General features: G+C 72.2%; 204 protein-coding genes and 5 pseudogenes (1 of these 209 cut by a window edge). 105 read left to right on the top strand and 104 right to left on the bottom strand.

All coding sequences use genetic code 11. The features are described 5' to 3' along the window. From QWU11_RS06070 to paaZ, 7 genes are all read left to right on the top strand, one after another. Nucleotides 1-1,471: the 3' portion of an MFS transporter gene (locus QWU11_RS06070; protein WP_290104030.1), read on the top strand. The gene continues 881 nt to the left of window position 1, outside the view; only the last 1,471 of its 2,352 coding nucleotides appear in the window; its start codon lies off the left edge, out of view; the stop codon is at nt 1,469-1,471. Next, on the top strand, nt 1,468-1,902 hold the full coding sequence (locus QWU11_RS06065; RefSeq protein ID WP_290104029.1) for a MarR family transcriptional regulator: 435 nt from the start codon (nt 1,468-1,470) through the stop codon (nt 1,900-1,902). The genes QWU11_RS06070 and QWU11_RS06065 overlap by 4 nt, the downstream gene beginning before the upstream one ends. A gap of 23 nt (nt 1,903-1,925) precedes the next feature. Further along, entirely contained in the window at nt 1,926-2,702 is a 777-nt protein-coding gene (locus tag QWU11_RS06060; RefSeq protein WP_290104028.1) for a carboxypeptidase-like regulatory domain-containing protein, read from the top strand. A 14-nt stretch (nt 2,703-2,716) separates the two neighbouring features. Beyond that, on the top strand, nt 2,717-3,517 hold the full coding sequence (locus QWU11_RS06055; protein ID WP_290104027.1) for a YceI family protein: 801 nt from the start codon (nt 2,717-2,719) through the stop codon (nt 3,515-3,517). 67 nt (nt 3,518-3,584) lie between these two features. After that, the gene (locus tag QWU11_RS06050) at nt 3,585-3,944 is read left to right on the top strand and encodes a hypothetical protein (protein ID WP_290104026.1); all 360 of its coding nucleotides are present in this window, start codon (nt 3,585-3,587) and stop codon (nt 3,942-3,944) included. Then, a complete protein-coding gene (locus tag QWU11_RS06045; RefSeq protein WP_290104025.1) occupies nt 3,937-4,383 on the top strand; it encodes a hypothetical protein in 447 nt (148 codons plus the stop codon). Before QWU11_RS06050 ends, QWU11_RS06045 begins: the two co-directional genes overlap by 8 nt. 41 nt (nt 4,384-4,424) lie before the next feature. Then, nucleotides 4,425-6,452: a phenylacetic acid degradation bifunctional protein PaaZ gene (paaZ, locus tag QWU11_RS06040; RefSeq protein WP_290104024.1), complete on the top strand. Its 2,028-nt coding sequence runs from the start codon at nt 4,425-4,427 to the stop codon at nt 6,450-6,452. Here paaZ and QWU11_RS06035 read toward each other — a convergent pair. From QWU11_RS06035 to QWU11_RS06025, 3 genes are all read right to left on the bottom strand, one after another. Continuing rightward, a complete protein-coding gene (locus QWU11_RS06035) occupies nt 6,449-6,748 on the bottom strand; it encodes a YciI family protein (protein WP_290104023.1) in 300 nt (99 codons plus the stop codon). The two genes, paaZ and QWU11_RS06035, sit on opposite strands and share 4 nt — an antisense overlap. After that, complete coding sequence (locus QWU11_RS06030; protein ID WP_290104022.1) at nt 6,745-7,860, bottom strand: lysylphosphatidylglycerol synthase transmembrane domain-containing protein; 1,116 nt, start codon at nt 7,858-7,860, stop codon at nt 6,745-6,747. Before QWU11_RS06030 ends, QWU11_RS06035 begins: the two co-directional genes overlap by 4 nt. A gap of 437 nt (nt 7,861-8,297) precedes the next feature. After that, a complete protein-coding gene (locus QWU11_RS06025) occupies nt 8,298-8,675 on the bottom strand; it encodes a BlaI/MecI/CopY family transcriptional regulator (protein ID WP_290104020.1) in 378 nt (125 codons plus the stop codon). Nucleotides 8,676-8,814: 139 nt separating this feature from the next. Here QWU11_RS06025 and QWU11_RS06020 point away from each other — a divergent pair, with 139 nt between their 5' ends. Next, entirely contained in the window at nt 8,815-9,171 is a 357-nt protein-coding gene (locus QWU11_RS06020; RefSeq protein ID WP_290104019.1) for a BlaI/MecI/CopY family transcriptional regulator, read from the top strand. 7 nt (nt 9,172-9,178) lie between these two features. Here the strand turns inward: QWU11_RS06020 and QWU11_RS06015 are convergent, their stop codons facing one another. After that, nucleotides 9,179-10,651 carry a hypothetical protein gene (locus tag QWU11_RS06015; RefSeq protein ID WP_290104018.1) on the bottom strand — a complete coding sequence of 491 codons (1,473 nt, stop codon included), beginning with the start codon at nt 10,649-10,651 and terminating at the stop codon, nt 9,179-9,181. A 175-nt stretch (nt 10,652-10,826) separates the two neighbouring features. Here QWU11_RS06015 and QWU11_RS06010 point away from each other — a divergent pair, with 175 nt between their 5' ends. Beyond that, nucleotides 10,827-11,369, top strand: a complete 543-nt coding sequence (locus QWU11_RS06010) for a hypothetical protein (RefSeq protein ID WP_290104017.1) — start codon at nt 10,827-10,829, stop codon at nt 11,367-11,369. Between the two features lie 4 nt (nt 11,370-11,373). Here QWU11_RS06010 and QWU11_RS06005 read toward each other — a convergent pair whose 3' ends face one another. Further along, on the bottom strand, nt 11,374-12,894 hold the full coding sequence (locus QWU11_RS06005; protein ID WP_290104016.1) for an MFS transporter: 1,521 nt from the start codon (nt 12,892-12,894) through the stop codon (nt 11,374-11,376). 513 nt (nt 12,895-13,407) lie between these two features. On the opposite strand from QWU11_RS06005, the gene QWU11_RS06000 reads away from it, so the two are divergent. Further along, a complete protein-coding gene (locus tag QWU11_RS06000) occupies nt 13,408-16,080 on the top strand; it encodes an FHA domain-containing protein (protein ID WP_290104015.1) in 2,673 nt (890 codons plus the stop codon). A 40-nt stretch (nt 16,081-16,120) separates the two neighbouring features. On the opposite strand, the pseudogene QWU11_RS05995 reads toward QWU11_RS06000, so the two are convergent. Continuing rightward, nucleotides 16,121-16,638, bottom strand: a pseudogene (locus QWU11_RS05995) (aminotransferase class III-fold pyridoxal phosphate-dependent enzyme). 121 nt (nt 16,639-16,759) lie between these two features. Here QWU11_RS05995 and QWU11_RS05990 point away from each other — a divergent pair. Beyond that, a pseudogene (locus QWU11_RS05990) lies at nt 16,760-18,189 on the top strand (NAD-dependent succinate-semialdehyde dehydrogenase). Here the strand turns inward: QWU11_RS05990 and QWU11_RS05985 are convergent. Next, a complete protein-coding gene (locus tag QWU11_RS05985; protein ID WP_290104014.1) occupies nt 18,186-18,755 on the bottom strand; it encodes an XRE family transcriptional regulator in 570 nt (189 codons plus the stop codon). The pseudogene QWU11_RS05990 and the gene QWU11_RS05985 sit on opposite strands and share 4 nt — an antisense overlap. 47 nt (nt 18,756-18,802) lie before the next feature. On the opposite strand from QWU11_RS05985, the gene QWU11_RS05980 reads away from it, so the two are divergent. Beyond that, nucleotides 18,803-19,621, top strand: a complete 819-nt coding sequence (locus QWU11_RS05980) for a class I SAM-dependent methyltransferase (RefSeq protein WP_290104013.1) — start codon at nt 18,803-18,805, stop codon at nt 19,619-19,621. 10 nt (nt 19,622-19,631) lie between these two features. Here the strand turns inward: QWU11_RS05980 and QWU11_RS05975 are convergent, their stop codons facing one another. Beyond that, nucleotides 19,632-21,056, bottom strand: coding sequence for an amidase (locus tag QWU11_RS05975; RefSeq protein ID WP_290104272.1), 1,425 nt, complete (start codon nt 21,054-21,056; stop codon nt 19,632-19,634). Further along, the gene (locus QWU11_RS05970; protein WP_290104012.1) at nt 21,056-21,973 is read right to left on the bottom strand and encodes a D-2-hydroxyacid dehydrogenase; all 918 of its coding nucleotides are present in this window, start codon (nt 21,971-21,973) and stop codon (nt 21,056-21,058) included. Before QWU11_RS05970 ends, QWU11_RS05975 begins: the two co-directional genes overlap by 1 nt. A 271-nt stretch (nt 21,974-22,244) precedes the next feature. Between QWU11_RS05970 and QWU11_RS05965 the strand changes: the two are divergent. The 6 genes and pseudogenes from QWU11_RS05965 (at nt 22,245) to QWU11_RS05940 (ending at nt 28,588) form a co-directional block, all read left to right on the top strand. Continuing rightward, nucleotides 22,245-22,740: pseudogene (locus QWU11_RS05965) on the top strand (DUF3830 family protein). Then, complete coding sequence (locus tag QWU11_RS05960) at nt 22,737-23,510, top strand: Asp/Glu racemase (protein ID WP_290104011.1); 774 nt, start codon at nt 22,737-22,739, stop codon at nt 23,508-23,510. The pseudogene QWU11_RS05965 and the gene QWU11_RS05960 overlap by 4 nt, the downstream one beginning before the upstream one ends. Before the next feature lie 40 nt (nt 23,511-23,550). Beyond that, nucleotides 23,551-24,273, top strand: coding sequence for a maleate cis-trans isomerase (locus tag QWU11_RS05955; RefSeq protein ID WP_290104010.1), 723 nt, complete (start codon nt 23,551-23,553; stop codon nt 24,271-24,273). A 2-nt stretch (nt 24,274-24,275) separates the two neighbouring features. Beyond that, a complete protein-coding gene (locus QWU11_RS05950; protein WP_290104009.1) occupies nt 24,276-24,941 on the top strand; it encodes a GntR family transcriptional regulator in 666 nt (221 codons plus the stop codon). Nucleotides 24,942-25,592: 651 nt separating this feature from the next. Further along, nucleotides 25,593-26,609: an ROK family protein gene (locus QWU11_RS05945; protein WP_290104008.1), complete on the top strand. Its 1,017-nt coding sequence runs from the start codon at nt 25,593-25,595 to the stop codon at nt 26,607-26,609. Nucleotides 26,610-27,586: 977 nt separating this feature from the next. Further along, nucleotides 27,587-28,588: an agmatinase family protein gene (locus QWU11_RS05940; RefSeq protein ID WP_290104007.1), complete on the top strand. Its 1,002-nt coding sequence runs from the start codon at nt 27,587-27,589 to the stop codon at nt 28,586-28,588. Nucleotides 28,589-28,609: 21 nt separating this feature from the next. On the opposite strand, the gene QWU11_RS05935 is transcribed toward QWU11_RS05940, so the two are convergent. Further along, complete coding sequence (locus QWU11_RS05935) at nt 28,610-29,101, bottom strand: helix-turn-helix domain-containing protein (protein ID WP_290104005.1); 492 nt, start codon at nt 29,099-29,101, stop codon at nt 28,610-28,612. 99 nt (nt 29,102-29,200) lie between these two features. Here QWU11_RS05935 and QWU11_RS05930 point away from each other — a divergent pair, with 99 nt between their 5' ends. Next, entirely contained in the window at nt 29,201-30,820 is a 1,620-nt protein-coding gene (locus tag QWU11_RS05930; protein WP_290104004.1) for an MFS transporter, read from the top strand. Between the two features lie 496 nt (nt 30,821-31,316). Here QWU11_RS05930 and QWU11_RS05925 read toward each other — a convergent pair whose 3' ends face one another. Further along, complete coding sequence (locus QWU11_RS05925) at nt 31,317-32,558, bottom strand: glycosyltransferase family 2 protein (RefSeq protein WP_290104003.1); 1,242 nt, start codon at nt 32,556-32,558, stop codon at nt 31,317-31,319. A gap of 376 nt (nt 32,559-32,934) precedes the next feature. Between QWU11_RS05925 and QWU11_RS05920 the strand changes: the two genes are divergently transcribed. Further along, nucleotides 32,935-33,390, top strand: a complete 456-nt coding sequence (locus QWU11_RS05920; protein ID WP_290104002.1) for a MarR family transcriptional regulator — start codon at nt 32,935-32,937, stop codon at nt 33,388-33,390. Between the two features lie 218 nt (nt 33,391-33,608). Here the strand turns inward: QWU11_RS05920 and QWU11_RS05915 are convergent, their stop codons facing one another. The 4 genes from QWU11_RS05915 to QWU11_RS05900 form a co-directional block, all read right to left on the bottom strand. After that, complete coding sequence (locus QWU11_RS05915; protein ID WP_290104001.1) at nt 33,609-35,120, bottom strand: NADH-quinone oxidoreductase subunit NuoF family protein; 1,512 nt, start codon at nt 35,118-35,120, stop codon at nt 33,609-33,611. Further along, nucleotides 35,117-35,866, bottom strand: a complete 750-nt coding sequence (locus QWU11_RS05910; RefSeq protein WP_290104000.1) for a hypothetical protein — start codon at nt 35,864-35,866, stop codon at nt 35,117-35,119. Before QWU11_RS05910 ends, QWU11_RS05915 begins: the two co-directional genes overlap by 4 nt. Continuing rightward, the gene (locus QWU11_RS05905) at nt 35,863-36,987 is read right to left on the bottom strand and encodes a M23 family metallopeptidase (protein ID WP_290103999.1); all 1,125 of its coding nucleotides are present in this window, start codon (nt 36,985-36,987) and stop codon (nt 35,863-35,865) included. Before QWU11_RS05905 ends, QWU11_RS05910 begins: the two co-directional genes overlap by 4 nt. Before the next feature lie 174 nt (nt 36,988-37,161). Beyond that, a complete protein-coding gene (locus QWU11_RS05900; RefSeq protein WP_290103998.1) occupies nt 37,162-39,951 on the bottom strand; it encodes a sugar-binding domain-containing protein in 2,790 nt (929 codons plus the stop codon). 231 nt (nt 39,952-40,182) lie between these two features. Between QWU11_RS05900 and QWU11_RS05895 the strand changes: the two genes are divergently transcribed. From QWU11_RS05895 to QWU11_RS05885, 3 genes are all read left to right on the top strand, one after another. After that, complete coding sequence (locus QWU11_RS05895; RefSeq protein WP_290103997.1) at nt 40,183-41,610, top strand: cellulose binding domain-containing protein; 1,428 nt, start codon at nt 40,183-40,185, stop codon at nt 41,608-41,610. 71 nt (nt 41,611-41,681) lie between these two features. Beyond that, nucleotides 41,682-42,641, top strand: a complete 960-nt coding sequence (locus tag QWU11_RS05890; RefSeq protein ID WP_290104271.1) for an MBL fold metallo-hydrolase — start codon at nt 41,682-41,684, stop codon at nt 42,639-42,641. Nucleotides 42,642-42,644: 3 nt separating this feature from the next. Further along, complete coding sequence (locus QWU11_RS05885) at nt 42,645-44,216, top strand: FAD-dependent monooxygenase (protein WP_290103996.1); 1,572 nt, start codon at nt 42,645-42,647, stop codon at nt 44,214-44,216. A gap of 34 nt (nt 44,217-44,250) precedes the next feature. On the opposite strand, the gene QWU11_RS05880 is transcribed toward QWU11_RS05885, so the two are convergent. The 4 genes from QWU11_RS05880 to QWU11_RS05865 form a co-directional block, all read right to left on the bottom strand. Further along, nucleotides 44,251-47,289 (bottom strand): BTAD domain-containing putative transcriptional regulator, encoded by a 3,039-nt coding sequence (locus QWU11_RS05880; RefSeq protein WP_290103995.1) that lies wholly within the window; start codon nt 47,287-47,289, stop codon nt 44,251-44,253. Between the two features lie 223 nt (nt 47,290-47,512). After that, complete coding sequence (locus tag QWU11_RS05875; protein WP_290103994.1) at nt 47,513-47,986, bottom strand: MarR family transcriptional regulator; 474 nt, start codon at nt 47,984-47,986, stop codon at nt 47,513-47,515. Between the two features lie 73 nt (nt 47,987-48,059). Beyond that, nucleotides 48,060-49,214 carry a permease gene (locus QWU11_RS05870; RefSeq protein WP_290103993.1) on the bottom strand — a complete coding sequence of 385 codons (1,155 nt, stop codon included), beginning with the start codon at nt 49,212-49,214 and terminating at the stop codon, nt 48,060-48,062. 456 nt (nt 49,215-49,670) lie between these two features. After that, nucleotides 49,671-50,465 carry a maleylpyruvate isomerase family mycothiol-dependent enzyme gene (locus QWU11_RS05865; RefSeq protein ID WP_290103992.1) on the bottom strand — a complete coding sequence of 265 codons (795 nt, stop codon included), beginning with the start codon at nt 50,463-50,465 and terminating at the stop codon, nt 49,671-49,673. 346 nt (nt 50,466-50,811) lie between these two features. On the opposite strand from QWU11_RS05865, the gene QWU11_RS05860 reads away from it, so the two are divergent. After that, a complete protein-coding gene (locus QWU11_RS05860; protein WP_290103991.1) occupies nt 50,812-52,203 on the top strand; it encodes a gluconate:H+ symporter in 1,392 nt (463 codons plus the stop codon). Here the strand turns inward: QWU11_RS05860 and QWU11_RS05855 are convergent. From QWU11_RS05855 to QWU11_RS05830, 6 genes are all read right to left on the bottom strand, one after another. After that, nucleotides 52,198-53,001: an SAM-dependent methyltransferase gene (locus QWU11_RS05855; protein WP_290103990.1), complete on the bottom strand. Its 804-nt coding sequence runs from the start codon at nt 52,999-53,001 to the stop codon at nt 52,198-52,200. The two genes, QWU11_RS05860 and QWU11_RS05855, sit on opposite strands and share 6 nt — an antisense overlap. A gap of 142 nt (nt 53,002-53,143) precedes the next feature. After that, complete coding sequence (locus QWU11_RS05850; RefSeq protein ID WP_290103989.1) at nt 53,144-53,515, bottom strand: hypothetical protein; 372 nt, start codon at nt 53,513-53,515, stop codon at nt 53,144-53,146. After that, nucleotides 53,499-53,867, bottom strand: a complete 369-nt coding sequence (locus tag QWU11_RS05845; RefSeq protein ID WP_290103988.1) for a hydrogenase maturation nickel metallochaperone HypA — start codon at nt 53,865-53,867, stop codon at nt 53,499-53,501. The genes QWU11_RS05850 and QWU11_RS05845 overlap by 17 nt, the downstream gene beginning before the upstream one ends. A 164-nt stretch (nt 53,868-54,031) precedes the next feature. Then, the gene (locus QWU11_RS05840; RefSeq protein WP_290103987.1) at nt 54,032-54,517 is read right to left on the bottom strand and encodes a hypothetical protein; all 486 of its coding nucleotides are present in this window, start codon (nt 54,515-54,517) and stop codon (nt 54,032-54,034) included. A gap of 10 nt (nt 54,518-54,527) precedes the next feature. Beyond that, nucleotides 54,528-56,312, bottom strand: coding sequence for a nickel-dependent hydrogenase large subunit (locus QWU11_RS05835; RefSeq protein ID WP_290103986.1), 1,785 nt, complete (start codon nt 56,310-56,312; stop codon nt 54,528-54,530). 3 nt (nt 56,313-56,315) lie between these two features. Continuing rightward, complete coding sequence (locus tag QWU11_RS05830) at nt 56,316-57,383, bottom strand: hydrogenase expression protein HypE (RefSeq protein WP_290103985.1); 1,068 nt, start codon at nt 57,381-57,383, stop codon at nt 56,316-56,318. A 274-nt stretch (nt 57,384-57,657) separates the two neighbouring features. Between QWU11_RS05830 and QWU11_RS05825 the strand changes: the two genes are divergently transcribed. The 3 genes from QWU11_RS05825 to QWU11_RS05815 all read left to right on the top strand — a co-directional run bounded on the left by QWU11_RS05825 (nt 57,658) and on the right by QWU11_RS05815 (nt 60,453). After that, nucleotides 57,658-58,458 (top strand): SAM-dependent methyltransferase, encoded by an 801-nt coding sequence (locus QWU11_RS05825; RefSeq protein ID WP_290103984.1) that lies wholly within the window; start codon nt 57,658-57,660, stop codon nt 58,456-58,458. 157 nt (nt 58,459-58,615) lie between these two features. Continuing rightward, nucleotides 58,616-59,278, top strand: coding sequence for a hypothetical protein (locus tag QWU11_RS05820; RefSeq protein ID WP_290103983.1), 663 nt, complete (start codon nt 58,616-58,618; stop codon nt 59,276-59,278). Further along, a complete protein-coding gene (locus QWU11_RS05815; protein ID WP_290103982.1) occupies nt 59,275-60,453 on the top strand; it encodes a zinc-dependent alcohol dehydrogenase in 1,179 nt (392 codons plus the stop codon). The genes QWU11_RS05820 and QWU11_RS05815 overlap by 4 nt, the downstream gene beginning before the upstream one ends. A 14-nt stretch (nt 60,454-60,467) precedes the next feature. Here the strand turns inward: QWU11_RS05815 and QWU11_RS05810 are convergent, their stop codons facing one another. Further along, on the bottom strand, nt 60,468-62,066 hold the full coding sequence (locus tag QWU11_RS05810) for a serine/threonine-protein kinase (RefSeq protein WP_290103981.1): 1,599 nt from the start codon (nt 62,064-62,066) through the stop codon (nt 60,468-60,470). 122 nt (nt 62,067-62,188) lie between these two features. On the opposite strand from QWU11_RS05810, the gene alaS reads away from it, so the two are divergent. Together alaS and QWU11_RS05800 are read left to right on the top strand one after the other, a co-directional pair. Beyond that, nucleotides 62,189-64,753 (top strand): alanine--tRNA ligase, encoded by a 2,565-nt coding sequence (gene alaS / locus QWU11_RS05805; RefSeq protein ID WP_290103980.1) that lies wholly within the window; start codon nt 62,189-62,191, stop codon nt 64,751-64,753. Nucleotides 64,754-64,778: 25 nt separating this feature from the next. Continuing rightward, nucleotides 64,779-65,069, top strand: a complete 291-nt coding sequence (locus tag QWU11_RS05800) for a TetR family transcriptional regulator (RefSeq protein ID WP_290103979.1) — start codon at nt 64,779-64,781, stop codon at nt 65,067-65,069. Between the two features lie 71 nt (nt 65,070-65,140). Here the strand turns inward: QWU11_RS05800 and QWU11_RS05795 are convergent, their stop codons facing one another. From QWU11_RS05795 to QWU11_RS05780, 4 genes are all read right to left on the bottom strand, one after another. Next, complete coding sequence (locus QWU11_RS05795; RefSeq protein WP_290103978.1) at nt 65,141-65,503, bottom strand: hypothetical protein; 363 nt, start codon at nt 65,501-65,503, stop codon at nt 65,141-65,143. Nucleotides 65,504-65,570: 67 nt separating this feature from the next. Continuing rightward, complete coding sequence (locus tag QWU11_RS05790; RefSeq protein WP_290103977.1) at nt 65,571-66,338, bottom strand: M15 family metallopeptidase; 768 nt, start codon at nt 66,336-66,338, stop codon at nt 65,571-65,573. A 67-nt stretch (nt 66,339-66,405) separates the two neighbouring features. Further along, nucleotides 66,406-67,410 carry a PHB depolymerase family esterase gene (locus QWU11_RS05785; RefSeq protein ID WP_290103976.1) on the bottom strand — a complete coding sequence of 335 codons (1,005 nt, stop codon included), beginning with the start codon at nt 67,408-67,410 and terminating at the stop codon, nt 66,406-66,408. Further along, entirely contained in the window at nt 67,407-68,783 is a 1,377-nt protein-coding gene (locus QWU11_RS05780; protein WP_290103975.1) for a tannase/feruloyl esterase family alpha/beta hydrolase, read from the bottom strand. The genes QWU11_RS05785 and QWU11_RS05780 overlap by 4 nt, the downstream gene beginning before the upstream one ends. A gap of 288 nt (nt 68,784-69,071) precedes the next feature. Here QWU11_RS05780 and QWU11_RS05775 point away from each other — a divergent pair, with 288 nt between their 5' ends. Genes QWU11_RS05775 through QWU11_RS05755 form a run of 5 tightly spaced genes read left to right on the top strand, consistent with a single transcriptional unit; the run spans nt 69,072 to nt 73,605 of the window. Then, complete coding sequence (locus tag QWU11_RS05775) at nt 69,072-69,827, top strand: ABC transporter ATP-binding protein (RefSeq protein WP_290103974.1); 756 nt, start codon at nt 69,072-69,074, stop codon at nt 69,825-69,827. Then, nucleotides 69,814-70,506: an ABC transporter ATP-binding protein gene (locus QWU11_RS05770; RefSeq protein ID WP_290103973.1), complete on the top strand. Its 693-nt coding sequence runs from the start codon at nt 69,814-69,816 to the stop codon at nt 70,504-70,506. Before QWU11_RS05775 ends, QWU11_RS05770 begins: the two co-directional genes overlap by 14 nt. Before the next feature lie 12 nt (nt 70,507-70,518). Then, nucleotides 70,519-71,760 carry an ABC transporter substrate-binding protein gene (locus QWU11_RS05765; protein ID WP_290103972.1) on the top strand — a complete coding sequence of 414 codons (1,242 nt, stop codon included), beginning with the start codon at nt 70,519-70,521 and terminating at the stop codon, nt 71,758-71,760. Between the two features lies 1 nt (nt 71,761). After that, nucleotides 71,762-72,625: a branched-chain amino acid ABC transporter permease gene (locus QWU11_RS05760; RefSeq protein WP_290103971.1), complete on the top strand. Its 864-nt coding sequence runs from the start codon at nt 71,762-71,764 to the stop codon at nt 72,623-72,625. Next, on the top strand, nt 72,622-73,605 hold the full coding sequence (locus QWU11_RS05755; protein WP_290103970.1) for a branched-chain amino acid ABC transporter permease: 984 nt from the start codon (nt 72,622-72,624) through the stop codon (nt 73,603-73,605). Before QWU11_RS05760 ends, QWU11_RS05755 begins: the two co-directional genes overlap by 4 nt. Here QWU11_RS05755 and QWU11_RS05750 read toward each other — a convergent pair. From QWU11_RS05750 to QWU11_RS05740, 3 genes are all read right to left on the bottom strand, one after another. Continuing rightward, nucleotides 73,595-75,469, bottom strand: a complete 1,875-nt coding sequence (locus QWU11_RS05750) for a GAF domain-containing protein (RefSeq protein ID WP_290103969.1) — start codon at nt 75,467-75,469, stop codon at nt 73,595-73,597. The two genes, QWU11_RS05755 and QWU11_RS05750, sit on opposite strands and share 11 nt — an antisense overlap. A 17-nt stretch (nt 75,470-75,486) precedes the next feature. Further along, a complete protein-coding gene (locus QWU11_RS05745; RefSeq protein ID WP_290103968.1) occupies nt 75,487-76,248 on the bottom strand; it encodes a 3-hydroxybutyrate dehydrogenase in 762 nt (253 codons plus the stop codon). An 88-nt stretch (nt 76,249-76,336) separates the two neighbouring features. Beyond that, complete coding sequence (locus QWU11_RS05740) at nt 76,337-76,927, bottom strand: hypothetical protein (RefSeq protein WP_290103967.1); 591 nt, start codon at nt 76,925-76,927, stop codon at nt 76,337-76,339. A gap of 294 nt (nt 76,928-77,221) precedes the next feature. Here QWU11_RS05740 and QWU11_RS05735 point away from each other — a divergent pair, with 294 nt between their 5' ends. The 5 genes from QWU11_RS05735 to QWU11_RS05715 all read left to right on the top strand — a co-directional run bounded on the left by QWU11_RS05735 (nt 77,222) and on the right by QWU11_RS05715 (nt 81,318). Next, a complete protein-coding gene (locus tag QWU11_RS05735) occupies nt 77,222-77,674 on the top strand; it encodes a hypothetical protein (RefSeq protein WP_290103966.1) in 453 nt (150 codons plus the stop codon). Between the two features lie 137 nt (nt 77,675-77,811). Further along, entirely contained in the window at nt 77,812-78,081 is a 270-nt protein-coding gene (locus tag QWU11_RS05730; RefSeq protein WP_290103965.1) for a hypothetical protein, read from the top strand. A gap of 155 nt (nt 78,082-78,236) precedes the next feature. Beyond that, complete coding sequence (locus QWU11_RS05725) at nt 78,237-79,766, top strand: MDR family MFS transporter (RefSeq protein ID WP_290103964.1); 1,530 nt, start codon at nt 78,237-78,239, stop codon at nt 79,764-79,766. 348 nt (nt 79,767-80,114) lie between these two features. Next, on the top strand, nt 80,115-80,711 hold the full coding sequence (locus QWU11_RS05720; RefSeq protein WP_290103963.1) for a sigma-70 family RNA polymerase sigma factor: 597 nt from the start codon (nt 80,115-80,117) through the stop codon (nt 80,709-80,711). Then, nucleotides 80,698-81,318, top strand: a complete 621-nt coding sequence (locus QWU11_RS05715) for a hypothetical protein (protein ID WP_290103962.1) — start codon at nt 80,698-80,700, stop codon at nt 81,316-81,318. Before QWU11_RS05720 ends, QWU11_RS05715 begins: the two co-directional genes overlap by 14 nt. A gap of 78 nt (nt 81,319-81,396) precedes the next feature. On the opposite strand, the gene QWU11_RS05710 is transcribed toward QWU11_RS05715, so the two are convergent. The 7 genes from QWU11_RS05710 to QWU11_RS05680 all read right to left on the bottom strand — a co-directional run bounded on the left by QWU11_RS05710 (nt 81,397) and on the right by QWU11_RS05680 (nt 91,581). Then, the gene (locus QWU11_RS05710; protein WP_290103961.1) at nt 81,397-82,269 is read right to left on the bottom strand and encodes a hypothetical protein; all 873 of its coding nucleotides are present in this window, start codon (nt 82,267-82,269) and stop codon (nt 81,397-81,399) included. Nucleotides 82,270-82,517: 248 nt separating this feature from the next. After that, nucleotides 82,518-83,195 (bottom strand): ABC transporter ATP-binding protein, encoded by a 678-nt coding sequence (locus QWU11_RS05705; RefSeq protein WP_290103960.1) that lies wholly within the window; start codon nt 83,193-83,195, stop codon nt 82,518-82,520. Then, complete coding sequence (locus QWU11_RS05700) at nt 83,182-84,129, bottom strand: ABC transporter ATP-binding protein (protein ID WP_290103959.1); 948 nt, start codon at nt 84,127-84,129, stop codon at nt 83,182-83,184. Before QWU11_RS05700 ends, QWU11_RS05705 begins: the two co-directional genes overlap by 14 nt. A gap of 12 nt (nt 84,130-84,141) precedes the next feature. Then, on the bottom strand, nt 84,142-86,781 hold the full coding sequence (locus QWU11_RS05695) for an FtsX-like permease family protein (RefSeq protein WP_290103958.1): 2,640 nt from the start codon (nt 86,779-86,781) through the stop codon (nt 84,142-84,144). Beyond that, nucleotides 86,778-90,059, bottom strand: coding sequence for an FtsX-like permease family protein (locus tag QWU11_RS05690; RefSeq protein WP_290103957.1), 3,282 nt, complete (start codon nt 90,057-90,059; stop codon nt 86,778-86,780). Before QWU11_RS05690 ends, QWU11_RS05695 begins: the two co-directional genes overlap by 4 nt. A 111-nt stretch (nt 90,060-90,170) precedes the next feature. Further along, nucleotides 90,171-91,262, bottom strand: a complete 1,092-nt coding sequence (locus tag QWU11_RS05685) for an RNA polymerase subunit sigma-70 (protein ID WP_290103956.1) — start codon at nt 91,260-91,262, stop codon at nt 90,171-90,173. Nucleotides 91,263-91,365: 103 nt separating this feature from the next. Continuing rightward, nucleotides 91,366-91,581: a three-helix bundle dimerization domain-containing protein gene (locus QWU11_RS05680; protein WP_290103955.1), complete on the bottom strand. Its 216-nt coding sequence runs from the start codon at nt 91,579-91,581 to the stop codon at nt 91,366-91,368. 124 nt (nt 91,582-91,705) lie between these two features. Here QWU11_RS05680 and QWU11_RS05675 point away from each other — a divergent pair, with 124 nt between their 5' ends. Continuing rightward, entirely contained in the window at nt 91,706-92,152 is a 447-nt protein-coding gene (locus QWU11_RS05675) for a type II toxin-antitoxin system PemK/MazF family toxin (protein ID WP_290103954.1), read from the top strand. A 22-nt stretch (nt 92,153-92,174) separates the two neighbouring features. Here the strand turns inward: QWU11_RS05675 and QWU11_RS05670 are convergent, their stop codons facing one another. Together QWU11_RS05670 and QWU11_RS05665 are read right to left on the bottom strand one after the other, a co-directional pair. Then, on the bottom strand, nt 92,175-92,774 hold the full coding sequence (locus tag QWU11_RS05670) for a hypothetical protein (RefSeq protein WP_290103953.1): 600 nt from the start codon (nt 92,772-92,774) through the stop codon (nt 92,175-92,177). 77 nt (nt 92,775-92,851) lie between these two features. After that, a complete protein-coding gene (locus QWU11_RS05665; protein ID WP_290103952.1) occupies nt 92,852-94,474 on the bottom strand; it encodes a protein kinase in 1,623 nt (540 codons plus the stop codon). A 254-nt stretch (nt 94,475-94,728) separates the two neighbouring features. Between QWU11_RS05665 and QWU11_RS05660 the strand changes: the two genes are divergently transcribed. The 14 genes from QWU11_RS05660 to QWU11_RS05595 all read left to right on the top strand — a co-directional run bounded on the left by QWU11_RS05660 (nt 94,729) and on the right by QWU11_RS05595 (nt 115,262). After that, complete coding sequence (locus QWU11_RS05660) at nt 94,729-97,857, top strand: amidohydrolase family protein (RefSeq protein WP_290103951.1); 3,129 nt, start codon at nt 94,729-94,731, stop codon at nt 97,855-97,857. A gap of 36 nt (nt 97,858-97,893) precedes the next feature. Beyond that, nucleotides 97,894-99,705, top strand: coding sequence for an MBL fold metallo-hydrolase (locus QWU11_RS05655; RefSeq protein ID WP_290103950.1), 1,812 nt, complete (start codon nt 97,894-97,896; stop codon nt 99,703-99,705). After that, nucleotides 99,702-101,480 (top strand): hypothetical protein, encoded by a 1,779-nt coding sequence (locus tag QWU11_RS05650; RefSeq protein WP_290103949.1) that lies wholly within the window; start codon nt 99,702-99,704, stop codon nt 101,478-101,480. The genes QWU11_RS05655 and QWU11_RS05650 overlap by 4 nt, the downstream gene beginning before the upstream one ends. Continuing rightward, nucleotides 101,470-102,579: a LacI family DNA-binding transcriptional regulator gene (locus tag QWU11_RS05645; protein WP_290103948.1), complete on the top strand. Its 1,110-nt coding sequence runs from the start codon at nt 101,470-101,472 to the stop codon at nt 102,577-102,579. Before QWU11_RS05650 ends, QWU11_RS05645 begins: the two co-directional genes overlap by 11 nt. A gap of 207 nt (nt 102,580-102,786) precedes the next feature. Then, nucleotides 102,787-104,142, top strand: coding sequence for an extracellular solute-binding protein (locus tag QWU11_RS05640; RefSeq protein ID WP_290103947.1), 1,356 nt, complete (start codon nt 102,787-102,789; stop codon nt 104,140-104,142). Beyond that, the gene (locus tag QWU11_RS05635; RefSeq protein ID WP_290103946.1) at nt 104,142-105,083 is read left to right on the top strand and encodes a sugar ABC transporter permease; all 942 of its coding nucleotides are present in this window, start codon (nt 104,142-104,144) and stop codon (nt 105,081-105,083) included. The genes QWU11_RS05640 and QWU11_RS05635 overlap by 1 nt, the downstream gene beginning before the upstream one ends. Nucleotide 105,084: 1 nt before the next feature. Next, nucleotides 105,085-106,014 carry a carbohydrate ABC transporter permease gene (locus QWU11_RS05630; RefSeq protein WP_290103945.1) on the top strand — a complete coding sequence of 310 codons (930 nt, stop codon included), beginning with the start codon at nt 105,085-105,087 and terminating at the stop codon, nt 106,012-106,014. 2 nt (nt 106,015-106,016) lie between these two features. After that, complete coding sequence (locus QWU11_RS05625) at nt 106,017-106,982, top strand: ROK family protein (RefSeq protein WP_290103944.1); 966 nt, start codon at nt 106,017-106,019, stop codon at nt 106,980-106,982. After that, nucleotides 106,979-107,560 (top strand): SIS domain-containing protein, encoded by a 582-nt coding sequence (locus tag QWU11_RS05620; protein WP_290103943.1) that lies wholly within the window; start codon nt 106,979-106,981, stop codon nt 107,558-107,560. The genes QWU11_RS05625 and QWU11_RS05620 overlap by 4 nt, the downstream gene beginning before the upstream one ends. A 128-nt stretch (nt 107,561-107,688) precedes the next feature. Next, nucleotides 107,689-110,091 (top strand): alpha-mannosidase, encoded by a 2,403-nt coding sequence (locus QWU11_RS05615; protein ID WP_290103942.1) that lies wholly within the window; start codon nt 107,689-107,691, stop codon nt 110,089-110,091. Further along, nucleotides 110,088-111,944 (top strand): hypothetical protein, encoded by a 1,857-nt coding sequence (locus tag QWU11_RS05610; RefSeq protein ID WP_290103941.1) that lies wholly within the window; start codon nt 110,088-110,090, stop codon nt 111,942-111,944. The genes QWU11_RS05615 and QWU11_RS05610 overlap by 4 nt, the downstream gene beginning before the upstream one ends. After that, entirely contained in the window at nt 111,941-113,266 is a 1,326-nt protein-coding gene (locus tag QWU11_RS05605; protein ID WP_290103940.1) for a GH1 family beta-glucosidase, read from the top strand. The genes QWU11_RS05610 and QWU11_RS05605 overlap by 4 nt, the downstream gene beginning before the upstream one ends. Beyond that, a complete protein-coding gene (locus tag QWU11_RS05600) occupies nt 113,263-114,225 on the top strand; it encodes a BadF/BadG/BcrA/BcrD ATPase family protein (RefSeq protein ID WP_290103939.1) in 963 nt (320 codons plus the stop codon). The genes QWU11_RS05605 and QWU11_RS05600 overlap by 4 nt, the downstream gene beginning before the upstream one ends. Before the next feature lie 485 nt (nt 114,226-114,710). Next, nucleotides 114,711-115,262 carry a hypothetical protein gene (locus QWU11_RS05595; RefSeq protein ID WP_290103938.1) on the top strand — a complete coding sequence of 184 codons (552 nt, stop codon included), beginning with the start codon at nt 114,711-114,713 and terminating at the stop codon, nt 115,260-115,262. A 69-nt stretch (nt 115,263-115,331) separates the two neighbouring features. Here the strand turns inward: QWU11_RS05595 and QWU11_RS05590 are convergent, their stop codons facing one another. The 3 genes from QWU11_RS05590 to QWU11_RS05580 form a co-directional block, all read right to left on the bottom strand. Then, a complete protein-coding gene (locus QWU11_RS05590) occupies nt 115,332-116,180 on the bottom strand; it encodes a DUF6745 domain-containing protein (RefSeq protein ID WP_290103937.1) in 849 nt (282 codons plus the stop codon). A 79-nt stretch (nt 116,181-116,259) separates the two neighbouring features. Continuing rightward, the gene (locus QWU11_RS05585) at nt 116,260-117,111 is read right to left on the bottom strand and encodes an NAD(P)-dependent oxidoreductase (RefSeq protein ID WP_290103936.1); all 852 of its coding nucleotides are present in this window, start codon (nt 117,109-117,111) and stop codon (nt 116,260-116,262) included. Continuing rightward, the gene (locus tag QWU11_RS05580; protein WP_290103935.1) at nt 117,111-117,500 is read right to left on the bottom strand and encodes a cupin domain-containing protein; all 390 of its coding nucleotides are present in this window, start codon (nt 117,498-117,500) and stop codon (nt 117,111-117,113) included. Before QWU11_RS05580 ends, QWU11_RS05585 begins: the two co-directional genes overlap by 1 nt. A 135-nt stretch (nt 117,501-117,635) precedes the next feature. On the opposite strand from QWU11_RS05580, the gene QWU11_RS05575 reads away from it, so the two are divergent. Next, on the top strand, nt 117,636-118,406 hold the full coding sequence (locus QWU11_RS05575) for an NYN domain-containing protein (RefSeq protein ID WP_290103934.1): 771 nt from the start codon (nt 117,636-117,638) through the stop codon (nt 118,404-118,406). Nucleotides 118,407-118,409: 3 nt separating this feature from the next. On the opposite strand, the gene QWU11_RS05570 is transcribed toward QWU11_RS05575, so the two are convergent. After that, entirely contained in the window at nt 118,410-118,814 is a 405-nt protein-coding gene (locus QWU11_RS05570; protein ID WP_290103933.1) for an SgcJ/EcaC family oxidoreductase, read from the bottom strand. 205 nt (nt 118,815-119,019) lie between these two features. Continuing rightward, nucleotides 119,020-120,438 (bottom strand): PLP-dependent aminotransferase family protein, encoded by a 1,419-nt coding sequence (locus QWU11_RS05565; RefSeq protein ID WP_290103932.1) that lies wholly within the window; start codon nt 120,436-120,438, stop codon nt 119,020-119,022. Between the two features lie 222 nt (nt 120,439-120,660). Here QWU11_RS05565 and QWU11_RS05560 point away from each other — a divergent pair, with 222 nt between their 5' ends. Further along, a complete protein-coding gene (locus tag QWU11_RS05560; RefSeq protein ID WP_290103931.1) occupies nt 120,661-121,776 on the top strand; it encodes a sialidase family protein in 1,116 nt (371 codons plus the stop codon). 8 nt (nt 121,777-121,784) lie between these two features. Beyond that, nucleotides 121,785-122,069 (top strand): MoaD/ThiS family protein, encoded by a 285-nt coding sequence (locus QWU11_RS05555; RefSeq protein ID WP_290103930.1) that lies wholly within the window; start codon nt 121,785-121,787, stop codon nt 122,067-122,069. Between the two features lie 9 nt (nt 122,070-122,078). On the opposite strand, the gene QWU11_RS05550 is transcribed toward QWU11_RS05555, so the two are convergent. The 4 genes from QWU11_RS05550 to QWU11_RS05535 all read right to left on the bottom strand — a co-directional run bounded on the left by QWU11_RS05550 (nt 122,079) and on the right by QWU11_RS05535 (nt 124,081). After that, nucleotides 122,079-122,681, bottom strand: a complete 603-nt coding sequence (locus QWU11_RS05550) for a TetR/AcrR family transcriptional regulator C-terminal domain-containing protein (protein WP_290103929.1) — start codon at nt 122,679-122,681, stop codon at nt 122,079-122,081. 195 nt (nt 122,682-122,876) lie between these two features. Further along, on the bottom strand, nt 122,877-123,206 hold the full coding sequence (locus tag QWU11_RS05545) for a YdeI/OmpD-associated family protein (protein WP_290103928.1): 330 nt from the start codon (nt 123,204-123,206) through the stop codon (nt 122,877-122,879). A gap of 106 nt (nt 123,207-123,312) precedes the next feature. Further along, entirely contained in the window at nt 123,313-123,468 is a 156-nt protein-coding gene (locus QWU11_RS05540; protein ID WP_290103927.1) for a hypothetical protein, read from the bottom strand. Between the two features lie 247 nt (nt 123,469-123,715). Further along, nucleotides 123,716-124,081 (bottom strand): metalloregulator ArsR/SmtB family transcription factor, encoded by a 366-nt coding sequence (locus QWU11_RS05535; protein ID WP_290103926.1) that lies wholly within the window; start codon nt 124,079-124,081, stop codon nt 123,716-123,718. A 66-nt stretch (nt 124,082-124,147) separates the two neighbouring features. Between QWU11_RS05535 and QWU11_RS05530 the strand changes: the two genes are divergently transcribed. The 8 genes from QWU11_RS05530 (at nt 124,148) to QWU11_RS05495 (ending at nt 132,409) form a co-directional block, all read left to right on the top strand. Next, nucleotides 124,148-124,726, top strand: a complete 579-nt coding sequence (locus QWU11_RS05530) for a helix-turn-helix domain-containing protein (protein WP_290103925.1) — start codon at nt 124,148-124,150, stop codon at nt 124,724-124,726. Beyond that, a complete protein-coding gene (locus QWU11_RS05525) occupies nt 124,723-125,454 on the top strand; it encodes an SRPBCC domain-containing protein (RefSeq protein ID WP_290103924.1) in 732 nt (243 codons plus the stop codon). Before QWU11_RS05530 ends, QWU11_RS05525 begins: the two co-directional genes overlap by 4 nt. A 19-nt stretch (nt 125,455-125,473) precedes the next feature. Beyond that, complete coding sequence (locus QWU11_RS05520; RefSeq protein ID WP_290103923.1) at nt 125,474-126,067, top strand: dihydrofolate reductase family protein; 594 nt, start codon at nt 125,474-125,476, stop codon at nt 126,065-126,067. 93 nt (nt 126,068-126,160) lie between these two features. Then, a complete protein-coding gene (locus QWU11_RS05515) occupies nt 126,161-127,516 on the top strand; it encodes a 6-phospho-beta-glucosidase (protein WP_290103922.1) in 1,356 nt (451 codons plus the stop codon). After that, nucleotides 127,516-130,629: a glycoside hydrolase family 38 C-terminal domain-containing protein gene (locus QWU11_RS05510; protein ID WP_290103921.1), complete on the top strand. Its 3,114-nt coding sequence runs from the start codon at nt 127,516-127,518 to the stop codon at nt 130,627-130,629. Before QWU11_RS05515 ends, QWU11_RS05510 begins: the two co-directional genes overlap by 1 nt. Beyond that, entirely contained in the window at nt 130,626-131,402 is a 777-nt protein-coding gene (locus QWU11_RS05505; protein ID WP_290103920.1) for an endonuclease/exonuclease/phosphatase family protein, read from the top strand. Before QWU11_RS05510 ends, QWU11_RS05505 begins: the two co-directional genes overlap by 4 nt. Nucleotides 131,403-131,435: 33 nt before the next feature. Beyond that, nucleotides 131,436-131,759 (top strand): metalloregulator ArsR/SmtB family transcription factor, encoded by a 324-nt coding sequence (locus tag QWU11_RS05500; protein WP_290103919.1) that lies wholly within the window; start codon nt 131,436-131,438, stop codon nt 131,757-131,759. An 11-nt stretch (nt 131,760-131,770) separates the two neighbouring features. Beyond that, entirely contained in the window at nt 131,771-132,409 is a 639-nt protein-coding gene (locus QWU11_RS05495; protein WP_290103918.1) for an SRPBCC family protein, read from the top strand. On the opposite strand, the gene QWU11_RS05490 is transcribed toward QWU11_RS05495, so the two are convergent. The 3 genes and pseudogenes from QWU11_RS05490 to QWU11_RS05480 all read right to left on the bottom strand — a co-directional run. Continuing rightward, nucleotides 132,379-135,132 carry an NACHT domain-containing protein gene (locus QWU11_RS05490; RefSeq protein WP_290103917.1) on the bottom strand — a complete coding sequence of 918 codons (2,754 nt, stop codon included), beginning with the start codon at nt 135,130-135,132 and terminating at the stop codon, nt 132,379-132,381. The two genes, QWU11_RS05495 and QWU11_RS05490, sit on opposite strands and share 31 nt — an antisense overlap. Before the next feature lie 218 nt (nt 135,133-135,350). Then, complete coding sequence (locus tag QWU11_RS05485) at nt 135,351-136,085, bottom strand: hypothetical protein (RefSeq protein WP_290103916.1); 735 nt, start codon at nt 136,083-136,085, stop codon at nt 135,351-135,353. Nucleotides 136,086-136,165: 80 nt separating this feature from the next. After that, nucleotides 136,166-136,804: pseudogene (locus tag QWU11_RS05480) on the bottom strand (ATP-binding cassette domain-containing protein); the annotation flags it as partial. A 270-nt stretch (nt 136,805-137,074) separates the two neighbouring features. Between QWU11_RS05480 and QWU11_RS05475 the strand changes: the two are divergent. Together QWU11_RS05475 and QWU11_RS05470 are read left to right on the top strand one after the other, a co-directional pair. Next, a complete protein-coding gene (locus tag QWU11_RS05475; protein WP_290103915.1) occupies nt 137,075-137,914 on the top strand; it encodes a S1 family peptidase in 840 nt (279 codons plus the stop codon). 81 nt (nt 137,915-137,995) lie between these two features. Continuing rightward, entirely contained in the window at nt 137,996-138,976 is a 981-nt protein-coding gene (locus QWU11_RS05470) for a DUF5954 family protein (protein ID WP_290103914.1), read from the top strand. Nucleotides 138,977-138,979: 3 nt separating this feature from the next. Here QWU11_RS05470 and QWU11_RS05465 read toward each other — a convergent pair whose 3' ends face one another. After that, complete coding sequence (locus QWU11_RS05465) at nt 138,980-139,879, bottom strand: acyltransferase domain-containing protein (protein ID WP_290103913.1); 900 nt, start codon at nt 139,877-139,879, stop codon at nt 138,980-138,982. 78 nt (nt 139,880-139,957) lie between these two features. Here QWU11_RS05465 and QWU11_RS05460 point away from each other — a divergent pair, with 78 nt between their 5' ends. Continuing rightward, the gene (locus QWU11_RS05460) at nt 139,958-140,920 is read left to right on the top strand and encodes a DMT family transporter (RefSeq protein WP_290103912.1); all 963 of its coding nucleotides are present in this window, start codon (nt 139,958-139,960) and stop codon (nt 140,918-140,920) included. Here QWU11_RS05460 and QWU11_RS05455 read toward each other — a convergent pair. The 4 genes from QWU11_RS05455 to QWU11_RS05440 form a co-directional block, all read right to left on the bottom strand. Continuing rightward, complete coding sequence (locus QWU11_RS05455) at nt 140,895-141,965, bottom strand: phosphotransferase (RefSeq protein ID WP_290103911.1); 1,071 nt, start codon at nt 141,963-141,965, stop codon at nt 140,895-140,897. The genes QWU11_RS05460 and QWU11_RS05455 overlap by 26 nt on opposite strands. Nucleotides 141,966-141,967: 2 nt before the next feature. Next, nucleotides 141,968-143,557: a glycosyltransferase gene (locus QWU11_RS05450; RefSeq protein ID WP_290103910.1), complete on the bottom strand. Its 1,590-nt coding sequence runs from the start codon at nt 143,555-143,557 to the stop codon at nt 141,968-141,970. Between the two features lie 93 nt (nt 143,558-143,650). Continuing rightward, complete coding sequence (locus QWU11_RS05445) at nt 143,651-144,610, bottom strand: 2-oxoglutarate and iron-dependent oxygenase domain-containing protein (protein WP_290103909.1); 960 nt, start codon at nt 144,608-144,610, stop codon at nt 143,651-143,653. After that, nucleotides 144,607-145,077: a nucleoside deaminase gene (locus QWU11_RS05440; RefSeq protein ID WP_290103908.1), complete on the bottom strand. Its 471-nt coding sequence runs from the start codon at nt 145,075-145,077 to the stop codon at nt 144,607-144,609. Before QWU11_RS05440 ends, QWU11_RS05445 begins: the two co-directional genes overlap by 4 nt. A 515-nt stretch (nt 145,078-145,592) precedes the next feature. Between QWU11_RS05440 and QWU11_RS05435 the strand changes: the two genes are divergently transcribed. From QWU11_RS05435 to QWU11_RS05395, 9 genes are all read left to right on the top strand, one after another. Beyond that, nucleotides 145,593-147,755 carry a TOMM precursor leader peptide-binding protein gene (locus QWU11_RS05435; RefSeq protein ID WP_290103907.1) on the top strand — a complete coding sequence of 721 codons (2,163 nt, stop codon included), beginning with the start codon at nt 145,593-145,595 and terminating at the stop codon, nt 147,753-147,755. Between the two features lie 70 nt (nt 147,756-147,825). Continuing rightward, nucleotides 147,826-147,996 (top strand): hypothetical protein, encoded by a 171-nt coding sequence (locus QWU11_RS05430; RefSeq protein ID WP_290103906.1) that lies wholly within the window; start codon nt 147,826-147,828, stop codon nt 147,994-147,996. A 138-nt stretch (nt 147,997-148,134) separates the two neighbouring features. Then, nucleotides 148,135-150,078, top strand: coding sequence for a TOMM precursor leader peptide-binding protein (locus QWU11_RS05425; protein ID WP_290103905.1), 1,944 nt, complete (start codon nt 148,135-148,137; stop codon nt 150,076-150,078). Continuing rightward, a complete protein-coding gene (locus tag QWU11_RS05420; protein ID WP_290103904.1) occupies nt 150,075-151,685 on the top strand; it encodes a SagB family peptide dehydrogenase in 1,611 nt (536 codons plus the stop codon). The genes QWU11_RS05425 and QWU11_RS05420 overlap by 4 nt, the downstream gene beginning before the upstream one ends. Before the next feature lie 26 nt (nt 151,686-151,711). Continuing rightward, nucleotides 151,712-154,414: a lantibiotic dehydratase gene (locus QWU11_RS05415; RefSeq protein WP_290103903.1), complete on the top strand. Its 2,703-nt coding sequence runs from the start codon at nt 151,712-151,714 to the stop codon at nt 154,412-154,414. After that, nucleotides 154,411-155,418 carry a thiopeptide-type bacteriocin biosynthesis protein gene (locus QWU11_RS05410; RefSeq protein WP_290103902.1) on the top strand — a complete coding sequence of 336 codons (1,008 nt, stop codon included), beginning with the start codon at nt 154,411-154,413 and terminating at the stop codon, nt 155,416-155,418. The genes QWU11_RS05415 and QWU11_RS05410 overlap by 4 nt, the downstream gene beginning before the upstream one ends. Further along, the gene (locus QWU11_RS05405; RefSeq protein ID WP_290103901.1) at nt 155,415-156,650 is read left to right on the top strand and encodes a hypothetical protein; all 1,236 of its coding nucleotides are present in this window, start codon (nt 155,415-155,417) and stop codon (nt 156,648-156,650) included. The genes QWU11_RS05410 and QWU11_RS05405 overlap by 4 nt, the downstream gene beginning before the upstream one ends. A gap of 76 nt (nt 156,651-156,726) precedes the next feature. Next, entirely contained in the window at nt 156,727-157,131 is a 405-nt protein-coding gene (locus QWU11_RS05400) for a nitroreductase family deazaflavin-dependent oxidoreductase (RefSeq protein WP_290103900.1), read from the top strand. Then, nucleotides 157,128-157,934 carry a dienelactone hydrolase family protein gene (locus QWU11_RS05395; RefSeq protein ID WP_290103899.1) on the top strand — a complete coding sequence of 269 codons (807 nt, stop codon included), beginning with the start codon at nt 157,128-157,130 and terminating at the stop codon, nt 157,932-157,934. The genes QWU11_RS05400 and QWU11_RS05395 overlap by 4 nt, the downstream gene beginning before the upstream one ends. 31 nt (nt 157,935-157,965) lie before the next feature. Here the strand turns inward: QWU11_RS05395 and QWU11_RS05390 are convergent, their stop codons facing one another. After that, nucleotides 157,966-158,430, bottom strand: coding sequence for a hypothetical protein (locus QWU11_RS05390; RefSeq protein ID WP_290103898.1), 465 nt, complete (start codon nt 158,428-158,430; stop codon nt 157,966-157,968). 158 nt (nt 158,431-158,588) lie between these two features. On the opposite strand from QWU11_RS05390, the gene QWU11_RS05385 reads away from it, so the two are divergent. Then, a complete protein-coding gene (locus tag QWU11_RS05385) occupies nt 158,589-159,791 on the top strand; it encodes a zinc-binding dehydrogenase (RefSeq protein WP_290103897.1) in 1,203 nt (400 codons plus the stop codon). A 21-nt stretch (nt 159,792-159,812) separates the two neighbouring features. Here QWU11_RS05385 and QWU11_RS05380 read toward each other — a convergent pair whose 3' ends face one another. The 3 genes from QWU11_RS05380 to QWU11_RS05370 form a co-directional block, all read right to left on the bottom strand. Then, nucleotides 159,813-160,577, bottom strand: a complete 765-nt coding sequence (locus tag QWU11_RS05380; protein WP_290103896.1) for a hypothetical protein — start codon at nt 160,575-160,577, stop codon at nt 159,813-159,815. A gap of 261 nt (nt 160,578-160,838) precedes the next feature. Further along, nucleotides 160,839-161,306: a hypothetical protein gene (locus QWU11_RS05375; protein WP_290103895.1), complete on the bottom strand. Its 468-nt coding sequence runs from the start codon at nt 161,304-161,306 to the stop codon at nt 160,839-160,841. Beyond that, nucleotides 161,303-161,674, bottom strand: a complete 372-nt coding sequence (locus QWU11_RS05370) for a nuclear transport factor 2 family protein (RefSeq protein ID WP_290103894.1) — start codon at nt 161,672-161,674, stop codon at nt 161,303-161,305. The genes QWU11_RS05375 and QWU11_RS05370 overlap by 4 nt, the downstream gene beginning before the upstream one ends. Before the next feature lie 74 nt (nt 161,675-161,748). Between QWU11_RS05370 and QWU11_RS05365 the strand changes: the two genes are divergently transcribed. After that, nucleotides 161,749-162,312, top strand: coding sequence for a PadR family transcriptional regulator (locus QWU11_RS05365; protein WP_290103893.1), 564 nt, complete (start codon nt 161,749-161,751; stop codon nt 162,310-162,312). A gap of 46 nt (nt 162,313-162,358) precedes the next feature. Here QWU11_RS05365 and QWU11_RS05360 read toward each other — a convergent pair whose 3' ends face one another. Together QWU11_RS05360 and QWU11_RS05355 are read right to left on the bottom strand one after the other, a co-directional pair. Continuing rightward, a complete protein-coding gene (locus tag QWU11_RS05360; protein WP_290103892.1) occupies nt 162,359-162,937 on the bottom strand; it encodes a hypothetical protein in 579 nt (192 codons plus the stop codon). Nucleotides 162,938-162,975: 38 nt separating this feature from the next. Beyond that, entirely contained in the window at nt 162,976-163,824 is an 849-nt protein-coding gene (locus QWU11_RS05355) for a hypothetical protein (protein WP_290103891.1), read from the bottom strand. Nucleotides 163,825-163,959: 135 nt separating this feature from the next. Here QWU11_RS05355 and QWU11_RS05350 point away from each other — a divergent pair, with 135 nt between their 5' ends. Next, nucleotides 163,960-164,889, top strand: a complete 930-nt coding sequence (locus QWU11_RS05350; RefSeq protein ID WP_290103890.1) for an alpha/beta hydrolase — start codon at nt 163,960-163,962, stop codon at nt 164,887-164,889. Here the strand turns inward: QWU11_RS05350 and QWU11_RS05345 are convergent. Continuing rightward, nucleotides 164,865-165,449, bottom strand: a complete 585-nt coding sequence (locus tag QWU11_RS05345; protein WP_290103889.1) for a hypothetical protein — start codon at nt 165,447-165,449, stop codon at nt 164,865-164,867. The two genes, QWU11_RS05350 and QWU11_RS05345, sit on opposite strands and share 25 nt — an antisense overlap. Further along, entirely contained in the window at nt 165,427-166,377 is a 951-nt protein-coding gene (locus QWU11_RS05340) for an alpha/beta hydrolase (protein ID WP_290103888.1), read from the bottom strand. Before QWU11_RS05340 ends, QWU11_RS05345 begins: the two co-directional genes overlap by 23 nt. Nucleotides 166,378-166,503: 126 nt before the next feature. Here QWU11_RS05340 and ligD (QWU11_RS05335) point away from each other — a divergent pair, with 126 nt between their 5' ends. After that, on the top strand, nt 166,504-167,703 hold the full coding sequence (ligD, locus tag QWU11_RS05335) for a non-homologous end-joining DNA ligase (protein WP_290103887.1): 1,200 nt from the start codon (nt 166,504-166,506) through the stop codon (nt 167,701-167,703). A gap of 1 nt (nt 167,704) precedes the next feature. On the opposite strand, the gene QWU11_RS05330 is transcribed toward ligD (QWU11_RS05335), so the two are convergent. Both QWU11_RS05330 and QWU11_RS05325 read right to left on the bottom strand, forming a co-directional pair. Beyond that, nucleotides 167,705-167,866, bottom strand: coding sequence for an RGCVC family protein (locus QWU11_RS05330; RefSeq protein ID WP_290103886.1), 162 nt, complete (start codon nt 167,864-167,866; stop codon nt 167,705-167,707). Between the two features lie 55 nt (nt 167,867-167,921). Continuing rightward, nucleotides 167,922-168,470 carry a DUF5994 family protein gene (locus QWU11_RS05325; RefSeq protein WP_290103885.1) on the bottom strand — a complete coding sequence of 183 codons (549 nt, stop codon included), beginning with the start codon at nt 168,468-168,470 and terminating at the stop codon, nt 167,922-167,924. Between the two features lie 475 nt (nt 168,471-168,945). Between QWU11_RS05325 and QWU11_RS47220 the strand changes: the two genes are divergently transcribed. Further along, nucleotides 168,946-169,086: a Scr1 family TA system antitoxin-like transcriptional regulator gene (locus QWU11_RS47220; RefSeq protein WP_354670813.1), complete on the top strand. Its 141-nt coding sequence runs from the start codon at nt 168,946-168,948 to the stop codon at nt 169,084-169,086. A 217-nt stretch (nt 169,087-169,303) separates the two neighbouring features. Next, nucleotides 169,304-169,390, top strand: a pseudogene (locus QWU11_RS47215) (hypothetical protein); the annotation flags it as partial. 53 nt (nt 169,391-169,443) lie between these two features. On the opposite strand, the gene ftsH reads toward QWU11_RS47215, so the two are convergent. Both ftsH and QWU11_RS47210 read right to left on the bottom strand, forming a co-directional pair. Next, nucleotides 169,444-171,387 carry an ATP-dependent zinc metalloprotease FtsH gene (gene ftsH / locus QWU11_RS05320; protein ID WP_290103884.1) on the bottom strand — a complete coding sequence of 648 codons (1,944 nt, stop codon included), beginning with the start codon at nt 171,385-171,387 and terminating at the stop codon, nt 169,444-169,446. Nucleotides 171,388-171,391: 4 nt separating this feature from the next. Continuing rightward, on the bottom strand, nt 171,392-171,568 hold the full coding sequence (locus QWU11_RS47210; RefSeq protein WP_354670808.1) for an RGCVC family protein: 177 nt from the start codon (nt 171,566-171,568) through the stop codon (nt 171,392-171,394). Between the two features lie 204 nt (nt 171,569-171,772). On the opposite strand from QWU11_RS47210, the gene QWU11_RS05315 reads away from it, so the two are divergent. Then, complete coding sequence (locus QWU11_RS05315) at nt 171,773-172,591, top strand: slipin family protein (RefSeq protein ID WP_290103883.1); 819 nt, start codon at nt 171,773-171,775, stop codon at nt 172,589-172,591. On the opposite strand, the gene QWU11_RS05310 is transcribed toward QWU11_RS05315, so the two are convergent. Together QWU11_RS05310 and QWU11_RS05305 are read right to left on the bottom strand one after the other, a co-directional pair. Continuing rightward, the gene (locus QWU11_RS05310; protein WP_290103882.1) at nt 172,547-173,272 is read right to left on the bottom strand and encodes a DUF5994 family protein; all 726 of its coding nucleotides are present in this window, start codon (nt 173,270-173,272) and stop codon (nt 172,547-172,549) included. The genes QWU11_RS05315 and QWU11_RS05310 overlap by 45 nt on opposite strands. A gap of 258 nt (nt 173,273-173,530) precedes the next feature. Beyond that, complete coding sequence (locus tag QWU11_RS05305; RefSeq protein ID WP_290103881.1) at nt 173,531-173,890, bottom strand: lipopolysaccharide assembly protein LapA domain-containing protein; 360 nt, start codon at nt 173,888-173,890, stop codon at nt 173,531-173,533. A gap of 271 nt (nt 173,891-174,161) precedes the next feature. On the opposite strand from QWU11_RS05305, the gene QWU11_RS05300 reads away from it, so the two are divergent. After that, complete coding sequence (locus QWU11_RS05300; protein ID WP_290103880.1) at nt 174,162-175,358, top strand: AI-2E family transporter; 1,197 nt, start codon at nt 174,162-174,164, stop codon at nt 175,356-175,358. Between the two features lie 4 nt (nt 175,359-175,362). On the opposite strand, the gene QWU11_RS05295 is transcribed toward QWU11_RS05300, so the two are convergent. The 7 genes from QWU11_RS05295 to QWU11_RS05265 all read right to left on the bottom strand — a co-directional run bounded on the left by QWU11_RS05295 (nt 175,363) and on the right by QWU11_RS05265 (nt 183,632). After that, entirely contained in the window at nt 175,363-177,165 is a 1,803-nt protein-coding gene (locus QWU11_RS05295) for an FAD/NAD(P)-binding protein (RefSeq protein ID WP_290103878.1), read from the bottom strand. A gap of 396 nt (nt 177,166-177,561) precedes the next feature. Then, nucleotides 177,562-177,948 (bottom strand): ferredoxin family protein, encoded by a 387-nt coding sequence (locus tag QWU11_RS05290; RefSeq protein WP_290103877.1) that lies wholly within the window; start codon nt 177,946-177,948, stop codon nt 177,562-177,564. Continuing rightward, entirely contained in the window at nt 177,945-179,588 is a 1,644-nt protein-coding gene (locus QWU11_RS05285; RefSeq protein WP_290103876.1) for an FAD-binding protein, read from the bottom strand. Before QWU11_RS05285 ends, QWU11_RS05290 begins: the two co-directional genes overlap by 4 nt. 64 nt (nt 179,589-179,652) lie before the next feature. Beyond that, nucleotides 179,653-180,129 (bottom strand): GNAT family N-acetyltransferase, encoded by a 477-nt coding sequence (locus QWU11_RS05280; RefSeq protein ID WP_290103875.1) that lies wholly within the window; start codon nt 180,127-180,129, stop codon nt 179,653-179,655. Beyond that, complete coding sequence (locus QWU11_RS05275) at nt 180,126-181,322, bottom strand: LLM class flavin-dependent oxidoreductase (RefSeq protein ID WP_290103874.1); 1,197 nt, start codon at nt 181,320-181,322, stop codon at nt 180,126-180,128. The genes QWU11_RS05280 and QWU11_RS05275 overlap by 4 nt, the downstream gene beginning before the upstream one ends. Beyond that, the gene (locus tag QWU11_RS05270; protein ID WP_290103873.1) at nt 181,319-182,668 is read right to left on the bottom strand and encodes an NtaA/DmoA family FMN-dependent monooxygenase; all 1,350 of its coding nucleotides are present in this window, start codon (nt 182,666-182,668) and stop codon (nt 181,319-181,321) included. The genes QWU11_RS05275 and QWU11_RS05270 overlap by 4 nt, the downstream gene beginning before the upstream one ends. Nucleotides 182,669-182,759: 91 nt before the next feature. Further along, complete coding sequence (locus tag QWU11_RS05265; RefSeq protein ID WP_290103872.1) at nt 182,760-183,632, bottom strand: SDR family NAD(P)-dependent oxidoreductase; 873 nt, start codon at nt 183,630-183,632, stop codon at nt 182,760-182,762. Nucleotides 183,633-183,704: 72 nt separating this feature from the next. On the opposite strand from QWU11_RS05265, the gene QWU11_RS05260 reads away from it, so the two are divergent. Beyond that, entirely contained in the window at nt 183,705-184,619 is a 915-nt protein-coding gene (locus QWU11_RS05260; RefSeq protein WP_290103871.1) for a LysR family transcriptional regulator, read from the top strand. Between the two features lie 252 nt (nt 184,620-184,871). On the opposite strand, the gene clpB is transcribed toward QWU11_RS05260, so the two are convergent. Genes clpB through dnaK form a run of 5 tightly spaced genes read right to left on the bottom strand, consistent with a single transcriptional unit; the run spans nt 184,872 to nt 191,201 of the window. After that, nucleotides 184,872-187,469, bottom strand: a complete 2,598-nt coding sequence (gene clpB / locus QWU11_RS05255; protein WP_290103870.1) for an ATP-dependent chaperone ClpB — start codon at nt 187,467-187,469, stop codon at nt 184,872-184,874. Then, nucleotides 187,460-187,768: a chaperone modulator CbpM gene (locus QWU11_RS05250; protein WP_290103869.1), complete on the bottom strand. Its 309-nt coding sequence runs from the start codon at nt 187,766-187,768 to the stop codon at nt 187,460-187,462. The genes clpB and QWU11_RS05250 overlap by 10 nt, the downstream gene beginning before the upstream one ends. Next, nucleotides 187,765-188,682, bottom strand: coding sequence for a DnaJ C-terminal domain-containing protein (locus tag QWU11_RS05245; RefSeq protein WP_290103868.1), 918 nt, complete (start codon nt 188,680-188,682; stop codon nt 187,765-187,767). The genes QWU11_RS05250 and QWU11_RS05245 overlap by 4 nt, the downstream gene beginning before the upstream one ends. Further along, nucleotides 188,666-189,268: a nucleotide exchange factor GrpE gene (locus tag QWU11_RS05240; RefSeq protein ID WP_290103867.1), complete on the bottom strand. Its 603-nt coding sequence runs from the start codon at nt 189,266-189,268 to the stop codon at nt 188,666-188,668. The genes QWU11_RS05245 and QWU11_RS05240 overlap by 17 nt, the downstream gene beginning before the upstream one ends. Continuing rightward, complete coding sequence (gene dnaK, locus QWU11_RS05235) at nt 189,261-191,201, bottom strand: molecular chaperone DnaK (protein WP_290103866.1); 1,941 nt, start codon at nt 191,199-191,201, stop codon at nt 189,261-189,263. Before dnaK ends, QWU11_RS05240 begins: the two co-directional genes overlap by 8 nt. Nucleotides 191,202-191,513: 312 nt before the next feature. Between dnaK and QWU11_RS05230 the strand changes: the two genes are divergently transcribed. Further along, entirely contained in the window at nt 191,514-193,490 is a 1,977-nt protein-coding gene (locus QWU11_RS05230; protein ID WP_290103865.1) for a glycosyl hydrolase family 28-related protein, read from the top strand. Between the two features lie 206 nt (nt 193,491-193,696). Next, on the top strand, nt 193,697-194,515 hold the full coding sequence (locus QWU11_RS05225) for a maleylpyruvate isomerase family mycothiol-dependent enzyme (RefSeq protein ID WP_290103864.1): 819 nt from the start codon (nt 193,697-193,699) through the stop codon (nt 194,513-194,515). 45 nt (nt 194,516-194,560) lie between these two features. Here QWU11_RS05225 and QWU11_RS05220 read toward each other — a convergent pair whose 3' ends face one another. Next, nucleotides 194,561-194,899, bottom strand: a complete 339-nt coding sequence (locus QWU11_RS05220; protein ID WP_290103863.1) for a hypothetical protein — start codon at nt 194,897-194,899, stop codon at nt 194,561-194,563. A gap of 68 nt (nt 194,900-194,967) precedes the next feature. After that, entirely contained in the window at nt 194,968-197,106 is a 2,139-nt protein-coding gene (locus QWU11_RS05215) for a molybdopterin-dependent oxidoreductase (RefSeq protein WP_290103862.1), read from the bottom strand. 117 nt (nt 197,107-197,223) lie between these two features. On the opposite strand from QWU11_RS05215, the gene QWU11_RS05210 reads away from it, so the two are divergent. After that, a complete protein-coding gene (locus QWU11_RS05210; protein ID WP_290103861.1) occupies nt 197,224-198,468 on the top strand; it encodes a serine hydrolase domain-containing protein in 1,245 nt (414 codons plus the stop codon). A 17-nt stretch (nt 198,469-198,485) separates the two neighbouring features. Then, nucleotides 198,486-199,043 (top strand): hypothetical protein, encoded by a 558-nt coding sequence (locus tag QWU11_RS05205; RefSeq protein ID WP_290103859.1) that lies wholly within the window; start codon nt 198,486-198,488, stop codon nt 199,041-199,043. Nucleotides 199,044-199,265: 222 nt separating this feature from the next. On the opposite strand, the gene QWU11_RS05200 is transcribed toward QWU11_RS05205, so the two are convergent. Then, nucleotides 199,266-200,384: a serine hydrolase domain-containing protein gene (locus QWU11_RS05200; protein WP_290103858.1), complete on the bottom strand. Its 1,119-nt coding sequence runs from the start codon at nt 200,382-200,384 to the stop codon at nt 199,266-199,268. Between the two features lie 137 nt (nt 200,385-200,521). Between QWU11_RS05200 and QWU11_RS05195 the strand changes: the two genes are divergently transcribed. Further along, nucleotides 200,522-201,664 carry a sensor histidine kinase gene (locus QWU11_RS05195; protein WP_290103857.1) on the top strand — a complete coding sequence of 381 codons (1,143 nt, stop codon included), beginning with the start codon at nt 200,522-200,524 and terminating at the stop codon, nt 201,662-201,664. Next, the gene (locus QWU11_RS05190) at nt 201,652-202,299 is read left to right on the top strand and encodes a response regulator transcription factor (protein ID WP_290103856.1); all 648 of its coding nucleotides are present in this window, start codon (nt 201,652-201,654) and stop codon (nt 202,297-202,299) included. The genes QWU11_RS05195 and QWU11_RS05190 overlap by 13 nt, the downstream gene beginning before the upstream one ends. A gap of 125 nt (nt 202,300-202,424) precedes the next feature. Here the strand turns inward: QWU11_RS05190 and QWU11_RS05185 are convergent, their stop codons facing one another. Then, complete coding sequence (locus tag QWU11_RS05185; protein WP_290103855.1) at nt 202,425-203,003, bottom strand: GNAT family protein; 579 nt, start codon at nt 203,001-203,003, stop codon at nt 202,425-202,427. Nucleotides 203,004-203,100: 97 nt separating this feature from the next. Then, nucleotides 203,101-203,859, bottom strand: coding sequence for an alpha/beta fold hydrolase (locus tag QWU11_RS05180; protein WP_290103854.1), 759 nt, complete (start codon nt 203,857-203,859; stop codon nt 203,101-203,103). A gap of 159 nt (nt 203,860-204,018) precedes the next feature. Here QWU11_RS05180 and dinB point away from each other — a divergent pair, with 159 nt between their 5' ends. The 4 genes from dinB to QWU11_RS05160 all read left to right on the top strand — a co-directional run bounded on the left by dinB (nt 204,019) and on the right by QWU11_RS05160 (nt 208,044). After that, nucleotides 204,019-205,206 carry a DNA polymerase IV gene (dinB, locus tag QWU11_RS05175; protein ID WP_290103853.1) on the top strand — a complete coding sequence of 396 codons (1,188 nt, stop codon included), beginning with the start codon at nt 204,019-204,021 and terminating at the stop codon, nt 205,204-205,206. A gap of 237 nt (nt 205,207-205,443) precedes the next feature. Further along, complete coding sequence (locus tag QWU11_RS05170) at nt 205,444-206,217, top strand: hypothetical protein (RefSeq protein ID WP_290103852.1); 774 nt, start codon at nt 205,444-205,446, stop codon at nt 206,215-206,217. Between the two features lie 14 nt (nt 206,218-206,231). Continuing rightward, entirely contained in the window at nt 206,232-206,966 is a 735-nt protein-coding gene (locus QWU11_RS05165) for a hypothetical protein (RefSeq protein WP_290103851.1), read from the top strand. Nucleotides 206,967-207,042: 76 nt separating this feature from the next. Next, on the top strand, nt 207,043-208,044 hold the full coding sequence (locus QWU11_RS05160) for a hypothetical protein (protein ID WP_290103850.1): 1,002 nt from the start codon (nt 207,043-207,045) through the stop codon (nt 208,042-208,044). Between the two features lie 83 nt (nt 208,045-208,127). Here QWU11_RS05160 and QWU11_RS05155 read toward each other — a convergent pair whose 3' ends face one another. Together QWU11_RS05155 and ligD (QWU11_RS05150) are read right to left on the bottom strand one after the other, a co-directional pair. Further along, nucleotides 208,128-208,859: a maleylpyruvate isomerase family mycothiol-dependent enzyme gene (locus tag QWU11_RS05155; RefSeq protein ID WP_290103849.1), complete on the bottom strand. Its 732-nt coding sequence runs from the start codon at nt 208,857-208,859 to the stop codon at nt 208,128-208,130. Between the two features lie 50 nt (nt 208,860-208,909). Further along, entirely contained in the window at nt 208,910-209,884 is a 975-nt protein-coding gene (gene ligD / locus QWU11_RS05150) for a non-homologous end-joining DNA ligase (RefSeq protein WP_290103848.1), read from the bottom strand. Nucleotides 209,885-209,959: 75 nt separating this feature from the next. Here ligD (QWU11_RS05150) and QWU11_RS05145 point away from each other — a divergent pair, with 75 nt between their 5' ends. Beyond that, nucleotides 209,960-210,415, top strand: a complete 456-nt coding sequence (locus QWU11_RS05145; RefSeq protein ID WP_290103847.1) for an SRPBCC family protein — start codon at nt 209,960-209,962, stop codon at nt 210,413-210,415. 39 nt (nt 210,416-210,454) lie between these two features. Here QWU11_RS05145 and QWU11_RS05140 read toward each other — a convergent pair whose 3' ends face one another. The 4 genes from QWU11_RS05140 to wecB all read right to left on the bottom strand — a co-directional run bounded on the left by QWU11_RS05140 (nt 210,455) and on the right by wecB (nt 215,572). Beyond that, complete coding sequence (locus QWU11_RS05140) at nt 210,455-211,306, bottom strand: SPFH domain-containing protein (protein ID WP_290103846.1); 852 nt, start codon at nt 211,304-211,306, stop codon at nt 210,455-210,457. Nucleotides 211,307-211,495: 189 nt separating this feature from the next. Next, a complete protein-coding gene (locus QWU11_RS05135) occupies nt 211,496-212,725 on the bottom strand; it encodes an acyltransferase (RefSeq protein ID WP_290103845.1) in 1,230 nt (409 codons plus the stop codon). Nucleotides 212,726-212,863: 138 nt separating this feature from the next. After that, the gene (locus tag QWU11_RS05130; protein WP_290103844.1) at nt 212,864-214,063 is read right to left on the bottom strand and encodes an acyltransferase family protein; all 1,200 of its coding nucleotides are present in this window, start codon (nt 214,061-214,063) and stop codon (nt 212,864-212,866) included. Between the two features lie 402 nt (nt 214,064-214,465). Further along, nucleotides 214,466-215,572: a UDP-N-acetylglucosamine 2-epimerase (non-hydrolyzing) gene (wecB, locus tag QWU11_RS05125; protein ID WP_290103843.1), complete on the bottom strand. Its 1,107-nt coding sequence runs from the start codon at nt 215,570-215,572 to the stop codon at nt 214,466-214,468. Nucleotides 215,573-215,845: 273 nt separating this feature from the next. Here wecB and QWU11_RS05120 point away from each other — a divergent pair, with 273 nt between their 5' ends. The 5 genes from QWU11_RS05120 (at nt 215,846) to QWU11_RS05100 (ending at nt 218,989) form a co-directional block, all read left to right on the top strand. After that, the gene (locus QWU11_RS05120) at nt 215,846-216,142 is read left to right on the top strand and encodes a hypothetical protein (protein ID WP_290103842.1); all 297 of its coding nucleotides are present in this window, start codon (nt 215,846-215,848) and stop codon (nt 216,140-216,142) included. Nucleotides 216,143-216,313: 171 nt separating this feature from the next. After that, nucleotides 216,314-217,633: a hypothetical protein gene (locus QWU11_RS05115; RefSeq protein ID WP_290103841.1), complete on the top strand. Its 1,320-nt coding sequence runs from the start codon at nt 216,314-216,316 to the stop codon at nt 217,631-217,633. Next, on the top strand, nt 217,630-218,430 hold the full coding sequence (locus QWU11_RS05110; RefSeq protein ID WP_290103840.1) for a hypothetical protein: 801 nt from the start codon (nt 217,630-217,632) through the stop codon (nt 218,428-218,430). Before QWU11_RS05115 ends, QWU11_RS05110 begins: the two co-directional genes overlap by 4 nt. 100 nt (nt 218,431-218,530) lie before the next feature. After that, nucleotides 218,531-218,686, top strand: a complete 156-nt coding sequence (locus tag QWU11_RS05105; RefSeq protein ID WP_290103839.1) for a hypothetical protein — start codon at nt 218,531-218,533, stop codon at nt 218,684-218,686. A 141-nt stretch (nt 218,687-218,827) separates the two neighbouring features. Next, nucleotides 218,828-218,989 (top strand): hypothetical protein, encoded by a 162-nt coding sequence (locus QWU11_RS05100; protein ID WP_290103838.1) that lies wholly within the window; start codon nt 218,828-218,830, stop codon nt 218,987-218,989. Nucleotide 218,990: 1 nt separating this feature from the next. On the opposite strand, the gene QWU11_RS05095 is transcribed toward QWU11_RS05100, so the two are convergent. Together QWU11_RS05095 and QWU11_RS05090 are read right to left on the bottom strand one after the other, a co-directional pair. Then, nucleotides 218,991-219,989 carry an aldehyde reductase gene (locus QWU11_RS05095; RefSeq protein WP_290103837.1) on the bottom strand — a complete coding sequence of 333 codons (999 nt, stop codon included), beginning with the start codon at nt 219,987-219,989 and terminating at the stop codon, nt 218,991-218,993. 13 nt (nt 219,990-220,002) lie between these two features. Further along, nucleotides 220,003-220,443 carry a MerR family transcriptional regulator gene (locus tag QWU11_RS05090; RefSeq protein ID WP_290103836.1) on the bottom strand — a complete coding sequence of 147 codons (441 nt, stop codon included), beginning with the start codon at nt 220,441-220,443 and terminating at the stop codon, nt 220,003-220,005. Between the two features lie 73 nt (nt 220,444-220,516). On the opposite strand from QWU11_RS05090, the gene QWU11_RS05085 reads away from it, so the two are divergent. After that, nucleotides 220,517-220,930, top strand: coding sequence for a hypothetical protein (locus QWU11_RS05085; protein WP_290103835.1), 414 nt, complete (start codon nt 220,517-220,519; stop codon nt 220,928-220,930). Nucleotides 220,931-220,975: 45 nt separating this feature from the next. Then, nucleotides 220,976-221,944 carry a phosphotransferase gene (locus QWU11_RS05080; RefSeq protein ID WP_290103834.1) on the top strand — a complete coding sequence of 323 codons (969 nt, stop codon included), beginning with the start codon at nt 220,976-220,978 and terminating at the stop codon, nt 221,942-221,944. Here the strand turns inward: QWU11_RS05080 and lanKC are convergent. The 4 genes from lanKC to QWU11_RS05060 all read right to left on the bottom strand — a co-directional run bounded on the left by lanKC (nt 221,922) and on the right by QWU11_RS05060 (nt 225,958). Beyond that, a complete protein-coding gene (gene lanKC / locus QWU11_RS05075) occupies nt 221,922-224,624 on the bottom strand; it encodes a class III lanthionine synthetase LanKC (RefSeq protein ID WP_290103833.1) in 2,703 nt (900 codons plus the stop codon). The two genes, QWU11_RS05080 and lanKC, sit on opposite strands and share 23 nt — an antisense overlap. Before the next feature lie 38 nt (nt 224,625-224,662). Next, nucleotides 224,663-224,803 (bottom strand): hypothetical protein, encoded by a 141-nt coding sequence (locus QWU11_RS05070; protein WP_290103832.1) that lies wholly within the window; start codon nt 224,801-224,803, stop codon nt 224,663-224,665. A gap of 131 nt (nt 224,804-224,934) precedes the next feature. Further along, complete coding sequence (locus QWU11_RS05065; protein ID WP_290103831.1) at nt 224,935-225,177, bottom strand: hypothetical protein; 243 nt, start codon at nt 225,175-225,177, stop codon at nt 224,935-224,937. A gap of 181 nt (nt 225,178-225,358) precedes the next feature. After that, entirely contained in the window at nt 225,359-225,958 is a 600-nt protein-coding gene (locus tag QWU11_RS05060; RefSeq protein ID WP_290103830.1) for a sigma-70 family RNA polymerase sigma factor, read from the bottom strand. Between the two features lie 297 nt (nt 225,959-226,255). Between QWU11_RS05060 and QWU11_RS05055 the strand changes: the two genes are divergently transcribed. Further along, complete coding sequence (locus tag QWU11_RS05055; RefSeq protein WP_290103829.1) at nt 226,256-226,693, top strand: hypothetical protein; 438 nt, start codon at nt 226,256-226,258, stop codon at nt 226,691-226,693. Between the two features lie 66 nt (nt 226,694-226,759). Here QWU11_RS05055 and QWU11_RS05050 read toward each other — a convergent pair whose 3' ends face one another. Both QWU11_RS05050 and QWU11_RS05045 read right to left on the bottom strand, forming a co-directional pair. Then, entirely contained in the window at nt 226,760-227,488 is a 729-nt protein-coding gene (locus tag QWU11_RS05050; RefSeq protein ID WP_290103828.1) for a hypothetical protein, read from the bottom strand. An 85-nt stretch (nt 227,489-227,573) separates the two neighbouring features. After that, the coding region (locus QWU11_RS05045; protein ID WP_290103827.1) for a helix-turn-helix transcriptional regulator at nt 227,574-228,208 on the bottom strand (635 nt) is incomplete at its 5' end.

Genomic DNA, 228,208 nt, shown 5'->3' with positions numbered 1-228,208 from the left:
CGCCGCCGGCAACCTCGCCAGCCTGCTGACCGCGCTCGGCCGCGGCGGCCTGCAGTTCATGCTGATCATCTGGCTGCAGGGCATCTGGCTGCCGCAGCACGGCTACAGCTTCGAGGACACCCCGCTGTGGGCGGGCATCTACATGATCCCGCTGACCGTCGGTTTCCTGTTCTCGGCGCCGCTGTCCGGGATGCTGTCGGACAAGCTCGGCCACCGCTACTTCACCGTCGGCGGCACGCTCATCACCGCGCTGAGCTTCGCGCTGATGCTCGCGATCCCGGTCAACTTCTCCTACCCGGTGTTCGCCCTCCTGCTGATCATCAACGGCATCGGCTCCGGCATGTTCGCCTCGCCGAACCGTGCGGAGATCATGAACGCCGTCCCCGCCGACCAGCGCGGCGTGGGCGCGGGCATGAACGCGACCTTCATGAACTCCTCGATGGTGCTGTCCATCGGCATCTTCTTCAGCCTGATGGTGGTCGGCCTGTCGCACAGCCTGCCGGGCACGATGCACGACGGCCTCGTCGCCCAGGGCGTGCCGGAGCAGGCGGCCCAGACGGTGTCGCACCTGCCGCCGATCGCGGTGCTGTTCGCCGCGTTCCTCGGCTACAACCCGATGCAGCAGCTCCTCGGGCCGCAGCTGTCCAAGCTCCCGGCCGACCACGCCTCCTACCTCACCGGCCGCAGCTACTTCCCGCACCTGATCACCCAGCCGTTCCACCAGGGCCTGGTGATCGCGTTCCTGTTCGCCATCGTGGCCTGCGTGATCGCGGCGGGCGCGTCGATGCTGACCAAGCGGCGCAAGTCGCCCGAGCACGAGTCCGTGGGCTCAGAGCTGGCGGGCGTCGCGGGCGAGGCCGGCGGCGGGATGAGCGAGCTCAACGACCCGCAGATGTCGCCGAACGGGCACGGGCCCACGCCCGCCGCCTCGTTCGTGCACGAGGGCACCGGGAGCCCGGGCGCGCACGGCGTACAGGGGTTCGTCCACAACGGCTCCGGCCGGCCGGTCCCGTACGCGGCGATCACCATCGCCGGTCCGGACGGGCGCCAGCTCGGGCGGACCAACACCGGGCCCGACGGCCGCTACGCGTTCCAGGCGCCGCCCGGTGACTACCTCGTGATCACGACCGCCCCGGGCTGGTCGCCGCAGGCGGCCACGGTCCTGGTCGGCTCCGTGGGCGCGGTGCAGGACTTCGCGCTGGCGCCCGACGAGACCGGCCCGGTCGGTGAGATGCGCGGCATCGTGCGCTCGCCGGAGGGCGTCCCCCTCGGAGGCATCACGGCCACGGTCACCGACGAGACCGGTGAGGTCGTCGCGACGACGACGACCGGCCCCGACGGGAGCTACCACATCACCGGCCTCCCGGACGGTCACTACACGGTGGTCGCCGCCGGGCACCGGCCGGCCACGATCGCGGTCCGCATCGAGTCCGGCGACCCCGCGACCATACGAGTGGCGCTGGGCGAGTGAACACCGGTCCGGAGCCGGCGGCGACGGCAGGGCGGCTCAGGCTCGCCATGGCCGGTCTCAGCCGTCGGCTCCGGAAGGAATGGCCGGACGACCTGACGCCGAGCCGCCTGAGCGCGCTCGCCACCATCGCGGCCGGCGAGCCGCTCGCCGTCGGGGAGCTGGCCAAGCGGATGGCGGTCAGCACGCCGACCGTGTCCCACATCGTCGACGCGCTCGACAAGCTGGGCCTCATCGCCCGGCAGCCCGACCCGCACGACCGGCGCATCTGCCGGCTCACCACGAGCCCGGCCGGGGACGAGCTGCTGGATGACCTGAGCAGGCACACGACCGGCCTGCTCGCGGACCGCATCCACCGGCTGCCGCAGGCTCAGCAGATCGCGCTGGATGCCGCCCTGCCCGCCCTCGAGGCCCTCGCCGCGGCCCCGGAATAGCCACGAATCGGAGGACAATTTCCATGGTTGAGAACACGGCGCTCCGGGAGACGCTCACCGTCTTCGGCACCGTCCGGCGCACCGAGGGCCCGCCGGTCTCGGGCGCGGTGGTCACCCTGGCCGACATGGCGGGGCGCAAGATCGGATCCGCCTACACCGGACGGGACGGCGAATACCGCCTCGACGTCAGCTACGGCGGCACGTACCTCATCATCGCCTCGGCGCACGGCCACGAGCCGATCGCCTCACTCGTCGCGGTCGGCGACGAGACGGTCCGCCACGACATGACCGTCGCGGGCGTCGGCGGGCTGTTCGGGACCGTGCGCATCGCCGGTACGCGCCGGCCGGTCGCCGACGCCACGATCACCGTCACCGACGTCCAGGGCGAGGTCGTCGGGACCGCGCGCACCGGCGTCGAGGGCGGCTTCTCCTTCATCAGCCTGCCCGAGGGCATGTACACCCTTGTGGTCTCCGCCCCGGCGCACCAGCCGGCCGCCGCCGCGGTGACCATCCGCCAGGGCGCCGAGGCACGCCAGGACCTGGAGCTCGCGGCACGCGGTTCGCTGCACGGAGAGGTCTGGACGCACGACCGCCCGTACGCCGGCGCACGCGTCACGCTCATGAACCAGGCCGGGAAGATCGTCGCGACGACGATGAGCGACTCCAGCGGTTCGTTCTCCTTCGGAGACCTGGCTCTCGGTACCTATACGCTCGTCGCGGCCGGCCATGGACCGGCGGCCGTTCCCGTCCAGGTCAAGGACGGCCGGGCCGTCGACGCCGACGTCACCCTGACCGCCTGAAAGGGGCCCCTTTCTTGAATCCCACAGTCACGGTCCGGGTGGTCGCGCCCGGCGGCTGGCCGGTCGAACACGCGGTCCTCACCCTCACCGACGGGGCGGGCCACCAGGTCGGCCGTACGACGGTGGACTCGGCCGGCCGGGCCGCGATCCCGCAGATCCCTCCGGGCATCTACACCCTGATCGTCGCCGCGCCCGGGCACCAGCCGGTCGCGCGCAGCGCCGTCGTCGGCGCCGGAGGGCTCGACCTGGGCGAGGTCGAGCTCACCGCGACGGGGGAGCGGCAGCTTCCCGACCCCGGTGTCTGGGACATCGACCCGGTGCACTCCGCGGTGCGCATCCGGGCGCGTCACATCGGGCTGGCGAGCGTGCACGGCCGGATCGCCGAGTTCAGCGGCTCGGTCGTGGTCACCGACCCGGTGGAGAACTCCGTCGTCGAGGTCACGATGCAGGCCGGCAGCGTCGACACCGGCAACAACGACCGCGACACGCACCTGCGCAGCAAGGACTTCCTCCACGCCGAGGCGTTCCCCGAGATCATCTTCCGGAGCAAGGGCCTGCGGCCGCTGTCGGACGACCGCTGGTCCATGGGCGGTGAGATCACCATCCGCGGCGTCACCCGGCAGATCGCGCTCGACACCACCTACCTCGGCGTCGGGCCGGACCCCTGGGGCGGCGTGCGCGCGGCGTTCCACGCGGTGACCGAGCTGAAGCGCGAGGACTTCGCCATCGACTGGAACCAGGCGGTGCGGGTCGGCATCGGCGTTGTCGGCGGCATCCTCCAGGTCGAGCTGGACATCGAGATCGTACGCCGCTGACGCCGTGTACTACCGGGCGTAGTACTCTCTCGTCCGTCACTGATCGGGTCGAGGGGGAGGCTGAGGCGTGGTCGATGCGCTGGCGACGGCGCTCATCGTGGGCGTGCTGGTGCTCGCCGGACTGAGCCTTGTGCTGACCGCACTGAACCGCCGGGTCGGCAGGACGCTGCTGGCCGCGGCGGCCGTGGGCGAGGCGGGCCTGCTCGTACAGGTGGTGTGGGCGATCGTACGGCTCGCCGGCGGCGCACGCCCGGCCGGCGGCATGGTGATCTTCATCGGCTACCTCGCCGGGTCGCTGCTCATCCTGCCGGTCGCCGCCGCGTGGGGCCTGGCGGAGCGCACTCGGTGGGGACCTGCGGTGGTCGCCGCCGGGTTCCTGGTGACGGCGGTCCTCATCGTCCGGATGCAGCAGGTGTGGAATGGCTGAGCGGGAGACCACGGCCGAGCCCGGCCGTACGGCCCGGCGCAGCGGCCCCGGCCGCGTGCTGATCGCGGTGTACGGCGTCTTCGCGCTAGCCGCGAGCGCGCGGGCCGGCGTCCAGATCGCCACCAAGTTCCACGACGCCCCGGTCGCGTACCTCCTGTCGGCGTTCGCGGCGGTGGTCTACATCGTGGCCACGGTGACGCTGGCCCGCTCCGGGCGCACCTCCTACCGCGTCGCGGTCACCTCCTGCACGATCGAGCTCGTCGGGGTGATCGCGGTCGGCACCTACAGCCTCATCGACTCCGCCGCCTTCCCCGACGCCACCGTGTGGTCCTCCTACGGCAGCGGGTACGGCTGCGTGCCGCTCGTCCTGCCCGTCCTCGGCCTGCTGTGGCTGCGCCGGGTCGGGGCGCGCGGGGACGGCACCGGCGAGCCGGGTTAGGATTCGGGCCGAACGGTCCACCGACGAGGAGGTCGGGTCCGATGGCTCCGCTGTCCAGTTACGTTTCCGGCGCGTGGCACGTCCCGCCCGACGAGGGCGCCCCGCTGCACGACGCGGTGACCGGCGCGGAGATCGCCAGGATCTCCTCCGCGGGCATCGACCTGCGCGCCGCCCTCGAGCACGGCAGGCGCGTCGGAGGGCCCGTCCTGCGGGAGATGACCTTCCACCGGCGCGCCGCGCTCCTGAAGGCTCTGGCGTCCACCCTGCGCGAGCACCGCGACGAGCTGTACGACCTGTCGCTTTGCAGCGGCGCCACGCTGAACGACGCGAGGTTCGACGTCGACGGCGGCATCGGCGTGCTGTTCTCCTACTCCAGCAAGGGCCGCCGTGAGCTGCCCCCCGACACCGTCTACGTCGAGGGCGGCCTGGAGCCGCTGAGCAAGAGCGGCGGCTTCGTCGGCCAGCACGTCTTCACGCCGCTGCGGGGCGTCGCGGTGCAGATCAACGCCTTCAATTTTCCGGTCTGGGGGCCGCTGGAGAAGTTCGCCCCCGCCTTCCTCGCCGGCGTGCCGAGCCTGGTCAAGCCGGCCCCCCAGACCGCGTACCTCACCGCGCGGCTCGTCGAGCTGATCATCGAGTCCGGGCTGCTGCCGGAGGGCTCACTGCAACTCGTCTGCGGCGAGCCCCGCGACCTGCTCGACCACCTGACCGAACAGGACCTCCTGGCGTTCACCGGGTCCGCCTCGACCGCCGCACTGCTGCGGGCGCACCCCGTCGTGGTCGAGCGCTCGGTCCGCTTCAACGCCGAGGCCGACTCGCTCAACTGCTCCGTCCTCGGCCCGGACGTACGCCCCGGCGACGCGGAGTTCGACCTGTTCGTCGGCCAGCTCGTCACCGAGATGACGGTCAAGGCCGGCCAGAAGTGCACCGCGATCCGCCGCGCGCTCGCACCGGCCGGGATCATCGACGACGTCGAGCAGGCCGTCGCGGCGCGGCTGGCGGAGGTCACCGTCGGCAACCCGGCCGACCCGGGCGTACGCATGGGCGCGCTGGCCGGCCTCGGGCAGCGCGAGGAGGTACGCCGCGCGCTCAAGGCCCTGTCGGCGGGCACGCGTACGGTCTTCGGCGACCCCGAGCGGGTCGACCTCGTGGACGCCGACGCCGAGCGGGGCGCGTTCGTGTCGCCGATCCTGCTGCGCGCCGACGACGCGGGCCGCGACGAGCCCCACGAGATCGAGGCGTTCGGCCCGGTCAGCACGCTGCTCCCGTACACCTCGCCGGACGAGGCCATCACGCTCGCGGCGCGCGGCCGGGGCAGCCTGGCCGGCTCGGTCGTCACCGGCGACCCGGACTTCGCCCGCGCGATGGTGCTGGGCGTCGCGCCGTGGCACGGCCGGCTGCTCGTCGTGGACGGCGCGACCGGCCGGGAGTCCACCGGGCACGGCTCGCCCCTGCCGGCCCTCGTGCACGGCGGGCCGGGCCGCGCGGGCGGCGGCGAGGAGATGGGCGGCATCCGCGGCGTCCTGCACCACATGCAGCGCACCGCCGTGCAGACGAGCCCGGCGATGCTCACCGCCATCACCGGCCGCTGGACGCCCGGCACCGAGCGCCGCGACGACGGCGTCCACCCGTTCCGCAAGAACCTCGCCGAGCTGCGGGTGGGCGACTCGGTCGTGGCCGGCCCCCGTACGGTGACGCTGGCCGACATCGACCACTTCGCCGAGTTCACCGGTGACACGTTCTACGCGCACACCGACGAGGAGGCCGCGCGGGCCAACCCGTTCTTCGACGGGCGGGTGGCCCACGGCTACCTCGTCCTGTCGCTGGCGGCCGGCCTGTTCGTCGACCCGGACCCCGGCCCGGTGCTGGCCAACTACGGGCTGGAGAACCTCCGCTTCATCACGCCCGTCTACCCCGGCGACGAGATCACGGTGACGCTCACCGCCAAGCAGATCGAGCCGCGGGAGGGCGCCGACCACGGTGAGGTCCGCTGGGACGCCGACGTGACGAAACAGGACGGTTCGTCCGTGGCCAAGTACGACCTGCTGACCCTCGTCGCGAAGGGCTAACGGAGGAGGTCTCCCAGGGCGGGGTGGACGCGTCCGGGGTCGATCGTCGTGATCGTGTACGCGGCGACGCCGGCGACCACGAACGGGTCCTCGGCCACGACGCGTTCGGCGGCGGCGCGGTCGATGCCGGCGGCCACGATCGCACCGCCCTGGTCGGCGGGCACGGTCTGGCCGGACACCAAGAAGGTGCCGTCCCGGTGGTGGCGCTCCAGGAACTCCACGTGCGCGGCGACGAAGGGCATGGCCGCCCGCTCTCCCGCGGTGTAGCGCAGGGACAGCAGGTGGAGCGTGCTCACAGGCCGCCGCGCCGGCGGAGCCAGCGGGTGCTCAGCACGCCCGCCGGGACCGGGGCCCAGAAGGTCATGATGCGGAAGAGGAAGACGCCCGTCGCGGCCTGGGCGGCGGGGACGTGCACCGTCGCCAGCGCGGCGATGAGCGCCGCCTCCGTCGAGCCCACGCCGGCCGGCATCGGCACGGCGGCGCCGGCCGTGGCGCCCAGGAGGTAGAGGGCGACCAGCGAGCCGACCGAACCCGTCGGGACGCCGGGGACCGCCATCATGCTCACCGCGAAGGCCAGGGCCAGCGCCAGGTCGGCCACCGTCGCGGCGGCGATCAGCGCGAGCAGGCAGCGCGGGCGCCGCAGCAGGTGGCGCAGCGAGCGGGCGACCCCGGCGAGCGCGGCCTTGATCCGCAGGTGCGCCTGACGGCGCCGCCAGTAGAGCCCCGCGACGACGAGTGCCGCCACCGCGAGGACGGCGAGGATCACGGCGGGCCACAGCATCGCGGAGTGGCGCGCGGCGAGCCGGCCGACGTCGGTCGCGGGCCGCAGGGCCTGGCCCAGGCCGCTCCACAGGGTGATGGCGAGCGCGACGAGCGCCAGTTTGGTCAGGCCGCGTACGAGGCCGACGACGGCGACGGTCGTGGTCGCGGCGCAGGCGGGCAGGCCGCGCCGGGTGAGGTAACGGCAGGTGACGGCGGCGGTGCCGAGCCCGGCGGGGGCCAGGCGGTTCGCCGCGGCACCCGCGAACTGCGCCGTCGTGATCTCCCAGACGCCGAAGTGGCCGGGCTTTCCGTCACGGGTGCGCTCGTCGCCCGCCGCGCCGCACGCGGTCGCCCGTACGCCGAGCGCCGAGGTCAGGTAGTGCATCGCGGTGAGGGCGGCGATGACCGGGACGAGGCCCCAGCGGATGCGCGCGGCCCCCTCGGAGACCCAGCCGGCCCCGTCCCACAGACCGGCGGCGACGTCGACGTTGGCCAGTCCCGCGCCGGTGATCCCGGCGGCCAGGCAGGTCAGCAGAAGCGCCGCGGCGATCCAGGTGCGGGCCGGAGTGCGCGCCGCGACGGACCCGCCGGCCTGAACCGTCACCAGGTCGGGCGGCGGCTGCCGGACGAGGGCGCTTCGATTCATGGACTCAATGTCCCCTTAGCGGATCGACACCGATGAAACACGAGATGAAGAACGTGGCTCCTAGACCGGTCGGTATCCGGGCGAGAAGGCGTCAGTGCCTGCCGATGTTTCGCAGACCGGTGATCACGTTACGGTCAACGGTGGTGCCGGGACTGCGGAAGGCGGCGGGCGCCGACGACGGTTTTCGTGACGCTGTGGTGTTCGACGGCCTTCCGGGCGGTGCCGGTCGTCGGATGCGGGTGGCCGGTATCGGCCGTACGAGCTTTGCGGGCTCCAACGCGGGTCGATGGCCGTCCTGTCGTGGCCGCCGGCCCGCACCGCAGTATTCGCACGTGTCAGTCCACCGCTCCCGTGTCTCGCGACTGAGCTACTACCCAAATAGTACAGGTGCGCAGATGGCGGCGTCCCCTAAAGGGCGGTGCCGCTTATGTGGCGGTTTATGGCGTGTCGTCGTCGCGGAGGAGACGCAGGAGCAGGCGCTCGTCCTCGGGGGGAAGGTCAGAGACGAAGCGCGCGAGCACGGCCGCGTGGTCGTGGCGGCGGCGCAGCAGGGCGTTCATTGCGGCGGCGGTGTGGCTCGCCTCGTCGATGCTCGGGAAGTAGACGTAGCCGCGCCCCTCGCGGGTGCGCGTGGCCATGCCCTTGCGGTGCAGACGGGCCAGCGTCGTCATCACGGTCGTGTAGGCCAGGACCCCGCCGAGCGAGGCCTGGACCTCCGCCGGGCTCATCGGCCGGCCGCCCCTCCAGAGCGCGGCCAGCACCTCGTCCTCGAGCATGCCGGCAGGCCGTCGCTGCTGGTCAGGCGTGTCGGGCACGGCACATGCTCCGGGGAGGGAAGAGGGAGGTTACTACTTAGATAGTAGTGATATGTCCGCGTCGTCGCTGGTAGGTGGGCAACTCCCGCCTACGGAACAGGTCCGGCAGATCCGGATCTATCACCTGTAAAGTGACGGCATGGCCGGAGTACGGCGGGGTGCGGGGCAGCTCGAGGCGGAGGTCCTCGGCGCGCTGTGGTCCACCGACCGGCCGCTGACACCGTCGGAGGTCCAGGCCCGGATCGGCGGGGAACTGGCCTACAACACGGTGCACACGATCTTGAAGCGCCTGTGGGACAAGGGCCTGGTCATCCGCGACGCCGACGGCAGACGCGGCGCCTATCGCCCCGCCCGTGACGCCACCGAACAGGCCGCCCAGACCATGCACGAGGTACTGAGGCGAGAACCGGACCGCGCGGCCGTGCTGGAGCGCTTCGTCACGGCCCTGGCCCCGGACGACGAACAGATGCTCCGCAAACTCCTCGACGCAAGCTGAGCCGAGGTCAGCTGCGGGGGGCGGCGGGTGGGTGCGGGGGTAGGAACACGTGCCAGTGGTGGCCGTTCGGGGTGGTGAACGTGTAGTGCAGCCAGTCCTGCGTGTAGTGCGGGCGGTGGCCGTCGCGTTCGATGACCGCCAGCCGGGTCAGGCTCGTCTCGCCCAGCAGCCGGGCCACGTCGACCGACGCGTCGTTTCCCGCGATCTGCAGCGACCGGCAGCCCGCGTAGAACGCCAGTGGTGGGGCCTGTTGCCCGGACAGCGTGCACGGCGCGCGGACGCCGAGGCCGTGGAGTTCGTCGGTGATGGCCACGAAGTCCAGGCGGGCGCTCTGCTGGCTCCGCACCATGCGGGCGAGCACCATCTGCTGCCCGGCCACCTGGACCGCCAGCGCCGCCGCCACGACGCCCGCCGTCGCGATTCGCCAGCGGCCCTGGCCGAGCGTCGCCGCCGCGCGTACGAGCTCGGCGATCGGGATGGCCAGCAGCGCGTACGCGGGGATGAGGAAGCGCGGCGCGGCGTACCCGACGAACAGGAGGTACGAGGCGCCGAGCATCACGCCGCACGCGGCCGGCAGTGCCACCAGCCGCAGGCGGCCGCCGCGCGCCGCGAGCACCAGCCCGCCCGCCGCCAGCGCGGGGACGAGCGGCCACCAGACCGACAGCGGGGGCACGTGCCAGGTCGCGCCGCCGCACGGCCGGCAGAGCAACCGGTCGTTGAGCGCGTGCAGCTCCATCCGCAGGCCCTCGGGATGCCAGCCGAGACCGCCCTCGCTCCGGCTCGACACCCGGAGCCGGTTCAGCGGGCCGCCGAACCGCGCGTACGCCTCCACGACCCATTCGGCCGCGCCCGCCGCCGGTCCGGCCACGACGGCCGAAAGCGCGATCCGCCGGCGCCGCCGGGCGAACGCCACCGCGCCGAGCAGCGGGAGCACGAGCCACAGCGCGTCACCCGGGCGCATGAGCGCCACGAACGCCAGGCTCAGGGCGAGCCACAGCGGCGCTGACCGGCCCTGCCCGCGAACGGTGCGCGCGAACCAGCCGACCGCCGCGACCGCGCCGTACGCGACGTAGATGTTGGGCATGACCGCGTTGCCGTAGAACTGCACCATCCACAGCGCCGCCAGCAGCAGCGCGGCGAGCGCAGCGGTGGCGGGGCGCAGGAGGCGCGCCCACGGCCAGTACGCGATCACGAGGCCCGCCGAGGAGAGCACGGTCATGTAGAGCCGCAGGGACGCCAGCGAGGCCGTCATCGCCAGGACCGGCGCCGGCAGCAGCGTGATGCCGCGGGCGCGCGGCGCGCTGAAGAACGCCGTCGGCGCGTGCGGGCTGACCTGGCTGACGTAGACCGTCTCGTCCCAGCCGAGCCGCAACCGCGTCGTGACCGCGATGACCTGGGCGGCCGCGTACACGAACGCCACCGCGAACAGGGGCAGGCAGGGGTGGCCGAGACGTCCGCTTGACCGTCTGCTGAGGTTCACCCTACAGATTGTAGGGTCAGTTCCCGGAAACGTAAGGCAAGGGTCAAACGGTCGGCGGGTCCAGGGAAACAGGTCCTAACCCTGCGTTGACCGAATGATCTCTACAGTGTCCACGGACGGCGGTTGGCCAAGAGGCGGCCTGTTCCGGCACTGCGACCCATCGAGGCGGACCCCCATGCTCACCGATCACCTGGCCGACGCGTACCGGTTCCACACCGCGGCGGTGGCCTGCGCGCGGGTGGAGCCGCTGCTGCTCGTCGCGCTGCTCGGCTGGACCTGGTGGGCGGCACGTCGGGAGCGTCCCGCCGTGATGGCCGCCGCGCTCTGGGCGCCGGTCGGCGCCATCGCCTCGGTGGCGGCGAACGAGCCCATCGAGCGGCTGCCCACGATGCACTGGACGGCGTTCCACGGCCTGGTCGTGCACAGCTCGGACCTGCCCGCGCCGAGCGATCACGCGGCGATGGCCGCGGCGACGGCGGCCGGGCTATTCCTGGCCGGCCGCAGGTTCGGGTTCGCGGCGTGCGGCGCGTGGCTGCTGATGGTCCTCTCGCTCGCGCTCGCCGGGGCCGAGCCCGACGAGATCGCCGGCGGCTCGGTCGTCGGCGTCACGGTGACGCTCATCGGCTTCGTCCTGTTCGAGGGCCCACTGCGGCGCGCCGTCGCCCGTACGCGCCGTACCCGCCTGCGCTCGTTCACCGGCGGGGGCGAGACCTCCTGACGTCTCAGCAGGGTGTGCCGCGGGGCAGCTGGTAGCTGCCGCCGAGGCGGTACCGGCCCGGTGTCGGGGCGTACAGGCGGGTCCAGTCGCCGGCCTCCGTGACGCAGCCCGCCGCGCCGCCGCGGACGCCGAGCCACGGCGACCACGGCACGCGTACGAGCACCCAGCCCGCCGACGGGACGTTGATGTCGAGCTCGCCGTCGTCGGCGCGGGCGACGGTGGCGGGCGGGTCGGCGAGCGGCTCGGGGTCGGTGAGCTCGTACAGGTGCCAGTGCTGGTCGCGCCAGACCTGCTTCAGCCACGGCTGCCCGGTCGAGACGATGCGCGCCTCTTCCATGCCCTGCCAGTCGGGCGTGGAGTCCGACAGCACGACGTAGCGGACCGCCCAGCGCTTGAGCCAGGCGTGGTAGGTGTCCGCGGTGAGGCTGCCGTCGTAGAAGAGCGGGTTGCGGTCGACGTCGGCCTGGCGGTTCCAGCCGCGCGCGAGGTTGACCACCGGCGCGAACTCCGATGACTCCAGGTGGGTGCGCTCCGGCACCACCTCGACGCGCCCGCGGTCGGCGCCGACGTTGCGCAGCTCCGACAGCACGCCGGTCGTGTGGCCGTCGGGGGAGCCGGTGTTGACGACGTCGAAGACCGGCCGGATCACCTGGGAGACGACGGTGGCCGCGAACGCGACGTACAGGATGGTGGTCCTGCGCTCCATCGCCGCCGCCAGCATGACCGCGCCGCCGAACAGCAGCGCGAGCCGGTCGACGTTGCTGCCCACCTGGGAGGGGATGAGCCAGGTGAGCACGGTGCCGAGGGCGTACACGACGGCGCCCACGCGGACGTTCCGCCACGACTTCGGGGCGTAGAGCGCGAGGGCGACCGAGCTGGCGACGGGGGCCGCCACCAGGAACCACGGGAACGGCTGCACGCCCTTGAAGGGGAACAACAGCGCGGACAGCGCCACCACGAACGGCGGACCGGCCGCCAGGGCGTACGCCGGACGTCGCCGCCGGGTGAGGAAGAGCGCGGCGGCGGCGACCTCGAGGAAGAGCCCGGCGACCGGGCTCGCCAGCGTGGCCAGCACGCCGAGGACGACGACCGCGGCGGCGCGCGGGGCGCGGGGGCCGCGCGCGGCGAACACCACGGCGACGGCCGCGAGGCCGAAGAACACGCCGAGGGCGAACGTCACGCGGCCGGACACCGCGTTGCAGGAGAACGCGAAGGCGCCCCAGAGCGCCGGCGCGAGTGGACGGCGGATTCCCGAACGCATCAGGAGCAGCGCGAACAGGCCGGCCGACAGCGTGCCCGCGAGCACCCCGGTGGTCCGTACGCCGAGCAGCGCCATCAGGTAGGGGGAGATCACGCTGTATGAGGCGGGATGCATCCCGCCGTACCAGGCGAAGTCATAGGCCGAGCCGGGATGCCGCATGGCGAACTCCGCCCACGCGCTCTGCGCGGCGAGGTCGCCGCCACCGCCGGCGAGGAACACCGCCCACAGCACATGGAGGATCCCGGCAATGGCCGTAGCGGCCACGACGGGATGCAGGAGCCACCGTCGGTGGCGCACCGGTCGTGCCCGTATCGCGTCAGCCGGTCGCGGCGCCTCCAGGGTGGCGGTCACGATCCGACCGCGCTCTCCGCATGCCCGTCATGTGACGGCTGGGGAGCGGGGGACATTCGGCCAATGATCAACGATCGCGGCCCGTAGGGCAAATCAAGCGAGTTGTGAAATCGGCTACATCACGCTTACCGCGGAATGAAGCATTCCGTTCTGTGTCCGGAGCGGTGCCCGCGACCTGGCGAAGCCGGGTAAGGCGGTGGCCAAGTGAACACCAAGGCGGCGTCAAGCCGCACTCCGGCCCACGACGGCCCGGAAATCGGGATTCGCCCACGAGAGGGCCGGGATAACCGTCACTTACATACTTTTCGAAGCATTGCCGCGTTTACGCGCGAGGCCCTACGCTTTACCGGCGGTCCAAGGTTGATGTGCTCCCCGATGAGCGGCTCCCTTGGGCCTCGCGGGGCAGGCGACGGGAAAGGCGATTTTGTGACTCAGCTTGTCGTGGAGAGCAACGGTGTTTCGGTCGCTCTTGATCCACGACGTTCCTACCGCGTGGGCCGGGACCCGGGGGCGGACATCGTCATCGCCGTCGACGGCGTCTCACGCTCTCACGCCGTGCTGCGCTTCGAAGACGGCCAGTGGATCCTTGAGGACTCCGGCAGCGCGAACGGCACGTACGACGGCGGCCGGCGCGTCCAGCGGGCCGTCGTCGCTCCGGGCAGCCAGGTGCGGCTCGGCCACCCGGAAGAGGGGGTTCCGGTCGTCTTCCGCGCCGGCGCGACGCCGGCGACGCGCGAACAGCCCGGAGCCGAGCCCCCGGTCCCGCCGACGCGGCGGCAGGCCGCGCCCGGAGGGTTCCAGCAACCGGCGTACCCGCCGCAGCAGGGCATGCCCGGCCAGGTCCACCCGCCGGTCCCCGGCCAGGCGGCGGCGTCGGCCCCGCCGATGGGCGGCCGGCCCGCGGGCCCGCCCCCGTACCAGCAGCAGCCTTTCCAAGGCGACGGCACGGGCACCATGCCGCCCTACCAGCCGCCGCCCACGCAGTTCCCCGGACCGGGCGACGGCACCGGCGCGATGCCGCCGTACCAGCCGTCCCCGTCCCCGGACCCGATCGGCTACCAGCCGACGCGGGGCACGATGCCGCGCTCGGGTGCCGCCCGCGGGCCCATGAGGACGACGGCCGGCAACCTCCGCGAGCCCGCCAAGGTGCGCAACCTCGGGGGCGCCCAGGTCCTGCGCATCGGCCGGGCGCCCGAGAACGACATGGTCATCACCGACCTGCGCGTCTCGCGGCAGCACGCCGAGCTGCGTTCGTCCAGCGGGACGTACGAGATCGTCGACGTCGGCAGCCGCAGTGGCACCTACGTCAACGGCCAGCGGGTCGAACGCTCGCCGATCGGCCCCGACGACATCATCGGCATCGGTCCCTCGACGTTCCAGCTCGTCGGCGACGTCCTGACGGAGTACCAGGACACGGGCGCCGTCAGCCTCAGCGCGCACGACCTGACCGTCACGGTCGACAAGGGCAAGGTGCTGCTGGACCACGTGTCGTTCCCGCTCGGCGAGAAGTGCCTCGTCGCGGTGATCGGCCCCAGCGGCTCGGGCAAGTCGACCCTCCTGCGCGCGCTCACCGGCCTGCGCCCCGCGGACCAGGGCACGGTCTCCTACGACGGCCGCGACCTCTACCGCGACTACTCCGAGCTGCGCTCGCGCATCGGCCTGGTGCCGCAGGACGACATCCTGCACACCCAGCTCACCGTACGCCGCGCGCTCATCTACGCGGCCGAGCTGCGCTTCCCCGACGACACCCGCCAGCACGAGCGCAAGGCGCGCGTCGACGAGGTCCTGCAGGAGCTCGGCCTGGACCACCGCCGCGACAACCGGATCTCGGCCCTGTCCGGCGGACAGCGCAAGCGCGTCAGCGTGGCGCTGGAACTGCTCACCAAGCCGTCGCTGCTCTTCCTCGACGAGCCGACCTCCGGCCTGGACCCGGGCTTGGACAAGTCGGTCATGCAGATGCTGCGCGGCCTGGCCGACGACGGCCGTACGGTAGCGGTGGTCACGCACAGCGTCGCGAACCTCGACATCTGCGACCGGCTCCTCGTGATGGCGCCGGGCGGGAAGATCGCCTACTTCGGACCGCCGAGGGAGGCGCTGCCGTTCCTCGGCTTCACCGACTGGGCCGATGTCTTCCAGGCGTTCGACGACCCGTCCATCGACTGGGGCGGCCGGTTCCTCCAGTCGCCGGCCCACCAGAAGTACGTCCAGGCCGACCTGGTGCAGCCGGTCGCCCAGAGCGGGCCGATGCAGTTCCAGCCGCCGCCCAAGCCGCAGAGCTGGCCCGAGCAGCTGAGCACGCTGATCCGGCGCTACGTCCGCAGCATCGTGGCGGACCCGTTGTTCCTCGGCATCACGGTGGCGCTGCCGATCATCATGGGCGCGGTGGCGCGCGTCATCCCGGCCGGGGACCTCACCTCCAACATCCGCGGCTCGCAGGGCGGTGCCGCGAACCTCCTGATGATCTTGTGTATCGGCGGCTGCCTCACCGGCGCCGCCAACGCGGTCCGTGAACTCGTCAAGGAAAGACCGATCTACCAGCGAGAACGCGCGGTCGGGCTGTCCAGATCGGCGTATCTGACCTCGAAGCTGCTCGTCCTCGGCGTGATCACGATCGGGCAGGGCATCGCGCTCACCCTGGTCGCCATGGCCGGGGTCAGCATGCGGGACAAGGGCGTGATCACCACGCCCCTGCCCGAGCTCATCGTCGCCGTCGCGGTGCTGTCCTTCTGCGCGATGACGATGGGCCTGCTCATCTCCGCGGTCGTCAAGACCAGCGAGATGACGATGCCGCTCCTGGTGCTCACGACGCTGATCCAGATCGTGTTCTGCGGGGCCCTCGTGCATCTCGACGGCAAGGCCGTCCTGGACCAGATCTCCTGGCTCGTGCCGGCCCGGTGGGCGTTCGCCGCGATGGCGGGGACGCTCAACGTCAGCTTCCTGCTCCCGCACAAACGCGGCGAGTCGGTGGACCCGCTGTGGAAACAGCAGTTCGGCACCTGGCTCCTGGACGTCGGCATGATGGTGGTCCTCACCGTCGTCCTGGTCTTCCTGGTGGAGCGCATGCTGCGCCGCCAGGAGCCGGAGGTCATGCGCAAGTAGCGACGGCCCGGCGTCCGGCGGGAGGCCTCCCGCCGGACGCTCACCCGTTCGCCGCGGCGACCGCCTCGGACCAGATCTGCACGGCCTCGTCGGTCTGCGCGGCGTCGACCACCAGCGGTGGGATCATCCGTACGACGTTGCCGTGCGCGCCGCAGGTCAGCAGCAGCAGGCCGCGTTCGCCCGCCGCCCGCTGAGCCCGTAGCGCGGCCTCGGCGTCGGGCGCGTCGCCGTCGCCGAACTCACTGCCCACCATGAGCCCCAGGCCCCGTACGTCGCCGATGACCGGGTGGGCCGAGGCGACCTTGCGCAGTCCCTCCCGCAGGCGCAGGCCCATCTCCGCCGCGTTGGCGACGAGCCCCTCGTCCTGCGTGTACTGGCCGTGGATGAGCGTGGCGCGGCCTTGACGACGCGTGGATGGCAGTGCCCGGTGCTGGTCACGCCGATCCCGGCGGTGAAGTCGAGGTGGCGGCGGCCCTCCTCGTCGTACAGGTGGACGCCCTCGCCGCGCGCGGCGAGTACGGGAGTGGCCTGCTTGAGGATCGGTGACAGCTGCGCCATGGCGAGCTCCTGAATATTGTCAACAATCTAATCGTATGCAAACATCTCTTCGGGGTCGTTGTCCAGAGGTCGAGGAGGCGGCGTGAACGAGTTCGACGCGGCGCGGGCGGCGGTGGAGGCCGTGCCGAAACGGCTGTTCGTCGGCGGCGAGTGGCGGGACGCGCGCTCGGGCCGCACCTTCGAGGTGGAGGACCCGGCCACCGGAAAGACCCTGTGCTCGGTCGCCGACGCCACCCCGCGGACGGCGTGGCGGCGATGGAGGCGGCCGTCGCGGCACAGCCGTCCTGGGCCCGTACGGTGCCGCGCGAGCGCGGTGAGATCCTGCGGCGCGCCCACGACCTGCTGATGGCGCGGCGCCCGGAGCCGGCGGCGCTCATGACCTCCGAGATGGGCAAGCCGATCGCCGAGTCGCTGGGCGAGGTCGCGTACGCCGCGGAGTTCTTCCGCCGGTTCGCCGAGGAGGCGGTCCGGATCGGCGGCGACTACGCCGTCGTGCCGGACGGCGGGAGCCGGTTCCTCGTGCTGCGGCAGCCGGTCGGCCCGTGCCTGCTCGTGACGCCGTGGAACTTCCCGATGGCGATGGGCACCCGCAAGATCGGCCCGGCCGTCGCGGCCGGCTGCACGATGGTGCTCAAGCCGGCCGAGCAGACGCCGCTGTCCGCGCTGGCCCCTGCCGGGATGTTGCGCGAGGCGGGCCTGCCGGACGGTGTCCTGAACGTCGTCTCGACCACCTCGCCCGGCGAGCTCGTCGGGCCCCTGCTGCGCGACGGCCGGCTCCGCAAGCTGTCGTTCACCGGCTCGACCGAGGCCGGGCGGCTACTGCTCGGCCAGAGCGCGGACCGGGTGCTGCGCGTGTCGCTGGAGCTCGGCGGCAACGCCCCGTTCATCGTCTTCGCCGATGCCGACCTGGACGCGGCGGTCGAGGGCGCGATGCTGGCGAAGATGCGCACCATCGGCGAGGCCTGCACCGCGGCGAACCGCTTCTCCGTGCAGGCCCCGGTCGCCGGGGAGTTCGTCCGGCGCCTCACCGGGCGCATGGCGAGCCTGTCCGTCGGCCCCGGCCTGGACCCCGGCGCGCAGGTCGGCCCGCTGACCGACGAGGCCGCCCGGCAGAAGGTCGCCTCACTGGTCTCGGACGCCGTCGGCCGCGGCGCGGTGGTGCGTACGGGTGGCGGCGCGGTGGAGGGGCCGGGCTACTTCTACCCGCCGACCGTGCTGTCCGGGGTGACCGCCGACGCCCGGATGCGCCACGAGGAGATCTTCGGCCCGGTCGCGCCGGTGACGACGTTCGACACCGAGGAGCAGGTGCTCGGGTGGGCCAACGACACCGAGCACGGCCTGGTCGCGTACGTCCACACGACCGGCCTGGACCGGGGCCTGCGGGTCAGTGAGGCCCTGGAGACGGGCATGGTCGGCCTCAACCGCGGCGTGGTGTCCAACCCGGCGGCCCCGTTCGGCGGCGTGAAACAGTCCGGCCTGGGCCGCGAGGGCGGCAGGGCCGGCATCGAGGAGTTCCTGGAGACCAAGTACGTCGCCCTGGGCACGCCTTAGCTCTCGTGCGAGTGGAGGTGGGTGCGCTGGCCGTCGTGGTCGAGGATGCACAGCATCTCCGCCGGGCCGTCGTGGGCGCCGAACGCGTGCGGGATCATCGTGGAGAACTCCGCCGCCTGGCCGGTCTCGACCAGGATCCTCCGCTCGCCCAGCAGCAACTCGATCGTGCCCGACAGGACGGTGAACCAGTCCCTCCCGGGGTGGACCTTCGGCTCAGGGGGCTTCGGCCGGGTTACGCGGACCTTCGCCACGGTCACGCCCTGGGGGCCCGGCTCGCGGCTCAGCAGCCACGTCGTCTGGCCGCGCGCCTCGTCGCGGTGGGGCCGGATCACCACGTCGTCGTCATCGGCGGACTCCACGAGCTGGTCCAGGGTGGTGCCGAGGGCGCGCGCGATAGGGGCGAGCTGGTCCAGGGCGATCCGCCGGTGTCCCGTCTCGATCCGGCTCAGCGTCGAGGGGCTGAGGTAGCAGCGGGCGGCCAGCTCATCGAGTGACCAGCCACGGGCCTCACGGAGTCCCCTGATCCGCTTGCGGACGAGGCCGTCGAGCTCACCGTCTTGCGTCATACGCAAGATGCTATGCCATAGCAGCAAGGCGGACATAGGGTTCGGGCATGGCACACCATCACCCACCGGCCGACTTCGCGGCCATGGCCGAGGTCCTCGACCTCGACGCCGAGGTATTCCACTCCTTCCTGACCGATGTGATCACCTGGGCGGGCGAGCGGGCCTCCGCTCCGCCTCGCCGCATCCTCGACCTGGGCAGCGGCACCGGGGCCGGCGCTCTCGCCCTGGCCCGGCGATTCCCGGAGGCCCGCGTGACCGCGCTGGACGTGTCCGGACCGCTGCTGGAGCGGCTCCGCGGCAAGGCCCGCGACCTCGGCGTGGCCGACCGGGTCTCCCTCGTCGAGGCGGACGTGGACACGGCGTGGCCCGCCCTCGACCCCGTCGACCTGGTCTGGGCGTCCGCCTCGCTCCACCACCTGGCGGACCCCGACCGTGTCCTCGCCGACGTCCTCGCGACGCTCCGCCCCGGCGGGCTCCTGGTCGCGGCCGAGATCGACTCCTTCCCGCGCTTCCTGCCCGAGGGCTTCGGAGACGGCCTGGAGGAGCGCTGCCAGGCCCTCCTCGACGAACGGCGGGCCGCGGAACTGCCGCACATCGGCTCGGACTGGGGCACACGCCTGACCAGGGCCGGGTACGCGAACGTGGTCGAGCGGATCTTCGCGGTCGAGCTGACGGCACCGCTGCCCGCCTCGGCCGGCCGCTACGCCCAAGCGTCACTGCGCCGCATGCGGTCCGGAGTGGAGGGCCGGCTGAGCGCCGATGACCTGGCCCTCCTCGACTCCCTCATCGACGGGCCGCAGGGCGTCCTGCACCGCGACGACCTCGCCCTCCGTACGACGAGACCCGTCTGGCTGGCCGGCGCCTGAGCGCGGCGGGCTACGTACGCCGCGCCGCGCCGGCCTCGGGGCGGACCGCGCCCCACGGGCGGGCGTTCTCGAAGGCACGGCAGGCCGCGAGCACGCGGGCGTCCGCGTGGCGGGGGCCGACGACCTGGAGGCCGACCGGCAGGCCGGCCGAGGTGAAGCCGCACGGCACGCTCGCCGCCGGTTGCTGGGTCATGTTGAAGGGGTAGGTGAACGGCGTCCAGCTCGTCCAGCGCGGCTCCGGCCACCCCGCCGGGACCTCGCGCCCCGCCTCGAACGCCGGGATGGGCAGCGACGGCGTCAGCAGCAGGTCGTGGTCCTCGTGGAAGCGGCCCATGAGCCGGCCCAGCTCCATCCGGCACGCCGTCGCGGTCAGGTAGTCGAGGGCCGAGAGGCGTTCGCCCTGATCGCAGATCTCCCGCAGGCCAGGGTCCAGCCCGGCCCGGCGTGCGGGCGTCAGCGACTCGACGGACTTGGCCGCGCCCGCGAACCACAGCACGTGGAAGGCCTCCACCGGGTCGGCGAACCCCGGGTCGACCGTCTCCACGCGCGCGCCGAGGCCGGCGAAGACCGCGACGGCCTTCTCGACCACCGCGGCGACCTCGGGGTCGACCGAGGCGTATCCGAGCGTGGGGCTGAAGGCGACGCGCAGGCCCCGTACGTCGGGCTCGGGCTCCGGTGACGGCGGCGGCGACGCCGACCAGTCGCGGCTGTCCGGGCCGGAGACGACCTCCAGGAGCAGCGAGGCGTCCTCGACGCTCCAGGTGATCGGCCCGACGTGCGCGAGGGTGCCGAACGGGCTCGCGGGGAAGTGCGGCACCCGCCCGTACGTCGGCTTGTGCGCGAAGACGCCGGTGAACGCGGCCGGGATGCGCACCGAGCCGCCGCCGTCCGTGCCGAGGGCGAGCGGCGCCATGCCCAGCGCGACCGCCGCCATGCCCAGCGCGACCGCCGCCGCGGCCCCGCCGCTGGACCCGCCCGGCGTACGCGAGGTGTCCCACGGATTGCGGGTGACGCCGGTGAGCGGGCCGTCCGTCACGCCCTTCCAGCCCAGCTCGGGAGAGGTGGTCTTGCCGACGATCACCCCGCCGTGCTCGCGTACGCGCGCGACGGCGGGGGAGTCGTCGGGCCACGGTCCGGCCGGGTCGATGGTGCGGGAGCCGCGCAGGGTCGGGTGCCCGCGGGTGAGCAGGACGTCCTTGACCGACACCGGGACGCCGTCGAGCCGCCCGAGGGGCTCGCCGCGCCGCCGGCGCTTCTCCGAGGCGCGCGCCGCCGCGAGGGCCTCGTCGGGCGTGCGCAGGCAGAAGGCGTTGACCGCCGGGTCGGCCTCCTCGATGCGGGCCAGCACGGCCTCGGTGGCCTCGACCGGAGACAGGCTCCCGGTACGGAACGCCGCCAGCATCTCGCTCGCGGTCAGATGCGCGATCTCGGCCATCATGTCCCTCCCGCTACGTATCCCAGTTGCTTGTCGACCACGTTGCGCAGCGCGCGCCCGTCGCGGTAGCGGGCGAGGTTGTCGGCGAACAGTTCGACCAGCCGATCGTGCCACCCGGCGGCGTCGCCGGACATGTGCGGGGAGACGATCACGTTCGGCATCTCCCACAGGGGCGAGGACTCCGTCAGCGGCTCGGTCGCGAACACGTCCAGCGCCGCGCCGGCGATGCGGCCACCGGCCAGCGCGCGAACCAGGTCCTTCTCGACCACGAGCTGCCCGCGCCCGACGTTGATGAGCCGCGCGGTCGTCCGCATCCGCGCCAGCGCGGCGGAGTCGATCATGTCGCGGGTCAGGTCGGTGAGCGGGGCGGCGAGCACGACGTGGTCGGCCTCGGCGAGCGCCTCGTGCAGCTCTTCGAACGGCCGCACGTGGCCGAGGTCCGGGTCGCCCGTACGTCCCGTACGGCCGATCCCGCTCACCGCCATGCCGACGGCGGCCAGGCGGCGGCCGATGGCCCGCCCGATCGGGCCGGTGCCGACGACGAGGGCGCGCGCGCCGGCGACGCGCTCGGTCTCGCGGTGCCGCCAGCGGTGCTCGGCCTGCAGGCGCAGCGTGGTGTGCAGGTCCTTGGCGAAGCAGAGGACCAGGCCGAGGACGTACTCGGCGATCGGCTCGTCGAAGACGCCGCGCGAGTTGGTGACGAGGACGTCGCTCGCGACCAGCTCCGGGAAGAGCAACCGGTCGACGCCGGCGCTGGCGATGTGCACCCACCGCAGCGAGTCGGCGTGCGGCCAGGCGGAGGGGACGGCGTCGGACCAGAAGTCCCACAGGAAGAGGACCTCGGCGCCGGGCAGCGACGCGGCGAGGTCCGCCTCGCGGGTGTGCCGTACGTCGGCCAGCCGTTCGACGGAGGCCATCTGAGGAGGGGGAACCTCCCCTTCCAGCACCAGAACGGCCGGATTAGGGCTGATCACAGACGACGCTCCCGCGAATATCACGAGGTCACCAGGGGCATTGACACGCTAGGCAGACTTCGTATGATTGTCAACAATCAGCGTGGTCCGCCGTGCTGAGCGTGCCACAAGACCGTCGCAACCCGGACACGAGGCCAGGACGGACTCCAAGGGCGCCCGAAGGAAGTCCACAGGGTGAGCGGATCATCCGCCTACGTGCAGTGGGAGGTCTGGCATGCCGAGACAGATCAAGATCACGCTGGAACGCCGCGGTGTGTCATGCGTGGCGGAACTGCTGGAGAAGGACGCCCCCCGTACGTGCGAGGCGGTGTGGCAGGCGCTCCCGCAGGGCGGCGACATCTAACCACGCCAAGTACGCCCGCAACGAGGTCTACACGATGGTCGAGCGGTTCGCCGCCGAGGAGCCCGGGCTGGAGAACCCCACGGTCACGCCGATCCCCGGCGACGTCGTGTACTTCTCCTTCAACGGCGGCATGCTCGACCGGCGCTTCAAGGAGGAGAAGGGGATCGAGGCCCTCCCCGGCGTGATCGACCTCGCGATCTTCTACGGCCGGAACAACCTGCTGCTCAACGGAGACGTCGGCTGGGTGCCGGGCAACGTCTACGGGACCATCGTCGACGGGCTGGACCGCATGGCCGAGGCGTGCAACGACGTGTGGCGGTCCGGCAGCGTGGGCGAGCGCCTGGTGTACCAGCGGTTCGAGCAGTGAGCGCCGGTCGCCCGGCGGACGTGGTCGTCGGCCTGGAACTGCCGGCCCAGCACGGCGTCGGCGTCGTGGCCCCGTTCGACTTCGACTTCGCCCTCGACCGCGAGCTGTGGAGATGGGCGCCGGACGACGTGTCGCTGCACCTGACCCGGCTGCCGTTCGTCCCGGTCCCGGTCACGATCGAGATGGCCTCCGCGCTGTCCGACGGCGACACCGTCCGCCGGGCGACGCGTGACGTGCTGTCCCCCGAGCCCTTCGTCGTGGCGTTCGCGTGCGCGTCGGGCAACTTCGTGCACGGCGCGGCGGGGGAGCGGCTGCTGAGCCAGAGCATCCTCGATGCCGGCGCGCCGCTGGCCACGACGACCTCGGGCGCCCTCATCGAGTCGCTCGCGCTGCTGGAGGCCCGGCGCATCGCGGTGGTCACCCCGTACATCGACAGCGTCACGGACCGGCTGCTCGGCTTCCTCGGCGAGCACGGGATCGAGGTCGTCTCCAGCGTCGGGCTCGGCCTGCTCAACCACATCTGGAAGGTGGCCTACTCCGAGGTGGTCGCCGCGGTGAGCGCCGTGGACCACCCCGACGCCGAGGCGGTCTACATCAGCTGCACCAACGTGCCGACGTACGACATCATCGCCCCGCTGGAGGAGATGCTCGGCAAGCCGGTGCTCACCGCCAACCAGGTGACGATGTGCTTGGCGCTGCGCTCCATGGGCTCCCGGCCGGTCGGCACGGGCCAGCTGCTGGTGGAGATGGCGCGGCCGACCGCGGCGTGATCAGGTAAAATTGTAAACAATCTGCCGATTCTGGAGTGCGATGGGTCACACGGTCGGAATCCTCTATCCGGGCCGCAGCGCCGAGGCCGATTACCCGGCGATGGAGCGCCTGCTGGGCGACGTCGGCCTGCCTGTCGTGCACACGCTGATGCGGGAGGACGCGCACCGGGTCGACGCGCTGCTCGACGTGGGCGGCGCGGACGTCCTCGCCTCGGGCGCGCGGGAGCTGCGGGCGCTGGGCGTGCAGACGGCCATGTGGGCGTGCACCAGCGGAAGCTTCGTGTTCGGCTGGGACGGCGCGGCCGCGCAGGTGGCCGGGGTCTCCTCGGCCGCGGGCGTTCCGGCGTCCAGCACCTCGTTCGCCTTCGTCAACCCGGTCCGCCACCTCGGCCTGCGCCGGGTGGCGATCGCGGCGACCTATCCCGAGGACGTCGCCTCGCGGTTCGCCGCGTTCCTGCGATGCGCCGGGATCGAGGTCGCCGCCCTGTCCTGCCGGGGCATCGTGACGGCCGCCGAGGTCGGCACCCTCGGCCGCGACGACGTGCTCGGCTTCGCCGCGGCCAACGACCATCCCGACGCCGAGGCCGTACTGGTGCCGGACACCGCGCTGCACACCGTGGCCTGGCTGGACGACCTGGAGGAGCGGCTGGGCAAGCCCGTGCTCACCGCGAACCAGGTGAGCGTCTGGGAGGGCCTGCGCATCGCCGGAGACACCACCCCGCGCGCCGGCCTGGGCACACTCTTCCGTACGGAGGCGGCCTGACCATGGGACGGCTGGGCGAGCTCGAGCCCGTACCCCGAAGATCCACCGTAGAGATCATCTCTGACGAGCTGCGGACGGCGATCATGTACGGCTCGCTGGCGCCGGGCTCGCAGCTGGGCGAGGCGGACCTCGCCGCACGCCTGGGCGTCAGCCGCGGCCCCCTCCGCGAGGCCATGCAACGCCTCGTCCAGGAGGGCCTGGTCCGCAGCGAACCCCACCGCGGCCTGTTCGTGATCATCCTGACCGAGGAGGACATGGAGGACGTCTACCTGTCCCGCCTGGCCGTCGAGCGCGCCGCATGCCAGATGATCATGGCCCGCAACCGAGGCGAGGCCCTCGTACGGCTGACCGAGGCCCTCAAGGCGTTGGTCGGCGCGGCCTCACAACGCGACCGCATCGCGATGAGCGACGCCGACCAGGCGTTCCACCAGGTCCTGGTGTCGGCGTCGGGCAGCCCCCGCCTCGAGCGGATGGCCCAGACGCTCCTGGTCGAGGCCCGGATGTGCCTGAGCGCGCTCCAGGAGAAGTACCCCGAGCCGGAGGACCTGGTCGAGGAGCACCGCAAGCTGGTCGAAGCGATCAACGACGGCGACGAGGAACGGCTGCTGCGCCTCATCGAGGAGCACATGACCGACTCCATCGACCGTCTCCGTGCCTCCGCCGACTGACCGCTCGCCGGGCGACCTCTAATATTGGGGCGCAACGGTCATTCGGCGAGTCTGGAGGGGGCGGGCGTGGCGGCATCTGCGGACTCATCCGGCTCCCAGGCCGACGGCCCTTCCCACGCGTCTTCCACGGCCTGTGCGGGGCCGCGGACCCGGGCCGAAGGTTTCCCCCGCACGTCTTCTACGGCCTGTGCCGGGCCGCGCGCCCGGGCCGAGGGTTTCCCCCGCACGTCTTTCACGGCCTGTGCGGGGCCGCGGACCCGGGCCGAGGGTTTCCCCCGCACGTCTTCTACGGCCTGTGCGGGGCTGCACGGCCGGGCCGATCATCCTCCCCGCGGGTCTTTCGCGCCTCGGCCGGCCGGTCGTACCGTGCCGTGCGAGGCCGGTGGCGGCCCCGCCGCGCACCGATCGCGCGGCACCGCGCCCCGGCGGCGTACAAAAGCCCTGGCAGGGCGCTTTTTCCACCGTCCCACCCGGCCGGCCTACCGGGTCGTCCTCATGCGCCTTCGGCACCGCGACGACGCCTCGGCGGCCGAGGGACCGCACGTCCATACGTGCGGGGGCGTCGCCGTCAGGCGCTAGGCGTGGTACGACGAGGCAGGCAGCCCTCAGCGTCCACACCATCGGGGGCCAGGGACTAGCAAGGAGCGAAGAATGTCGGACACGTGGGTAGTCGTCGGCCTGGACAACGGTGGCACCTGCAACAACGCGACGGTGCTGGATTCGTCGGGCAAGTTCCTGGTGGACCGGCTGGTGGAGATCCCCAGCCGCGTCACGGAGGGCCCTGAGACGGCGGTCGAGGCGCTCGCGGAGGCCCTCGACGGCATCCTGGCCCTCACCGGCACCGAGCGGGCCCGCGTACGCGCCGTCGGCCTGGACACCCCGGGCCCGGCGAGCGCCGACGGCGTGATCTCCTCCAAGGGGGCGACGAACTTCGCACAGCCCGCCTGGTGGGGCTTTGACGTCCGCACCGCGCTGGAGGATCGCCTCGGGCTGCCCGTCGTTTACAACAATGACGGAAACGCGGCGGCGCTGTACGCCCACCACGCGCACTTCGGCGCTGATGCGGCCCGGCACTCCTCGATCTCGGCCATCGTCGGCACGGGCCTGGGCGGCGGTGTGATCGAATTCGGCCAGGTCGTACGCGGCGCCGCCGGGATGGCGGGCGAGCTGGGCCACGTCCACATCCCGACGCAGGGCCTGCTGGAGGAGGGCCAGCCGCTGCCGATGTGCAACTGCGGCTTCGGCGGCGACGCCGAGAGCATCGCGTCGCTGACCGGCATCACGGCGAACCTCCTGCCCTACTGGCTGACCCGTTTCCCGGGACATGAGCTGAGCACGGTGCCGCTGGCCAAGGCGGCCAAGCTGGTACGGGCCCGTGGCGAGGACGGTGACCCGATGGCCCTGAAGATCTTCGAACAGCAGGCGATGGCCCTGGGCCGCCTCTTTACGATCGCGGCGAACTTCACCGACCCGAGCGCGTACTTCGTCGGCGGTGGCGTCGTGGAGACGGGCCCGACCTTCCGAGAGTGGTTCCTCGGAAAGGTCCGTGAACACACGACCCTCCGGGAGGAACAGGAACGCGTCGCCGCGTTCGCCCTGGTCCCCGACCTGGACATGGCGGGAGCGAGGGGAGCGGCGATCGCCGCCCGAGACGCGTCGGCCGCCTGAAGCCTGTCATGAGCGGCGCCGCCACGGTGTACGTGGCCCGGCGGCGCCGCCCTCCCCACACGCCACCCGGCGCCGCCACGACGACCTGACGTGCACGGCCCGCTGCGGCCACTTCGACGTCCGCGGCCGGGCGCCGCGGCTGACGTATCCGGACCAGCGTCACCGTCACGACACCTGCCGCCCGGCGCCCACTTCGCGTACGCCCACTTCGCGTACGCCGCCCGGCGCCGCCGCATCGCCGGACGCCGCCCGGCAGTGCCGCGCTCGCCTGGACGGATGTCGGCACGGCGCCGTTGCCGCCCCGCGTACGCCATCGGGTGGCACTGCCGCTGCCTTCGCGTATGGGGTCCGGCGCCGCTGCGGCTCCTGTGACGTAACGCAGCCCAATACCGCCCTCGCGCCGGACGCTGTCCGGCGGTGTCGCGGCACCTCGCCGTACGTTCGGTCCGGCGGTGTCGACGCTACCTCGGCGGACGCCGTCGGGCGGTGCCACCGCCTCCATCCGGGCGGCCCGGCGCCGCCTACGCGACCCGGCGCCGCCCGACCCCAGGCGCTCGCCGTGCGGCAGCCCGTCGAGGTGGCGTGTGACGGCGAGCCGCGGACCGGCGCCGTCCTTGCGTCCGGGCGCTGTCCGGCGGTGCTGCGGTCATCGCGCTGTACATCGCGGTCTGGCGGCGCTGCCGTCGCTCCCTCACGCCGCCGGGTGCTGCGATGCCGCCATCTCTCTCCGCGTACGTGGCTCGGCGGGCGTCTCGGCTGCGATCGACGGTGGGCCGCCGTACCGGTTGGCGACGTCCCGGGTGTGTCTGCTTGTCTGGATATGTCGTGATCGATGGCTGTACTTTGGCCCCCTACCTGCGGATCTGAGGACCTCGATGTCACCTGAAGCAACGCCAGACGGGGAGCCTCGCCGTCCCGGGCCGATGTACGTCAACCGGCGCGGGAAGGAGACGGATTGGAGCGGGATCCAGACGTTCATGAAGGCGCCGGTGTGCCTGACGCCGGAGGATCTGCGCGCCGGGAAGGTGGACGTCGCGGTCGGGGGAGCGCCGTGGGACGGTACGGCGAGCGGGCTCACGGGCACTCAACTGGGCCCGCGCGCGATCCGTCAGAGTGACTACATCTCCGGTTCGCGGCATATCGGCCACCTGGGCGTGCGGGTGAACCCGCTGGACCATCTCGTGCTCGCGGACTACGGCGACGCCGAGGTGCTGATCGGTGATCCCGTGGGCACGTACGAGAACATCCGGTCCTTCGTCGCGGAGATCCTGTCCGGCGGCGCGATCCCGATCATCCTGGGCGGCGACCACGGCATCACGTGGCCGGCCGCCACCGCGGTCGCCGACGCGTACGGGCATGGAAAGGTCGGCATCGTCCACTTCGACGCGCACGCCGACACCGCGCCGGACCAGCAGGGTTCGCTGCACGGTCACGGTACGCCGATGCGGAGGCTGATCGAGAGCGGCGCCGTGCCGGGCCGCAACTTCGTACAGGTAGGGCTGCGGGGTTATTGGCCCGAGCCGCCGGTCCTGCAGTGGATGGAGGAGAACGAACTGCGCACCCACTTCATGACCGAGATCCACCGCGACGGCTTCGGAAAGGTACTGGAACGGGCGGTCGACGAGGCGCTGGACTCGGCCGACCACCTCTACATCTCCCTCGATGTGGACGTGGCCGACCCCGCGTACGCCCCGGGAACGGGAACACCGGAGCCCGGCGGCCTGACGAGCGCCGAGGTGTTGTGGGCGGTGAGGCGTCTGGCGGCCGAGGTCGGAATGGTCGGCATGGACGTGGTGGAGGTGAGCCCACCGTACGACGTGGGCCCGGAGATCACGGCGCTGCTGGCGCGCCGCGCGGTCATGGAGGCCCTGACCGGAACCGCGATGCGCCGGATCGGCCTCACTCAACCGGACTACGCCGACCCCCGTTCGGCAGGTACCGGCACAAGCCGCACCTTCCGCGAGCCGGAGCAGGACTGAGCCGACGCGGGGTCGCCTCGCTCACTGTCCGGCCGGGGCCGACGGTATGGCGGATGACGCAGGCCGGTGGCCGGGGCCGGGTTCGGTGTGGGTGTTGGAGGTCGTGACCCCGCCTTCGCAGTGGGGGCAGGTCAGGACGGGGTGCATCGTCTCGCCGCAGGTCTCGTGGACGAGGACGGTCGGCGGGCCGTTCTGGTCCGGGACCCAGTCGTCGCCCCATTTGAGCATGGCCGCGATGACCGGGAGCAGCGCGCGGCCCTTCTCGGTCAGGTGGTACTCATAGCGGACCGGGCGTTCCTGGTACGCGCGGCGTTCGAGGATGCCGTTCTCCGTCAACCGGCGGAGGCGGGCGGTCAGCACGCTGCGGGCCAGGCCGAGGCTGCTCTGGAAGTCGTCGAAGCGCCGGGTGCCGCGGAACGCGTCCCGCACGATCAGCAGCGTCCACCATTCACCGACGACGTCGAGTGTGCGCGCTATGGAGCAGTTCATGTCGGCGAGGCTCGTGAAGCGCATGGGAGCAATCTTAGCAATGTGAGTCTCTTGTGCAGACTTACTCCGTTCGGCATGGTTAGTCTCTTGAGAAGACTCACTCGCTTTGCCGATGGGGAGACGATGACCGAGCGAAGCCTGCGTCCCTGGACGTCCCTGGTCGTCCTGTGCCTGGGAACGTTCGCGATCCTGCTGGACACCACGATCGTGAACGTCGCGATCCCGAGTCTGGTCACGGATCTGCACGCGTCTCTGGACCAGGCGGTGTGGGTGGTCAACTCCTATCTGCTGGTGTTCACCGCCCTGCTGATCGTGGCCAGCAGGCTGGGCGACATCTTCGGGCCGAGGCGGCTTTTCGTCGGCGGACTGGCGGTGTTCGCCCTGGCCTCGGCTCTGTGCGGCGCCGCACAGTCGCCGGGTCAGCTGATCGCCGCCCGCGTACTCCAGGGCGTCGGCGCGGCGGCCCTCGCCCCGCAGGGCATGGTCGTCATCCAGTCGATCTTCCCGAGGGAGCGAATGGGCGCGGCGTTCGGCGTCTTCTCCTCCATGACGGGCCTGGCCGCCGTGGCCGGCCCCACCATAGGCGGAGCCCTCACGACGTACGTGAGCTGGCGATGGGTGTTCTACGTCAACCTGCCGATCGCGGCCGCGGGCATCGTGCTCGCCGTTCTCTACGTGCCCGACATCCGAACCGGCCGCCGCCACCGCCTGGACGCGATCGGCGTGCTGTTCGCGTCGCTGGGCCTGTCCGCGGTGGTGTTCGGCCTGATCGAGGGCCAGCGTTATTCGTGGGCGGAGATGGGGCGCGGCATCACCATCCCCGAGATCATCGGGGCCGGCGTGGTGCTGCTCGCGGCCTTCGTCTGGTGGGAACGACGCCGGCCGGAGCCATTGATGCCGCTGCGGCTGTTCGCCGACCGGACGTTCAGCGTGATGGTCGTGCTGAACGCCGTGGTGCAGTTCGCCCTGCTGAGCATGTTGCTGGTCAACGCGATCAACCTCCAGTCGGCGTTGGGGATGACGGCCGTACGCTCAGGTTCGACGGGTCTGCCGCTGACCATCACGCTCTCCGCGGTGGCGCCGTTCGCCGGTCGCCTGACGGACCGCTTCGGCGGCAAGTTCGTCCTGATGACCGGCCTGTTCGTCTATGCGATCGGCATCGCCGGCGTCGCGGCGGTCTCGTCCACGAACTCCACCTCCTTCACCTTCGTCGTACCGCTCCTCATCGCGGGCGTGGGAATGGGCGCCATCTTCGCCCCGCTCGCCACCGAGGCGATGCGGGCCGCTCCGCCGAGGTACGCCGGCGCGGCCTCGGGCATCCTGAACACGAGCCGCCAACTCGGCGCGACGTTTGGCGGGGCGGTCACCGGCGCGGTGCTGGCCAACCGCCTGACCGCCGCGATGCACGCCCGAGCCGTGGCGGACTCCGCGGCCTTGCCGGAGAACGCCCGCGACCGCTTCACCGGCGCGTTCTCCAACGCCGCGAGTGGAGGGTTGCAGGTGGGCCGGGGTCAGTTCGTCTCACAGGTGCCGCGTGATACGCCTCCTTCCTTGGTCACGCAGGTCCGTCAGCTGATCGACGATGTCTTCACGCACGGCTACGTGACCGCTCTGCGTCCGACCCTCGCCGTGTCGGTCGCGGTCCTGCTGGCGGGCGCCGCGCTCTGCCTCCTCCTGCGCCGCCGTCCCACGCCCTCTCTCGAACCGGTGACCGCCGAGCCGGTCAAGGCCGCCGCCGAGTAGCCGGGAGCCACCGGTCTTTCGGTAACCGGCGACCGCCCGATGTGTGGCCGGACCGTGCGGCAGCAGCGTGGGGCACCACCGTCCGCCGCGCCGGTGGGCATGGGCGGCGGCTCAGTACGAGAGAGAGCCAGGTCGACGGCCCAGCTCGCTGAGAGGCCGAGCCGCCGACCAACGCCCGCCGTGCAAGGCCAGGCAGCCGTCCGGCACATCGCTTGGCCGGAAGATCACCCACCCCCGGCACGCGACGGTCGCCCGGTCCAGGCCACGCGTCCCTGGCCGCCTCCCCGGCCGTGTGACCCCGGTCGCCCGGTCCCGCAGCCTGCTCCTGGTGCCGATTCTGCTGCCGGTGCCGCTCCCGGTCTTGGTCGCGGGGCTCCGGTCACACCGGTCCTACCGATTCCCGACTACCGACTCCCGACTAGCGACTTCCGACTACCGTCGGGCAGGTCGGGCAGGTCGGGCAGGTCGGGCAGGTCGGCACTGGTCGTGTGGTCGTTTAGGGAGTTGGGCGGTCGTCCGGCGAGGGGCGGGCGCAGGATTTGGGGGAAAGGGCTGTGGGGACTTCGGACAGCGGGCGTGATCGTCTGTGAGCGGTGCCGTCCCGCCTGCGGTCCTGTCTCCAGGCCCTGGTCCTGTGGTCCTGCCTCTCACCTCGGCTCCGTTGCTGAGTGCCGGGGGGTGTGCAGGCACGGCCTTTTTCGTATACGACCAGGCCCGATGAGAGGTGGAGGGGAACGAGGATCAGTTCGACCACGAGGGCCTTCCAGGCGTAGTAGAGGTTGACGGCCTTCGTCAGGTAGACGAACGGGATGTTGGCCAGGACGTGGAGTAGTGGCAGTTTTCGGCGGTGGGCGGCGTATATCAGCGGCGGGACCGTGAACAGTAGCTCCGCGCCGAGCCAGAGCGTCAGTGTCGTGGTCAGCGACCTGTGCAGGCCCAGCGTCATCACGAGTGGGGTGGCCCACCACAGCGGGGCGGTGAAGATCTCGGCGAGGGCCAGGATGATCCATACGGCCAGCATGGGTTTTCGGCGGATCAGGGCCCCGAGGTGGAGGCGGACGTTCTGGAAGAAGCCGGCCATCCAGCGCCACACCTGTTTGCGTAGGTAGGTCAGCGTTTCCGGGTCGGCGGCCCAGGCGACGGCCGTGCCGACGTAGACCGCTCTGCGGCCCGCGATCTGCATCGACCAGGTGAAGTCCATGTCTTCGACGATCGTGCGTTCGGGGAAGCCGCCGAAGGCGGTCAGCGTCTCGCGGCGGAAGGCCGAGCAGCAGCCCGAGCACACGACCGGGCTGTTGGCGCCGTTCTGGATCGGGCGGTTCCAGTGGAAGCCGAAGAGGTATTCGATCGAGCGGCCGCGTTCCCAGGCGGTGCGGGTGAACCGGGTCTGGACGTTTCCGGCGGCCACGACGACCTCCGGGTCGGCGAAGGCCGGTTTGATCCTTTCGATGTAGTCCGGCGCCAGCACGGTGTCCGCGTCCACCGCGAGCACCAGGTCGGTCTCACAGTGCGGCAACGCGTGGTTCTGCGCCTTGGCCTTGCTGCCGAGGTTGCGCGGCGGGCGCAGAACGGTCGCACCGTACGACGCCGCGACCTCGCCCGTACGGTCCGACGAGGCGTCGTCCACCACGATGATCTCCTCGGGCGGAACCGTCTGCCGGCGTAAGGCGTCGAGCGTGGCCGGCAGGCCCAGCTCCTCGTTGTGGGCAGGGACGATCACGGTCAGCGTGGCGGTCATTTGCGCCCCCGGAACCTCGTGACCGCGCTCCCGCAGACCACGGCGATCCCCACGACGCCGTAGACGATGGTGCTGAACCCGATGAAGGGCAGGCCCCCGTGCATTTCAAGCCCCTTTCGACGGATGGTGGACCCGGCGGCGGACCCGCTTCGCTCCGGTGTTGTGGCAGGCCCGCCGCCGGGCGTGTTCGCCATGATGGGCCGAACGCCAAGGGCCCGTCGATAGCCCGTGCACGCCTGTGGACAACCGGACGCCGGCCGGCGCGGACAGCGTTGACGTCACCAGGACGCGCACTCAAGCGGGAGAGCATGAGTTCCGAGGCGATCGGGCTGTGTTTTGACGGTGATTGAACGCTCAACAGAAATACACTCGCGTCGTGAGTAGCAACACTCGATGGCTGAACGCCGACGAACAGCGCACCTGGCGTGCCTACCTGAACGCCCATCGGCTGCTGCTCGACGCGATCGACGCGCAGCTCCGCCGTGACTCGGGGATGCCGCACGCGTACTACGAGATCCTGGTCCGCCTGTCCGACAACGAGGGTCGCGCGATGCGCATGGCCGAACTCGCCGACGCCACGCGCGTGTCCGCCAGCCGGCTCTCCCACGCCATCGCGCGGCTGGAGGAGCGTGGCTGGGTACGGCGGGAGGACTGCCCGACCGACCGGCGCGGGCAGATCGCCGTACTGACCGACGAGGGGTTCGAGACACTGACCGCCGCCGCGCCCGGGCACGTCGAGGCCGTACGGGGAGCCCTGTTCGACGGGCTCGACGCCGACCAGATCAAGAAGCTCGGCGAGATCAGCGAGATCCTCGCCGCACGCCTGACGTGACGGCCCGGCCAGGCGGTGCGGCACGCGGTGCCGGCCGGCTGTGGGCGGCATGTCCGGAGGGGTCGTTGCGGCGGCCCGCTTCGGCGCGTGGGCGAAAACAATCGTACGGCGACCCCGTACACCCGTACGACCTGGCCGTTCGGACCGAGGCAGGCAGCGAAGGCAAAGCTCCGAAAGGCAAGACCCCGCCCGGCCCCCAGAAGGGGAGCCGGGCGTGATCAGTGGCGGGCCGCCCGCGGCGCCTCGGTCTGGGTGCTGTGCAGGCGGAGGGCCAGGGCCGGGCACATGTCGACCGCCTCCTGGGCGTCCGCCAGCAGCCGCGTCGGCACCGCGCCGCCCGCTCCGCCCGCGATCACCGGGAAACCGTTCTCGTCCAGTTTGACCAGGTCAGGAACCAGATGGCCGCACAGACTGTGGCCGGCGCAGCGGCTCCAGTCGACCGTCAGGCGCATCCCGCTGTCCTCGGTGCGGTCCGGGGCGGGCACGTCGCCCGCGATCGGCAGCAGGCCTCGTACCTTCCGGCCGCACGTGCCAGAGGACAGGTGGGTCGCCACGTCCTCGCCGAACACCTCCAGCGCCGACGTCACGAAGCGGGCCGAACCGTCCGGGTGATGGCACGCGCCACGCTTCTTCACCACCTGGCTGCCCTGGAGTACGCCGGCCATCGCCTCGCTGGCGGAGACGCCGGACGCCAGTGCCTGCATCGAGCGGGCGATGGCGGGGACGCCCAGCCGGCAGGGGCCGCACTGGCGGGCGGACTCGCCGCCGAGGTAGGTCGCCACGCGCGCGACCTCGCCGAGCGGGCACACCTCCGGGTCCAGCGGAAGGATGATGCCGGCGCCCAGGGCGCCGCCGACCCGGTCGATGCCCTCGCGTGAGACGGTGGCGCGGTTCGCGGAGCCGGGGGTGAGCCAGGTCCCGTGGTAGCCGCCGATCAGGACGCCCTGGCCGACGCCGGTGTCGCACAGGTCGAGGACCTGCGCGAGCGGTACGCCGGACGGTGCCTCGACGACGATCGGCTTGCCGTGCGGGCCCCACACCGTGAGCAGCCGGGTACCCGGCTCGTGCTCGGTGCCGATCGCGGCGTACAGGTCGGCGCCCAGCTGGGACAGCAGCGTGAGCTGGGCGAACGTCTCGGCGTTGGACAGCAGCGTGGGCAGCCCGTCCACGCCGCTCTCCGCGGCACGCACCTTCTTGCCCGGCGGGATCGCCTGCTTGCCGTTGACGCCGTTCACGAGCGCGCCGCCCTCTCCGGTGATGAAGCGTTCCGGCAGGCGTACGACGCGCATCATGCCGAGGCGGCTCTCGGCGATCGCGGCGCGGAGCGACCGCTCGGGCGCCGCGCCGTCGGTCACCGCGATGATGACCTCGCGGGCGCCCAGGGCCAGGGCGGCCAGCATCGCCCCGTCCAGGATCAGGTGCGGGACGTGTTCCATCAGGAACTTGTCCTTGTGGCTGGCGGGCTCGCCCTCGGTGGCGTTGACGAGGACGACGGTCTGGGAGTCACGGCGGCGCGCCGCGGCGACGACGGCCTTCACCTTGCGGGCGAACGGGAACGCCGCGCCGCCGCGGCCCCGGAGGTCGACCTGCTCGGCGAGCGCGAGAAGCTCGCGCATGCGCCTGCGGCGGAACGCGCCGTGGATCCGGCGGTGTTCCGTCCCCCCGATCCGTTTGTTCTGTTCGAGCCCCTGGCTGAGCCGACGAGGCGCGAGGTGGCGGAACTCCGTCATCTCCGATCTCCGATCCACTGTTTCGCCTCGGCCCGCAGCAGGCGCCAGAACTGCTCGTCCGGCACCTCCACCCGCGGCACCTCGGCGGCCGGGCGCTCGTCGGGCGGCGGGGGCCGGTGGTCGCCGATCTGGTTCCGCTCACGGATGATCTCCGGCAGCCGGGCGAGGATCGCGACGATGACGAAGGCCAGGCAGATGAGGTAGCTGGCGGTCACCCACCACTTGGGCGGACGGCCGGCCAGCAGGCCGTGCGCGATGCTGAGCGGCCAGATGGCGTACGCGAGCATGTGCAGGGTCCGCCACAGCCACTTCCGGCGGTTCGCGACGAAGCGTCCCCGCATGATGCCGGTGACCATCACCAGGATCATCAGGTCGCTCGCGAGGGTGCCCAGGCCGATCCAGCGGGCCCGGTCCTGGCCGCCTGTGAAGGGCACGACGACGTCCAGGACGGTCGCGTGGGACTCCATGATCTTCAGCAGGATGTGGGTGGCCAGGAAGGCGACGGTCATCAGCGCCATCGCCCGGTGGACCGCCTGCACGAGGATGCGGAGCCGCGCCGGGATGGACTGCTGCGCCGCGATGACGCCGGCCACGACGACACCGGTCATCGCGAGCAGTGCGAACACCCCGGTGAAGAACTCCAGGAAGTCGTGGAGCCAGTCGACGGTGCCGGGGTCCGCCCGGGCGAACACGAGCACCCCGGCGAGGAGGACGAGGATGACGATCCACGTCCTCTTACTGATCACGTCGACGCCTTGGGGTCGTTCGCCGGTCCCGTCGCGGGCGCCTTCGGTGACTTCGTCTTCGACGGCGACTTCGAGGGCGTCGGGGACGGGGTGGGCGCGGGGGCGGTGCCGAAGTTCAGCAGGGGGTTGCCCGGGCTGATCCGGAGCCCGCCGCGGTCGGCGAACATCTCGTCGGCGGTCGAGTGCAGGGTCCAGCCGCCGACGTCGACCTGGTCGAGGGAGATCGGCCCCTCCGCGTCACGGAGGGAGAAGCGGACCATCTTGCTGGCCGCGTGGCCTCCCCCGCAGGACTGGTCGTCGCTCGTACGGCCGAGGTAGTCGCCTCGCTTGACGGCCTCGCCGTCCGCGACCTGCGTGATGTCGTCCATCTGGTAGTACTCCGTCGCCAGCCCGCTGGGGTGGACCAGGAGGACCATGCCGCGGTTCGGCGAGGCGGAGCAGACGCGGTACAGCAGCCCGTCGCCCGCGGCGAGGACCCGGCCGTCTCCTCCGTCGAAGCCCCAGGTGCCGGACTCGGTGGCCACCGCGGACCACGACTGGCCGATCTTCCAGGGCAGCATCAGCCCGGTCTCCAGCGGCGCCTTGCCGGACGTGCGGAAACGCTTCAGCGCGTCCCGCTCGTCCTTGTGCACCACCGACTCCGGTGCCTTCGGGATGAGGTCGGCGAACTTCGGCGTGCCGGCGAGCGCGACGGTCCACTGAGTACCCGAGGCGCGCGCGAGGAACAGTGAGGACTCCGGTGCCGCCGAGGATCCGGACGGCGTCGGGATCGCCTCGGTGCCGAAGGCCCAGGACCTGGCGATCCTGCTGACGTGGACGACCGGGGTGGCGACCGTGCCGACCCCGTACTCACGCTTCGCCACCGCGCCGCGCTGCGCTGTGGCGGCCTTCTTCACCTGCCGGCTCAAGAGCGTTGTGGGACTGACCCGCTTGACGGAACGGGACGGACGCGGCTTCTTGGCCCGGGACTTGCTGGGTCCCGGCGCCGCCGCCGCTTGACGCTGGTGCGCGGACTGACCGGTGGGCAACAGCGCCTGCTCCACGATCGCCGCGAGCGACAGACCCATCACCACGATCGTCGCCGTCCCCATAGCGGAAACACGGTTGACCAGCGTGCGCATCAAACTCCTTCGGAGGCCGGTTGCGCCGTCGCTCCTGCCTGTAGTGGCTAGGGCGTGCGACCGTCGCTTAAACCAACAAATCGCACAAATCGGATGGCACGGAGTGTAGGACGCGCGAGGGACCTCTGTTGCGTAGATCAAGAGAAAATATAGAGAGCGTCAGGTGTGACGCATTCAGCCGATTTTGGCGCGCACGACCCCGTCGGCAACATTCCGCCCGCCGATCGTCACGACCGGAGAGGATCCGCGCAGGTCAGCGGCGCGGTAGCGGGCGGTCAGCGTCTGGCTCTGCCCCGGCCACAGCGTCACGTAGTCGTCGCTCCAGCGGATCGGCCGGACCTGGTCGTCTCCGCCGAGCGCGCGACCGTCGGGCGTGCCCCGCCGCACGTCGGCGCGGGTGAAGACCGCGGGAACCCTGCCCGTGCCCGTGTTGCGGATCGTGATCGTCGTCACAGCGTCCGCGCCGTCACGCCGCGTCGAGGCGGTCGCACGCACGGTCGCCGCGGGCAGGCTCTGCAGCCCGGTCAGATCGGCGTAGCCGCCCGGCTCGAAGACCGCGCCGCTGCCCTGGCCGAGCGTCTTGGACCAGTCGACCGCGTCGGGCTTGGTGGACAGCCAGTAGACGTTCCGGCTCACGGTTCCGCCGTCGCGGCGCTTCAGCGTGAGCTCGGCGAAGTAGGTGCGCGAGATGTCGGAGGGCACCTTCGGCGTCAGCACGGTCTGCACGTCCTGGGACGCGAGCCCGGAGACGGCGACGCGGCGCTCGCCCTTGACCGTGCCGTCCATGTCGATGATCCGCGCCGTGGCCGACAGGCCGTCCTGGCGCGTACGGGTCAGGTTGGCGACCTTGACCGAGCCGTCGGCGTAGTCGTACATGATGTGCACCGGCTCGCCGGCCTTGAGCGCGCCGAAGTACACGCCCGGCTGGTCGAAGTCGTAGTTGTAGAGGTTCCAGTGCAGTGACGGCCACGCCTTGTTCAACATCCAGTAGATGACGCCGGGGCTCGGGTTGGCCGGGTCCTTCGACCGGCCGAGGTAGGCCTCGAACTGCGCCCGCGTGACCTCGTACCCGCCCATCTGGGCGATCTTCTGGTACGACGCCATGTCGGTCCAGGGCCCGTACCGGTTCCACAGCGGGGTGTTGTACTGCCCCATCCGCGCGGTCTTGGTGTAGCTCCCGTAGGACGGGGCGACGTGGAACAGGTCCGGCCCGGTGCCCGGCCCCTTCGTCGTGGACAGGTCCCAGATCTTGGCCTGGTCGGCCGGCGTCAGGAACCGGTTGAGCGAGTCCTGCGTGGGGACCGTGTTGCCCGCGCTGGTCTCGGTGTCATAGCCCCAGGCGCTGCCGGTGTTGGTGAAGGTCGGGTCGCTGCCCGCGGTCTCGGGGCCGTTCGCCCACCAGTAGCCCGGCGGCACGTAGTTGTACGGTCCCTCCTTGCCGCCGGAGGGGCCGAGCTTCGGCGAGGACTTGTACTCCGCGGACGCCACCTGCGGCGTCTGCCAGTCCGCCGCCGCGAACGCGTCGAGGTAGATCGTCTCCTTCGTCGCGTCCGGCGCCTCGTCGCTGCCCTGGAAGTAGGTGAAGACGCTCGGGTGGTTGCGCAGCCACTGCGCCACCCGGGTGGCCTGGTTGGCGGCGTTCGCCCGCAGCGCCTCGGGCCACTTGGCGATCGGGTCCTCCCACCGGTCGCAGCACTGCCAGCCGGGCATCGCCAGGATGCCCGCGCGGTCCATCTGCGCGAACATGTCATCCGGCGGCAGGTTGCCCTCGAAGCGCAGGGTGTTCAGGCCGAGGTTCTTCACGTACGCGAGCTGGTCGCCGATGTTGCGCGGGTCATAGCGCAGGAACATGTCCGGCGACCACCCGCCGCCGCGGATCACCAGCGGCACCCCGTTGACCAGGAACCTCCGGTAGCCGTGCGGCGCGTGCGTCTTGCCGTCCACGACCGGCGTGAGGTCCGAGGTCACCGTACGGATGCCGAAGTCCTCGGCGTACTGGTCGGAGGTGCGCCCGCCCACCCGTACGTCGGCCGCCAGGTGGTAGAGCGGCTGCCCGCCGAGCTGGTACGGCCACCAGACCGCGGGGTGGGAGAGGTGCAGTTGCCGGTGGTCGGCGGGGGACAGCGTGACCGTACGCGTCGCGCCCGCGGGCACGTCGGCCCTGGCCGAGACGGCGACGCGGATGCCGCCGTGCGTGATCGTCTCGCGCACCTCGGCGCGCTGCGCCGTGGCCGTGTCGTTGCGCAGGTCGGCCTTGATCGTGAGGTCGGAGCTGCTGAGGTCCTTGGCGTTGCTCTGGCCGACGTGCACGTTGCGCAGCGAGACCGGGCCGGCCTGGGAGAGCTGCGGCGCGAAGCGCAGCCCGGTGTTCTGGTCCGGCGAGTGCGGGTTCCAGTCGAGCTGGCTGTCGCTGAGGTAGGTCTTCGGGTCGTTCTTGGCCACGTCGAGCGCGATCGCGTTGGCGCCGTCGTGGACGTAGGGTGTGATGTCGTACTCGAACCGGGAGTAGGCGCCCTGCAACTGCGCGCGGTCGGCCACCTTGGTGCCGTTGACCCACAGGTCCGCGGTGCCCAGCACGCCGTTCATGGTGAGGTACGTCCGGCCGCCGGCTCGCGGGTGCACGGTGAGCTGGTCGCGGTACCACCAGTTGACGGCGAACTGGTCGGTCGGCACGCTCTTCAGCCGGTCGGAGTAGAAGACGTCCGGGTAGCGGCCGTTCTCGATCAGGCCGGCCATCAGGGTCTCGGGCTGGGAGATGGGCAGCCAGCCGGTCGCGGAGTAGTCCGGACGGGAGATCTCGGCGCCGGAGGCGCCGGCGGTCGCCGACGACTGGATGCGCCAGCCGGAGGTGAGCTGCGCGGACCCCGGACCCGACGCGACGGCCGCGGCGGGAGGCGGCGCGGCGGTGGCGAAATGGGACGGTGTCACCGCGGCCGCGGTGACCACACCCGCGAACGCCACCATGATCAAAGGTGACCTGACCATAGACAACCGTACCTCCCGGGTCCGGACGCCCACGGTAATCGTGACCGGGTTTGATTGGGAGCCTCCCTAACGAATGACCGGAACAGGCCACCGCCGGAGAGCTTTCCGTGATTACCGGTGAAAACGGCTTTTCTCCAGGTCAAGGCCGGAGTTATGTTCGCCGGAGCAGCGGGAGCGCTCCCATCGGACCCCACGAACTGGAGCCGTCCAGTGCGACCCAGACGCATGATCTCCGTACTCCTGGCGCTCGTCCTCGGCCTCCTCGGCGGCGGCCTGGTCCCCGGCACCGCCCACGCCTCGGTGCGCTGCGAGGTGGACTACGCCAAGAACGACTGGGGGTCGGGCTTCACCGCCTCCATCACCCTGCACAACCTCGGCGACCGGCTCGGCGGATGGACGCTGACCTACTCCTACGCCGGGAACCAGACGCTCACCCAGGGCTGGAGCGGCGCCTGGAGCCAGTCGGGCCGTACCGTCACGGTCACCGACGCGGGCTGGAACGGCACGCTCGCCACCGGCGCGACCACGCAGATCGGCGCGAACTTCGGCTACAGCGGCACCAACGCCGATCCGACGTCATTCACCGTCAACGGCACCGCCTGCGGAGGAGACGACGGAGGCGGCGGCGAGGCCCCGGCGCTGCACGTCTCCGGCAACCACCTGGCCGACGCCGCCGGGAGCACCGTACGGCTGCGCGGCGCGAACCGCTCCGGTGGGGAGTTCATGTGCGTGCAGGGGTACGGCGTGTGGGACGGCCCGGTCGACGACGCCGCGATCGAGGCCATGGCCGCCTGGAAGATCACCGCGGTCCGGATCCCGCTCAACGAGGAGTGCTGGCTCAGCCTGAGCAACATCGACCCCCGCTACGGCGGCGCCGCGTACCAGAGCGAGGTCGAGGGGTTCGTCTCCCGCCTGGAGGCCCACGGCATCACGCCGATCGTCGAGATGCACTGGAACCACGGCACCTACACCGGCCCGTCCTCCGGCTGCGCGGACGTCCACGCGACCTGCCAGAAGCCGATGCCGGACGCGGAGTACGCGCCGTCCTTCTGGACCGGTGTCGCGAACGCCTTCAAGGCCGACCCCGCGGTGGTGCTCGACCTGTTCAACGAGCCCTATCCTGAGCGCGCCACCGGAAGTGAGACCTCCGGATGGGTCTGCTGGCGCGACGGCGGGACCTGCGCCGGCATCCCGTACCAGGTGGCGGGGTTCCAGTCCCTGGTCGACGCGGTCCGCGCGACCGGCGCGGCCAACGTCATCCTCATCGGTGGCCTGGCCTACTCCAACGACCTGACGCAGTGGCTGCAGTACGCGCCGTCGGACCCGGAGCACAACCTCGCGGCGTTCGCGCACCTGTACAACTTCAACACCTGCTCCAGCGCGTCCTGCTTCGACGCCCAGCTCGCGCCGGTCGCCCAGCAGGTGCCGCTCACGCTGAGCGAGATCGGTGAGAACGACTGCGGGCACGGGTTCATCGACACCGTCATGAACTGGGCGGACGCCCACGGCGTCGGGTACCTCGGCTGGACCTGGAACACCTGGGACTGCTCCTCGGGCCCCTCGCTGATCAGCGACTACGCCGGCACCGCCACGCCGTTCGGCGCCGGTCTGCGCGACCACCTGAGCGCCGGTCCCTGAGACGGGGTTTCGGGCTCCGCGTACGCGGAGAGGAGATCAACGACGCGGTGCCCCCCGCCCAGGAGGTCGCTTTGGCCAAGCCGTTCGCCTCGTCCGCGGATCTGGAGGACAAGGCGCAGACCCTGGAGATCCTCGGCGACGGGGTGTACGCCCTGACCGCCGAGGGCGATCCCAACGTCGGCGCGATCGAGGGCGAGGACTTCCTCGTCTGCTTCGAGGCGCTGGCCACCCCCGTCGCCGCCCGCGACTGGCTGACCCGGCTGCGCGAGCACACCGGCAAGCCCATCCGTTACCTCGTCCTCTCGCACTACCACGCCGTACGCGTCTTGGGCGCGAGCGCGTTCGGCGCCGACGTGATCGTCGCGCACGAGAGGACCCGCGCGCTGGTGGCCGAGCGCGGCCGGCAGGACTGGGAGTCCGAGCTCGGCCGGATGCCGCGGCTGTTCAGGGAGCCCACGTCGATCCCCGGCCTGACCTGGCCGACCGCGACCTTCACCGACCGGTTCACGATCGACCTCGGCGGCGGCCGGGGCGACCTCGTGCTCCAGCACTGCGGCCGGGGTCACACCGAGGGCGACATCGTGGCCTGGCTCCCCGACCAGAAGATCCTGTTCGCCGGCGACCTGGTCGAGGCGCAGGCCGCGCTCTACACCGGCGACGCCTTCCACGCCGACTGGGCCGGCGGCACGCTGGACGCGATCGCCGCGCTGGGCGCCGAGGCGCTCGTCGGCGGGCGCGGCGCCGTCGCGCGTGGGGCGGACGCGGTCGAGGCGGCGGTCGCCCAGACCCGTGACTTCCTCGAGGTCATGCTCCGCGAGGTCGGCGCGGTCCACGGGCGCGGCGGCACGCTCGGGGAGGCCTTCGAGGTGACCCACGAGCGGCTCGCCCCGCGCTTCGGCGGCTGGCCGATCTTCGAGCACTGCCTGCCCTTCGACGTCTCCCGGCTGTGGGACGAGCTGTCCGGGATCGAGCGCCCGCGGATCTGGACCGCCGAACGCGACCGTGAGGTCTGGGCCGAGCTACAGGACTGAGTCGTGGATCCCGTCGCGGTGATCGGCGCGGGGCCGGTCGGGCTGACCGCGGCGCTGCTGCTCGCCCGCTGGGACCTGCCGGTCGTCCTGCTCGAACGCCGTACCGTACGCGACACGACCGGCTCCCGCTCGATCTGCCAGCAGCGCGACGTGCTCGACGTCTGGGCCTTCCTCGGCGCGGGCGCGGTCGCCGCGGAGGGCCTCACCTGGACGACGGCCCGCACGTTCTACCGCGACCGCGAGCTGTCCCGCTGGAGCTTCACCGCGCGCGGCGCCTCGCCGCTGCCGCCGTTCGTCAACCTCTCCCAGGCGCGTACGGAGGAGATCCTCGGCGCGCTCGCGGAGGCGTCCGGCCGCGTCGACCTGCGCCGGGGACACGAGGTCGACGGCCTGCGCCAGGATGACGGCGGGGTGACCCTTCACTGCGCGAACGGGGAGACGGTCCGCGCCTCCCACGTGATCGCCTGCGCGGGCGCGCACGCCGGCGCCGTACGCGGGGCGCTCGGCGTGCGGTTCGACGGCCGTGCGTTCGGCGACGAATTCCTGATCTGCGACATCCGGGCCCGTCTGCCGGGGTGGGAGAGCGAACGGCGGTTCTACTTCGACCCCGAGTGGAACCCCGGCCGCCAGGTCCTGATCCACCCGTGCCCGGACTCGACGTACCGCGTCGACTGGCAGGTGCCGCCCGGCTTCGACCTCGCCGCCGAGGAGGCCGGGGGCGGCCTCGACCGCCGCATCCGGCAGATCATCGGCGCCGTCCCGTACGAGCTGGTCTGGCGGTCGGTGTACCGGTTCCAGTCGCGGCTCGCGGACCGGATGCGGGTGGGCCGGGTGCTGCTCGCCGGCGACTGCGCGCACCTGGTCGCGCCCTTCGGCGCGCGCGGGCTCAACTCCGGCGTGCCCGACGCGGAGAACGCCGCATGGAAGATCGCCTTCGTCGTAAGGGGCTGGGCGCCGGAGGAGCTCTTGGCCAGCTACCACGACGAGCGCCACGCCGCCGCGGCGGAGAACCTCGCGGTGACCGGCGCGACCATGAGCTTCCTCGTGCCGCGGACCGAGGCGGGACGGCGCGCCCGGCGCGAGACGCTGGAGCGCGCGGCGCGCGACCCGGCCGCGGCGGCCGCCGTGGACTCCGGGCGCTTCGCCGAGCCGTACTGGTACGTCGACTCGCCGCTGACCACCCCGGAGCCGAGCCGCCCGTTCCCCGGACGGCCGCCCAAGGGCCAGGACGCGGTGCCGGCCCCGGGCGTCATCGTGCCGGACGGCCCGGTCCGCGAGCAGGCCGGGCTCCGGCTCCGCGAGGTCGTACGGAACGGGCTCACCGTCCTGCTCGCGGACCGGGAGGACCACGGCGCCTTCGCCCGCGCCGCGCGCGCCGCCACCGGGGCGCCGGTGACCGTGCTCGGCCTCGGACCGGAGCTCGCGGGCGCGCTGCGCGCCGAGCCCGGGGACGTCTGGCTCGTCCGCCCCGACGCGCACATCGCGGCGGCGCTGCCCGCCGCCACGCCCGGTCGGCTCGCCGCGGCCGTACGGCGTGCGCTCGGATACGGCCGGGGAGCACGACGAGCCCGGTGACAGCCGGCCCTACGGCGGGCGCCGGGACACGGACTCAGCGGCAGGGCGGGACCACCCCCTGGATCCCGTCCAGCAGCGCGGTGAGCTCGGTGACCGCCGCGGTGTCGGACAGCCGGCCGAAGAGCTCCCGCGCCTCGCGCCAGGCGCGTGCGGCCGCCTCGTCGTCGCCGGCGCCCGCGTGGGCGCGGCCGAGGCCGCGCAGCGACTCCGCCAGGAACGCGGTCCAGCCGCGGCTCCGCCAGACGAGCACCGACTCCTCCAACTGGAGGACGGCCGACGCGAACCGGCCGGCCGCCAGGTCCAGGCCGCCCAGCACTCCCAGGGCGTCGGCGAGGTGGTGGCCCATGCCGTACCGGCGGCTGACCGAGACGACGACCTCGGCGGCCGGCCGGGAGCGCGGGTCGCCGAGCACGGCGTAGAGCTTGGCCAGGTAGAGCAGCGAGAACGCCTCGGCGTAGCGGTCGCCGAGCTCGTGGCACATGATCAGCGACTCGACGAGCAGGTCGTGGCCGCTGTCGAGGCGCCCGGCCGCGCAGTGCGCCGCCCCGAGGAACTGGATCGCCGTGGCCGCGAAGCGCGGGTTGTCCAGCTCCCGCGCCAGCTCCAGCGCCCGGCCCAGGTGCTCGATCGCCGCCTCGGCCCGTGGCTCGCCGCAGGCGATGCCCATCACGTGGTGCGCGCGTGCCTGCCCGCCGAGGTGGTCGTGCTCGCCGGCCAGCGTCAGCGCGCGCCCGGCGACCGCTAGCGCCTCGTCCGGGTCACCCTCGGCCACCAGCCCCCAGGCGCAGTTGACCAGCGCGTCGGCCATCCCGCGCGGCTCGCCGATCTCCTCGAACATCTCCAGCAGCCGCCGCGACCGCTCGTGCAGCGCGGCCATGGCCGTACCGTCCGGGTCGGCCGAGATCCAGGTCCTCACCTCGACCAGCCCGCGGAGCAGCACGGCCTCGCCGCGCCGGTTGCCGGTGGCCCGGCACAGCGCGATCGCCCGCTCGTGCGTCGCCCGCCACTCCGCCGTCATGGCGCGGACGTCGAAGTACTTCTCCAGGCAGCCGGCCAGGTCCCAGGCGAACTCATCCAGCCCGAGCTCACCGGCCTGGCCCGTGGCGGCCACCAGCGCGGCCCACTCGGCGTCGAACCAGGCCGCGGGGTCGCGCAGCAGGGCGCCGGCGAGCACCGGGGGCAGCGGCCGGCGCGGCGCGCCACCGTGGATGGCCGCGTAACACGGGCCGGGGACCCGCTCGGCGGCCCGCTCGGACAGCCAGAGCCACGCGCCGAAGGCGCGGACCAGCGCCGCGTTCCGTACGTCCGGTGGGTCCTCCTCCCGCGCCCGCTCGCGGGCGTAGAGGCGTACGAGGTCGTGGAAGCGGTAGCGCAGCCGCCCGGTGGCGTCGGTGCCGGCGACCGTGAGCAGGTGCGCGTCGACCAGTGCCTCCAGGTGGGCCTGGACCGACTCGGCGGAGGCGTCGAGCAGCGCGGTGGCCACCCAGCCGGCGAAGTCGGCGGCCTCCAGCAGGCCCAGCAGCCGGAACAGGCCGCGGGCGCCGTCGGGCAGCCGCGCGTAGCTGACCGCGAAACCGGCGCGCACCGCCAGGTCGCCGGCCGACAGCTCGTCGAGACGGCGGCGCTCGTCGCCGAGCCGCGCCGCGAGGTGGGCCAGGGCCCAGTGCCGCCGGCCGGCCAGCCGCGCGCCCGCGATCCGCACCGCGAGCGGCACGTACGCGCAGAGCCGGGCGATCTCGGCGGCGGCCTCGGGCTCGGCCGCGATGCGCCGCGCCCCGGCGATGCGCGCGAGCAGCCCGGTCGCCTCGTGCGCGCCGAACACCTCCAGCTCGACCGGCCGCGCCGACTCCAGCCCGGTCAGGCGCGCCCGGCTGGTCACGATCACCGCCGAGCCCGGCGAGCCCGGCAGCAGCGGGCGCACCTGCCCCTCGGAGGCGGCGTTGTCGAGCAGCACGAGGACGCGCCGCCCGGCGAGCAGGCTGCGGTACAGCGCCGTACGCTCCTCCGGTGGTTCGGGGATCGCGTGGCCGGCGATGCCGAGTGCGGCAAGGAAACCGCCGAGGACACGCGCCGGGTCCGCCCCGCCGCCGAGGTCGGCGTAGAGCTGCCCGCCGGGGAACCGTTCCGCCAGCCGGTGCGCGACGTGCACGGCGAGCACGGTCTTGCCGACTCCGCCCATGCCGGAGATCGCCGCGACCGCCGGGACCTCTGACTCCTCCAGCGCGGCGTGCAGCAGCTCGACGTCGGCCTCGCGGCCGGTGAAGTCGGCGATGCCGGGCGGGAGCTGGGCGGGGGAGGGCATCGCGTTCTCCACGAGCGGCCCCGGCGCGTGGTCGCGGTCACGGGCGAGCACGGTGAGGTACGCGCGCCGCACGCGGGCGCCCGGCTCGACGCCGATCTCGTCGTTGATCCGCTCGCGCACCTTCTGGTAGTGCCGCAGCGCGTCGGCCGGGCGCCCGTCGAGTGACAGCAGCTCGATCAGGCTCGCCTGCAGCGCCTCGTCGAGTGGATGCTCCCCGGCCAGCGCGGACACGCGTGCGACCGCCGAACCGGGCCGGCCCGCCGCGACGGCCGCCTCGGCGAACGCGACGGCGGCGCGTCGTACGGACTCCTCGACCTCGCGGACGAGCGCCCCGGCCCGGTCCAGGTCGGCGAGGACCGGTCCGCGCCTCAGGCCCAGCGCCGCGTCCAGTAGCTCGCACCGGGTGGCGGCGTCGCTGCGCCCGGCCCGGCGGACGAGGTCGCGGAACCGGCCGAGGTCCACCGTCTCGTCGGGGAGGACGAGGCGGTAGCCGCCGTCGTACTCGACCGGCGGCGTGTCACCCGGCAGCCGGCCGAGCCAGTCGCGGAGCCGGGACACCGCCGCCTGCACCGAACCGCGGCCCGTACGGTCCGCGCGGTCGGCCCACACGAGGTCGATCAGCTGCTCTGTGGTCAGCGGACGTCCGCCGGCGAGCAGCAGCACGCCGAGCAGCCCGCGGACCACGGGGGATCCTGGCGGCGGAACGGTCTTCCCGTCCGCCTCGATCAACAGTGGGCCGAGCACTCCGAACCGGGGCTCACCGGCGCCCATCCAGTCCTCACGCCTCCGTCATCGGTCAATGTCTCGCGGGGTCTTTTGGACTCCGGGCGACGCGATCCGGTTTCACGGGCTTTCATGGCGGGGTGACCATAGTATTCCTTGCCGTCCCCGCCGTCGGGCCGCACGCTGAGGACATGATGCGCAATTGTTCGTGTGGTCACGGTTCGAGCTGTTCCTGCCCGAAGGGCTGCTCGTGCGGATGTAACGGCTGAGGTCAGCCGCCGCCGTCACAGAGGCGGTTGAAGCGCGCCAGCATCCCGGCCATCAGCCGTACGTCCTCGATCGGCCACGTGCCGAGCACGAGGTGCCAGCGCTTCTGGCGGGCGTTCCTGGCGTTCTCCAGGCGCTGCCGTCCCTCTTCGGTGAGGGCGAGCACGTGGGCGCGGCCGTCGCCGGGGTCGGGCCGGCGCTCGATCAGGCCGAGCTCGGCCAGCACCTTCAACTGGCGGCTGACGGTGGCCTTTCCGAGCCCGAAGTGCAGCGCGAGTTCGCTCGCGCGCGCCCATGAGTAGTCGTGAATCCCGGCGAGGAGCCCGTACGCCTCGGGGTCGAGGTCGGGATGCACCTCACGACCCATCTCGGCGGACATCGCCCGGGCTCGGCGGAGGAACGTGCCGAGTTCTTGTTCGAGTGCGTTGAACGCCTCGTTGTCGGTGACCTGAACCTCGGTCGCCTGCGCTTCTGTCATTTTCGGTTGTTTCGCAGTAATGGCCATGTTGCGGTTACGGCAGAAGATAGCGGGTTCGTCGGCGTGAGGCGACCTAGTGGGCGCCGTGTTCCTCACCGTCGGGGGAGCCGCCCATCATTCTGAGCATCGCAATGCCACCTGTACGGACGAATCGGACAAGTAGGACAGCGGCGATGAACAGAAAGGCGATGTTGAGCCAGGTCGTGTAGTTCCACGCGATGTGCTCCTCCACGACCGCGGCGTGCCGTTCCCCCGGAGTGAGCCGAGTGGCGCCGAAGATCAGCTCGACGAGGTAGCCCGCGATGACCATGGCGGCGTAGAAGGTCGCGGTGACGAACAGCGCCATTCGCGTCCCGTAGTACTTCCGGTAGATGTTGATGATGGGCAGGATGATCAGGTCGCCGAAGACGAAGGCGATCACGCCGCCGAAGCTGATGCCGCCGTTCCACAGCACCGCGGCCAGCGGGACGTTGCCGATCGAGCAGACGAAGCTGACGACGGCGACGAGCGGCCCGACGAGCGGGCCCCAGAGCGCCGCCGCCACCGGGTGGCCGCTCAGGAAGAAGTGCCGCCAGAACGAGCCGGGCACCCAGGCGGCGACCGCGCCGGCGATCAGCAGCCCGATGACGAGGTCCCGGAGGATGGCCGCCCACTCCATCACGAACACGTGCGCGACCGCGGTGAACGCCTCGCGGGAGAACAGCCGTTCCCGGAACGACCCCTCCCGCTGGACGGCCATGTCCATCGCGGCGTGCCCTTCCATCGACCCGGCGATCCCGCGTTCGGCCTGGTCGCGGGCCTCCCGCAGCAGCCGCTCGCGCAGGAAGAGGCGGAACAGCAGGGCGATGGCCACGATCATGATCGGCCCGCCGACGAACTCGGCTGCGGTGAACTGCCAGCCCATCAGCAGCGCCAGCACGATGCCCAGCTCGATCACGAGGTTGGTGGAGGCGATCTCGAACGCCATCGCCGCGGTGAAGCTCGCGCCCTTGCGGAACAGCGACCGGGCCAGGGCGACGGCGGCGTAGGAGCAGGAGGAGGACGCGATGCCCATGCCGGTGGCGATCGCGAGCGTGCGGGGCCGGTCGTCGCCGAGCAGCCGGACGATCGTCGACCTGCGGACGACGGCCTGGACCACGGCGGACAGGGCGAACCCGAGAATCAACGCCCAGAGGATCTCCCAGGTCATCGACCCGGCGATCGCCAGCGCGTGCCCGATCGCGTTCATCCGCGAGCCTCCCTGGACGAGGGCGTACCGATCACTGCCGGAATGATAGTACCCCTAGGGGGTATACGCCAGAGATGCGCTGTTCGCGGATTCGCGGTCATGCCGTGGTGGGCGACCGGGAGCGCGTCCCGGCCGCCCACGAAAATTTTCTTCCCCTCGCCGGCCGTCGGCCCCGGCGATTACGGGCGGTACGGCGTCGCATCCCCGCGCCACCGGGATGCGGCACCGGCTCCGCCCCGGTGTCCGCGCGTCACGCCTGTCACGCGGATCCTTGGGACCGAGTTATCCGGCTAGCGATAAATGCGCCATCGCATTCCGAATCGACCGCAAGATTGCACAATGTGCGATCTCTTCTACTCTGCGCTCGGGCGGCAGGCGACGTCAAGGCGGCGAACAGTAAACAACGTCGCGTGTTACGTCACAATAAATCTTCTATTTCGCCGTAAATCACCGGTGTCAGAAGCCGGGGAACACGCGGCGCAAGTCGTCCAGCGTGATCGTGTCACCGCTGAGCTCGACGGCGGCCGGAGTGTGCTCGGGGGCGTGCCGGCCGGCGGTCAGGCGCAGCCACCACTCGGCGGGGGCGGTCAGGACCGCGTCCGGGCTGCCGGGGACCTCGGTGACGGCCACCGTCTCGCCGACCTCGAGCCCGAAGGAACGCTCCGGCGACGTGGTGTTCACCGCGAGGCTCACCGGCCGTCCCTCCAGCTCGGCGGCCCGGCCGAGGAAGCCGATCAGCATCTCGGACTGGGCGAACATCAGCGGCGTGGCCTCGGGGGCGAGCGTCGCCGCCGGGTCGAACGCCACCTTGACGTCCCAGGCGTGGTGGGCGAGCTCGTTGAGCCGCAGCCCGCCGGCGGTGGCCACGTCCACGGGCGCGGGCAGGAACCCCAGGTCGATGCGCAGGTCGTCGCGCGTCTCGTCGTCCAGCGCCTCGTAGCGGCTCGTCAGCGTCTCGCTCGCGGCGAGGAAGCCCTCGGCGCGCTCCTCACGCGACATGGCGTCCCAGCGCGCCCACACGTTCTTGTTGAAGTCGCCGCCCGGGTCGCCGGTGCCCTCCAGCGCGCCCTCGAGGCCGGCGAGGGCGATCTCCGCGCCGCTGCCGAGGTGGCTGAGCACCTGCGAGACGTCCCACTCCGAGGCCCCGGACGGACGGGCGAGGTCCTCCGCGGTGAAACCGCGCACCAGCGCGGCGAGCTCGTCGTGGCCGGAGCGCAACGCCTTGATCGTCTCGTCTGCTCGGTCGCTCATCGATCGTCTCCCGGGGGCGTGTCGGCGGGCCGAGGCGTCTCGCACTCGGCTCCGCCGGGCAGCTTAACGCCGGGCCGCCGCGCCGCCTCCGCCGACCGGCCCGCGTGCGGCGGGGGACGCGTCGCGGAGCCGGCCGTCGTACGCGGCTCCCCGCGGGCGGGCGTCACCGGCCAGCTGACCTCGCTTTAGCGGGGCGATAGGCGGCGGACCTGGTGTTCTATGGTCGAACCGGTCAGGATGTACGGCATGATCGCCGGCCGGGCACCTCCGTCGTCGTTCTCCACCTGTCCCAAAGGATGACCCCCTCGCCCCCCGAAAAGCCTCAAGACAGGAAGAGAGCTCTTCCATGAACGCGCTCACAAGCGGCACGCTGGCCGCTTCCTCCTGGAGCGGTCATGACACCCGGCTGATCCTCGCCGCCATCGCGGGTGTCGCCGTCATCGTCGTACTGATCACTCAGGCCAAGATGCACCCGTTCCTGGCGCTCATGCTCGGGACCGGCGTGCTCGGCGGCGTCGCCGGCATGTCGCTCAGCAAGATCATCGATAGTTTCAGCGGCGGCCTGGGCGACACGGTCGCCAGCGTCGGCGTGCTGATCGCGCTCGGGTCGATGCTCGGCAAGCTGCTCGCCGACTCCGGTGGCGCCGACCAGATCGTCGACACGATCCTCGCCAAGTCCGGCGTCCGCATGCTGCCCTGGGCGATGACGCTCATCGCGGTGCTGATCGGGCTGCCGATGTTCTTCGAGATCGGCCTCGTGCTCCTCGTGCCGGTCGTGCTGCTCGTCGCCAAGCGGTCCGGCCAGCCGCTCATGCTCGTCGGCATCCCCGCGCTCGCCGGACTGTCGGTCCTGCACGGCCTGGTGCCGCCCCACCCCGGTCCGCTCGTCGCGGTCAGCACCGTCAAGGCCGACCTCGGCGTGACCCTCGCCCTCGGCCTGCTCGTCGCCGTGCCCACCGTGATCATCGCCGGGCCGCTGTTCGGCCGGGTCGCGGCGCGCTGGGTCCACGCGGAGCCGCCCGCGGAACTGGTCGAGGACGACCCCGAAGAGGAGGAGACGACCCCGCAGCGGCGGCCCGGCTTCGCCCTCACGGTCGCCACGGTCCTGCTGCCGGTCGTCCTCATGCTCGGCAAGGCGGTCGCCGACGTCTGGCTGGACAAGGGCGACACGGTGCGTACGGTCCTGGACGCCATCGGCACGCCGCTGTTCGCGCTGCTCGTCGCGGTCGTCGTCGCGATGTTCACCCTCGGGCTGAGCGCGGGCTTCGGCCGCGAGCGGATCGCCTCCATCGTCGCCGAGTCGCTGCCGCCCATCGCGGGCATCCTGCTGATCGTCGGCGCGGGCGGCGGGTTCAAGCAGACCCTGATCGACTCCGGCGTGAGCAAGACGATCACGCAGGCCGCGGACGGCGCGAACATCTCGGCGCTGCTGCTCGCCTGGCTCGTCGCGGTCGGCATCCGTCTCGCGACCGGCTCCGCCACGGTCGCGACCATCTCGGCGGCCGGTATCGTGGCGCCCCTCGCCACGGGGATGAGCACCTCGCACACGGCCCTGCTGGTGCTCGCGATCGGCTCGGGCTCGCTGTTCTTCTCCCACGTCAACGACGCCGGGTTCTGGCTCGTCAAGGAGTACTACGGGATGAGCGTGGGCGAGACCATCAAGACCTGGTCGTTGATGGAGACGATCATCTCGGTCGTCTCCATCGTCCTCATCATGCTGCTCAACCTGGTGCTATGAGCGGAGCTTGTGGCCGACCCCGCCGTACATCCAGCGCGTCGGGGCCGGTCCCGGGTCCTCCGGGTCGGGCTGCCACTCGTCCAGCATGACCAGGCCGGGCGCCACCAGCGCGAAGCCGTCGAAGAAGGGCTCGATCTCCGCCCGCGAGCGGAGGTAGATGGGCGTCGGCGTGGTCGCGTAGACCGCCTCGATCTGCGCGGTCGCGTCCGGCGACTGCCCGTCCGTCGAGGTGTGCGTCGCGGCGATGTGGCTGCCCGGCGCCAGGGCCCCGTGCAACCGGCCCATGACGCGCGGCCGTTCCTCGGACGTGAGGAAGTGCACCATGGCGATCAGCAGCACGCCCACCGGCTCGGCGAAGTCGATCAGCTTGGTCGTCTGGGCGTGCCCGAGCACGTCGTCGGGGCTGTGCAGGTCGGCGGTGGCCACCGTGGTGTTGTCGTCGGCGGCGAGCAGCGCGCGGCCGTGCGCGAGGACCACCGGGTCGTTGTCGACATAGACGACGCGGGCGTCCGGGATGATCTCCTGCGCGATCTCGTGGGTGTTGCCCGCGGTCGGCAGCCCGGAACCGATGTCGATGAACTGCCGGATGCCCTGGCGCGCCATGTGCCGTACGGCGCGGCGCAGGAAGGCGCGGTTCTCCCGCGCGACCTGGCGTACTTCCGGGAGCGCCTCGGCGACCTTGTCGACGGCGGCCCGGTCGACGGCGTAATTGTCCTTTCCGTCGAGGTAGTAGTCATACATCCGGGCGACGCTCGGCCTGCTCGTGTCGATGCCCACCGGCGGTGCCTGTTCCGGCACGGGGTGACCTCCAGGAAGGGTCCGGCGAAAGAGCGGGTGACCGCTCTGTCACCCGCTCGGTACAGAGGCCGACTCTAATCGACACTTCCCGGCATATTTCTCGAACCGGTCTATCGACGTAAATGCGGACTAGACCGTCAAATCATCCGGCCTGGTCACCGGTCGGAAGGCGCGGGCTCTCCGGATGGACCGGCCGCTGCGGTGCCACACCCGTGTCATCCTCCGGCTCTGAGGTCCCGTACGGCCGGCGCGTCCTGCCGTGAACCCCGTCTCTCTCCCGTTTCGCGGCCTTCTCCGCCCGGCGCGTCGTGCTCGTGCCGACGCCGAGAGGGGTACGGGCCTCGGTGTCGGTCGCGGGGACACCGTTGATCTCGGCCTCGGACGGCTCGCGGCCGGGCCACTGCGGGCCGGGCGGCGGCGGCCCGAACGCCCGGTCGCCCGCGCGCCGCGTCTCCTCGCCGCCCCGGCCGGCCTCGGGCGGCGAGCCGCTCTCGGCTTCACGTCGATGGTTCATGTCCGACCCTCCGTTCCGCCTCGGCGAACTGGACCGCCTCCAGGACGAGGCCGTCTCCTCCCTGAAGGTCCATGCGTGTTCCGCCGCACCCGGGACAGACGGCGAGCATCCGGTCGGAGGTCGCCGTGCGCCCGCACGACCGGCAGGCGATGCGGGCCGGCTCGATGACCACGTCGAGATGCGCGCCGTCCGCGACGGTCCCGTCGGAGACCGCGATGAACGCCTGGTTGAGCGCCGGACCGCTGATGTGCAGCAGGGCGCCGGCGCGTACGCGGGCCCGGCGGACCCGCCGCCCGGCGGCGCGCCGCTCCACCGCCCGCAGGACGGCCCCGGCGATCCCGAGCTCGTGCATCGCGGTCACATGCCCCGGATCTTCAGATACCTCCGGAGGTCCGGCAGCGCGTTGATGACCAGCACCGTCAGCGCGGTCACCACCGCCAGGGTGAGCAGGCCCTTCATCATCGTTCCTCCCCGTCGAACCCTTCGAAGCCTTCGCGCGTCGCCAGAACAGGGCGCTCATCGGCGCACCGCCCCGTCCCGCGGACGCGGCCCGATCTGCAGGAGCGCGGTCTCCCGCTCGACCTCGACCGCCGTGATCTCCGGCGCGGCCGAGGCGACGGCCCGCTCGACCGCCGCCAGCGACGAGTGGCAGCCGCTCAGCCTGATCCGGAGCACGCCGTCGGCGACGCCCAGCAGTGTCACCTGGGGACCTACCCCGTCCAGGGCGGTCCGGACCCGTTCGAGCGTGGTCAATGGGTGCAGGTCGTGCACGATGAGCAGGCCGGACACCAGCTCGTCGGAGGTGAGCCGGTGGAGCGCCTCGGCCGCGCCGGCCTCGGTGACGATCTCCATCACGCGTTCGAGGCCCGCGCCGTACAGCCCGACCAGCGTGCGGACCAGCTCCTCGGCGGTGGCCACGGCCGCCGCGTCGGCGAGGCCGCCGAGGTCGGCCAGCAGCCGGTCGACGCGCTCCCCGGTCTCCTGGACGAAACGAGTCTCCATCGGCGTCCCCTCACCGGCTGTCGAACGCGTGCGGGCTGTGCAGGGTGCGCAGCTCCTTGCCCTTGCCGAGGTACATGTGCACGCCGCACGGCAGGCACGGGTCGAAGCTGCGGACGGCGCGCATGATGTCGATGCCCTTGAAGGTCTCCGGAGGGTTCTCCTCGAAGATCGGGGTGTTCTGCACGGCGTCCTCGTACGGCCCCGGCGTCCCGTGCACGTCGCGGACGCTGGCGTTCCAGGGCGTCGGCGGGTAGGGGTGGTAGTTGGCGATCTTGCCGTTGCGGATGACCATGTGGTGGGAGAGCACGCCGCGTACGGCCTCGGTGAAGCCGACGCTGACGGCCTCCTCCGGCACGGTGAACGGCTCCCACGTCTTGGTGTGCCCCTTGCGCACCTCGGCCAGGGCCTGCTCGGCGAAGTACAGCGCGCTCGCCGCCGCGTACGCCTGGAAGTAGGTGCGGGCCCGGTTGCGTTCGATCGCGTTGGACAGCGGCTCGCCGTTCCACATCGGGATCTTCCACTCGAACGTCTTCTCCGGCAGCGTCATGCTCTTCGGCAGGTTGATCTGGACGCTGTGGCCGGTCGCGCGTACGTAGCCGATGTCGACCTTCCCGGCCAGGGCGGTGGACCAGAGCCGGGCGAGCGGCCCGCCGCCGGTGTCCAGCGCGAGCAGGTCCTTTCCGTCGAACCAGCGCGGCGACATCACCCAGCTGTACTTGTCCGCGAAGTCGCGCTTCTGGGGATGCGGGATCGTGTGCTGGTTCCAGGGGTGCCGCGGGTCGACCGGGTTGCCGAGCGGGTCGTGGGTGACGAAGGGCTCCTGGCCGGCCCAGTCGTCGTAGTAGGAGCTGCCGAGCAGGATGCGCATGCCGAGGTTGATGTCGAGCAGGCTCCCGGTGACGAGCCGCCCGTCGACGACGACGCCGGGCGTGACGAACATCTTGCGGCCCCACTCGGCCATGCCGGCGTACTGGAAGTCGCAGTGCTCGGGGTCGTTGAACGCCCCCCAGCAGCCGAGCAGCACCCGGCGCCGGCCCACCTCCTGGTAGCCGGGCAGTGCCTCGTAGAAGAAGTCGAACAGGTCGTCGTGCATGGGGACGACGCGTTTCATGAACTCCACGTAGCGCATGAGCCGGGTGAGGTAGTCGGTGAAGAGCTGGACGGTGGCGACGGTGCCGACGCCGCCGGGGTAGAGCGTGGAGGGGTGCACGTGGCGGCCCTCCATGAGGCAGAACATCTCCCGGGTCTCCCGGCTGACCTGGAGGGCCTCGCGGTAGAACGCGCCTTCGAGGGGGTTCAGCGACCGCATGATGTCGGCGATCGTCCGGAAGCCGTGCTCCTCGGCGTGCGGCGATCGGGTGTTCTCGGCCTGGGCCAGCACGCCCGGGTTCGTCTCGCGGACCATCTTCTCGCAGTAGTCCACCCCGACCAGGTTCTCCTGGTACAGGTTGTGGTCGAACATGAACTCCGCGGCCTCGCCGAGGTTGATGATCCATTCGGCGAGGTGCGGCGGCCGTACACCGTAGGCCATGTTCTGGTTGTAGACCGAGCACGTGGCGTGGTTGTCGCCGCAGATGCCGCAGATGCGGCTGGTGATGAAGTGCGCGTCGCGCGGGTCCTTGCCCTTCATGAAGATGCTGTAGCCGCGGAAGATCGACGAGGTGCTGTAGCACTCGGCCACCCTCCGCTCGGCGAAGTCGACCTTCGCGTAGATGCCGAGGCTGCCGACGATGCGGGTGATCGGATCCCACGCCATCTCGACGAGCCGGGATTCCTTCTCTGGAGAGGTCGTCATCGGTCAGCTCCACGGCGCTCGGTATCCGGTCAGCAGTGCGCGGCCCTTGTGCCGCCACCTGGGTTCCTTGTCCACGGTCCGCAGCGTGATGGTGCGCAGGCGGCGGACCACGGCGCCGTACGCGCCGCTGGCGGCCGAGGACACCCGCGCCCCGGGCGGCTCGTCCATGAAGGGCATGAACTTGTCCGGAAAACCGGGCATGGTGCACGCGATGCAGATGCCGCCGACGTTCGGGCAGCCACCGATGCCGCCCATCCAGCCCCGCTTGGGCACGTTGCACTTCACCACCGGGCCCCAGCAGCCGATCTTGACCAGGCACTTCGGCGAGCCGTACTCGGTGGTGAACTGGCCCTGCTCGTAGTAGCCCGCCCGGTCACAGCCCTCGTGCACGGTCATGCCGAACAGCCACGTCGGCCGCAGCGCCTCGTCGAGCGGGATCATCGGCGCCTGCCCGGCGAGCTGGTAGAGCAGGTACAGCAGCGTCTCGGACATGTTGTCCGGCTGCACGGGGCAGCCGGGGACGTTCACGATGGGCAGGCCGGCCTTGGACCGCCAGTCCCAGCCGAGGTAGTCCGGCACGCCCATCGCGCCGGTCGGGTTGCCGGCCATCGCGTGGATGCCGCCGTACGCCGAGCAGGTGCCGGCGCACACGATCGCGGTCGCCTTGGGCGAGAGCCGGTCGAGCCACTCGCTCGTGGTCATCGGCTGGCCGGTCTCGGGGTTGTTGCCGAAGCCGCACCAGTAGCCCTCGGTCTTGATCGACTCGTTCGGGATCGAGCCCTCGACGACGAGGACGAAGGGGTCCAGCTCGCCCCGGTCGGCCTTGTAGAACCACTCGATGAACGGGTCGGCGCCCTGCATCGGGCCGGACTCGAAGTCGATCAGCGGCCAGTGCACCGCGACCTTGGGCAGGCCGGGCAGCACGCCGAGGACGATCTCCTCGATGCTCGGCTGCGAGGCGGCGGTGAGGGCGACCGAGTCGCCGTCGCAGCTCAGGCCGCCGTTGATCCAGAGGATATGGACGACCGGCTCGTCCAGATCGGCCTCTGCCCGCGTTTCTGACGTCGTCATGCGGCCCTCCATTGCAAATCGCGTGACGCGACGGCGTTCCGGAGTCCTCCATGACGTTATGAGCGGGCCGTTCGCATACGACACCCTCATTCAGACAACGCGGAGTAAAGGCTCAAGGTGGAACTCGTGCCTTTCTGTCCGCCGAGCCGGGAAACGCCCTGGTGACGAAAGAGCGCTTTACCGGGAGATGAAGTCGTATTGGAGATCGATGATCGTTTGGCACTACGATGCCCCCGTGGGCGAAAACATGGCTTCGGGTGATGGTTGGCCGGATTTGTCCGACGGGCGGGAGCCTCGCGGCATCGACGTCTCGATCCCCAGCCCGGCCCGCCTCTACAACTACTACCTCGGTGGCAAGGACAATTTCGCCGCCGACCGCGTGGCGGCCGAGGCGATCCTGGCGGTCATGCCCGAAGGGCGCCAGGTCGCCCGCGAGAACCGCGCCTTCCTGCGCCGTGTCGTACGCCACCTCGCCGTCGAGACCGGCATCCGCCAGTTCGTCGACCTGGGCACCGGCCTGCCCACCCAGGGCAACGTGCACGAGGTCGCCCAGGAGGTCGACCCCGACGCGCGCGTCGTCTACGTCGACAACGACCCGATCGTGCAGGCGCACGGCGAGGCGCTGCTGGCCCGCAACGGCAACACGACGTTCGTCGAGGCCGACCTGCGCCGGCCGGAGGCGATCCTGTCCCACCCCGGGCTCAACGGCCTGATCGACTTCTCGCGGCCGGTCGCGGTGCTGTTCGTCTCGGTGCTGCAGTTCGTGCCCGACGACGAGGAGGCCGCCGGGCTCGTACGGAACTTCCGGAACGCGCTGGCGCCCGGAAGCCACGTGGTGATCTCGACGATCACCGGCAGCGGCCAGGACGAGGAGAAGGTGGAGACGATCACCGAGGCGTACCGCAACTCCACCGCCCCGGCCGTGCTCCGGACCCGTCCGCGGATCGAGCGCCTCTTCGGCGACCTGGACCTGGTCGCCCCCGGCCTGGTGCCGGCGCCCGAGTGGCACCCGGACGTCAACGGCGAGACGGCGGGCGGCACCTCGTGGGTGCTCGCCGGCGTGGGCCGGGTCTGACCGTCCCGGCGCACGCACCAAGCCCTGGCCGGGTAACGGTAAAACCCTCCTCGTAGAGCGCGAGTCGGGCGTGAACGCCCAGGTCGGCGCGGGTACGGCAGCTCTCGCAAGGCCGAGCATCGCCGACATTCCACCGACTCACGGACGGTCCGAACCCATGCAGCAGCAGATTCGCGGGTGGCGCTTCGCCGCCGAGAGAACACGCAGACGCCGGCCGGCTCAGAACATGACGCCGTCGGCCCGGATCATGGCGGGCACGGCCCTGATGGCCTGCCGTGCGCTCGGCCGGATGGCCGTCCAGGCCAAGGCCCGCTCACGCGCCGGCCTTCCGGCGGTCCCCGCCGTCGGCGGCACGAACGTGAAACGCGTCGCCGGCGGGCTGGGCGTGCTGGTGGCCGGCGCGGGCGTCGTCCGCTGGATGGCCTCGCGGCCCGGCATGAGCCGGGACCGCGCGCCCAAGAACCGCTGGATCATGGTCACCGTCAACTGCTCGCCCCAGCGGCTCGCCTCACGGTCGGACCTGCCGGAGCCGCTCACCCGGCTCGGCGACGCGGTCGACATCAAGGTGTGTCCCGCTCCCGGCGACCGCGGCACCGAACTCGGCGCCCGGCTGCGCGAGCTTCCCCGTACGAGAGTGCCCGGCATGGTCGACCGGCGGCCCGAGGAGGACCCCCGGCGCATGGTCGAGCGGGCGCTGCGCGAGGCCAAGGCGATGATCGAGGCGGGCGAGGTGCTGCGCCCGGACTGGCCGCCGTCGCCGCAGCCGTCCCAGGTCGGAGACCTCCTGGAGTTCTCCGGCCGGCGAGGGGGACGACGGTGAAGGCGCTGTGCTGGGAGGGCGTGAACAAGATCGCGGTGGAGCGGGTCCCGGACCCGCAGATCCTGAACGACCAGGACGCCATCCTGAAGGTCACGCTGACCACGACCTGCGGGTCCGACCTGCACCTCATCAACGGTTTCGTCCCGACCATGCAGGCGGGCGACGTGATGGGGCACGAGTTCATGGGGGAGATCGTCGAGGTCGGCCCCGGGGTCCGCCGCCGCAAGGTGGGCGAGCGGGTCGTGGTGACCTCGTTCATCGGCTGCGGCCGCTGCTGGTACTGCACGCACGACCTGTGGTCGCTGTGCGACAACACCAACCCCAACTGGGACCTGGAACAGACGGCCCTCGGCTTCGAGTCCGGCGGCGTGTTCGGCTACTCCCACGCCATGGGCGGTTTCAAGGGCAGCCATTCTGAGTACATCCGGATCCCGTTCGCCGACTACGGCACCTTCCCGGTGCCCGACGGCGTCGGCGATCTGGACGCCCTGTACGCCTCCGACGCGGCGCCGACCGGCTGGATGGGCGCGCATCTGGGCGGCGTCAAGCCCGGCGACGTCGTCGCCGTGTGGGGCGCGGGCGGCGTCGGCCAGATGGCGGCGCGCGCGGCGCAGATCCTCGGCGCCGACCAGGTCATCGTCATCGACCGCCTGCCCGAGCGGCTGGCCATGGCCGAGCGGTACATGGACACCGAGACGATCGACTACTCCCGTACGGACGTCCAGGCCGAGCTGCGGGAACGCACCGGCGGGCGCGGCCCGGACGTCTGCATCGAGGCGGTCGGCATGGAGGCCACCACCGCGCCGGACGGGCAGTACGCGTACGCGATGGTCAAGCAGCGGCTCCGCATGCCGAAGGAGCGGCCGACCGCGCTGCGCGAGGCCATCTACGCCTGCCGCAAGGGCGGTTCGGTCTTCGTCCTCGGCGTGTTCGGCGGGATGGTGGACAACTTCCCGCTCGGCGTGCTGATGAACAAGGGCCTGACGGTCTCCGGCGCGCAGCAGCACGGGCAGCGTTACGTCCCGATGCTGCTCAAGCGCATGGCGAGCGGCGAACTGTCGACCCGCCACCTGGCCACCCACGAGATGCCGCTGGACGAGGCGCCGCGCGGCTATGACCTGTTCAAGCACAAGAAGGACGGCTGTGTACGCGTGGCGTTCCGCCCGCACGCCTGACCTCCGGGCCCTGGTCAGAAGTGCAGGATCAGGAACTCGTACTCCGCCGGGCCGGTCAGCTTGAACTTCCCGTCCTTGTCCTTGTCGATGAACACGGTGAGGTACAGGTCGCCGCGCTGCTGCTGCAGGGGCGTGCTCTGCTGGTCGCGCCAGGTCTGGGCGACGTACACCTTGTCCTGCGTCGAGGACTGCGCGGCGATCCGGGTGCCGGCGAACTGGTTGTGGCCCTCGTTGTTGAGGTACAGAGTGCCGCTGCCGTACTCGTAGTCGGCGATCCCGGTGCCCGGCCGGAAGTAGGGGTTGGCGCTCACCGGCGCGCCGTCCTGGAGCGAGAAGACGCTGTCGTCCACCCAGGCGCACACCTCGACGGCGACGTCCTTGGGCTGCTTGGGGAACCTCAGCTCGAACGGCGCCTTCTTCATCGCCACGGTCACGACGTCGTTCGCGCCGTGCTGCCCGAACGTCATCGCGTCCTGGGCGCCGTTCTGCCAGAACTCCAGGCCCAGGCGCGGCGTACGGGCCAGCCCGCCCGGGTTCTGCGCGGCCGCCGTGGTCGGGGGCGCCGGGCTGTTCGTGTGGACGGGGGACCCGCCGTCGCCGTCCGGCCAGAGCAGCGCGGCGGCGGCGATCGCCGCGACCGCGACGACGGCGCCCGCCCCGATCAGCGCCGCGCGCAGGCCCGTACGCGGGCGTACGGGCACGGTCCCGGGCTGCACGAGGGTCGCGTACGGCCGCGGCGGCTCGGCCATGACCGCGGTCCGCCGCCCGGCCGCGAGGGCCTCGCCGATCGGCGCCCGCGCCGCGTCCGGGCGGCCGAGCAGCCACAGCAGGAGGTGCCGCATCGACGGCCGGGCGGTCTCGTCCTTGGCCAGGCAGGCGAGGACGACGTCCCGCAGCGGCCCGGTCAGCCCGCCGAGCTCGGGCTCCCCGCGCAGGATGCGGTGGCTGATCGCGGCCACACTGCCGCCGCCGAACGGCGAGGTGCCGGTCGCGGCGAAGGTGACCACGCACCCCCAGGCGAACACGTCGGCCGCCGGCCCGATGGCCCGGTCCTCGAACTGCTCCGGCGCCATGTACGAGGGAGTGCCCACGATGCCGCCGGTGAACGTGGTCGCGCCGTCCACCGTACGGGCGATGCCGAAGTCGATCACGCGCGGGCCGTCGGGGCCGAGCAGCACGTTGGCCGGCTTGAAGTCGCGGTGCACGACGCCGGCCTCGTGGATCGCGGCGAGCGCGGTCGCGGTGGCCACGGCGAGACGCTGCAGGGCCGGGCCCGACCGCGGCCCCTCGGTCCGTACGGCCTCCAGCAGGGTGGGCCCGTCGACGAACTCGGTCACGATGTACGGGGGTGAGCTGGACAGGTCGGCGTCCAGGACCTGCGCGACGCAGAACGGCGCGACCCGCCGGGCCGCCCCGACCTCCTTGGCGAACCGCTCGCGCACCCGGCCGTCCGCCGACCACTCGTCGCGCAGGACCTTCAGCGCCACCGGGGAGCCGTCCGGGGCGTGCGCGGCGAAGACGACGCCCTGGCCGCCCTCGCCCAGGCGGCCCGTCAGGCGATACGCGCCGAGCGTCTGTGGATCGCCCGCGCGCAGTGCGGTGATCTGGGCCATCGGGGGCTCCCTGCAGACGTGACGATCACTCGTAACGGTAATGGCCTTCCGGCCCTGTTTCCGGCCTCCAGGGCCGGAAAAAGCATTCGCCTTCGGGACGCGCCCCGTACCTAGGATGGTTCATGGCCGACGGTGAGAGCATTCGCGAAACCTTCCTGCGCTTCTTCGAGCGCCACGACCACCTGCGCATCCCCGGCGCCTCGGTCGTGCCGGCCGGCGACCCGACCCTGCTCTTCGTCAATTCCGGCATGGCCCCGCTGAAGAAGTACTTCACCGGCGAGCGGACGCCGCCGGCGTCCGACCTGTGCAACGTCCAGGGCTGCATTCGGACCAAGGACATCGACGATGTCGGCGACCGGCACCACATCACCTACTTCGAGATGCTCGGCAGCTGGTCGATCGGCGGTTACTTCAAGGAGCGCGCGGTCGAGCTCGCCTACGAGCTGCTGACCGGCGACCTCGGCCTGGACCCGCGGCGGCTGTACGTCACGGTGTTCGGCGGCGACGAGCGGCTCGGCCTGCCGGCGGACGAGGAGTCCGCGCTCGCGTGGGAGCGCGTGGGCGTTCCGCGCGACCGCATCGTGGGCCTGCCCGCGTCGGACAACTTCTGGGGGCCGGCGGGGGAGAGCGGCCCCTGCGGCCCCTGCACCGAGGTCTTCCTCGACACCGGCGAGGAGTTCGGCCCCGCCTACGTCCCGGGTGGGGAGTTCGACACGACGCGGCGCTACATCGAGATCTGGAACGCCGGCGTCTTCATGCAGTTCGACAAGGGGCTCGACGGCGTGCTGCGGCCGCTGCCGTTCACCAGCGTCGACACCGGTTCGGGCCTGGAGCGCATGGAGCTCGCGCTGAACGGCCTGGACAGCGTCTACGACACCGGCCTGCTCGCGCCGGTGGTCCGCTCGGTCCAGGACGTCATGGGGGAGGGCGGCGAGGTGCTGCACCACCACCGGGTGATCGCCGACCACCTGAGGGCGGCGGTGGCCATCATGTCCGACGGCGTACGGCCGGGGAACGAGGGTCGCGGCTACGTCCCGCGCCGCCTGATCCGCAAGTGCGTGACGCTGGCGATGGGCCGCCACCAGGACCGGTTCGACGTCGCACCGATCGTGGAGGCGGTCGTGGGCTCGCTGGGACCGGTGTACCCGCACTTCGCCGCGTCGCGATCCGCGGTGCTGGCCGCCATCGAGCGGGAGCGCGACGAGTTCGGCGTCACGGTACGGCGCGGGCTCGACCGCCTCGACAAGGTCATCGCCGGGCACGACGTCATCAGCGGCACCGACGCGTTCGACCTCTTCGCGACGTACGGCCTGCCGGTGGAGATCACCCGCGACCTGGCGGCGGCGCAGGGGGCCACGCTGGATCTCGCGGAGTTCGACGCGGCGCTGCGGCGGCACAAAGTGCTGAGCCGGGGCGTGACGGACTCCGCGGACCGCCGGCTGCGGACGGACGACGTCCTGCCGGTCGCCGTGCGCGGCCGGACGACGTTCCTCGGCTACGACACGCTGTCCTCGGAGGGCACCGTCCTCACGCTGTTCGCGGGCGGTACGACGGTGGACCAGGTGGAGGCCGGGACCGAGGCCGACATGATCGTGGACCGGACGCCGTTCTACGGCGAGGGCGGCGGGCAGGTCGGCGACCGCGGGGTCGTGGAGGGGCTCGGCGAGGTCACCGGGACCGTCGTGCACGACAGCGGCGGTTTCCTGCACCGGGTGAGCGTGCGCTCGGGCGTCCTGCGGGTGGGCGACGTCGTCTCGCTGACGGTCGACGCGGCCTCGCGCGCCGAGACCGCGGCCAACCACACCGCCACCCATCTGCTGAACGCCGCCCTGCGTACGGTGCTGGGCCCGCACGTACGGCAGGCCGGGTCGCTGGTGGAGCCGCAGCGGCTGAGGTTCGACTTCACCCATCCGCGCCCGCTGATCGCGGACGAGCTGGTCGCGGTGGAGCGCCTGGTGAACGACTGGGTGCTGGCGGACGCCTCGCGGGAGGTGGAGGTCATGGACCCGTCGTCGGCGAAGGCGTCGGGCGCGCTCTCCCTGGAAGGGGAGGACTACGGCCAGGACTCCGTACGCGTGCTGTCGTTCGGCGCCTTCTCCAAGGAGCTGTGCGGCGGCACCCACGTGGACCGTACGTCCCAGATCGGCTCGTTCCGGGTGGTGTCGGAACAGAGCGTCGCGTCGGGCGTACGCCGGATCGTGGCGGTGACCCGCCGCCGCGCGGTGGAGTACTCGCTGGAGCAGGCGTCGTCGCTGTCGGAGGTGGCGGCGACGCTGCGTACGCCGGCGAAGGACGTGGTACCGGCGGCCCGGCGCCTGGTGGAGGCGGCGAAGGGCCCGAAACCGGCGGCCGCGGCGACGGTGTCGGGCGGTTTCGAGACCGTGGTGAACGAGGTCCCGGTGATGCTGGCCCCGGCGGAGGGCACGGTCGCCGCCCTGCGCAACGAGGCCCGGCGGGAGGCGGAGAAGCGGGGCCGGGTGGTCGTGCTGTGGAGCGGGTCGACCTTGGTCGTGAGCGTCCCGGGGAGCCTGTCCGGCCGCCTGCGCGCCGATGAGGTGCTGAAGACCGCGACCGCCCGGCTGGGCGGCGGGGGCGGTGGCAACGCGGCCCTCGCCCAGGGTGGCCTGACCTCGGTTCCGACGAGGGAGTCCCTGGTCGAGGTCCTCGGTGAGGCCGTCGCGCCGTGACCATCGTTCTACCCAGGGTTGCGGCGTGCGGCTGAAGCGTGCGGCCATCGTGACCGGAGCCCTGGCGCTGCTGGACACCGACGGCCTCGACGGCCTGACCATGCGCAAGCTGGGTGCGCGGCTCGGCGTGCAGGCCGGCGGCATCTACTGGCACTTCACGAACAAGGAAGCGCTGCTCGGCGCCATGGCCGACCGGATCGTCGGCCAGATCACCTCTTCCTCGACGGCGTACACCTGCGCCTTCAGACGGCCCAGAGATGACTTTTCGGCCGGGCTGAGGAGACGCGTATCCGTCCGACCTGGCTCGACACGCTGATCAGGCAGACCCCAACGGCAACCGCTGGAGCGACATCGTCCACTTCACCCGCCGCGAAGCCGAGGACCGGACTACTTGATCGGGCAGACGAAGTGCAACGCGGTGTCCCGCGACGGGATGGTCACGCGCTGAGCCGGCCCGCAGACCAACTGATCCACGCGCGCGCTCACCTCGTAGTCCCCCGCGGGCACCGTGAACGCGAACACCCCGTCGGCGACGGTCACCCGCTTCACCGTGGTGCGGGAGGACCCCAGCACGAGAACGGTCGACGTCCGAGGGCGGATGTGCCGATCCGGCCACGGCCCGCCGATCATCAGGATGTCGCCCCTGATCCGCGGCGGCGCCACGCCGCTCGCGGCAGGAGAAACCGAATGCCCGTGAGCGCACCCCGCGGCCCCGGCTAAGACAACGACGGCAACCGCCCTGATCTTCACGCCGGTCAAAGTACCGAAGCCGCCGCGACGCGCAAGAGCCCGGCGGCCTGTCCGCGGGCTGATGTTGCTATCCGAGGGACGCCGGGGAGACGGGGAAGGTGAAGTAGGTGTTCGGGTGGGGCTCGTTTCGGTACGTGAAGTGCCACCACTCCTCCGGGATGCCGGTGAAGCCCGCGTCCTGCATCAGGCGTTTCAGCCACAGCCGGTCCGTGTGGGCGGGGCCGGTCACGCGCGGGTCCAGGGTGTGGGCGCGTTCGTCGAAGCAGTCGAAGCCCGTGCCCATCTCGATCGAGGCGTCCGGGAAGCGTTTCGGCGCGTAGCACGACGTCAGCCGCTCGCCGAGCCGGTACGCCCGGACCGGGGCCGCCGGCAACCTCACGATCGTCAGGTCCACCGTGCTGCCCCGGCTGTGGCCGGACCGGCGGGCGATGTAGCCGTCCGTGAACAGGTGGGACTTGTCCACCTCCGGATAGAACTCCGCCTTCATCGCGCGGTCCGGGCCCGCCGCCCACGCGACGAAGCGGTCCACCGCCCGTTGCGGACGGTAACAGTCATAGACCTTCAGCGAGTAGCCCCGGCTCACCAGGCCCCGCTGGACGCCGTGCAGCGCGCGGGCGGCGGGCGACGTCAGAAGGCAGGCCGGCGAGGCGTACCCCGGCACCACCCGGCCGGTGAAGTTGTGCGGCGTCGCATAGCGGATGTCCTGCAGGATCGTCGGGTCGACCGACCGCAGCGCGACGAAGCCGGCGGGCGCGGGCGGGACCGCCGCTCCGGCCGCCCCCGGCGAGAGGGCCCCCGCGATGAGGCCGCACGCCACGGCCGTACGTCTCAGCATGCATCCACCATAAGGGTCACGCGAAGTGACGAAGGGCCCGCGCAAGAGCGCGGGCCCCGAGAACGTGTCAGCCGCCCAGCGCGTGGACCATGTTCATGATGGCCTCGATCTGCGCGCCGCCGTGGGTGTCGTAGTTGCCGGCGTTCAGGTAGCCCCACCAGTCCCAGCAGCCGTTGGGGTTGCTGCCGGTCTTCGCGACCGCCTGCGGATACAGCACGATCATGTTGTTCGTGTCGCCGTACTCATTGAGATGCGCCTTCGTCACGAACGTCGTGCCGATCGAGCCCGCGCCCTGCAGGCAGCCGTGCAGGGCGACCATCAGCCGGCAGGACGCGCCGGACGCGCAGGACGGCGGCACGTAGGCGTACCCGGTCGCGCCCATGCTGATCGCGCTCGCGCTGCCGCCCGGCGCGTACGCGTTCTGGTCGAAGGACACGACACCGGCCGAGGGCGTCTTGGCGGGCGCGGCGACCGACCCGAACAGCTGGGTCAGCATCGTGCCCTCCGGGTCGGTGCCGCAGTTGTTGACGTACGGCGTGTAGCTCGTTCCGCAGGCGTTCGGGCCGAGCGGGCTGACCCACGAGTGCGCGGCCGGGCTCGTGTTGTCATAACGGACGTTCGCCCCGAAGTCCTTGTAGAACTGCACGAGGTCGTTGGAGGAGCCGACGGTCACGGTCGTGTCGGCGGTGCCGTGGAAGACGTACACCCGGTGGCCCGAAAGGTTCGCGACGTTGTCGATCGTGCCCTGGGAGGACCGCGTACGCGCCGTCTGCTCCAGCGACGGGAGGTTGCGGCTCTGGATGTTGTACATACACGCCAGCTGAGCCGTCGTGAGACTGCCCAGGGCGCAGTGGTACGGCCCGCCGGCGAAGATCCCGGTTCCCTTGATCGTGCCGGAGTAGGCGACGTGGAGCTGGTCGGCCATGAACCCGCCGGAGGAGACTCCGGAGTCGTACACGGCGCTGATGTTGTAGTGCCCCAAAGAGGCGGCTTGGGCGGGTGTGGTGACGGCGGTGCCGAGCAGGCCGGCCACCCCCACCGTGAGGGCGAGACGGCGCAGAGCGGAAATCATCGTGCTCCTTCCTGGGGGAGCCCGCTGAGGGGTGTCAGCGAGCAGGTGTTGGCGAGATCCCCTGAGGCCGGTCGTGGGAGCGTGGCGCTGGGCGGCGGAAGGTGCCCCGCCGACCAGCCCTCCATCGCGGCGAACGCGGCGCGGAAGCACGGCAGGATGGGCCGCAGCCGGTCCGGATAGGTGTCGTACAGCCCGTCGACGTGGTTGCCGCCGGCCACGCGGTAGTACCGGAACGCCGGAGAGCGCACCATCCGCGCGTACACGTCCCCGTCCAGCGTGATCGGCAGCAGCGTGTCGAGCGTGCCCTGCAGCGTGATCAGCGGCCGGCGGATCCGGCCGGTCAGCGAGACGCGGGCGACGGCCTCGTGCACCGCGCGGGGGCGGGCGGCGTAGGAGTAGTCGGCGTCGCAGCCCGGCGTGCCGCTCGCGCAGTACGGCGTGCCCGCCTCCGTCGCGCCGTCGTAGGAGGGGTCGAACTCCTCCCGGTAGATCCGCTGGGTCAGGTCCCAGTAGACCTGCTCGTGGTAGGGCCACAGGAACTCCGACCCCGGCGCGAGACCCGAGGAGAGCAGGGCGGAGTGCGCGGCGGCGGACCCGGCCGCGTACGGCGGGTAGTTCCTCAGCAGCGAAGGCAGGTAGGTGAGCGGGTTCGGGCCGTCCGCGCGGAACAGCGTGCCCTCCCAGTCCACGCCGCCGGTGTACAGCTCCGGGTGGTTCTCGAGCTGCCAGCGGACGAGGTAGCCCCCGTTGGAGACGCCGGCCGCGTACGTACGCGTCGGCGCCCGCCCGTACCGGGCCGAGACGACGGCCTTGGCGGCACGCGTGAGCTGGGTGACCCGGGTGTTCCACTCGGCCACCGCGTCGCCGGGCCGCCGGCCGTCGCGGTAGAAGGCCGGGCCGACGTTGCCCTTGTCGGTGGCCGCGTACGCGTAGCCGCGGGCCAGCACCCAGTCCGCGATCGTGAAGTCGTTGGCGTACTGCGCGCGGTTCCCCGGGGTCCCGGCGACGACGAGCCCGCCGTTCCAGCGCGCGGGCAGCCGGATCACGAACTGCGCGTCGTGGTTCCAGCCGTGCGTGGAGTTCAGCGTCGAGGCGTCGGGGAAGTAGCCGTCGATCTGCGTCCCCGGCACCCCGCTCGGGTTGCGCGCCCCGGCGGGCTGCAGGCCCGCCCACTGCGCCGGATCGCTGTGCCCGTCGGCGACCGTGCCCGCGGTGGTGAGGTCGGGCAGGCACGCGCCCACCTGGTACGCCGCGCCCGGCACCGCGACGTCACAGCGCGACGGCGGCGGCGCGGCCGTGGCGGGCGGTGGCGCGACGAGGGCGAGCCCGAGCGTCATCGCGGTGAGGAGGCGGGTGAAGCGGACACGCGGCATCAAAGGCTCCCTGCGTCGTCGGCTCCCCCCGAGAACGCCCGTATCGTCACCGGATCGGCGGCCCCGTTCCACCGCGTACGGCCACACTTTTGCGCCGCCGGACGTGTGCGCGACCCACATCGGCCACCGGCGGACCCGAGGCCGATGCCGTGGTGACCGCGTCTCTATAGGGCGCGAATACCCCTCTGACCGGCCGATTGTGTGTTCGCGGCACATGGTCGGCCGTGAAAGCGCGTCCTAATGTTCCCGGAACCAAGAACGGCGCAACAACGGCGAAATGGAGAGCGGATGGCAGCGATTCTCTCCGCCCGGGGACTGTCGAAGGATTTCCGCGGCTTCCGCGCCGTCGACGACGTGAACCTCGACGTCCCCGAGGGCGGTGTGCACGCGCTCGTGGGCCCGAACGGCGCCGGGAAGACGACGCTGTTCAACCTGCTCACCGGCTTCCTGCGGCCCACCGCGGGACGGATCACCCTCGGCGCGCACGAGCTGGCCGGGCGCCCGCCCGAGCGGATCGCCCGCCTCGGCGTCGCGCGGTCCTTCCAGATCACCAGCCTGTTCTCGCAGCTCACCGCACGTGAACACGTCGAGCTGGCGTTGCAGGGCGGCACGGGCCTCGGCTGGCGGTTCTGGCGGTCGGACAAGCGGCTGGCGCGCTTCGGCGACCGGGCGAGGGAGCTCCTGGCCCAGGTACGCCTGGCGGACCTGGCCGAGACCCGCGCCGGCGCCCTGTCGTACGGGCACAAGCGGGCACTGGAGCTCGCGCTGGCCCTCGCGCTCGACCCGAAGGTGCTGCTCCTGGACGAGCCGACCGCCGGGATGGGCGCCGAGGACGTCGACGCCACCGTCGAGCTGATCGGGCGCGTACGCGGCGGCCGCACCGTCGTCCTGGTCGAGCACAACATGAACGTCGTCGCCTCGCTCGCCGACAAGGTGACGGTCCTGCAGGCGGGCCGGATCCTCGCCGAGGGCCCGTACGCCGAGATCCGGCGCGACCCCCGGGTCATCGCCGCCTACCTGGGAGACGCCGATGCTTCGGATTGACCGGCTGTCCGCCTGGTACGGCGAGGCGCAGGCCCTGCGCGAGGTGTCCCTGGAGGTCGGCGAGGGGGAGATCGTCACACTGGTCGGCCGCAACGGTGCCGGGAAGACGACGCTGCTGCGGTGCGTCATGGGCCTGCACGCCCAGGCCGAGGGCACCGTGGAGTTCCTCGGCGCGGACATCTCGCGACAGGCCCCGCACCGGCGTGCGCGCCGCGGACTCGGCTACGTGCCCGACGACCGCGGCGTGTACGCGAACCTGTCGGTGGAGGAGAACCTCACGCTCCCGCCGCAGGCCGGCCCCGACCCGTGGCCGCTGGAGCGGGTCTATGAGACCTTTCCCCGCCTGCGCGAACGACGCCGTTCGCCGGGCACCAAGCTGTCCGGCGGCGAGCAGCAGATGCTCTCGCTGGCACGGGTCCTGCGGATGGGCGCGCGGCTGCTGCTGTGCGACGAGCCGACCGAGGGCCTGTCCCCGCTGATCGTCCAGCAGATCGGCGGCATCCTGCGCGACGTCAAGGCCCAGGGCGTGACCGTCCTGCTCATCGAGCAGAACGTCCACTTCGCCGCCACCGTGGCCGACCGGCACTACCTGCTCGCCGAGGGCCGGATCGCCGAGTCGATGGACAACGCCGAGGTCAGGGCGCGCGAGCACGAGCTTCTCGGCTACCTCGGAATCTGAAGGAGAACACAGATGAGATCGATCGGGCGTACGGCCGCGCTGGCCGCCGGGGTGGCCCTGCTCGCCGCCGGATGCAACGGCGGCTCCGGCGGGGGCGGCGGAAAGATCAGCGACGGCAAGATCGAGATCGCCGTCCTCAACGACCAGTCCGGCGTCTACGCCGACCTGTCGGGCAAGGCCAGCGTCGAGGCGGTCAAGATGGCGATCGCCGACTTCACGGCCAAGTACGGCGGCAAGGCGGTGGCCGGGAAGATCGAGGTCACCACCGCCGACCACCAGAACAAGCCCGAGGTCGCCAACTCCAAGGCCCAGGAGCTGTACGACCGGCAGCGCGCCGACCTCATCCTCGACGTGCCGACCTCCTCGGCCGCCCTGGCGGTGGCGGGCGTGGCCAAGGCGAAGAAGAAGATCTTCATGGACATCAGCGCCGGCACCACCGCGCTGGAGGGCGCGCAGTGCAACAGGTACACCTTCCACTACGGCTTCGACACGTACATGCTGGCCCACGGCACCGGTGACACGATCACCAAGGACGGCTCGAAGAACTGGTACATCATCTACCCGGACTACGCCTTCGGGCAGGACATGACCAAGAGCTTCAGCGCCTCGATCAAGGGCGCGGGCGGCACGATCGTCAAGAACGACCCGACGCCGTTCCCGAACGACAACTTCTCCACGTTCTTGCTCAAGGCCCCCGGGCTGAACCCCAGGCCGCAGGTGCTCGGCGCCATGCAGGCGGGCGGCGATCTGGTGAACCTCGTCAAGCAGTACAACGAGTACGGCCTGAAGAAGAAGGGCATCGGCCTGGCCGTCGGCCTGATGTTCCTCACCGACATCCACTCGCTCGGCCCGGACGCCCTGGCGGGCACCAGGTTCAGCGACGCCTGGTACTGGAACGCGAGCCCGGACAACCGCGCCTGGGCGGACAGGTTCCAGGCCAGGACGGGCAAGCGCCCGACGTTCGCGCACGCCGCGAACTACTCGGCCGCCCTGGAGTACCTGGAGGCGGTCCAGCGGGCCGGCACCGACCGGTCCGACGCGGTGGTCGAGCAGCTGGAGGGCTACAGGTTCGGCGACGTCTTCGCCAAGAACGCCCAGATCCGTGCCCAGGACCACCTGCTGCTGCACGACGCGTACCTCGCCCAGGTGAAGCCCGCGAGCGAGGTGAAGGAGCCCTGGGACTACGAGAAGATCCTCAAGACCGTCCCGGCGGCCGAGGCGTTCCCGCAGCCCGACGCGGCCTGCAGGCTCTGACATGCTGCAGCAGGCATTCGACGGCCTGGTCGGCGGGGCGTTCTACGCCCTGCTGGCCCTCGGCCTGGCGGTCATCTTCGGCATGCTCGGTGTGGTCAACTTCGCGCACGGCGCGTTCTACATGCTCGGCGCCTTCGGGGCGTACGTGCTGCTGGACGACTGGGGCGTGAGCTTCTGGATCGCGCTGCCGGCCGTGCCGGTCGCGCTCGGCGTCGCGGGCGTCGTCGTGGAGCGATTGTTCATCCGCCGGCTCACCGCGCTCGACCCGCTCCACAACTTCCTGCTGACCTTCGGCCTCGCGCTGATCCTGCAGGACCTGGTCGAGCGGGAGTACGGGGTGCAGTCCCAGCCGTACCCGCGCCCGCCGGCGCTGTCGGGAACGACCGACCTCGGCCTGTTCACCTATCCGGCCTACCGGGTGTTCGTGCTCGGCGTCGCGGTGGTGGCCTGCCTGGCGGTCTGGTTCGTGCTGTCCCGTACGCGGGCGGGCGTGATCGTACGGGCGGCGACCGAGCGGCCCGAGCTCACCCGCGCGTTCGGCATCGACGTCGGGCGCTGGGTCACCCCGGTGTTCGGCGCGGGCATCGCGCTGGCCGGGCTCGCCGGGGTGCTGGCCGCGCCGATGCGCGCGGTCAACCCGCTGATGGGCTCGGACCTGATCATCGCGGTCTTCGCCGTGGTCGTCATCGGCGGGCTCGGCTCGATCTTCGGCTCGGTGGTGTCCGGCTTCGCGGTCGGGGTGCTGACCGCGCTGACCGACTTCTACGTCCCATCGCTGTCCCAGACGCTGGTGTTCATCCTCATGGTCGTGGTGCTGCTCTGGCGGCCGGCGGGGCTGTTCGGGCGCGAGGAGGGAATCGCGTGATCATCCGTACGCTCGCCGCACGGCCGGTCCTGCTCGCCGTCGGCCTGCTCGCGGCCCTCGCGCTGCCGTGGGTGATCTACCCGCCGGTGGCGATGGACATGATCTGCTGGGCGCTGTTCGCGGTCGCGGTCGACCTGCTGCTCGGCTTCACCGGGCTGTTGTCGTTCGGGCACGCGGCGTTCTGGGGCACCTCGGCGTACGCGGCCGGGCTGGTCGCGACGCACAGCGGGCTGCCGTTCCCGCTCGCCGTGCTGGGCGGCGCGCTGGCCGCGGGCGCGCTCGCGGTGCCGATCGGCTGGCTGTCGGTGCGCCGGACCGGCATCTACTTCGCCATGGTCACGCTCGCGTTCGCGCAGATGGTCTACTTCGTCGCCAACCAGTGGCGCGGCCTGACCGGCGGGGAGAACGGCCTGCAGGGCATCCCGCGCGACTTCTTCGGCGTCGACCTGTCGGACGCGTTCTTCTTCTACTACGCGGGCCTGCCGATCGTGGTCCTCGGGCTGTGGCTGGCCTGGCGCGTGGTGCGCTCGCCGTTCGGGCGGGTGCTGGTGGCGGTACGGGACAACCCGGCTCGCGCCCGCGCGCTCGGCTACCCGGTCGAGCGGTACAAGCTGCTCGCGTTCGTGCTCTCGGCCGTCCTGTCCGGACTGGCCGGCGGGCTGTTCGCCGTCGGGCACGGTTTCGTGTCGCTCCAGGAGGTCTACTGGACCACCTCAGGGCAGGCCGTGATGATGGTCGTCCTCGGCGGCATCGGCACCCTGTGGGGAGGCGTCATCGGGGCGGGCCTGATCGTCGAGCTCAACGACTACCTGGCCACGGCCGGGTTCGAGCAGATCGGCATCGTCACCGGCACCGTCTTCGCCGTCACCGTACTGGTGTTCCGGCGCGGCATCTGGGGCACGGCGGCGTGGCTGACGGCGCGCCGCCGCCCGGAGCCTGCGCCGGCCGAGGAGAAGACCGGCGAGCCGGTCAGGACGTGAGTGAGCCGCGGAGGCGGTGCAGGTGAAGGGCGAGCTGGATCTGCAGCGCCCGGTCGGCCCGCTGCCAGTCGGCGCCGAGGAGCCGGCCGACGCGGTCCAGCCGTTGCGTCACGGTGTTGGTGTGGATGTGCAGCTTCCCGGCCGTACGCGCGAGGCTGCCGCCGGTGCCGAAGTAGATCGCCATCGTCCGCGTCAGCGCCGTGCCGCGCCGCTCGTCGTAGGCGATGACCGGGCCGAGCGTGCGCTCGACGAACGCGCCCGCGTCGCCGCCCTCGCCGATGAGCAGGCCGACGAAGCCCAGGCCGTCGGCGCTCGCGCCGTCGCCCTCGCGGCCGAGCGCGAGCAGCGCGTCCGCGCAGCGCCGCGCCTCCCGCCGGGCCGTCTCGGCGCCGCCGGGCAGCGCGACCGGCCCGGCCGCGCCCGCGGTGGCCGGTACGCCGAGCGCGGCACCGAGCTCCTTGGCCACCCGGCAGGCGGTCTCCTCGGGCCGGTCGCCGGGCAGCAGCAGGACCACCTCGCCGGAGTAGGCGGTGCTGAGGCCGTGTTCGACGGCGGAGAACGAGGAGGCCCAGAACGCGGCCTGCTCCCGGCGTCCGTCGTGCCGGGCGACGACGAGCACGTGGGCGGCGCCGAGGTCGACGCCGAGCCGGCGGGCCCGCGCGTCGAGCGCGTCCGGGTCCGAGACGTGCCCGGCGACGAGGTCGTCCAGCAGCTCGCCGCGCACCCTGCCCTCGACCTCGGTCATGTTGCGGCGGAACAGCAGGAGCAGCGCCATGACCAGCGCGGCGCGCTCCAGGATGCGCTCGTCGGCGTCGGCGATGTCGCCGGCCGCGTCCAGCGCGAGCGTGCCGAGCGCCTCCGCGCCCGCACCGATCGGCGTGACGCGCAGGTCGCCGCGGCGCGCCGTACGGCCGAGGGCACGGGAGCGGGTGATCAGGTCTTCGCCCACCCGCACCACGTGGCCGACCTCGGCGAGCCGGCGGCCGTCGGCGTCGAGCACGACGAGTGAGCCGCCGAGGATGTCGGTCACCACCGAGGCCACGTCCTCCACGCCGCCGCCGCGTACGACCAGGTCGGTCATCCGGTCGTGTGCCCGCGCGGCGCGTTCCACCGCGTCGCTGTGCACCCGTGCGGCCTCGCTCGCCGCGCTCAGCTCCTCCAGCGTGACGCGGGTCTCCTGCAGCAGGCGCGCGTTGTCGATCGCGACGGCCGCGTGGGCGGCCAGCGAGCACAGCAGCGCGACCTCCTCCTGGGCGAACGACCGCTCGGCGCGGTCGGCGGCGAACAACACGCCGATCACCCGTTCGCCGAGCCGCATCGGCACGCCCAGGATGCCGACCAGGCCCTCCTCGGTGACGCCGCCGTCGATCGAGCCGGTGTGCCGGAACCGTTCGTCGTGCAGGTAGCCCGAGCTGGCGTACGGCGCGCCGGTCTGCGCGACGAGGCCGCCGAGCCCGGCGCCGAGCGGCAGCCGCAGCCGCTGGAAGGCACGGGAGATCGACCCGTCGGTGACGCGCATGTAGGTGTCGCCGCGGGCGGGGTCGTTGAGCGTCATGTACGCGACGTCGGCGTTGAGCAGTTGCCGGGCCCGGCGCACGATGGCCTTGAGGACGGCGTCGAGGTCGCGCAGGCTCGCCAGGTCGCCGGCGGTCTCGAACAGCGCGGACAGCTCCACCTCGCGGCGGGCGCGCCGCGCCAGCAGCGCGCGTACGCGCAGCGCGGCCGTCTTGGCCTGCTCGAGCTCGGCCAGCACGGCGGCGGAGGCGCCGCCGGCCCGCGCCTCGTCGACCGGCGTCTCGAACTCCACCGCCGGGGCCTCGCGGGCCAGCAGCTCGAAGAAGATGCGGGTGTTCACGGGGGGCATCGTCCGTAGGTCGGGGGTCAGTGCGCGGTCCAGCCGCCGTCGATCGGCACCGAGGTGCCGGTGATGAAGGACGCGTGGTCCGAGCAGAGGTAGGCGACGACGTCGGCGACCTCGGCGGGTTCGAGCAGCCGCTTGATCGCCGCGGGCTCCAGCATGACCTGCTCGATCACCTCGGCCTCGGTCAGGCCGTGCGCCTCGGCCTGGGCGGTGATCTGGTTCTCCACCAGCGGGGTCCGTACGTAGGAGGGGTTGACGCAGTTGGAGGTCACGCCGTGCTCGGCGCCCTCCAGCGCGACGACCTTGGACATGCCCTCGATGGCGTGCTTGGCGGTGACATAGGCGACCTTGTACGGCGACGCGACGAGCCCGTGCACGGAGGAGACGTTGACGATCCGGCCCCAGCCCTGGTCGTACATGCCGGGCAGCAGGCGGCGTACGAGCCGGAACGGCGTCTCGACCATGAGCCGCAGGATGCGGGCGAACTCCTCCGGCGGGAACTCGTGCACCGGGGCCACGTGCTGCAGTCCGGCGTTGTTGATGACGATGTCGGCGCCGAGCCGCAGGGTGTCGACCACGTCCGGGTCGGACAGGTCGGCCACCACGAACTCACCACCGGCCTCGCGCGCGGCCTCTTCGGCCCGCTCGGCGCTGATGTCGACCACGATCACGTGCGCGCCCGCCTCGGCCAGCCGGCGGGCGCACGCGCGGCCGATCCCGCTCGCCCCGCCGGTCACCACCGCCGTACGGCCCGCCAGCTCGCCGGTCTTCGCCTTGTCCATGCCAGTGAACCTAGACCGGTTGCCCCGGCCGCTCCACGGGGGATGTCTCCATGACGAGGGGCGTTTCGATGTGGTGCACCACATCTCCTCAGCGCTGGAGCGGCCCGGCCTTCTCCGGCGTCCTTCCGGGTACGAGCGAGCCGACGTCGAGCAGCAGCCGCCCGGACGCGGTGGGCAGGCCCGCCGGCGTGAGGCAGGCGGCGGGCCTCCGGGCGAACATGGTGAAGATCGCGCTCCACTTCCGCCCGCTGAACTCGCCGTCCGTGACCGTGCCCTTGATCGTGACGATGCTCTGGCCGGCGGAGACCGAGACGACCGACCGGAAGGTCATCGTGCTGGTCCGGCCGTTGTTCCAGGTGACCTTGCGGGTGCCGGAGTAGTCGCCGGACGTGCACGAGAGCCGGCCGGTGGCCTTGAAGGTCGACTTTCCGCCGGTGATGGCCGGGTCGGCGCTCGACACGCACCGGCCCAGCGTGCTCGTCCCGTGGACGGTGATCGCACGGGGCCGCGTGGAAAGGCCGGGGGAGTAGGCCACGGTCTGCGAGCCGGCACAGGCCGTCGTCCCCGCCGCCGCGACGGCACGCGGCCCGGTGGTCGCCGCGGAGACCAGGCCGGTGGTCGCGAGAGTGACGCCGGCGACCGCGATGCCGGCCGGCGGAATGAACCTGTGAATCGACATGCCATCTCCTTGACCACGGCTCGGCCGCGGGACGTGGCGAATTACGTTGCTCACTGTCACAGGTCAATTACTCGGAGTCAACGAACTCTGCTGTGACGGCCATGCCGGTGTCGTGTGGTCCGGGCCGGTCCGGAGGGCGGTCCGCCGCCAGGGAGGCCGTACGCTGCGGGCTTTCCGCACGGGACGACCCGGGGCGGAGGTGATCTTACGGGCCGCGGTGGGGGCGAATGGCCGGGTGAGGGGAGGATTTCCACTCTTCGTGGTCGAACATCACTGAGAGTAGTATGCCGCCTGATGATTGCCGACGCGAGTGTGAACACCACCCACGGCCGCCGATGGGCGCTGTTGCTGTTCATGTTCGTCGGAGTCGTACTTCATTCGAGTCTGTGCCCGCCGGGCGCTCACGCCGGAGTGCTGGGCGCGCCGGTGGAGACCTGCGTCGTGCCCGTCGAGCCGTCGTCCGGCGTCGCCGCCGGCGCCGACCGGGCCGGTGAGGCCGGCCGGCCGTGCCGGCAGGCGCCGCGCCCCCACCACCACGCGCCCTGCGGGGTCATGACCCACCGCGCCTCGCCGCAGGAGCGGTCCGCCGGTCCGTGGCAGGCCGGGGCACCGCTCCGGTCCTCGCTGCCGGCGCCGTTCGTCACGGGCGTCCCGGGCCACGCCCGCCTGTCGGGCATGTCGTCCCTGCCGCCGGTCCGGCGCTCGGGGGCCGGCCTGCTGATCGACCTGTGCGCGTCGCGTACGTGACCGCTCCGGCGCACCCCGGACGCGCGCGCGTCGGCTGATCCTCTGCTCGCCCGCGCGCAGGTGCCCGCTGCCCGGGGCCGCGCCCGCTGTGATCTGCCAGCACTTCGTCCTGCCGGATTCCAGGAGCGCAGCACGTCATGAGAAAACCGCACATCATTCTTCAGACCTGGCCCTTCACCTGCCTGACCTGCGAACATGCCTGGGAGAGCGTGTACGAGGCGTGGCACGCCGCCGACGGCCATGGCGGCCAGGTGGTGACCTGGCGCCACAAGGGGACGGCGAGCATGCCGCCCTGGATCGAACCGTCCTGCCCGGTCTGCGCCGGCCTGCGCGTACGGACCCTGCCCCCGGGCACCCGCCCGGCGATCGAGGCCGACGCGGACGGCGCCGCACGCCGTACCCCCTGACCCGGTGGCCGCATCGCGCCAGGGCGGAATGCGCGCGGTCGAAGATCGGTTGGCGGCTGATGTAGGAATGGTGGGCCGGTCACGTCGTCGGGCGCCGGGACCGGCCCCCGTACCCATGCCTCCCCGCAGGCCGCGGCCCCCAAGGAGACCCCTACGTGACGACGACGCGCTCACCCGCGACCCCGAAGGGCGTCGGTTTCCGGTCCGAACGCGGGCCGGTGCTCGCGGCCCTCATGCTCAGCACGGGTCTCGTCGCCCTGGACAGCACGATCATCGCCACGGCGGTGCCGTCCGTGGTCAGCGACCTGGGCGGGTTCTCGCAGTTCCCCTGGCTGTTCTCGATCTACCTGCTGACCCAGGCGGTGACCACGCCGCTGTACGGGAAGTTCGCGGACGTGGTCGGCCGCCGGCCGGTGATGTTCTTCGGCATCGGGGTCTTCCTCGTCGGGTCGGTGCTGTGCGGGATCGCGTGGAGCATGCCCGCGCTGATCGCCTTCCGCGCGGTGCAGGGCATCGGCGCGGGCGCCGTACAGCCGATGAGCATGACGATGGTCGGCGACATGTACACCGTCGAGGAGCGCGCGCGGGTGCAGGGGTACCTCGCCAGCGTGTGGGGCATCTCCGCGGTGGTCGGCCCGGCACTCGGTGGCGTGTTCTCCCAGTACGTCTCGTGGCGCTGGATCTTCTTCGTCAACATCCCGCTCGGTGCGGTCGCCGCCTGGATGCTCGCCCGCCGGTTCAAGGAGTCGGTGACGCGGCGCCCGCACCGGATCGACTACGCGGGCGCGGTCCTGCTCATCGGCGGCTGTTCGCTGGTCATCCTCGGCCTGCTCGAGGGCGGCGTGTCGTGGGGCTGGACGTCGGTGCCCGGCCTGTCGGTCTTCGTCATCGGCGCGGCCATGCTCGCCGGCTTCGTCCTGGTCGAGCGCAAGGCCGCCGAGCCGATCCTGCCGCTGTGGGTCTTCGGCCGCCGCGTCCTCACCGGCGGCAATCTGTCCGCGGTCGTCGTCGGCGCGGTCATGATCGGCCTGAGCTCGTACGTGCCGACGTACGCCCAGGGCGTGCTCGGCACCGGCGCCCTGATGGCCGGGTTCGCTCTGGCCGCCCTGACCGTCGGCTGGCCGCTCGCGGCGACCATGTCCGGCCGCGTCTACCTGCGGTTCGGCTTCCGCGACACGGGTCTGGCCGGCAACGTGATCCTCGTGATGGGCACCGCGCTGTGCCTGCTGCTCGGCCCGCACTCCCAGGTGTGGGAGGTGGCCGCGGCGTGCTTCGTCGTCGGCGTGGGCCTGGGCTTCATGGCGAGCCCGATCCTGGTCGCCGCCCAGTCGGTCGTCGGCTGGGACCGCCGCGGGGTGGTCACCGGCATCAACATGTTCAGCCGTTCCCTGGGCAGCGCCGTGGGCGCCGCGGTGTTCGGCGCGATCGCCAACGCCACGCTCGCGGCGCGGTTCGCCCACCCGCCGGCGGCACTGGCCGGGCGGCTGCCGAGCAGCGTCGACGCGACGAGCCTCGTCCTGGCGGGACACGCCCGGTCCGGTGGCCGCGACGTTACGGCCTTCGTACGGTCGGCCTTGTACGGTGCGGCACACCAGGTCTTCGTCGCGGTCGTCGTGACGGCCGCCCTCGGTGTGGCCGCCCTGTTCCTCATGCCTCGAAGGATCGAGAGCCTGGCCGACGACTGACTCCTGCCCGCTCGCGCGGGCGGGGTCCGCCTCCCCCGTACCTGTTGAATGCAGTTCGTCCCGAGACGATGTCACGCACGGGGGAGGCGGACAGTGTCATTTAACCGTCAACTACCCAGTGGCTGCCATATCGCCCCGTGGTTCCCTCCTGCCGGAGGCGCCGCTCGACCCGGCTAGTGCTTCTTCCGCCTGCTCTTCTCGCACTCGGCCACCTGCTTGTAGGTCCGGGGCGGAGTGATCGACTGCCAACGATCATCGCGGGTGGCGGATCCATGAAACGTCGCGGTGCGGCCGGTCCAAGTACTGAGTGACGGATGTCCATCGACAACCGAAAGCTGGAGGCCTCCTGTGGGAGACCCGGACCGGACAGAGCGTCAGCTCGCCGATATCGCGCACGATCCGGATGCGTTCGAGGAGTTCTACCGACGCCATGTCGTACAGGTGAGCCGGTTCATCGCGCGACGGGTCGACGATCCGTACCTGGCGGCCGATCTGACCGCCGACGTCTTCCTGGCGATCATCGACTCGGCCCACACGTACCGTCCGGACCGGGGCAGCGTCGTCGGCTGGATGTTCGGCGTGGCCTACAACGTCCTCGCCGCCGAACACCGTCGCGCCCGGCGGGAGACGGCGGCCACCCTCCGCATCGCCGGGCGGCGGCCGCTGGATCCGGCAGACATCGCCCGGATCGAGGAACGCATCGACGCCGAGAGCTCGGCCCGCCGGGTCCACCACGCCATGGCCGACATGCCGGACGAGACGCGCCGGCTGTTGGAACTCGTCGCCGTCGACGGTCTGGCGGTGTCGGCGGCCGCGGCCGCACTCCACCTGTCGCCGATCACCGCCCGCGTCCGGCTCCACCGCGCCCGCAAGCAACTGCGTGATCTGCTCACTGGCCAGGTCCCGCTGCCATCGACCAGAGGGAACGCACATGAGTACATCTGACCAGCGGCTCAGTGCCTTCGAGGAGCACCTGCTCACCGAACTCAGGCACGTCGTCGCGGCCCGCCCGGCCGACGAGCCCGCGCCCATGCCCGGCCCGGCCACCCGCAGGCCCCGCCGCCGGCTGGTGCTCGCGGGGGGCGCCGTGATCGTCGCCACCGCGGCGGTCACGGTCGCCGACCCGTCGCTGCTCGGGATGCACACGTCCCCGGCGTACGCGGTGGAGCGCGATCCCGACGGGTCGATCCGCATCTCCATCAATGACTACCGGGACCCGAAGGGCCTGCAGCGACGGATCGACTCGTTCGGCGTCAAGGCCGCCGTGGACTACCTGCCCGCCGGGATGACCTGCCAGGATTCCCGCGCCGACTTCGTCCCCCCCGGCCGGATGCCACGCGCGATGGTCGACTGGGCACCGCTGGGCGGCAAGGACCACTACTTCAAGATCCACCCGGAGTACATCCGACCTGGCCAGACCTTCGTCTACACCGTTCAGGTGTCGACGAGCCCCCACCACCGCGGCCAGCGCGCCGCGATCAGGTTGGCCAACGGGCCGGTCGCGCCGTGCGATCCGGTACCCGGGGACGTCGTCCCCAGCCGCGGCGGCTGATGGGTGACCCGGAGGGGTCAGGACGTCGTCCTGGCCCCACAGGCCGGAGGCGGAGGTGTCATCCGCCGCCGGGATGAGTCATCCGCAGCCCGGGCCGGCCGGGACGCAGTTGTCGGGCACGTTGCGACGGACGATCGAGCCGCGGGCCGTGACGGAGCCGAAGACTCCGCCGCCGGAGGCCGCGCTGTTGCGGACGATCCGAGTGCGTTCGATCGAGGTGGACCCGGCGTTGAAGACGCCGCCGCCGTTCCCCGTGGCGGCGTTGTGGTCGATCGTGCTCTGGATGACGCGTGAGGTGCCGCCGGCCGAGGTCGCCAGGCCGGCGCCGCCCGCCGAGGTGGTGTTGGCGGAGACGCGGCTCTGGAACAGCGTCAGAGTGCCCTCGTTGAGGATGCCGCCGCCGTTGTCGGTCGCCCCCACAGAGGTGTTGCCGACGATGGTGCTGCGTGTCACCAGCGTGGTGGAACCGGCGGCGTTCTGCAGACCGCCGCCGGCCCCGTTCGTCACCGTGTTGCCGGTCAGGGTGACGTGGTCGAGCACGAGCGTGCCGTTCAGGTTCAGGACGGCGGCGCCACCGGCGTTGATCAGGCTCGCGTTCTCGATGAAGATCCCGCGCACGCGGAGGTGTCCGCCGATGACGGAAAGGATGCGGAAGTTGTTCGAGATGATGTTGGTGGCCCTGAGCCTCGTGCTCGGCCCGCCGACGAAGGCCATGGTGCCGCTGATCGTCGGTAGCCCGCCGGTCAGGACGTAGGTGCAGGACGGCGCCAGATGGAGCGTGGACGGTGTCACGTTGGCCACACCGATCGCCGTGATCAGGGCCGCGGTGCTGCACGGCACCGCGATGACGCGGGACCCGGTCGCGGCCTCAGCCGATGGAGCCGTGGTGAGCGCCGCCGTCGTGAGCACGGTGGCGCCGATGACGCCGGCCGTTCTGGTGAATGAACTCATGTGGCTTCCCCCGTTTCCCGCGACGAGCACAGCCCAGGGCTCCTGAGCCGGACATAGGCGGGACTATCGCAATTATTTGAAGTGTTCGGAATGGGACGTCTGCCGTTCTCGAAACGGGAAACGATCTTCTTCGGCCCGCGTTGTCTATTTCCACCAGGCGCCGACTGCATGCCTGCCGAGCGCTGTTCAGGGAGAAGGGAGAACTCCGTCGACCCCTTCGTCCCGAACGAAGCGCGCTGCGAATCGGGTCAGGCCTCGTCCGTGCGGATGAGTTCGCCGTCGCTCAGTTCGATGACGCGGTCCGCGTGGTGGATGAGGAGTGGGTCGTGGGTCGCGACGAGGGCCGTCACGCCCTGGTCGCGGACGACGGCGTGGATCAGCTGCATGATCGACTGGGCCGTCTCCGAGTCGAGCTGCCCCGTGGGCTCGTCCGCGATCAGTACCCGTGGCCGGTGGGCCAGCGCCCGCGCGATGGCGACCCGCTGCTGCTGCCCCCCAGAGAGCTCATAAGGCCGCTGCCGCGCGTGATCGGCGAGTCCCACCATCGCCAGCAGCAGCCGTACCCGCTCCTCGCGTTCCCGGGCCGGCGTGCGGGTCAGGCGCAGGGCGACGCCCACGTTCTCGGCCGCCGAGAGCACCGGGATCAGGCCGAACGACTGGAACACGAAGCCCACCGTCTCCCGGCGCATCCGCTGCAGGCCCGCCTCCCCGAGACCGGTCACCTCCTCCGAGCCCACGACCACCGAACCCGACGACGGCGTGTCCAGACCCCCGATGAGGTTCAGCAGCGTCGTCTTGCCCGAGCCCGACCGGCCCTTGACCGCGAGCAGCTCGCCCGGGGCGACGGTGAAGCTCACGGACCGCAGCGCGTGGACCGAAAGAGGTCCACGCTGGTACGTCTTGGTCAGCCCCTCAACGGTGATCATCGTCGCTCCGGTCCGGCCAGACGCCGATGTGGTCGGTCTCCAGCGCGAGTCGTACGCGGTCCTTCATCGACAGCGACGTGGTGAACTCACGAGGCAGCTGCAGCCGCCCGGCGCGGTCGAGCACCGCGTACTCCTCGGCGACGATCTCCACGTGGCCCGAGGCGTGGCGTGTGGCCCGGCGCAGGATCTCGCTGCTCGTACGGCCGTCGCGGATGCCGACCGTGCGGTCGACGTTGCCGGCCACGTCCGGGTCGTGGGTCACGATGACCGTGGTGACGCCCAGCTCGCGGTTGGCGCGGCGCAGAGCGCCGAACACCTCCGCGCCCGTCGACGTGTCCAGTTCGCCGGTCGGCTCGTCGGCCAGGACCACCTTGGGCTCGTTGGCCACGGCCACCGCGATGGCGACGCGCTGCTGCTCGCCGCCCGACATCTCGGCCGGCCGGGCGGACGCGCGGTGCCCGATGCCCATCAGGTCGAGCAGCGACTCGGCGCGTGCGCGGCGTGACGCGCGCCGCCGGCCCGCGAACCGCATCGGCATCTCGACGTTCTCGGCGGCCGTGAGGTACGGGAGGAGGTTCCGCGAGGTCTGCTGCCAGACGAACCCCACCAGCTCGCGCCGGAACCGCAGCCGGTCACGGCCCGACATGTCCAGCAGGTCCGCCCCGGCCACCCGCGCCACCCCGGCGGTCGGCACGTCGAGCCCGGCAAGGATGTTCAGCAACGTGGACTTGCCCGACCCGGAGGCGCCCACCAGGGCGATCATCTCGCCCGAGGCGACGAGCAGGTCCAGCCCCTGCAGTGCGATCACCTCGACGCCCTGCGTCTGGTAGATCCGTACGAGGTTGTCGCAGACGATGTGCGCGTCCGCGCCGTACTCCGGGCCGCGTCCGGTGGCACGCCGTTCCAGTTCGGCGAGGTCAGGTGCGTCAGCCATGTGTCTCCCGATTCACGTGTCGCCGATCCGCAGGACGCCGCCCAGGCCGCGGCGCGCGGCGGTGACGGCGTCGATGAGCACCGCGAGCGCGGCGAAGACCAGGAGCCCGCCGGCCAGCGCCGCGGCCCCGGCCAGGTCGGGCCGGTAGCGCGTGACCGGGAACCCGCCGGTGTACGGGCGCAGGTCGATGGCGGGCCCGAGCAGGCCGGGCAGCACCAGGCCGAGCAGCCACCCCGCCACGGCCGCGGCGAACAGCGCCGGCGCGATCTCCGTGAGGGCCATCAGGCGCGCCTGGCGGCGGCTCAGCCCGAGAGTGCGCAGGTAGGACACCGTACGGCCGCGTGCCCGCGCCCCGGCGAACAGGATGACCAGTACGGCGAGCGTTCCGTAGCAGGCGACGAGCACCCCGGTGAAACCGAAACCGCGTCCGACCAGGCGGCCGAGCTCGCCCTGGGTGAAGGCGTCGTGCGTCATGGCGTATGTGGTGACGGCGCTCGCTCCGGCGTCGCCCAGCGTGGTCTGGGCGGAGGCGCGGCGCAGCGCGCCCACGTCGATGTGGTCGCCGCGTACGAAGATCGAGACCGAGCCGGTGTTCCCTCCGCCGGTGGCGCGGGCCAGGGCGTCGGCCGGCACGAGGACGTACTGGTCGGAGGGGTTCCGGCCCGGGAAGGCCGCCACGGTGCCGGCGTCGCGTACCGGCAGCCGCTGCCCGTAGTCCGTCGAGATGCCGAGGTCGCCCGCCCGCGCCGCCTTGCTCGCGGCCGGGGAGAACAGCGCGGGCACCGGCTCGCCCGGCCGCGTCGCGGGCCAGCCCGGGATCCGCGCCCCGGTCCCGGCCATCATCCGCCGGTACGCATCGAGGTCGACGCCGATCGCGGTGAGCTCGTCGACGACGTCGCCCTGGGACAGCAGCCGGGCCGCGTCGATCGTCTGGACGGGTACGGAGGCCCGTACGCCGGGGGAGCGGCGCACGCGGGCGACGAGGGCGGGGTCCATCGACAGGACGTCGGCGCGCGCGTCGCCGCCGACCGACTCGTACGTCGCGATCCGCTGCGCGCGCGCCAGGCTCGTCGAGACCGTCGAGCCGAACCCGATGACCGTCACGGCCAGCAGCAGCACGACCAGCGGCAGCACCGCGGTGGCCTCCTGGCGGGCGGCGCGCGCGACGCCGACGAACGGCGCGGCGGACCGGCCGCGGGCGAGGAACCATCCGGCCAGCCGCAGCGGGTACGGCAGGACCCGCAGGAGCAGCAGGCCGAGGGCCACGGCGAGGAGCGCGGGCACCGCCGAGAGGTACGGGTCGACGCCCGCCGCCCAGGTCTCGGTGGTCAGCCCGCGCCGCCGCAGGACGTACGTCCCGGCCACCGCGAGCGCGACGAGCAGGGCCTCGGCGACCAGCCGGCGGTGCCCGGTGCGGGGCGCGCGGCGGGTGCGCCCGGCGACGGCCGCCGGCAGCGCGATCGCGAGTACGGCCGGCGCGACCACGGCGGCGAGCGAGACCGCCTGCGCCGGGCCGGGCACCAGCAGCGCGGACAGCGCCGGTCCGGCGACCGCGGCGGGCAGCGTGACCAGCGCCGCGAGGCCTCCGGCGAGCCCGGCGAGCTGGGTACGCGAGGCGCCGCGCGCCGCCTGGGTGGACAGCGCGGTGTCCATCCGGGTGAGCAGGAGCCGTACGGCCAGCGCGAGCACCCCGAGCGCGGCGGCGAACAGTCCCGCCAGGGACAGTGACAGCAGCGTCTGGGCGGTGTGCAGCCGCCGTACGAAGTCCTCCAGCAGGTCGTCGAACCGGGTGCTCAGCAGGGGGCCGGCGGCGTCCACCCGCGCGTTGGCGAGCGCCTCGCCGGCCCGCTGCACGTCGGCGGCCAGCGCGGGCGCCGTGTCCGCCGTCACGCGGCCCGGTCCGGGCGTGTAGGTCCAGGTGAGAGCGATGTGGAACGGAGTCTGTGCGGCCAGCGCCCGGTAGCCGTCCGGGCCGACGACCGCCGTCGCCCGGACGATCTCGCTTCCGTCGGGCATTTTCTGGATCTCGGCGTCGGTGTAGGGGTGATGGGACGGCCAGTACGCCTGTCCTGGGTCGGCGGGCGTGAACAGGCCGGTGATCCGTACGCTGAGCGCCGGCTGTGTCACGGTGGTCAGCACGTCGCCGGCCTTGACGCCCAGCCGCTGGGCCGCGCGTACGGGAAACGCGGCCTCCAGGCGGAACCCGGGCTCGGGCCCGCCGGGTGCGCGGCCGGCGACATAGCGGACGTGCCCGCCCGCGGTGGCGGAGTAGGCGAGCGCCAGCTTCTCGGTCCGGCCGGTCAGTGACATGAAGTCGGTGGCGGCGGCGTGGTCGGCGGTGACGATCGTCTTCCGGAGCACGGGAGGGAACATCCCGCGCCACTGCCGGTCCAGCCGCGCGAGCCCGTCGGCGGTCGAGGCGGGGAACCTCGCCCGTATCCGCTCGTCCGACGGCGCGACCGGCCGGAGCTCGGCCGCCGCGACCAGGTCGGTGCCGCCCGGGGGCGCGCCGGCGACCGTGTCGCGCGCCGCCCGGTCGTATCCGGCGACGAGCGTACGAGGACCCGCGTCGGCCAGGAACGAGGTGATGAGGACGAGCAGCCCGAGGGTGAGGAGCGCCGCCCACTGGGCCCGTGCCGTACGGCGGATCATCGGTCCTCCCCGAGGCGCAGGGCCCGGCCCGGCCTGCCGCGGCGAAGGGAGCGTACGAGCAGGAGCAGGACCGCGGTGAGCAGTACGACGACGGCGGCCAGCAGTGCCAGGATCATCGGCCACCGCAGGATGACGTGCACCGGCGGGTAGGGCGCCGTCGCGCTCACCGTCAGCACGACGTGCGGGACGACGAGCCGGGCCACGACGAGCCCCAGCAGCAGCCCGCCGGCCACGCCCAGCCCGACGAGGAACGCCTGCTCGACGGCGACCAGCCCGAGGAGTTGCCGGCCGCTGACGCCGAGCGCGCGCAGGATCGCGAACTCGGTCGCCCGCTCGCGCGCCGACACCGCCGTGTTGACCACGAAGCCGGTCGCGGCGAACACCAGCGCGGCGGCGAAGCCGAGCAGCAGCGCGCCCTGCAGAGCACCGCCCAGCGGCGCGTCGCGGAGCCGGTGCCGCAGTTCGATCCGGTCGACGGTGGTGCCGCCCCACGTCCGATGGGCGGCCAGGGCCCGCGCCGCGGGGGCGGTGTCGGCGGCGCGGGTCGCGAGCCACCACTCGGTCGGCGGCGACGGGGTGCCTCCGGAGGCCAGCGCCCGCTCCTGCAGCGCGGTCCAGTCGAGGAGCACGGCCGGTACGCCGGGGGTCGTCGACGGCAGGGCCGGGACGATCCCGGCGATCGTGATGGGCTGTTCGACGCCGTTCTCGGTGAGGTTGATCTGGCCGCCGACGGCGAGGTGCGCGCGTGCCGCCAGGTCGCCGGTGACGATCGCCAGCATCGGCGCGGACTCCGCGACGTCACGGGCGGTGGGCCCGGCCCGCAGGACGAGGCTGCCGGCGACCTGGGGTGTCTGGACGGTCATGCCGGGCGCGACCGGCAGCCGGGCCGTCACCAGGCCGCCCGGGCGGCCCGGGCGGCCCGGGCGGATGGTCAGCCCGGAGGGCGACCCGGCGGTCAGCGTGACCAGCCCGGACCAGTGGGTCCCCGGCGGAGTCCGCAGCGCGGGCCCGAGACCGCCGCCGTCACCCGGCCGGATCGCGGTCACCGCCAGGCCGTCCGCCGGTACGGCCCAGGTGCGCACGGAGGTGAAGCGCAGACCGCGGACGGCGAGGGGATAGGACAGCAGGCCGTCCCGGCCCGCGAGGCCGGTCAGGCCGATCTCCTTCGTGTGGGTCCTCCCGTCCGAGGGCACGGTGCCGGCGTCGACCTCGTACGTGACGTGCAGCGCGTCGCTGACGATCAGGGACAGGGCGACGGGGTCCTTCTGCCGCGTGGCGGCGACGCGGAAGCCCGCGGACAGGCGCGTCGGGTGTCCGGGTACGGGCACCGACGCTGTGGGTCCGCCTCCGGCGAGCCGCGCGAACGGCGTGCTGGGCGAGATCCCCGGACGGTTCCGCAGCATGCCGCCGACCGTGGCGGCGTCGGCGGCCAGGACCGTCACCTCCGCGCTGCCGGTAGATCCGGTGTCGCGCAGCACCGGGCTCGTCGCGATCACGCCGGGCAGCCGCGCGTACCGGCCGCCCTGACCGGCCGTCATCGGGGAGCTCTGGTCGCCGGGCGCGCCGATCCGCAGGTCGGCGCCGGCCTGGAAGTCGGCCTGGTCGACCTGCGACTGCCGCCAGGTCACCCCGGTCACCAGGGACAGGACACCGACGGCGACCGTCATCACGAGCAGCAGGGCCGGGCCGGCGGTCCGCAGCGGACGCCGGCTCACCTGCCGCGTGCCGACCGCGGCCGCCAGCCCGCGAGCGCGTGTCGTGGCGCGCTCACCGGCACGCGAGGCGACCGGCACGAGCCGCAGGATCACGACGCCGCCCGCGAGGAGCGCGAGCGCCGGCCCCGCCACGATCAGCGGGTCGACGCCGAGCCCGTTCGCCGCGGTCGTGGTGACCGGCCCCCCGTAGTGCGCGAGCTGCCAGACGGCGAGCCCGGCGACGACGACGAGCGCCAGGTCGGCGCCGGCGCGCTGGATCATTCCGCGCCGCTCACCCCGGCCACGCGCGGTCACCGTCGCGACGTAGGTCCTCCTGACGCCGCGCAGCGGCGGCAGCGTGATCGCGGCGGCGCAGGCCAGGGCCGCCGTGATCGCGACGGCCCAGATCAGCGCCGATGGCGTCAGGTGCAGCCGGAGCCCGGGCGTGCCGAGCAGCGGCGTCGCCGTGACCGCACGGACCAGGAACGGGGCCAGGAAGGGCGCGGCCACCGCCGCGGGCGCGCTGAGCAGCAGGCCCTCGCCGACCGAGAGCGCCGCGACCTGCTTGGCCGAGGCGCCGCGGGCCCGCATGAGCGTGATCTCCACGCGGCGGTGCTCGGCGAGCAGCCGGGCGACGAGTACCAGCGTGTACACCGCGAGCAGGATGAGTTGCAGCGCCGGGATCATCAGCGTCGAGCGTGAGACGAGCAGCGCGCGGTCGACCTGGGACAGCAGGTCCGCGGCCGATGACTTGACGGTGTAGCCGGCGCTGCCGGCCGGGCCGGGGCCGAGCGTGGCGGGCAGGGCGCGGGCCCGCCTCTCGACGTCCTTCAACCGCCCGGCGTGCAGCTCCCGCAACGAGGGCAGCACCAGCCAGCGGGCGGTCACGGACGTGGTGAACCGGGTGGTGAACGTGGCCGGCGGCACGACCAGCGGGCCGAAGGTCGTGTAGCCGAGCCGCTCCACCCCGGTCGTGACGAGCCGGTCGCCACCCCAGAAGTAGTCGTCCGCGCGGACGGCCGCGAACAGGCCGGTGACCCTGACCGTGACGGCCGGCCCGTCGACGCGGCTGTTCAGGACGACGGTACGGCCGGGGGCGAGCCGCATCGCGCGCGCGGCCGGTTCCGGGAGGGCGGCCTCGACGGTCCCGCCCGCGGGGGCCGGGGCGGGGGCGGGCCAGCGGCCGGCGGTCAGGCGGGCGTGGCCCTCGATGCCGGAGTACGTGGCGAACGTCGTGAGCTGAGGGTGCGCACTCCGCTCCTGACCTGGGACGATGTAGGAGTCGCCGCGCGCGCTGAGCGAGATCGCGGCCGGCACGCGGCCGTAGACCTTCGCGATCGCGGCGGATACCTGCCGGTCGGCCGCGGGGATGTCCCGTGCGGCGACGGCGGTGCTGATCTGGGTACCGGCGCCGCCGAAGGTGGTGCCGGCGAGGGTGGTCCGCAGCCCCTCCCCGGTCACGGAGGCGGCGTACCCGGCGAGCGCCGCCAGGACGGTCACGGCGAACAGCGCGGTCGCGGAGGCGGCGACGGCGAGCAGGCGATGGCCGAGAGCACGACGCACCACCAGACCAGGCCGTTTCACCCCGTGTCCTCTCGAAGCCCCGAAAGACCCTCATGATCGCCCGCACCGGCCGAACCCGGCAAGAGCACTCACGGAACGGTGTTCCGTTCGAGATCTCCCCGTGAGCGGCGGCTAGAGCAGGGCGGGGAGGCCGAAGGCGGGGAACAGGTCCGGGGGGAAGGTCGAGACGTCGGTGACGGTTCCGGCCTCCAGGCGCAGCACGCTCAGGCCGAACGGCTGGAACGCGCTCTCTCCCTCACCGCGGACGTACGACGCCGCGGCCGGCTGGCGGTTGGCGCGGGTGGCCATGAAGCGGAACGCCAGCGCGTGCGGGCCGTGCAAGGCCGGTGCCCAGGCCGCGATGATCGCCATCCGGCCCTCGACCAGGAACGGTTCCGGGCCGTCGTGACCGCCGGCGCCCGGCTGCTGGGCGGCGCGGGCGTTCTCGCTCAGCAACCCCGACAGGGCCGTGTCGTCCGAGCGTTCGATCGCGGCCATGTAGCGCTCCAGCATCGCGCGTTCGCTCATGCCGGGCACGGTCGCCGGCGCGCGTCGTACCGGCAGGTGCCGCCGCAGCGTCGGCCGGGCCCGCTGCAGCGAGCTGTTCACCGACGCGACGGTCGTCTCCAGCGCGATCGCCGCCTCCTTGGCCGGCCAGCCGAGCACGTCGCGCAGGATCAGTACCGCGCGCTGCCGCGGCGGCAGGTACTGGACCGCGGCGACGTAGGCAGGCTCGATCGTCGGCTCGGCGGTCACGGCGGTGTCCGACTTGGACGCCGCGGCGTCCAAGAGCCGGTCCGGGTACGGCTGGAGCCAGGGGATCATCGCGGCGGGCGCCGTCTCACCGCCCGGGCCGGTCATCGCCAGCTGCCCGTCGTACGGCTTGCGGGTCAGGAAGTCCAGGCAGGCGTTGGTCGAGACGCGGTACAGCCAGGCGCGGAAGCTGGAGCGCGCCTGGTACGTCTCGCGCCGCCGCCACGCCCGTACGAACGTCTCCCGTATGAGGGCCTCGGAGTCCTCCAGCGACCCGAGCATCCGGTAACAGTGCACCTGCAGCTCGGCGCGGTACCGCACCGCGAGTTCGGTGAACGCCGGCTCGTCGCCCGCCCGGGCGGCCGCCGCGACCGCGTTCTCCTCGGCCTGGTTGCTCCTGGGATTGACTCGCTGCACGACGGACTCCCTGGTCTCCTGCTCGTCCTCGGGGGCGGTGCGAGCTTTCGGCATGCGGCCCGCCGGGTCAAACGGACCGCATGCCTTGACCTCTATGACGACCGGGAGCCGGAAAACTCATCGCAGCCGCGACAAGCGGTGCGTACCGGGACGACGGTCAGCGGCCGGGTGCGGAGTGTCTCAGTTCGTCGCGGGCGATGCGTTCGACCAGTACGGGAACGAACTCGCGGATGGGCCGCCCGTCGAACCTGTGGTGGATCGAGCTGACCGTCTCATCCACCTGTGTGGGGGAGAAACGGTCGGAGAACGATCGGGAGAGGCGGTCGGTCAGCTGGTCGAGGGCGTGCCGTTCACGGATGGTGTCGGCGCTCACGAAAGACCTCCGTTGCGTGACTGGGTCGTCCTTGCCCGCAGGCGTACCCGGGCGCGGGCGGCTGACACACGAAGATCCCCGGGCCGTGGCCACGAGGGCGAGGGCGGGCCGGTAGGCTGCGCGGATGCTTGATCATGGAGAGGATCCGCGGCCGGACCGCGGGGCCGTACGGGAGATCTACACGCCCGAGCGCGCGGCGACGCTGGAGTACTCCCCGGACATGGACGGACTGGCCGATCCGGGCGAGATCGTCTGGGCGTGGGTGCCGTACGAGGAGGACCCCGAGCGCGGCAAGGACCGGCCGCTGCTGGTCGTGGGCCGGCACGGGCGACGGCTGCTGGCGATGATGCTCTCCAGCAAGGCCCACGACTCCGAGGACTGGCTCGACCTCGGGACCGGCGCCTGGGACCGCGACGGGCGCGAGTCCTACCTGCGCCTGGACCGCGTGTTCGCGCTGGACGAGGACGACATCCGCCGCGAGGGCTCGGTGCTCGACCCGGAGCGGTTCGCGCACGTCGCTGCGGCGCTCATGCGGGCGCACGGCTGGAAGCCCACGCGCGCGCGGAGCTGAACACACGCGCGTGGGCCGCCGATCAGCGGTGCTGCAGGGCGTCGAGCGCGATGGCCTGCGCGATGACGAGGCGGCGGTCCAGGCGCGGGTCCTTGATGTCGACGACGTACCGGTCGCGCAGGCCGAACTTCTTGTCCACGCTGAACGTCTCCTGCCCGTTCGCGTTGAAGTCGAAGTGGTACGGCCAGGCGAACGGCAGGTTCTCCACGTACGGGATGAAGTCCCAGACCCGGCGCAGGATGGCCACGGTCTTGTTGCGCTCGGAGCCGGTCGTGACGCCGAGGTTCGGCTGCTCCAGGTGCCATGTCGAGGACAGCAGTGACGCCTTGAAGTCCTTGCGGAACAGCCCGATCGGCTGCCCCTGCGGGTCGGTCACGTCATAGGTCGAGGACAGGTCGAGGCGCTTGCGCGCCTTGAAACCGAACAGCGCGTACTGCTTGCTGTCATCGGTGTAAATGGTGACCTGTTCCTTGAACGCCATGCGCTTCTGCTGCGCGAAGGCGACCAATTCTCCCTCGGACCCGTCCGCGCCTTCCATGTGCACTTCGTACTGGTTGACCATCAGGCGGACGCGCTGCCGGATGAGCAGGCGCGGCGCGGCCTGAAGCGTCTGGAAGTCCATCGAGTGTCCGTTCTGCGGGGAGCGTGGAATGGCGAGCAAAACTACACGACCGCACGGACTTCGGCAGGTCGGTCAGGTCAGCCGGTCGCGGCGCCGGTGCCGGTCGGCGTCGGCGAGGGGGACGGCGTCGGCGAATGGGTCGGGGGCGGCGGCGGGGCGTGCGTCGGAGAGCTCGGCGAGTGGCTGCCGCCGCCCGGCCGGCTCGGGGCGCGCGACGTCTTACGGAGCGTGCGCCGCGTGGGTTCGGCCGCCGTCGGGCTCGTGTGGTCGTGCGGGCGGGAGGCGGACGCCGGCCGCGGCCCGTACGAGTGACGGTCGTGGTCCTCGGGGGCCTGGGAGTCGACCGGGCCCTGGCCGGGCACCAGGGCGCTGCCGGGCTCGGCGGGCACGGAGCCGCCGTTGCCGGTGGCGGCCATCGCGACGACCGTCGCCAGTACCGCCACGAGGGCGGCGGGCGCCGTCACCATGGCGACCATCCGCAGCCTGCGCGGCCGCCGCTCGTCCTCGGCGCGCCTACGAGAGGCCGTCTCCGCTGCGTACTCGACGCGGCGCGGCGGCGGATCGGCGGTGGCGGCCTTCGCCGTCTCGGCGGCGTACTCGACGCGGCGCGAGGCCGGGGCCTCCTCGGCCTGCTCGTGCCAGGGCAGGAGCTCGGCGCCGGTCTCGGCCGCGTGGTCCCGCAACGACTGCGGGCGGGACCGGTGCGGCCCCGCGGCGTCCAGGGCCGCCGGCGCGTCCAGGGCGAGCATGGGCTCGGCCGGCATCGGCGCGAGCGCGGGCATCGGCGCGGTCGGGGCGTCGACGACGGCCTCGGGCGCTCCCTCTAGGTCCTGCCGCCGCGTGAGCGGGCGGGGTACGGGCGTCACCCGCTCGGCCGTGCCGTCCAGGCGTCCGAGGAGCTCGCCGACCGTGGGCCGGTCGGCGGGGTCCTCGGCGAGCGTCGCCGAGACCAGGCCGCGGAGGGGCTCCTGCAGGGCGTCCAGCACGTCGGCGCGGACGCCGGTGCCCTCCTCGGAGATGGGGCTGCGGCCGGTCGCGGCGTACCCGAGGAGGCAGCCCCAGCCGAACACGTCGGAGGCGGTGCCGGCCGGATGGCCGCTGACGCGCTCCGGCGAGACCCAGCCGGGGTTGTAGGGCACCGTGCCGATCTCGGCGGGCCGGCCCGAGATCGGCGCCTCCTGGGCGATGGAGAAGTCGATCAGCCGCGGGCCGTCGGAGGCGAGCAACACGTTGGTCGGCTCGACGTCGCAGTGGATCAGGCCCGCGCCGTGCACGGCGCCCAGGGCGCGCGCGAGCGCGATCGCCAGCGCGTCGAGCTGCTCGGGGTCCAGCGGGCCGAGGCCTTCGACGAACTGGGCGAGCGAGGGGCCCTCGACGTAGTCCTGGATGAGGTACGGCGGCGACTCGTCGCTGCCGTCGACCCGCAGCGCGGGGGTGCAGAAGGCGGGCAGGCGCCGGACGGAGACCGCCTCGGTGCGCAGCCGGCGGCGCGTCTGCGTCTGGTCGGCCCGGCGCATGCGCGTGGTCTTGACGACCACGTGCTCGCCGCCGGGGGCGTGGGCGAGGTAGACGACACTCGTACCGCCCGCAGCCAGCCTGCCGGTCAGCCGGTGCCCGTCGATGACGGCCGGGTCGTCTGCCTGCAACGGCTCGGCGCCAGGGGGCAGGACTTCGCCGCCGAGAGCCTTCGGTGCGGACATTCCATCCACGAGCGCGCCTCTTTCGACCGCGTCGGTAATTGATCTTCTGAAGATATAGATCTTGCAACCGTATGGAGCCGGGCGCAACCTGAACGTCACTGTTCGTGGTCTTTTCTGTTTATCTGGGGCATCTCGGCGGGTGTCCAGAGCAGGGCCGAAACAGGACAGCGAGCTGTTTCGGGCTGTCCTTACGGCTAGCGTTCCCACGCGTAAAGGCGTGAGTCGGAGACGGGCCGGCGCGAGGAGCGGGAGCCATGGCGGACATCGAGAGGCCCTACATCAGAAGGCGGAGCCTTCTGACGGGCGCGGCCGGTGCCGCGGCGATCGCGGGGATCGGCGGAATCGACCTGGGCACGGCCGCTCCGGCGGAGGCCGCGGCGCCCGCGCGCGGGCGTACGGTCCGGCTGCGTGAGGGTACCGACCTCGCGGCGCAGCTCTCGCCGGACGGGAGGTCCATCGCGATCGACCTCGTCGGTGTGCTGTGGGTCCTGCCGGCCTCCGGCGGACCGGCCCGCCGGCTGACCGGCGACCTGTACGACATCGCCCAGCCCGAGTGGTCCCCGGACGGCCGGTGGATCACGTTCCAGTCCTACCGCGAGGGCGTGTTCGACGTCTGGGTGATCCGCCCGGACGGATCGGGGCCGCGCCGGCTGACCCACGGGCCGTACGACCACCGCGAGCCGCGCTTCTCTCCCGACGGAAAGCGGATCGTCTTCTCCTCCGACCTGGGCGGCGGCTACGGCATCCACACGCTGGACGTCGCCGGCGGCGCGATCACGAAGGTGACCGACACGACGGCCGAGGAGTACGAGCCCGCGTGGTCGCCGGACGGCGGGCGCGTCGCCTTCGTGGTCGCCAACACCCGGATCGACGTCGTCGAGCTCGGCACCGGGGCCCGTACGACGGCGGTCACCGTGCCCGACGGCCAGGTGATCCACAACCCGGCCTGGAGCCCGGACGGCAAGGACCTGCTCTACTCGCTCGTGCTCAACGGCCGCAGTGAGCTGTGGCGGTCGGGCACGGCCCTGGTGACGGGGGAGGAGGTGTTCCCGTTCCGGGTGTCGTGGCGGTCCGCGAAGGAGTTCGTCTACACCGCCGACGGGCGGATCCGGAGCCGGTCGCTGAGCGGGGGAGCGCCGCACGACATCGGCTTCAGCGCCGCGGTCACCCTCGCCGCGCCGTCCTACCGCAAGCGGCGGCGCGACTTCGACTCGGCCAAGGCGCGGCCGGTCGCCGGCATCGGCAGCCCGGTGCTGTCCCCGGACGGCGAGCAGGTGGCGTTCCGCGCGCTCAACGACATCTACACGATGCGGATCGGGCAGGCGCCGCGGCCGCTCACCCGCGACCACTGGTGGAAGAGCTCCCCGGCCTGGTCGCCGGACGGCCGTCACCTGTCCTACTCCACCGACCGGGCCGGAAAGCTGGACATCTGGATCCGCGACCTGGCCACCGGCGCGGACCGCAGGCTGACGAACCTGCCCAACGCCGCGGCGGTGTCGGGAAGCTGGTCGCGCGACGGCTCCCACCTGGCCTTCCTCGACCAGACCGGCGCGCTCTACACGGTCGAGGTCGCCTCCGGGAACGTCCAGCAGGTCTACACGGCCACCTTCGAGCCGGGCCGCCCGACCTGGTCCGCCGACGGGAACGTCATCGCGCTCGCCGCGATCAAGCCCTACTCCGCGCGCTACCGCGAGGGCCTCAGCAAGATCCTCCTGGTCGACCGCCGCACCGGCGCCGGGACGTACGTCGACCCGCTGCCCGACCGCTCGATCCAGACGCGCGGCGACGACGGGCCGGTGTGGTCGCCCGACGGGACGAAGATGGCGTTCGTCGTGGCGAGCGTCCTGTGGGTGGTCGACGTGCACCCCGACGGCACGCCCGCGGGCGAGCCGCGCCAGGTCACCCACGAGGTCACCGACGCGGTGAGCTGGAGCGGCGACTCCTCTCATCTGCTCTATCTCAACAACGGCCGCCTGCGTCTCGCCGCCGCCGACGGCAGCCGCACCCGTACGCTGCCGGCCCCGCTGACCTGGGCGAACACACGCTCGAAGGGCCGCACCGTCGTACGCGCCGCGCGCATGTGGGACGGCACCTCCCGGCACCTGCGCGAGGACGTGGACATCGTGGTCGAGGGCCACCACATCGTGGCCGTCGAGCCGCGCGGCCACGGCGGGGGAGGCACGGTCGTCGACGCCGGCGACTCCGTGGTGATCCCCGGCCTCGTGGACATGCACCACCACCGCGAGATGCAGGGGTATGAGTACGGCGACCGCCAGGGCCGTCTCTGGCTGTCGCTGGGCATCACGACGACCCGCTCACCGGGCAGCCCGGCCTACCACATGGTCGAGGCCCGCGAGTCGTTCCAGTCCGGCGCGCGGGTCGCCCCCCGTTACTTCGCCACCGGCGAGGCCGTCGACGGGCCGCGGATCTTCTACAACTTCATGCGCCCCACCTTCGACGACGCCCAGCTCGCCCTGGAGCTCGAACGCGCCGGCGCCCTCGACTACGACCTGATGAAGTCCTACGTGCGGCTGCCCACCGAGTGGCAGCGGAAGGTCATCGACTGGGCGCACGGGCGGGGCGTCCACGCCACCTCGCACTACCACTACCCGGCGATCGGCTTCGGCGGCGACGGCATGGAGCACATCGGCGCGACGAACCGCTTCGGCTACTCCCGTACGGTGACCGCGCTCGGCACCGGCTACGGCGACGTGATCGACGTCTTCACCGCCTCCGGCGCGGTGCGGACCCCGACCCTGTTCGTCTCGGCGACCCTGTTCCGCGACGACACCTCGCTCGTCACCGACCGGCGGGTGAGGACGCTCTACCCCTCCTGGGAGTACGCCTCGCTGGAGGCCGCCGTGAACACGGCCAGGACCACCGACCAGACCGTGAACCGCGCGAACCTCGCGGCCCAGGTCGCCCAGGTCGTCGCGACCGTACGCGGCGGCGGGCGGGTCATCACGGGCACCGACTCCCCGATCGACCACACCGCGGTCAGCACGCACATGAACCTGCGCGCCCTGGTGAAGTACGGGCTGACCCCGTACGAGGCGCTGACCACGGCGACCCGGGTGCCGGGGGAGTTCCTGGAGGAGCCGCTGGGCCAGATCAAGCCCGGCATGTACGCCGACCTGACCTTCCTGGGCGGCGACCCGCTCACCGACATCACCCGGGCGGCCGACGTACGCCAGATCATGGTCAACGGCGAACTGCACACGGTCGACGCGTTGCTCGAACCCTTCGCCGCCCCCATGCGCCAGGCCGCCCCGGCCGGCCGGCTGCTGCCCCGCCTGCCGGACCACCCCGCGAACGCGAAGTACTGGTGGCACGACCCGCACTATCTGGAGGAGAGCAAACGCTCCTGCTGCGCCGGGACCTGACCACGGGGGTGGCGTTTCGTATGGAATCGTTGCCATATGCGGCTCACCGACTCCGTACGGGTTCATCACGACACCTGCAACGTCTACCTGCTGGTCACCGGCTCGGACGCGATCGCGGTCGACTTCGGGTCCGGCGCGGTGCTGGATCACCTCGCCGACCACGGCGTCGAGCGGATCACCGACGTTCTGATGACCCATCACCACCGGGACCAGGGGCAGGGGCTGGCGCGTGCCGCGGCGGCCGGGATCCGGATCTGGGTGCCCGCGAGCGAGCGGGACCTGTTCGCCGACGTGAGCACGCACTGGCAGACGCGTACGGTCAGTGACTACTACGACCTGCGCCAGGACCGGTTCTCGCTGCTGGACGACGTGCCCGTGCACGCCGTCGTGCCCGAGTACCGCACCACCCGGATCGGCGGGGTCGACGTCCTCGCGATCCCCACGCCCGGGCACACCCTCGGGTCGGTGACCTACCTCGCCGAGCTCGACGGCAGCCGGATCGCCTTCACCGGGGACCTGCTGTACGGGCCGGGCAAGGTCTGGTCGCTCGCGGCGATGCAGTGGAGCTACAGCGGCCTGGAGGGCGCCGCCGCGTCGGTGATCTCCCTGGACCTGGTCGCCGACCGCGCCCCCGACCTGGTGCTGCCCTCGCACGGCCGGCCGATCCACGCGCCGATGGCCGCGATCGTCGAGGCGCGGCGCAACCTCCAGGCACTCGTCGACTTCCGCCGGGACGAGCACTGGGACCTCAACGCCCGGCTGCGGCGGCCGTACGAGCGGATCAGCCCGCACCTGCTCCGCAACCGCACGTCCTTCGCGACGAGCTACGCGCTGCTGTCGGAGTCGGGGGCCGCCCTGCTCATCGACTACGGCTTCGACATGATCACCGGGATGCCCACCGGCGACGACCGGTCCTCGCGGCGGCCCTGGCTCGCCTCGCTGGACGCGCTGAAGCACACGTACGGCATCGACCGGGTCGAGGTGGCGGTTCCGACGCACTACCACGACGACCACGTGGCGGGCTTCGGCCTGCTGCAGGAGGTGGAGGGCACGCAGATCTGGGCGGCGGAGTCGATCGCGCCGATCCTGCGCGACCCGCTGCGCCACGACCTGCCGTGCCTCTGGTACGACCCGCTGCCGGTGGACCGCGTGGTGGACACCGGCGTGCCGGTGCGGTGGCATGAGTACGAGCTGACGATGTACCCGCTGCCCGGCCACACGCTGTACGCGGTGGCGATCGCCTTCGAGGCCGACGGGCAGACCGTCCTGGCCACCGGCGACCAGCAGGACGGCGGGTGGGCCGACGGCGAGCGTACGGAGGTGCTCAACTTCCAGTATCGCAACCGCTTCCGCTTCGACGACTTCGTCGACTCGGCCCTGCTCTACCGGCGGTTGGCGCCCGACCTGATGATCAGCGGGCACTGGGCGCCGCGCCGGGTCGACGACGCCTACCTCGACATGCTGCTGGTCAAGGGGGAGGAACTGGCCCGGCTGCACCGGACGCTGCTCCCGCTGGAGGAGGTCGACTTCGGCGCGGAGGGCTTCGGCGCGCGCGTCCTGCCGTACCGCTCGGCGGTGCACGGGGGCGAGAGCCGGGAATTCGAGGTCGAGGTCCGCAACCCCTTCCGGCGGCGCAGCGTGCTGCGCGTCGACCTCGTCGTGCCCGAGGGGTGGCGGGTCACGCCGGACCACCGCGAGGTCGAGGCCGAGGGGCTCGCCGAGGCCGTGGTCCGCTTCACGGTGGAGCCGCCGCCCGGCCGCCGGCGGCGGGCGCGCGTGGCGGCCAACCTCATCGCCGGCGACCGCGACTTCGGCCAGCAGGCGGAGGCATTGGTGGACGTCCGATGACGGGAGCGACCCCGCCGCAGATCCGTACACCGCACTACACCGTGAGGATCGACCGCGAGAGACTGCTGGCCGACGTCACCGGCGCGGACGGCGGGTCCTGGGGGCGCCTGCGCCTCCTCGCCTCCGTGGACACGCTCGCCGGGCCGGACGAGACGGTCCGCGTGGAGGCGGTCGACCTCGAACGCCACGAGGACGGCGCGCGCCTGACGGTCTCCTGCGTGAGCTCACGGTGGGAGTCCCGCACGCACGTGGTGGACTTCGGCCCCGACCGGATCGCGTTCGGCGCCACGGTGCGCGGCCGGGGTGAGATCACGACCGTACGGCTGCTCGGCGGGGCGCGGCTGCCGCAGGGCGTGCTGCCCAGCGGTGCGGCCCACCACACCGTCTTCTCTCCGAACCCGGACCACCCCTGGCGCGTCGCCCGCCCGGCCGCCGAGCCCGCCGTGATCAGCGTCAACGGCGAGGGCGGCGAGCCCGGCGTGGGCCGGTGGCTGTTCACGCCCGCGCCGACGTGCTTCGGGCTCTCCCGCGAGCGGACCGCCGACGACCGGCGGCTGCCGGAGGGCCCGTGGCTGATGCTCGGACTGGCCGCGCGCCGCCGTACGTTCGTGGAGTTCGCCTACGACCCGACGCCCGGCGGGTTCAGCCTGCGCTGTGAGTACGAGGGGCACACGGCCGCCGACGGGACCTTCACGACGCCGACGGCGCTGCTGATCTTCGGCGCGGCGGACCCGTACGAGGGCCTGCGCGCCTACCGCGCCGAGCTGGCCGCCCGCGGCCTCGTCCCGGCGGAGGCCCCGCGCCCGGTGCCCGCCCACTGGCTCCAGCCGATCTTCTGCGGCTGGGGCGCGCAGTGCGCGCTCGCCCGGCGGCCGCGGGAGGCCCCCGGTCTCTCGCGCCAGCCGCTGTACGAGGAGTTCCTCGACGCGCTCGCCGGCCACGGGCTCGTCCCGGGCACGGTCGTCGTGGACGACAAGTGGCAGGAGCGGTACGCCACCTGCCGCCCCGACACCGACAAGTGGCCCGACCTGGGCGGATTCATCGAAGACCGGCACGCCCGGGGCCAGCGCGTCCTGCTCTGGTGGAAGGCGTGGGACCCCGAGGGCGCTCCCGCCGAGGCCTGCGTCCGCGATCCCGAGGGGCGGCCGCTCGCGATCGACCCGGAGAGTTCGGCGGGCCGGGAGGTGATCGAGGACGCGATGGCGTTCATGCTCGGCGACCTGGACGCCGACGGCCTTAAGATCGACTTCAGCGGCCGTACGCCCTCCGGCGCCGCCCTGCGGCACGCGGGCCCCTCTTGGGGTTTCGACCTGCTGCACGAGCTCCTCGCGGTCGCCCACCGCGCGGCCAAGCGCGCCAAGCCCGGCTCGCTGATCGTCACCCACACGCCGGACCCGGGCTTCCTCGACGTGACCGACATGATCCGCCTCAACGACGTCCTCCACACCGACCACCCCGAGGGCCTGCCGCCGCCCTCGGACACGGCCGTCGTCGAGCAGATGACCTACCGGGCGCGGGTGGTGCGGGCGGTCTGCCCGGAGCTGCCGGTGGACACCGACGGCTGGTGCCTGCCGGGCCGGCGCGACCTGGCGGCGTACGCCCGCGCGGCCCCGGCCCTCGGCGTGCCCGCGCTGTACTACGCCGACCGGATGGACCTCGAACCGGGCCCGGTCGGCCCGGGCACGTGGGCGGTGGTGGCGGCCTCGTGGGCGGCCCACCGCGAGGCGCACGGGCTCACGGAGCCCCGGCATACAATCGTCCGTCATGGGGCCTAAGAGCGGGGACGGCGCGGAGCCCGACCCGCCGAGACCACGACGGCGTCCGACCATCCAGGACCTCGCCCGCGCCGCCGCCACCTCGCCCTCCACCGCCTCGCGCGCGCTGAGCGGCAACGGCTACGTCGGCGCCGACGTCCGCGCGCGGGTGCTCGCGGCCGCCGAGCGGATCGGCTACGTCCCGGACAGCAACGCGCGCACGCTCCGCAACCGCACCAGCCGCGCGGTCGGCATGCTGATCTCCGACCTGCGCAACCCCTTCTACGCCAACCTCGCGGCCGGCATCGAGGAGCAGCTCCGCTCGGCCGGCTACCACGTGATCGTGGTCAACAACGACGGCGAGGAGGAGGCCGAGGTCGAGGGCGCCCGCACCTTCCTCGCCGTACGGGTCTCGGCGGCGATCATCACGCCGGTGTCCGACCGCGCCGTGCGCATGCTGCTGAACGACGGCGTACCGGTGGTGCAGGCCGACCGCATGGTCGAGGGCCTGACCACCGACGGCGTCCTGGTCGACAACGTACGAGGCGCGCGGGAGGTCACCGCCCACCTGATCGGCCTGGGGCACACCCGCATCGCGCTGCTGATCGACGAGACCGACTGGACCACCGGCGCGGGGCGTCTCGCCGGCTACCGCGCGGCGCTGCGCGCCGCCGGCGTGCCGATGGACCCCGGGCTCGTGGTGCCGACGAAGTTCCAGCCCGAGGCGGCGCGCGACGCGGTGACCGGGCTGCTCGCCCGCCGTCCCGACGTCACGGCGCTGTTCGCCGCGAACAACATGCTCGCCGAGGGCGCGTTCCAGGCGCTCCAGCGGGCCGGCCGGCGGATCCCGGACGACCTGTCCCTGGTCGCCTTCGACGACGTGCCGTGGATGTCGATGGTCTCGCCGGGCATCACCACCGTCGACCAGCACACCGACGACCTCGGCCGCGCCTGCGCCCGGCTGGTCGTGGACCGCATCGCCGGTTCGGCCGACGGCCAGGCCACGGTGCGTTACATCGAGCCGTCCGTCACCTTCCGCGGCTCGACCGCGCCGCCCGGCGCCGTGATCTCCCTGGCCGGGCCCGGGCCCGGCGGCGTCGCCGTCTCCCCGTCGAGCTGACCGCCCGTAGTCGCCGGTCCGAAATTCCCCTCTTGACAGCGCCTCTGGGCCGAAAATAACGTGCACCGCATTGTGGTAACGATGCCACATTCGATGTTCTGGGCCTGGTTCCCCGCGTGCCCGTGATGCCGATTGACCGATTTCCCCAGGTCACGACGTATTCTTCACGCCTGGCTCGAACATTCGCCTTGGTTGTGAGGAGTGCGCATGATCACCCGACGCGGTTTTCTGGCCGGCTCGGCAGGGGCGCTCGCCCTCGGCGTGACGAGCGCCTGTGGCGGTGTCAGCGGCACGAGCGGCAGCGGTGGCGGCGGTGCGTCAAAGGGCGACACCGGAACGTTGTCCACGCAGGGCTTCGGCAAGCCCGACGACGTGGGGCAGGCGCGCATCGACGCCTTCAAGAGCGCCTACCCGAAGGTCGGGCTCAAGATCAACGAGGGCGACTTCGACCCGCAGCAGTTCCTTTCGGCGGTCGCCAGCGGCAACCCGCCGGACCTGGTGTACCTCGACCGGGGCCTCGTCGGCACCTACGCCGCCAAGGGCGCCATCCAGCCCCTGGACGACCACCTGGACTCCGCCGGGATCAAGACGGGGGCCTACCGGCCGGCGGCGCTGCACGAGGTGACCATCGACGGCAAGGTCTACGGCATCCCCGAGTTCTACGACACTCGCAACATCCTCATGAACGGCGAGGCGCTGCAGGACGCCGGGCTGACGGCGGCCGACCTCGGCACCACCGACTGGGACAGGCTGCACACCAACGCGGTCAAGCTGTACAAGGCCGGCGGCGGCAAGATCTCCCGGATCGGCTTCGACCCGAAGCTGCCGGAGTTCCTTCCGCTGTGGGCCAAGGCCAACGGCGCGGACCTGGTCAACGCCGACGGCTCCCCGAACCTCGCCGACCCCCGCGTCATCGAGGCCCTCACCTACGCCCTCAGCCTCGTGGACGAGCAGGGCGGCTGGTCGAGGTTCAAGGCCTTCCGTGACACCTGGGACCTGTTCGGCTCCGGCAACGAGTTCAAGAAGGACCAGGCCGGCGCCTTCCCCTGGGAGGGCTGGTACGTCAACGTCCTCGTCCAGGCGACGCCCAAGCTGGAGCTGGAGTCGGCGGCGTTCACCGACAAGCAGGGCAAACCGATCAGCTTCTCCAATGGCAGCGCTTGGTGCCTGCCCAAGGGCGCCAAGAACCCGGCGGCGGCCGTCAACTGGATGAAGGTCATGACCGCCACCGAGACCTGGCTCAAGGCCGCCGGGGCGCGCGAGGCGACGGTGGAGAAGAACAAGTCGATCTTCACCGGCCTGTGGACCGGCAACCCGGCCGCCGACGCGCAGGTCAAGGCGAAGTACGTCAAGCCCGGCCAGACCGGCTTCGACGCGGCGATCCAGAACTACTACGCCTCCAACGAGTACGCCTTCAGCATCGCCCCGTCCAAGGCCGGCAGCGAGATCAAGACCGCCTGGACCGACGCGGTCAACCGGGCGCTGTCCGGCCAGCAAAAGCCCGACGCGGCGATGCGGCAGGCGCAGACCGAGGCCGCCAAGGCGTTCAGCGCGGTCAAGTGATGGCGGCACTGGCCCTGCCCGGACGGAGGCGTACGCGGAGCGGCAACCAGCGCCGGGAGGCCCGCGCCGCGTACGGCTTCATCGGCATCTGGATCATCGGGTTCCTGGTCTTCACCCTGGGCCCGATGATCGCCAGCCTGGTGCTGTCATTCACCGACTACAACGCCATCAGCTCGCCGAAGAACGTCGGCTGGGACAACTACCGGCAGCTCGTGTCGGACCCGAAGGTCGCCAAGGCGCTCGCGAACACGCTCATCTACGCTGTGATGTACGTGCCGGCCGCGATGGCCGTCGCGCTGGGCCTGGCGATGGTCCTCAACCGGGTGGGCCGCGCGTCGGGGTTCTTCCGGACGATCTTCTATCTGCCGGTCATGACGCCGCCGGTGGCCGCGGGAGCGCTGTTCCTGCTGCTGCTCAACGGCAACCAGGGGCTGCTCAACCGCACGCTTCACCTGGTGGGGATCAACGGCCCGAACTGGACGACCGACACCGCCTGGGTCAAGCCGGGCCTGGCCATCACGATGCTGTGGGGCGTCGGCGGGATGGTCGTGATCTACCTCGCGGCGCTGCGCCAGGTGCCGAAGGAGCTGTACGAGGCCGCCTCGCTCGACGGCGCGGGCGCGTGGATGAGATTCCGCCGGATCACGCTCCCGATGATCAGCGGTGCGCTGTTCTTCACCCTGATCGTCCAGACCATCTACGCCCTGCAGATGTTCGACCAGGCGTACACGATGTTCTTCGGGGGTCAGCAGAACACCACTTACTCCAATGACGCCGCGCTGTTCTACGTGATCTACCTGTTCCAGCAGGCGTTCGGCTTCCTGCACATGGGCTACGCCTCCGCGCTGGCCTGGCTGCTGTTCATCGTGATCATGATCGTCACGGCGATCCAGGTGCGCGTCTCACGCCGGTTCGTCTACTACGAGGGGGAGAGGGACTGACATGGCGACTTCTCCCGCGGGGCTGACCGCGACACCGGCCTCCGAAGGCCCGGTGACGAAGAGGGCCAAGGCCGCGCCGCCCGGTACGGGCCGCCGCGACCATCGGCCGATCTGGAGGCGCACGCCGTACCTCATCGTGCTCGCGCTCGCCGGCGTGCTGTTCACCTATCCGTTCCTGTGGCTGGTCAGCGCGTCGTTCAAGCCGCGTACGGACGTGTTCGACAACGCGCTGATCCCGCACCACTGGCGGCCGGCCAACTTCGCCGACGTCTGGCACTACGGCGCGATGCTGACCTGGCTCGGCAACAGCGCGATGGTGGGCATCGCCGCCGCCACGACCGTCACGATCAGCAGCGCCGTCGTCGCCTTCGGGTTCGCCTACTTCCGGTTCCCCGGGCGCAACTTCCTGTTCGGGCTGGTGCTGGCGACGATGATGCTGCCGCAGGCGGTCACGATGATCCCGGTCTACCTGATCTGGAACAAGATCGGCCTGACCGGGACCCAGGTGCCGCTCTGGGCGCAGAACATCTTCGGCTCGGCGTTCTACATCTTCCTGCTGCGGCAGTTCTTCCTGTCGCTGCCACGGGAGCTGTTCGAGGCGGCGCGCGTCGACGGCTGCGGCTTCTTCGGCCTGTTCTGGCGCATCGCCCTGCCGCTCGCCCGGCCGGCCCTGGCGATCGTGTTCATCTTCGAGATCCAGGCGAGCTGGAACGACCTGCTCAAACCGCTGATCTACCTGCAGAACAGCTCCCTGTTCACCATGCCGCGCGGCCTCAAGTCGGTCATCGACACCTTCGGCAACGGCGGCGAGCACCACTGGGAGATCATCTCGGCGGCCAGTCTGATCGCGACCATTCCCATGATCGTGATCTTCGCCTTCGCGCAGCGGCACATCATCGACGGCATCGCCACGACGGGCCGGAAGGGCTGACCGTGTCACTCGGGGATCACGTGCTCGCCCTCGACATCGGCGGCACCAAGCTCGCCGCCGGTGTGGTGGGCGAGACCGGCGACGTACGGTCCTTCGTACGGACGCCGACCAGGGTCGGGGAGGGGCCGGACGCGGTCGTCGCGCGCCTGCTCGACCTGGGCCGCGAGGCGCTGACCGCCGCCGGGTGCGCCGCGGCGGACATGGCCGCGGTCGGCATCGGCTGCGGGGGCCCGCTCGACCCGGCGACCGGGCGGGTGCACGGGCCGCCCGGCCTGCCCGGCTGGGACGACGTGCCCATCGTCGACCTGGTCCGGTCCGCGTACGCCCGGCCGGTCTTCCTGGAGAACGACGCCACCGCCGCCGTGCTCGGGGAGTACCGCCACGGGCCCTGGGGCGACGTACGGCACATGCTCTATCTCACCGTGTCCACCGGCGTCGGCGGCGGCGTCATCCTCGACGGCCGGCTGCACACCGGCGCGGCCGGCAACGGCGGGGAGTTCGGCCACGTGATCATCGACTGGAACGGCCGCGTCTGCGGCTGTGGCCAGCGCGGATGCATCGAGGCGTACGCCTCGGGCAGCTCGATCGCCCGCCGCGCGGCGGAGGCGCTCGCCACGGGCGAGGCCTCCTCGATGCGCGAGGTCCCGGCGGTGACCGCCGAGACCGTCTCCGCGCACGCCGGCCGGGGCGACCCCCTGGCCAGGCGCCTGTGGGACGAGACCACCGCCGCCCTCGGCCGCGCGGTCGCGGTCATGATCAACGTGGTCGAGCCCGAGCTCGTCATCCTCGGCGGCGGCGTGACCCGCGCGGGAGACGCCCTCCTGCTGCCGGTCCGCCACGCCGCGCTGTCCCAGGCCATGCGCCCGGCCGGCGCCGCCGCCCGCGTCGAGCTGTCCTCGCACGGCGACGCCGTCGGTGTCGTCGGCGCCGCGGCCTCGGCCTTCCACCACCTCGGAGAAAGCCAATGAACGACCAGCCACTCGTCCAGCATCTCGACGAGCATCTCGCCGTGATCGAGTCGGTCCGCGGCCTCGTCCCCGGCGTCGATTCGCTCGGGGAGGAGATCGCCGCCCGGCTGGAGCGCGGCGGCGTCGTCTACTCCTTCGGCAACGGCGGCTCGGCCGCCGACGCCCAGCACCTGGCCGGCGAGCTGATCGGCCGTTACTGCCGCGAGCGCCGCCCGCTCGCCGCCGTGGCGCTGTCCACCGACCCGACCGTGACGACCTGCGTCGGCAACGACTACTCCTTCGACGACGTCTTCTCCCGCCAGGTCACCGCGCTGGCCCGGCCGGACGACGTCGTCGTCGCGTTCACCAGCAGCGGCCGTTCCCCCAACGTCGTCGCCGGGCTGCACGCGGGCCGCAAGGCCGGCGCGCTGACGGTGCTGTTCACCGGGCAGGCGCACCCGGGCGGGGGACCGGCGGCCGAGCACGCCGACCGGGTCCTCGCCGTGGCCTCGGGCCGTACCGCCCGGGTCCAGGAGGCCCACGTCCTGCTGCTGCACCTGCTCAGCGAGCACATCGACCGCTGGGCCGCCTCCACCTGACGCCCGGCCCTCTTCACCGGAAGGAACGACCTCCCCCCATGACCAGCGCGCAACCGCCTGATTCCCGGCGCGGACCCGCGAACCGCCCGGCACCCCCCGCCGGCCGGGCCACGCGTGGCCCCCTGCACATGATCGGCAACGCGCACATCGACGCGGTGTGGCTGTGGCCGTGGCAGGAGGGCTACCAGGAGGCGCGCGCGACGTTCCGCGCCGCCCTCGACCGGATCAAGGAGTACCCGGACTTCGTCTTCACCTGCGACTCCGTCGCCTACCTCGCCTGGATCGAGGAGCACGACCCCGCGCTGTTCGCCGAGCTGCGCGAGCAGGTGCGCGCGGGCCGGTTCGAGATCGTCGGCGGCTGGTGGGTCGAGCCGGACTGCAACATCCCCGGCGGCGAGGGGTTCGTACGGCACGCGCTGTACTCCCAGCGATTCCTCGCCGACCGGTTCGGGGTGATGGCCTCGGTCGGCTGCAACGTCGACCCGTTCGGGCAGAACGCCATGATTCCCCAGCTCCTGCTGAAGTCCGGCATGGACAGCTACGTCTTCATGCGCCCGCAGCCGCAGGAGGCCGAGCTGCCGGGACCGACGTTCTGGTGGCGGGCGGCCGACGGCTCGCAGGTGCTGACGTACCGGATCCCGCATGAGTACTGCGGTCCCGCCGGTCACCTGGGCGTGCACGTCGGCAAGGCGCTGGCCCAGCTCCCGCACACCACCGACCCGCTGATGTGCTTCTACGGCGTCGGCAACCACGGCGGCGGCCCGACGCGGGCCAACATCGACAGTATCCACGAGCTGAACGGCAGCGACCAGTTCCCGCGGATGGTGTTCTCCACGGTCGAGGCGTTCTTCGACGCGGCCGCCGCGGCCGGCGACCTGCCGGAGTACACCGGCGAGATCCAGCCCCACGGCGTCGGCTGCTACTCCGCGCACTCGGGCATCAAGCGGCAGATCCGCCGGACCGAGCACGCGCTCCAGGCCGCCGAGAAGTGGACCGCGGTCGCCGGCGCGGTGGCCGGGATGCCGGCCGTGACCGACCAGTTCGAGCGGGCCTGGCGCCAGGTCCTGCTCAACCACTTCCACGACACCGCCGCCGGCACCGCGCTGCCCGCCGCGTACGACGACGCCCGCGACCAGCTCGGCGAGGCGCGCTCGATCGCGGCCCGCCTGCAGAACCGCGCGATCCAGAGCATCAGCCGTCAGATCGCGATCCCGGCCGAGGAGGGCATGGCGCCGCTCGCGGTGTTCAACCCGCACCCCTGGCCGGTGGAGACCACGGTCGAGGTGGAGTTCGGGAGCCGGCTGGGCGACGGCGCCGTCGTGGCCGTGGACGACGCCGGCCGCCGCATGCCCGTGCAGGTGGCACGGTCCTCCACGCTGACCGGCGGGCGCCGCCTGCTCGTGGTGCCGGTGGAGCTGCCGCCGCTCGGCTATCGCCTCTACCGGCTGTACGGCGACAACGCCGCCGTCGCGGTCGCGGGCGACGGCACGGTGCTGGAGAACGAGCACCTGCGCGTCGAGGTCGACCCCGGTACCGGATGGCTGTCCGCCCTGGTCCACAAGGCCACCGGCGCGAACCTGGCCGGCGACGGCGCGCACGCCGCCGTGCTGGACGACCCGACCGACACCTGGGGCCACGGCGTCGTCTCGTACCGGGACGTGATCGGCCGGTTCACGCCGACGTCGGTGTGTCTGCTGGAGAACGGCCCGGTACGCCAGGTGCTGCGGATCGACAGCGAGTACGGCGCCTCCCGGCTGCGGGAGGACCTCGTGCTGTCACGGGACGCGCGGTACCTGGAGGTCCGGGTCACGATCGACTGGCACGAACGGCTGAAGATGCTCAAGCTGCGCTTCCCGACCGGCCTGACCGGCGTCACCGCGACGCACGCCATCCCGTACGGCCACATCGAGCGCACCACCGACGGCCACGAGACGGTCAGCCACACCTGGATCGACGTCTCGGGCGCGGGGGCCGGGCTGTCGGTGCTCAACGACGCCAAGTACGGCTGTGACGTGGCCGACGGCGACATCGGCCTGACCGCGCTGCGCAGCCCCCCGTACGCCTGGCACACCCCGCAGCCGCTGCCCGAGGACGGCGACTACGAGGCGATGGACCAGGGCGTGCAGCGGTTCACGTACCGGCTGCTGCCGCACGCCGGCGACCGGCGGGAGGCCGGCACGGCGCGGGCCGCCGCCGAGCTCGACCAGCGGCCGGTCGCGCTGCTGGAGTCCTTCCACGACGGCCCGATGCTCCGGCACCGGTCCTTCGGCGAGGTACGCGACGCGGGCAACGTCGTGATCACCGTGCTCAAGCGGGCCGAGGACGGCGACGGCTATGTCGTCCGCGGCTACGAGACGGACGGCGTGGCCGGTACGGCGACCCTGCACCTGCCGTTCCTGCGGCGCACGGTGCTCGCCGAGTTCGAGCCGCACGAGATCAAGACGCTGTTCGTCCCCGACGACCGCGACGAGCCCGTGGTCGAGACCGACCTGCTGGAAGGCCCGCTGACCTCGCCGGACGACCTCGCATGACCTCCGGGATCGACCTGGACGTCGCCGGGCTGGACCCGGAGGTGTTCGACGTCCGGGTGGACCGCGCGGCCGGGGAGACCCCCGCCGGAGGCGTCGTGGTCACGATCACCGCGGCGTACCGGGGGTCCGCGCCGGCCGAGGCGCGGCTGCGCGTGTCGGCGGGCCTGCCCGCCGCCGACCCGTACTGGCTGATCCCCGGGCTCTTCTACGGCGAGAACCGGCCCGAGGGCAACGGCCGGCTCTACCCGCGCTTCGCCCGTACGGCCGACCCGGAGCGGCTGGTGTCTTCCGCGTGGAGCTTCCGCGCGGACCGCGCCGCGACGACGGCCGTGTTCGCCTGGGGAGACGCGGGCGGCCTCGCCCTGGCCGTGGACGAGCACAGCTCCCTCGGCCTGACCGGGATCGGCTTCGCCCTCGACGGGGACACCGCGCGCCTGCACGCGGAGTTCCCCTACCGCGAGGCGCCGGTCAGCTACACCGGCCACGCCGAGCCGTCCCCGCCGCTGGAGGAGACGCACGTCTGGGAGCCGGGGGAGCGGCACACCGTCGAGCTGTGCGTCTACCGGCTGCCCGCCGACCGGCACGCGTACGCGCCGGTGCTGCGCGAGCGCCACGCCCGCTCGGCCACCGAGCCGCTGCGGCCCTGGGTCGGGGTGGCCGAGGCGGCCGATCTCGCCGCGTACGGCCTGTACCGCTGGCACTACCGCGCCGATCCGGCGGTGCTGCTGGAGACGGCCGCCTTCGACCGGGAGTTCAACGACAACGTCCACGGCCTGGGCGACCGGGGCGCGATGCACGTCGCCTGGGTGAGCGGCATCCCGTACGCCCACGCGCTGCTGGCGCACGCGCGCCGCCGGGGCGACGCGGACCAGGCGGCGGCCGGCGCGGCCGTCATCGACCATATTTGCGCCAACCTCGCCCCGTCGGGCACGTTCTGGGGCCAGTGGACGGCGCGCGAGGGCTGGGGTCAGAGCTGGACCCCGGTCCCCGGTGGCCTGCACGCCCGTACACTCGCCGAGGCGACCCTGTTCCTGCACCGGGCGGTCACCGCCGAGCAAGCCGCCGGGGTGCCGCATCCCAGCTGGGTGCACGCGGTGAAGAGCAACCTCGACGTCGCGGTGAAGGGCCAGAACGCCGACGGCGACCTCGGCGGCCTGCTGCACGCCGACGACGGCCGCGTGCTGTCGCGCGCGGGGTCGGCCGGGCTGGCCTGGGTCGCGGCGCTCGCCGAGGCGCGCGACCTGGATTCGGCCTACCTGGAGGCCGCGCTGCGCGGCGGCGAGCACTACGCGCACTTCGTGCACGAGGAGTTCCTGCACGGCGCGCCCGAGGACGTCGACCTCGCGCCGACCTCCGAGGACGGCTACGTCGCGATCCTGGCGTACGTCGCGCTGTGGCGGGCCACCGAGGACGACCGCTGGCTGGACCTGGCCCGCCGCGCCGCCGACTGGATGCTGACCTTCCGCTACGGCTACGACGTGCGGTTCGACGAGCACACGCTCCTGGGCGCGTACGGCTTCCGCAGCCGGGGCGCGGACCAGGCCTCGCCGAGCAACCAGCACCTGCACGCGTACGGGCTGATCTGCGTGCCGGAGATGGCCGAGCTCGCCCGTGCCACCGGCGACGCCCACTACCTGGAGCGGACGCGGGAGACCCTCGCGTGCTTCCGGCAGTTCGTCGCCCGTACGGACGGCGACTTCAACGCCTACAAGGGAATGGTCAGCGAGCGGTATTACCAGACCGCGTGCTTCCAGGCGAAGGGGATGCTGCTCACGCTCTCCCACGCGTGGAGCGTCGGCGTCCTGCTGCTCGGCTGCGAGGCCGCGCTGGACCTCCCGGGGACCGACTGGTGAGCGCGTTCCCGCCCGGGTTCCTGTGGGGAGCCGCGACGTCGGCGTACCAGGTCGAGGGCGCGGTGGCCGAGGACGGCCGCGCCCCGTCGATCTGGGACACCTTCGCCGGCTCCGGTGAGGTGGCCTGCGACCACTACCATCGGTGGCCCGCCGACGCCGACCTGATGGCGGGCCTGGGCATGAACGCCTACCGCTTCTCCCTCGCCTGGCCCCGGATCGTCCCCGGCGGCACCGGCGCGGTGAACCCGGCCGGGCTGGCCCACTACGACCGGATGATCGACGGCCTGCTCGAACGCGGCGTCACGCCCGTGCCGACGCTCTACCACTGGGACCTTCCCCAGGCGCTGCAGGACCGCGGCGGCTGGACCGCGCGCGCGACGGCGGACGCCTTCGCCGACTACACCGACGTCTGCCTCGCCGCGTTCGGCGACCGGGTCGGCACCTGGCTCACCGTCAACGAGCCGTGGGTGGTCTCGGTGCTGGGCTACCGCCTCGGCCTGCACGCGCCGGGAGAGCGGGACCTCCGCACGTCCGTGCTGGTCGCGCACCATCTGCTGCTCGCGCACGGGCTGGCGATGTCGCGTATCCGCGCGCGCCGTCCGGAGGCGCGGGCGGGCATCCCGCTGAGCCTGTTCCCGACCTATCCGGCGACCCCGGCCGACGCGGCGGCGTCCTGGGCCTCGGACGGGTACACGAACCGTTGGTTCCTGGATCCGGTGCTGCGCGGGGAGTACCCGGCGGACACGTCCTCGCTGTTCGAGCGGCTCGTCGGTCCGCTCGACTGGGTGCGCCCCGGCGATCTGGAGATCATCGGCGCCCGCCCCGACCTCATCGGCGTGAACTACTACACGCGCCGCCTCGTCGCCGCGGCGCCGCAGGACGGCCTGCCCTGGCGGGTCCTGCCCGCGCAGGAGGGCGTACCGGTCACCGACAGCGGCTGGGAGGACGTCCCTTTCGCCTTCGAGGACCTGCTCACGCGGCTGCACCGCGACTACGACGTCCCGCTGCTGATCACCGAGAACGGCGGCGTGTGGAACGCCGGGCCGGACGCGGACGGCCGCGTACGCGACACCGGGCGGACCCTCGCCCTGCACCGGCACCTCCTCGCTCTCACCCGGGCGATGGACGCCGGGGCGCGGGTGCTCGGGTACCTGCACTGGTCGCTCCTGGACAACCTGGAGTGGGCCGAGGGGTACGGGCAGCGGTTCGGCCTGATCCACGTCGACCGGTCCACGCAGACGCGGCGCGTCAAGGACAGCGCGCGTTACTACGCCCGGGTCATCGCCGCCGGCGCGGTGGTCGAGCCGGGCGCGGAGGCATGATCGCCGGCGGCTTGGTCGTGGCGGTGGACGGTGGAAACTCCAAGACCGACGTCGCGCTGCTGACCTCGGCGGGGGAGCTGGTGTCGTGGGTACGGGGCCCGGGCAGCGCGATCGGCCCGTCGCAGGCCGCCCTCCTCATCGGCGGGCTGGCCACTTCGGCGGCGCGGGGGCGTGACCTGTCCTCGGCGCACGCGTCCTGCTACCTAGCCGGGGCGGACGTGCCGTGGCAGGTGGAGTCGCGGCGCGCGGCGCTGGAGGCCCTCGGCCTCTTCGCGTCGGTGTCGGTGGGCAACGACGCGTGGGCGCTGCTGCGCCTGGGCGCCGCGGCCGAGACCCCGGCCGTCGGCGTCGTGTGCGGCGCGGGCCTGAAGTGCGTGGCGCGTACCGGCGCGCGGCGGTACGAGTTCCCGTCGCTGGGCTGGCAGACCGGCGACCTCAGCGGGGCCGGGGACCACCTGGCACGCGAGGTCGTACGGGCCGCCGCCCGAGCCGAGGACGGCCGTGGCCCGGACACCACTCTGCGCGAGGCGGTCCTGGCCCGGTTGTCCGTGCCGTCCGTACGTGCGGTGGCGGAACGCCTGCTTCACGGAGAACCGACCGACCTTTCGGTGCTGGTCCCTTTGGTCCTGGACCAGGCACGGGCGGGCGACCCGGTGGCGGCGTCGGTGGTGGGCGAGCTGGCCGGGGAGGTCGCGGTGACGGCCCGCACGGCCCGCCGGCGGCTGGGTGGCGGCGGAGCCTGGACCCTGGTCCTGGGCGGCGGCCTGTTCGCCGACCCGGCGGGCCGGTTCCTGACCGCGGTCCGCACGGCCGCGCCGGAGCTGGAGGTGGAGTTCGACCTGGTCGTCGTCGACGCCCCACCGGTAACGGGCGCGGCACTGCTCGGCCTGGACGACGTCGGCGCCACGGTCTCCTCCCCAGCCGTACGCCAGTCCTTCCGCGACGCCCGTCCGGCTTAGGCCGGCAGCCGTCGGGCCTTGGCTATTTGCCCGGTAGGACGTGTTCGCGCCGGGGGCATAATCGAGAGCGCGACGGCAGAGTGCTGCTGTTCGATCGTGCGGGCCGAGGTGATCAAGTGGTCGACGGTATAAAGATCGTTCAGTTTCTTCACCCCGGGGGCGAACACTTTCCCGGACCTGAGCCGGTGATGGGATGGAATACAGGCGAGCATCGCCGCAAGTTCTTACGAGCCCGAGGGCGATACCTCGACTCAGGTGGAAAACCGCATACTGGAGTGGTCTGTTTCTGGGGTGAGTGGGAAGCGCAGTCGCGCATCGTGGATCGCTTCCCGGATCCAGCGGCTTCGTGTCCGCGATTCCTGCACGAGCCATTCCTGGACCGGCCGCGGACACCAGGTCCGCGACAGAACACCGACCCATACGTGTTCGGATCGGCATTCCTCTACAGCAACTGCCGGCAGTTCAGCCACGTGGGAGCGCCTACCGTGCTGCAGCGGCTGGCGCCGGGTTCGATCGTCCTGTTCGGATCTCGGCTGAACTGGAAATTCGTGTTGGACACGGTGCTGGTGGTCGAATCGCGGACGCCCTACGAGGTCGGCCTTAATGACCATGAGCTGGGCGTTTCCGACGCCTTCCGCCTCGCGACATTGGAGACCCTCCGCCGGGGTACTGCGGCTCAGCTGTACCGCGGCGTCACCTATCAAGACCGTTCGGACGACCCGTTCAGTTTCGTACCCGCGCGACCTGGCGAGGCCCCATTCTCCAGGCCGGTCATCGAACTTCCTGAGCACGTCACGCCCGAACTGAGCCAGAACTTCAGGGCGACGCCTGCCTCTGCGCGCCAAGCTCGGTCCGTATGGCGAGACGTGGTCGATCAGGTTCAGGCCAATGGACACGACCTGGCGATCCATATAGAAGAGCCGGACATCGGGTCTGGCGAAGAATCTACGGTGAGCCGGCCGACCGGCATCACCAGCACTTGTACTCCTGTGCGCCGATCCGGTGAGTCCCAGTGCCGGCCGACACGGCCATGCTGAGAACGCCGCGGCGGGTGCCCGCCAGGGGCAGGCCGGCACGAGACCGGCTCGTACCGGCCTGCCCCTGGGTCATGTCAGCCGCGGGTGCCAGCCGTCGCGGTAGCGGACTTCGTTGAGGCGGACCTCGTCGTGCCAGGTGCCCCGGACCGGTTCGGTGCCGGCCGACTCAGGGCGTTCCGTCACGACGCACACGTCCTCGCCCGGCCACCACCAGCCGCAGGAGCGTGCCAGTGCCGCCCAGTGGCCCAGGTGGTCGAACGCGTCCGGTCCGTACGTCGCCAGGCCGAGCCGGTGCAGGGCGTCGTAGTAGCCGACCCACGACGCGTCCTGCTGCCCGTACCAGCACACCGGGACGGGCTCGTTCCCGGCCAGCGCCGCGAGGACCGGCCCGCGGAAGCCGGCGGCCAGGCTCCGGTGCAGCGCGACGCGGATTCCCTGGTGCAGCACGACGCCCAGCGGGACGCCCGCCTCGAGGGCCCTCAGCGGCGGCAGTTCTGCCCGGAGCTCCTTGCTCTTCCGCGCCGAGGACAGTTCGGGGTCGGGATGGGAGACGCCGGCGCTGAGCTCGGCGCGCAGCCGGGATATGAGCAGTGCCAGGTCACTGGCCAGTGGCGGTTTCCCCCGCGGGCGAGGGTCCCGGACCCACCCGTAGAGCTGGTCGAGAGTGGGCAGGCCCGCGACGAGCCCGAGAGCCTCACGGGGAGAGGAGACCCACACGAATCGGGGCCGGGGGCGAGAGATCCGGGCGTAGACGGCGGTCAGGTTGCGTTCGGCGGTCCGCCGGTCGGCCGGCTGCGTGGACAGGCCGTGGTCGAGCCATTCCTGCCGGATCTTGGAGGCTTCCTGCCACCGTTCGTGAGTGCTTCTGCCTCGTACGGTGACAACGGCGGCGTCATCGCGCCGCGCGGGCGCGATCAACGCGCGAGGGCGTCGACGCCCTTCCTGAAGGAGATCATGCTCCGATGATGACCTGAACCTCCGGCGTACGCAACCAGACTCACAGCTCCGGGAAGCCCAAGCGCCAGGTGGGGTGGGCCGGGATCCAGCGCAGGCCGTCGCGGGCGTGGTCGTTGGCCGCGCCGCGGGCCCAGCCGCGGCGTTCCACCTCCGAGTGCGGCGGTGGCGGGGCGCCGACCGCCGCGCAGAACTCCGGCAGCCACTCCAGCCCCGCCGCGGGCTCGTCGTCGCAGACGTTCACCGCGCCCGAGGGCCAGGTCAGCGCCTCCACGGCCGCCTCGGCGGCGTCGTCCGCGTGCACGAAACCGCTCACGTCCCGCTCGGCCACCAGCCGGCCGGCCCGCGCCCGGTCGGCCATGAGGCCGTCCGAGGCGTACCAGGTCCCCCGGCCGTACAACAGCCCGTACCTCAGCACCACCCACTCCGGCAGTTCCCGTACGGCCGACTCCAGCGCGACCACGCCCGCGATGGTCGTGCGGCGCGGTTCCGGCGCGAACAGGTCCAGCGGCGTCGCCTCGTCCGCCGGCTTCTCGCCCGCCTCGTACGCCCACGCGATGCTCTGCGCGACGACGCGGCGCACGCCGGCCGAGAGCGCGGCGTTGACCAGGTTGCGGGTCCCCGCCACGCGCATCAGCGCGTTCGCCGCCAGGTCGCCCGCGCCCAGGTCGGTGAGCTGGTGCATCACCACGTCCGGGGCGGCGACGCGTACGGCGCGGGCGAGCGCCTCGACGTCGTAGACGTCCGCGAGGGCGGGTACGGCGCCCGCCGCGAGCAGGGACGCGCCGGCCTCGGTGCTCCGCGTCAGCGCCGTGACCCGATGACCCCGGCCGATCAGCAGCGGGACGATCCGCCGGCCGAGGACGCCGGTGCCTCCGGCGACGAAGACGTGCATCAGGCCCTCCCCGCACGGAGCGGGCGGCGCTCCCGGAGTTCGGCCTCGGACACGAGGGTGAGCATGGGTTCGCCCGGCACGCCCAGCATCACGACGACGAAGCGGCTCCACTGCTCCGCGGACTTGTTGCCCGCCTGGTAGTGGATCACGTCGCCGCCCGGCTCCCAGAACGCCTCGCCCGCGTGGATCACCCGTTCGGGCTCTCCCTCGAGCTCGAAGACGATCTCGCCGGTGAGCACGTAGCCGAAGACGGGGCCGCTGTGCCGGTGCGGAGGCGTGCCCGGGTCGCCGGGCGGCAGCTCGACCGTCACCGTCATGACCTCCGCGCCGTCGGGTATCCGCGGCGGCGTCTCGTGCAGGAGGGTGGTCAGAACCGATTTTGTAGGCATATTCGTGAGGCTAGGAGCGTACCGGTCCAGATCACTAGACCACTTGGTGCACGATCCGGTGTACCGGTTCCCGGGCAGGGCGGCGCGACCGGCACACTGGACCGCGTCCCATCCACGGCCGGCAGGAGCAGCAGCATGGTCACCGAGAACGCCGCCAAGCTCGCGGTGCTCATCGACGCGGACAACGCGCAGCCCGCGATCACCGAGGGGTTGCTCGCCGAGGTCGCCAAGTACGGGACCGCCCACGTCAAGCGCGCGTACGGCGACTGGACCGGCACGAGCCTGCGGGGCTGGAAGGACCAGCTGCTCACCCAGTCGATCCAGCCGATCCAGCAGTTCGCCTACACCACCGGGAAGAACGCCACCGACGCGGCGATGGTCATCGACGCCATGGACCTGCTGTACTCCGGGCGTTTCGACGGCTTCTGCATCGTCTCCAGCGACAGCGACTTCACCCGCCTGGCCGCGCGGATCCGCGAGTCGGGCCTGACCGTGTACGGGTTCGGCGAGCGCAAGACGCCCAAGCCCTTCGTCGCCGCGTGCGACAAGTTCATCTACATCGAGAACCTGGTGCCGAGCGCCGCCGCGCCCGCCGGCGCGGCGGCCCCGACGCCACGCACCCTGGCCGCGAAGCTCAAGGGCGACACCGCGCTGATGAACCAGCTCGGCAACGCCGTCGAGGCCGCGTCCGACGACGACGGCTGGGCCGCCCTGGCGACCGTGGGCCACATCATCACCAAGCAGCGGCCCGACTTCGACTCCCGCAACTACGGCTACGCCAAGCTCAGCGACCTGATGGCGGCGACGACGCTGTTCGAGCTCGCCCGCCGCAGCCCCGGTGACGGGAAGCCGGGGATCATCTATGCCCGCGACAAACGCCCGCGGAGGGCCGCCGGCGACGTGTGAGGATCACGTCTCCGCGGGTGCGGGGCAGCTGTGGTACGCCTCGACGAGCCAGCGGCCGTCGTGCAGGGAGAGCACCCAGGTCGCCAGCTCCGGAGCGGGCTCGGGCTCGGCCTCGCCGGGGAGGACCGTGACGCTCCGGGTGACCACGAGGGCCGTGTCCGCGCCGAGGAACCGCACGTCCCGTACGACGTGCAGGCGCCTGGACCCCTCCAGCGCCCCGACGAAGGCGGCCGCCATGCCCGCCCGTACGTGGGCCCTGCCGAGCAGCGCGAAACCGGGCAGGATCACCGACGCCTCCTCGGCGTACCAGTCGGTGAACGCGTCCGCGTCGCCGCGCGCCCAGGCGCTGGAGGTCGCGTCGAACACGGCATGGACGGCGTTCACCTGTGCGTCCAGATCGATCGTCATCTCGTCCCTCTTTCCGTTGTCCTACTGAAGCGACGCACCGGATAAGAGGTTGGGGACGACGTCGATGTGACGTGATCTCAGTCATACCGCGCCAGTGGTCCCTGACCACCGCCGAGCGTTCGCTCGCCATGGCGTTCTCCTCACGTCCGGTCCAGACGGACGGACCACCCACGGCGTTTGGGCGGCTCGCCGCCGGCCCGCGGGGTCAGCCGTTCGCCCGGATGAGGCCGGTGAGCAGGTCCAGGGAGGCGCGCCAGGCGTGGGGCGGCGGGGTGGCGTAGCCGAGGATCAGCGCGGCAGGGCGGCCCGCCGGCGCGTGCCAGTAGCCCGACACGTGCAGGCCCTGCAGGCGCAGACCGGCGCGTTCGCCGGCCGTGACCAGGTTCCGTTCGTGTTCGGGGGAGGCGACCGGCAGCAGCGCGTGCAGTCCCGCCGACACGCCCTCCAGTGGCGTCGGGGTCACCGTGGCCAGCCGTCGTGCCAGTTCCGTACGGCGGCGCCGGTACACCAGCCGGATCCGGCGGATGTGCCGGTCGTAGTCGCCGCGCGCGATCAGGTCGGCCAGGGCGAGCTGGTTCACCGCCGGGACCGCCGAGGAGGTCTCCTCGATGCTGTCCAGCAGCGGTTCGCGCAGCGCCGGGGGCACGACCAGCCAGCCGATCCGCATGCCGGGGGCGAGCGCCTTGCCCGTGGTGCCGCCGAACACGACGCGGTCGGGGGCGAGCGCCTGGATCGCGCCGACCGGCTGGCGGTCGTAGCGGAACTCGCCGTCGTAGTCGTCCTCGATGAGGTAGCCGTCGTTCCGCCGGGCCCACTCGACGAAGGCCGTACGGCGCCGGGGCGCCAGCACCACGCCCCGGGGATGCTGGTGCGCGGGCGTGAGCAGGGCCGCGCCGCCGTCGCCCAGGGCGGAAGGGTCCGCGCCGTCCGCGTCGACGAGCAGTGGGTCCACCCGCAGCCCGGCGGCGCGCACCAGCTCGCGATGGCGCTGGAGGCACGGGTCCTCGATCGCCATCCGCGCCGCCCCGAGCCGCCGGAACGTACGGGCCAGCAGCGCCAGCCCGGCGGAGAACCCGGCCGTGATCACCACCGACCCGGCGTCCGCCCGCACTCCGCGCGTACGGGACACGTACTCCGCCACGACCGTCCGCAGCTCCGCGAGACCGCCCGGGTCGCCGTAGCCGAACGCGGCGGGGTCCGCCGCCGAGACGGCCCGGCGGACGCTGGACGCCCAGGCCGTACGCGGGAACGCGCTCAGGTCGGGCCGCCCCGGCCGCAGGTCGAGCCCGCCGGTCGCGTCCTGCCGGCGGCCCGGCACCGGGCTGTGCGGGTCCCGCCGAGACGGTTCGTCGGCGGGGAAACACGGCGGCAGGTCGGCGACGCGCGTTCCCGAACCGGGCGTACCGACCAGCCATCCCTCGGCGGTGAGCTGGGCGTACACCTGGACGACCGTGCCGCGCGACATGCCCAGATCGGCGGCGAGGCTCCGGCTCCCGGGCAGCCGTGCCCCGGCCGCGAGCCGGCCCGACCGCACCGCCTCGCGCAGCGCGAGCTCCAGCGCCCGCCCGACTCCGCCGGAGTCCGCGGATAGGTCGAGATGCAGGTCCAGCCCCGAACCGGTCACCGCCGCCTCACCTCCACGACACCAGCCTCGCCGACCCGCCACGCCGGTTGTCCGCCGGGTCGGCCGCCGGCCGGGCCCAGTGCCTCACCATGGCACGGACGGGGCCGCGGCCGTCCGCGGCCGGAAGATTCGCGGGCGAGGACCGATGAATTGCGCGCCCCGCGCCGGTCGGACCCCGGTGAGGGCCGCGACCGGCGGGCCACCGGACGAACGGAGCATCGGATGAGCGGAGTACGGGTCCTGGTCGGTACGCGCAAGGGCGCGTTCATCCTGACGTCGGACGCGGCACGGGAGACGTGGGACGTCAGCGGCCCGCACTTCGGCGGCTGGGAGATCTACCACTTCACCGGGTCGCCGGCCGAGCCGTCGCGGCTGTACGCCGCCCAGTCCACCGGCTGGTTCGGGCAGGTGATCCAGCGGTCCGACGACGCCGGCGCGACCTGGGAGATGGTCGGCAACGACTTCCGGTACGACGGCGTGCCCGGCACCCACCAGTGGTACGACGGGACGCCGCATCCCTGGGAGTTCGCCCGGGTCTGGCACCTCGAACCCTCTCCCGCCGACCCCGACACGATCTACGCCGGGGTCGAGGACGCCGCCCTGTTCCGCTCGGTCGACGGAGGCGGCACCTGGCAGGAGCTGTCCGGCCTGCGCGGTCACGGCTCCGGCCCGTCGTGGCAGCCCGGCGCCGGAGGGATGTGCCTGCACACGATCGTGCTGCACCCGACCGACCCCGCCCGGATGTACGCCGCGATCTCGGCCGCGGGCGTGTTCCGTACCGACGACGCCGGAGAGACGTGGCGCCCCGCCAACCGCGGCCTGCGCTCCGAGGGCATCCCGGACGAGGACGCCGAGGTCGGCCACTGCGTCCACCGGCTCGCGATGCACCCGGCCCGCCCGGAGACGCTCTACATGCAGAAGCACTGGGACGTGATGCGCAGCGACGACGGGGGCGGGTCCTGGCGGGAGGTCAGCGGCGACCTGCCGTCGGACTTCGGCTTCCCGATCGCGGTGCACGCGCACGAGCCCGACACCGTCTACGTCGTGCCGATCAAGAGCGACTCCGAGCACTATCCGCCGGAGGGGCGGCTGCGCGTCTACCGCAGCCGTACGGGCGGCGGCGAGTGGGAGGCGCTGACGAGCGGCCTGCCGCAGGAGAACTGCTACGTCAACGTGCTGCGGGACGCGATGGCCGTCGACTCGCTGGACTCCTGCGGGGTCTACTTCGGTACGACCGGCGGGCAGGTGTACGTCTCACCCGACGCCGGCGACAACTGGGCGCCGATCGTACGGGACCTGCCGGCCGTACTCTCCGTCGAAGTCCAGACGCTGTCATGATCCGCGTCGTGCTCCCGGCCCATCTGCGGGCGCTCGCACGCGCGGGCGCCGAGGTGGAGCTGCGGATCGAGGGAGAAGCCACCCAGCGCGCGGTCCTGGACGCCCTGGAGGAGCGTTTCCCGATGCTGCGCGGGACGATTCGCGACCACGCCACCGGGCGCCGCCGGGCGTTCGTACGGTTCTACGCCTGCGAACGGGACCTGTCCCACGACCCTCCGGACGCGCCGCTGCCCCCGCCCGTGGTGAGCGGGGCCGAGCCGTTTCTCGTGGTCGGGGCCATGGCGGGCGGCTGACCGCCTCGCTCAGGGGCAGAGGCGCAGACCGCGTACGGCCCGCTCGACGAACGGCTCACGCGGCGGGACGTCGTCCAGGAGCATCTTGGTGAACGCGTAGTTGAGGCAGGCGCCGACCAGCAGCTGCGCGGCGGCGTCGCAGTCGACGTCGGCCGCGATCCGGCCCAGCCGGCGCTCTTCACCGAGGTACGCGGCGACGCGCGTGTAGCCGGCCTGGGGTCCCATGTCGCGGGATCGGAGCCCCTGCCGGAGCTGGACGAGCTGGTCCGGCTTGGTGAACACACTGACCTTCGCGGCCAGGATCTCACAGTAGAACTGGATCGTCGCCAGACCGGCCGGGATGAGGTTCTGCTCGACGCTGCCCTCACCGACCCGCGACTCCAGGTCGATCAGCGTACGCGCGTAGACCGGGAGCTGGTCCATCAGCAGAGCGAGGTAGAGGTTCATGGCGGACTGGTCGGAGGAGTCCCCGCCGAACACCGGGGCGGAGGAGGCGCCGACCGCAGCGGGAGCCCCGCGCATTAACTCCGCGGCGACGTCGACCACCTTGCGCCGTACGGAGTCGGTGCTCTTGGCCGGCGGAGGCCACTGGGACGTAGCGTCGGAATTCATGATCTCCCAAGGATCATCGGGCGGCAGGGCGCCGTCAACGGAAAACAGCGATCATGGAAGGTTTCGCGCCACCCGATCACCGCGTCGCCGGCCGGCCCCCGGCCCCACCGCGCGGGCCGCGGGCACGGGGCGACGATAGCGCGTACGGCGGGGGTTCCGGTCGGGAGTCAACGGAATTCCGGTACCTGCCGGGGCTCACCCGGCGAGTCGCGCCACCGCCTGTCCGACGCGCCGGGCGCGGGTGTCGGCCTTCTTGGCGGAGACCACGGCGTCGACCATCTCGCGGCGGCGGAACGGCGTGAGCCGGCCGAACACCTCCGTCACCGCGGCCTCGGCGAGGGCTGCGGCGAGATCGGCGGGTACCTCGACGTCCGGCTCGTCGGTGTCCGGTTCGATCGTGACCTCGACGGTGTCGCCGGCGGTGACGCCCGCGTCCTGCCGGACGGCGTTGCTCACCGCCGTCACGTAGGTGCCGCCCATCTTGTGCAGGGTCGCCCGTACACGATGGGCGTTGATCGTGATCACACGGGGACCAGGCGCGCGGTGCCGAGGTCCGGGGCGAGATCGGCGGGGACGCGGAGGCGTACGGCGTCGCGCTCCCTGGCCAGTTCGGTACGGAACGCGATGCCGCTCATGCGGTCTCCCGGGTTTCGGTCCGCCCCACGACGGGCGCGAAGTCCTCGACCGGCATGAGCCATTCGGCCAGGGCCACGGGATCGGTGAGCGCCTGCCACACGACGGCGGGGGAGTGGGGCAGGTCGGTCTGGATGGTCAGGTCACGTCGCATCGTCGGAGTCTCCGGTCCGCGGTCGGTCGGTCTCGGCATCGGTGGAGGCGTTCTCGAAGGAGGTGCTGTGAGGGGAGGCACTCTGGGGTGAGCCGGTCTCAGGGGAGGTGGTTGCGGGGGAGGCGCCCTGCGGGGGCGGGACGGCCTCGGCGGAGGCGTTCCCGGCGGCGGCGTCTTCGGCTCGCCGGTCCAGGTAGGCGTGCAACCCCTGGACCCGCTCGGCCCAGAAGCCGCTGAGCAGCGAGGCTCAGTCGAACAGCTCCCGCAACGGCGCGGGCCGGACGCCGTAGACGCGGTGACGTCCCGCCCGGCGCTCGCTCACCAGCCCCGCCTCGCGGAGCACGGCCAGGTGCCGGGAGAGCATCGGCAGCCCGACGTCGAGCCGGCCGGCGAGCTCGGTAACGGTGAGCTCCCCCGCCTGCGTCAGCACCTCCAGCACCGCACGCCGGGTCGGATCGGCGACCGCACGAAAGACGTCCGGCCACTGTCCGCCGCCACGCCGGCCTGGCTCGCGGCCCCCGCGCCCGGGGGCCGTCGCTCCCTTGGGTCGCGACCGCAGTGGCCGGCGGTTGCCGTCGTCTGTGGCTCCGAGAACGCCAGGTCCAACGGCCATCCGTGACCTCACCGAAAAACAGAGTATTCTTGACAAAATAATTTGTCGGCTGCTAGCTTTGCCGGCATGCAGGACATCGCCGTGATCGAGGACCCGGCCGCCGCCGAGGTCTCGCTGGACCCCATCCGGGCCCGGCTGCTGGCCGAGCTCAGCGAGCCCGGTTCCGCGACCATGCTGGCCGCCAAGGTCGGCCTGCCCCGGCAGAAGGTCAACTACCACCTGAAGACCCTCGAGGCGCACGGGCTCGTCGAGATGATCGAGGAGCGCCGCAAGGGCAACGTCAACGAGCGCATCATGCGGGCGACCGCCGCCTCCTACGTGATCTCGCCGGCCGTGCTGGCCTCCGTCGCGCCCGACCCGGACCGCGCCCCGGACCAGCTGTCCGCGAGCTGGCTGCTGGCCGTCGCGGTCCGGCTGGTCAGAGACATGGGCGCGCTCATCACCGGCGCCGCCAAGGCCCGCAAGCGCCTCGCGACCTTCGCGATCGACGGTGAGGTGCGGTTCGCCTCGGCCGCCGACCGGGCCGCGTTCGTACAGGAGCTCTCCGGGGCCGTCACCGCCCTGGTGTCGAAATACCACACAGAGAACGGCCGCGACCACCGGATCGTCGTCGCCGTCCACCCCAGCATGAAGGAAGCGTCATGACCCACCCGTTCGAGCTGAACGACGAGATCGAGTTCGAGGCCACCCCCGGGCAGGTCTGGGAGGCGATCGCGACCGGACCGGGCGTCGACTCCTGGTTCATGGGCCGCACCGAGCTCGGCTCGGAGGCCGGCGGCCCGGCGAACCTCACGATGATGGGCCACACCGAGCAGGCCACGATCACCGCGTACGAGCCGGGCGCCCGTCTCGCGACCCGTGGCGCCGAGACGCCCGACGGCCGGTTCATGGCGTTCGAGTACCTCATCGAGGGCCGCGGCGAAGGGTCGACCGTGCTCCGTCTCGTGCAGAGCGGCATGCTCGGCGACGACTGGGAGACCGAGTTCGAGGCGATGAAGGCCGGCTGGCCCATCTACCTGGAGACCCTCAGGCAGTATCTCGCCCACTTCGCCGGCCGTACGCCCTCGGTCGCCACCGTCTTCCGGCCCGGCGCGGGCGGCTCTGACGCCGTCTGGAAGATCGTCACCGAGTCGCTCGGCGTCACGCCGGACGTGACCGAGGGCGACGACGTCCGCCTGCCGGACGGCTCCGCCGGCGTCGTCTTCTACCAGAACCTGCCCGTCAACCTGGGCGTACGCACGGACGCGGGCCTCTACCGGTTCATCCACTCCGGCACCGACCGCGGCGACGCCCTCGTCATGGGCCACCAGAACTTCGCGGGCCACGACGAGCAGGCCGCGTGGGACGCCTGGACCGCCGAGCGCTTCGGCTGAAACGCGACGAGGAGAGAGCATGCGCATCGTCATCACCGAGTTCATCAGCCTGGACGGCGTCGTCCAGGCCCCCGGCGGCCCCGACGAGGACACCGACGGCGGTTTCGCCCACGGCGGCTGGAGCCACCCGTACTTCGACCCGGAGGTGGTCGGCGGCGCCTTCACCGGCGCGCTGACCGGCGCCGAGGCCCTGCTGTACGGGCGCCGTACGTGGCAGGGAATGGCCGCGGCGTGGCCCGAGCGGGCCGGCGACCCGTTCGCCGACCGGATGAACGCCATCCCGAAGTACGTCGTCTCGCGGACGCTCGGCGACGCCGAGCTGACCTGGAACACCACACGAATCCCCGGCGACGAGGCCCTCGCCCGTGTCCGCGAGCTGCGCGCGACCGGCGGCGGCGACCTGGTCGTCATGGGCAGCCCCACCCTCGTACGCGCCCTCCTGCGCGAGGGCCTGGCCGACGAGCTCGTCCTCATGACCATGCCGGTGCTGCTCGGCGGCGGAAAGACGATCTTTCCCGACGACGGAGGCCTGCGCGGCTTCGAGCTGGTCTCCGCCGCCACGGGCGCGAACGGCGCGCAGGTCCGCACCTTCCGGCCGGCCGCCGGAGGATAGGCACGCGCTCCTGGGAGCGTGATCGAGTGTGCGCTACCGTGCTCGCATGCTTCGGGTCCACCGGTACGAGCCGGCCCTGGCGGTGACCGAGACGTGAGACTGACCATTCTCGGCGGCGGCGGCTTCCGCGTCCCCCTGGTCCACCGGGCTCTTCTGGCCGATCGCGGCGAGGGCCGCGTCACCGAGGTGGTCCTGTACGACCCGGACCCGGCGCGGATCGCGGTGATCGGCCAGGTGCTCGCCGAGCAGGCGGCCGGCCATCCGGACCCCCCGCGGGTCAGCGTCACCACCGACCTGGACGAGGCGCTCGCCGGCACCGACTTCGTGTTCTCCGCGATCCGGGTCGGCGGGCTGGACGGCCGGGCGGCCGACGAACGCGGCCCGCTCGACGAGGGCGTGCTCGGCCAGGAGACCGTCGGCGCGGGGGGCGTCGCGTACGGCCTGCGCACGGTCCCCGTCACCGTCGAGATCGCCCGCCGGGTCGGCGCGCTCGCCCCCGGAGCTTGGGTCATCAACTTCACCAACCCGGCCGGCCTGGTCACCGAGGCCATGTCGCGTCACCTCGGCGACCGCGTGATCGGCATCTGCGACTCCCCGATCGGGATGGGCCGCCGCGTGGCCGCCGCCCTCGGGGTCGACCCGGACCGTGCCTGGTTCGACTACGCGGGCCTCAACCACCTCGGCTGGCTGCGCGCCGTACGCGTCGACGGCCGGGACGTGCTGCCGGACCTGCTCACGGACGACGCGGCCCTCTCCTCCTTCGAGGAGGGGCGGCTGTTCGGCGGGGAGTGGCTGCGCGCGATCGGCGCGGTGCCCAATGAGTACCTGCACTACTACTACTTCAACCGGGACGCGGTGGCCGCCCTGCGCGCCGCGCCGCAGACCCGCGGCGCGCTCGTCCTCGACCAGCAGCGCGACTTCTACGCCCGTACGCCCGACACCCCCGGCTCCGCGCTGGCGGACTGGGAGAGCACCCGGTCGGCGCGCGAGAGCACCTACATGGCGGAGAACCGCGAGGCCGCGGGCGCCGGCGAGCGCGCGTCCTGCGACATGGACTCCGGCGGCTACGAGAACGTCGCGCTCGCGCTGATGCGCGCGATCGCCCACGACGAGCGCACCACCCTGATCCTCAACGTGCGCAACCGCGGCGCCCTCGCCGGGCTCGACGACGACGCCGTCGTCGAGGTGCCCTGCTTCGTCGACGCCAACGGCGCGCGGCCCCTCGCCGCCGCGCCGCTCGCGGACCACGCGCTGGGCCTGGTCACCTCGGTCAAGGCGGTCGAGCGCGCGGTCCTGGAGGCGGCCACGACCGGCTCGCGGTCCGCCGCGCTGCGCGCGCTCGCGATCCACCCGCTGGTCGACTCGGTCACGGTGGCCCGGCGGCTGCTCGAACGGTTCGAGACGGACTTTCCTCAGCTCGGATACCTAGGCGGGAAGGCGGAGCGCTGATGCACGACGATCGCAGGCAGGTCGAGGATCGGCTGGACCGGGTGCTGCGGGAACGCATCGTGCCCGCGACGTACGCGGCGCGGCACCCGATGGCGCTCGAGGTCTGGCACGTTCCGGACGAGCCGGTGCCGGTCACCGAGGCGCTGACCGCGGCGTACGTCCCGTTCGAGCCCGGGACTCCGTGGGGCCGCGCCTGGTCCACGAGCTGGCTGCGGGCGACGGCGACGGTGCCGGCCGAGTGGGCGGGCCGCCGCGTCGAGGCCGTGATCGACATCGGCTTCACCGGGCGCGGGCCCGGCTTCGAGGCCGAGGGACTCGTGTACGACCTGGACGGCCGCCCGATCAAGGGCGTCGAGCCGCTCAACCAGTACGTCCCGGTCAGCGGCGACGCGGCGGGCGGCGAGCGGGTCGGCCTGCTGGTCGAGATGGCCGCCAACCCCGACATCCTCGGCAACGGCTTCGTCCCGACGCCGCTGGGCGACAAGGCCACCGCCGGGGACGACCCGCTCTACCGGTTCGGCTCCGCCGAGCTGGCCGTGCTCGACGAGGACGTCTGGCACCTGCGGCTCGACACCGAGGTGCTCTCGGAGCTGATGCGCGAGCTGCACACCGACGACCCGCGCCGGCACGAGATCCTGCGCGCCCTCGAACGCATGCTGGACCGGCTCGACATCCACGACGTCGCCGGCACCGCCGCCCAGGCGCGCAACGCGCTCGCGGAGGTGCTGGCCCGGCCCGCGCACGCCAGCGCCCACGTCATCTCCGGCACCGGCCACGCCCACATCGACAGCGCCTGGCTGTGGCCGCTGCGGGAGACCCAGCGCAAGACCGCGCGGACGTTCGCGAACGTCACCGCGCTCGCCAAGGACTACCCCGAGCTGGTCTTCTCCTGCTCGCAGGCGCAGCAGTACGCCTGGGTGCGCGACCGCTATCCGGAGGTCTTCCGGCGCATGCAGGAGGCGGCCAAGGCCGGGCAGTGGGCGCCGGTCGGCGGCATGTGGGTCGAGGCGGACGGCAACCTGCCGGGCGGTGAGGCCCTCGCCCGCCAGCTCGTCCACGGCAAGCGGTTCTTCCTCGATGAGTTCGGCGTGGAGACCCGGGGTGTGTGGCTGCCCGACTCCTTCGGCTACACCGCGGCGTACCCGCAGCTCGCGGTGCTGGCGGGCAACGAGTGGTTCCTCACCCAGAAGATCTCCTGGAACCAGACGAACAAGTTCCCCCACCACACGTTCTGGTGGGAGGGCATCGACGGCACCCGGATCTACACCCACTTCCCGCCCGCCGACACCTACAACGGCACGTTCCACGGGAGCGAGCTCGCGCACGCGGTGCGCAACTACGCCGACAAGGGCGGCGGCACCCGTTCGCTGCTGCCGTTCGGCCACGGCGACGGCGGTGGCGGCCCGACCCGGGAGATGCTGGAGAGGGCGCGGCGGCTGCGCGACCTCGAAGGGTCGCCGAAGGTCGTGGTCGAGCACCCGGACGCCTTCTTCGCCGCGGCCCGCGCGGAGTACCCCGACGCCGCCGTCTGGTCCGGCGAGCTCTACCTGGAGCTGCACCGCGCCACCTACACGAGCCAGGCGCGGACGAAGGCGGGCAACCGGCGCAGCGAGCACCTGCTGCGGGAGGCCGAGCTGTGGTCGGCGACCGCCGCGGTCACCGCCGGGCTCGACTACCCCTACGAGGACTTCGACCGGCTGTGGAAGATCGTGCTGCTGCACCAGTTCCACGACATCCTGCCGGGCAGCTCGATCGCCTGGGTGCACCGGCAGGCCGAGGCGACCTACGCGACCGTACGGGCCGAGCTGGAGGAGATCATCGGTGCCGCCCAGGCCGCGCTCGCGGGCGAGAACGGGCCGGGGCGGGTGTTCAACACCAGCCCGCGCCGGCGCGCCGAGGTCGTGACGCTGCCGTCCTCGGTGACCGCGGGACCGCGGGCCCAGACGCTCGCCGACGGGTCGAGCGCGGCCTTCGCCGAGGTGGCGGGCTCGGGGTCGGCGCCGATCGAGGCCGCCGACCCGCCCGCGCCGGTCACGGTGGCCGAGACGCCGCGGGGACACGTGCTCGACAACGGCCTGGTCCGGGTCGAGGTCGACGGCGACGGGCTCTTGGCCTCCGTCCGCGACCTGACGGCCGGCCGCGAGGTGCTGGCGCCCGGCGCGCGCGGCAACCTGCTCCAGCTCCACGACGACCTGCCGAACCACTGGGACGCCTGGGACATCGACCGGCACTACCGGCGCCGTCACACCGACCTCACCGAGGCCGACGAGGTCACCGTCCTCGACCGCGGGCCGCTCGTCGCGTCGGTACGCGTGGTGCGCTCGTTCGGCGCGTCGCGGATCGAGCAGACGATCACGGTCGCCGCGGGCGGCGCGGGCGTGCGGATCGCCAACGAGATCGACTGGCACGAGCGTGAGCGCATCCTCAAGATCGCGTTCCCGCTCGACGTGCACGCGGACCGTACGGCCGCCGAGATCCAGTTCGGCCACGTCTTCCGGTCCACGCACACGAACACGAGCTGGGACTCCGCCCGGTTCGAGACCTCCTGCCACCGCTGGATCCACCTGGCCGAGGCGGGCTACGGCGTCGCGCTGCTCAACGACGCCTCCTACGGCCACGACGTCACCCGTACGACCCGTGCGGACGGCGGCACGACGACGACCGCCCGCTACAGCGTCGTACGCGCGCCGCGCAGCCCCGACCCAGAGGCCGACCAGGGCCGGCACCGCATGACGTACGTGCTGCTGCCCGGCGCGACCGTGGCCGACACCGTCGCCGGCGGGTACGCGCTCAACCTGCCGCTGCGGGTCGCCGCGGGCTCGGGCCCGGCGACGACGCCGCTGGTCGGCGTCGAGGGTGACGCCGCCTCGATCGAGTCGATCAAGCTCGCCGACGACCGGTCCGGCGACGTGGTCGTCCGCCTGTACGAGTCGCTCGGCGGGCGGGCCGGTACACGGCTGCGCGCGTCGTTCCCTCTCGCGGGGGCGCAGGTCACCGACCTGCTGGAACGGCCGGTCGAGGACTCTGCGGTCGAGGTGGCCGCCGACGGGACCGTGCCGGTCGAGCTGCGCCCGTTCCAGGTCCTGACGCTGCGGCTGCGCGGGTCCGGATGACGACGCTGCGCGTCGCCACGCTCAACCTCTGGGGCCGGAACGGGCCGTGGCCGGAACGCCTCGGCCTGATCCGGGCCGAGCTCGGCCGGCTGTCGCCCCGGCTGGTGGGGTTGCAGGAGGTGATGCGCGACGAGCCGCCCGGCACGTGCCAGGCGGAGGAGATCGCCGAGTCGCTCGGGTACGAGGTGGCCTACTCCCCGGCGGCCACCCTGCGCACCGGCGTCCAGGGCAACGCGCTGCTGAGCAGCCTGCCGATCCGCTCGCACCGCACGTACCCGCTGCCGACGGCGCCGGGGATCGAGCCGCGGGTGCTGCTGTACGCGCGGGTGGCGACCGAGGCGGGCGACCTGCCCGTCTTCGTCACCCATCTGGACTGGGAGGGCGACCACGGCGCGGCCCGGCTGGCGCAGGTGCGGTTCATCGCGGCGCGGGTCGCCTCGCTCGCGGACGGGCTGCCGCCGGTCATCATGGGCGATTTCAACGCCGAGCCGGACTCCGACGAGATCCGGTACCTGCGCGGCCTGCACTCCGTCGACGGGGAGAACGTCTGCTTCGCGGACGCGTGGGCCTGGGGCGGTGACGGGTCGGCCGGAGAGACGTTCTCGCGCGTCAACGACTACGCGCGGCGGGCCCGGGTGCCGTCGCGCCGGATCGACTACGTCTTCACCGGCGCCGAACCGGTGCACACGGAGGTGGCCTTCCGTACGCCGGTGGGCGAGGTGTGGGCGTCGGACCACTTCGGCCTGGTGAGCGACGTGCTCTTTAAGACTTGACTTATATAAGTCGTTGCCGTTAGTTTCTGTCGCGTGCACGCGTTCGACGTACTCGGCGACCCTGTGCGGCGCCGCATCCTGGAACTGCTCGCCGCGGGTGAGCGGACCTCCGGCGCGGTCTGCGCGGTCATCCAGGAGGAGTTCGGCATCTCGCAGCCGGCGGTGTCACAGCACCTGAAGGTCCTGCGGGAGGCCGGCTTCGCGACCGTACGCCCGGAGGGCACCCGCCGGCTCTACGCGGTGAACGCGTCGCCGCTGCGGGAGGTCGACGAGTGGCTCGAACGCTTCCGGCGCTACTGGACGCCGCACCTGGACGCGCTGGAGACGGAGATCGCCCGGGGCCGGCGGCAACGATGAGGGAGAACCTGATGATCGATGTGACGTCGCAGATCAACTCGGTGAGCCGTACGGTCGGCGACCGGGTCCTGGAGGCGGGCGAGGCCCGCACGGTGACGATCAGCCGGGTCTACGACACGACCCCGGAAGATCTGTGGGAGGCGTGCACGTCGCCGGACCGCATCCGGCGCTGGTTCCTGCCGGTGTCGGGAGATCTGAGGCTCGGGGGCCGGTTCCAGCTGGAGGGCAACGCGGGCGGCACGATCTCCAGCTGCGACCCGCCGAAGGGCTTCGCGGCGACGTGGGAGTTCGGCGGCCAGACGAGCTGGATCGAGGTCCGCCTGGTGCCGGAGTCGTCCGGGACCCGCTTCGAACTCCAGCACATCGCGCACGTCGACGACCACTGGGAGCAGTTCGGACCGGGCGCGGTCGGCATCGGCTGGGAGATGGGCCTGATGGGCCTGACCCTGCACCTGTCGTCGGGCGAGCAGGCCGACCCTGCGGAGGCGATGGCGTGGGCGTCGTCGGAGGAGGGCCGCCGCTTCATGACGCTGAGCAGCGAGGCCTGGGCCGAGGCGGACATCGCCGGCGGCGCGGACGAGGAGACCGCCCGCGCGGCGGCCGACCGCACCACGGCCGCCTACACCGCCGCCCCTCCCGAGGACTCCTGACCGACGAAGTCCACCTTGCGGTCCGCCCAGTCCCGGAACAGTCGCCGGAACACCCCGGGGATCGGCAGCTCGGGCAGCTCCCGAACGGAGGTGTCTCCCAGCCTGCGGGCGATATAGGGATGCAGTGCGGAGAACGGCCCGAGGAGATCTTCCGGCCGGCCGTCCGGCATCGCCGCCATCGCTTCACTGCTGATGAGCAGGCAGACTCCGGAACCGAGATAGGCCACTGAGTCGGGTCTCAGCTTGATTCCCACTGCCTGGTCGACGGGGCCGGTGTGCCAAGGCTCCACGTTCTCGGTCACATAGGGAGGGTCGGGGTGCGCGAGTATGTGTCTCCCGACAGGCGTAATGGAGTCGCGGGCCTCCCAAGAGCGCGAAGCCACGATGAACGCCAAGCTGGGCCAGCCTTGCCCGTAGATTCCGAAAGGACCCCTCTCGATGGCGAGGAACAGGCCGCGTGGCATCTCCAGGGCCTCTTTCGTCGTGAGCAGGCCGGCATCGACCGCGATCTTCGCCATGGCACCGTCGCGTTCGGCGGCGTCGACGATCGCGTCCGCGTAGATCTGGATGTTCTCCGCTCTGCGTGCTTCCCAGAACTCGGACTGGGGCATGCTGCCGTTGTAGAAGAAAACGGCAAGGCGAAGGCCTGTCAGGCGGACGGCCGGATCCGCTGATTCGACCAGCCGGGTCGCCTTGCCCCGGAGCGCCTCGTTGACGACCTCCCTGTAGGCGACGCCGTCATGGAGCAGCAGAACCAGCGGCCCGTACGCTTCCGGATCATCCATGTCACCGGCGGCGAGACGATCGAAGATCTGCCGGGCGAGGGTGCGAACGGTCGAGGGTGTCGGCGTGATCGACCGCAGGCTCCCGGCGAGGAACAGGAGGCTGCCACCCCAACCGCCGGGATGGTCGAGCAGCGTGGTGTAAACACGATCGGCGCCCAGTCTGGTGGTGCGGGCCTTGATCTGCACTGCCAGCTCGCCGACGACCTCCCACGCGTCGCGCTCCACGTGAGGGGCGATGAGGCGGGCGAGATCCTCGGGGGTGTCGCTCGTGTAGGCCAGATGTGAGGCGGCGAAGTACTCCATGAAGGTGCGGTGGGTGAACGCGTAGAGCGGCTCGCCCGCGGCGGTGGTGCCGACGTCGCTGAACACCCACATCCGGCCGCGGCAGAACTCCACGAACTCCTCGGCCGCCGCGCGCGCCTGGACCTCGGGCTCGAAGCCGTACTCCAGCAGCACCCTGGCCGTCTCGTCGACCAGTTCGCGTTCCGGCACGGCGGCCTGGGCCTCGTCACGGGTGAAGAGCCAGTGGGCGAGGTGGCCCAGCGTCGGCTCCAGCAGGTGCCCGGCCTGGAGGTCGACGTGGATGTGCCGCCGGGCGTCCCACTTGTGGAACAGCAGCTTGGCGCACCGTTCGTACACCTCGGCGCGGTTGCGGGGCAGTGACCCCTCGCCCCGGTACAGGATGCACATCAGGGCGAGCATCAGCGGGTTGGCGCGCAGGTCCGGGACGGCCTCGCTCTCCGTCATGAAGGCCGCGGCCCAGCGCTCCGCCTCGTCGGAGGTGATCTCCCGCTCCTGGGCGAACCACTTCCGCACGTACTCGCCGACCTTCTCCTCGGTGAAGGCCGCGATCCGATGACACCGGAAGTGCCGGTCGTCCAGCCGGGCCTGGTCGTACCCGACGAGCCGGGAGGTCACGAGGACGGGCGCGAGCGGATACTCCGTGCCGAAGCGTTCGATGATCGTCGTCACGTCCACCCGGCGACGCGGGTCGACCAGTTCGTCCAGGCCGTCGAAGATCACCAGAGCGCGGCCGGACAGCAGCAGGTGGGCGACGAGTCCGGGCGGAGCGGGGCACTGGTAGAACGCCTCAAGACGGTGCTCGACGTAGGCGGCGACCGAACGCTCCGGCGGGTCCTGGGCGGCGAGGTCGCGCAGGGTCACCAGGAACGGGACCCTCCGGGCGGCGTCCTCGGCGTGGTGGTTCATGAGCACGTTGCTCGCCGTGGTCTTGCCCGCGCCGGGATCGCCCAGCAGTACGGTGCGGTCGATCTCCTCGTCGAGCGTCCACAGATCGATCTCGCGGGAGTCGCCGATGACGGCCGGCGGAACGTACAGGTCGGCGATGGGGACGCGGCGGCGGCGGTCGAAGTCGGGCGGGTCGATCTGGCCGTGGTGCTCGGTCAGGTGCCGCCGGTAGCGGGCCAGGAAGCTCGCCTCGGTCTCCCGGCCCGGGCGCGTACGGAGCGCCGCCGTGTGGCGTTCGATCGCGTGGAGGACCGAGATGATCCGGGCCGACAGCGCCTCCGAGCGGACCTGACCCAGCAGGCCGGACTCCGAGAGCCGTCCCACCAGCGTGCAGATCTCACCGTCGTAGTAGTCGAACAGCTCTCCCGCCACTGAGGGCGCGCCGGTGGTCAGCTCGAACACGTCCCGGACCCGGGCGAGGTCGGCCTCGGGCGCGTCCGTCAGCCGCGCCGCGAGAAGTTCGTGCACCGCCGCCTGGAGCTCGTCACCCTGGAGCAGAGCCCCCAAGGCCTCGTCGGAGGGCAGGCCGGGCAGGTTCTCGGTGAGGCGGTACGTGTCGAACCACCGTGCCACCGCCAGGTCCTCCGAGCGGCCCGCGCGCAACGCCGACGCCGAGACCCCGATCCGGCGCCCGGTGGCGGCGATGACGTCGGCCAACACCTCGACCGCGATCTGGTCGACGAATCCCACTGCGACGTCCTTTCCTCGCTGCGCCCATCAGTCAGACGCCGCGCGAGGTCCGTACGTTGCCGGCAGTCCTCGGGAATCCCTCAGGCCCTCGACGAAGGACCGGAAGTCCGGCGCCAGGGACAGCGCCGGACGCCGGGGAGGTCGTCGTCCCAGAACGAACCGGCGATCGCGTCGAATTCCGTCACGCCGCGCGGCCTGGCCCCGACGGGCCACCGAGGTCAGGCGTCGCGGCGGACGAGGAGCCAGGCGCCCACCGCGAGGGTCACCACCGCGTACAGGGACAGGACTCCCAGGCCGGTCCAGGGGGGCAGGCCGGTGGCGGTCGGGCGGGAGTCGGCGAGCGAGTCGCCCACGATGGCCAGCGGCACCCAGCGGGCCGCCGACGGGGTCACCGCCAGCAGCTGGCCGGCGACGAACACGGCGCCGGCGTACGTCGCCAGGGCGGCGGCCGAGTGGCGGATGATGGCGCCCAGGCCCAGGCCGAACAGGCCGACCAGGCAGAAGCCGGCTCCCGACAGCACGACCGCCCGCAGCACGCCCGGGTCGCCGAAGGACGGGGGCGTGACCCGCGACGGCAACGCCATCCCGCCCACCACGAACGCGAGGAACGCGGTCGCCTCGCCCAGGACCAGCGTGATCAGGCCGAAGACGGCCGCCTTGGCGGCGAGCAGCGCCGGGCGGGCCGGTACGGCGGCCAGCGTCGCGCGGATCATTCCAGACGAGTACTCGCTCGTCATCGTCAGCACGCCGAGGACGCCGATGATCAGCAGGCCCGGGGCGATGCCGGCCAGCGCGTTGTTCGTCAGGTCACCGGACGCGTTCTTCGTGTTCACGCCGACGGCGACGGCGACTCCGATCGCGCCCGCGACGGTGAACGCGAGCGTCCACCAGGTCGAGCGCAGGCTGCGGAGTTTGATCCACTCCATCCGGCACGCGGAGGAAAAGAGAGTCATGAGGCGGCCTTTCCGCGGTATTCGACGCCGGCCGACGTCAGGGACAGGAACGCGGTCTCGAGCGAGCCGTACCGCGCGGAGAGTTCGGCGACCGAGGTGTCGGCCACCAGCCGGCCCGCGCCGATCACCACCAGGCGGTCGGCGGTCAGGGCCATCTCGCCGATCAGGTGGCTGGAGACGAAGACCGTGCGGCCCTCGGCCGCCAGCGAGCGGAGCAGCGACCGGAGCCAGTGGATGCCCTCCGGGTCCAGGCCGTTGACCGGCTCGTCGAGGACGAGGACGCCGGGGTCGCCGATCAGCGCGGCGGCCAGCCCCAGCCGCTGCGCCATGCCGAGCGAGAACCTCCCGGCCCGCCGCCGTGCGGCCCCCTCCAGTCCGACCAGCTCCAGCACCTCGGCCACCCGCGAGCGCGGGATGTCGTTCGCGGCGGCGAGCGCGGTCAGGTGGGCGGCGGCGGACCGGCCGGGATGGAACGCCTTGGCCTCCAGGAGGGCGCCGACCTCGCGCAGCGGCCGGCGCAGCTCGCGATAACGGCGCCCGCCGATCCGCGCGTGCCCGGCGTCCGGGGCGTCCAGGCCCAGGATCATCCGCATGGCGGTCGACTTGCCCGCGCCGTTCGGGCCGAGAAAGCCGGTCACGGCCCCGGGAGCGACGTCGAAGGAGAGCGCGTCGACCGCGAGCGTGGACCGGTAGTGCTTCGTCAGCCCGCGTACCTCGATCGTATGATCCACGATTCTGTCCCTTTCTCGATGCGAGGAAATTGACAGGACCTCATCCTGATCTTCATCGGCCGGCGAATCGATCGTGCCGCCACGAGGACCGCGAGTACGGCTTACCCCACCCCGCACTGACCGGAATTCGCCTTTCCGCCGACCGCTGCGACCTGGCCCGAACCGGCCAGAAGGAAAGGCTGTACGCCACCTGAACGGCTATTCAGAATGTGCCGGACATGCGCACCTCGCCGCGCGTGCCGATCCCTTGGAGGACGCGTGAGACCACACATTCGCCGGAGGGGAATCGCCGCGCTCGTCGCGAGCCTGCTGCTCACCCCGGCGACCGCCCGCGCGACGGTTGCGGCGGCCGATCCCCAGACGGTCGCCCGTACCCTGAGCGCGCAGACCGCGATCACCGGCACCGTGTGGCTGGTCGACCCGAGGTCGCACGCGGTCGTGGCCGTCGCGGACGGCACGGTCACCGGCGCGCGCCTCGGCCGGCTCAGGGCCGTCGCGGCCTCTCACGGCGTACGCGTCGAGCGCGTCGCGGGAACGCTCGGCCTGCGGCTCAGCGGCGGAGACCCCATCATCGGCAACGGCGTGTACCGCTGCACCCTCGGCGCGAACGTCGTCGGCGGCGCCACCTACTACCTCATCACCGCGGGGCACTGCGGGACGGTCGCGACCACCTGGAGGACGGTCGGCGGAGTGCTCATCGGCACCACCGTCGGCAGCCGCTTCCCGAGCGATGACTACTCTCTTGTCCGCTACACCGGAACGGTGATCCACGAGGGGGCCGTCGGGAGCCAGGACATCACCTCCGCGGCCAACGCCTACGTCGGTGAGCACGTCTGCATGCGCGGCAGCACGACCGGCGTCCACTGCGGCACCGTCACGGCGCTGAACGCCACGGTCAACTATGCCGAGGGCACCGTGAGCGGCCTGATCCGGACCACCATCTGCAGCGAGCCCGGCGACAGCGGCGCCCCCCTGTACGACGGGACCATCCTGCTCGGCCTGCTGTCCGGCGGCACCGGCAACTGCACCTCCGGCGGCGTCTCGTACTTCCAGCCGATCCTGGAGGTCCTCAGCGCGTACGGCGTGTCCGTCTACTGACCGGCGTCGTGGCGGCCGTCGTGTCCGCCATGTCTCGCGAATCCCTGCGGCGGCGAGGCGTCACGTTGCAGTATGTGGAACGTGACAGGTAGTGATGGCACGGCTCTTTCCAGTGATCTCCCATGGTCGGCGGCGGAGGTGGCCGGGTCGGAGCGATTCGCGGCACTCCGGGCGCAGCGGACGCATCCGGCGACGCTGTGGTTCGGCCCGACCTTCGGGGTGATGGAGCAGACCGGCGCGGGCTGGCTGATGAGCACCATGACCGACACGACGCCGCAGGCCGCGCGCGACGGGCTCGGCTGGTGGTTCCGGATCCTGGCCCGCCGCCGGGCGATCCCCGCGAGCGAGCGCGAGATGTACTGGGCGGCGTCGGCGCTGCTGGAGCACGAGCGGCTCGACGAACTCGTCGTGGCCGGCCGCCGGTTCCGCGTCGTACGGGCGGACCGGTTCTTCCGGTACGGGCTGACCGGCCCCGAGCCGCCGCGCTCCACCGACCCCGACACCGACCGCACCGCCCGGCACGGCATCTTCGAGAAGATGACCGCCGGCGTGCTGGGCCCGGGTGAGACGCCGGGCGGCGCCGGGCTGCTGGGGGAGCGGTGGGAGGCCGTCCCCCGGGGAGCGATGGTGCCCGCCGACATCACCCGCGACGCCCAGCAGGCGCTGACCAGCCACCCGAGGCTCGCGGTGCTGGCGCCGAGGTTCGCCGTCGCGGAGGAGAAGGACGGGCACTGGCCGGCCCAGACGGGCGCGATCCCCTCCCCGCATGACGCGCGCCGCGCCCTGGCCACCTACTTCCGGGAGATCGTGCCGGTGCTGTTGGAACCTTCCGACGAGGAGCTCGTGGCCTACCGGCAGGCGGCCCAGCGCCTGGACGAGGACCGCGTGCACCAGGTACGCGTCGCGGGGCGCCGCTTCCGGATCATCCGCGTCGAGACCGCCGTGCGCATCGGGCCCGACGGCCCGGAGCCGCCACGGCCCTCCGACCACGACCCCGACCCGCCGCTCACCGGCGAGACCGACGAACTCCGCACCTGGGACCTCATCGACGAGGACGGCTGAGAGCTACAGCGCGAGCACGCCCGTGCGGCGTTGCCAGCGGCCACCCGCCCGCAGGTGGGCGAGCACCGCCCGCTGGAGTGAGGTCTCGGCCCGGAGACCGTCCAGCGGTGTCGTGTGCGTGCCGAACACGAAGTGCATGATGTCGTCGACGGCGTCCTCCCCGCCCGGCTGCAGTTCGAAGCGGCGCTGGAAGCGCAGGAGGTTGGACCCCGGCGGGAGGTATTCGGCGAGCATCGGGTCGAGCAGCCACGAGCCGCACGACGCCGACTCGTAGGACTCGTTCGGGAAGTGCCGCTTGAAGAACGGGCGCGCGAGCTCCAGCGACGCGTCGCACGCCTGCGGGGTGAGCGGCCCGGATCGGGGGATGTGCAGGGCCAGCCGGCCTTCCCGCGCCCGCTGGTACTGCAGCCGCCCGAGCTCGTAGAGTCCGCCGCGTACGTGCAGAGTCAGCCACTGGAGCATCACCGACCAGCCCTCGCCGTTCATCCGGCGGTCGATGGCGAGGTTGCGGCCCAGGTCGGCGAGGGTCGCCCAGGAGACCTCCTCGGAGATGCCGCGCCGCGCGTGGTAGGCGAGCGCGTCCTCCAGCAGTGCGAGGTACACATAGACGTAGAAGTGCTTCCAGTCCGGTCCGAGCCCGCGCGGGAGCCAGGGGCCCGGCACGAGCCAGCCCGCGCCGCCGAGGTTCGCCCCCACCAGGGCGACGACGCGTCCGAGCAGCCAGGAAAGCTCCTCCGGCCACTCGTCGGACGGCCAGCCCGCGCGGATCTCGGCGGCGTCGTCGGGCGCCACGGCGAGCCGGTCGAGCACGCCGGGCGCCGGCAGCCGTGGCTTGACGGGGGCCACACCGTCCAGGCGATGCGACCATTCGGGGGACAGACCGAGCCGCTGCGCTGAGTCCATCCTCTGATTATCGGCGGAGGACGTCCACGGGCGAATATTCGATAGCGGCCGAAATTTGCCACCCGTAGGTTCGGGCCTATGACGATTGAACCCGCGCCGTCGCGGCGTACACGCACGCTCCCGCTCGTGGCGATCCTGGTCACCGTCCTGCTGTGGGCGTCGGCCTTCGTGGCGATCCGGCGGGTCGGCCGCGATCTGTCGGCGGGGGAGCTGTCGCTCGGCCGGTTGCTCGTCGGCAGCGCGGTGCTCGGCGCGGTGGTCCTCGCCCGGCGCGGGAAGGGCGCGGTCCCCCCGATCCGGTGGAGCGCCTGGCCGCGGCTCGTGACCTGCGGGGTGCTGTGGTTCGGCCTGTACAACGTGACGCTCAACGAGGCCGAGCGGCACGTCGACGCCGGGACCGCCGCGATGCTGGTCAACATCGGCCCCCTCCTCGTCGCCGTCCTGGCCGGGGCGGTGTTGCGCGAGGGCTTCCCCCGGCCGCTGGTCGGCGGCCTGCTGATCTCCTTCGCCGGCGTCGTCGTGATCGGCATGTCGAGCTCCTCGGGCGGGCGCGCCGACGCGTGGGGCTCGGTGCTGTGCGTCGTGGCCGCCGTCGCGTACGCGATCAGCGTCGTGGTGCAGAAACCGCTGCTCAGGGACGCCTCGGCCCTGCACGTGACCTGGCTGTCCTGCACGATCGGCGCGGTCGTCTGCCTGCCGTACGGGCCGGGCCTGGCCGGCGACCTGTCGGACGCCCGCCCCCAGACCGTCGCGCTGGTCGTCTACCTCGGCGTGATGCCGACCGCGCTGGCCTTCACCACCTGGGCGTACGCGCTGGCCCGGTCGAGCGCCGGGCGGCTCGGCACGACGACCTACCTCGTGCCGCCGATCGCGATCCTGCTCGGCTGGACGCTGCTCGGCGAGGTGCCGGCCCTGCCCGCCCTCGGCGGCGGCCTGCTCTGCCTCGTCGGCGTCTACCTGTCCCGGCGCCCCGCCGAGACGCGCGCAGCCGAGGAGCCCGCGAGCCCGGCTGAGGTCACGCGGGCAGGACGGGCTCCATGAGGGAGAGGTAGCGCTCGGCCCACGCGCGGAAGGTCCAGGACTCCGGCCACCAGCTCAGGCCGTTGCGCTGGAAGAACTCCCACAGCAGCGCCCGGTCGAGCAGAAGGTAGGCCGTCGTGCGCTCGGCGAAGCCCGCGCGCGGAGGATGAGCGGTGACGTAGGCGTCCAGGAACGCGCGCGCCAGGTCCGGGTCCTCATCGAGGTAGGAGCAGACCGTACGCGCGAGGTCGGCCTCGCCGTCGCCGAAGTAGGACTCGGCCAGGTCGAACACCCCGCTGACCCGCCACCGCCCGCCGTCCTGGGCGACCACGAGGTTGCCCTCCTTGTAGTCCTCCATGACCAGGCACGGCCGGAACGGCTCGGCCAGCGCTTCGGCGCCCTCGGTCAGGAGGGCGCGCACCCAGGCGAGGTCACCGGCGGTGGTCGCGGTCCGGTTGTGCCCGCAGGCCAGCGTGAGCCGGCTCTTGATCCGGTCGCTCACCCAGCGGGCGTACGGGACGCCGGTGACAGGTGGGCCGGTGAACCGGCTCCGCGGCGTCCAGGCCGACTCGTCCGCCGGCTCCAGCGGGCCGAGCTCTCCCGTACGGGCGTCGAAGCGGCCGGGACTGTCGGAGGTCACCGAGTGCATCTCCGCGAGGTTGCCGCCGAGGGCACGCGCGATCTCCTGCCGGGCGGCGGCGTCCAGGCGCCCGCGTACCTCCGGGGCGGACGGCTGGAGTCCGGGCATCCGCGGCATGATGACGTAGCTCCAGCCGAAGACGCCGGTGGCCGGGTCGATCCGGTACGGCGTCGGGACCGGCACCCGGGTGCGCTCGGACAGCAGCCGCACCGCGAAGCCCTCGGCGCCGAACTGCGCGGCGAAGGACGGGTTGCCGCGCAGCACGTGTTCCCCTGCGGTGCTGCGTACGAAGAGGTTCTGCCCGAAGTGCCCGTGCGGGACCGGTTCGGCCGCGATGAGCCGGCCCAGGTCGAAGCGGTCGAGAGCGGCCTGGAGCTGCCGGTCCGATATCGGGCCGAGGCGCTCGGAATAGAGTCTCGTCGGCATTTCTAACCCTTCGCCGCGTTTTCCATGATCGTCTCCATCTCCGGCTCCGCCTGCCCCGTACGGCCCAGTCCGAACCAGCTGCGCCGGATGAAGGCGAACAGCAGGATGCCGTAGTCGACCACCCAGAAGACCGACCCCAGGTCGAACCGGTCGAGCGCGCGCCCGGAGGCCGGCAGCAGGAGGTGGCGCACGATCGCGGCGGCGAAGAGCGCGACCAGCGCGAGGTGCGGCGCGACCTCCTTGAGGTAGAGGCCGGCCCGCTGGACCTTGCGCGTCACGCGGTACGCCGGTTTGCGGCGCGGCCCGTACCAGAGCGCCCGCAGGCAGGCGCCGCTGTGGACGAACATCAGGCCCACCCACATCTGCTTGGCGCGCAGCACCTCCCGCCACGACGTGCCGTTGCCGAGGACGAACATGTACGCGGCGAGCAGCAGGACGTAGCCGGTGGAGTAGACGACGTGCGCGACGACGTGGTCCTGGAACAGCCGGACGTCGAACAGCAGGCAGCACGCGGGGGTAAGGATCAGCACCAGCGTCGGGATGCTGGACAGGTAGAAGAGCCCGACCTCCAGGAACTGCAGCCGCTGCCGGAACGTCAGCCCCCGCGTGGTCAGCGGCGACCTCCAGAAGAAGATCCGCATGGTGTCCATCGCCCAGGTGCCGAGCTGCTTGTACACGTTGGGGAGGTCCTCGGGCGCGACCTGGCCGACCGCGCCGTCGATCGGCAGGTAGGCGCCGCGCATGCCGTGCTGCAGCGCGAGGTATCCGGAGTAGAGGTCCTCGACGAGGTTCCACGTGGGGAACCCGCCGATCGCCTCCAGGTCCGCCCGCCGCCACACGAGCCCGCTGCCGCAGGGGAAGGCGGCGCCGGCCGCGGCGCGCGAGAGCATGATGCCCCGGTAGAAGAACCGCCGCCGGTTGCCGAACGGGTCGCCGGGGCTGACCAGGCAGTCCTTGACCGTCTGCACGTACGCCACGTCGGGATGGCGCACGAGATGGCCGACCGTGTGGCGCAGGAAGCGCGGGTCGCCGACGAGGTCGTCGGCGTCACGGGTCTCGACGAAGGCGATCGCCTCACGGGCGACGAGGCCGAGCATGGAGTTGAGGTTGCCGTCCTTGGCGTCACCGCGCCGCGCGGGCGTGTGCCGGCGCGGCGGCAGGTGGTAGTGCAGGAGGACCGCCGGGTGACTCCGCTGGAGGTCCTCGACCATGGCCCGTACGGCCGGGCGGTGCCCGTCGTCGCCCACGATCACGACGAGCCGGTCGTGGGGCCAGTCCTGGGCGAGGACGCTCTCCAGCGTCCGGCGCACCATTCCCGGCGGCTCGTTGAGGGTCGGGACGAGGACGGCCACCCGCGGCTCGGCGAACGGCGCGGGCGCGGCGACCGCGAGCGGGAGGCGGCGCCAGTTGTTGTGGACCGTGACGAACAGCAGGCAGATCAGGAACGAGTTCGCCAGCAGGAAGGGAAGGGAGAGCCAGAGGTCGTCGGATCGCAGGTCCGCGGCGAGCCAGGCCGCGTAGACCAGTGACGCCACGATCAGCGTGACACCGGTCGCCTTCCGGACGAGGTCGTTCTGGCAGAGAGTCTCCATGGTCCTCACGGGAAAAAGGTCGGCGAACACCCCCTACGTGCCTGAGACGCGATGCGTTCCTGCCCGGTTCCTAAATCCGTACGCGGGGAGGACTCAGCGCAGGGTGATGGCGTCGAGCCGTTCGAGCAGGAACTCGGACGCGCGTACCGGCGGGTGGGCCACCCGGCCGACGGGCGGCCCGAGCGACTCGATCACCGCGCCGGGGTCGCACTCGTAGAAGTAGACGAGGGAGAGGAGCTCCTCGTCAGGGGCGCTCGGGTCGGGCGGCAGCACCCGGTGGCGGCCCGAGCGCCAGCGGTCGCCGGTCCAGCGGGCCAGCAGGTCACCCGTGTTGATGGTGAAGGAGTCCTCGACGAACGGGGCGTTCGCCCACCCGCCCTCCGGGGTGTGGACCTGCAGGCCGCCGACGCCGTCCTGCCGGTCGAGGACGGTCACGGTGCCGAAGTCGGTGTGCGGGCCGATCCGGAACTGGCCGGGCTCGGGCGGGCCGAGGCGGGACAGCGGCGGATAGCGGTTGATGTTGAGCGTGTAGGACGGGTGGCCGGCCCGCGAGGTGAAGAAGTCGGGCGCGAGGCCGAGGGCGGCGGCGCAGATCACGAGCAGCTCGCCGGCGAGCGCGCGCATCCGGGCCAGGTGGTCGACCACGAGCGGCTCCAGCTCGGGCTCCTCGGCGGGCCACACGTTGGGCTGGAACCACTCCGCGTCGATGGCCGCGTCGCCGGTGGGCCGGTCGGCGCCGGCCGCGAACGTCTCCTTCAGGTCGGGCGGCGTCGGCGTGCCCTCGGCGTAGCCGTTGGCCTCGACTCCCGGTGGCAGCCATCCGCGCTCGCCGACCGTCGCGGCGTATCGCGCCTTGACCTCCTCCGGCAGGGCGAAGAACCGGCCGGCCGCCTCCCGGATCCGCTCGCGGGGCCCGGCCGGCACGCCGTGCCCGGTGACCACGAGGAAGCCGATCTCGGACAGCGCGGCGTCGACCCGTGCCGCCACCCGCTCGCGGTCGGCCCGGTCGCCGTCGAACCAGGCCCGCAGGTCGATGACCGGGACGGCGCTCATCCGCTCACCGCGCCGATGTCCTCCTGCCAGAGCCGGGGCTGCTCGCGGACGAAGGCCGTCATCAGGTCGGCGCACTCGGCGTTGTCGAGGATGACGACCTCGACGCCGTGCCCGGCCAGCCACTCGTGCCGGCCCTCGAACGTACGGGCCTCGCCGACGACCACCCGGGAGATGCCGAACTGCAGGATCAGCCCGCTGCAGTACCAGCAGGGGGAGAGCGTCGTCGTCATGGTCGTGCCGCGGTAGGAGGGGCGGCGGCCCGCGGCGCGGAAGGCCGCGGTCTCGCCGTGCGTGGAGGGATCGCCGTCCTGCACTCTGCGGTTGCGCCCCCGCCCGAGGAGCGTGCCGTCGGCGGAGAACAGGGCGGCGCCGACCGGGACGCCGCCCTCGGCGTATCCGGCGCGCGCCTCGTCGAGTGCGACGCTCAGCATCGCGGTGTCGCCGGTAGATCTCTGACCATCCGTCATCCGAGTAGGGGTCTCCCAATTCGCAGCGTGACTTCTTCCCCTCACTCGGCGGGAACCGAAGGCCTGCCGGGAGAACGGCCGTCACCGGAAATGTCAAGGGCAGAATACAACGGTGTTCGAGCATGATGGAAGTAATCGTCGTCAGCGGTCGGCCCGAAGAATACGGAGCGTCAACGAGGTGTGCCCTGCCGCCGTGCCGCCGGTGACGGTGTCTCCCCAGTTCAGACCGTGCATGGTGCAAGTGCCGATCACCGAGCGTAAATCATGCTTAAGTGGTAGGGAATAGATGAAAATTGGTACCCCCTATTAAGCTCCTATCAAGCCCCTATCTATTCGCGACCTTTACCCCTATCTCTCCGTTGACCTGCGGCTTTACGAGTTAAATAACGGTATTGACCCATATGCGGTCGTGAGTTAGTGTTCGTCCGTCACGATCAGAGGAATGGGCGGTCATTCTCGGGGTTTCGATTTGCTTTACCAATGTTTCGCCCCCTTGGAACGGGAGTGCTGACGGTATGGCGACGGACTCCGAGCTGCTGGAGATCAGGCCGCGGCTGCGCAATGACGCGGTGTTTCTGCGCGTCGAGACGGGCGTTTATCTCCGGCATTCCGAGACCGCCTGCGTGCTGAAGGGCAAGCTCGCCTACCAGTGGATCTCGATTCTGGGCCCGCGCATGAACGGCGAGGTCAGCGTCGGTGAGCTCTGCGACGGCCTGAGCGACGGCCAGCGGCAGACCGTGCTGCGCCTGACCGGCGCACTCCTGGCGCAGGGCTTCGTGCGCGACGTGCCGCCCGCCGCCGACGCGGGGCTGCCGGAGGCGGTCCTGACGCGGTTCCGGCCGCAGATCAACCTCATCGAGCACTTCGCCGCCGGCGGTGACTCGCCCGCGGTCCGGTTCGGCCGGTTCCGCTCCGCGCGGGCGCTCGTCGCGGGCTCGGCGCCGGTGTTGACCGCCGCCGTCCAGGGCCTGGTCCGCAACGGCATGGCCGAGGTCGACTACGTCACGCCGCGCGACGGCACCGACGTGACCGGCGCACTGGAGGACGCGGCCGAGGGCCTGCCGGTCACCCTCACCGCGCGCGCCGCCGACGTGCCCTGGCCGGACTACGACGTGGTGATCTTCGCGGCCGAGGGCGACGGGCTGGGCGAACTCCTCGCGGTCAGCCGGCGGCTGCGCGACGCCGCCGGGTCGCACGCGCGCCTGCTGCCGGTCGTGGTGACCGGCGAGCGCGTCGTACTCGGCCCGCTGACCGGCACGACCACCGGACCCTGCTGGCTCTGCGCCCAGCTCCGGCTGGCCGCGAACGGCGACGCGGGGCTCGCCGCGGACCTCTGGCGCGAGCTCGCGCTCGGCGAGGCCGTGGAGCGGTCCACACCGGCCACCGGCACGGTGCCCGCGATGATCGGCAACGCCGCCGCGCTCGAGACGTTCCGCCTCTTCTCCGGGCAGTTCACGGCCGCCGACGAGCGGCACGTCATCGTGCAGGACGCCACGACGCTGGAGTCCGTACGCGAGCCGCTCCTGCCCCACCCCGCCTGCCCCCTGTGCCGCGACCTCGCGCTTCCGCCGGCCGCCGAGCCGGAGGACGCCACCGACGAGGAGACCTTCGAGCGCGTGCGGCCGCTGATCTCACCGCGGATCGGCGTGCTGTCCGCCTGGGCCGACGAGGCGCTGGAGCAGATCCCGCTCAAGATCGGCCGGGTCCGGGTGGCCGGCTCGGGCGAGGTGGCCCGCGGCCCCCGTACGATCACCGCCTACCACCCCGAGACGTTCCTGCAGGCCCGGGTCGCGGCCGTGCGGTCGGCGCTGGCCTGGTACGCTGGCACCTTCGCGAACCGGTCCGACGTCGTGGCCGGCACCCCGGCCCGGCTGACCGCCGAGGGCCACCGCGTCATCCCCGACGCCGGCCTGCTGACCTGGAGCGGTGTCGCCCCGGCCGGTGACGCGCCGCGCCCGTACGTGCCCGCGGTCGCCGTGGCCACCGGCGAGCGCGTGCTGGTGCCGCAGGCCGCGGCGTACCCGCTCACCTCGGTCAACCGCGACGCCCGGTTCGAGCGCGTCGCGGCCGGGAGCGCCGCCGGCGGGTCGCGCACGGAGGTGCTCGCCGCGGGCCTCGCGGACGCGCTCGCCTACCGCGGCCTGCTCGCCGCGGTGCGCGGCACCGCCTCGGCGCATGAGCTGCCGCCCGAAACGGTCGAGCGTGACGAAGAGGGGAGGTTCGCCCAGGTCAGTCTCGGACACCTCGGCCGTCGCGTCCGCGTCTACGCCCTGCCCGGCGCGCGTCCCGCGTACGCGGTGCTGGCCGTGCTGGAGGAGGACCCGGTCTGGGCGGTCGGCGCGGGAGCGTCACCGGGCGAGGCGTTGCGCGCCGCGCTGCGCGACGTGCTCGGGCAGGCGCAGACGATGGCGGCCGAAGGCGTGCCCGCCGACCTCGGCGGCACCCTGCCCGCCGACTTCGACCCCCGTACGGCGCTGACCGAGGGCGCCTGCGGAGACGAATCACCCGATCGGCAAGAGGAAGCAACACCGACCGGCCCCGGGCCGATGGTCGCGGCGCTCGCCGCCCACGGCCTGGACGCCTATCTCGTGGACACCACCACCGCTGACCTGCGCGCGGTTCCGGCGATCAGTACCGGGATCGTGCTGCTGTCCATGCGGCCCGACGATCCGGGCTGAGGACTCCCCCGCTACCGCCGGCCAGCCGACCGGCGGGAGGTCAAGGCGATGGATGAGAAGGGAGGCAAACATGTCCACTGTCAAGAACGAGCTCGCCGCGCTGGAGAGCATGACGTTCGAGATCGAGGAGCTCGTCGACCCGGCTCTGGAACTGGCCGCGTCCAGCTCCAGCTGCTCGTGCTCCAGCTGCTGCTCCTGCAGCACGAGCAGCTGCTGCTCCTGCAGCACCAGCACCAGCTAAGGCGCTGGGCGGCACGGGGCGTGGGCCGCTCCGTGCAGCACTGCAAACGGTACACCGTCGTGCCCGTCCGTCCGCCCGTCAGCGGGGACGGACGGCCACGATGGTCCGGCCCATCGGACACCGCCGATCGGAGGGCGAATGACAGGCGCGACGAGCATCGTCACGGCGCCGGCGGCCGTCGACCCCGCGGTCCGGGCGGTGCGCGATTACCTGGCCGCGTGCGGCCTTCCGGTCGAGCCGGACGGCGGCCCGCTGTACGTCGACGTCGACACGCTCGGGCTGCCCGGCCGCACCGAGACCTGGAGCGGCGCCGAGGCCGGCGCGGTCCTGCCGGTCCGGCTCTACACCGGGACCGTCGTCGTCGGGCCGCTCTTCACCGGAGCCGGCCGCCCCTGCGTCGTCTGCCTGCAGCGCCGCTTCGTGAGCGTGCGCCCCCTGGAGGAGCGCGGCGCCATCGACCAGGGGCTCGACGCGTACGTCGCCGGCGTCGACCCGCGGCTGAGCCCGTTCGCCCTGGAGGCGATCCGCCTGCTCGTCGAGGCCATGGCCGATCGCCCGCGTACGGGAGGATCGGTCGCGGAGATCCGCGAGCTGCGGCCGGCCGACCTGACCGTCACCCGGCAAGAGCTCGTCGCCGACTCCGAGTGCCCGCGGTGCGCCGCGCCCCGGCCCGACACCGCCGAGGCGGCCGTCGTACGGCTGGAGCCGCGGCCCAAGCCGTCGGCCACGGAGTACAGGCTGCGGTCGGTCGAGGAGCTCGACCTGCCCGTCGCCGGGTACGCGAACCCGGTCTGCGGCGCCGTGACCGGCGCGCTGCTGCCCGCCTACCAGTGCACCGCGACCGCCCCGGTGAGCGGCTTCTTCCGCGTGCGCAGCCGGTACGACTACCACGAGATGTGGTGGAGCGGGCAGGCGCAGAGCCTGTGGCACAGCGAGAGGTACGGCCTGCTCGAAGGGCTCGAACGCTACGCCGGGCAGTTCCCGCGCGCCCGGTCCGCCGACGTCTTCGGCACCTACGCCGACCTCGCCCCGGACGCGCTCGACCCGCGCGCCTGCGGGGAGTACGCCCCCGAGTTCTACGCCCACCACGCCGAGTTCTACGCGCCGTTCGACCCGGACACCCCGATGCACTGGACGTGGGGGTACTCCCTCCGCGACGAACGGCCGGTCCTGGTGCCCGAGCAGCTCGTCTTCTACCTCGACCGGCGGCCGTACAAGAAGTTCGTGCAGGAGTGCTCGAACGGCTGCGCCAGCGGGAGCTGCGTCGAGGAGGCCGTGCTGCACGCCATGCTCGAACTGCTCGAACGCGACGCGTTCCTGCTCAGCTGGTACTCCGCCGCGCGCCTGCCGGAGATCGACCTGGAGAGCTGCCGCGACCCGCGCGTGCGGTTCATGCGGGACCGGATCGCCCGCCTCGGGTACGGCATGCGGCTGTTCGACATGCGCGCCGACCTGCCGGTGCCCGCCGTGATGGCGGTGGCCGAGCGCCGCGACGGCAGGCCGGGCACGCTCTGCTTCGGCGCCGGGGCCGGCTTCGACCCCGAGGACGCGGTGCGCTCGGCCATGTCGGAGACGGCCTCGTACGTGCCCGGCTTCGACGAGCGCGTCATCGCGCGCCGGCCCCAGCTCACCGCGATGGTGGACGACTACGACCTGGTGCACGAGCTGGCCCACCACTCCGGTCTGTACGGCCTGCCGGAGATGGCGCGGCACGCCGGCTTCCTGTTCGACGGGCCGCCGCCGCGCCCGATGGAGGAGCTGTACGCGGGCTGGCTGGACGAACGGCCGGCCGGGCTCGACCTGTCCGACGACGTGCGCTTCCTGACCGGGCGGTTCACCGCGCTCGGCGGCGACGTGATCGTCGTCGACCAGACGTGCCCCGAGCAGGAGGCGGTCGGCATCCACACGGTCAGCGTGATCGCGCCCGGCCTGATCCCGATCGACTTCGGCTGGCAGCGGCAGCGCGTGCTGCACCATCCGCGCCTGCACGACTTCCTCGCCGGCCGGCTGTCCTCGGTCCAGCCGCCGGGGTCGGGCTACGGCCCGGCCGGGCTCCACCCGCGACCCCACCCGTTCCCATGATCACGGAGGCGGAGACGATGCTGGAGGAGCGGGTCCGCACGATCCGCGACTACGCCGAGACGGTCTTCTATCGCGGCCGCGTGCCGATGGAGCCGCTGAACTTCCAGCCGAACTGGCGGGACCAGCCCTCCAAGCACAAGACCTACCTGGGCGTGCCCCGGCTGCCGCTGCCGGTGGGCCTGCCGGAGCTGGGCCCGGTGTCCTCCGCGCTCGGCGGCCACGCCACCGGGAGAGCCTCATGGACCCTCGACTCGGTGTCCGCGCTGCTGCGGCTGTCGTACGGCCTGCTGGACCGCCGGCTGCGCATCGGCTGGAACCAGGACATCGACACGCGGGTCAACTACCAGGACGCGCTGTGGGGCCGCGCCACCGCCTCCGGCGGCGGGATGTACCCGCTGGAGACCTACTGGGTCAGCGGCGGCTCCGGGCCGCTGACGCCGGGCGTCTACCACTACTCGACCGCGCACCACGGGCTGGAGCGGCTGCTGACCGGCGACGTGACGGGCCGGGTCCGCGAGGCGCTCGGCGAGGACCCGGGCACCGACCAGTTTCTGCTGGTCTCGGTGCGCTTCTGGAAGAACTCCTACAAGTACAACAGCTTCTGCTACCACGTCGTGACCCAGGACGCGGGCGCGATGCTCGGCTCGTGGGAGCTGGTCGCCCGCGGCCTGGGCCGCCCGTTGCACCGCGCGCTGTGGTTCGCCGACGAGCCGCTCAACGAGCTGCTCGGCCTGAGGACCCTGGACGAGAGCGTCCTCGCCGTCGTGCCGCTGCCGTGGAACGGCGGTGGGCCGGCCCGGCCCGCCGGCGTGGGACGGCCGGCCGGACGGCCCTTCTTCGAGCGCTCCGCCGAGATCCTGCGCTTCGAGCAGGTCGAGCGGGCGCACCTGGCCACGCTGCTCAGCGCCGGACAGGTACGCCCCCGCCCGGCCGCCGCGGCGGGCAGCGCGGTCGTGCCCGCGCCGCTCTCCGGCGGCACGCACCTGCGGCTGCCGCCCCCGGCACCCGGCGACGGCGACCTGGGCGGCGTCCTGCGCCGCCGCCGGTCCAGCTTCGGCGCCTTCACCGCGCGGCCGGCGCTGAGCCTGGAGGAGCTCGGGACCGTCCTGGCCGGCGCGTCGTCCGCGCAGCGGTACTCCGCCGACGTCAAGTGCGCCGACGCCCCGCTGACCCGCCTGTACGTCCTGGCCAACCGGGTCGACGGGCTCGCCCCCGGCACCTACGCGTACGAGACGGGCGGGCACCGGCTGCGGACGATCGAGGAGCGTGAGGTCGGGACGTTCCTGCAGAAGGCGTACTACCTGACCAACTACAACCTCGACCAGGTGTCCGCGGTGGTGGCCATCGCGGCCAACCTCGACTCCGGCCTGCGGCTGTACGGCGGCCGGGGCTACCGGGTGCTGAACTCCGAGGTCGGCGCGGTCGCCCAGACCGCGTACGTCGCGGCCTGCGCGGCGGGCGTCGGATGCGGCGCGGTCCTGGGCTTCGACAACATCGCCATCGACGAGAGCGTCGGCCTGGACCGTACCGACGAGCGCACCTTCCTGTTCCTCCTGCTCGGCCACGAGCGAACCGACCCCGCCGACTTCGACTACCGGCTGGTCTGAGCGCCGGCGACGTAAGGAGATCCACGGTGTCACCGACCGGAACGGCAACGCCGCCGACGCGATCCGGGGCCGCCTACGACTGGCGTCTCGCCGAGCCGTTCATGCTGCGGATCGCCGGGCTGCCCTTCGACACCGTGGCGGACCTCGTCTTCCCCGAGACGGCCGCGTGGGCGGAGGACGTCCTCGCCGCCGAGGACGTGGCCGTCGCGGCGCGCGAGAGCCTGTCCGGCCCGCTCACCGAGGCGGTCGGCGGCTGCGCCGACGAGACCGTACGGCGGCTGCTCGTCGGGCTGCGGCGCGACGTGTTCAACCTGCGTCCCGTACGCGCGGGCCCGGCCGTCGCGGCCGCCGTCGCCGCACTCGGCCCGGACGACGCGGCCACGTTGCTGCGCCTGGTGGACGGCGCCCGGCGGCTGAAGGAGCTGCGGGCGACCGGCGAGGACGTGCTCGCCGCCGAGCTGCGCGCGCGGCGCGGCGCGCTGCACGAGCTCGCCGGGGAGCCACGCCTGCGGCTCGGCTTGCAGCTCTCCTCGCCCTCGCTGGACCGTTACGCCGACCGCTACCTCGGCGAGACCGGCAAGCGCGCCCGCCGGGTGGAGCGCTCCCTGCTGGAGTACCTCCTGCGCACGGCCTGCAAGACGAGCCCGTTCAGCACCCTGACCTCGGTGTGCGTGGGTACCTTCCGGCCCGGTGCGGGCGCGCCGCTGGCCGTGCGCCTCGGCGGCGAGGGCCTGCGCAGCGCCGTACGGCTCAACATGGCCGTGCTCGACCGGATCTCCGCGGCGATCCTCGCCGAGCCGCTCCTGCGCGCCGACCTGCCCGTACGCGCCACCGGCGGCTGGCAGGAGCACGAGGACGTCGTGCGTTACCTCCGGCGGTCGCGGGTGGCCGGCGAGGACTCGGCGGCGGCGAAGGTCGACCCGCTGCGCGAGACGCTGTTCTTCCTGCCGTCCGGCCGGATGCTCACCGACGTGCTCGCCGAGGTCTCCGGCGACGGCACCGTACGCGTGCGCGACCTGGTGGACCGGCTCTGCGGGCTCGTCGAGCGCGACCGCGCCGACGTCGAGACCTACGTCGGCCACCTGCTGCGGCTCGGCCTGCTGGAGACACCCGTCCTCAAGCTGGACATCCACGACCCCGACCCGTTCGCCGCCTACCGCGCCGGGCTGCTGGCGCTGGACCGCCCGTGGGCGCGGACGCTGGCCGGCCGCCTGGCGGCCGTGGCGTCGTCCGTGGAACGCTTCGGCACCGCCGGGCTGGAGGAGCGGCGGCGCCTGCTCGGGGCCGTACGGGAGGAGGTCGTGGCCGCCCAGGCCGGCCTCGGCGTGGCCGGGGCGTCCGCGCCCGCCACCCTCGTGTACGAGGACACCGCGCCGCGGTCCGCCGACGCCGCGGCCGACACCGGGATCTGGGCCGAGGCGCTGCTGCCGGACCTGCGGCGGCTGAGCGCGATGATGCCGGCCTTCGACACGAGCGTGCTGCGCCGCCTGGTCACCCGGGGGTACTTCCGGATCCGGCACGGCGAGACCGGCCGGTGCGACGACTTCCTGACGTTCGCCCATGAGTTCCACCGTGACTTCTTCGACAACTTCCACCAGCGGCTGATGCGGCACCGGCGGTTCCCCGACGGCGGCGGGTACACCCCGCACGACAACTGGTTCCGGCAGCCGGAGCTGACCGCGGTGGACGACGCGCGCCGCGCCGTCGCCGACGGGCTCGCCCAGGCGTACCGCGCGCTGCCCGGCGACGCGGAGGAGCTGGTCCTGGACGCCGGGTTCCCCGGCCGCATCGCGGACGCGCTGCCCGACGACCTGGGTGCGCTGCAGCCGCGCTCCTACTTCCTGCAGGTCGCCGGCGGCGAGCGGCCGACGGCCGTGGTGAACCGCGTCTACTCCGGCCTGACGCTGCTGTTCTCCCGCTTCGCGCACCTGTTCGCCGAAGGCGGGGAGGACCTCGCCGGGCGGCTCCGGGAGGTGCTGCGGTCGGCGTGCCCGCCGGGCGCGGTCTTCGCCGAGCTGACCGGCGGCTACGACGCCACCAACCTCAACCTGCACCCCGCCGTCACCGAGTACGAGATCGTCTGCCCCGGCGAGGTCAGCAGCCGCCCGCCCGGGGCGCGGATCGGCGTCGATGACCTGTCGGTGTGCGAGGACGCCGCGACCGACCGGCTCATCCTGCGCTCCAAGCGGCTGGGCGTGGAGGTCATCCCGGTCTACCTCGGCTTCCTGTTGCCGGGCGCGCTGCCCGAGGTGCAGCAGGTGCTGCTGAACTTCTCCTACACCGGCATGGCCCAGCTGGACCTGTGGTCCGGCACCGGCGTGCCCGAGCCGGAGGAGGACGTCGTACGGCTGCCGCGCGTGCGGTACGGCTCGGTGGTCCTGTCCCGGCAGCAGTGGAGCGTGCGCGCCGACCGTGTGCCGCGGCGGCGGCCCGACGAGGGCGGCGCCGCGTGGTTCCTGGAGTGGCGGCGATGGCGGCGCGAACACGGAGTGCCGCGCCGCGTCTTCCTCACGACGCCCGCGTCGGGGGAGTACAAGCCGCTCTACGTCGACTTCGACTCCTACCTGTGCCTCACGCTGGTGGACGCGATGGTCCGCGACAACCCCGGCGTCCTGGTGATGAGCGAGATGCTGCCCGGCCCCGGGCAGCTCTGCGTGAGCCGCGACGGGCACGGCTACGTCACCGAGCTGACGGTCGAGATCGACGGGGTCCGGACGGAGGCACCGTGAATCCGGAATGGCTGAGTTTCCACGTCTTCTACGCCGCCAACTCCAACCCCATCCTGGTCGAGGGCGTGACACCGGTGGTCCGCCGGCTGCGTGAGGAGGGCCTGGTCGACCGGTGGTTCTTCATCCGCTACTGGCTGGAGGGCCCGCACGTACGGCTGCGGATGCTGCCGTCCCGTGCCGGGGACGCGCCCCGGGTCCGCGCCGAGGTCCTCGCGGCGCTGGAGGCGGTGCTCGCGCGCCGTCCCGCCCTGTACGAGACGGACCGCGACTCCAGCGGCGAGCTGTTCAAGCGGATGTACCTCGCGGAGTACAGCGAGGAGCGGTGGAACGCCGAGTACGGCGAGGACGGCGAGATGCCGTACCGGGCCAACAACAGCGTGCACGAGATCGCCTACCGCCAGGAGCTGGACCGCTACGGCGGCCCGGCCGGCATGGCGCTGTCGGAGTGGCACTTCGAGCGCTCCAGCGACCTGGTCCTGCGGCTGCTCGCGACCGGCAACATGCACATGCGCACGGTGCTGCTCGGCCAGACCGCGCAGCTCGACATGGCGCTGTGCTTCGCGTTCCTGCGCGACGACGCCGCGGTCGCGACCTTCCTGGAGAACTACCGGATCTTCTGGGAGACCTCCTACCAGGAGCCGAGCACCGACCAGCACGAGACCTTCGACCGCAGCTTCGAGCGGATGCGCGACCGGCTGGAGGAACGGCTGCTGCGCGTCCGCGCCGCCGTACGCGACCCCGCCTCGGCCGCCGGCGCCGAGCGCGAGTGGGCCGAGCACTGCCTGCTGCTGCGGGACCGGGCCACGTCGCTGGCGCGCGCCGGGGAGCTGAGCTTCCGGAACGGCCCGGTCACCGACCCGGCCGTGGCCCTGCCCATCCTGCTCAGCTCCTACGTCCACATGACCGCGAACCGCCTGGGCGCGAGCATCCTGGACGAGATCTACCTCGCCTACGTCAACCGCCGCGCCGTCCTCGGGCTCGAGGAGCGGCAGGTGAGCGCGTGACCGCACCGGCGGAGATGAGCGAGGCGGCGCTGGCCGCCCGGCCGGCGCTGCGCGCGGACGTCGTGCTCGGGCCCGGCCTGCGCTCGGGCGGCACGGTCGTGCACCACGTCAAGGACCCGCGTACGGGATGGTTCTACCGGGTCGGGCCACGCGAGCACTTCATCATGTCCCGGCTCGACGGCTCCCACACCCTCGCGGAGGTCGCCGACGAGTACCTCGCGGCCTTCGGCCGCCGCCTCGCCGCGTCGCACTGGACGCAGATCTTCACCATGCTGGGCGGCCGCCAGCTGCTGGCCGGCACCGCGGACCCGGCGGCGCTGGCCCGCCTCGCCGACGCGCACGCCGAACGTAGCCGCGCGGACCGCTCGCCGATGCGGCGGCGCCGGGCGCTGTTCCACCCGGACGCGTGGTGCGCCGCGGCGGCCCGGCGGCTGCGCTGGGCGTACAGCGCGTGGTTCGTGGTCCCGGCGCTCCTCGCGGTGGTCGCGCTGGAGGTCTTCGTCGCCGCCCACCTGCCCGCGCTGTCCGCCGACGCGCGCGGGGGAGCGGGCCTGTGGCTGTCCGTCCCGGCCGGGCTGGCCTGCCTGTGGGCCATCACCGCGCTGCACGAGGCCGCGCACGGCGTGACCTGCAAGCACTTCGGCGGAACGGTGCCCGAGATCGGGATCATGTGGCGGTTCCCGATGTTCACGCCGTACTGCAAGACCGACGACGTCGTGCTCTTCCACCGGCGCCACGCGCGGGTGGCCACCGCGTTCGCGGGCGTGTTCGTGAGCCTGCTCGCGCTGCTGCCGGTGCTGGCGTGGTGGGCGCTGTCGGCCGGGCACCCCGTGAGCCGGGGACTCGCCGCCGGGCTGCTGGTGTTCGGCAGCGTGACCGCGTGGCTCAACCTCGTCCCGCTGCTGCAGCTCGACGGCTACCACATGCTCGCCCACGCGCTGCGCGCCGCCGAGCTGCGCACCGAGACGGTCCGGTACGCGGGCCTGGTCCTCCGGCGCGACCCGCGCCGGCTGGCGTACGGACGCGCCGACCGCTGGATCTACTCCGTGTACGGCACGGTGGCCGGGATCGTCCTGGGCGGCGGCTACCTGGCGCTGTGCGCGGCCTGGTTCGTCTCGCTGGACCGCTGGGCCGGCCCGGTGGTCGCGGCCGTGGTGCCGGTGTGCGTGACGCTGCTGATCCTCGGCTTCCTGGCGTACTCGCGGCGGCGGCTGTCTTCGAGTGGCCGGTAGCGCCGGACGGCCGGGCGGCGCGATGATGGCCGGATCATGAGGCCGGCGCCTCGCCGGTCCGGCAGGGAGCGCTGGAATGTCGACGCGTAGACGACTGGCCCGGTTCAACCGGGTGTTCGCCAACCGCCTCATCGGCCGGACCGTGTCCGCGCTGCCCGGTTTCGGCGCGGTCCTCCACCACGGCCGCCGTACGGGACGTCTCTACCGCACCCCGGTCATGGTGTTCCGCGGCGGCGAGGACTACCTGCTCGCGCTGCCGTACGGCTCGGACTCGGACTGGGTGCGCAACGTCCTGGCGGCCGGAGGCTGTGACCTGCTGACGGGCGGGCGCGCCCTCCACATGGCCGAACCCCGGGTCTACGCGGACGAGTCACAGCACGACATCCCCGCCGCCGTACGCCTGGTCCTGAAGCGGCTGCGCGTCACGGAGTTCATGGCCCTGCGGGCCGCCTCATCGGAACATAAGGAGAGTCCCCTGTGACCGGATCGGCCCCGACCTCGGATCTCACCGGCTGGCAGACCACCTCGTTCACCGGGGCGGAGATCACCCACGACGTGTACGAGAAGGGCACCGGCCCCGGCGTGGTGCTCGTACCGGAGATCCCCGGCATCTCACCGGACGTGCTCGGCCTCGCCGAGCACCTGGTCGAGGAGGGGTACACCGTCGCGATCCCGTCGCTGTTCGGCACCCCGGGCCGACCGATGTCGGCCGGCTACGTGGCCGGAGTGATCGCCCGGGTATGCGTCTCCGCGGAGTTCCGCGCCTTCGCCGTCAACGCCCGCCGCCCGGTCGCGGACTACCTGCGCGCCCTGGCCCGCGACCTCGCCGCCCGTACGCCGGGCCCGGGTGTGGGCGTCATCGGCATGTGCTTCACGGGCGGGTTCGCGCTGGCCGCGGCGGTGGACCAGGTCGTGCTGGCACCGGTGCTCAGCCAGCCGTCGGCGCCGTTCCCGGTGAGCGCCGCCCGCAGGCGCGACCCGGGGCTGTCCGAGGAGGAGTTCGCCGCCGTGGCCGACCGTACGACCGGGTCGAACCTCTGCGTCCTGGGCCTGCGGTTCAGCGACGACCGCGCCTGCCCGCCGGAGCGGTTCGCCACGCTGAAGGAGCGCCTCGGCGGGGCCTTCGAGATCATCGAGCTGGACTCCTCGAAGGGCAACCTCGGCGGCTTCTCCAAGTCCGCCCATTCCGTGCTGACCAGCGAGGTACGCGAGCGGCCCGGACACCTGGCCCTCGCCGCCCGCACGCGGATGGTGGAGTTCCTGCGTGAGCGCCTGACCGCCTGAGGGTGCGGCCCGTGACCGCACCCTCACTTGCTCACGCCGGCAGGCCGTTGCCCAGGAACATCTTGTAGTGGGCGCGGGAGGTCGCGTCGGGGGAGCTCACGCACACCCAGAAGTCGCCCGGGACGAACTTGCTCCCGGACTGGACGGAGGTGCTGAAGAAGTCGGTGTGCGCGGTCTGGATGACGTCGGCGTCGGTGAAGAAGTCGGTGCCCGGGTCGCCACGCCGCAGCTGCCAGTCGACGGCGACACCGACGGGGACGCCGAGCGCGTTGGTCGTGAAGGCCGAGCCGCTGGCGCTGACGATGTCTTTGGGGCCGGCCGCGAAGGGTCCGGCGCAGGCCACGCTGCCGGCCGTGATGTCGCCCTGGGCGGCCATCTGGTCGATCGTGGCACTGTTCGCGGCCCCCGGGCCGAGCGCGAAGGCCGCCGCGGTGAGGCTCGCCGCGAGCCCGGTCACGGCAAGGATCGCCCTGCGGGGTGTGGTGGTGGAGGACAAGGTCGTCTCCTCGGTGTCTCGGGCGCCCGTCGCGGGTGCCCTCTGCCTGGAAGGCGTTCCAGGAGGTTCCCCGGCGTTCCACGTAGGTCCTGCGGGGGAGGGGGTCTGGGCCTTTGGCCCGATGCCCGCGGGTCCGGTGCGTCACTAGCGTCGGCGTCATGGACATGTACGCGGTGCGGCTGCACGAGTTCGGCCCCGCGGCGAACCTGGCGTACGAACGGGTCCCCGCGCCGTCGCCGGGCAGGGGCCAGGTACGGATCGACGCGGAGGCCGTGGGCGTGCACCTGATCGAGACGACGCTGCGAAGCGGCCGCGCCGTCGGGCCTCATCTCGCCCCTGACCTGCCCGTCGTGCTGGGCGGTGAGGTCGCCGGCGCCGTGGGCGAGCTGGGGCCGGGCGTCCCGTCGAGCTGGCTGGGCCGCCGGGTCGTCGCTCCACTGGCGTCGTACGGCGGCTACGCCGAGCGGGCGGTGACGGAGACCGGCGCGCTGCACGAGATCCCCGGAATTATGACCGCGGAGACCGCGGTGGCGATGGTCACCACGGGAGCGACGACCTTGGGCGTCCTCGACGCGGCGGACGTGCTCCCCGGGGACATGGCACTGGTCACGTCGGCGGCGGGCGGCGTCGGCGCGCTGCTGGTCCAGGCCCTCCGCGGCCGGGGTGCGGTCGTCGTCGGGGTGGCGGGCGGCCCGGAGAAGGCCCGGCGGGCCGCGGAACTGGGTGCCGACCTCGCCGCCGACCACCACGACCCGACCTGGCCGGACACGGTCCGCACCGCCCTGGACGAGGCGTCCCGGCAGGTCGCGGACCTGGGTGTCGCGGATGACCACCCGGAGTGGCCGGAGGTGATACGCGCCGCTCTGGCGGGTTCGGTCCAGCAGGTCGCGGAGCCGGGCGCCAGGGTCGCCCATCACGATCCAGGGCGGCGGGACGCGGTAGGTGCCGCTGCGGGCGGCGCGGCCGGGCGGCCCCGCCGTCGCGTTTCGCCGGACGGTACCGGGCGGCGGGTCGGGCTCGACGTCGTGTTCGACGGGGTCGGGGGGACGGTGGGGCGGCGGGCCTTCGAGCTGCTGGCCCCGGGCGGCATGTTCCTGCTGCACGGCTGGTCGTCGGGGACCGCCACGCGTCTCACGACCGACGACATCATCGGGCACGCCGCCACAGTCGTCTGGGCGCTCGGCCCCCGGCTGCTCCGCCACGCCGGTTCGCTCCGCGAACTCCAGGCACGCGCCCTGCGGGCGGCGGCCGACGGCGCGCTGGTACCACTGGTCGCCCGCTATCCGCTCAGCCGCGCCGCCGACGCCCACGCCGACCTGGAGAACCGCCGCACCACGGGCAAGGTCGTCCTCATCCCCTGACCGATGGCGCGATGATCGTGATCAGTAGCCCGCCGGGTAGCGGGAGGGATCGGCCCGGATGAGCGCGCCATGCCCCAGCGTGTTCGCGACACCCCCGACATAGAGCTTCTGATAATCCGAGTAGTCCGGTGCGGATGTCCGGCCGCTGAGCGAGGTCACCTTGAACGGTCGGCCTCCGTTGGTCACCGGCACCGTCTCTGTCCTCTTCCCGGCGAGGACCGAGACCTGAAGGTGGAACTCGCAGTACTGCCGCTGGGTGATGCCGATCATCTGGAACGTCTGCTGTTCCTTGTATTTCAGGGAGACCGTCTTCGCGCCGAAGTAATCCTTGCCGAACCCGGCGCTTCCGCCCTGCCAGGTTCGTGCCTCGGGATTCCGCTCGTCCAGATCGAAGGCGAGGCGCACGGTGTCGTCCTCGCCTCCGGTCGGCTTTTCGATCAGCGTCCCCGTCAGGGGCGGGCGGCACTGGTTGATCGCCTTCATACCGAGTATCCGCACCGGGTCCCTCTGGTTGCCGGCCAGCACCACCTGTGCCATGACCATCTGAACATCGACGCCCCCGTGCTCTCGCGCCCAGCCGTCGAGGTCGCCGCCGGCGTCGATATCGTCTAATTCTCTTTTGGCCAGATCCAGCGGCCTCTCGAACGCGAACGTGTCGCCCGCGAGGTCGGCATCGCGTTGCAGGACGATCGACCGGACACTGATCGGCGGCCCTTTCAGATCGGGGGACTCCAGCACCTTCTGTCCTCCGAGCGACAGCAGCGAGATGGTGACGCCGGTGACCACGGCCGTCCCGAACGCCCCGAACCAGACCGCGGGGCGTTTCAGCCGTCCCAGCCTGGGTGGAGGCGTCATTGGGGGATGGCCTCGCGGCGATCGGCCTCTGTGCGGAAAACGGCTGACCATTCTCGAACCTCGCCGGGGGGCTTATGAAATGACGGTTGCCGCCCCCGTTTATAGGGCAATACCGGCCACGATCAATGGCCGGGAACACCCCATGGCCGCATATGGTCAGCTACGCGACCAGACATATCCGAGCATTTCCCATCAAAAGCGCAATGGGCCCGCCGGTGAGGCGGGTGCGCAGCGGGAGGCGACGGACGCGAGCAGCCGGCGGACGCCGATCACGTGGCCCCCCGTCCCGACCACGAGCAGCCGGTACACGCCGCCGGCCAGGCCAGGGAAGGCGGCCCGGCTCTCCGCACGCAGCAGCGACCGCCCCGCCCCGGCCGCCTCGAGGCGGAAGGTCAGCGTGTAGACGGAGAAGCGATGCCGGCCGGCGAGGACCAGCTCCGACCCCGGGGTCGCCGAGGCCACGCGGAACCCGGGGATCGTCGATCCCTCGGCGAGCGGCCGCGGCCCGGAGGACGTGGCGTCGGCGCAGCGGACCGTCCGGGCGTACCCGCCCGCGCGCGAGAAGGTCCGGTCGAGTGTCTCGACCAAGGCGCGCCAGACCTCCTCCGCATCGGCCGCCACGACCGTCCGGTGCTCGTCCAGGAAGGGCGGCGCGGTCACCCGCCGTCCGGGGCGAGCTGGGCCGCCATCGCCTCGGCCAGGGCGTTCGCGGCGGTGAGCGGGCGGACCATGACCACCAGCTCGGCGACCGAGCCGTCCTCGGCCAGGTGGAGGAAGTCGCACCCCTCGATCTCCCGCCCGCCGACGCGGGCGCTGAAGACGAGGGCGTGGTCGGCGGCGTCGCCGATGTCGCGCGTGTAGCGGAAGTCCTCGAACACGCGGGCGACGGCGCGCAGGATCGTGCCGACCGCCTCGCGGCCCTGATACGGCCGGAACACGATCGGGCTGCGGAAGGCGACGTCCGCGGAGAGCGTCGCGATGGCCGCGTCCATGTCCCCGGCCGCGATGGCCACGCCGAATGGGTGCATGACTTGATCCCCCGGTTAGTCAACAAGTTGAATAGGTGCTTGTGATACTAATCGCGCCCCCGGCGGTCGGCTAGATGGCATTGCGTCACGCGGTTCTCGCCGCGCTGCTGGAGGGTGAGGCCTCGGGCTACCAGCTGGCCAAACGCTTCGACGTGTCGGTGGCCAACTTCTGGTCGGCGACGCCCCAGCAGCTCTACCGGGAGCTCGAACGGCTCGAACGCGACGGCCTGCTCAGCGGGCGCGTCGTGGAGCAGCGACGCCGCCCGAACAAACGCGTCTTCACGCTCACCGCGGACGGCCGCGAGGAGCTCCACGCGTTCACCGCCCGGCCGGCGCGGCCGACGGCGATGCGCGACGACCTCCTGGTCAAGCTGCAGGCCGTGGACGCCGGCGACCAGGACGCGGTCCGCAAGGCCCTGACCGTACGGCTGGAGCGGTCGCGCGGCCGGCTGGACCTCTACGATCGCCTGCGCGACGGCCTGCTGGACGGCCGCGACGAGGCCGCGTACCTGAGTGAGGCGGACCGCGTCGGCCCGTACCTCACCCTGATGGCGGGGCGCGCCTACGAGCAGGAGAACATCCGCTGGTCCGAAACCGTCCTCGGCATCCTCGACCGGCGCGCGGCGGCCCGGCGCTGACCGGATGCCCCCCGGCGCGGGACGCGCCCGTGCCGGGGAGGCGGCGTCACTGCGAGGACGGTGACGGCAGCGGGCGGATCAGCGGATCGAGCTTCTCCCGCGCCTCGTCCAGGGTGATGAACTCCCATTCCGGCACCTCGATGACCTCGAGGTGGTCGGCGTGCTCGTAGACGTGTTCGCCGATGAGCCGGCCGCGTTCGTCGTACGGCCAGTGCATCGCGATGCGCTGGCGCACGACGTAGTGCAGCTCCGGATCCCCGTCCGGGATGACGTTGCCGCGCACGTACGTGTTGAACATCGACTCCGACGCGATCCCCCAGTCGGCCACGGCGAGCTGTTCGTCCTCGAGCACGATGACGTTGCTCTCCGTGTCCGTCAGCGTCCGGTAGAAGGCGACGACCTCCTCGAAGCCGTCGAGCGTGACGCTCGTACGGTTGATGTTGAGGTAGTACACGGGGTGTTCGACGGTCATGTCCTCGGCGAAGATCTGCGTCCACCGTCCGGTCACCTCGAGCAGGGCGTGCCGGCGGTAGTTTTCCAATAATTGCCGGTGACGCGGGCTCTCGGCGTGCTCCAGCAGCCCATCCGCGGCACGGGTCAGCATGGTGATGTCGAGCTTTTGCACCGCGAAATCCCTCTCATACGCCTTGGGCTTGTCCCCCCCTAATGGTGCCATCCGGCCCACACCGTTTCGGCGAGTGTGAGGGCCGTGGTGGCGATGAGGACGGAAAGCGTCGCGGTGACCAGCGAGGAGGACATTTCAGTCGCCGACTCGACCGTGACGGCCGAGGCCGCGACCGCGCACAGAGCGGTGAGGGCGGTCACCGTGCGTACGCGCCGGGCCTCCGATCGGCCCGTCGCGGCGAGGAGCCGGGCGAGGAGGGGGAGCACGAGGATCTCGTGCATCGTGGCGGCATGCGCCGCCTTGAGGAAGCCGCCCACGGCGTACGCGCGCTCCTGGTCGCCGCCGAACACCGCGGTCATCCCCCGGACGATCATGACGACGCCGATGAGAAGCGCGACGTCCAGGAAGACGAACCCGGCCCGCACGGCCAGGCGCATGCTCGGCGCGACGCCCGGCGCCGCGCGGAACGCCGCGACGGTCAGCGCGGCGATGACGGCCACGATCAGCGCCCCGCCCGCGGCGAGTGTCCGCGCCACCGTGCCGTCGAACGGGGTCTCCAGGTCGAAGTGCGACGGCACGCGCCGCCACGCCTGCGTCGTCACCAGCGCGGTCTCGAGCACGCAGGCGACGGTGAAGGCGCCGAGCAGCACCGTACGGGCGCGCCCGCTCAGCCGGACGTACGAGGAGACCCACGCGATCGTGACCAGCGTCAGCCCGAACGACAGCCCGAACGTGACCGCCTTCCGCCACGAGACCGGCCCCTCCCGCGGGCCCCCGTCCACCGCGAACACGCCGAGGTGGACCACCCCCGAGACCATGAGAACGACGCCGGTCACGTACACGACCCGCTCCACCCGGCGGGCCCCGGCCCAGATCTCATGCGGCATGCGCCGATCCTCGCGCCCGGCCGGCGGCACGGGCATCGCCCGTCGGGAGGCGTCCGCGCTACGCCCGGCGGCGTAGCGCGCCGGCCTCCTGCCGGGGGACGCGGCGCCGCCCGTACGCCCGGCAGGGTCGCCCTCATGCGCCTCCTCATCGCGACCTGGCCGCGGCGGCTGCTCACCGCCGCGCTCGCGCTGGTCCTCGCCGGCACCGCGTTCTCCTTCGGCTACAACGCGGCGACCGCGGGCCGTGCCCGGGAGCCGGCCGGCCTGGAGTTCGTCTCGGCCGCCGGGATCCGCACGCGCTACCGGCACTGGGGCACGCAGGGACCGCCGGTCGTCCTGGTGCACGGCGCCGCGGAGTCGGCCGACACCTGGGAGGGCGTCGCGGACGTGCTCGCCCGGAACCGCCACGTGTACGCGCTCGACGTGACCGGCTGGGGGTACAGCGAACGGCGCGGGCCCTTCGACGCCGAGCACCAGGCGACTCAGCTCCTCGGCCTCCTCGACGCCCTGCACCTGCCCCGCGCCACCCTCGTGGGCCACTCCACCGGCGCGGGGGTCGTGGCCGCGGCGGCGCTGCGGGCGCCCGGCCGCGTCGACGGGCTGGTCCTCCTCGACGGCGACGCGCTGGACACCGGCGCGGGCGCGGGAGCGGACGGGCTGCGAAGTGTGCTGCTCGACCCGTACCGGACGACCCTGCTGCGGCTCGCGGTCCGCTCGGACTGGATCATCCGCCGGATCTACGCCTCGCAGTGCGGCCCGGCCTGCCCGCGCCTCGACCGCGCGGGCGTGGACCGGTGGCGGCGCCCGCTCCAGGTGGCCGGGGCCGAACACGGGCTGTGGCACGTCCCCGGCGTCGTGGGCCTGCCCGCGAGCCGGGTGGCGGGGCTGGCGCGGCTCCCCGTACGCAAGGCGGTGGTCTTCGGCGCCGACGACGACGTGTTCCCGCGCTCGTCGCCGTGGGAGACCGCCCGGCGGATCGGCGCGCCGCCCCCGGTCATCATCCCCGGCGCGCGTCACCTGTCGCTGATCTCCCACCCCGCTCAGGTCGCCGCGGCCGTGCCCTGATCCTCCACGCTCTGGAGCAGGCCCCAGACGAAGTGCGCGACGTACGGGCGCGGCGGCCCGTCCGCCTCGGGCACGGAGAATCCGACCTGCCACCGGCTCGGCAGGGTGTCGGCCTGGTGCTCCGCCGGGGCGAACCGCCCGGCCACGTCGCCGACGACGCACGACCACGGGGTCAGGTCGGCCACGCCGTCCAGCCGGGGCGCCGGCGAGCCCTCCGGCCGTACCAGCCACTCGTGCAGGACCGACCCGTCCGGGCCGATCAGCGCCTCGAACCGCAGGTCCGGCCAGAGCGACAGCTCCCACCAGGCCGTACGGCAGGTCACCTCGCCGATCCGCCGCTCCGCGCCGTCGGACGGCGGGCCGAGCACCGTCCGCAGGCGGCGCTCGCCCGCCGGGAAGCGCGTGGACCGTAGGATGCGCTGCCACCGGGCGTTCACCTCGCGCATCTCGGTCCGGGTGGCGGACAGCGAGCGCATCGCGCCGGTCACGAGATCGGGCTGGTAGTCGGTCATGCGGCGGAGCAGGACCAACTGGAACTCACGCCTCGCGAAGCCCTTCATGACTCCGCATCAAACCAGGCCCGGCCGTGTGCCCGAGAACGAGCCCGGCGACCCGGCGCGGCAGGCCGGGGGAGAAGAACCCGTGGCCCATCGCGGAGATCGTCCGCAGCCGTGCGCCGGGGATCGCGGCGGCGACGGCCGCGCCGTGCTCCGGTGGCCGGAGCGGGTCCTCGGACCCGTGCACGACCAGCGTCGGCGCGGCGATCGACGACAGCGGGACGAGCCGGTCGGCGGTCATCCGCCGTCCGGCCAGGTCGTGGTTGGTGGCCGCGGCGTAGTCGTTCGCCTGGTCGTAGGCGGTCTCGACGAACCGGCGCGCGGCGTCCTCGTCGAAGGGCACCGCCTCGCCGCCGCACAGCACCCGCCAGGTCTCCAGATCCGCGGCCACGATCTCCTCACGCGTCGTACGGGGCATCGTCGCCAGGCGGCCGAGGTGCGCGAGGAACCGCGCCGCGGGCGGCGGCAGGTCACCGGGGTCGGGCTCCTGCCCGCCGAGGGCCCGCGCCCACGCGGGACCGGCGTCGTGGCCCATCGGCCCGGCCATGATCGAGGTCAGGGTGCGGACCCGCTCGGGCCGGTGCACGGCCAGCCACTGCGCGATGGCGCCGCCCAGGGACGCGCCCACGACGTGCGCGGCCTCGATCTCGTACCTGTCCAGAACGGCCAGCGCGTCCGCCGCCATGTCCGCGAGGGCGTACGGCCGCGCGGCGAAGTCGACGCAGTCGGACCGGCCGGTGTCACGGTGGTCGAACCGGAGCACCTGCCGCCCGCCGGTGGCGAGCGTCTCCACCAGTTCGTCCGGCCAGCCGATCGCCGGCGCCGACGTCCCCATGACCAGCAGCACAGCCGGGGCGTCCGCCGAGCCGGTCCGCTCGGTCCACAACCGCAGGCCGTCCGAGGTGACGAATTTCGTATCGACCGATGTCATGCGCGCCAATATAGCGAATTTGGGCACCATTAATAATGGCGCCTTCAGTCAATTTATTTGGTATAATGAAGGGAGAGATCGGGGCCGTGTATTCAGATCCGGGTGCGGACGATCTATCGTGATGTCATGTCGAAGTCGCAGGTCCTGGAGGTCGCAGGACGTGAGGTCACGGTCACGAACCCGGACAAGACGGTGTTCGCATCCGGCGGGTTCACGAAGCTGGACCTCATCCGCTACTACCTCGCCGTGGCGGACGGAGCGCTGCGCGGCGTCTCGGGCCGGCCGATGATCCTCAAACGTTTCGTGAAAGGGATCGAGGAGGAGGCGTTCTTCCAGAAGCGCGCGCCGTCCAAACGCCCCGACTGGGTCGAGGTGGCGCAGTTGAACTACGCCTCGGGGCGTTCGGCGGACGAGGTCGTCGTACGCGACGCCGCCGCGCTGGCCTGGGTGGTGAACCTCGGCTGCGTCGATCTCAACCCCCACCCCGTCCTCGCCGAGGACCTCGACCATCCCGACGAGCTCCGGATCGACCTGGACCCGGTGCCCGGCGTCGCGTGGGGGCAGATCGTCGAGGTCGCCCTGGTCGTCCGGGGAGTGCTGGAGGACCACGGGCTGACCGCCTGGCCCAAGACCTCGGGCTCACGGGGGTTCCACATCTACGCCCGCATCGATCCGCGCTGGTCGTACCGCGAGGTGCGGCTGGCCGCCGAGACCGTCGCCCGCGAGGTCGAGAACCGCGCACCCGACCTGGCCACCAGCCGCTGGTGGAAGGAGGAGCGGCAGGGCGTCTTCGTGGACTTCAACCAGAACGCCAAGGACCGTACGGTGGCCTCCGCCTACTCCGTGCGGCCGACCGAGGACGCCCGGGTCTCCACGCCGCTCACCTGGGACGAGGTACCCGGCTGCCGGCCGTCGTCCTACACGCTGCCGGCCGTCCGGGAACGCTTCGCCGAGCTGGGAGACCCCTGGGCGGGCATCGAGGGCACGCCGGGGTCTCTCGAACCCCTGCTCGGCCTGGCCGAACGCCTCGGCCCGGCCGAGAAACCGCCCAAGGGCGTCGGCCGTAGGCGGTTCACGATGCCGCTCATCGAGATCGCCCGGGCCAAGACCAGGGACGAGGCGGTGGCCGGCCTCGAACGCTGGAAGGCCCGCCACCCTGATGTGGTGCGCCACCTGGAGCCCGCCGATGTTCTGACCGACGGTATGCGCGGCAGCAGTTCGATCTGGTATCGCATCCGGATCAACCTCCAGCACGTCCCCGAGGCCGAACGCCCCGCGCAGGAGCCGCTGGAGGTCGACTACGACCCGTGGGCCGGCCGGGGCTGAGTCAGGACACCGAGGTGCACACGCAGCCCCGGGTCAGCGCGCTGGAGGCGGTCGCCGCGCAGTAGCGGACGGCGACGGCGTCATGGGCGTCGGCCGGATGGCCGCACGCGCAGAGCGTCTCATCGTCCGGCTTCGTCGTTTTCTCGTTCGTGCGTGTAATCATTTTCCCTCCTCGGTCGTACGCGCAGTCGCGATTTTCGAAATGCGCGACAAATGGATCAGTTCGGCCGCCGCACCGAGTGGTCCGGCGGCGGCGTGCCGCCTTCGAGGCGGCCGCTCCCCGCCGCGACGGTGCGCTCGGGCGGACGGTCGCCGGTGCCGGTGGCGAGGCCGGCGGCGGCCAGGATCTCCTCGGGCCGCCTGCTCCCTCCCTCGCCGGCCAGCGCCAGCGCGGACTTGGCCGCTGCCGCCGGCGCGCCGGGGGGTACGACCAGCAGGAGGACGTGGTCCTGCCGGCCACGCGTCACGATGATCTTGTGGTTGACGTTGGCGAACCACCCCACGCGCACAACCCGTCCGCCGACCCTGATGCGGCGCGGGAGTGAGTCCCAGTCGCGGACGTCGACGCCGAGCCGCAGGATCGCGCCGACCTGATCATTGAGGGCCGCGACGAGGATCGGGAACTCGACGCTCGCCTCACGCGAGCGCGGCCACCAGGCGCCGTCGACCGTGCCCCGGCCCAGGAGCGCCGGGTCCAGGCTGAGTCTCGCCTCCGCCAGAACGGGTGAGGGAACGACGCCGATATGTTCGGTAATGTGCGGTGCCATGAAATCGGCCCGTCTCAGCCCGACGATCGAGCCGGATAATCTATCGCCAAGAACGACGTCAACATGATTATCGGCGCGCGAAATGCCCTCGGTCTTTTAATTGTACACGCAAAACCGCCGTCCGATCGGCGCCAAGGGGGCGGTGAGCAGGTCGGCCGCCCCCCGGACGGCTGCCCATGACGTTCGATTCCGGTCGTTCGACACCTCCCGATGGCCTCCGGCCCGCAGGCGGCTCACAAGCTCGTTGCCCCCCGGGGGCGGCGGGGGCGATTTACGATCGGAGCAACCACGTTATGAACATCCTCGGATATGGAGGGTGTTCGGAGTCGGTGGTGTTGAAACCGACGAAGGGACCGAGATGGGCAAGCCTCGGAGCCCGACACTCATCACGCTCGGGCGAACGGTCCGTACCTTCCGCGAGGCGACCGGGCTCACCCAGAAAGAGCGGGCCTCCAAGCTCGGCTGACGTCAGGAGATCCTGGCCAGGGACGACCCGCCCATGGTCCACGTCGTGCTCGACGCGGCGGTGCTCTACCGATCTCACGGCGGCCCCGAGGTCATGCGAGCTCGGCTCGAACACCTCATCGCGTCCGTCGGGCCACGTCTCACACTGTAGATCGTGAGATCGGAGGCGACTCCCCGATCGACGGGGCGTTCAGCATCGCTACCGTGGACGACGGCGCCGAAGTCGGCTATCTCGAAATGGTCATCGGCGGCATTGTCACGAGTAGCCGAGAGGACATCGCGGCACTGGAAAAGCGCGTGGGAGGCCATCAGGTCGTTCGCCCTCTAGCAACAGGAGTCCCCGAAGCCGATCGAGGCAGTGGTGAAGGAAGTCGAGCCGCCGCGGCGAAGACGGCGGCAACTGCGTTGAGGTCGCGGTCGCCGAACAGGCCGCCAAGCAGGCACCTCCCCTGTGAGATGGCTCCCGGAGTTCCCCGGGAGCCTTTGCCGCGTGCGCCTTGGGCCAGGATCAAGAACCGGCCTGGTGGGGCGGGGTGGCCGTCATCGCCGCCCGGGGCGTGGGCGAGTGGCCGGCGCTCTGCGGGATCCCGACGATCGCCTCCAGGTCCGCGCCGTCGATCGTCTCGCGTTCGAGGAGCAGGTCGATGACCCGATGGAGCGCGTCCAGGTTCGCGCGGATGAGTTCGGTGGCGCCCGTCTCGGCCTCGCGCAACAGCCGCGCGACCTCCTGGTCGATGGAACGTTGCGTCTCCTCGGCGTACGGACGGCCGGCGAAGGGGTTGTCACGGCTCGGCCCCTCCGGCCCGTAGCTGATCGGCCCGACCGCGGCCGAGAACCCCCACTCCCTGACCATGTGCGTCGCCAGGTCGGTCGCCGCCAGCAGGTCGTTGGACGCGCCGGTCGACGGCTCAGACAGGACGACGATCTCCGCGGCGCGGCCACCCAGCCGTACGGCGAGGGAGTCGGTGAGATGGCTCTCGGAGTACAGGTGGCGTTCGGAGTCCGGTAGTTGCTCGGTCACGCCCAGGGCGGCGCCGCGGGGAAGGATCGTGACCTTCGCGACGGGGTCGGCGTGCGGGGAGAGGACCGCGACGAGCGCGTGCCCCGCCTCGTGGACGGCCACGGCGTGCTTCTCCTCGGGCAGGAGCGCGTTGGAGGCGTCCCGGCGGCCGATGAGGAGACGGTCACGTGCGGTGGCGAAGTCGTCGGCGCCGAGAACCTCGCGGCCGTCACGTACGGCGTTGATCGCCGCCTCGTTCACCAGGTTGGCCAGGTCGGCGCCCGAGAACCCGGGCGTGCCTCGCGACACCACGTCGAGGTCGACGTCGGAGGCGAGCGTCTTGCCCCGTCCGTGGATGGTGAGGATCGCCGTACGCTCGGTGCGGTTGGGCAGCGGGATCTCGACGGTCCGGTCGAAGCGGCCGGGCCGGAGCAGCGCCGCGTCGAGGATCTCGGCTCTGTTGGTCGCCGCCATGACGACGACACTCGCGCCTGGTTCGAAGCCGTCCATGTCGGAGAGCAACTGGTTGAGCGTCTGCTCGCGTTCGTCGTTCGACCCGAAGCCGCCGGGACCGCGCCGGCCTCCGATGGCGTCGATCTCGTCGATGAAGATGATCGAGGGTGCGCGCTTGCGGGCCTCGGTGAACAGGTCCCGGACCCTGGAGGCGCCGACACCGACGAACATCTCCACGAAGCTGGAGCCGCTGAGCGCGAAGAAGGGGACACCCGCCTCGCCGGCGACGGCTCTGGCCAGCAGGGTCTTGCCGGTCCCCGGCGGGCCGACCATGAGCACGCCCTTCGGGCCGACCGCCCCGGCGCGCGCGTACCGCGTCGGATGCTTCAGGAAGTCCACGACCTCCATGACCTCGGCCTTGGAGCCCTCGTAGCCGGCGATGTCCGCGAATCGCGTGGCGGGCCGCTCCTCGTCATAGAGCGTGGCCTTGGACTTGCCGACGCCCATGATGCCGCCGAGGCGGCCGGAAATCTGCTTGCTGCCGCTACGGCTGATCCATACGAAGATGCCGATGATGAGAAGAAGCGGCAGCAGTGACAGGACCGTGCTCAACGCCGACCTGCCCGGGTTGCTGCCGCGGACCTCGACCTTGTGCTGGACGAGGAGCGCGGAAAGCGCGTCGTCGCCGAGCGCGGTGGGGATCTGGGACGTGTAGGCGGCACCGCCGCGGAGCGTGCCGCTCACCGAGCCCGTCGAGTTGATCGTCGCCGTCGCGACCTTGTCCGTCGTCACCTCGTTGACGAAGCCGGTGTAGCTGAGGCTCCGCGCCGACGTCCCGCCGCCGTAGGAGTGGAACGCGAGTCCGGCCGCGAACATGATCGCGATTCCGATGGTGAGGACCCAGGCCCGCCACCTCGGAGGCGTGGGCGGTACAGGTGCCGGCGTGTGCTTCTCCGGCGGGCCCGGCCGGGCCGAGTTCGTACGGTGCGCGAGTCTCACGCGGTCACTGGGAGGCCGCCGGGGCGCAGACGCAGCCCCGTTGCAGGTCGCCCGACGCGGTCGCGCGGCAGTAGCGCGACGCGACGGCGTCATGTGCGTCGATGGGATGTCCGCACGCACACAGCGGAGATGGTGGCGTCTCGTCTTGCGAAACGTCGTTTTTGGCGTCATCTGTCCGCATGGTCACTTCTTCAGTCAATCGCGATCTCGTGGGTGCGGAAACCACGAACCTGACCAGAGCCCATCACGCAGACTGATGAGCGCGGCGGTGATCGGCTGTGGTGATGGGCTCCGCGCGAATCGCCTGTTTCCCCGGACGAGCCGGTGGAGTTGGCTCGCAGTGGGGCCAGGTGGGTCCGCCGGAGCTGGGGAACGGAGCATTCCGATGATCGTTGTCGTGATCGTCGTCGCGGTGGTCCTGCTGCTGGTGCTCGCGCTGGCGGTACGGATCGTCAAGCAGTACGAGCAGGGCGTGTTGTTCCGGCTCGGCCGGGTCCGGGGGGCGCGGGAGCCGGGGCTGCGGCTGATCATCCCGGTGGTCGACGTCATGCGCCGGGTGTCGATGCGAATCGTCACGATGCCGATTCAGTCCCAGGGGATCATCACTCGCGACAACGTCAGCGTCGACGTGTCGGCGGTGGCCTACTACCGGGTGATCGACTCGGTGAAATCCGTTGTGGCGATCGAGAACGTCCGTGCCGCCATCGACCAGATCGCCCAGACGACGCTGCGCAAGGTCGTCGGCCAGCACACCCTGGACCAGACGCTGTCAGAGACCGACCGGATCAACCTCGACATCCGCGAGATCCTGGACGTCACCACGCTCGGCTGGGGCGTCGAGGTCAGCTTGGTCGAGCTGAAGGACATCCAGCTGCCCGACAGCATGAAACGCGCCATGGCCCGCCAGGCCGAGGCCGAGCGCGAGAAGCGCGCCAAGATCATTAGTGCCGAGGGCGAGTCGATGGCCGCCGCCGCGCTGGGCGACGCCTCGGACACGATGATGGCGCACCCACTGGCGTTGCAACTGCGCAACCTGCAGAGCCTGGTCGAGATCGGCGTGGACAAGAACACCACCGTGGTGTTCCCCGCGCCACTGATGACCACGATCGCCGAACTCGGGACCTTCCTCGCGCGCGAGAAGGGCGCGGCGGCTCCGGTGCTAGCTCCCAATGGTGGTGCCCCGGACGGAGCGGGCCGCGCCTGAGCCGCCGTAAACGGCGGCCGGCCGCCCGAGCTCACGCTGGGACGGCCGGCCGCTCCATGCGTCAGCGGGCGCGTCCCGTGGGCAGGTCCGGGGAGGGTGCGCCGTCGTCGATCCAGCGGCCTTCCTCGCGGCCACCGTCTCGTACGGCGCGTTCGGGCGCCGTCGGGCGTACGTCCTGGGCGTCCGCGGCGGCGTATTCCGGAGGAAGGTCGCCGGTGTCCGGTGACAGCCGCGGCCTGATGCCGGCGGCGGCGAGGATCTCTTCGGCCGGCCGCTGTTCTTGCCGCCGGCCGCCAGGGCCAGCGCGGACTTGGCCGCTGCCGTCGGCGCGTCGGGCGGGATGACCAGCAGCATGATGTGGTTCTGCCGGCCACGCGTCACGATGATCTTGTGGTTCACGTCGGCGAACCGCCCGATGCGTACGACGTGGCCGCCGACCGTGACGCGCTGGGGGATCTCGTCCCAGTCGCGAGCGTCGAGGCCGAGCCGCAGCACCACACCGACGCGCGCGTTCAGCGCCGACACGAGGCCCGGCAGCTCGACGGTCGCGTTGCGGGAGAGCGGCCACCAGCCGCCGTCGACGACCCCGAGACGCCGGAGTCGCGGATCCAGGCTCAGTCGCGACGCCAGCGGAATCGGCTGAGAAACAACGTCTATTTGCGCGGTAACATGCGGTGCCATGATCGGCCCCGTCCTCAGCTCGGTCAGCGAGTTGGATTTTCCTGCACCGAGGACGACGCCGACTTGATCGCCGGAGCGCGAAATGCCCTTGGTAGTTAAATAATACAGCAGAATTGTCCGTACGAACTGGTTGTGCGGTCAGTGCCGGGCCTGGCGCGGCCTGCGCCACATCTCGGCGTTCTGGGTACCGGCGACCGGGCGGCGAAGCCGGTCCCGGCGGGAGGTCGCCCCGGGCCGGATCGGGTCTCGACGAGACCGTCAGGGGCGACGCCGACGGGCCAGGCGGTGCAGCTGGGTGATCCGCGCGGTGCCGAGCACCAGTGTCACCACGACCCCGGCGACCGTGGCCATCAGCAGGCCGACCGCCAGCGGCAGCGTCCCGTGCAACCAGAGAAAGGAGACCTCTACGCCGCGTGTGTTCTGCATGATGAACACGATGAACGCGACGAGCAGGATCGTGGCGGTCCACACGCCGATCCAGGCCACGCTCGTTCGCGTGGCGGGGACCGCCCGGCTCTCCCGCGCGGGAGCCACCGGCTCGGACGGCGGCGCGTCCACGGCCGGCGCCGGTGTAGCGGGGCGGGTCTCGTGGTCGGCGGGGTGATGCTCGAGCGGCATGATGTCCCTCTCGGAGTGGGCCGGTGTGGCGGGCGACCTCAAGCGGGAGACGTCGTCATTCCGGATAGTTAAAATAGTATACCTGAAATGGCGGGAAATGCTGTTTCATGCAGCGTAAATTTGGTTGACGGATTTCCCGGGGCGGGAATAAGGGTGCCTGTGCGGGCGGTCGATTTCCCGGCGCGCGGGCCGCGCGTGCCGGGTGTCCCGTTTGATCGGCATCTGAGGGGTAGTGAGAGAGAAAATTTCGGTCGTATCGGACGGGCTGCCCATGACTATCGACTCCGAGCGTTCAACACCTCCCGAAGGCGACGGTCCCAAGGCCGAGCCGGAGGAGGATTCGTCCCGCGCCGCCGACGACGCGGAACCGGCCGGTGTCGAGGACAGGGCGGAACCGGCCGGTGCCGAGGACGGCGCGGCGCCCTTCGGGCGGCCCGGGCGGCCGCTGGACCGGCGGTCCCCGTTCTTCGTCGGGATGACCGGGGCGGCCGGCGTCGCCGTGACGTACGGGCTCATCCAGGTCATCATCGCCGCGCGTTCGGTACTGATCCTCATCGGCCTGGCGCTGTTCATCGCGGCCGGGCTGGACCCGCTCGTGACGTGGCTGACCCGGCGCCGCCTGCCCCGCTGGGCCGCCGTGACCGTGGTCATCGTCGGGACGCTCGGGGTGATCGCCGGCTTCCTGACCATCGCGATCCCTCCGCTGGCCTCCCAGGCGACCGCGCTGGCCGACCGGCTGCCGCACTACGCGCACAACCTGCAGGACCACAGCTCACAGCTCGGGAAGCTCAACGACCGCTTCCACATCCAGCAGAAGCTGACGGGGTTCCTGTCCGGCGGAGGCACGTCCGTGGTGGGCGGCGTTCTCGGCGCGGGGAAGATGGTCCTGACGGCCGCCACGTCCCTCCTCGTGGTGATCGTGCTGGCCATCTACTTCCTGGCCGGGATGCCCGCCATCAAGAACCTCCTCTACCGGCTGGCCCCCCGCTCGCGCCGCCCCCGCATGATCCTCATCAGTGAGGACATCTTCACCAAGGTGGGCGGTTTCGTCCTCGGCAACATCATCACCTCGCTGATCGCCGGCGCGGGTACGTACATCTGGCTGCTGATCTTCGGAATCCCGTACGCGCTGGTCCTGGCTCTGTTCGTCGCCTTCATGGACATGATCCCGGTGATCGGGTCGACGATCGGCGGCATCGTGGTCTCGCTCATCGCGCTCACGGTGTCCCTGCCCGTGGCGATCGCCACGGGCGTCTTCTACGTGGCGTACCGGCAGGCCGAGGACTACTTCCTGATTCCCAAGATCATGGGCAAGGCGGTCGAGGTGCCCGCCGTGGTCACCGTTCTGGCCACGCTCATCGGCGGCGCGCTCCTGGGCATCATCGGCGCCCTGATCGCGATTCCGGTCGCCGCCGCGATCCGGCTGCTCCTCAACGAGATCGCCCTGCCGCGCCTGGACCGCAGCTGACCGTTCAGGCCCGGCAGGCGGCGAGCACGTCGCGGGCCAGCGCGTCGGCGAGCCGGAAGGACAGCGCGTTGGTGCGCGGGCGGGTGAAGCCGGCGATCGCGAAACCACGCCCCGCCCAGGCCCCGAGCGCGAACCGGCGCGGATGCGCCCCGCCGTCCGCCCGTAGAAGACGGCCGTCGCGCAGGGCCAGCTTCCCGAGCACGTACGAGACGCCGTCCGGCCCGGTCAGCACCTCCTCGGTGGCCTCGCCGCGGTCGTGGAGGGCGCGCAGGAGCGGGTCGGTCGTACGGGCGATGCTCGCCGCAGGCAGCCGCGACTCGACCAGAGCGCGGGCGTCGACGGTTTCGGCCGTGCCACGCGCGCGGAAGACGCCGTCCCCGGGGGTGACGGCGACGCCCCCGCCGAGGAAGCGGACGACCCCCGCGCGGGACAGCGCCTCCAGCTCCCGCAGGCGGCGCGGCGGCGGGCCGCTCGCGTAGTACCCGAACACGCCCTGCAGCCAGGCGCCGAGCTCCACGGCCTGTGAACGCGCGGCCAGGCGGCCGTTGTTGACCGCGTCCACGAGCACGCCGAAGACCGTGAGCAGCCCGAAGAACACCGCCAGGTCGGCGCTGTACGCGGGGTCGGCGTGCCGCTCGACGTCGGCCGTGACGTACGCGCGCATCCAGGCCTGGAGGCCCTCGGCGTCCTCGAAGGACACGCCGCCGAGGGGGTCGAGCAGGCGGTCGAGGTCCAGCCGGTCCTCGGCCTTGGGCACCGCGCCCTCCACGAAGTCGGCGAGGCTCCCGGCGCCGAGGCGCGCCTCGAACTCCGCCCAGGGCACCGCGACGCGCTCGGGGTGCGCGGAGAACAGCTCGTGGTAGTGGTACCAGGAGAGTTCCTTGGCGATCAGCGGCCACAGGTCGCGCCACAGGTCGAGCGGCCCCTGCCGCTCGTACAACTCCATCGCGGCGGCCGGGGTGAAGTGGCGCGGGCCCGGCGGGCGCTCCCCGCCGAGCTCATAAGTGATCTTGGAGTGGTACGGTACGCCGCGCCGCGACCCGGCGTACAGGATCGGCTCACGGCCGGAGGGGTGGTAGGTGAGGCCGCCGTCCGCGCGCGGCGTGTACCGTCCGCCGCGGCCCTCGGTGAGCAGCACCATGTCGTCGACGAAACCGAGCCCCATCCCGCGCATGACGACCGGCTCGCCGGCCCGTACGGAGGTCAGGTCGGTGTCGGCCGCGTAGTGCGGCGGGACGTACGTCAGCCCGTGCGCGGCCGCGTGGCCGGCGAGCGCCCGGTGCTCGTCGGCGGGCTCGACGTCGAGGTGCCCCTGGGAGAGGATCACCGCATCCGCCGCGATCGGCTCCTCCCGCCCTTCCAGCCGTACGAGCTGGGCGCCGTCGTGGTCGGTGACGTCCAGGACGCGCGCGGCGTGCACCTCCACTTCGACCGATTCCGGGGCGGAGCCGGTGACGTGCTCGAAACACCAGGAAAGGTAGGCGTTCTGCAGCCGCCGCGACGGGAACAGGCCAGGCTCGACGCCGCCCCACTCGCACAGTGTGGGCCCGGGCCGTACGGGCCCGTCGATGAGGACCGTCTCGTCGGTGAACATGGTGACGTCGGTGGCCTGGGAGTTCATCCAGAGCAGGTCCGGCTGGTCGAGCCGCCAGACCCGGCCGCCGCCGGGCGGGTGCGGGTCGGCGACGTGAATGCGCACGGGCCGGTCGGCGGCGAGCTCGGGCGCGTTGGCGATCAGCCGTTCGAGCAGGACCGTGCCACCGGGACCCGCGCCGACGAGAACGATCACCAGGGGAGAGGTGCTCACCGGGCGGCCGGCCTGGGGCGAGCGTCGATTCCGGGCATGCCGGGCGGTTCGATGAGCATCCGGTCCTCCTAGTAGGTATTACATACCTATTTAGTAGGTAATGTCCAGGGAGTCCGCTCATGGGGCACGCTTTGCTCCATGGACAGTGCCCTGCCGTCCGGCGAGCTGGCCTTGCGGGTCAACGCCCGTATGTCCGGTGACGAGCCGTGGCACCGAGAACGCAGGACGACCAACGACGCGCGGCTACGAACGCTCGTCATCGATCGGCCCGGAGCCGCCCCCCGATGCTTCCGACTGGGATCCCGAGCAGGTGGCTCAGGACGTTCTCCGCTCGATTCCGCTGACGCCCGCCGAGGCTTGGGAGCTGAGCGACGCCGGCGGAACGCCCGATCGGGCTCACTCAGAAGCCCTCGGCCGTTGGCTCGTGGGCGGCGGTGGCTGGCCGTTCAGGCCCGCGTTGAACAGGTAGTTGCGGTCGACGGCCGACCCCGGCGTACGGCCGCCGCCCCAGCCGATGCTCCGGCGGTACGCCCCGAGCGCGCCCGAGGCGGCCAGCCCGGCCTCGTCGGTGTACGGGGAGCCGGGCGGGGCGGGTCCGGACAGCGGTGCGACGAAGAGGGCGTCGACGGGACAGTGCGCCTCGCACATGAAGCACGTCTGGCAGTCGGCCTGCCGGGCGATCACCGGTATCCCGTCCGGCCCGCGCTCGAACACGTCCATCGGGCAGACCTTGACGCAGATGTCGCAGGCGACGCACCGCCCGCCGCTGACGACCTCGATCATCGCGGCTGCGGGGTGGGTCCGACGGGGGCGACCGGGTCGAACGCGGTCCACACCTCTTCCAGACCGCCGACGAGGATGCGGCGGCGCAGGCGCGGGTCCTGGTCCGGCCGGTCGTCTCGCAGGTGCGTTCCGCGGGTCTCCTCCCTGGCCAGCCCGGCCCGGTACATCCACCGGCCGTGGGCGGCGAGGGCCGCCGCCTCGCGCGCCCGCAGCGCGGTGCGGCCGTCCGTGCCGGCGAGGTGCTCCGTGACCTGGCTCCACAGCGCGTCGAGCGTGTCCAGCGATCGCCGGAGGCCTTCCCCGGTGCGGAACAGGTTGCGGTCCAGGGGCAGGATCTCCTCCTGTACGGCGCGGACCACCTCGGCGCCGCCCAGGCCACCGTCCCGATCCGGCCGGAGCCCCGCCCGGCCGTTCGCGCGCAGTCCCTCGCCTACGGGGCCGCGTCGGCGGGCGAACGAGGCCGCGGCCCCTCCCGCCCAGGTGCCCGAGGAGATCGCCCACGCGCCGTTGAAGCTCCCGCCGCCGCTGGCCGCTCCGGTGATCAGCTCGCGGGTGGCCACGTCGCCCGCCGCGTACAGGCCCGGCACGCTCGTCGCGCATCCCGCGTCGGTGATCCGGAGCCCGCCGCTGCCGCGTACGGTCCCCTCGTACGCGAGGCGCACCGGGTACGCCGTCGTGAACGGGTCGATGCCGGCCTTGTCGAGCGGCAGGAAGAAGTTCGGCTGCGAGTCGCGCATCGCCTGGCGCAGCTCCGGGGGAGCGCGGTCGAGCCTGGCGTACACCGGCCGGCCCGCGGCGACCAGCCGGGCCATCCGCATGCGCTCCGTGCGGAACGATCCGACCGGGGGGATCGGCGTGCCGTCCTCGTCGTAGTAGGAGGCGTACCGCATCATCAGGCCCTTGGTGTGGTTCCCGTACGCGGGCGACATCCCGTACACGGCGGAGAACTCCATGCCGGACAGCTCCGCCCCGAGCTCGGCGGCCATCAGGTGCCCGTCGCCGGTGTCGACGTTGAGGCCTAACGCGCCGGACAGGAACGCGCAGCCGCCGGTGGCGAGCACGACCGCGCCCGCGCGTACCTCCCAGCGGCCCCAGCCGTCCTGGCGCCGCACCCCGGCGGCGCCCGCGACGACACCGGCCGGGTCCGTGAGCAGTTCGAGCGCCGGGTGGTGGTCGAGCACGCGGACGCCGGAGCGCAGGACCCGCCGGCGCATGCGCCGCATGTACTCCGGCCCCTGGAGGGTGTTGCGCCGTTCGACGCCGCGCTCGTCGCGCGGGAACCGGTAACCCCAGCCCGCGAGCCGGCCGACCTGCCGGAACGTCTCGTCCTGTACGCGCGCCATCCAGCCGCGGTCGGTGAGGCCGCCGCCCGCGGTCTCCCGCTCGGCCATCGCCGCCTCGCGGACGACGGCGTCCTCGGGCAGGTACCAGAGGTTGTTGCCGCCGGCGGCCGCCGAACCGCTGGTGCCGCAGTAGCCCTTGTCGGCCAGGACCACCGAGGCGCCGCCGGCGGCCGCCGCGACCGCGGCCCAGGCCCCGGCGGGACCACCCCCGACGACGAGCACGTCGGCGTCCAGCCGCAGGTCGCCTGCGGTCGAGCCGGTACGGGAGAGGCCGTACGTGGTGGATTTCGTCCGCATTGATGCCCCTTCCGGCGATCTTCCTACCCGCCGGGCCACGCCGTGACGCCGGCCCGTTCCGGTCTCACCGCAGCGGCTTGGCCATGCAGGTGGAGAACGTCAGGCGCTCGTACGGGGGGAAGATCGGGATGTGGGCGTAGCCCGCCCGCTCGTAGAGCCGTACGGCGTCGGGCTGGCGGTCGCCGGTCTGCAGGACGATCCGCCGGCCGCCGAGCGCGCGCGCCGCGTCCTCGGCCGCCGTGAGCAGCGCCGACGACACGCCCGTGCCCCGGTGGGACGGGGCGACGTACATCCGCTTGAGCTCCAGGTCGCCGTCGTTCCACCGCAGCGCGGCGTGGCCGACGGGCCCGTCCTGCTCGGTACGGGCGACGCCCACCCACACCACGTGGTCGGCGTCCAGCCCGTTCACCTTCGCGATCTCCCGCCCGCCGGACGCGGCGATCCGGTCCGCGTACCGGTCCGCCATCTCCGACTCCATCGCGGCCCGCAGGGCGGCCGCGTCGGGGTCCGCCCAGGTCACCTCGTGGACGGTCGGCTTCACACGGCCCTCTCGTAGCGGTTCGCGGGGCGGGCGAGGCCGAGCAGGCCGCGCAGCGTGCCGGCCTCGTACTCGCGGCGGAACAGGTCGCGGCGGCGCAGCTCCGGGACGAGCCCGCGCGTGATGGCGACCAGGTCGTCCGGAAGCGCGCCCGGCCGCAGCCGGAAGCCCTCGATCCCGGCGGACCGCCAGTCCTCCAGCAGGTCGGCCAGGCCGCCGGGCGTCCCGGTGAAGACGAGCGCGTCGGAGGCGAGCGGCGCCCCGTCCAGCTCGTCCAGCCGGGCCTTGCGCGCCTCGGCCGCCGGGGCGGCGTCGTCGAGGAAGACCAGCAGGTCGGCGAAGACCCGTAGTGGTTCGCCCTCCCGCCCCACGGTCGCCTCGGCCGCCCTGACCTGCCCGAGAAGAGCGGCGGCCTCGTCGCGGGAGTGCGGCGTGACGTACACGACGTCGGCTCCGCGCGCCGCGAACTCATACGGCAGCACGTCGTGCGCGAGCGCGGTGACGAGCGGCTGGCCCTGCGGCGGCCGGGGGGTGATCGAGGGTCCCCGGACGTCGAAGAAGAGGCCTTCGAAGTCGATGTAGTGCAGCTTGTCGCGGTCGATGAACCGGCCCGTCGCGACGTCGCGGATCTCGGCGTCGTCCTCCCAGCTGTCCCACAGCCGGCGTACGACCTCGACCGCGTCGGTGGCCTCGGCGAACAGCGCCCTCACGTGCTCGGCGAACGCCGGCTCGGCGCGCCGGCCGAGGTCGAACTCCGGGAACTCCCGGCGCCCGAAGTGCCGGGCGTCGGCGGAGCGCGGGGAGATCTGCGGGCGCCAGCCCGCCCGGCCGCCGCTCACGTGGTCGAGCGAGGCGATGCCGATCGCGACGTGGAAGGGCTCCGTGTGCGTCGTGCCGGTCGTCGGCACCAGCCCGATGCACGAGGTGATCGGCGCGACGCGGGCGGCCAGCAGCACGGCGTCGAGCCGGCCGCGTACCTGGTCGCGCCGGTCGTCGGGTCCGTCGGAGGCGGAGGACTGCAGGGCGAGGGCGTCCTCGAACGTCACGAAGTCCAGCAGGGCGTGCTCGGCCTCGGTGACCAGCCCGGCCCAGTAGCCGGCGGTGAACAGCTCGTCCGGCCGCGCGTCCGGCGAGCGCCACGCCGCGGGGTGCCAGCCGGCGCCGTCCAGGGCGGCGGCGAGGTGCAGGTGGGTCATGAAACGACCTCTCGCTCGCGGGCGGTGGTGAGTCCGAGGTGGTCGCGGAGTGTCGGGCCGGTGTAGTCGGCGCGGAAGACGCCCTTCTCCTGGAGCAGGGGTATCACCTTGTCGACCAGGTCGTCCAGGCCGCCGGGCGTCAGGTGCGGCACGAAGATGAAACCGTCCGCGGCGTCGGTCCGTACGAACTCCGCGATCTGGTCGGCGACGGCCTGCGGGGTGCCGATGAAGGACTGGCGGCCGGTGACCTCGATGACGAGCTCGCGGACGGTGAGGTTCTTCTGGCGGGCCAGCGCCCGCCACTGCTCGACGGTGGCGCCGCGGTCGCCGCGGAACTGGGCACGGCCCTTGGACACGCCTTCGCCGAGGTCGGGTTCGATGTCGGGCAGCGGCCCGTCGGGGTCGACGGCGGAGAAGTCGCGTCCCCAGACCCCTTCGAGGAAGGCGAGCGCCGTCTGCGGGCTCACCTGGGCGCGGCGGATCAGCGCGGCGTTCTCGGCGGCCTCCTCCTGGGTGTCGCCGAGGGCGTACGTCACCGCGGGCATGATCTTCAGCTCGTCCGGCCCGCGGCCGTACTTGGCAAGCCGCGCCTTCACGTCCTTGTAGAAGGCCCGCGCCTCGTCCGGCTTGCTGTGCCGGCTGAAGATGACGTCGGCGTCCGAGGCGGCGAACTCCCGGCCCTCGTTGGAGTCCCCGGCCTGGATGATCACCGGCCGGCCCTGCGGCCCGCGCGGCACGTTGAACCGCCCGGAGATGGAGATGTGCCGCCCGTCGTGCCGGAACTCCTCGATTCCGCCGTCCCGGACGAACTCCCCTCGTACGGGGTCGGCCACCACGGCGTCGGGCCGCCAGGAGTCCCAGAGCTCGCGCGCGGTCTGGAGGAACTCGGCGGCGCGCGTGTACCGGTCGGCCTCGGCCAGGTAGCCGCCGCGCCGGAAGTTCTCGCCGGTGAAGGCGTCGTAGCTGGTCACGACGTTCCAGGCGGCTCGGCCGCCGCTCAGGTGGTCGAGCGTGGCGAGCCGCCGGGCCACCTCGTACGGCTCGTTGAAGGTGGAGTTGACCGTCGCGGCCAGCCCGAGATGCTCGGTGACGGCGGCGAGGGCGGACAGGACGGTCAGCGACTCGGGCCGCCCCATCACGTCGAGGTCGTGGATCCGGCCCTTGAGCTCCCGCAGCCGGAGCCCCTCGGCGAGGAAGAAGAAGTCGAACCTGCCACGCTCGGCGGTCTGCGCCAGCCGTACGAAGGAGCCGAAGTCGATCTGGCTCGCCGACCGGGGGTCGGACCAGACGGTGGTGTTGTTCACGCCGGGGAAGTGCGCGGCCAGGTGCACCTGCTTGACGGGCATCGGGAACCTTCCTCCTTCACGACTCCCTCCCGCCACACCTCCGGAGGGAGGTATTTAGACTATCAAGGTAGGAATAGTTCACTTAGTGCCGTCAGTCGGTGGCCGTGGTCCGTGCGCGGGACGTGCCGAGCCAGGGGAGGACGGCGCCGTCGCGGACCAGCCCGCCGTGGGTCTCCGGGGCGACCGGCGTCGCCAGGATGAAGTCGAGCAGGACGAACGCGGCCCGGGCCGGCGTACGGGCCTGGCTGAAGTCCTCGAACCACGGTCGCGAGGCGGGCGTGTCCACCAGGCCGGGGCAGACCGCCGCGACCAGGGTGCCCGCCGCCAGGTCGGCCTCCCGCCGGGACCGCGCGACCGCGCGTACGGCGGCGACCTGCGCGACCTTCGACGGTACGTTGATCCACCGCGGCCAGCCGAGGTCCTGTGCCGTGCCGTCGTGGATCGCCCCGCGCCACGACTCCACCAGCGCCTCGACCTCCTCCAGCGAAGGGTCGCCGAACAGCGGGTGCAGCCGTTCGTCGAGGTTCCCCAGGGTGCCCAGGGAGCTGGCGACCACGATCAGCCGCCCGCCCGGGCGGATCGCCGGGCCGAACGAGCGGAGCATCGCGTGCGTGCCGCCGTTCGCCACCGCGATGAACTCGTCGGCCTGCTCCTCCTGGGACCGGTCCGGCGTGATCCGGGCGCTCGCGTTGGAGATGACGACGTCGATCCCGCCGTACCGCCCGGTGACCTCGGCCGCCACGCGGGCGATCGCGCCGGCGTCGGAGACGTCGAGCCGCCGGCCCTCGACGTGGGCGCCCGCCGCTCCGGACAGGCGCGCGGCGGCCTCGGCGACCCGCGACTCGTTCCGGCCGGTCAGCAGGACGAGGTCCTCCGGGCTCCACCGGGCGGCGAGCTCCTCGACGAGGGCGTGGCCGATGCCCTGGTTGGCGCCGGTGACCAGGGCGATGCGCTGGGTTGTCATGCCCCCGAACCTAGGCAGCCCGGCCACCATGCGTCCAACGAGACTTGGGCATCCGTGATATGCGTAAAACTCATGGACTTCACCGATGTGTCGCTGGTCGGGCTCCGGGTCGTACGGGAGATCGCCGAGCGCGGGACGTTCACCGCGGCCGCCGACGCGCTCGGCTACACGCAGTCGGCGGTGTCCCGGCAGGTGGCGGCCGTGGAACGCGCGGCCGGCGCGCCGGTGTTCGAACGCCGCCGCGAGGGCGTGCACCCCACGCCCGCCGGGCGGGTGGTCCTCCGGCACGCGGCGGCCGTTCTCGGCGCGATCGACGCGGCCGACCGCGAGCTGCGCGGACTGCCCGGCGAGACGGCGACCGTACGGCTCGGCGTGTTCCCGATCGCGGGCACCGTCCTGCTGCCGCGCGCGCTCGTCGCCCTGCGCCGTACCGATCCCGGCATCACGGTGGTGACCCGCGACGGCGGCACGCCCGCGCTCGTACGAGGGCTGCGGGCGGGCAGCCTGGACCTCGCGGTGGTGGCCCTGCTCCCGCCGTTCCGGCCGCCGGACACGGAGACGCCCGCGCTGGTCATCGAGACGCTGGCGGAGCGGAACCTGTGCGTCGCGGTGCCGGCGGCGCATCCGCTGGCCGCGGGCGACTCCGTCGAGGTCGGCGACCTGGAGGGGCAGCGGTGGATCGCCGGCCGCGCCTCCGGCGACGAGACGCAGCTGGGCGTCTGGCCCGGGCTCGCGGGCCGCCACGACGTCGCGCACGTCTCGCGCGACTGGCTCACCAAGCTGCGGCTGGTGGCGGCGGGGTGCGGCCTGACCACGGTGTCGGCGTCCGTCGCCGAGGCCGTGCCGGCCGGCGTGCGGGTGCTCGCGGTGCGGGGCGGCCCGGAGGAGCGCCGCCGTACGGTCGTGGCCCATCTCCCGCGCCGGCTGCCGGAGGCCGCCCTGCGCGTGGTCGCCGCGCTGCGCACGGCGGCCGGCGAGACGTACTGACCGGGCCTGCCCGGGGGGTGGAGCCGCGCCGGCCGGAACAGGGGCGGGAACGACCGGCGCGACTCCCAGATGGACGCACACGTGCCGCGGATGCGGGGGGTTGGGGGAACCTCACGCGAGCGTCCTGGTCGGGAGACACGGCACGAAGCTGCGGAGGTCGCCTGGCCGTAGACCTTCACTCCGAAGTGCGAAGGCGTGGGAAAAAGGTAAGTCAGTCAGGCTAAGTATGTCAATGACCTGCAGAAACGTCCTTCAGTTCTCAGGCGGGTTCTCGTGCCGGATGACGAGCCGGTCGTCGTCGCCGCGTTCGACGGTGACGGTGGCGCCGTCGTGGATCTCGCCGGTGAGCAGGGCGCGGCCGAGGCGGGTCTCGACCTCGCGGGCGATGTAGCGGCGCAGCGGGCGCGCGCCGTAGACCGGGTCGAAGCCCTCCCGGGCGATGTGCCGCCGTGCTCCCGCGCCGACCCGCAGGTCCATGCGCCGTTCGGCGAGGCGGTCGCGCAGGTCGCCGAGCATGAGGTCGACGACCTGCTCGATCTCGGCCAGGGTCAGCGGCCGGAACAGCACGATGTCGTCGACGCGGTTGAGGAACTCCGGCCGGAAGTGCGTCTGCATGGCCCCCGTCACGGCCTCACGTGCGCCGGGCTCGATGTCGCCCTCGGGGGTGACGCCGTCGAGGAGCAGGTCCGAGCCGATGTTGGACGTCATGATCAGGACGGTGTTCCGGAAGTCGACCGTACGCCCCTGCGCGTCGGTCAGGCGCCCGTCGTCCAGGACCTGCAGGAGCGTGTTGAACACGTCGGTGTGGGCCTTCTCGATCTCGTCGAACAGCACGACCGAGTACGGCTTGCGGCGCACGGCCTCGGTGAGCTGGCCGCCCTCCTCGTAGCCGATGTAGCCGGGCGGGGCGCCGACGAGACGGCTGACGGTGTGGCGCTCCTGGTACTCGCTCATGTCCAGCCGGATCATGTTGTCCTCGGAGTCGAACAACGCCTCGGCGAGGGCCTTGGCGAGCTCGGTCTTGCCGACCCCGGTCGGCCCCAGGAAGATGAACGACCCGATCGGGCGGCGGGGGTCCTTGATGCCCGAACGGGCGCGGATGATCGCGTCCGTGACGAGCCGTACGGCCTCGTCCTGGCCGATCACCCGCTCGTGCAGCACCTCTTCGAGGCGCAGGAGCTTGTCGCGTTCGCCCTCGCGCAGGCGGTCCAGGGGAACGCCGGTCCAGCGGGAGACGATCGCGGCGATCTCCTCCTCGGTCACCACCTCGCGCAGCAGCCGCCCGTCCCCCTGTTTCCCGGCCAGGCGTTCCTCCTCGGCCCGCAGCCGGCGCTGGAGCTCGGGCAGGACGCCGTGGCGGAGCTCGGCGGCGTGGTTGAGGTCGTACTCCCGCTCGGCCCGCTCGGCCTCGTGGCGGATCCGCTCGATCTCCTGCCGCAGGTCCTGCAGCCGCCGCAGCGTGTGCCGCTCGGCCTCCCACTGGGCCCGCATCGCGTCGGCCTCGGCCCGCAGGCCGGTCAGCTCGTGCCGCAGCCCCTCCAGCCGTTCGCGCCCGGCCGGGTCCTGCTCCTTCTCCAGGGCGGCGACCTCGATCTCCAGGCGGGTGACGCGGCGGGTGAGCCCGTCGAGCTCGGCGGGCATGGAGTCGATCTCGGTACGGAGCTTCGCGCACGCCTCGTCGACCAGGTCGATCGCCTTGTCCGGCAGGAACCGGTCGGCGATGTAGCGGTGGGACAGCGTGACGGACGCGATGATCGCCGAGTCCAGGATCTTCACGCCGTGGAAGACCTCCAGCCGTTCACGCAGCCCGCGCAGGATGGAGATGGCGTCCTCGACGCTGGGCTCCTCGACCATGACCGGCTGGAACCGGCGCTCCAGCGCCGCGTCCTTCTCGATGTGCCGCCGGTACTCCTGCACCGTCGTCGCGCCGATCATGTGCAGCTCCCCGCGGGCGAGCATGGGCTTGAGCATGTTCCCCGCGTCCATCGACCCCTCGGTGGCACCGGCGCCGACCACGTTGTGCAGCTCGTCGACGAACAGCAACACCAGCCCGGCGGCGGCCTTGACCTCGGCCAGCACCGCCTGGATCCGCTCCTCGAACTCTCCCCGGTACTTCGCGCCCGCCACCAGGGCGCCCAGATCGAGGTTGATGACGGTCTTGTCCCGCAACCCCTCGGGGACGTCACCGCGTTCGATGCGCTGGGCCAGGCCCTCCACGATCGCGGTCTTCCCGACGCCGGGGTCGCCGACCAGCACCGGGTTGTTCTTGGTCTTGCGCGACAGGATCTGGATCACCCGCCGGATCTCCGAATCCCGGCCGATCACCGGGTCGAGCCTGCCCTCACGCGCCAGCTCGACCAGGTCCTGCCCGTACTTCTCCAGGGCCTCGTACGCGGCCTCGGGGGCGGACGAGGTGACCCGCTGGTTGCCGCGCAGCGCGTTCACCGCCTCGGCGAACTTCTCCCGCGGCACACCCGTGATCACACCCTCGTCCACGAGCGCCATCGCCAGGTGCTCGACCGACACGTAGTCATCGCCCCGTCGTCTCGCCTCCGCGAAGGCCTTCTCCAGCACGCGGCCGAGGCGGCGCGTGACGTGGACCCGGTCGGAGGCCGCGCCCGGCCCGGCGACGCGCGGCCGCCGGTCCAGCCGGGTCTCCATCTCGCCGCGGAGCAGGTCCGGCTGGACGTTCGCCGCGTCGAGCAGACGCGTCGCCAGCCCGTCCGGCTGGGCGAGCAGGGCCAGGACCAGGTGCTCGGCGTCGACGTCGCTGTGGCCCCGCTGGGCCGCGTCGGACCGCGCGGACTGGACGGCCTCCTGCGACTTCTCCGTCAGCCGGTTCATGTCCATGGTCGATCTCCCGTCCGGTGTCTCAGGGCCGATTCCAGTACGGCGATGCGGTCCAGCAGGTCACAGACGAGACCGAGCGAGGCGTAGTTCAGCGGGAACGCCGCGCGCAGCCGCCGGATGCGCCCCACCACGGCGATCTGGGCCGGCAGGAACCACAGTTCGCCGGAGACGTCCCGGTCGGCGTCGAGCAGCCCGAGCGCCACCAGGCGGCGGATGAACTCCGGGTCGGTCCCGCACGCGCGGGCGAACGAGTCCAGGTCCAGGCGCAGCGCCCTCATCAACGTCATGGTCACGGTCATCGCCCCCTCCGGGGATCGAAGTCCGACGCCGCCGCGAGCTGCTCGAACAGGCGGCGGTCGTCCTCGCCGAGCGTGGGCGGGACCACGATCTGGACCTCGGCGAACAGGTCGCCCGCCGGGCCGCGGGGGTTCGGCAGGCCACGTCCGCGCAGCCGCAGCCGCCGCCCCGTGGACGAGCCCGCCGGGACCCTGACCTTGGCCTCTCCGCCCGGGGTCTCCAGCGCCACCGTCGTGCCGAGCGCCGCCTCCCACGGAGCCAGCGGCAGCCGTACGTGGACGTCGCGGCCCTCGACCCGGTACCGCGGGTCCGGCCGGATCGCGACGACGAGGTACAGGTCGCCGGCCGCGCCGCCGCCCACCCCGCGCCCGCCCTGTCCGGCCAGCCGGATCCGCTGCCCGTCGGTGACGCCGGGCGGGATCGTCACCTCGACGGTCCGCGTGCCCTCCGGGCCCGAGACCGTGAGGCTCCGCCGGGTGCCGCGGTAGGCCTCCCCGACAGACAGGTCGATCGGGGCCTCCTGGTCGGCGCCCGGCATGGGACCCCAGCCGGCGCCGCCCCAGCCGCGCCCGGCCTGGGCGCCTCCGCCGAAGACGTCGCCGAAGACGTCCTCGAAGCCGGTGCCGGTGCCGGCCCGGGCTCGCGGGCGGCCCGCGTCGGCCCAGGCCCCGGCGTCGACGTCTTCGGGCACGCGGCGGAAGTCGGCGCCGAAGGCGTCATAGCGTTCGCGCTGGTCGGGATCGGACAGGACCGAGTAGGCCTCGGAGACGTCCTTGAAACGCTCCTCGGCGTCGGGGGACCTGTTCACGTCCGGGTGCAGCGTACGGGCGAGCTTGCGGTAGGCCCGCTGGACGTCGTTCCGGCTCGCCGTCCTCGGCACCCCGAGGATGGCGTAGAAGTCACGAGGTCCGGCCATCGCCGTGTCCCTTGGCCACCACCACCTGCGCGGGCCGGAGCTGCCCTCGCTCGCCTCCGTAGCCGGGCCGCAGGACGTGCACGACGGTGCCGTCGGCCGCCTCCGGGTCCGCGACCGTGGAGACGGCCTCGTGCAGCGCCGGGTCGAACGGGACGCCCTCGTCGTCGCGCCGCCGGTAGCCCAGGCGGGCGATCACCTCGCGCGCCTGGCCCAGCACCGACCGTACGCCCTCGATCACCGTCGCCGGATCGGCGTCGGCGTGCTCCAGGGCCCGTTCGAGGTCGTCCAGGACCGGCAGCCACGCGGCGGACGTACGGGCGCGCTCCTCGGCCCGCTCGCCGTCGAGCATCCGGGCCGTACGTTTGCGGTAGTTGTCCAGGTCGGCCAGTGCCCGGCGCCACTTGTCCTCCAACTCGGCGATCTTCGCCGCGGAGTCCTCGTCCGGTTCGCCGGACGGTCGCCGGGCGGCAGCCTCCTCGGCCGGATCGGGCGGCCAGTTGCGCGGTTCCCCGCTCTCGGCCCGGGCTCCGTCCCCGGACGGCCGTCCCTCACGCCATCCGCGGCCCTCGTCGCCCCGGTCACTCATCGGTGGTGAACTCCGCGTCGATCACGTCGTCGCCCGGCCCCGCCCCGGCGCCCGGCGCCGGCCCCGATGCCGGTCCCGACGCGGCGATGGCGCCCAGCCCGGCGTGGACCTGCTGGAGCTCGGCGGTCAGCGAGCGGATCCGGTCGATCGGGGCCTCCTCCTTGATCGCCTGGCGGGCGTCGCCGACGAGCATCTGCCCGCGGGCCCGCTCGTGTTCCGGGACCGCGTCACCGAGCTCGTTCAGGCGGCGTTCGACCTGGTAGGCGACCGAGTCCAGCTCGTTGCGGGCGTCGATGACCTCCCGTACGCGCGTGTCCTCGCCCCGGTGCGCCTCGGCGTCTCGTACCATCCGCTCGATCTCGGACGAGTCCAGGTTGGTGGACTCGCTGATGGCGATCCGCTGCTCGGCCCCGGTGTCGCGGTCGCGCGCCGACACGTTCAAGATCCCGTTCGCGTCCACGTCGAAGGTCACCTCGACCTGCGGCTCACCCCGCGGCGCGGGCCGGATGTTCTCCAGCCGGAACCGCCCCAGCACCCGGTTGTCCGCCGCCCGCTCCCGTTCGCCCTGCAGCACCACCACGTCCACCGCCGTCTGCCGGTCCTCCGCCGTGGAGAAGGTCTCGCTGCGGCGTGCCGGGATCGTGGTGTTGCGTTCGATGGTCTTGGTCATCACCCCGCCGAGCGTCTCCAGCCCGAGGGAGAGGGGGGTGACGTCGAGCAGGACGACGTCCTCGACCTCGCCCTTGAGCACCCCGGCCTGGATCGCCGCGCCGATCGCGACGACCTCGTCGGGGTTGACGGTCATGTTCGGGTCCTTGCCGCCGGTCAGGCGCCGGACCAGGTTCTGCACCGCGGGGACACGAGTGGACCCGCCGACGAGGATGACCTCGTCGATGTCGTCGGCGGTGATCTTCGCGTCCGCCATCGCCTGCCGGAGCGGGCCCTCGCACCGTTCCAGCAGATCGGCGATCAGCTGCTCGAACGTGGAGCGCATCAACGTCGTGTTCAGATGCTTGGGCCCGGAGGCGTCGGCGGTGATGAACGGCAGGTTGATCGTGGTCTGGGTCACCGAGGACAGCTCGACCTTGGCCTTCTCCGCCGCCTCGAACAGCCGTTGCAGTGCCTGGGCGTCGTTCCGCAGGTCGATCCCGTTCTCGCGCTGGAACTCCTCCGCCAGATGGTCGACGATCCGCCGGTCGAAGTCGTCGCCCCCCAGGTGCCCGTCGCCCGACGTCGCCCGTACCTCCACCACGCCGTCGCCGACGTCGAGGATGGACACGTCGAAGGTGCCGCCGCCCAGGTCGAACACCAGGACGGTCTCGTTGCCCTTCTTGTCCAGCCCGTACGCGAGCGCGGCGGCCGTGGGCTCGTTGATGATCCGCAGCACGTCCAGGCCGGCGATCCGGCCGGCGTCGCGGGTGGCGTGCCGCTGCGCGTCGTTGAAGTAGGCCGGCACCGTGATCACGGCCTCGGTGACGCGCTCGCCGAGGAACCGGCCCGCGTCGTCGGCGAGCTTGCGCAGCACGAGAGCGGAGATCTCCTCGGGCGCGTACTGCTTGCCGTTCACCTCGAAGCGCACCGCGCCGTCCGGACCCGGCACCACGGTGTAGGTCACCGCGGTCATCTCGCTCGACACCTCGTCGAACCGCCGGCCCACGAACCGCTTCGCCGAGTAGATCGTCCCCTTCGGGTTCAAGATGGCCTGCCGCCGGGCGAGCTGGCCCACCAGCCGCTCACCCTCCGGGGTGAAGGCCACCACCGACGGCGTCGTCCGCGCCCCCTCGGCGTTCGGCACCACCTGCGGATCACCGTCCACCACCGCCGCGATCACCGAATTCGTCGTACCGAGATCAATACCGACCGCCTTCGGCATACCGGCCACCTCCAGAGCAGGCCCGTACGGCTCGGCGGGCGCGCCGACGCCGCTACTCAATCGACGCTTCCCGCCCTCGGCGTCCGGCGCATCCTCAGATCTGGTAGTCCTGACGTCCCCGCCGGACCAATGCCGCCGGTGACGCCGTACGACAGCGGCGCGGTGTCCCCGGATGCAAGTCTCGTGAGGATGAACGCAAGAAACGGCTAATCACACGAATTTTGGCGGCAACTTCGCGAAAAAGTCGGCCAGGAATCTTGCCGGGCGGGCGGTGAGCGTCTTAATCTCGCCTCACCTCCCGAGAGAATCGAGCATTCGATGGCACGGAGCAGCCCAGCAGCCGTCAGACCGCCCTGGAGGACCGTGGCCGTGGTGACCACGGCCGCCCTCGGCCTCGGCTTCGGCGGCGTGGTCCGCGCCGCGGACGCCGCCGAGGCCCCCGCCGTCACGCGCGCCGCGCTCGCTCCGTCGCTCGTCGCGGGACGGGGCGCCGCCGTCGGCTTCGCCGAGCAGGAGGCGGAGAGCGCCTCGACGAACGGCACCGTCATCGGCCCGGACCGCACGGCGTACACGCTGCCCGCGGAGGCCTCGGGCCGCAGCGCGGTCAAGCTCACGCCCGGTCAGCACGTGGAGTTCACGCTGCCGAGCGCGGCCAACGCGATCACCGTGCGCTACAGCATCCCCGACGCCCCCGGCGGTGGCGGCATCACCGCGCCGCTCGACGTGACGGTGAACGGCAAGAACCGCAAGGCCATGACGCTCACGTCGCAGTACGCCTGGCTGTACAACCAGTATCCGTTCACCAACGACCCGAACGCCGACCTGCTCCACCCGGACTGGTGGATCACCGAGTGCGCCTGCGTGCCGAACGCGACGACCCCCGCTCCGACGATCACCAAGCCGTTCCGCCCGAACCACTTCTACGACGAGCAGCGCCTCCTGCTCGGCCACACCTACCGCGCGGGGGACAAGGTCCGGCTGACCGTACCCGCCGGGAGCCGGGCCGCCTGGACCGCCATCGACCTGCTCGACTCACAGCGCGTCGGCGCTCCGCGCGTCGACCTGCGCGCGGCGAACGTGTGGGCGTTCGGCGCCGACCCGTCCGGCCGGCGTGACTCCGCCGGCGCGTTCGACCGGGCGATCGCCTTCGCCAAGAGCAGGCGGCTCAAGGTCTACGTCCCGCCGGGCACCTACCAGGTGAACCGCCACATCATCGTGGACGACGTCACGATCGAGGGCGCCGGCGACTGGTACACGATCATCAAGGGCCACCAGGTCACGCTCGGAACCCCGGCGCCGGACGGCTCGGTGCACACCGGTGTCGGCTTCTACGGCAAGGACGCGTCGGCCGGCGGCAGCCACGACGTGCGCCTGTCCGGCTTCGCCATCGAGGGCGACGTACGCGAGCGGATCGACACCGATCAGGTCAACGGCGTCGGCGGCGCGATGAGCGACTCGACCATCGACGGGCTCTACGTCCACCACACCAAGGTCGGCATGTGGTTCGACGGGCCGATGGACCATCTGCGGATCACGAACAACGTCATCGCCGACCAGATCGCCGACGGCGTCAACTTCCACACCGGCGTCACCGACTCCGTCGTCTCGAACGACTTCGTCCGCAACTCCGGCGACGACGGCCTGGCGATGTGGTCGGAGAAGACCGAGGACGCGCGTGACACGTTCGACCACAACACGGTCCAGACGCCCGTCCTCGCGAACGGCATCGCCATCTACGGCGGCACCGACAACACGGTGTCGGGCAACCTGATCGCCGACCCGATCCGTGAGGGGAGCGCCCTGCAGGTCGGCTCGCGCTTCGGCGCGGAGGCCTTCACCGGCCGCCTGTCGATCGCGGACAACACCACGGTCCGCTCCGGCACGTACGAGCTGAACTGGAACATCGGCCTGGGCGCCATCTGGTTCTACGCGCTGGAGAAGAACATCGACGCCGACGTCCAGGTGACCGGCGACCACTTCCTCGACAACACCTACAACGCGATCATGCTGGTCAGCGACTTCCCGGTGAAGGACCTGTACTCCATCACGAACGTGCACTTCAAGAACGTGCGAGTCGACGGCACGGGCACCTCGGTGCTCAGCGCCCGCGTCAAGGGATCGGCCTCCTTCGAGAACGTCGACGCCCGCAACGTCGGCGCGGTCGGCGTCGACAACTGCGGGTCGTTCAACTTCCCGCCGACCGGCTCGGAGTTCACGGTGATGGACCTGGGCGGCAACGACGGCGGCGGCACGACGGGCCCCTGGCTCGCCCCGTGGGAACTGCCGAACACCATCACCTGCGACGACCGCCCGCCGGTCGTCGCGCCCCCGGCACCGTCCACCTGGTGACCGATCGGCCGGGGTGCGGCGCCCGCACCCCGGCCCTGCCCTCGGTTGACAGACCGGTCAACCATCCGGGATGTTCGGCGGGTGGGGCGTTCGGGTGATGCGCGGGAGCGGCTGTTGCGACCCGCCGCGCGGCTCTTGCTGGATGAGCACGGCCTCGACGCGGCCCACCGCGGCGAAGTGATCGACTTTCCGAAGGGCGGCACCTCATGAGCCAGAACGAAAGCGTCGCCAAGGGGCCGGTGGTCGCCGCGCTCACCGGCGAGTGGGCCAGCCTCGACCAGCTCCTCGACGGGCTCCCGGACGAGCAGTGGGTCCGCCCGACCTGCCTGCCCGGCTGGCGGGTCACCGACGTCGTCGCGCATCTCATCGGCACCGAGTCCATGCTCGCCGGCGACGCCGCGCCGGAGACCGGCGTCGACGTCAAGACGCTGCCGCACGTGCGCAACGACATCGGCGCCTTCAACGAGCAGTGGGTCCAGGCCCTGCGCGAGGAGCCGCCCGCGGAGGTGCTGCGGCGGTTCCGCGAGGTCATCGCGCGCCGCACCGAGCAGCTCGAAGAGCTTCCCCAGTCCGACTTCGACGCCCCGAGCTGGACGCCCGCGGGGCAGGCCACGTACGCGCGGTTCATGCGGATCCGGCTCTATGACTGCTGGATGCACGAACAGGACGTCCGCGTCGCCCTCGCCGTTCCCGGCAACGAGGTCGGGACCGCCGCCGAGGGCGCGCTCGGCGAGGTGACCCGCGCCCTGGGGTACATCGTCGGCAAGCTCGCCGGCGCGCCCGACGGCGTGGTCGTCCGCTTCGAGCTCACCGGGCCGCTGGAGCGCCGGCTGACCGTCGCCGTGGACGGCCGCGCGAAGGTGGTGGACGAGGCGCCGGAGCCGCCGACCGCGACGCTGCGCATGACGTCGTCGCTGTTCATGCGGCTGACCGGGGGCCGTAAGGGCGATCTGGCCGGCGTCGGGCTGGACGGTGACACCGCGCTGGCCCGGCAGGTCCTGGACAACCTGGCCTTCACGATGTGAGCCCGGCGGCGATGCCCGGAGACGGAGGGCATCGCCGCCGTCGCTTCAGCCGGCGTGCGGCGCGGGGCTGGTCAGCCAGGCGTACCGGCCCAGCCGGCCGCACAGCGTACGGTCCAGGCTCCAGGTCGATCCGGCCGCGGCGCAGTACAGCGCGAGCGCCGCGATGACGCCGAGCAGCAGGCCGGCCGCGATGAGCGTCTCGACGATCGCGGTGCCCACGGCGAAGGCGCCGGGGCCGGCCGTGCCGATGCCGTGCCACATCCGAAGCCACTGGTGGATGACGGGCGTGTGGATGTCGCTGCCGCCGCCGAGCTCCTTGTCGAGCTTCTGGCCGTGGATGAACCCCGGCAGCCACTTGAAGGCGGCGTCGATCGCCCAGATCACGCCGCCTCACCTAAGTTTAGGTTTCAACAGTGTCCTGTCGTCACTCACGTGACAGGGAGGCGATCGGCTCAGCCGGCCGCCGGTTCGATCCGGATCGGTACGCCGTTGAGATGGGCCATCCCGGCCAGCGTCTCCAGCTGATCCGGGTCGGAGGAGGTCAGCAGGTTGACGTTGGCGCCGCCGGCCCGGTTGGCGGTCCGCCAGCCGCCGCCGTGGTGCCCCCACCCGTGCGGGACGGCCACCGTGCCGCGCGTGACCTCGGCGGTGAGCTCGGCCGGCAGCTCGATGGCCCCGTACGGCGAGGTGATCCGGCACGGCCGGCCGTCCTCGACGCCGTGCTCGGCGGCGTCGGCGGGATGGACGCGGGCGGTGTGCGTACGGCCGCCGCGCATGAGGGTCGCGGAGTTGTGCATCCAGGAGTTCTGGGACCGCAGCTCGCGCAGGCCGATGAGGCGCAGCGGGTACGCCGGGTCGTCGGCACGCTCGCCCAGCCGCGCGGCCTCGGCGAGGATCTCCGGCGGATCGAGCCGTACGCGCCGGTCGCGGTGGCGTACGACCGTGCGCAGCACCCCGGTCCGTACGTGCTCGGCGAGGATCACGCCGTGAGGACGCCGCCGCAGCGCCCGCAGGCTCAGGCCGTGCCGGAGCCCGAACAGGTCCCCGCGCGGGCCCAGCCTCAGCGCGAGGTCGAGGAGCCGTTCCGGGGCGGGCAGCGGCAGGCGGCCGAGCCTTCTGCCCGGCACGAACGGCAGCCGCCCGGCCCTCCGGACGATCGCGTCGATGATCTGCCACTCCTGCCGCGCCTCGCCGTACGGGGCGACCACGGCCTCGGTGAACTGCACGAACGGTGTCGTGAACAGGCCCAGGCTCGCCACCGGGACGTCCTCGCGCTCGAGGAAGGTCGTCGCCGGCAGGACGTAGTCGGCGAGCCGGCTGGTGTCGTTGACGTACAGGTCGATCGCGACGAACAGGTCGAGCCGGGACAGCGCGGCGGTCAGCTCGCCGCCGTCCGGGACCGACATGACCGGGTTCCCGGCGGAGACGAACATCGCCCGCAGCCGGCCCCGGCCCGGGGTGGTGATCTCCTTGGCCATCAGCGCGGCCGGGAAGCTGCCGAGCACGTCCGGGAAGCCGCCGACGCGCGAGCGGCGTCTCCCGTACGAGGCGAGTCCGAAGCGGTCGGCGAGGCGTTCGAGCCCGAGCGGCGAGGAGCCGAACACCGCGCCGCCGGGCCGGTCGAGGTTGCCGGTCACGACGTTGAGCGCGTCGAGCAGGAAGTTCACCAGCGTGCCGTGGCGGCCCAGGCACGAGCCGGTCCTTCCGTACACCGCCGCGCTGCTCGCCGCGGCCAGGTCTCGTGCGAGGGTGCGTACGGTGTCGGCGGGCACGCCCGTTCGGTCTTCGGTCTTTTCGGGCGGGTGGGCCGCGGCCATCGCCCGCAGCGCCTCCACGCCGCGGGCCTGGCTCTGGAGAGTGGCGGCGTCCTCCCGTCCCTCCTCGAAGATCACGTGGAGGAGCGAGAGCAGCAGCCAGGCGTCGCCGTCGGGGCGTACGGGCAGGTGCTCGAACGCGCGGGCCGTCTCCGAGCGCCGCGGGTCGACCACCACGACGCGCCCGCCGCGCCGTACGATCGCGCGGAGCTGGTCCCTGATCCGCGGCGCGCTGACCGCGCTGCCGTGCGAGACCAGCGGGTTGGCCCCGACGACCAGCAGGAACTCGGTGCGGGCGAGGTCGGGGATGGGAACACGGGTGAGCGACCCGTACAGCAGGCGGCTCGCGACGAACCGGCTGTTGATGTCCTGAGAGCCCGCGGTGAACAGGTTGGGCGAGCCGATCGCGGTCATGAAACCCTGCAGCCACAGGGCGTGGGAGTAGGAGAAGGCGCCGGGGTTGCCGAAGTACCAGCCGACCGAGGGACCGCCGTGGTCGCGCAGGATCCGGCGGAGCCGCCGGCCGATGTCGTCGAGCGCCTCGTCCCAGCTCACGGGCTCGAAGTCCGTACCGTGGCGCCGTAGCGGGCGTAGCACCCGATCCGGGTCATTCTGGACGTCGGCCATCGCGATGCCCTTGGGACAGGCGAAACCGCGCGACAGCGGGTGCTCGCCGTCGGGTCGCAGCCGGGCGAGCCGGCCGTCCTCGACGGTGGCGACCAGGCCGCACAGCGGTTCGCAGATCCGGCAGTACGTCGCCCGCTCCTCGGTGGCCATGGTCCGCATTGTAAGTAGGCGCTCTTTCGGGGGTGGCGTTCACCGGGCGAGGGAAGAGAACCTACAGCCGCCCCGCGCTGTTCTGCCAGGTCACTGGCCACGTTCTATGGAGGGGTATTGGCGGGCTGGCTCACTCGGCGCGACCTCGGCAGGCTCGTGAGCCTGACCGGCGCCGCCACCACCGTCGCGACCAGGGCACGGGCGGCCGTCCGTACCTGGCAGACCACCGGGCACTCGCTGCCTGGGCTCGGCGGCTTCGACATCGCGGTGATGGCGTTCATGCAGGAACGAGGGATCCCGTGCGGGTCCCTGGCCGTCGCCCGCGAGGGCCGGCTGCTGCTGGCCCGCGGTTACACGTGGAGCGCGGGTACGGTGCCGGCCACCTCGCCGACGTCGCTCTTCCGTACCGCGAGCGTCACCAAGCCGATCACCGCCGCGGCCGTACTGCACCTCACTCAGAACGGGCGGATCTCCCTGTCCGACCGGGTGGCGCCGGTCCTGGGGCTCGACACCGGGGCCGACCCTCGGCTCGGGGACGTGACCGTCCTCCACCTGCTCCAGCACCTGGGCGGCTGGGACCGGTCGGTCTCCACCGACCCGATGTTCGACGACGCGGCGATCGCGACCGCGCTGGGCCGGCGGTTGCCGGTCGGGCACGGCGACATCATCCGTTTCATGGGGCGCCGCGGCCTCGACCACGCGCCCGGCACGGCGTTCGCGTACAGCAACTACGGCTATCTGCTCCTCGGCCTCCTCGTCCAGAAGGTCGCGGGTGTGCCGTACGAGCGCTACGTGCGGGAGAACGTCCTGGCACCGGCCGGTGTCGTGAGGATGCGGCTGGGCCGTACGCTGGTGCGCTCGCCGGGGGAGGTGCCCTATTTCTCCCAGTATCGGGGGGCGACGGTGATGGATCCGTCGGGCGCCCAGGCGCCCGCGCCGTACGGGACGTTCAACCAGGAGAACAACGCCTTCAACTGCGGCTGGCTCGCGTCGGCGGTGGACCTGGTGCGCTTCGTTAGGGTTTATGACGGCACGACGCCCGTGCTTTCGCGTGGGTCGGCGGCGCTGGCGTTCGCCCCACCGTCCTTGGGCCGAGGCCCCCGGGGTCGCTACTACGGGTGCGGCTGGCACGTACGCCCGGGAAGCGCCTTCCACCCGGGCAGCCTGCCGGGCACGCACACACTGCTCGTCCGCCGTACGGACGGGGTGGTGTGGGCGGTGATGTTCGACCAGCGCGACGACCCGTCCGGTGAGCGGTACCGCGACATCGACTCGGCCTTGCGGGAGACGGCGGACGACGTGGAGACGTGGCCTGCGGGCGACCTGGACGCCGTCCAGCACCGCCCCCTCGCGACCGGCTGACGTCTACGGTCGGGGTCGTGCTCGCCTATCTCGACCAGGCCTTCGTGAACTTCCGGGACTTCTTCGGGCCCTCGCCGGGCCATGGCTGTCGCTGGGTCGATCTCAAGCGGTTCCAGCTGTTGGCGGCCGGGAGCGATGAGCGGTTTCTGCGGGCCTTGGCCGGCCATGAGCAGTTCCGCGACGACTACGCCGGGGGAGGGGTCGACCCCTCTGGCGTCAGGCACGGCCCCTATTGGCTGGAGAGCCTCGGCCTCGACGCTTACGAGCCGGTGGATGAGACGGTCGCGATGGACGTTCTGCGCTCCTGGGCCGGGCAGTACCGTGACCTGCCGGAGCGGCTCAGTGAGGTCTTGGAGAGGGACGTCTACACGCCCGTACGGGCCGCCACGGGCCGGCCTGCGACGACGAGCGCATCCGCCGTTGCGAGCGCGGTGAGGTCCTGTGGCCGCACTCGCCGTACCGGTCGCCGCCCGGGTTCTCCTTCAGGACGCATGGCATGGGCGTTCGAGATGTCCGCCTGGTTCGCCCGGGCCACGCCCGGCTTCACCGTCGAAAGGAGGCAGGCGAGGCGCTGACCCGCGGCGCCGCGATCCCTGCCGGCGTTCCAGTACGGCCGCAAGAGCCTCACCGACCTCGTCAGCCGTGGCGAGGGCCTCGACCGGATTCTTCAAAAGCCGCCACCCAGGCGAGAAACGCCACACGCCGCGAGAGAACCGAGCGCTGACGGTCGGCGCACCGGCTCTGGGTGACGTTGGTGGAGACCGAGGCCGCCCTCCGAGCCTGAGATCGACCGGAGCTCAACGCCGCGTGCACAGGGCGTCGTCGACCAGTTCGCTCTCGGCCCGTTCCACGTGCATGACGTCGTCCGGGGATTCGGCGAGGACGCCCGTCAACGACACCGTCACGCCACGCCGGCCGTCAGCGGTGACGCCGACGGCGGTGATCCAGCCTGAGTCGCCGCCCTCATGACCCCAGTAGACGCCGCCGCACGACAGTGGCCGTGAGAAGAGTCCCAGCCCGTCACGGGCGCCCGGCATCAGCGGTTCCCATTCCGCGCCGACCGGCACCGTCCGTTTCATCTGGGCCAGCTGCGCCGCGGGCAGAAGCCGCCCCCCGAGCAGGGCGCGGAAGAAGCGGTTCAGATCGGCGGTGGTGGACACGAGCCCGGCCTCTCCGTTGTCGCCCACGCCGGTCTGCTCGGTGACGTCCACGAGTGGTTCGGAGGGCTGGAACCTCTGGTAGCTCTCGGCATGGGGCCAGGGCAGCGTGGCCGAACCCGGCAGGAAGGTGTGAGCGAGACCCAGCGGCCGCACGATCCGGGACCGTACCTCCTCATGCCAGGAGTGCCCGGTGACCCGCTGGATGATCATGCCGAGCAGGACGTAGCCGGTGTTGGAGTAGTTCCAGTGCGAGCCGGGAGGGAAGTCCGGGTGATGGCGCGTCGCGCGGGCGACGGTCTGCTCGGGGGTGGAGACGTCGTAGCGGTGCCGGTAGAAGTCCTCCGCCGAGGTGAAGTCCGGATAGTCGTCGTGGATGCCGCTGGTGTGCTGGAGCAACTGGCGGACGCTGATCGCTTGGCCGTCGTTGCCGTTTCCGGACACCACGCCGGGAAGCCATCGCGAGACCGTGTCGGACAGGGAGAGCCTGCCCTCGCCGGCGAGTTGCAGGATCACGGTGGCCACGAACGTCTTGGTGACGCTCGCGATCCGGAAATAGCCGTACGGGGACACCGGCCGCCGCGTCGTGAGGTCGGCGACGCCGCCGGTGGCGACCAGGCCGGGGCCGGTCGAGCGCGCCTGGACGCCTGTCACGCCGAGTGCGGTGAGCGCGGCGGCGTCGCGCCGGAGCCCGGTCCGGTCGGCGGCACCCGCGCTCGGCACGGTGGTGGACAGGACGGCGGCCAGGGCCAGACTCAATCGCCCAACTGAACGAATCCTCATGAGCCCCGACGCTAGGTCCGGCGCGAGAAGGCAGGCGATACGGCGCACCCGTGGAAGAACAGGGGAGTGGGCTGTAGTGCCCGGCCCGGCCGCCATGGCCCAGACTCATGCGGGTGAACCACCCTGCGCCGGCGACCTGGCGCGGTCTCGGCTATCTGCTGGGAAGCCTGGTCACCGCCGCGGTCGCCCTGTCCGCGCTACCCGTGCTCGTCGTCCCGACGATGGCCCGTACCTGGGCGTCCTGGCATCGGCACCGCGCCGGCCGGCTGCTGCGGCTCCCGCGTCCGGGGCCCGTCAGCGCCGGTACGTGGCGCGTCCTCGGGTGGCTGTGCGCGTGCGTCGTGACCAGTGTGGCGTTCGGAATCGTGGCGCTGCTGTGCGCCGGCAACGCGGTGGCCACGGTCATCACGGTGCCCCTGTGGTGGGCCTTTCCCGAGGACACCCGCCTGCGCTTCTTCTTCGACGGCGTACCTCTGTCCGGGTGGGGCACGGCGTTGACCTGGGGGCCGCTGAATTTCGCAATGTTCGCGGCCCTGACCGTTGCCACGGTTCCGCCACTGGCGCGTCTCCACGCCCGGATCTGCGTCGCGCTGCTCGAACCCTCGGCCGCCGAGCGGCTGGCGCAGCGGGTGGAGACCCTGACCGAGACGCGGGCCGGCGCCATGAACGCGCACGGCGCGGAGCTCCGCCGGATCGAACGCGACCTGCACGACGGCACCCAGGCCCGGCTGGTGGCCATCGCGATGCGGCTGGGCGCGGCCCGTGAGCTGCTGGACGAGGACCCGGCGACGGTGGGCACGCTCCTGCGGGAGGCGCACGAGAACACCGAGGAGGCCATGGCGGAGCTCCGCGCGGTGATCCGGACGATCTACCCGCCGATCCTCGCCGACCGCGGTCTCGCCGGCGCGCTGGTGGCACTGGGTGCCCGGTCGGCGATCGAGACCAGCCTCGACGTCGACGACCTCGGAACGGTCCCCGCAGCGGTCGAGGCCGTGGCCTACTTCACGATCGCCGAGGCGCTCACCAACGCCGCCAAGCACAGCCGGGCCACCGAGACCACCGTCCGGGTCGTACGCACCGGCGGCCGGCTGAGGATCGAGGTCACCGACGACGGGATCGGCGGCGCCGACGAGACGCTGGGCACCGGCATCGCCGGAGTCCGCCACCGCGTGCTGGCGCTCGACGGCACCCTCCGCGTTCACAGCCCCACGGGCGGGCCGACAACGGTCACGGTGAGCCTGCCATGCGGATCGTGATCGCCGAGGACAACGTCCTGCTGTCCAGCGGGCTCGAACTCCTGCTGACCGCCAAGGGGTTCCACGTCGCCGCGATCGCCCAGGACGCCCCCGGCTTCATCGCCGCCGTCGCCGAACACCGGCCCGACGTCACCATCGTCGACGTACGGCTGCCGCCGACCTTCCGCGACGAGGGCATCCACGCCGCGCTCCACGCCCGCCGCCGGCACCCCGGCCTGCCCGTGCTCGTGCTCTCCCAGTACGTCGAGCAGCAGTACGCCGGCGAACTGCTGCTCGACGACAGGCGCGGCGGTGTCGGCTACCTGCTCAAGGACCGGGTGAGCCGGGTGAGCGAGTTCGTCGACGCCCTGCGGCAGGTCGCCGCCGGCGGCACCGTCATGGACCCCGAGGTGATCACGCAGCTCCTCACCCGTCACGCCCGCGACCCGATCGCCGGCCTGACACCACGCGAACGCGAGGTCCTCGCCCTGATGGCCGAGGGTAAGGACAACCGGGCGATCGCGGCCCGGCTCGTCATCACCGAGAACGCCGTCCACAAACACATCGGCAACACCTTCGCCAAGCTCGGCCTCCCGCCGGCCGGCAGCGGCCATCGCCGCGTCCTCGCCGTCCTCGCCTACCTCAGCAGCCGGTGAGACACTGGCCGGAAGGCGGGCCGATGGGGCGCCTGCCCGGCACGGTCGTCGACCGCGGTACGACCGTCAGCGCGGCGGAGCGGTATCGCGACCTCGCCCGGAGATTCGCCGGGCCGCAGGACTGATCACGTCAGCGACGCCCGTACGGCCGGCCACTCCGCGCGCAGGACGCTGTAGTAGATCGCGTCGCGGCGGCGGCCGCCCGGCATCGGGTTGAAGCTGCGCAGCGTGCCCTCCTCGGTCGCGCCGATCTTCCGCAGCGCGCGGCGGGCCTGGGTGTTCAGCACGTCGGTCTTGAACTCCACGCGCTCGGCGCCCAGCACGTCGAAGGCGTGCTCCATCATCAGGTACTTCGCCCAGCGGTTCACGCCCTTGCCCTGGAACGCCAGGCCCAGCCAGGACGCGCCGATCTCCAGCCGCCCGTCGCGTTCGGCCATGTTCGCGAAGCTCATGCTGCCCGCGACGCGCCCGGTCCCCTTGTCGGTGATGACGTACGGGACACGGCGGCCCGCCGCGAACTCCTCCAGCGCCGCGTCGAAGAACGCGTCGAAGTCGGCGTCGGTCTCGATCATCGTCACGAAGTAGCGCCAGATCGCGGGATCCATGGCCACCGCGTGCATCGCCGTACGGTCCCGCGGGTCGATCGGTCGCAGCAGAGCGTGGTCGTTCTCCAGTGTGGTCGCCGCGAGCCGTGCCCAGGTCATCGCGGGCCTCCGTTCGGTGTCAGGTCCTCGGCTGAAACAGAGGACAAACTACCTGGTAAAGGCCCCGCGGCTCGCCCCCGGCCCGACAGGATCCGGGCTACCGGCCGCCGAGGAAATCGACGATCGCCGCGATGAACTCCGGTGCGGAGACCGCCGTCCTGTGATCGCCGGGAACCATGGCCAGGGCACCCTGCGGCAGCGCCGCGACCAGCGCATCGGCCGACGCGGCACGCTCGTCGTCAGAGCCCATCACCACGAGCGCCGGTACCCGGACCCGGCCGATCGCCTCCATCGGCGTGGCGACGATCGAACCCAGCACGTGGCGCAGCGCGTCCGGATCCGCGTCATTCGCCCGGAGCCACCGCTCGGTCTGTTCCTCCGGCGAGCCCGGCTCGAACGTCCCCTGCCCGGCCAGGACCCGGAGCATGAACGAGCCCGCCCCGCCCTCCGCGTCGCCGAGCACCTGACGCAGCCCCTGGCCGCCGACCACCGCCCGTCCCGGTATCGCCCCACGCACCAGCATCCGCACCACGATGCGCCCGCCGAGCGAGTATCCCCCGAGGTCGTACTCGTCCAGCCCGAGGTGGTCGAGGAGCGCGAGCCCGTCGTCGGCGAGTACGTCGAGGGGGTAGGCGGCGGCGTCACGCGGCTTCGCCCGGCCGAGCCCGCGGAAGTCCGGCATGATCACCCGGTGACCGTGCGTCGCGATCTGCTCGGCAAGGCCGTGCTGCAGCCACAATGTCGCCTCCACGCTGAGACCGGGCAGAAGGACCAGCGGCCGTCCTTCCCCCATCTCCCGATAGGAGAGGCGTACGCCGTCACGGCCGGGAAAGTCGGACTCGACGAGATTCAGCACGGGGAGGAGCGTACCTCCGGCGGCAGCCCACCCGGCGCGTAGGACGCCGTGGTGAACGGCGTCGCGGCGACCGGCCCTTCGGCCGGAACAGAGGACGAACTACCTGGTACGGGCCCCGCGGCTCCCCCCCGGCCCGGCTCCATGCGAACATACGTTCGTATGGGCGACGCCACGATCCTGCACGCCGACCTGGACGCGTTCTACGCCTCCGTCGAGCAGCGCGACGACCCGCGGCTGCGGTCGCGGCCGGTGATCGTCGGGTCCGGGGTCGTGCTCGCGGCCAGCTACGAGGCCAAGGCGTACGGCGTCCGTACCGCGATGAGCGGCGGGCAGGCGCGGCGCCTCTGCCCGGAGGCGATCGTCGTCGAGCCCCGCATGGCGGCCTACACCGAGGCGAGCGAGGCCGTCTTCGCGGTCTTCCGGGCCACGTCGCCGCTGGTCGAGGGCCTGTCGATCGACGAGGCGTTCCTCGACGTCGGCGGCCTGGCGAAGATCTCGGGTACGCCGGTGGACATCGCCGTACGCCTGCGGCGCGCGATCGCGGAGGAGATCGGGCTGCCGATCACGGTCGGGGTGGCGCGCACCAAGTTCCTCGCCAAGGTGGCGAGCGGCGTCGCCAAGCCGGACGGCCTTCTCGTCGTCGACCCGGACCGTGAGCTGGACTTCCTCCACCCGCTCCCGATCCGCCGCCTCTGGGGCGTCGGCCCGGTCACCGCGGAGAAGCTGAACCACCGGGGCATCACGACGGTCGGCGAGGTGGCGGAGCTGCCGGAGAACATCCTGGTCGCGATGCTCGGTCGCGGATCCGGCCGGCACCTGCACGCCCTGGCCCTGGGCCGCGACCCGCGGCCGGTGCGCACGGGCGTCCGCCGGAGGTCGATGGGCGCGCAGCGGGCCCTGGGCCGCCGCGACCGCTCGCCGGCCGAACTCGACGCCATCGTGGTCGGCCTGACCGACCGCCTCGGCCGGCGGCTGCGCAAGGCCGCGAGAGTCTGCCGTACGGTGACGCTGCGGCTGAGGTTCGACGACTTCTCCCGCGTCACGCGGTCGCACACCCTGCCCCAGGCGACGGCCGACACCCAGGCCGTCCTGACCGCGGCACGAGGCCTGCTGGCCGCCGCCCGGCCGATGATCGACGGCCGGGGCCTGACGCTCGTCGGCGTGACCCTCGCGAGCCTATACGACGACGGCGCGGTCCAGCTCTCTCTGCCCCTCGACCGGGCGGCGCCGAGCACGGTCGACGGCGCCGTGGACGAGGTACGCGACCGCTTCGGCTCGTCGGCCATCACCCCGGCGGTCCTCCTCGGCCGCGAAGAGGGCACCGCGGTCCCGCTCCTGCCCGACTAGCCCTGCTCCGGCGTCACGATCAGGTGGGCATCACCTTGCCGATCTTCCGGTTCCACGCCTTTGCGATCGGTGACGGAGCCCAAATGGTTAGATTACTGTTTTGTTATCAAATCCGGTCCTCTGCTGCCTTAGGGTGCGCGTCATAAGGCTGAGGGTTCACAACTGAGCCGGTGGTCCGGGGCGCCACCTGAACGGGGAGAACGCCGCATAATGAAGGCGTTCTGGTGAGGGGTGCCAATGAGTGTTGCCCACGTCTTATGGATCCTCAACGTCCCGCTTGTCTTGTTCGCCGTGGTCTTAGGGTCCGACACGATGTTCCTGAGGCGTCGGCGAGCGAGGGAGACCCGTCAGCACTTTCTGGAAGAGGCTGAGGGGTATCTCAGTGAGTTACCGGAGACCGGTCCGATGCTCGATGCGTGGGCTGCGGTCATCGGCCAGGCCATCGTGAGCGCGGACATGAATAATGCGCAGATCTGGGCGATCTGCGCATTGGAATGTGCCGACGACCGTGCGGTGGCCGACCTGCGCGAACTCGTCACCCGCGACGTCAATATCATGAACAAATTCGCGGCACTCGTCGACGAGGGCCTGGTACGTCCCATAGACGTAGCTCGGCAGTACCCAGGCCGGCACGCCGCTCTGCTGAATCACCTCGCCCTCGTCGCACCGTTCATCTGGTACGTGTCGATTCTGGGAGGGAGAGGCCGCTGGGGGTATCGCATGCTGAGGCTGAAAACCATCTTCGAGCAACTGCGAGTCGTCTCGTCGCGACGGCACCTGAGGGCACCCCTTGAAATCGAGGTCGGTGGCATCCATTTCCTGGCGCTGGAAAGCGTGACGGCAGCCGAGCGGGTCCTGGGCTGGGTTCGCTTACAGATGCGCTCACCCACCATCAACGTACGGTCCAAGCTCGCTCAGGCGCGGGAACGCGTCGCGATATCAGTCAAACTGATGGAGGCCGGCGTGGACACCGACCGTGGCGACGGTCCGGGGCGGGCGGTGGACTGGTGAGCTCGCTCCCGGCGATGTTCAACGAGGTCGATGCCGCGGCGGTGGCGACGGGTCTCATCAGTCTGGTGCTGGCGTTCTTGTCCCTGGATACTCCCCGCTGGGAGCGAAGCGTGGCGACGAGCGCCAAGGATCACACGGTCCGCTTAGACCTCACCGAACGCTTCTACAAGAACCGGCCGTTGGAGCTGTACCAGTTGGTACCCCATCTGGCGCTGAGGACGCCGATAGGGCGTCGGCGAGACAGGTTCCGGCTGCGAGCCGATAAAGCGGCCAAGTTACCCGAGCCATTGAGAGCCGAGGCGGTACTGGCCGCGAGGAAGTGGATCGAGACCGTCGGTGCCCTCGCCGAAGCGGCGTCGCGAAGTAGGGTCGATCTACGCCCCTTTCTGGGAACGTATCACCTCGGTGTCATCCGCGAAGGTGTGATCGCCGTCCCCATCGCCATGAGCCTGATGGCGCGGGACGAGCTGTCACCGGAAGAGATCGATCGTCTCAGCTGGGGCCTGGCACTGGTCGAGTTGGCCGCCGCGTACAACTCACGTGCGCGCCAGCAGCGGGAGGCGATCTACTTTGCCGCCAAGGGGCATGAGCCGCCAATAGGACCTGTGCTGCGTGCGCCTGGAAAATGGGAGCGCCGAGTTTATGATTTCCGTGAGCGCTTCGATCGTCCACTCCGAATTCCACGTTATGGCCGATGGCGATGGGAACGCTGGCTCAGTGGTATTGATATGGGAATGTTGAGCCCATGATTCCGTGAGTGGTGGAGGGGTGGGCGTTTATCGGAACAGCATGGCACGCCAACGTTGAGGGACGTACTCTACCGATATGAAGAAGCCTGAGAACGCGAACGATGTCGTTCCGCTGGTTCCCGCACCAGGCGGCGGGGTTGATACGGCCGAGGTCGAAGACGCCATACGCGCCTGGGTGACCCACCCGGCATTCATGCGGCTGGTGGCGGACTTCGGTGGTCCGGCCGTAGACCGTGATCTGCCGGAATATCTCGCCGCACTTGAGGAGTTCTCGGTCGCATGGGACTTCCGGGCCGGCCGCGAACGCAACCTCGCGCATTCCAAGGAAGTGCTGGAAGGCGATGAGGGAAAGATCTTTGACGCCGCTCGCACACTCGGATTACGTGATGCGTTCGAACGCCCGGCGAAGGCCCGTTACGACCACTGCCTGATCCTCGGTGGAATGGTCCGCGCCTGCGTCGTCCGCCCGCTGTGGGCGGCCGGGCTCCGCCACACCGGCGTTGAGTTCGGCGACGTCACCGCGCTGGGCGGCTTCCGCAGGCTCGGCGGAGACGAGCCGGCCCTGGCAGAGATCGCCGGCATGGGCGATGTCGTCGACGAACTTCACGCCATGGACGTCGGTCTGCGACGCGCTTTCGCCGTGGCCGGCGAGCCGAAGATGGAAGGCGAATACATCCCGGAAGACCCCAACCGCGGATGGGCCGTGCGTCGTTACCACGCGGACGGTCTGCCACTGACCGTGGTCGCGGCGCCGTCGACGCAGCCCGAGACCCGCCGGGCGAACACCGCCGACACGTACGCCTGGTGGGCCGAGAACGTCGCCGAGCTCGGCCCGGGCCACCGGGTGCTCCTCGTGACTTCGGCGATATACGTGCCGTTCCAGCATGCCGACGCCGTCCGCATGCTGGCCTCGGTCCACGGCTGTGCCGTCGAGACGGTGGGGGCGGCGCCGGAACTGACCGGCGGCCTGCCACAGCAGAACTTCGCCGCCACCAACTACCTGCAGGAGATGCGTTCGACCATCCGGGCGATGCGCATGCTCCAGCGACATCTCCGTCAGGACGGCGACACGGCGTAGCCGCGAGGGCCCGCCGGAGACGTGTCAGACGAGCTCTACGACGTGCGCGGGGCCGGGGCTCTGGACGCGGGTGTGACGCCGGCTCAGGCGGCGTACGTGCGGAGGACCTTCAGCGCGGCGTCGGCGTGCGGGCCGGTCGTCCGCAGGCCGGACTCCCCGGGGGAGAGACGTTGCGCGGCGACGCGGCAGAAGGCGCCCGCCGGGCCGGTGATGGCGGACTCCGCGTCGTCCGGGCCGTACCTCCACATGTCCCTGCCGTTCGGCGCCGTCAGCTCGCACCGCACCTCCTGCGCCTGGCCGCCGGTCAGGGCCAGGGCGTACGGCAGGGTCCGGTGCGCCAGCCAGGCGATGTGCCGCAGCCGGTCCGTGTCGGGCAGGTCGATGCCGAGCGGGACCGTGACATCCAGTCCGTGCGCCCAGTGTTCGGCCAGGCGGGTGGTGGCCAGAGTGGCCGGCTTCAGCGGCGCCTCGACCCACAGCAGCGACCGGCCCGGGTCGGCCCCGCGCAGCGCGGTGACCGCCGCCCGGCGTGCCTCCCGCCAGCGGCCGAACACCTCCGAAGGAGAGGTCCGCTCCTCCCGTACGAGGCGGGCCATCGCCGCGTCGACGGAGTCGTCCGGGCCGGGCCGCAGGTCGTGGCCGGCCCCGTTCACGCTGGTCACCACGCCCTCTTCGGACTGGGCCAGGTGCAGGACGACGTCGGCGACCGTCCAGCCGTCGGCGCCCGACGGGGACTCCCACTGCGCCGGGGAGAGAAGGCCCAGGATCTCTTCCAGGCGGTCCTGTTCGGCGACCAGATCGTCGAAGATCGTCATGTCTGGACTATGCCACGCACGCCCCGCCCGGGGTACCCGGTCCGCTGTGGCTACTCGCCCTGGCGCTCCGCGTCGCGGCGGGCGCGGGCGCGGCGTTTGCCCTCGTGCATCGCCTGGACCCGCGCGATCGGGATCGTGTGGCCCTCCTCGATCAGGCCGGCGTCCAGGCGCTGCGGGCCGGGCATCTCGTCGGCCCACGGATCGCGGTCGGCGACGAGCCGCGCCGCGGTGCGTACGGTGAAGTCGCCCGGCGTCACGTCGTCGAGCTCGTCCCACGACAGGGGGAAGGACACCGGCGCGCCGGGCCGGACCCGCGGGCTGTACGCCGACACCACCGTGGTCGCCCCGCCGGACCGGGTGGAGTCCAGGAACACCTTGCCCTCACGGTCCTCGCGGATGAACGCCGTGGTCGCGAGCGACGGATCGAGGCGTTCGGCCCGCGCCGCGAGCGCCCGGGTCGCCGCGGCGACGTCCTCATGCGCCCACTCCGGCGCGATCGGCACGAACACGTGCACGCCCTTGGCCCCGCTCGTCTTGACCACGCCCGCCATGCCGGCGTCGGCGAGCGCCCTGCGTGCGAGGCGGGCGGCGGCGACCGCGAGCGGGAACGCGTCGCCCTCCGGCGGGTCGATGTCGAGCACGAGGTGGGTGGCGTGCTCCCGGTCGGCGGCGCGGATCAGCGTGGGGTGGTACTCCACCGCCCGCTGGTTGCCGAACCACAGCAGCGTGCGGCGGTCGTCGCACAGGGCGTACGCGACCTCGCGCTTGGAGGTCTCCGCCCACAGCGACACCGTCGCGACCCAGGAGGGGGCGTACTTGGGGACGTTCTTCTGCATGAACGGGTTCTGGCCGCGCAGCACCCGCATGACCGAGAGCGGCCGGTCCCGCAGCACGGGGAGGATCCGGTCCCGTACGGCGTCGAGATAGTCGACCAGGTCACGCTTGGTGGCCCCGGCCCCGTCGAACAGCGGTTGGTCGAGGTTGGTCAGCGACACTCCGTCACGCGTCTCGCCCTTGCCGCTCATCCGCTCACCTTTTCGGCGTCGCGCTCCTGGGTCAACCCCCGGAGACCCAAGACGGATGCCGCTATCGTTCGGCCCATGCCCGAGGTAGCCGAGAGCGTCGTCGTCGACGCCGAACCCTCCGAGGTCTACGCGGCCGTGTCCGACGTACGCCGGATGGCGCGCTGGAGCCCGGAGTGCTTCGCCACGTGGGTGGTGTCGCGGCGCGGCGACCAGGCCCTCGGCTTCGTGGGCTTCAACCGGCGCGGCCCGCTGATCTGGTTCACCACGTGCCGGGTCGTGGTCGCCGAGCCGGGGGAGGAGTTCGCCTTCGAGGTGACGACCTTCGGCCTGCCGGTGTCGCGGTGGTCCTACCGGCTGGCGCCGGTCCCCGAGGGCACCGAGCTGACCGAGGTCTGGCTCGACCGCCGCACCCGGGGCGCGCACGTCCTCGGCCGGATCTTCACCGGCCGGGTGTCCGGCCGCCGAGCCGAGGCCAACCGCGAGGGCATGCGCACGACCCTGAACCGCATCAAGGCAGAGCTGGGCGGCTGACAGGGCCGCCCCGGCCCGCACGCGGGCCGGGACGATCCGTCACTCCAGGTTCCGCAGCTCGGTGTGCTTGTCGAAACCGATGTAGAGCCGCGCCTCGGCGTTCGTGGCCAGGCGCGCGAGGGTCTCCAGCTCCCGTACGCGCAGCAGGACCGGGTGGTCGGCGTAGGCGCTCGCCGCCTCCGCGTGCAGGCGCAGGGCCTCCGCCTCCGCCTCGGCCTGCATGCGCTGGGTCTGCGCGCGGCCCTCGGCCGTGACCAGCTCGCTCTCGCGCCGGGACTGGACGGAGATCCGCTCGTTCTCCGCACGGGACCGGGCCTCGATCGCCTCACGCTCGGCCTTCGTACGGGCCTCGACGAGCTGTGCCTCGCTCAGCCGCTCCGTCGCGAGGACGCGGTTCATGATCTCCTGCAGGTTTCCCGGGAAGACCAGGTCCTTCACGTCCGCGCGAAGAATGGCGATTCCGTAACCCGAAGCCGCTTCCTGGACGTCACCGAGAATGTCCTCGCTCAGCCGATTGCGATTGGTGAGAATGCCCTCCAGCGTCATCGACGCCAGCGAACGCCGGGCGGCGAGCTGCACGTCGCTGTAAAGGCGGTCGGTGTAGGCCTCCACCTTTTCCAGCGCCGCCGTCGGGTCGACCACGCGGTACTGCGTGATGATGCTGACGCGTACGGCGACCTTGTCGGAGGTCAGGATCTCCTGGCCCTTGAGCAGCAGCTCCCGCTCGCGCATGTCCACCAGGACGATCTCGACGACCGGCGCCTTGCGCCGGCGCCGCTCGGCGGCGGGCACCTCGTAACGGCCGGCTTCGAGCACCTCCGTCAGGCGGCCGTCCTCGTACCGGAGGCCACGGTGAGTGGACTTGATGATGACTTCTCGAGTGCGCGTCATGGTGTACCCCCAGAGGAGCCGCCCCGTAACAGGTCCGATATGAAGGACGAGCTTTCGGATGGGAGACCCGTTATCAACGAATGACTGTTTCGATTGCACCGGTTCCGGAAGGCCACTCGCTCCTGACCCTGCCGGGGCGGCTCGTTAGGAAACGATAGGACCGAATTCAGCAATGGTCATCCGAATTATTCACGGCGCTGGTTCGGAGGGCACCGGAACGGGAGCGGCGGCGGGCCGTGCGGCGGGACGCCCGTTCAGCCGCCGGCCGAGCCGCTGGAAGGGGAGCTCGACGTACCGGTACGTGAGCGCGCTGACCGCCACGAGCGTGAGGACGAACAGGCCGAGCCGGACGCCGTCGTCGTGGTCGGGCGTGCCCAGGAACTGGTCGTTGAGCATCAGCAGCACCGGGTGCAGCAGGTAGAGCGAGAAGCTGATGGTGCCGAGCGCGGTCAGCCACGCCGGGATCCGGCGGTGCCGCAGCGCCCACCCGGCGGCGAAGGTCAGCCCGGCCAGCAGCACCGACCCGACCCAGTAGACCTGGAACGCGTCCGCCTGCGCCGGGGACATGCCCATCTCGGCGTGCCACACGCCGGCCACGATCGCGCCGGTCAGCACGAGCCCGGCCGACACCGCCGCCGCGCGCCGGCTGATCTGCCCGTGCTCGGCGCGGTAGAGGGCGGTGCCGGTGAACATCGCCGAGAGGATCACCAGGCCCTCCCAGGGACCGACCCGCCCGTTCGTCAGGAGCAGGACGACGCCGAGCACGCCGCCGGCGATCCCGCCGGCCGTACGCGCCACCGGATGCCGCGAGACGGCGCCCGCGATCGCCAGCGCCATCACCAGAGTGGTCAGCGCGACGACCGGCCAGACGCCGGCGGTCCGCGTCAGCGCCGCCATCGGCAGCAGCCCGCCGGCGAGGACGGCGACGGAGACCAGCACCACCGCGATCGGCCCGGACCGCCGGTGGATCCCTGTGACGAAGAACGCCACGACCAGCAGGTAGAAGATCATCTCGTACGACAGGGTCCACAGGACGTTGATCACGTTGGGCACGCCGAGCACGTCCTGCAGCATCGTGGCGTGTGCCAGCACGGCGGTCACCGGCTCGTACGCCGACAGCCCCGCGCGCAGGTCACGGACGCCCAGCAGGAAGGGCAGCAGCATGGCCGCGCACGCCAGCGTCAGCAGCGGGTAGATGCGCGTGAGCCTGCTGATCCAAAAGCTCCGCACCCGCCCGTGCCGTTCGAGCGAGGCCGGCACGATGTAGCCGCTGACCAAGAAGAACACCAGGACGCCGTACAGGCCCGGGTCGAACCAGTCGACCATCCCGGCGCGCAGGCGCGGCGTGAAGTAGTAGGTCGCGTGGTGCAGGGCGACCACGAGTGCCGCGATTCCGCGCAGCAGGTCCAGCCAGGCCAACCGGGCCGGGACAGGGGTTTCGCCCGAGGAAGATCGGGACATAGCGGGAGGCACCGGGACAGACTATGGGTGATGTCTGACGATGACCTGACCGCCTCCTGGCCGCATCCGGCAACCGTAGCCGGGTGAGGGTACGGGTCAGCCCGCGCCACTCTGGTCCGGCGCGGGATTGTGCGGCGCGTCCTTGATGGCCCGCCGGCGCCCGGCGTACAGGTAGTTCTTCGGACGGCGCAGCGCGGTGAACGCGAAGGCCATGTTGGGTTCGAGCGCCCAGCGCATCGTCCAGCGCACGGGCGGGGTGCACAGCAGCGTGGCGAGCACGGCGCCGGCCGCCGCGACCCCGAGGACGCCGGGGACGGTGTGCAGCACCGAGGCGTCGTACCAGCCGTAGTAGTCGGCGAGCTTGGTGGCGAAACCGTGCAGGAGGTACGCGTAGAGCGTCGCGGACCCCAGCGAGGTGAACCAGTGCTCCTTCCGGGGCACGAGGCTCAGGAACGCCGCGACCAGCACGCCGGCGGCGAGGAGCAGCCCGAGCCGCATGCCGGTGCCGACGAGGTTGTTCACGTGCAGCGACGGGTTGCCGCTGCGCCAGTAGACCCACTCGGTCGCCATGTGCCGGTCGGCGATGAGGTACGTGAAGGCGAACCCGCCGGCCAGGATGAGCACGCCGAGCACGGCCGCCCAGCGCTTCTTGACGATCTCGAAGTGCTCGGGCTTGAGGAAGAGCCCCAGGACGTAGAACGGCACCAGCCCGAAGACGCGGTTCATCTCCAGCGTCGTCGGCAGCTGGTCCATCCCCGACAGCAGGCTGATCACCACCGCCACCGCGACCGGGAAGCGGATCTGCTGCCACACCGGCGTCGACAGCCGCCAGGCGAACAGCGCGAGCAGGAACCAGGTCAGGTAGTACGGGTCGAGCAGGCTGATCTCGAACTTCGAGTGCCCGACCGCCCAGTGGTAGGTGGAGTACGCCGTCTCGAACACGACGTACGGCACGGCGAGGTTCGTCAGGAGCTTGCGCGCCTTGCCGCCGGAGAAGGTGAACCGGCGGGAGAAGTAGCCGGTGATGACGATGAACACCGGCATGTGGAACGTGTAGACGAAGAGGTACGCCGCGTGCGCGAAGCGGACGTCGCGGAGGTTCTCGATCGAGTGGCCCGCGACGACGAGCAGGATCGCGAAGAACTTGGCGTTGTCGAAGAACGGGTCCCGCTGCGGCCGGGGCCGCGGGGGCGGGACGGGGACGACCTCCTCGAGCGACGACGGTGCCGGGGGCGGCAGCGCGGCCTGCGTCCGCTGGGCCGGCTCGAACGCCGAAGACTGGGGGGTGGGTGTCATCGCGATCTACTCATCGTCCGCTCTATTTGGTCCCGGCGACTCCAGGACCGAACTGGCGTCGCCGACCTTACCCAGTCTGGTCGCCCCGGCGAACCAGAGTGAGAGAACTCTCAGGCTCCCCCAAGGGTCCGATTCATGCCCCCGCGTACGCCTGTGTGCGGTGTTTGCCCCCGTAGAAGGCGTTCACCTCGTGGTCGTCCGGCCGTTACCCGGGTTCGTCGCGAAAGCGAAAAGTTCCGGAAGCGATGGCTCGCCGGATGGCGTCGAAGAGCGTGCGCGGAGCGCCGGTGCGGGCTCGGCCCGAGCCGGTCGGCGTGTCCGTGGTCGCGGAGTGAGTGTTTCCGCACGACCGAACGTGCCGTGGCCGTGAGAGCTTCCATGGCCACGGCACGACCGTGGCCGTCAGGTCGCGGGAGTGAGCATCCGGTCGCGCGGCACTCCGGCGAGCTCGCCGAGCGCAGCGGCGATCCGGCCGCTGGCCGTCCCGTCGCCGAAGGGGCTGGCCAGCGAGGCGAGGTGGTCGAGCAGGTCCGGGCACTGGCCCAGGATCTCGCCGACGGCGGACGCGAGTCCCACCCCGCCGGGACTGAGCCGGGCGAAGTCCGCCATCACTTCCGGCCGCTCAGTGGAGCGCCGTACGACCACCAGCGGGCGGCCGAGCACGGTGCACTCCTCCTGGACGCCGCCGGAGTCCGACACCAGGACCGCGGTCTCGGCGGCGAGGCCGAGGAAGGTCCGCGGCCCGAGAGAGTCCAGCACCCGGACATCCCTCAGCAGGGCCTCCAGCCCGTGCCGCCGCACCGCGGCCGCCGTACGCGGGTGGAGCGGGAGCACCACCTCCAGCGGGAGCGCGGCGAGCTGCGACAGGATCGTGGCGAGCACGCACGCGTCGTCGGTGTTCTCCGGGCGGTGGATGGTCGCCAGCACGTAGCCGCAGGCGGTCAGGCCCAGGCGGGCGAGGAGGGCCGCGCGTTCCGCGGGCGGCGGCGTCATGTCGCGTACGGCCTCCACCACGGTGTTGCCCGTCAGTGCCACGTGGTCGCCGATGATCCCTTCGCGCGCCAGGTTGGCCACGCATCCGGGCGTTGGCGCGCACAGCAGGTCGGAGAGGTGGTCGGTGACCACCCGGTTGTGCTCCTCGGGCATCGTCCGGTCGAGAGAGCGCAGCCCGGCCTCGACGTGCATCAGCGGGAGGCCGCGGGCATTCGCCGCCAGCGCGCCGGCGACCGTTGCGTTCGTGTCGCCCTGGACCACGACGGCGCGCAGTTCGCGCCGGGCCAGGATCTTGTCGAGACCGCCGAGGGCGGCCGAGATCTGGCCGGCACGCGGCAGGCCGCCGACGTCGAGCCGGATGTCGGGGACGGGCATGCCCACATGCACGGCGACGTCCTCCGACATGGTCGCGTCGAAGTGCTGTCCCGTGTGGACCAGCAGCGCGTACGGGCCAAGGCGCCGGACGACCCCGCCGAGCTTGACGATCTCGGGCCGGGTCCCATATACGACGGCCACCCTGCCGGGTGCATTCACATTTCCCCCCGAAAATCGCATCGCGCTGAGTGTGGCGTGGTGCCGCGCCCAGGCATATCTGCTCGGAGGTTGCGAGTCGGGGAAGATGGCCATCGCGTGAAGCAGTTTTGAGGTCGAGTTTGTGACGTGGTCGCGACAACGGTCGGAACTGTTGTTATGGTCCATGATCAAGAGACTTGTGAGATGGCGGCGAGCGTCGAAGTGAGGTGTCTGATATCCGCGCCAAGTGTTTCTTTTGCTGAGAAAGAGTATGGAATGTGCAACATCAGGAATGGAATCCCCGCCCTCGATGGAGCGGGCGTCACCCTCGGCGGTGGAGACGGCGCCGACGATGATGGCGGTGACGGTATCCACGGTCGCATCGTAGGAGGCCACGACGGTGGTCACGATGGCGGGGGCTTCCACGATCCCGGCGGCGCGGCCGTCGGCGGCCCGGCCGGCCGTGGCGGGCACGCGATCGGCGGCCCGAGCGGCCCGCATGGCGCACTGCCGTTCACCGGATTCGATTCCATGAACCAGCCGCCATCGCGCATCGGTCATGTCGATCAGTAACGATGATCGAGTATTTCGAATGATCTGGATCGGCGCGAGTGCTGGCCGAGTTAGGGAAACGGATTTCTCGGGATTGTCGAGCCGGCATGTGTGTCCGGACCGCCGTTGCACCGCGGCGGCCGTTCGGAAGATTCGGCCCGATACGGCGAACTGAGGAACTGAGGGACTGAGATGGATCGAAGGGTCACGAGGCTCGTGGTGCCGATGGCCGCCACGGCCGCGGTCCTGGGGGCGGGGACCGCCGCGCGAGCGGGAGGTGACCCGCAGTGGTCGCGCGTACCGCAGGCGACGCCATGTCCGGCCGACGTCCGCACACCCGTCTCGGCGATCCCGGAAGCGTCGCCGTCCGCGGGCGAGAACGCCCCGTCGCTCCGGCTCGCGCTGACGGCCCGCGCCTCCCGCGAGGCGGGGAACGACCTGGTCGTGTACCGGATCAGCGCCAGTCCCGCGTCGACGCCGCTGCGCGGCATCACGGTGATCGCCCGCCTGACCTGCGTGCCTGGCGACGCCGCCCTCGCCAGGCTGCCGTCGGCCACGACGGGGCGGGTGACCACCGGGCCGCGCGCGGTCACCTGGCGGTTCGACCTCGGCAGCGCGCCCGCGACCGCCACCTTCGCGATCCGCGTCCGTACGGACGCGCGCGGCGGCCCGCTCGTCGGCGAGATCGCCACCACGGGCCCGGTCTCCAACTGCCCCGCGCTCCAGGACGCCGACACGCCGATCGAGGCCCACTGCCGCGTCACCGTCCCGCTGCCCCTCCCGGCCGCCGGCCTCGCGCCGCCGGTCAGTAGGCCGGCCCGCCCCGCGCCGGTCCACCGCGGACCCGTGTCCAGGCCCCTGCCGGCGCGGCCGGGCGTACCGCCGATCGTGTCGCCGAAGCTGCGGGGCCGGCCGACCGTGCCCCCCGCGGCCCCTGCGCCCGCCGCGCCACCGGTGACGCGTCCGCCGGCCGCCGGCGCGCTTCCCGTCGTGCCCCCGGCAGGGCCGGTTCCGAGCGGCACCCCGACTCCGAGCGCGCTGTCCCAGGTCAACCGCGCACCGGTCGTGCCCACCGCCGCGCCGGCGCCCGGTGCGGCATCCCAGCAGGCCGACCCGCCCGGAACGGTGCTGCAGTCGTCCGACTCCCACGGAGACCTCGGCGGCCGGGTGCTCGCCTTCCTCATCGGTGGCGCGGCGTTCCTGCTGACCGCGATGGCCCTCGTGGGCGGCCTCATCGGCGCCCGCCTGCGCCGCCGGAAGGAGGAGGAACCTGAGAAGGAAGAGGACGAGACGAGCCTGAACGTCCGCCCGCTCCCGTTGCCCCCGGGTGTCGACCCGGGCACGCGTACGCCGACTCCGGTACGCATCGACCCGCGTCTCCAGATGCCGAGGTCGAACGTGAGCACGAACCCGCCGCGCGGGGTCGTGGACGTCGTCCGGCGGACGAGCGAGGCAGGGGACCCGCACGCATTCACCGACCAGGCCGTCGGCCGGAGCGAAGTGGACGAATGAGGGCCGCCCCGCGTACGGCGACGGCCGCCGCGGCCGGCGCACTGGGCATGCTCGCACTGACGGCGTGCGGGAGCCGGGCCACGCGCGCCTCGATCGAACTCCCGCCGATCTCCGGGCCCACGCCGTCGGCGAGCAGGTCGGTGACACCGGCGGTGCCCGACCTGCTCATCAACCAGGCCCAGCCCTTCACCGAGAGCCAGGTGCGGCGGCTGCGGCACCTGGACGAGGTGAGCCGGCTCGCGCTGATCGGCTACGGCCTGGTCTGGGTGTACGGCGAGCAGATCCCGACGGCCACGGTCGACCCGGCCACCTACCGGGCCTTCACCTCGGCCGACACCAGCGACGCGACCGCGGTCTGGAAGGCGGTCACGGACGGGAGTGCGCTGGTCAGCCACTCCGTCGGCGAACGGGACCACCTGCCGCTGGACGCGGCGGTGCCGGCCGGCTGGGCGACCGTGCGGATCGCGGGCCTGGCGACCACGGTGCCCGGCATCGACATGGTCGTCAGCTCGACGACAGGGAAGCAGATCGGCGTGTCGTTCGGCAACGGGCTGGTCGTCGCGGTCGAGGGAGACTCCGGCCGGGCGACCGCGAAGATCCGCCACGTGCTCGGCGCCGCGCCGGTGATCCGGCGTATCGCCGCGTCCAGCGACGCGCTCGGCCCCCCGTCCGGGCCGCTCCTGCCCAGCGTCACGCCGACCATCACGCCGAACCCGAACCCGAACCGCGTGGCGCCCGGCGCCCCGGGCGCGCCCGCCGATCTCGTGAGGACGCCGTCGCCGGTACGGCACGGCTGAGACGAGCGTCAGGAGCGTGACACGATGCGTTTCCGGCCGACGGCACGGGCCGTCTCGGTCTTCATGGTCGTGCTGTTCCGCCTCCCTGACGAACATCCTGGTGCCGTACGCCATCCGCAGACCGGCCTCGCCCGGTGACGGGAACGGCTACTACCGGCTGCACGAGACCTTTCCCGCCGGTCACATCCGGGTGATCGACGATGACAGCGAGGACGGCACCGACGAGGCCGGCCGGCACTCGCGGCGCCGGCGCTGACCGGAGTGCTCACGCTCGCGCACGTCGCCGGCCGGCCGGGCACGCTGCGGGACCGCGACCGCTACGCCCTGGTGTTCTCCCAGATCCTGCCGCAGCAAGAACCCGCCCGCCGACCTGCGCGCGATCGAGACGACCCGGCACATGGCACGCGTGGCGTTCGTGACGGTCGCGGGCCTGCCGGTCCTGGCGGCGTGCTCGACGTTCCTGTACGTCTCGCTCAAACGGTACGGCGGCGTGGTGGACGCCGTCGCCGCGACGGGCCGCGCGCGCTTCGGCCTGCGCCCCCGCTGCCGCCCCCGCTGAGTCAGCCCGCGACGAGTCCCAGGCGGATGAGGCTCCGCGCGGTCTCGACGATCGTGGTCTCCGGGTCGCGCGGCGCCCAGCCGAGTACGTCGCGGGCCTTGTCCGTACGCAGGACGGGAACCTCGCCGAGTCGGCCGGCCGCCTCCCGCAGCGCGGGGTCGGCCCGTACCGCCTCGGCGGTGAGTTCGTGCGCCGGTACCTTCGCCGCGGCCGGGCCCAGGTTCTCGGCCAGGGTCCGTGCCATCTGGAGGAAGCTGACCGCCTCTCCGCCGCAGGCCAGGAACCGCTCGCCACCGGCGGCGGGATGCCGCATGGCCCGTACGTGGATGTCCGCGACGTCGCGTACGTCCACCACGCCGAAGTACACCGGGGGCACGGTCGGCATGGCGCCGTCCAGCATCGCCTTGACCAGGCCGGTCGAGCTGGACAGGTGCGGCCCCAGCAGCGGGCCGAAGATCCCGCAAGGGTTGATCACCGTGAGTTCGAGGTCGCCGCCCTCGTCCCGTACGAAGTCCCAGGCCGCCCGTTCGGCGATGGTCTTGGACCTGACGTAGGGGGAGTTGTCGTCGTCGGGGTCGGTCCAGTCGCTCTCGTCGTACTCACCGCTCGCCTTGCGGGTGTACCCCACCGCGGCGAAGGACGACGTGAGCACCACGCGCCTCACCCCGGCGTCGCGCGCGGCCCGCAGGACGCGGAGCGCGCCGTCGCGGGCGGGGACGATGACCTCGTCGGGGTCGGCCGGCCGGGCCGCAGGGAAGGGCGACGCGACATGGAGGACGTAGGCGCACCCGGCCACTGCCTCCGCCCAGCCGTCGTCGGAGGTCAGCTCGGCACTGACGACCTCGAGCCCTCCGCCGTCGCCGGCCGCCGTCGCCCGCACACCGGCCGCGCGGTCGGGGGAGCGGACCGTCGTACGTACCTGGTAGCCCTCCTGGAGCAGATGACGGACCGCGTGCGATCCCACGTGGCCGCTGCCACCCGTCACGAGTACAAGATCCATGATTTTCCCGTCGTCAGTGTAGTTGGGAGATGACCCGTGTGACCTCGACGCGGGCGTCGCGCTCGGCCTCGGGATCGCCGCGCTCCCGCGCGCCCCACAGGTCGGCCTTGAGCCGCAGATAGCGCAGCCGGACCCGCATGCGCTCGATCTCCTCGGTGATCCGGTCGGCGTTGCGCTCGAACAACGCGCGCAGCTGCGCCGCGTCACCCGTGTCGAGGTGGCGAAGGTAGGCGCGCATGTCCCGCACGCTCGTCCCGCTGGACCGCAGGCAGCCCAGCGCCTCGGCCCGCGCGACGACGGCCGGGCCGTAGCGCCGGTGACCGCTGCTCTCGTCGCGGTCCACGGCGTCGATCAGGCCGATCCGCTCGTAGTACCGCAGGGTCGGCTCCGGCAGCCCGCTCAGCCTCGACACCTCCTGGATCGTCAGGCCCGGGGTGTCGCTGACCTCTGTCATGACCTCAGTCTCCGGCACTTGAAGCGCTTCAAGTCAAGGCACACGGTCCCGCAGCCGGTGGAGGATGGCCCTCATGGTGTTCTCCTTGGTCCCGCCCCGCCGGGTCGTGGTGGCGGGGACGGTCGCCGCGCTGGGCGCGGGCCTGCCGTCGACGGTGCACGCGCTGGCGACCGGGGCCGACCCGCTGCAGGCGACCCGCGCGGCCGGCACGCTCGTGCCCGGCCGCCGGGACCGGCCCGGCGTTCTGGCCGGCGTGGCCGTGCACCTCGCCGTCTCGGCGGGCTGGACGGCGGTGCTGGCCGCCGCCGACCGCCGGCACCGTCTCGGCCCGCTCGGCGGAGGCGCGGCGGGCCTGTGCGTGGCGGCGCTGGACCTGGAGCTGGCCGGCCGCCGCTACCCGGCGATCCGTGCCCTGCCCCGGTGGCCGCAGTGGCTCGACCACGCGGCCTTCGGCGCCCTCGTCGGCGCGCTGCTTCGGGGGCCGTGAATATTGCGGTGCGGAATCGCCGGGGACCGCCTAACGTGATCCGCCGTGAGGACCCGACCGGAAGATCTTGACGAGAAACACCTGCTCCGGGCCCTGGACGCGTGGGGGATCGGCGCGGCCTCGGTGGAGTACGCCCCGGTCGGGTTCGGTGATCATCACTGGTTCGCGGCCGGAGCGGCCGGGGACGAGTGGTTCGTCACCGTCGCCGACCTGGAGGTCAAGGGCGGGCAGGGCGTGCAGGCGGCTCTGCGGAGCCTGTGCCAGGCCATGGACACCGCCGCGGCGCTGCACGACGGCGGGCACCTGGACTTCGTGGTGGCGCCGCTGCGCACCGAGGGCGGCGAGACCGTCCGCCGGCTCGGCCCCCGCTACGCCGTCAGCGTCTTCCCCTTCGTGGCCGGGATCTCCGGAGACGCCGACCGGCCGCAGACCGCCGGCGAACGCGCCGCCGTCCTGGACCTGCTCGCCGAGCTGCACCGGCAGGCACCACCGGCGGAGGCGCCGGTGCTCGACCTCGGGCTGTCGATGCGCGGCCTCCTGCTCAGCGCCCTGGACGACGAGATCCGCTGGGAGGGCGGACCGTTCGCCGCGCCCGCACGGGCCCTGCTGGCCGAGCACACCCCCGCGATACGGCGGCGGATCGAGGAGTACGACCGGCTGGCCGAGGACGTGAAGGGCATTCCGCCCGTCCTCACCCACGGCGAGCCGCATCCGGGCAACCTCCTGGAGTCCGAGGGCCGCCTCCTGCTGGTCGACTGGGACACGGTCGGCCTCGCCCCGCCCGAACGCGACCTGTGGTCCGTCGCGGAGACCCCCGAGGACCTGGAGCGGTACGCCGAGGCCACCGGCCGTACGCCCGGTGCCCCGGCTCTCGCGCTCTACGCTCTTCGCTGGGACCTCGAAGAGGTGTCCCTCTACATCGAGGAGTTCCGCGTGCCCCACGACCGCTCCGCCGACAAGGAAGAGGCGTGGCAGGAGCTTCAGGCGGCGGTCACCCACCTGCACGAGACCTGAGCCGCGGGGGCTCCGGCAGGAGCTCGTCGACGACGAAGTTGAGGTTCGGCCCGGCGGTCAGCAGCCGGTGCAGGAACAGGCCGACGCCCGCGCTTCCCGTGGCGAGGTCCGTGCTCTCCCGCGCGGCCTGCTCGCCCGGGAACGCGATCCCCTCCGGGCGCTCGATCCGGAACAGCAGCGCGCCCTCGGCGACCTGCCACGCCTCCGCCAGATGGTCCTCCGAGCCGGTGTGCTCCCACACGTCGAGCAGGAAGTTGCCCAGCCCCGCCAGCCCGTGGAAGAGCTGCGGCGACACGGTGTACTTCCGGCTCGCGTCCGTCACCAGGCCGGTCAGCCGCCCTCGCAGGGCGGGGTCGCCGGTGACCCGCAGATACCGTACGAGAGTGGTGCCGACGCCGGCCGAGCCGGAGTCCCAGTAGCACCGCAGCACCGGCGCCTTGTCCGGCTGCTCGCTCTCGTGGTCGGGAAAGCCGCAGAACCGGCCGTCCACCCAGGCGCTCTGCGCGAGCTCGAAGTCGAGGGCCGCGCGCCCGTACGCGAGCGGTTCGGCCGCGCCCGTGGCCAGGTGCAGGTAGAGCAGGAACAGCGACGGGCCGCTGCCGCCGTACGCGTAGCCGATCCGCGCGAGGTCTCCGGCCGTGGCCCAGCGCACGCCGCGCTCGTCGCGTACGCACGAGTCCATCAGGTGCCGCCCGACGGCGCGCGCCCCGTCCAGGAACCGCTCGTCGCCGGTCATTTTCCACAGCTTGAGGCAGGCCATCCCGTGCCCGGCCGCGCCGCGCAGCAGGTCGGGGGACTCGTGCAGCAGCGGATGCTCCGACGCCCGGATGAGCAGGTCGGCCGCGGCCTCGGTGTGGCCGAGCTCGGCGAGCACCCACGCGATCCCGGACTGCCCGAAGTACAGGCTCGGCGCGTACGCGTCGCCGGCGGCCGTACGGGAAAGCATCCAGGCCTCCAGCCGGCCCGGCACGCCGCCCTCGACGTGGTGCAGCGCGTGCAGGACCCCGGCGGCGCCGAAGGCGACCGACAGCGGGTTGGACTCGAAGACCATGAGGTCCGCGGGGAACAGCCGGTCCTCCCGCGCCGTGTCGGCGACGGCGTGGATGTATGAGGTGATCCCCTCCAGCGTCTCGGCCACGCGCTTGCGGAGCGGCGCCCGGTGGGGAGGGGCGAGGCGCCGGCCGGCCGGTACGGCCAGCCGCGCGGGCCTTGTCTCCACCGGCAGCTTCGCGATCGCCTCGGCTACGGAGTCCTCGTACGGCCCGGACGGCTCCATCAGCCGGTCGACCAGCGCGCCCAGCGCGGCGGGCAGGCCCATGTCCTCGGTGAGCTCGTCCAGGAAGCGCCGCCGGGCCGGTGGATGGAATCCGGTCAGGCCGGTGGCCAGCATCAGACTGCCGAAGATGATCCCGCCGAGCGCGTAGTGGTCGTCGGCCGGCCCGCCGGCCCCGGTCCGCAGCACGCGGGGGCTGGCGAAGCCCTGGGTGTGCAGGCCGAGCTGCTCGTCCGTCTCCTCCGCGCCGGCCTCCAGGTCGACGATCCGGACGCGGTCGCCGTCGACCATGATGTTGGTGAAGGACAGGTCGGCCAGCACGACGCCCTCGCGGTGCGCGGCGGCGATGGCCCGCGCGATCTGCGTCCAGAGCCCGCGCATCGACGCGAGGTAGCCCGCGAACGCCTCAGTGGTCGGCGGGCCGACGTACAGGGGGTTCCGCGTGACGGTCGCCTTTCCGAGGTGGCCGCCGGGGACGAACTCCTCGGCCAGGAACGCGTGCTCGGACTCGCGGAAGAACGCGATCGGCCGGACGAAGTAGCCGGTGCCGGCGAGCCGGCCGAGCAGGCGGTACTCCTTCTCCAGCACGGCGACCGCGTCCAGCCCGCGCCGCCCGATCTCGACGCCGGGGCGCGCCTCCTTGAGCACGACCTCACGGCCGGTGTGGTGGTCGGTCGCCCGGTAGACGCCGCCGCCGTTGCTGAAGCTCAGCGCCGACTCCACCGAGAAGCGTCCGCCGCACAGGACCCCGGCCCCGTCGGTGGACTCATCGTCGGGGAACGGCGCGGTGACCCACTCCGGCGGGCTCCAGTACGGCAGCCGGCCGTCCTTGACCCGTTCCCCGGAGGGCGTGGTGATGAGCAGGTCGCGTCGGCCGTCGATCCGCAGCCGCGACCGCGCCTGGAAGCCGCCGTACCGGTAGAAGACCGACCGCGACCCGGGCCAGCGGCGGTCGGAGAGGACGTACGGCCCGGCCTCGCCCTCCAGGGCCTCGGCGAGCAGGCCGCCGATCCGGTGGAACTCTCCGGACGTCTCCGGGTAGACGGCGACGAACTTCCCGCCGGCGCTGCGCGGCCACAGCTTGCCGTTGACCCGCGCCGTGGTGCGCGGGTCGACCAGGAACTTGAAGGGCACCCGGTGGTCGCGCAGGATCGGCAGGATCCGCCGCAGGACCTCGGCCGACCGGGCACTGGCCGCCGAGACGTGCAGCTTCCAGCCCTGCTCGGCGAGGAGCACGCCCGGCGGCGTCGCGACGTACCAGATGCCGCTGCGCTCCAGCCGCCACGACGCCGGCACGAGCGACCGGTAGACGGCGAGGTAGGCCGGGGCCGGGGTATACCGGTGAGCGGATTCGAACCACCTGGGGTGGAATTGACTGTACCGATCGATGGCATCCCATGAATGCACGGCCCGGCCTCCTCGTCTGCGTCTAACGGAATGGACGGTTACTCGGGCAGCGTCTCGGGCGGCTGCTCCTCGGCCCCGATGCAGCTGTTGGCGTAGCAGGAGGTGGCGCTCATCGGCGTCGGGTCGTCGCCCAGCGCCTTGTCCAGCGCCATTTTCTGGAGTTCGAGCAGACGTGACATGGAACGGCTCCTTACGGATGGTCGGGGATTTTCGGCCCCCGTTTCCCCGCCGATCGGCAGGTCCCCTCAAGGTGCCTGTTCACCGGCACATGTCACATGAGTAGCCCCTACTCATTCGCCCGTCACAAGGGTCAGTGACCTGAGATCCAGTCGGTGACGACGGTGCGGTCCCCGGCGAGGCGGAGGCGCAGGCTGAACGGGCCGGCGGCCGACGCGACCGTGAAGCGGCCGAGGTCGTCGGCCGGCACGCCGGTCGTGCCCTCCGCGGAGCGGACCTCGATCTCGGCCGGCCCGGGAGGCAGCACCTGGCCGACGAGCCGGCCCCCGGCCACCTCCACCTCGACGGTGGTCGTCTCGCCGGTGAAGGTCAGCACCCGCGGCCCGTCGCCGCGGACGGTTCCGGCGCCCTCGACCAGCGAGTCGAAGGTGAGCCGGGCCAGCTCGGCGTCGAGCGTACGGAAGGAGAACGCGGCGAGGGCGGTGTCGGTCAGGTGTGGGGGGACCGGGTCGAAGACCTCGGCGGCCCGCCGCAGCCGGGCCTCCAGCGCGGAGAGCTCAGACTCGTCGATGACCGGCCTCCCCGTGGATGCCGCGCTCGGCCAGCAGGTCGCGCAGACGGCCCAGGCAGCGGGCGCGCGTCGGCCCGATGCTGCCGACGGGCATTTCGAAGGCGGCCGCGATCTCGGCGTAGCTCGGCGGCGGCGAGGCCAGCAGCGCGCGGAGCAGTCGCAGGCAGCGCGTCGGCAGTTCGTGGAAGGACTCCCACAGGCCGCGCAGCAGCTCCAGCTCGTCGGCGGTCTCCTCGGACGCGACCACGGCGGCCTCGGGGGAGTGCTCGTCGACCTGCGGCGCGAGGCCGTCCAGGTCGTCGGTCAGGTCCACGCGCGTCCGAGCGCGGGAGATGCGGAAGCACTCGTGCCGCGCCGTGGTGGCCAGCCACGCGCCCGCGCGTTCGGGCTCCTTGAGCCGGCCGACGTGCTCGGCGAACCGCAGCCAGGTGGTCTGGTAGACCTCTTCCGCGTCGGCGTTGGCCAGGCCGTGGCCTCGCGCGACCGACCAGACGAGACCGCTGAACCGCTCGACGAGCGCACGCCACGAGGCGGCGTCGCCTCGGGCCGCGGCCAGCACCAGGCCGCCGACGTCATCGGTACGCACGGCGATGTCTTCCTCGCGGTCGGGGGAGCTTCATCGTAGGCGGATCACCACCCGCCGTGGCGGGATTGGGACCCGTCTTCCGTCCACGCGTATCACGCGGGCCCCGGCGCGCTCTCTATACCAAGAGGGCCGGAACACCGAGGGAGATCGTCATGAGCGGAAGACTCGTCGGGCGGCCGGGGACGACGCGGCAGACGCCCGGGACGGCGGTGCTCGCGGGGAGTCCGGTCGTCCCGGACGGCCACCGGCGGCGGCCCGGGGCCTGAGGGCGCGCGGCGAGCGTGGTGGGCGGCCCCGGTGGACGCGGACGACCTCCAGCGGTCACTTCGCCGTGCGGCCCGGCTGTTCGACCCGGTGACGGCCGGGCTGCTGGAGACCGCCGTCGTCGCGTACGCCGTGCGGATGCCGGGCGCCGAGCTCGCCGAGGTGACCTTCGACTCGGGCACCGCACCGGCCGCCGTACGGGGCGGCACGCGAGTCCGGCTGTTCACCTTCGACGCCGCCATGCTGAGCGTGGACGTGGAGGTGACGCCGCGCGGGCCGGGCCTGTCGCTCGTGGGGCGGCTCACGCCGGCGGGGCCCGCGGAGATCACGGTTCGCGGGCCGCGCTCCGCGATCACCGTGGCCGATGGATTGGGCCGCTTCGGCTTCCCGCGCCTGGCGCCCGGCCCGTTCAGCCTGCTCGTCCGCGCTCCCGGCGCGGGTCCCCTGACCACCGACTGGATCACCCTGTGAACGGCACGCGACGGAACCGGTGGAACCCGCCGAACCCCCGTGCGGTGGGTTCCACCGGCGCCTGGCTCAGGCCGTTTCCACGGCGCTGAGCTGCCACTGGTCCCGCGGGGTGCGCCGTCGTTCGCGGCGGCTGCCCACGCGGGGCCGGTCGGTGTAGGCGAGCTGCGCCCCGGCGGGGTGGAGCTGGGTCCAGCCCCCGCACACCAGGTCGAACACGCCGATGTAGCCGCCGGGCAGCAGCTGCAGTGGAGCCTTGATCTTGCCGGCGTGGTCGAACCGGGTGCCCGTGCGCGCGTGCTCCTGGAACCAGGACGGGTGGACGAAGTCGCTCACCAGCGTCCCGTCGATCCGGTACGCGAACTCCTCGGCCTCGCACGCGTCGCAGGACTCGTACGCGTACAGCCGACCCGTCGAGGCGCTGTTCTGGACGAACACCGTGAGGTTGACGTCCGGGTCGGCGAGCATCTCCAGCAGCTCGTGGCTCATGGTCACGGTCCAGCTGTGCCCGGTGCGCAGGTCGGTCGCGGCGAAGACCTTGCCGAGCGGCCGTCCCTGCGGGGTGAGGTCGTGGTAGCCGAGCGCGCCCGCGACGTCGGAGTCGTCGAAGACGCCCAGCCACCACATGGTCCGCGGCGGAGGGGACCCGTGCGGCACGAAGACCAGTTCGCCGTCGATGCCCCAGACGGGGGCGAAGTCGCGCGTGATCTGGGTCTGCAGCGCGGGCACCGCCTGCCGGACCTGCTCGTCGGTGAGTACGGTGCTGAGGTTGAAGATCGCGATCTTGATGTTCGGCATGGCCGCTCCTCGCCGGTGCGGGGGTGGGGTTCCACGGTCGCCGCGGCCGTACCGGGGCGCCTGAGTAGGGCCGTACTCAGATCCCTCAGGCGACACGGCGCTCCACCCCGGCGAGCAGGCGGGCCAGGCCCGCGCGGTCGTTGACGCCGAGCCGCTCGTACGCGCCGCACAGGTGGTTGGCGACCGTGCGGATCGAGACGGTGAGCCGTTCGGCGATCGCGCGGTTGCTCAGCCCGGCGGCGGCCAGCCGCGCGATCTCCAGCTGCCGGAGGGTCAGCTCGGGCGCGGTCAGCTCGGCCAGCGCGGGTGTGCGCGCGCCCTCGCAGCGGTGGCTGAGCGTCCAGCCGGTCGCGGCGGCGGCCTTGGCCTGCCGGTGTTCGCCCGCCCGCCGGTACGCGCGGGCGGCCTGGGCCTGCGCCTCGGCCGCGTAGAGGATCAGGCCCAGCGCCTCGAACTCCCGCGCGACCGCCCGCAGCGCGCCGCCGTCCTCGCCCGCGCTCGCCTCCGCGTGCCGGGCGAACAGCCTCGCGAGCGCGCCGCCGGCGCCGTCGGCCAGCCGCCCGGCCACCGTCTCGGCGGCGCCGAGCCGTACGACACTGTGCAGGGAGAACAGCGCGACCTCCGCGTCCCCGGCCCGGCCGGCGGCCTCGAGCGCGCGGCGTACCGCCGCGGCCTGGTCGCCCGCCGCGGGCCGAGGCCGCGGCGGGAGATCGGACGAGC

Origin of the sequence: Actinomadura sp. DC4 (assembly GCF_030406325.1) — a bacterium.
In the GTDB taxonomy this organism is placed as follows: Bacteria; Actinomycetota; Actinomycetes; order Streptosporangiales; family Streptosporangiaceae; genus Actinoallomurus.
Note: the sequence above shows the minus strand (reverse complement) of the source record. Positions and strands in the feature narration are given on the sequence as shown.

Excerpts from the sequence above, each read along its gene's own strand:
- QWU11_RS05430 (WP_290103906.1), top strand. The coding sequence starts at position 147,826 with ATGTCCACTGTCAAGAACGAGCTCGCCGCGCTGGAGAGCATGACGTTC.
- QWU11_RS05460 (WP_290103912.1), top strand. The coding sequence starts at position 139,958 with ATGACGATTGAACCCGCGCCGTCGCGGCGTACACGCACGCTCCCGCTC.
- QWU11_RS05750 (WP_290103969.1), bottom strand. The coding sequence starts at position 75,469 with ATGCCCCCCGTGAACACCCGCATCTTCTTCGAGCTGCTGGCCCGCGAG.
- QWU11_RS05765 (WP_290103972.1), top strand. The coding sequence starts at position 70,519 with ATGAGATCGATCGGGCGTACGGCCGCGCTGGCCGCCGGGGTGGCCCTG.
- QWU11_RS05110 (WP_290103840.1), top strand. The coding sequence starts at position 217,630 with ATGAGGGCCGCCCCGCGTACGGCGACGGCCGCCGCGGCCGGCGCACTG.
- QWU11_RS05865 (WP_290103992.1), bottom strand. The coding sequence starts at position 50,465 with ATGAGCGACCGAGCAGACGAGACGATCAAGGCGTTGCGCTCCGGCCAC.
- QWU11_RS05160 (WP_290103850.1), top strand. The coding sequence starts at position 207,043 with ATGAAGAAGCCTGAGAACGCGAACGATGTCGTTCCGCTGGTTCCCGCA.
- QWU11_RS05185 (WP_290103855.1), bottom strand. The coding sequence starts at position 203,003 with ATGACCTGGGCACGGCTCGCGGCGACCACACTGGAGAACGACCACGCT.
- QWU11_RS05730 (WP_290103965.1), top strand. The coding sequence starts at position 77,812 with ATGAGAAAACCGCACATCATTCTTCAGACCTGGCCCTTCACCTGCCTG.
- QWU11_RS05095 (WP_290103837.1), bottom strand. The coding sequence starts at position 219,989 with ATGGATCTTGTACTCGTGACGGGTGGCAGCGGCCACGTGGGATCGCAC.
- QWU11_RS05100 (WP_290103838.1), top strand. The coding sequence starts at position 218,828 with ATGGCACGCGTGGCGTTCGTGACGGTCGCGGGCCTGCCGGTCCTGGCG.
- QWU11_RS05665 (WP_290103952.1), bottom strand. The coding sequence starts at position 94,474 with ATGTCCGCACCGAAGGCTCTCGGCGGCGAAGTCCTGCCCCCTGGCGCC.
- QWU11_RS05980 (WP_290104013.1), top strand. The coding sequence starts at position 18,803 with ATGGCACACCATCACCCACCGGCCGACTTCGCGGCCATGGCCGAGGTC.
- QWU11_RS05510 (WP_290103921.1), top strand. The coding sequence starts at position 127,516 with ATGCACGACGATCGCAGGCAGGTCGAGGATCGGCTGGACCGGGTGCTG.
- ligD (WP_290103887.1), top strand. The coding sequence starts at position 166,504 with ATGTCGAAGTCGCAGGTCCTGGAGGTCGCAGGACGTGAGGTCACGGTC.
- QWU11_RS05285 (WP_290103876.1), bottom strand. The coding sequence starts at position 179,588 with ATGCGGACGAAATCCACCACGTACGGCCTCTCCCGTACCGGCTCGACC.
- QWU11_RS05190 (WP_290103856.1), top strand. The coding sequence starts at position 201,652 with ATGCGGATCGTGATCGCCGAGGACAACGTCCTGCTGTCCAGCGGGCTC.
- QWU11_RS05520 (WP_290103923.1), top strand. The coding sequence starts at position 125,474 with ATGCGCATCGTCATCACCGAGTTCATCAGCCTGGACGGCGTCGTCCAG.
- QWU11_RS05450 (WP_290103910.1), bottom strand. The coding sequence starts at position 143,557 with ATGGAGACTCTCTGCCAGAACGACCTCGTCCGGAAGGCGACCGGTGTC.
- QWU11_RS05850 (WP_290103989.1), bottom strand. The coding sequence starts at position 53,515 with ATGAACCATCGACGTGAAGCCGAGAGCGGCTCGCCGCCCGAGGCCGGC.
- QWU11_RS05505 (WP_290103920.1), top strand. The coding sequence starts at position 130,626 with ATGACGACGCTGCGCGTCGCCACGCTCAACCTCTGGGGCCGGAACGGG.
- QWU11_RS05640 (WP_290103947.1), top strand. The coding sequence starts at position 102,787 with ATGATCACCCGACGCGGTTTTCTGGCCGGCTCGGCAGGGGCGCTCGCC.
- QWU11_RS05650 (WP_290103949.1), top strand. The coding sequence starts at position 99,702 with ATGACGGGAGCGACCCCGCCGCAGATCCGTACACCGCACTACACCGTG.
- QWU11_RS05630 (WP_290103945.1), top strand. The coding sequence starts at position 105,085 with ATGGCGACTTCTCCCGCGGGGCTGACCGCGACACCGGCCTCCGAAGGC.
- QWU11_RS05440 (WP_290103908.1), bottom strand. The coding sequence starts at position 145,077 with ATGACGGATGGTCAGAGATCTACCGGCGACACCGCGATGCTGAGCGTC.
- alaS (WP_290103980.1), top strand. The coding sequence starts at position 62,189 with ATGGCCGACGGTGAGAGCATTCGCGAAACCTTCCTGCGCTTCTTCGAG.
- QWU11_RS05860 (WP_290103991.1), top strand. The coding sequence starts at position 50,812 with ATGAACGCGCTCACAAGCGGCACGCTGGCCGCTTCCTCCTGGAGCGGT.
- QWU11_RS05350 (WP_290103890.1), top strand. The coding sequence starts at position 163,960 with ATGCGCCTCCTCATCGCGACCTGGCCGCGGCGGCTGCTCACCGCCGCG.
- QWU11_RS05435 (WP_290103907.1), top strand. The coding sequence starts at position 145,593 with ATGGCGACGGACTCCGAGCTGCTGGAGATCAGGCCGCGGCTGCGCAAT.
- QWU11_RS05090 (WP_290103836.1), bottom strand. The coding sequence starts at position 220,443 with ATGACAGAGGTCAGCGACACCCCGGGCCTGACGATCCAGGAGGTGTCG.
- QWU11_RS05245 (WP_290103868.1), bottom strand. The coding sequence starts at position 188,682 with ATGGCCGGACCTCGTGACTTCTACGCCATCCTCGGGGTGCCGAGGACG.
- QWU11_RS05635 (WP_290103946.1), top strand. The coding sequence starts at position 104,142 with ATGGCGGCACTGGCCCTGCCCGGACGGAGGCGTACGCGGAGCGGCAAC.
- QWU11_RS05540 (WP_290103927.1), bottom strand. The coding sequence starts at position 123,468 with ATGCGACGTGACCTGACCATCCAGACCGACCTGCCCCACTCCCCCGCC.
- QWU11_RS05620 (WP_290103943.1), top strand. The coding sequence starts at position 106,979 with ATGAACGACCAGCCACTCGTCCAGCATCTCGACGAGCATCTCGCCGTG.
- QWU11_RS05940 (WP_290104007.1), top strand. The coding sequence starts at position 27,587 with ATGAAGGCGCCGGTGTGCCTGACGCCGGAGGATCTGCGCGCCGGGAAG.
- QWU11_RS05115 (WP_290103841.1), top strand. The coding sequence starts at position 216,314 with ATGGATCGAAGGGTCACGAGGCTCGTGGTGCCGATGGCCGCCACGGCC.
- QWU11_RS05250 (WP_290103869.1), bottom strand. The coding sequence starts at position 187,768 with ATGACCGTGACCATGACGTTGATGAGGGCGCTGCGCCTGGACCTGGAC.
- paaZ (WP_290104024.1), top strand. The coding sequence starts at position 4,425 with ATGGCTCCGCTGTCCAGTTACGTTTCCGGCGCGTGGCACGTCCCGCCC.
- ligD (WP_290103848.1), bottom strand. The coding sequence starts at position 209,884 with ATGAGCGGCAAGGGCGAGACGCGTGACGGAGTGTCGCTGACCAACCTC.
- QWU11_RS05600 (WP_290103939.1), top strand. The coding sequence starts at position 113,263 with ATGATCGCCGGCGGCTTGGTCGTGGCGGTGGACGGTGGAAACTCCAAG.
- QWU11_RS05275 (WP_290103874.1), bottom strand. The coding sequence starts at position 181,322 with ATGACCCACCTGCACCTCGCCGCCGCCCTGGACGGCGCCGGCTGGCAC.
- QWU11_RS05420 (WP_290103904.1), top strand. The coding sequence starts at position 150,075 with ATGATCACGGAGGCGGAGACGATGCTGGAGGAGCGGGTCCGCACGATC.
- QWU11_RS05240 (WP_290103867.1), bottom strand. The coding sequence starts at position 189,268 with ATGAGTGACCGGGGCGACGAGGGCCGCGGATGGCGTGAGGGACGGCCG.
- QWU11_RS05840 (WP_290103987.1), bottom strand. The coding sequence starts at position 54,517 with ATGGAGACTCGTTTCGTCCAGGAGACCGGGGAGCGCGTCGACCGGCTG.
- QWU11_RS05770 (WP_290103973.1), top strand. The coding sequence starts at position 69,814 with ATGCTTCGGATTGACCGGCTGTCCGCCTGGTACGGCGAGGCGCAGGCC.
- QWU11_RS05215 (WP_290103862.1), bottom strand. The coding sequence starts at position 197,106 with ATGGCCACCGAGGAGCGGGCGACGTACTGCCGGATCTGCGAACCGCTG.
- QWU11_RS05880 (WP_290103995.1), bottom strand. The coding sequence starts at position 47,289 with ATGGGCGCCGGTGAGCCCCGGTTCGGAGTGCTCGGCCCACTGTTGATC.
- QWU11_RS05465 (WP_290103913.1), bottom strand. The coding sequence starts at position 139,879 with ATGGACTCAGCGCAGCGGCTCGGTCTGTCCCCCGAATGGTCGCATCGC.
- QWU11_RS05870 (WP_290103993.1), bottom strand. The coding sequence starts at position 49,214 with ATGAACGCGATCGGGCACGCGCTGGCGATCGCCGGGTCGATGACCTGG.
- QWU11_RS05915 (WP_290104001.1), bottom strand. The coding sequence starts at position 35,120 with ATGACGGAGTTCCGCCACCTCGCGCCTCGTCGGCTCAGCCAGGGGCTC.
- QWU11_RS05340 (WP_290103888.1), bottom strand. The coding sequence starts at position 166,377 with ATGACATCGGTCGATACGAAATTCGTCACCTCGGACGGCCTGCGGTTG.
- QWU11_RS05370 (WP_290103894.1), bottom strand. The coding sequence starts at position 161,674 with ATGCACCCATTCGGCGTGGCCATCGCGGCCGGGGACATGGACGCGGCC.
- QWU11_RS05575 (WP_290103934.1), top strand. The coding sequence starts at position 117,636 with ATGGTCACCGAGAACGCCGCCAAGCTCGCGGTGCTCATCGACGCGGAC.
- QWU11_RS05775 (WP_290103974.1), top strand. The coding sequence starts at position 69,072 with ATGGCAGCGATTCTCTCCGCCCGGGGACTGTCGAAGGATTTCCGCGGC.
- QWU11_RS05790 (WP_290103977.1), bottom strand. The coding sequence starts at position 66,338 with ATGCTGAGACGTACGGCCGTGGCGTGCGGCCTCATCGCGGGGGCCCTC.
- QWU11_RS05445 (WP_290103909.1), bottom strand. The coding sequence starts at position 144,610 with ATGAGCGCCGTCCCGGTCATCGACCTGCGGGCCTGGTTCGACGGCGAC.
- QWU11_RS05715 (WP_290103962.1), top strand. The coding sequence starts at position 80,698 with ATGAGTACATCTGACCAGCGGCTCAGTGCCTTCGAGGAGCACCTGCTC.
- QWU11_RS05455 (WP_290103911.1), bottom strand. The coding sequence starts at position 141,965 with ATGCCGACGAGACTCTATTCCGAGCGCCTCGGCCCGATATCGGACCGG.
- QWU11_RS05985 (WP_290104014.1), bottom strand. The coding sequence starts at position 18,755 with ATGACGCAAGACGGTGAGCTCGACGGCCTCGTCCGCAAGCGGATCAGG.
- QWU11_RS05355 (WP_290103891.1), bottom strand. The coding sequence starts at position 163,824 with ATGCCGCATGAGATCTGGGCCGGGGCCCGCCGGGTGGAGCGGGTCGTG.
- QWU11_RS05645 (WP_290103948.1), top strand. The coding sequence starts at position 101,470 with ATGGGGCCTAAGAGCGGGGACGGCGCGGAGCCCGACCCGCCGAGACCA.
- QWU11_RS05655 (WP_290103950.1), top strand. The coding sequence starts at position 97,894 with ATGCGGCTCACCGACTCCGTACGGGTTCATCACGACACCTGCAACGTC.
- QWU11_RS06010 (WP_290104017.1), top strand. The coding sequence starts at position 10,827 with ATGCTCACCGATCACCTGGCCGACGCGTACCGGTTCCACACCGCGGCG.
- QWU11_RS06045 (WP_290104025.1), top strand. The coding sequence starts at position 3,937 with ATGGCTGAGCGGGAGACCACGGCCGAGCCCGGCCGTACGGCCCGGCGC.
- QWU11_RS05675 (WP_290103954.1), top strand. The coding sequence starts at position 91,706 with ATGCTTGATCATGGAGAGGATCCGCGGCCGGACCGCGGGGCCGTACGG.
- QWU11_RS05525 (WP_290103924.1), top strand. The coding sequence starts at position 124,723 with ATGACCCACCCGTTCGAGCTGAACGACGAGATCGAGTTCGAGGCCACC.
- QWU11_RS47210 (WP_354670808.1), bottom strand. The coding sequence starts at position 171,568 with ATGCGGACAGATGACGCCAAAAACGACGTTTCGCAAGACGAGACGCCA.
- QWU11_RS05975 (WP_290104272.1), bottom strand. The coding sequence starts at position 21,056 with ATGGCCGAGATCGCGCATCTGACCGCGAGCGAGATGCTGGCGGCGTTC.
- QWU11_RS05120 (WP_290103842.1), top strand. The coding sequence starts at position 215,846 with ATGTGCAACATCAGGAATGGAATCCCCGCCCTCGATGGAGCGGGCGTC.
- QWU11_RS05740 (WP_290103967.1), bottom strand. The coding sequence starts at position 76,927 with ATGTCGATTCACAGGTTCATTCCGCCGGCCGGCATCGCGGTCGCCGGC.
- QWU11_RS06020 (WP_290104019.1), top strand. The coding sequence starts at position 8,815 with ATGGCCGGAGTACGGCGGGGTGCGGGGCAGCTCGAGGCGGAGGTCCTC.
- QWU11_RS05560 (WP_290103931.1), top strand. The coding sequence starts at position 120,661 with ATGAGCGGAGTACGGGTCCTGGTCGGTACGCGCAAGGGCGCGTTCATC.
- QWU11_RS05900 (WP_290103998.1), bottom strand. The coding sequence starts at position 39,951 with ATGGTGGCGTTCGCGGGTGTGGTCACCGCGGCCGCGGTGACACCGTCC.
- QWU11_RS05670 (WP_290103953.1), bottom strand. The coding sequence starts at position 92,774 with ATGGACTTCCAGACGCTTCAGGCCGCGCCGCGCCTGCTCATCCGGCAG.
- QWU11_RS05170 (WP_290103852.1), top strand. The coding sequence starts at position 205,444 with ATGAGTGTTGCCCACGTCTTATGGATCCTCAACGTCCCGCTTGTCTTG.
- QWU11_RS05950 (WP_290104009.1), top strand. The coding sequence starts at position 24,276 with ATGGGACGGCTGGGCGAGCTCGAGCCCGTACCCCGAAGATCCACCGTA.
- QWU11_RS05780 (WP_290103975.1), bottom strand. The coding sequence starts at position 68,783 with ATGCCGCGTGTCCGCTTCACCCGCCTCCTCACCGCGATGACGCTCGGG.
- QWU11_RS05610 (WP_290103941.1), top strand. The coding sequence starts at position 110,088 with ATGACCTCCGGGATCGACCTGGACGTCGCCGGGCTGGACCCGGAGGTG.
- QWU11_RS05810 (WP_290103981.1), bottom strand. The coding sequence starts at position 62,066 with ATGGCCCAGATCACCGCACTGCGCGCGGGCGATCCACAGACGCTCGGC.
- QWU11_RS05300 (WP_290103880.1), top strand. The coding sequence starts at position 174,162 with ATGACTATCGACTCCGAGCGTTCAACACCTCCCGAAGGCGACGGTCCC.
- QWU11_RS05835 (WP_290103986.1), bottom strand. The coding sequence starts at position 56,312 with ATGACGACCTCTCCAGAGAAGGAATCCCGGCTCGTCGAGATGGCGTGG.
- QWU11_RS05585 (WP_290103936.1), bottom strand. The coding sequence starts at position 117,111 with ATGCACGTCTTCGTCGCCGGAGGCACCGGCGTCCTCGGCCGGCGGATC.
- QWU11_RS05425 (WP_290103905.1), top strand. The coding sequence starts at position 148,135 with ATGACAGGCGCGACGAGCATCGTCACGGCGCCGGCGGCCGTCGACCCC.
- QWU11_RS05935 (WP_290104005.1), bottom strand. The coding sequence starts at position 29,101 with ATGCGCTTCACGAGCCTCGCCGACATGAACTGCTCCATAGCGCGCACA.
- QWU11_RS05085 (WP_290103835.1), top strand. The coding sequence starts at position 220,517 with ATGGTGTTCTCCTTGGTCCCGCCCCGCCGGGTCGTGGTGGCGGGGACG.
- QWU11_RS05365 (WP_290103893.1), top strand. The coding sequence starts at position 161,749 with ATGGCATTGCGTCACGCGGTTCTCGCCGCGCTGCTGGAGGGTGAGGCC.
- QWU11_RS05735 (WP_290103966.1), top strand. The coding sequence starts at position 77,222 with ATGATTGCCGACGCGAGTGTGAACACCACCCACGGCCGCCGATGGGCG.
- QWU11_RS05260 (WP_290103871.1), top strand. The coding sequence starts at position 183,705 with ATGGACTTCACCGATGTGTCGCTGGTCGGGCTCCGGGTCGTACGGGAG.
- QWU11_RS05310 (WP_290103882.1), bottom strand. The coding sequence starts at position 173,272 with ATGGCACCGCATGTTACCGCGCAAATAGACGTTGTTTCTCAGCCGATT.
- QWU11_RS05550 (WP_290103929.1), bottom strand. The coding sequence starts at position 122,681 with ATGAATTCCGACGCTACGTCCCAGTGGCCTCCGCCGGCCAAGAGCACC.
- QWU11_RS05165 (WP_290103851.1), top strand. The coding sequence starts at position 206,232 with ATGTTCAACGAGGTCGATGCCGCGGCGGTGGCGACGGGTCTCATCAGT.
- QWU11_RS05875 (WP_290103994.1), bottom strand. The coding sequence starts at position 47,986 with ATGACAGAAGCGCAGGCGACCGAGGTTCAGGTCACCGACAACGAGGCG.
- QWU11_RS05070 (WP_290103832.1), bottom strand. The coding sequence starts at position 224,803 with ATGTCACGTCTGCTCGAACTCCAGAAAATGGCGCTGGACAAGGCGCTG.
- QWU11_RS05615 (WP_290103942.1), top strand. The coding sequence starts at position 107,689 with ATGATCGGCAACGCGCACATCGACGCGGTGTGGCTGTGGCCGTGGCAG.
- QWU11_RS05685 (WP_290103956.1), bottom strand. The coding sequence starts at position 91,262 with ATGCCGAAAGCTCGCACCGCCCCCGAGGACGAGCAGGAGACCAGGGAG.
- QWU11_RS05705 (WP_290103960.1), bottom strand. The coding sequence starts at position 83,195 with ATGATCACCGTTGAGGGGCTGACCAAGACGTACCAGCGTGGACCTCTT.
- QWU11_RS05700 (WP_290103959.1), bottom strand. The coding sequence starts at position 84,129 with ATGGCTGACGCACCTGACCTCGCCGAACTGGAACGGCGTGCCACCGGA.
- QWU11_RS05945 (WP_290104008.1), top strand. The coding sequence starts at position 25,593 with ATGTCGGACACGTGGGTAGTCGTCGGCCTGGACAACGGTGGCACCTGC.
- QWU11_RS05050 (WP_290103828.1), bottom strand. The coding sequence starts at position 227,488 with ATGCCGAACATCAAGATCGCGATCTTCAACCTCAGCACCGTACTCACC.
- QWU11_RS05905 (WP_290103999.1), bottom strand. The coding sequence starts at position 36,987 with ATGCGCACGCTGGTCAACCGTGTTTCCGCTATGGGGACGGCGACGATC.
- QWU11_RS05325 (WP_290103885.1), bottom strand. The coding sequence starts at position 168,470 with ATGGCACCGCACATTACCGAACATATCGGCGTCGTTCCCTCACCCGTT.
- QWU11_RS05580 (WP_290103935.1), bottom strand. The coding sequence starts at position 117,500 with ATGCCTACAAAATCGGTTCTGACCACCCTCCTGCACGAGACGCCGCCG.
- QWU11_RS05530 (WP_290103925.1), top strand. The coding sequence starts at position 124,148 with ATGCAGGACATCGCCGTGATCGAGGACCCGGCCGCCGCCGAGGTCTCG.
- QWU11_RS05155 (WP_290103849.1), bottom strand. The coding sequence starts at position 208,859 with ATGACGATCTTCGACGATCTGGTCGCCGAACAGGACCGCCTGGAAGAG.
- QWU11_RS05695 (WP_290103958.1), bottom strand. The coding sequence starts at position 86,781 with ATGATCCGCCGTACGGCACGGGCCCAGTGGGCGGCGCTCCTCACCCTC.
- QWU11_RS05925 (WP_290104003.1), bottom strand. The coding sequence starts at position 32,558 with ATGACCGCCACGCTGACCGTGATCGTCCCTGCCCACAACGAGGAGCTG.
- QWU11_RS05930 (WP_290104004.1), top strand. The coding sequence starts at position 29,201 with ATGACCGAGCGAAGCCTGCGTCCCTGGACGTCCCTGGTCGTCCTGTGC.
- QWU11_RS05535 (WP_290103926.1), bottom strand. The coding sequence starts at position 124,081 with ATGGCCGTTGGACCTGGCGTTCTCGGAGCCACAGACGACGGCAACCGC.
- dinB (WP_290103853.1), top strand. The coding sequence starts at position 204,019 with ATGGGCGACGCCACGATCCTGCACGCCGACCTGGACGCGTTCTACGCC.
- QWU11_RS05385 (WP_290103897.1), top strand. The coding sequence starts at position 158,589 with ATGGACATGTACGCGGTGCGGCTGCACGAGTTCGGCCCCGCGGCGAAC.
- QWU11_RS05400 (WP_290103900.1), top strand. The coding sequence starts at position 156,727 with ATGTCGACGCGTAGACGACTGGCCCGGTTCAACCGGGTGTTCGCCAAC.
- QWU11_RS05760 (WP_290103971.1), top strand. The coding sequence starts at position 71,762 with ATGCTGCAGCAGGCATTCGACGGCCTGGTCGGCGGGGCGTTCTACGCC.
- QWU11_RS05495 (WP_290103918.1), top strand. The coding sequence starts at position 131,771 with ATGATCGATGTGACGTCGCAGATCAACTCGGTGAGCCGTACGGTCGGC.
- QWU11_RS05785 (WP_290103976.1), bottom strand. The coding sequence starts at position 67,410 with ATGATTTCCGCTCTGCGCCGTCTCGCCCTCACGGTGGGGGTGGCCGGC.
- QWU11_RS05140 (WP_290103846.1), bottom strand. The coding sequence starts at position 211,306 with ATGACGCGCACTCGAGAAGTCATCATCAAGTCCACTCACCGTGGCCTC.
- QWU11_RS06030 (WP_290104022.1), bottom strand. The coding sequence starts at position 7,860 with ATGAATCGAAGCGCCCTCGTCCGGCAGCCGCCGCCCGACCTGGTGACG.
- QWU11_RS05130 (WP_290103844.1), bottom strand. The coding sequence starts at position 214,063 with ATGACACCCACCCCCCAGTCTTCGGCGTTCGAGCCGGCCCAGCGGACG.
- QWU11_RS05270 (WP_290103873.1), bottom strand. The coding sequence starts at position 182,668 with ATGCCCGTCAAGCAGGTGCACCTGGCCGCGCACTTCCCCGGCGTGAAC.
- QWU11_RS05305 (WP_290103881.1), bottom strand. The coding sequence starts at position 173,890 with ATGCCGCTCGAGCATCACCCCGCCGACCACGAGACCCGCCCCGCTACA.
- clpB (WP_290103870.1), bottom strand. The coding sequence starts at position 187,469 with ATGGACATGAACCGGCTGACGGAGAAGTCGCAGGAGGCCGTCCAGTCC.
- QWU11_RS05845 (WP_290103988.1), bottom strand. The coding sequence starts at position 53,867 with ATGCACGAGCTCGGGATCGCCGGGGCCGTCCTGCGGGCGGTGGAGCGG.
- QWU11_RS05660 (WP_290103951.1), top strand. The coding sequence starts at position 94,729 with ATGGCGGACATCGAGAGGCCCTACATCAGAAGGCGGAGCCTTCTGACG.
- QWU11_RS05970 (WP_290104012.1), bottom strand. The coding sequence starts at position 21,973 with ATGGCCTCCGTCGAACGGCTGGCCGACGTACGGCACACCCGCGAGGCG.
- QWU11_RS05570 (WP_290103933.1), bottom strand. The coding sequence starts at position 118,814 with ATGACGATCGATCTGGACGCACAGGTGAACGCCGTCCATGCCGTGTTC.
- QWU11_RS05710 (WP_290103961.1), bottom strand. The coding sequence starts at position 82,269 with ATGAGTTCATTCACCAGAACGGCCGGCGTCATCGGCGCCACCGTGCTC.
- QWU11_RS05330 (WP_290103886.1), bottom strand. The coding sequence starts at position 167,866 with ATGATTACACGCACGAACGAGAAAACGACGAAGCCGGACGATGAGACG.
- QWU11_RS05830 (WP_290103985.1), bottom strand. The coding sequence starts at position 57,383 with ATGACGACGTCAGAAACGCGGGCAGAGGCCGATCTGGACGAGCCGGTC.
- QWU11_RS05485 (WP_290103916.1), bottom strand. The coding sequence starts at position 136,085 with ATGACTCTCTTTTCCTCCGCGTGCCGGATGGAGTGGATCAAACTCCGC.
- QWU11_RS05315 (WP_290103883.1), top strand. The coding sequence starts at position 171,773 with ATGATCGTTGTCGTGATCGTCGTCGCGGTGGTCCTGCTGCTGGTGCTC.
- QWU11_RS05345 (WP_290103889.1), bottom strand. The coding sequence starts at position 165,449 with ATGAAGGGCTTCGCGAGGCGTGAGTTCCAGTTGGTCCTGCTCCGCCGC.
- QWU11_RS05820 (WP_290103983.1), top strand. The coding sequence starts at position 58,616 with ATGCAGCAGCAGATTCGCGGGTGGCGCTTCGCCGCCGAGAGAACACGC.
- QWU11_RS05145 (WP_290103847.1), top strand. The coding sequence starts at position 209,960 with ATGCCCGAGGTAGCCGAGAGCGTCGTCGTCGACGCCGAACCCTCCGAG.
- QWU11_RS05225 (WP_290103864.1), top strand. The coding sequence starts at position 193,697 with ATGAGCCAGAACGAAAGCGTCGCCAAGGGGCCGGTGGTCGCCGCGCTC.
- QWU11_RS05290 (WP_290103877.1), bottom strand. The coding sequence starts at position 177,948 with ATGATCGAGGTCGTCAGCGGCGGGCGGTGCGTCGCCTGCGACATCTGC.
- QWU11_RS06060 (WP_290104028.1), top strand. The coding sequence starts at position 1,926 with ATGGTTGAGAACACGGCGCTCCGGGAGACGCTCACCGTCTTCGGCACC.
- QWU11_RS05265 (WP_290103872.1), bottom strand. The coding sequence starts at position 183,632 with ATGACAACCCAGCGCATCGCCCTGGTCACCGGCGCCAACCAGGGCATC.
- QWU11_RS05955 (WP_290104010.1), top strand. The coding sequence starts at position 23,551 with ATGGGTCACACGGTCGGAATCCTCTATCCGGGCCGCAGCGCCGAGGCC.
- QWU11_RS05745 (WP_290103968.1), bottom strand. The coding sequence starts at position 76,248 with ATGGACAAGGCGAAGACCGGCGAGCTGGCGGGCCGTACGGCGGTGGTG.